This window comes from Proteus vulgaris, from assembly GCF_023100685.1.
In the GTDB taxonomy this organism is placed as follows: domain Bacteria; phylum Pseudomonadota; class Gammaproteobacteria; order Enterobacterales; family Enterobacteriaceae; genus Proteus.
This window is the reverse complement of the sequence record NZ_CP090064.1, coordinates 1,326,443-1,557,128: the sequence shown is the minus strand read 5'-3', so window position 1 is coordinate 1,557,128 and position 230,686 is coordinate 1,326,443. Positions and strand designations below refer to the sequence as shown.

Genomic DNA, 230,686 nt, shown 5'->3' with positions numbered 1-230,686 from the left:
TACGGTCAGAATCTGAACGGTCAGAATCTGGACGGTGAGAATTTGATAGTTTTTCACGCTGTTTTCTTAATTTTGCATTTTCTTCTAATGCAATTTTTTCTAATTTATCGACATTTAAAAAATATAAATTTGAAGCGTTTCGATTGCCATTTCTACGCTGTTTCTTAACCAACCAACCATCATTTTCAAGTTCATTACATGCATTACGAATTGTGCTAATTCCCGCACCAATTTGACGACTGATTGTTTCAACACTGGGATAAGCGATCCCTTCATCGCTCGAATAATCTGCTAGGCGTACCATGATCATTAACTTGGTACCCTTAACACCTGAAACAGCACATGCATCCCATACATAGCCAGTTAATTTATTACTCACATTACACCCCCAGTGATTTAGCTATGGAGCGACATGCGCTTTGATACTGTGCAGGCGTTAAATTCTTCGACAGTAATTTTTGTTTTTGCTTCTCATACTGCTCCCAAACTAACAACGCTATAACACGTCTACCCTCAAAAACATCCCTAATTTCTGATATATGGGCAGGTTTATCATTCAGCATAAACCCGTTACGGTATGTGATTTTTTCAGTTGATCTAATCATTGGTCTTGCCTCTTAAATTAATGCACGCTGGTCGGGCGCGATATCTCATTTAACGCACGTACTACATTATTTATTTGGTGTGACATGTCACGACCCTCTAATAAAATTTCTGTCATAGCATCAGCAAAACGCTGAATGGCCACGGTTGCTAAATAGTTTTTTGTATCTCCACGTACTCGAGCTAACCTTGAAGCTGGTAGTGCCATTTCTATCGCTGGCATTAACTCAGCAATCTTTCTTTGAGATGCACGGGAATCACCTCTTAACCAGCGGAATATCTGTTGCCGATTATTGTTGATTGCTTTCCAATCTGCCTTACCCGTTTGATCCTCAATGGCATATAATCGACCATGTTCTTGATTAACCACTAATCGTAAATAAGCTCGGCTAATCTCAATGGCAACATGTTCTTGCCCTTGTTCTACCGCCCAATCTTCAATTTCAGCTCTGATAATGTTGATATCAAAATTCATTTTTGCGTCTCCTGTCGCTAAAAAATTGATTACGCATAATCAGTTTTTTAATTTGATACCTGTAATACTGAATGCTCCTTTGGTAAGCCATCCCAAGGGTTTGGATAATCAACTGGATTGAGATCATGTGGTGTTACTAACCAATTAGTTTTTGCTGACCACTCGATAGCTTTTCTACCTTTAGGTAGGTAGCTACCAGCTATAACTTGGCTAATAAATCCTTGAGTAACTCCAACTGTTTTCCCAAATTCAGCTTGGCTAATTTTTTGCTTTTTTAAATACAAACCTAATTTCATGTTTTTCTCCTGTTATTTAATAACAGAATATTAGCAATGCTAATTTAATAAATCAATAGCAATGCTATTGGAAAAATATTAGCAATACAAATAAAATATAATGATGAATAGAAAAATTTCAGAATCAGACAAAATTGCAGCTCAGAACTTACGAAATATTTGGGAATCCAAAAGAGAGTCTCTGGGCTTAACTCAAGAAAAAGCTGCAGATATTATGGGGTTTGCAACTCAAGGTGCCGTAAGCCAGTATCTGAACGGTAGAACAGCTTTAAATACAGATACTATTCTAAAGTTTGCATCATTATTGAGGGTTGATCCGGAAGATATTAACCCAGAGCTAAAAATTTTATTAGACTACGTTAGAAAAACAAGAAAAGAAGAAGAAACAAAACAACCAATGCCGTCCACTCAAAATGAACATACAACATTAAAACTAATGGATGTATATGCAAAAGCAGGTCCCGGTGGCTTTATAAATAACGATTTCCCTGACACCATAAAATCTATTGAGTTTTCGCCGGAGAAAGTTTTTGAGTTATTTGGTCGTAAAAGCTTAAAAGGAATTGAAATAATTAACATTAGTGGCGACAGTATGTCCCCTGCTATTAATCCTCGAGATGTCGTTTTTGTTGATACTCACAATGAGTTTTTTGACGGTGATGGAGTTTATATTTTTAGCTTTGAAAACTCGTTATTTATAAAAAGATTACAACGAGTTAAAGGCAGAAAATTAGCCGTGAAATCGGATAATCCTGCTTATGAAACGTTTTATATTGAAGAATCAGAAATGTATGATCTTCGAATTATTGGAAAAGTAATAAAATCACTTCCTATTAGAATGATTGACTTTGCATAAAATAACAATGAGTTGAATATGACCACCGTATTAGCGGTGGTTTTTTTCACCCAAAATATTAGCATTGCTATTGACAGATAAAATAGCAATGCTAATATAACATTAATTCGAAACAACACAGCAAGTGTTTAGGTAAGTGTTCAGATTCAGTTTTGCTGTTATGTCGGAGGAGAACCACAGCTCTCATAGCGACCTGTCATGATTACCACGACATAACGGCAGATTTTTTAGCAGTACCAGGGAATTTAATTAGTTACCGATCAAAGCGACAAGGCAAGACCTGACAGCTCGGAAAGACGGGCATCTATTGATGAGGAAATTATTGTGAATAAGAAAGCAAGCACAGTTTCAATTATTATTGATACCAGCGAACTTGAAGAAAAAATAACAAAAGTTATTTCATTACTTCCGTCTGAACTTGCTGATAAGTTCCTGTCTGAGCTTTTGAACTTGGACGATAACATCGTGTTCAGTGATTACTCTGGCACAGTGCAGGCAGGGATGTCCAATAATCTCGTCTATTTTCTCGACTTTAACGCTAGTTTCTACAGCAAAATCCTGTCCACAGCCCGGACATTTAATACGGATGTTACTACTCATAATTCAGTTCCTTAAATACGTTGCGGTGACTGAATTATACACAGATTCCTTACGTTGCGGAATGCAGGAACCTCAACCGCCTGATGAGGATAAATAATCAGGCAACAAATTTTAGACGTAAAAAAACCCACCGAAGTGGGTTCCTTTACCCCGAATTGCCGACCAAAGCTATCGGGAGTTCTACTAGCGCGACCAAACGCTAGAAGAGGCAAGACCAATGATAAATCACTGATCGCAGTTATTTTAAAGGAGTTGCTATGAAAGCACAACCTGAAAGCCTAACCGTCACACTCTATATTCACGCTCAAAAACAGTTCGATGGTTCTTACCAATATAACGCCTACGCATTTAAAGCCGATCCCAATGCAGGGTTAGGTTTTGTTATTGCAGAACACACTGTTGATGTTCCTTTTAAAGAGCCAACTCAAATTGATCTCATTCACGCTGAAATTGATTTTCTACGTAATGAACAAGAAAAAATACTTGCTGATGCTCAAGTGAAATCAAGCTTGTTAGAAGATCAAATCCAAATGCTTCTCTGCTTGGAAGGCAAACCAATCTCTAAAACTGACGAAGAAATCCCTTATTAGGAGGTAATTTCATGAAATGTTCATTGTGTAAAAAAGAGATAGATGAATATGAGGCGTATGAGTATCGCGGATTCATTTCTTGTGGAGAGCACTTTGACGAAGTTATTGCTCGTGTTGATAGAAAACGCCAAGAGATTATTAGTCAATACGATTCAATGTCTCGTCCATTAAAAGGGTTAGATATTCGACCTGATAATCCTATTGGTAAAGCTAACCAAGAATTATTGAAAGGCTCTATCGAAGTTTGTAGTAAAGAAACTTTGTTAGAAAAAGATTATCGCAAAGGAATTTTATAAGAGGCAAGACCAATGAAAACTTTTATCTGTGTATTTGAGCCTACGACCGAGGCTCGTACAAACAACGGTGCTATACCGTTATCAATAGCGTTAAACACTGCTAATGCAAAACTGGCAACAGCAACTGCAGTAGTGAAATTATCTGAAGCATATCCAGAAGCAATGGATAACTTTAATACTGATGAGCCATTAATTAGCGAACATCTTGACGATTCTGCATGCCCTACTTTAGATACTTTCGATGAAAAATTTGCTGTTGAAAATGAGTATGACGGTACTCAATGGAAACCTATCGAATATAGAGAATTTAAAAAGCTGGCCACAAAACCTCGTATTGCCAGCCTGCTGTTATTTGGGAAGACTCAAATAACAAACAAAGAGTTCTCTTTTACATTGAAATATCTTGCTGGCACAGAAGATCCCAAAATTCGTAATATCGCCACAGGCCTTGCTGAAATAACAAAATTATCTTTGATGGATGCTGAACAAACGATGGAAATAGCACAGGCTATCTATGAGTTTGCTAATGATGATGTCACCGTTGAAGAGGCTAAGTCATTAGGTGAAAGTTGGCTGACAGAAGAACCAAAGCAACAGGAAGAAACGTCTTCTATCAAACGTAACTATGCAACCATAGATACTGAAATCGCATTAGCGTTATTAAATAATTTTGATCCTACTAATGTTCTTCCCTCTCAAGTGAAGAAAGCTAAAGAACTGATAGATGATGACGACAAAGCATGGAAACGCTGGTCAATGGATTTACGCACCACAACGGGCATCTTAGAGATACCTCGTGAGAAAATTTTCTCGTTAATAACTGAAAGTAAAAAACGGTCTGAACTATTAGATAATCCCAATGCACGAAAAGAATTTATTGATCAGCATTTAGGTATTAATAAACCTAATAACACTGAAAAAGAAGAACATATCGCGTCTAATCAAATAAATAATGTCTCTTCTGCATCCAATGAAAATACAGTTGAAAAAGAAACCAAACCTAAGCGTTCACGTAAAAAACAAGAAGAAGTTCCAAAAACAGAGGTTTCTCAAGTGGTCGAGCAAACTGAAGAACCTAACGAACCTGAAACACCATCAGTACAACACGATAATTTTGAACAACGAGCTAGTGTGCTTGATGAAGTTCTTAATTTAGGTGATGCAAATAATCTTAATATTTGGAAGCGTGTACAGCGTACAGACCCTCGCTTTACTAAACCATTAGAAGGCATGGGATTCATCGGAACCAGTATAAACAGCACCTACATGTTTATGCGCGCGACTGAAATATTTGGCCCTGTCGGTGAAGGGTGGGGTTATGAAGTTCTTGAAGAAAAATTTATTGATGGAAAGCCTCTTGTAGAACCTGTTCTCGATGAGCGTAATAAACAAGTTGCAACCCGTTTTTTACGTGATGGTGATGGCTCGTTATTCTGCGAACAGAACCACTCAGTTAAGATCCGCTTTTGGTACATCATCGAATGTGAAACCCGTGGTGAGTTTGAAAGCTATGGTGCTACTCCTTACCGTTATCAAACCCAATATGGCATTAAAGTTGATGGCGAAGTTATTAAAAAATCGCTGACTGATGCAATCAAAAAAGCACTGTCAATGCTTGGCTTTAGCTCTGATGTCTTTATGGGAATGCACGATAACCCTGAATATTTAGCAAGTAACAAGCTTGAATTTGAAATTAAAAATGCGAGTGAAAAAGCTGAAGATATCACTCGTATTCGTAAAGAGTTAGACGAGAAATTTACTAAGCATACGGAAGTTATGCGTAGTGCTGTTACTGAGAATGAATTGCGAGGCATTGCATCCACATTAACGCGCGAAATTTCTGCACATATCAAATTAGCTCAAGAACGTCGTGATAACGATTACGAGAAATATTTATCTGGTCGATTACGTCGATTAAACCAAATCGAAAAAGAGTGTTTAGACCAACTGAAACATAAAGAAGAGGCAATCTAATGACCAAAACTACCGCTATCGCACTGGCGACTAATTACGAAAAATTACAACAACTCGTTGAAACAGGAGAATTCTCTCCTGAAGATATCGCAGATACGTTGGAAGGTATCGAGGGCGAGCTAGGTGATAAATTGGATGCGATTATGCACCACGTTCGCAATATCGAAGGTCAAGCTAAAACACTTGATGAGGAATCTAAACGGTTATCTGATCGTAAAAAATCATTCGAAAACCAAGCTAAAAACCTAAAGAAATATGCTCTCAACTGCTTATTAGCTTCAGGATTAGATAAATTAAAAACAACAAAAAATACATTCACAGCTAGAGCTGGTGTTGTTCGAGTCATTATCGACAATGAGGCTTTATTACCAGATGAATTGATTGATGTTCAAACCATTACAGCACCTGATAAAAAAGGTATCAAAGATGCAATTGAAAATGGTATTGAAATCCCCGGAGCACATCTTGAAGTTGGTGACCGATCATTAATGGTTCGTTAATTCATAATAGCGTCCTTTATCGGGCGCATTATCAGGAGATAAACGTTATGGCCATGAAGTTAGAAGTTGTCATTACTCATGATGAAACAACAAACAAATGCAGTATCGAATGGTCTACGGCATCAACAAAAAATGTCACAGAGCAAGAACAGCAAGCCCTTTCATCGATGCAAAAAGCGTTATTGCTACAACTGGGGCATCCTATAAATACAGCTATCATTCATTAGCGTGACATGTCACGAAGAGGCAAGACCAATGCTAAGACACTCTCAACAAAAAGACCAAGCCGTAAAGATCACATTACCTGATGGTACACATGGCTTTGTTTCAACAGATAGACGTTGCCATGTTTCATACGACTTTCCAGCACACGTCAAAATTGAACTTCAACCCTCTCCCGTTGAGCAACAAAGGAGTGAACAATAATGTTTGGTTTATTCCTTTTGATATGCAGTTCAGTGAATTGTCAGTTCGAGCCCTACGGTTATATTTATCCCAATGAACAAAATTGTTTAATTGATAAGGAATTACTCGCGACCAAAGGGAAAATTGCAGAGTGCTATCCAGTAGAAGGAATTATTCGGGTAAAAAGTTGATTAAGCATAATCAGTTTTTACTTTTCGTTGTTATTAGCATGGTGGTTTATTCAAGACCAATGGGTAACCACCATGAAATTATTAACACCTTGGAAACCAGGGAACCAATTATTAACAAGTTTTGATATTAAATTAGGTCGGTTAGCGTTCAGTGTAAGAAATAGACCATGCACTGACGCTGAAATCAAACACTCCTGTGATACAGCAGACCGACTTATTTTATTAATGATGAGGCAAGACCAAAATGAGCGGAAAACTGATGAAAGCTAGTGCGTGGGCTAAACGAGAATTTGAAATAGGTTCAATTCCAGATAATAGAACCATAAAAAAATGGGTAGAAACTGGCTTATTAAAAGGCAAAATCGTTGATTGTTCTGTTTGGGTACATTCATCAGAACGTTGGGGTATCGAGTCCGTTATTTCTTCATGTGTCGATGAGTTAATAAGGGCTTCGTGATATGGCCAGTAGACCAAGAAGAAAGGAATTTAGGCATTTACCTGACTTTCTATATTACGATTCATCTAAAAAACAATATCGCTTAACGCTAACTAACGGTATTCGCAAATGTATTGGTGCTGATAAAGCAAAAGCTATCGCAATAGCCAGAGAATACAACAATATTATGCGACCAGAAAAATGTGTTTCTGTTAACTCATTAATTATTGACTCGGGAGGGCAATATGGTGAAGCCCTTCCCTTCTCTGAGCATTTAGACAAATTATTTTCTCGGATCATCAATGATGAACAACCATCTAAAAGCACGTTGAATGACTGGACTAATGATCTAGAAAGAGTGAAATCCTTTTTTAAGGATATTCCATCAAATGAAATCTCACTCGAACACGTTAATGGATTTATTAATGAATACCATGCTGAAGCTTCTGGCAATGTACAAAATCGAAAAGTAGGTTTTTTAAAGAAGATTTTCAGTTATGCGGTAGATGAATCTCTTATGTTCGATAACCCAGCAGAACGTAAGAAAATGAAAAGAGTCGATGGTAAAAAACGTAGAAGACTGTCTTATGATGACTTTCTTAAAATTCGAGCATCCGCAGAGCCTTGGTTAAGAACAGCAATGGATCTCGCATTACAGACAACGCAAGCAAGGCTCGAAGTCTCACGAATAAAATACAATATCAAAGCACCTAAAGAAGGAATATGTGGGTGTGTTTGGTATGAGGAGCCTAAAAATGGAATATATGGAATGATCTATATCCATAGGCAGAAAGTACAATACAAAGAAGCGTCTCACGTTGCTATTCCTATCGGAAAGGCATTAAAAGAAATCATTGATAATAGCCGTGACAATGTGGCAAGCCCTTATATTGTGCATAGACTACCTACTCGTATCCCAAATAAGGTAAGTAAAGAAGTTAATCATCCAACACAAGTTGCACCTGATTACCTTAGCCGTGCATTTTCAGCGTTACGTGATCGAGTGGGCGTTGCCAGTCATTTACCTTTAGATGAAAGACCAACCTTTCATGAGATAAGAGCATTGGCGGCCTTTATGTTTAAACAACGTGGTTTTGATCCACAAGCTCGAATGGCTCATAGTGATGCAGAGTCAACCAAGATTTATACAGAAGACCATGTACAATGGGTTGAAGTGCCACATTGTGAAATAGCTTAAGTTGTATTATCTCATATTTTGTCTGACACTGCTGTGATACAAAACCTGTGCTAGGTTAATAGACTTTTTGTATCACAATCAACTATTGTTTATCAAACATAGTCGTCTTAATCCTAAAATAATAGGCAGTTAAAATAAGTAAATAACTATATTAAGATGGTATGGATAAACAATCTAAATTACAGTTTCAAAAATATGGTTACCTTCTTTAGAAATTCATGGGGTCACATTTTTAATTAATTCTTCATAAGCAATCTGAATTTTTTCTTTATTTTCTTCATTATTATCAAGTATCAAATTAGTAATCTGACCATAATTAGATCTTATATCATTTGGTTTAAAAATATACGGCCTTTCTATCACTGTTACTGCATGCCCATATAACTCCAACCAGATACCAGTATATTTTCCTTTTTTCCCTTGTATAAGGTTAATATCTTCATAGCCCCTCATACGCAAGTATTTGTCTAAGACTATACACCAATTTTTATTCGTTTCATCCTCAGAAAGCTCAAATCCATCAGGAATGACACTCCAGTTTAACTTATTCAACGCTATCCTGAATTCTTCAATTTCATTAAGTAAAAATTTAGGTTGTAATTCTAAATCTATACGATATTTGTCAATGTGATCATAGGCTTCTCGTAAACTTTTAATTCCTCTTAGTGGTTCATCTTTATCATCAACTAAACGAGAAAAATAATATTCTTGAGCTAACTGACATTCATCTTTAAGATCTGTATTTATGACTTCTATTATGGTAGAGCAAAGGGCACTAAGGAAAAATATTTCAGCAATTGAATTAGGACAATCTGGATTTCTAGTATAATCACTTAATAGAATAATACTTTCCTTCTTTTTTTCATGTCTAAAATTGTGAGCTGCTAAGGCATTTCTATAAGTTCTTAAACCTTTTATTTCTTCTATTCTGTCTATGGCTGGCTTAACTTTTTTACATATATTAAGTACTTTTTCATTGCTTTTAGCAAAAGATCTGAAAACTCTGAACTCATCTAAAAAAGAACATACATCAATAATTTGTTTTAAAAATAAAGACTGTTTGAGATCTTCATTAAAATAATTTAATTCTTTGCATTTTTTGCCATATTTTTTTGTAATCTCAACAGAGTACTCTATCAAATACTGGTCACGCTCGAATTTTCCTTTAAAAAACTCAAAGGCCATTAAACTGCTGTAAAAATTTTCCATATTATATTGCCGTTTGATTAGATTGAATTTAACTAAATAAACTACGTGTTTTATTTAATAACATCATTACCTTTATTTATAATCATCTCATTTTTATTGCTACTCATTATTTTCCATAAGGTTAATTTAATTACAATGGTTACAAAAAAAATTGTCCCCTTCATCACTCACACCAAACAGTTAGATTTAGCTATATTCTATCTACGAAAACTCTAAGCTCAAGCCTAAGAAGCAAATATATAATTATAGTGGTAAAACTCCCCTTAACTCATTGATTCTTATAATGCACATTTTGTATATTTGGCACTGTATGTAATTACATATAAAACCATCATTTACATTTATAATCAATGTATTAGGTAATTTAAAATCGGTTTCATGGGGTGTCGGGGGTCGTAGGTTCAAATCCTATCATGCCGACCAAAATTCTTTAGAAAAACCAACCACTTAAGGTTGGTTTTTTTATGTCTGAAATTTGCTTGGTGTAAAACTGGTGTAAAACTGGTGTAAAACCCCCATCAGATTTACCCTAGTTAAAGCTCAATTCTCGCCCTGTTTCTATGCTATAATTTCGCTTAAATCATTAACTAAATTTATGTAATAAAGATTTTGCTGGCGAACTAAAAAAATGAAATTAAATGGCCGATATGATTATTTAAGAGAAAAAACCAGAAACGCTTGATGCGTAATATAAAAAGCTTTTATTGGTTAAAGAAGTAATATCTTTTTTATTGTGCTAATCAAACCATAAGCTCCATAAAATAATACAGGCAATAATATGAAAAAATAATCTGCATACTTAGCGTTATCACATTAAGTATATTTTTGAATAGTCGTATATTCTTCTCGTTGGATAAATCAAATACGGCCTCATATAAAATAAACCCGCTTAGTTAGCAAAAACCACTTCACTGTATCGAAGATCTAATAAAACTAAATGCGGTAAATAATAATGCTCACTGTAACCGACTAAGTGATATAATCACTCAGCTATCATTAACGATATCTAATTGATATCCTGTTATTTTTATAATGGATAGAAATATGAATAACAAAAAAGAAAACAAAAAGTTGTTAACATTTATATCTCCATTATTATCTTTGACGATATCACTCTATCTGAGCATATCTACATTTAGCTATAATAATATTATTTGGCTAGTTACTTCTTCTGTTATTTTTTATCGGTATTGTTGTATTTGTATCTTCTTTAGAAATTTCTATAAAAGTTATTTATTTTAAACAACTATCTTTTTTATATACTAATAAATTTGTTATTTTAATCTTTACTTCAATGAGTTTTATAGCAACCACCATAGTGTTGACAATTATATTCCATGAAGAAAATGTACCCTATAATTTTTTTAATAGTGTGGAATTTGTTGCTTTTCTTATTGCTTATTTTTCTTTTCTCTGAATATCTATTTTTGTTTCTTACGTATATTGTATGATTAATAATAACAAAAAATTCTTTTTACTTTCTCTGTTTTTGTTATTGATAATGTTGAATTTTAAAAAAAATGATATTAATTTTTTAATATTTAATTCACTTATTTTCTTTATTATATTCTTGGGGGCAGTAACTATTATTATGATAAGAAAGGCTTTTTCTAATCATGATTAAATCATGATTCTCCAACAAGCTATCATTATATACTCACCGATTTTTACATTCTCAGAAGCTTGCTCAGATAGAAAATGTAAGCACATTTGAAATAACTAACGTTAGATGAAAATCAGAAAAGAGGTATATGATAGAAGATATGACAATAGCTTAACTCATATTGTTAGAAAGTGTTTAAAAGTTGAGTAAGCTATATTAATAAAATTATTAATTTATTGTGTTAAATTATAGCTTTCAGCAATCAAAGATTTTAACTCGCTATCATCAAATTCAGATGAGAGGCTAATAGAAACCCAATGCTCTTTATTCATATGGTAAGCTGGATACACTCCTTTTTTCAATCGTAATGATCCCGTTAAATTTGGCATAACTTTTAAATTTATGATATCGACTATATCGCTACTACCATTATCAAATAATTTGCTTTCTAGAACATCCATTATAGCTGCGAACCACTTCGAATTACTATTATGCCTAAAAACTATATAATTAGGATATTTAATCCATAAATACTCAGGCTCTACATTATAGTTTTCTTTAATATAATTAATTAATTCTTTTCTATTCATTACAGCCTCATCTCATAGATTATCTGAATATAAATATAGCTCCGTATGCCTTAATATCCCATTACTTTTTTTCTTTTTTATCGGTCATCTACCCTATACTCTCTTTTATTTTTACTATTTTTATAGAATTATTATTCAATACCCTCAATTACAATAATAATGCATACCTTACTTTTATACAGGAAATTTGAAAAAACTTCTGATTAATATTGCCATATTTTATATTTTTGTATATAAAAAGGCCACTTAGGTGGCCCAAGAAGTAATCATTTATTTTAACAGATTAAAAATTTCCTTTACTACGTTGTTGCTCAATATAAATATTCTGATTAGTCTTAATACTATTTAATGTGCTATCAGAATATGGATCTTCTTTATGACTTTTACTTTCTTGAGATTCTATTGCTCCCGTTGATGAACAAGCAGAAATAAAAAAAACACTCAAAAACATAAGTAATCTCATATCTACCCCAAATAATATTTTAAATTAATAGCAAATGCTTAGAGTAAAAATGAATAATTTAGTTCATAAAATCAATCATCTTCATTTTTTACACTTGCTCTCAACATGGTTATATAATAAATTATATATCGATAAAAACACAAAAAATGGAAGCAATAATGAAATTGTTTATGTTCTATGTTGGTGGCAATGCGGGTAAGTCAAATATCGAAGTTCACGATATTCAATTTGTTGCAGCAGAAAAGCCTATAGATGCTTGGCCTGCATTAAGAGATGCATGGTTTGGTGACAAAGATAAAGTACATATTGATGGTTATACTGAAATCACTTGGGTTGATGGATTTGATATTAACCTCAGTCTTAGCAATAAGACTAGCAACAATAACAATAAGTTATACTTTGTTAATGTAGGTGGTTATCATCCATCAAGCCTAGCTGAACTACACGAATTTGATTTATTTGTTGCACAATCAGCAAATGAGGCTAAAGAAAAAGCCATCACAACGCTTTTAGTCGATAGCCAGCAACAACATAAAGATAATTTAAAAGATGTTGATGATTGCATTTTATTAAGCAAAATCGGTGATTACTACATTCACCTAATACCAAATAATTCAGGTGAACATTTCAAACCTTTATGGCAAGGTTATCAACCGATTGGTATTGAGAAAAGTTAATAATGATTTTTACTGCGCTACAAATTTTGAGCGTAGTAATTTTCTCGAATTATGCAATCATCAACTCATTTTTAAATATCAATTAACCACATATTAAATAATATTGATATTTTTATTTAAAATGACTTTATATTAATTGCTTATTGCTTTTATTATTTAAAATTCATTAACTTTTTAAAATAAAACCCTTTTTTAGTTTTGGGGAATTTATTTCCATTATATATTTTTCGTTCATAATCTCGGCCCGCATAGCGATTATCACCATAAAATTGACCATATAATGCAGTTTTAGGGCATACATCATCAGAAAAAAATCTATGATTATTATCCATTTCAATTTTCCTTATTTAATTTAAATTAGTTAGATACCTCTTAATATAAAATATCTATAAATCGTTATTAATTTATAATATATATAAATCATCCAACACCATACTACTTCTATAAAAATAGATCCAATTTTACACTTATTTTTATTTAGAAAAAATAAATAAAACAATATAAATAGAATATTTCAAATAAAGGCCACATTAGACAAAATAAAAAAATAGGGTATGATATAAATATCACACACCTTTTTTACTATAATAAATTATTTATTATCTATCTCTTTGTTCGCTATCCCAAATGGGATATGTACAGAAGGAAGCTCAGACGAGGATTTTAAATGTAATTTTTGATCATCAAAGAATATATGTGGTTTTAAAATCTTTAACACATTCGCCTTCTCTACTCCTCCCATAAAAAAGGCTTCATTAACAGAAATTCCCCACGCTCTCATGGTATTAATAACTCGCTTATGAGACGGCGCATTTCGTGCAGTAACAATGGAAATCTTAAGTAATGGAACATAACTAGGATCTTGCTTTACTTTTTCTAATTCTAGTTTTTGAATATCTGAAATACGCAGTAGAAATTTCTTTAACGGCCCTGGGTTATGAGGAGTATCAACCATTTTGGCTTCATGAAGATGAAATTGTGATAATTCTCCCGATGTTTTGTAAATAACCTCGGCCTCATCATCAGCGATAACGCCATCAAAGTCGAAAGCAATTCTTAACTCATCTGCATTATCATCATTAATATGGCCTGCTAATATTTGTCCTGCGGGATAATTAGCTTTAATTGCTTGTATAACATCATCATGATCTGCTGATAAAAATAATTCAATATCAAAGGCTGGAATATAAATATGAGGTGATTTTCCTTGAAGAAACACAGCCCTGGTGATCCCTAGCTCATAATGCTCAATAGAATTCATCACTCTTAATCCTGTATCAGGATCATTTCTAGATAATAAAATGACTTCAACCAAGGGATCATCAATCCTGATATTATTTAGTTTTAAAAGTCGGCTAATAAACGGAAATGCAACACCTTTATTTAATGGAATATCTTGCATTTCTCGCTGATATTTTCGATAAGACTCCTCACCTTCAGTACGAAATATATTATCTGACTCTTCTAAATCAAATAGCGCACTAGAAGATAGCCCTATGACTAATCTTTTTGTTAAATCATATGCCATAGCGTCAATTCCTTATTAGAGCTTTTTATTATTTATACTATCATTTTTTTAATAGCCCTGAGATAAGAAAATCGGCACATAAAGTATGAATATGGCAATGTCACAATCTTACCAAGAATTTATTCTCTCCCTAAACACATAAATGATATTGATTATCATTTGCATTTGAGTATTATCACTATTATGCTAGTGGTTATTACAAGTAAGGAGAAGGCTCATGGTTAAAAAAACAATACATTTACGATCTCGACACGCTAAGGATTTAATCAATAAAATAAAAAAAATGAAAAGCATTGAAAATACGATAAATACCAAGTCAGAAAAAAGTGATCTCATTGTTATAATTGACAAATTACCAACTTTAGTTTCTATCAACTAAATTATTTTGTTGGTTTTTTAGTGTGAATAAATAGTGACCATAATCTTATTGGGGTTGACATATTAAATGATAATGATTATCTTTTAGCTTGTGAATAGTTGAGTATTTTACTTGGTTTTTCACAACGACATTGCTCACATTGCTTCTAGTATTTATTGACCAACTCTCCTAGCGTTGGTCTTTTTTTTACCTATCGTATATTTATTCTTATTGCACAATAAATAAAAAAACTATTACCTAAAAATACTATTTTAGTATTAACTATAAAATAGTTTATAGTGTAACTTCAGTAAGAAAATCATTTTATATTTGGTTTTCTATCCACCATAACGGATTGTTAAACAAACATTTTAGATTTAAACCATATCATCAATAGGGACTTTAATTTATGGGTTTTATTTCATCTCTCTTTGAAAAAGAGAACAAATTGACACCGTTACAGCAATGGGAACAAATAAATAAGAAATATGCAGATAATCCTATTGAGCGTATCCGTGAAAAATTAATACTTGTTGCGATTGTTGATCACGAGCACAAAGAATTTGGCGCTAATAGCCATAACTATCAATTAAACCCACCACTCACTATAGAAAAAGCTGATCAGTTACAAAAAAAAGCTGGATGTAAATTTCCACAGGACTATATCAACTTTATCACTCGAATTGGTCATGGTGGTACAGGTTCTTATGGTGGTGCAGGCCCTTATTATGGGCTCTACGCTTTTGATGACGCGATAGCTAGACATGATATAAAAAACTATGCACTACCCTGCTTACTTAGCCCTAATATGGATATTGAGGAATGGAAAGCATTATGTCATGTACCTGATGATTGTAGTGATGAAGAATTTGATAATATTTACGATAGACTCCACCAAGGTACACTCTATTTAGGAACCTGTGGTTGTGAATACGATCTTTTATTAGTGTTGAATGGTGATTATAAAGGTCATATTTTATATACATCTGATTGGGTAAATTCAGATACTCCCTACACATTTTCTTATGAGACATCATTTACACAATGGTATGAACGTTGGTTAGATGAAGTTATTTTAGGCTATGACACAAGTTGGTTTGGTCATCGTATGGGAGGTAATGAAGAAATTTTAGTTTGTCTTGCCAACGATAATGATGATATTACTAAAAAAGTCAATGCTATCAACTCATTAACAAAACTACCTGAATTATCAAATAGGAGTCTGTATTTTTTAGAGCAGCAACTACGAGCCGAAAATATTGAGTTATATAAAGCATCTTTAAATGTCTTAGCAACTTATTTTAAAAAACACGCTTTACCTCATATTCAACGAGCACTAATTGCTCCATATGATGAAAAAACAGATATTGCTATTTCTATTATTTACTTCAAGTATAAAGACCAGTATGCACAGTTTAAAGAAAGTCTTATTTCTATTCTTAAAGTAACCAATCACGAAGATACATTGCGTTTTATCGGCTACATTTTAACAGAACTAAATACTATTTTTGTTGAGGACTTTCAACCTTTCTTTACTCATCAAAATGTAGAAATCATAAGAAGTGCTATTTATGCAGCCTCTCATGATGCTAATTTAAAACATAAAATTTCAGCATTTTTTGAACTAACTATCTCTGATAACGCAGAAATAAGCTTAAGCGCAATTCAGGCATTATCTAGTTCAAATTATATCAATAGTGAGCTATTGGATTATTTAAAAAAAGCTTGGAAAATGTACCCTGAAGAAAAAAATCCTTATATTCGTAATAATATCTCTTCTTATATCGCAAAGGTATATCCATCAAACAATATGATTGATGTAAAACAATGGTAGTTAATGGATAGACACCCTATTATCTTCTTGTATCTATTCTAATCAGGTAATAATCAATTATTGTCATTGCCTGATTTTTACCCAATATAATTATAAATACGTATTTTTGTTGTTCTAAAAATTAAGAAATTTATCAATACTCTCAGATAAATGTATATAAATTTTATTGTTAAATTAACATGATTATTAGTTATATGCTCCAATCCAATGTTCCCAATAAATTAAAAATCAATTAAAAACAATTGATTACATTATAAAAACATCAAGTAACTATGATTTTTTCAAGAAATACTTTTAATATCACACTTATTTTAATTATTTTTTTTAAAAGTTTGTTACAGATTGATATCTTTTTTTCCCTTACTATTGGTTTCAGTATTTCATCACTGATAGATATTTAATTTTCCCCCGCCTAGTGCGGGGATTTTTTTATCTTAAGAACTCACTTTAATACTGACAAATAAAATCACTATTTCTTTCAAATTTAATGTTCTCTTGTCTTCTTTTTTCATTCATAGCAAAGACAACATTTGATCTTTTCAAAAAAGCAGAAAAACTACTAATGACATTAAAAAGGCCATAATGTTATGGCCTTATTGTCAATATCCTATTTGCTTTTTATTTATAAGCTTCAAAAGTAATAATTTCTGTTTCGTTATTTGGTTCGCATAAGTATTGATAATCTCCAGAAATTGTTATTTTTTCAAAGCCAATAGATTCAAGGAGCCGTCTAAATTCATACACACCAAACCATTTCAATTTAAACACTTCCCATTCACTTTCAATTATTTTCCCATTTCTCCATTTATCATAACGGTGATGAGATACTGTTAATTGATTAATATAATCTATTTCGGCATTTACTATCTGTAAGGTAATTAAATCCCCTTCCGGCGTTTCGAATTGTCGACTAGAACATTGTCCTTTAGTAAAGGTATGCGCCAAACTAATGTCAATTAGCAAACGTCCACCTGGATTTAATGCGTTATAACATTGTTGAAGTGACTGTAGTGCTTTTGTTTCGCTATCTAACAATAAGAAAGTTCCTGTCGGAATAATTATTGCATCAACGCGTGTCTCAACTTGGAATGTCAACAAATTATCTTTAGTCACTTTATCTTGAGAATATCCATTACTTCTTAAATTTTCCATACAGAAATAAAGCATCTCATCTGAAAGATCAAACCCTTCTACATTAAATCCAGCCTTTAATAAAGGGATTAAAATACGCCCAGTTCCCACAGCAGGTTCTAAAATTTTACCATTAACATCCTTAAGACGTTCTTGATAATATTCTACGTCACCAAAACTACATCCTATAGGTTTATCTATTTGGTAAACTTGGGCTGATAACGAATGATAACTCTGCATAAATATTCTATTCTCTTTTTATTATTTATTTTTAATGATAATAAAGTGATAAATTAAAATATCAATACTCAACTAAATAGAAATCATCAAGTAAAGATATAATTTTTACTTTTATAGTAACTTTGTGGAAATATTTTGACAAATTTATTGTCATCTTGAAATAGCTTAAATTATTAATTTTTTGTTTTGACAACAAAATGTATCATAAAAAAATTAAGTAACATAACTTATGTTAAATAAAGTTAACTTATTAATGAAAATAAAGATAATTTTATCAAGTTAATATTATTCAAATGGTTACGTAAGCCATTTCTAATTTTAATTATTATTCTATTATTGAAGCATTCAAAAATTCATTCATAAATATTTATATAGTTGTCATTAACCATCAAATTTTTTTACAGATTGATATATTTTTTTTCTTTAATATTCCTTCCATCATTCAGAACGAAAAACACAGATCTTTCACAAAAGAGATCAATTACTAAATTTGACCAATAAAATAATATTAAGGAATATAAAATGAAAAAGAATCTTATTATCGTAGCTTGTTTAACACTTTTATTATCAGCTCCCACCCTTGCAAATAATAAGGTTATTGGTTCAGGAACAATTACCTTTACAGGCTCTATAGTAGAAGGTAATTGTATGATTGATTCTATCGGAAATATATTTAAAACAAACTGCTGGAATGGTGTTGAAATGGAAGAAATACAGCATAAAATTGAACCAAATGAAATGTTCAATGCTAAATTAAATGAAAATAAAGGATCAATGAATATAAATTGGATTGGTGAAAATTTAGCCATAATGGATATAATATATAATTAAATTTAATTTAATTTTTTATCTAATCCTATATTTTAAATAGATATTAATCTCTGTATATTTTGGATAAATTATTTATTATTAAATAATGAGTATATATTTTTCGAGCATTAGAAGTTATTACTATATTTATATAAATGGTATTTTTCTATTATGGTCATAATATATTAAGCAGGTATAGTTAACTTATATATCTGCTAACTCTATTCTTTTTCTTATCTTCTTTTTCTTACCTTTTTATTTTCCATTCTATCCCTTTTGTTTGCATTTTCATTAATCCATACAAACGTAAGGGTTGACAAGTCAATTGATAATGATTATCTTTTAACTCGTGAATAGTTGAGTGTTTTACTCAACTTTTTACAACGACATTGCTCACATTGCTTCCAGTATTTACTGTGACCAACACATTATGTGTTGGTCTTTTTTTTATTTACTCATTTATACATAGACTAGTGATAGAAACTCTTTTCACCTGCTGGTCGTGTTTTAAATCGTCTATGGGCCCATAAGTATTGTTCTGGTGCCCTCATGATTTCTGTTTCAATCAACTTATTCATTCTATCTGTATCGTTTTGAATATTCTCGCTAGGGTAATTAACCAACTCTTCACCAATAATCAAACTGTATTGTTTACCTTCTTTATTTTCGTTTCTAACCAGCGTTACAGTCAAAGAAGGTGCTCCTGATAATTTGGCTAATATTGCAACGCCTTTTGAAGTTGATGTTTTTTCGACACAAAAGAAAGGTGAAAAAGTGGTTCCTTTCAAACCAAAATCCTGATCAGGAGCAAACCAAATTGCCTTTCCTTTTTTTAACTCCATAACCATAAATTTTAAATTACGTCTATCTATCATCCCTTTATCAGAACGACATCTCGCTTTAGTTTGGATATATTCCATCGCTTTATTGTTATGCGGTCTATACATGGCATTAACTGGAAAGCAAAGCCCCATAATACGCCCCCCCAACTCTAGCGACATTGAATGTATACCGATTAATAAAATCCCTGCATTTTTCTCATTAGCATTTGTGAAATTGGATATTCCCTGCACTTCAAAAAGGTTTTTTAATCGGCGATCACTCCAAAACCAAGCCATTCCTGTTTCAAATAAAGCCACACCAAGTGAAGATAAATTATCCATGACGAGTTTATTTATTTCATGTTGATCTTTATCAGGAAAACATAGCTCTAAATTTCGCTTTATTATAGAAACTCTTCTTTTTACAAAAAAACGAGATAATAACCCTAAACGTTTACCCAAGAAAAGTAACCAAGAATAAGGTAGTTGTACTAATAGAAAAAGAATAAAAACACCAAACCAAGTTAAAAAATATTTTGGGTGTAACAGATGCAATGAAAAAAAATTTTTAGCGTACACTAGTTTGTCCTTTGAGAACTAAAAGCTTTTAAGCCACATTGAATTAGACAGCATTTTTTTTAGATAAGTCATTAAATATTAATTTTATATTTTTCTTTAAATTATTTTTTATGATTTATCTGATATCTTTCTATTCTAATGAAGTTTTTTTCTTTCTTTTCATTGAGAAAGCAATATCTTACTATCTTTATTTCAGCATTATAAGAATTTTATTATTATTTAAACTATTTTCTTTGCTAATAAAGTTAATCATTAAAGCAAATTTTTTATAATTAAAATTATTTATTTTAAATATTTACATAAACTTAATAAGATTGTTTTAAATCTATATTACTATATAAAAATTAAAACAAAATAATGAGGTTTTTAATACAAAAAAACCTCACCGAGGTGAGGTTTTTATTGGCCTTATCAGTATTAATACTGCATTAAGCAATATTTACTGCAATAATGACTCAATATTACAGAGCGATTACGTTCGCTGCTGCTGGACCTTTAGCGCCATTTTCGATAGAAAATGAAACTTCTTGGCCTTCTTTTAGAGATTTGAAGCTTTCGCTTTGGATAGCTGAAAAGTGTACGAATACGTCTTTGCTACCATCTTTAGGAGTGATAAAACCGAAGCCTTTATCATCGTTAAACCATTTTACTGTACCAGTCATTGTATTAGACATAAGATTTCCTTTAATTAATTATTTTGCCATAAGGCATTGTTTGCGGTTTGATTTCGGATTTTACTTATGGTCACTATTTGAAGGAATTCGCAACGAAGAGGTATCATGGATAACGCTAAACGGTGAACTACTTAAAACTGCACTAACATAAATAGGTCTGTACTTCCAAACCAGTGGCGCTATTAAGTCATATAATTCGGTTTATAGCAAATTATTTTCAAATTTATTTTTAAAAAAATGTCAAAACGACAATTTAGAAAATAATTATAATATAAGAATAATTATCCACCCAATCAAAGTCCATATTTATATTTGTATTTTTCAGTAGTTCTGAAGTAAATCGATTAAATATAACTTAAAACAGTAGATACTGTTTTTTTAAAAAACAATATCTACTCCATCAATAATATAGTATTTAGTTTTAGTCAATTAATGCTAATAAAATATCTTCAGTTTTTGTCCACAGAAGTGATCCACCTTCTTCTGGCCATAAATGTCGTTGTGCATTAGGAAAACGTTGAAACAACAATGATCCAAAATCAGGAGAATGAACGGTACTCGTATCTTTCATACCATACCATAATGTTGTTGGCGTTTTTATGTCTTCAGGTGAAAAACCCCATGGCCGCATAGCAATAAGAAGATCTTGAGTATATCCCTCATTACCTTGTTTAAAAGCTTCTGTCATACATTCTTGATAAACTGGAAGAAAATCTATCGATTGATAAACAGCTAAATCAACATCTGCACTGTAATTTAAAATAAAATTCATTAACCAATTAGCTGATATATTTTGCTTAATCCAAGAAGCTAATACATCAGGAGCACTAACCGCCTGCTGTTGCATATTAGCAACTTCTTCTGTGAGTTGATTTCGTGTATCAGGATAATCAAATTGATCTTGTCCCGCGACAACAACTAATTTGTCTACATGACAATAAAAACAAAGTGCCATAGCAAATACAGCCCCTTGAGAAAATCCCATTACATCAAAGTTTTTAATATTAAGATGTTCGAGTAAAAATAAAATATCTTGAGAAAAAGATTTTAGCGTTTTATGAGGATCGAACGTTGAATCACCTAATCCTGGACGAGTTGGAGTAATTAAACGGATATTAAGCTTATTTAGATATTCAACATCCAAACCTAATAGACCACTCATTCCTGCACCAGTACAAAATACTACTGGTTTACCTTGTTCTGGTCCAGACTCATACCACGCTAGAATTCTATTATCAGGTAACACTACATTATATTTTCTTGAGTTTTTAACTTTCATTAGATTTATTCTCTTATTAATTTTTTAATATCACAACATCCACCATATTAAATAGTGGTGTATTATTTTCTAAATTTAACTTTTAAGAACTAATATGAGACTAGCTAAGGATAAGATTTCATATAAACTCACAATAAATTTTCTAGTAGTATTAATGATAAAAAATGAATAATCTTTATGTTTATTTTAAACAGTATAACTAAAATGTACCCATTCGTTAAGTGCTTATTGGTACTGTTATCACTGCTTAAGTACAATATCGCAATGGGTTCACCTCTTCAGGATGATTGTAAACACGTTAATTTAATTCAATAATTTCTCTCTATTATTTATTAAATATAAAAAATAGTTTATTTTTTCTTTTTTAAATTAACAGTAAAAGCACCGATATATTTAATATCACTTAAATTATTATAGTTATATAAATATATTTATGATCTTTTCATTTTTAAAAACCACTAAATTGATAATAAATATATTAAATCTCATTGTATAGTATGGGAGTGTTTTATATTAAACCTGATTATTTAAATAAAAGGGAAGTTATACTTCCCTTTATTTTTAATGCTATAACGAAGCTATTTTACTAATTCACACGTACGCCCTTTATCTTCAGCGACACGTCCATTAATAGCATCATCTTCTGAAATGGTAGCAAGGTTAAATTCATCTTGCCCTTTTCCCCATATTTGGAAATTTTCACCAACATAGCGTGCACCACTCGCAGCAACAGCCTCTTGTAAAACAATAATTTCATCGTTGTAGTACATAACAGCGAGCTGTTCATTCGGAAAAGAAACTCTAATTTTCTGACCTTCGCAATTATAAGTATCCGTTTTAGCGGCTAAAGCGGGGGCTGCCATTAACGATGATACTAAAGCAATAGCCGAAATAGAAAATAACTTATTCATCATATCTCCTAAAATAACCAATGAATTTCACTAATACAATAAAGCTAGGCACTTTCTTTTAAAGACAAAATAGGATACTTCCGTATTTGATGAAAACAAAAATATTTATCTTTATTTTAATAAAACCTTAATTTTAATAAAAACATCAATCATTGATTAATGACTTCAACAATTGTTTTTTTTATTTAAAATCAAATTTAATTCAAATAATTTGCAATACATAACTTTACATTAATACTCGCCTATTTTACTTTATTCAATGCAACTACCACTATACGATATGCTATTATCCTAGCACCTATATATTTATTGTAGTTCAATAAATTAAATCGATCTTATTGAAAAATATCGATAGAGAAAAATAATAGGAATATTCATGCTCCAAGAGAATGTTGTTAAAGATATCATTGTTTGGATCGAGCAGAATCTTGATTCACGTTTATCATTAGATATCGTTGCTGAAAAATCAGGCTATACAAAGTGGCACTTTCAGCGCTTATTTAAAGCATATACAGGAATATCTTTAGGAAAATACATACTCGCCCGACGTTTATCTTGTGGTGCTTATGCCTTACGTATAACACGTTGCAGTCTGCTAGATATTTCACTGAAATATCGGTTTGACTCCCAGCAAACCTTTTGTCGTGCATTTAAAAAACAATTTAATATCACCCCTTCTGAGTATAGAAAAAAACCAGGTTGGGATATTAGTGAGCTTATTTTTCCAGCACTAGAAACTGTTGAGCTAAGTGCCAAATATGAAGTCGTTACCTTCCCTTCTCTAAAATTAGCCGGCATGTCTCACCAGTATAACAAACCCATTTCAACGTGGAATTCAGACAAGAAAAAATTCAGAAAAGAGTTTTGGCGTAAATTTTTGAAAGATGTACATACAATACCGACTGAGTTATATGCAATGCACAGAGCATCTGCAAGCACATTAGATGACACCATGTACATTTATAACACCGCAGTTGATAAAGAAAAGCTATCAACGGCATCTAATGTCTCAGCAATGTCACAATTAGAATTACCCAGCGGTAATTACCTAGAAATTACTTTTCATATGGATGAAATTTTAGATTCATTAACGGGTTATGATGACATTATTTATACGGTATATACTAAAGTATTACCAAAAATGAATTTATTACGTAGACCTGGCCCTGATATTGAACGATATACACTAAAAGAGCCTGTGAGTTACGATAAATTACTTGATCAAAGTGGGCAATATTTGCAAAAAATTAGCTACTATATTCCTGTTATTTAATCGCCTATTATTAAAAAGATCCCAACAACTTGGGATCTTTTGTCTAGATTGTATTTAAAGCAACATTTCTCTATTAGTCTTTTTTAGACTTATTAGCAAAGAAAATATCATCTTGAATATCTTTTGTTTTTATAGTAAATAATTCATTTGTTAAATTTTCGGTCAATAACTCCGCACTCGCCATCACTCGTAAATTAAATTCATTTAACATTTTATCTGCACCCGCTTTATTGGTTTTAACCATAGCAAGATATTTAGCTTCCATTTCTTTTTGCTCTAGTGCTGTTTTTTCTTCCCATTCTTGGTAGGCTTTTTTTACTATTGGTGCAAGTTTTGGATAGTCTGTCATCACTAATGTTTGTAATTTACGATATTTCCAATAAATAGAATCGCTATCTGCTTTATTTGTACCTATTCCATAATGTTGAGGATAAGCTTTTAGTCCACTGTAATATGGAACAAATGCAGTTAAATCCGCCATCCCCAACCCAACATAAGTTATTTCACCTATTTCTTGAGGAAGCTCTGGACGAACTTGCATTACATGTGCTTCATAAGTTCTAAATACACTAATTGGGCGCCATGGCTCTTTACCATTTAATCCATTGGTATAAGGATCATGTTTGGTTCCTTCAAAGTGGTTACGCAACATAGTCTTCGCTTCTTCAATAGACACTTTTTTTTCTGGTGTTAATAAAGGGGCAAAATTGCGCCCATCATCAACTGCTTGCTTTAACGATGGATTAAATTGTTGCTGAATGATCCATACTCTAGGGTCATTGTAGGTACGATCTCGCTCATCATCACGGGTATACGCTTTAGAAAAGTTAAATGCTCCCTCTTTTTCAGGATTATAAAGCCCTTTTTCAATCGCAAATTCCACTAAATTTTTAGAGCCTAATATATCTTCACTGTTGATATCATAAGCTTGTAGTCTGCCTTGATTACCTGTCGCAAAATATTTGTCTTTAGGCAATCTTTGTGCAATCCAATGATGTCCTGTTCCTGTTTCTAAATACCAAAGTTCATTTTTATCAACAACAGCAACTCCAAATCCTTCTCCAGCCCCTTGTGTTTCAATAATACTTCCTAATAATTCGATTGCTTCACGCGCTGTTTTTGCTCTTGAAAGTAGCACATCAGGAATATCATCTTCAGTTATTCCTGTATCTTCAACATAAGGATCAAAAGAAAGTGCTTTGGGTGAAGCAAAAATAGACTCGGTGCCACTAACGCCAACCCCCAGCTCGTTAAACCCTGTTGCGCCATGTAGCTGTGTTTTCCAATTTGGAACAGTAGTATAACGTAATGCATTTTTTGGTAATGGGTACGTAAAGTTATTAGCGCCGTTGTGTTCTTTTGTACTGTAAGTTCCTATTTGATTTGATTTAGCAGGATGAATAACAAAATGTTGCGCTTTTAATGCATCGCTATCTGCGCTACGAGCAATAATTAAAGAGCCATCATTTGTTGCCTCACTTCCAGCTAATAATGTGGTACAGGCCAAAGCAGATGAAACTAATGCAATATTAATTGATAAGGCAATAATACCTTTTTTGAAAAAAGACATAAAACTCCCCATTTGCTTGTTATTTATAATTTGTATATCAATTAAATACCTTAAGAAATAAAAAACCAGATAGATAATTGGACGTAGAATATTAACAATGAAAAAGAGCCCATTACCGTGATTTATATCTCAATGGTCATTATATTTTGAAATAAAAAATTAATTAAATGTATCATATTAATATCAATGGGATTTATCTATGGACATATTTAAATATAAATAAGATAAAGTATTGTTATTAATTTCATTAGAAATGTAATCTAAGCTAATTTTATTTATAATAAGAGTTTATTATATTAAATATAATAATAATACATTAAATGCAATAGTAATCTGTGTTAATAAAAAAACACTAATGCTTCCTTCATAACTATTATTTAATAATTATCCTATTAACGGTATAATCGTATATAAGATAAACAGACTAAAGTAAAAAACACGATGGCAGTTAATATAAAAAGAACCTCTTGGTCAGGAGGGTGGGCTACATTGCGCGACCTTGAAATTATACAAACGGTGATCGACTATGGGAGTGTGACTAATGCTGCAGAGCAACTAGGTATTTCTCAACCCGCAGTAAGCCAAACATTAAATCAGATAGAAAAGCGTTGTGGTAAACAATTATTCACTCGTGAAAATAACAAACTTATACCTAACTCTGATGCACTATTACTCTACGAAGAAATCACCAACATAGCCGCATCTTTCAGTCGACTAAGCCATTTTCATCACCAAGAAAAAAAACGAAGTCTACGCGTTTTAGTTCCCCCAACACTAGCTTATGGATTTATAAATAAAATCACTGCTCTTTTTATTAAAAAACATCAAGTTAATGTTCATTTAGAAATATCTAGAAGTGAACAGTTATTGTCTTTAATTGCAAAAGAACAAGCCGATATTGCCATTACTGACAATATGACAATTAATAGTAATTATAATTTGACACAAATACCAATGAGAGAAACTCAAATTATTTGTGCTATGCCTAAATCGCATAAACTATGTACAAAAAATACGCTCACATTAGATGATTTACATGATCAACCTTTTATTGCATTAGTTAAAAGCAATATTGGCCGTACCGTTATTGACAGAATGCTTCATAAATCAAACTCTAAACCTAATATTATTGCTGAAGTCTCAGATCAAGAAACAGCAATAACATTTGTAAAAAATGAATTAGGAATAAGTTTAATTAATTCATTTCCTATTATTGAAACTGAAGGTGTTATTTATAAGAAAATTACGCCAACAATTAAGAGCAATATTTGTTTCTTTACATCGAAAAAAACAGAACATGAAACTCAACTCTATATTGAGTTTATCCAAGAGAATCAACCAAAAAACTCATTATTTTCAATATCCATTAAATAGTTATTAAGGTCTCATTCTATGCAACATCAGCAAATAGAAGAGACCTTTCTATTATTTACGTATATTAAGAATAGATAAAATACCTTCAGTAAAAAGTGTTAAACCAATGGAGAGCGCCTCTTCATCGATATCAAATTTTTCTTTATGATGCCCGTCTCTTTGATCTGCACCTACTAAAAAGAATATCGCTTTTCCACCTTTCTCTTGTACTCTTCTTACCATCAGTGAGACATCTTCACTCCCCCCCAAAGGTAATGTGACATTTAATAATTCTGGATGTGTATCGATAATCCCTTGCATGAGGTTTATCATTTCAAGATCATTTCTAAAATTTGTTGCCTCACCAGTAATTTCTATTTTCGTTTCCAAGTGATAAGAAGATGCGATACCAGCAGTATATTTTTTGATATTATCAAATAAATATTTTGTTATTTCAGCATCTTGTCCACGTACTTCCAGTTGCATCTTCGCCGAGCTAGGAATAAGGCTACGATCTTCACCTGCAATTAAAGTTCCAACATTTACTCTCGTCATGCCTTTACCATGCCTTGGTGTTGCTAATATTTCATTAGCTAAAAAACAGGCTCCAGTTAATGCATTATTTCCTTTTTCTGGCTCATCGACAGCATTAGCTACTTTTCCTTTTAAAGAAATATCTAATTTAGTTGTACAAAGGAAATCAAAAGGATCGAGTGCAATTTCACCTTTTTTTAAATTACATCCAATATGCATTCCCATAAAGTAATCAGTATCATCCAAGATCCCACTGTCGCTTATTGCTCTAGCGCCTCTCACCCCTTCTTCTGCAGGTTGAAATATTAATTTGTATTTTCCACTTAAAATGTGAATATTTTGTTTTAACCAATGTGCTAAACCAAGCCCTATTGCAGTATGTCCATCATGACCACAAGCATGCATTAATCCAGAACGACACGAAGCAAAACCCTGCTTATTAGGTAGATGATTTTCATCATTTGATTCTTGAACATAAACACAATCAATATCAAAACGAAAAGTGAATGTAGGACCAGGTATTTTTGTATCAATAATAGCCATACATCCTGTAAGACCATTCATTTCGGCTAATAACTCAGTACTGATCCCTTTTTCTTTGGCAATTTTGATTGCTTCTTTTACGAGTTTTTCATCTCGACCTAAAATACTTTCTTGGCAAAGAATATGAGGCCCAGCTTTAACCTCAACCCCCATGTCACGCAATAACGTAATTATCGTGCCCGTTGTCACAAACTCGGTCCAACCAATTTCTGGAAATTGGTGAAAAGTCCTACGCCACTCTATTAATTTATTTATTTGGATCGGCTGCATTGTTTTTCCCTTATAAAAAGTAAACCTCAATTAACAAACAAGAAAAATATATAATCAATAAATTATAAGAATCATAATCTAATAGTTATGTGCGTAGATGTGATCTCATCGCCATTTTGCTCATTTTTAAAGCATGGCTATTTTATGATTTTGTTTAAATAAGAACGTGAAAAATAGCGAGTAAAATCAATTAATAAGGAATAAAAGATAGCCACTAAAGTCATATTTGTGTTTAGTGGCTATTGTATTGATCATGATTCATCTATAAATCGCATTAATTGCTGGCGTAATTGCTTGTTTTCTTGTTTTAACTGCTCATTTTCATCTAATAAGGTTAGAGCGATAGCAATGCCATGCCAATCTAATGCGAGCTCTTTATGAAGTTTTAACGCACGATGTGTCACCACAAGGGCATTATCATCGAAAAACCATTCTTGAGTTTCAATTTCTAATGGCTCAATCACGCCAAGTGCAACAAACTCTTTAAGTTCATCATTTGATATTCCAGTGTGATGGCAAAATTCAGTGACAGTAAATATAGTTGTTGTTAACTGACCCATTATTTATTCTCCCAGTCTTTACGTGGATTATAATCGGTCTGGCTATCTGCAATTTGTTGCCATAATTCGCGTGTTTTTTCATCCGATTTAGGTGGCATTACAATTTTTAAAATTGCATATAAATCACCACTAGCCTTTTTGCTAACCAATCCTTTTCCTTTAATACGTAATTTTTGCCCTGCTTGGCTTCCTGCAGGAATAGTTAATAAGATTTTTTCTTTTATTGTAGGTATAGGAATTTTTGCACCTAATGCCGCTTCCCAAGGTGCAACTGGAACCACTATTTCTAAATCATGGCCTTTAATATCAAACAAAGGATGAGGTGCAATACGAATTGTTAGCCATAAATCACCATTCTCCCCACCATTTTCACCTAGTGTTCCCTGACCCTTTAAGCGAATACGCTGTCCATCAATAACACCTGCAGGAATTTTAATATTTAATGTTTTAGGAATTTCTTTTTCTACGATCCCAAAAACATTATAAACCGGTAAATGGTAACTAATTGTGCGTTTATGTTCTTCTTGTGATTCTTCTAAAAACACAGCTAATTCTAGTTCTAAATCGTGTCCGCGTTGTTTAAAGGACTGAGAATTCTGCTGTTCTTCAAATGGAGAACGTCGGCCAAAAAATGATGCATAAATGTCATCAAAATCTTCTTGGCTAAAGCTTTGTTGATTTTTTGTATTCGAATCTTGTTGTGTAAATTGCTTAAACTTAGGATCGTTACGATGTGCCCAAAGCTCATCATATTCAGCTCTTCGTTGCTCATCTCCTAATATTTCCCATGCTTGAGCAATTTCTTTAAAACGCTCTTCAGCATTCGGCTCTTTACTTACATCAGGGTGATATTTTTTAGCTAAACGGCGATAAGCCGTTTTAATCGTTTTAGTATCATCAGTAGGTTTAACACCCATTATGGCGTAGTAATCCTTTAATTCCATAGTGATATCTCAATTATGTTAAATAATGAATTAAATATTAATCCCCTAGGCTTGATTAATTATAGAACAAAGAAATTATGTTAGTGAGTAAACGTCGAGAATAACACCTGAAAAATGACTAAAAAACGACCTTTAAATAAAAAATAATTTAAATTTTAAAAAATAATTTAACCAAATAAAACAAGATATTAATAAGCTTTGAGCTTTATTGTCACTTTTTTTCATAAAATTGCATTTGAAATACCTTATTAGAAGAGGTAGATTTTATTCAACAGCACAATAGCTTATTACATTATCAGCAATAATTTTTCTTCTTAACTAAGATAAAAATAGAAAAATTAATCTCTTCATTTTAGGGAGGTAAAATGGAACGAATTATTATTCCCACTCACTATATCCATGTACGCTCAACACCACTTTGGACCAAAGACACAGCCCCAAAATCAATTTGGGAAAGGCATTTAGATAAAGGTACTCGCCAAGGGGTTTATCCTAAGCTGTCTGTTATGCAAGGAATGATTATTTATTACGCATATGCAGATGAAATTAGCCCAGAACCAACAGAAACATTAGTGATTAATGCTGGTGAATTTGGTGTATTCCCGCCAGAGACATGGCACAAAATAGAAGCAAAAACTGAAGATACTGTTTTTAATGTCGATTTTTATGTCGATCCTAAAATACTTGCCGAAGGTTAATAATAATATGGAAAATGAAAATAAAGGCTATTTATTAGAATTGATTAATGCCTATGGCCAAGAAAAATCTCAAAAAATATTTCTAAATCCTAAAATTTTATATATCCCAGAAATTGCGACGAAAGAAGTTTCACTTTTAGTTAATGAGCTAAAAAATAAGGTAAATATTGAATCACAAGAACTCACCTTAGTATTAACAAACAAAAATAACGGTGTTTCTGTTGATAAAGATAGTTTTTTAACTGATTTATTAGATGCTGATATGTCCAGTTTAATGGTGAAAGATCTTATCAATATTGTACGTGGTTATGATATGGATGAAGAAACAAATGTTTGTGGCTGGTGAACTCACGTTGTGAAAGGAATATATCACCTTCACTATACCTATTGATAATGAAGGTGATTGATTAATACCTAGAGAGAAAATTGAAGATCATTTTTTAAGAGCCTATCTATCATCCAATATCCCGCTTTTCCTGGTGGCTTGCTTCTTGACCACACCAAATCAATGTCTATCTTCTTGGGGAATTGGTCATAATCTAGACTGACTAACAAATCATGTCCAAATTGCTCAACTAACCATGTGGGTAATATTGCCCATCCCATTTCTTGCTCAGCCATTTCAAGTAATAATAAATAATTAGGTGCTAGCCAGTTTTTCTCACTATTAATAGCAAATTGAGCACTACTGCTTAGTCTTAATTGACGATGCATTGTTAAATGTTGGTAGTTGATTTTATTTTCTTTTACAAGTGGATGCGTTTTATGTGCATATAATCCTAACTTACCACTCACAGGCAAACGAGCGAAAGCAATATCAGCAGGATATTCTACTCGTGATTCCATCATACCAATATGCGCCTGATTATTTTGTAGCATATTAATCACATCATCATTTTCTGCAACAAGAAACTCAAATTCAAGATGTGGGAATTCTTTATCTAGAATTTTCAAGAGTTGCTCTGAATAAGGTGGTTGATACATATCAGAGAATACACAACTTAAACGAGGTTCCATTTCAGGCGATAGTTCTATTCTTAATGCCTGTAGTCGTTCATCAGCCGACAATATATCTTCGACCAAGCTCAACACTTTTTGTCCTGCAAAAGTCAGTGTTGACTCTCGCCCTTTTCGCTCAAATAGTTCAAACCCCATATCATCTTCGAATCCAGCGATGGTACTACTGACCGTAGATTGGCTTTTATTTAATTTTCGTGCTGCTGCAGAAAATGATTTTAATGAAGCGGCTTCAACAAATGTACGCAAAGTTTCTATAGAATAGTTCATTGTGGTATCGGTTTTTTCGATGGCTCCTATTTTGTATATATACAAAATATCACCAATAATTGCACTCGTTTTTTGTTAAATAATTAATTTGAGGTGAGATATGAGCCAATATCAAAAAACATTTACTGAGCGCGTTTTTCACGCTGTTACATTTGAAGCGATTGCTATTGCCATAACGGCACCGCTTAGTGCATGGCTTTTGGAACGCTCAATTTTTCAGATGGGTACGGTTGCTATTGTCTTATCCACATTAGCTATGTTATTGAATCTTTTTTATAACATGATCTTTGATCGTTATTGGCCTTTATCAAAAGGCTCAAGACCAACAAAAATACGGATTATACATGCAATTGGTTTTGAATTTAGCTTTGTGATCATAGGATTACCAATACTGGCACTTTTATTAAATATGTCATTATGGAATGCATTTTTATTAGAAATTGTTTTTTTTGTCTTTTTCCTTTTTTATACTTATGCATTTAATCTTAGCTACGATAAATTACGTGAAAGTTGGTTTAATCGTAAAGAAAAACCTATTATTGCACGTAACTAATAACAACTATCTTAAGCACTTAATAAATTATTATTAAGTGCTTTCTTTGGTATTATTAAATTTAATCATACGTAAAAGTAAAATCGACTTTACCATTTGCTTCACCTTCTTTTACTCTATCATTACTATAACGAATATAACGAGCATAAAAAGGTAAAACATACGCCGTTTCTTTTTTAACATCAAAAGCAACGGCTGTCTTTTCGCCAATATTGATAGGATTTTCTTCTTTATCTAATATTTGAATACCTGCACCATCTGCTGAAGATGCACCTTGAGTTAGCATTAATATATTATCGTGCCCTGAGACTGTCACACCATCAAAACGAATTGAAATATTTAATTTAGGATCACAATCTTTTAGTTCAATGGTAAAAGGAATAGCTTGGCTTGCACTACCAACCGTTGGAAAAGTGTTATGAATAGTTATATATTGCTGATCTCCAGTTAAAGAAAGCACCTTTTGATAATTAGCAACTTGGCAAGTACCTTCTTTTATATGTCCTTGCAGGTTAATCACGACTTCATCTGCGGTTGCATTTCCAATAAATAAGGCATTCATCAATAAGATAATGGTTTTATAATTATTTTTTATATACATCATTCCTATCGCCTTATTATTGATATGAAAAAGTTAACGTAACAGAAGCATTCGCATCACCAGCGACTACAGTATTATTTGTTTTTACATATTTAAATAGTAATGTCAGAGGAACTATTTGATTATTCGATGTTGTTATATCGTTTATTCTAAATTGATTTTTATTTCCTTCACTCTCACTTTTAGGCCCTAATGATTGTAATGTATTATTAAAGAAAACTTGGTACCCAACACCTTTTGCTGTTGTTGCTGAATTTGGTGATTTAAGTGAGATAATATTAGTTTCATTTCCGATATTATTATTATCACTAATGGTGACAAAAGGAGCTACATCCTTTTCACAGATTAAACTAATATTAGCCGTTTTACCGGCCTCTAAGTTTTCACCAATTGATAATCTTGAAAAAGTTTGTCGAGTATAGGAACCCATTTGTAATGTTTGAGTTCCTGTTTGAACACGACAAGAACGTGCTTTAAATTCCATTGTAACGGGATTTAATCTAATTGTTGCTGTTTCAATTAATTGCCCATATCTATAACAATTTACTTTGGCTAATTCTTGGGCTGGTAAGGTAACAATTCCATTCGGAAAACGACCTGGTATTTTCACAAGTGCGAATTTTACAGTTGCCCCCATCCCTGAATCATCGCTCCCTCCTCCAGTATAAGGAAAAACTTGAGTTTCTTTGTTTGAGATTATAGGTAGCCATTTTAATTTATTGTTATTTGAAACGGCCATTATCCACCCAACACCTGAATGTGTAGTTTTAAACACGTCGTAATTTTCGCGCTCATATCTTGTTTGAGTACCACTCACGTCCCTAACAGAATATATTGTTTCCTTATCTAATCTATTATCTGTATCAAGACAAAAATAAGCTTGTGTTCGTTCAGTATCCCACTTTCCTGTAATTAATTTTCCATTTGCTATAGCACTGTCAGATGCAATATTATTTATAGGCCCAACTGATAGCATTAAATCAATGCTTTTTGAAGCTGCATCCACTATATTAGGATAATAATTAATTATAAATAGAGTTAAAAAAAACAATGCATTATTAGATTTCATATTATTCACCATTAATTGTTATAAGCACTGTGCACTCACTTGCTGTATCCCTTTATTTTCAGAGATATCATTTAAATAATATTGTGCGTAGCATTGTTGTTCTTTTTTATTTCCCCATTTTATATAAAGTTGACCTTTTTCAGGCAACCCACTGATATAAAGAACACCATTATCTCCAACAATACTTGTATTATTTATTTGTGTATCTTTGAGATCATTATTAACTAATGTTGCAATCGCACCAAATGGGATTGGCTTTTCCTTAAAAGTAAGTAAAATTAATGCCTTAAACCCTTTTTTAATTTCAAAATCTGCTAATACCACTGCTCCTTTAGTTGGAATAACAGTTTTATTATTTCCAACAATTTCAATATTTTCTTCTAATGTAGAAATATCTAATGTCACGCTATTACGCACATAAGGTGAAACATAAGGAATAATAGCGTACCCTCGGCTATCAGTGGCGACACTATTCACATTTTGAACTTTGACATATTTAGCATTAGGTGCCCTAACTAATGCTAAAGTTTCTCCTAATGGTTGCGACAAAGTGATCCCATATGGATGTAAAACAATTCCCCCTTGAGCACCATAATCTACCCGTTGATAATGAGAACCATAGCTATATCCTGCATTAATATTTCCATAGGCACCATTATAGGAAACTTGCGCATTGCCACTGGCATTTTGATCTTGATTACCATAACTCTGGCTAATAGCATAATTGAGTTTTCTATTTTCTAATGCATCACCACTCATGCCTACTTGTAAATTATATCTACCACCTTGGGCTAAATTCATATTTGACGTTAAATAAGTTGTATTTTTAGGATACCAATTTGATAAAGGTATATTTATGCTAAATGCAATTTGGTGGTCATTATCTGAATCAGGCATACTGCTATAGTTATAATTTAATCCATATGAAATATTTTTAATATTTGTATTATAACCAGCATTTATATTACGCTCGATCCCGGAACGTCCCCAATAATCTTGCTGATAAGTACTAAAATAAATATTGCCATAATGACTTAAAGATTGGTTTAAATTAGCTTGAATACGTGAGCGTTTATTATAATTTATATCACTAATATTATTTGCTTCACTAAACGTATAAAAACCATGTGTAGAATAACGATAACCTGCTAGCGTAACTGTCGTACCACTTTGCAACATACTTTTTGAATATTGAAATCGATAGGATTGACCTGAATCTCTAGTGTTATTTCTATTATTATTGTCATTGTTGTGGACGATATTAGCATGAGTAATATCTGTCGAAATTGCGCCTAACTCCCCCAAATTAAGGCCAATACCTATTGCTGATGCGGTATATTTTTCTGCTAAAATTTGCCCACCATAAACAGTAATGTCTAAAGGTAGCCCATACATTGCCGTTGCTTGCGCAAAATAAGGCTCTCTAGAATTTAGATTAGAATCAAATTTACCACTGCTAAAAGAATACTTTAAACTTCCTTCACGTTGCATAATTGCTAGTGAAGAAAAAGGCACTACAAAATCACGTTTACTTCCATCCGCCTCTTCAATTGTGACATCTAAATTCCCACTATAAGACGTTGGATACAGATCGTTTATTTCAAATGCACCGGCTGCGACATAAGTTTGATAGATAATATAATTATTTTGCCGGATCGTAACCTGAGCATTACTTTTAGCAATACCTCGAACAATAGGTGCAAACCCTTTTTGACTGAGAGGTAACATACTTTCATCTGACTCAAGTAAAACTCCTCGATAAGAAAAACTATCAAATATTTCACCCGAGCTATTAACATCTCCTACAGTAAATAATGATTTAAATGGTTCAATTTGATGGCTCAGATAAGTTTGAATATTATTCCATTTATTATCTTTATTACTATGGTTATAAGTTGAATAGTTTCTCAAACGCCAACCGTTAAAATTTAATCCACTACGTAAATTTAAAAATTGATCATTGGTATGTTCTTTATCCAAATTATCTATCCATGTATTAGAACCTGAATAGCTATAATTTAATAATAAAGCAGGTAATCCTTCATTCCATAATTTTGAACTAACTTCGCCCCTCACTGCCTTATCTATATAAATTTGAGGAATACTGATATCGAGTTTTTGTTGTGAAAAATTAAATTTAATACTAGAGTCAGGGATCACTGCGGCAAGATTAGTGATTTCTGCATTATCAGATAATTTTTTTAGATCCGATTTATCTAGTACTTTAACCCCCCAAGCAACCAATTGTTCCTTTACAAAAACGGGATAAATATTGTTATCATTCTCGTTTAACAAAAAAGATATTAGCTCACTACCTACTTTTTCATTATTAATATAGATATCAACAATATAATCACCAGGAAGTTGCCCTCCCGGTTTAGAGAATTGCGCTAATGTTTGCAAATCTGCAATATTTTGATTGGTACCATAACTTAATGCTGTTGGATCAAAATAATCATCAGAAAATGATTTTTCAATATAAGATAAAGAAATAATAGCCGAAATAAGCAAATAAAATCTGCATTGTCTGTATCTATTATTATTCTTTTTCATCATTTTTCTCATAAAATAACGTGATCTATCTAAAAATTAAAATCATTTAAATTTATTTTTAATTTTTCATTAGTTCAGTTACTCCTCCGTAACTATTTACAGCATTCCAAGTTATTTTTCCATTGGTACCTTGTGGTAAATTCCAATTATAAGTACTTTTTGGTGCTAACATTTCAGGTCTATCGAATTTATAATCACCTACTGATAATGTAGATAATGTCACATAATAAGGTGTAGGATTTTCAATATGTAATTTATTGTTGATTATCGATATTTTTAATTCTTTAAATGCTAAATCAAAATCTTCTCTAGAGAGACCATTAGGAATATAAAATAATTTAATACGACTATTAATTGAGATTAATAGTGTATTTTTAGCATTGGGATCAGATGCTGGTATTGCTTTTACATTAAGCCAAAAAACTGATTGCTTATCTTTTGCCAATTCCACTTTATTTTTCATATACACAATTTTAAGTGTATTTGATTGCTCTGCATCTAAACGAAAAAGTGGAGGCGTCGTAATAAACAAAGGATCTACTGAAGGTGCATCTGATTTCTCATCACCTATCCATGATTGAATAAGATAAGGATTTGAATCTGGATTTTGTACTGTGATTGTCGCTTCATGGCTACCTTCAGTATAAATAACGCGTGTAGATTCAAGCACAACACTCGCTTGGGATAGATTAAAAAAAGCCCCAAAAGTAAATAATATTAAAACTGATTTTATTTTTTTTAGCATAATTAGCCTTTATAAAGCGATGTCATACCCCTTGATAAATCAAAGGGTATGTACTGTTTTTAAAGATAGTTAATATTAAATGTTGCAGTTGATGAAACTTCATCAGCAGTTAATGTGCCGCTTGATTTAATACGTTTAAACGAAGCGTAAACGGTTGTATCCCCTTTAGTTTCAGTTAAAGTCACAGGGATTTGTGTTGATGCGGGAATGATTTGTGAGGTTTGAGCATTATCGGTAAATAATGCAACACCTATATCTGTTTTTGAAATTTCATTGCTGCCAGTCACAATATAAGTATGACCATCAGCATTTGTATTATTAGATGTAAATTCAATATTAACGGCATTATTTTCCGCAGGACAATCAGATAACGATATTTTGATTGGTTTGGTTGTTGTTAAATCATTTGTTGCAGCTAATGCAGTTACGCTATAACTACCTAAATCAACCGCTGCCGTATTATTACCATTTTCAAATTGAACATTACACGTAGTATCAACAAATTTACCAGTGAAATTTATTGTACCATCCGCTGCAAATGTTGATGCAGATAAACCTAATAATGACGTTGTGGCTGCTAATAGAACTAGCTTGCGTTTAAGTTGGAACATATTGACCTCATTGATATAAAGATAATTAGCCTATTTAAACCTTGTATTTACACAAATAAAGAGTATTAATTTAATTAAAACCATATCAAAGAAGAAATAGCGTGTTAAAAAGCTATTCTTTTAATATTGTCATCTTAAATTAAGATTAATAATAAATTAGCCATTTTAATTTCTCAACTAAATCTTAATCAATAGTCAGATAAAGAATAAATACAATATAAAATATAAAAATAAGAAACTAATGTGATGATTAAAATAAAAAGAAAAACAATATCAGAATTATAATCCAAGCAATTTTTAAAATTTCATTAAAAATAGAAATAAATCACAAAATACACAAAAAAAGAATATCAAAAAAAGACTGTTATTAGTACAAAAATGATTTAATTATTATTTATATATTCGTTCTGTGATAAACATCAAAAATAGCATTTCTTTATTTAGCATCAATATAAATTGTAGATCTTATAAAAAATCGTTACCCAATATAAGAGTAAAGAACTTAATCAATGAGCTCTATCTTTTATAAAACAATCAATAATTAAAGTTAGTTATAAATAAAATATTTAAGGTTTTCGGCTATTGACAAAATATGTAGCTACATTTGATAAAATATCATTTAAGATAATAACATTAGGTAAGTAAAAGTGCTCTTAAACAGGATAATAGCAATAACTTAAGCTTACTCACAAATACAGTATGAATTTCTTATTATTCAGATAGTAATAATATATTTAATGACTATCGTCATGCTAACATGCTTCAAATTATCTCAATAATAAATTAGACTTATAAAAGCTTTATAAATAATAAAGGTATTCCTTTTTAGAATAAAATATAATACTCAGCCTAAAGGATTAATGATGGTATTTTTTATCAGTTATATGATACTCGCTATATTTTTGATTGCAGTGCTAGCTCATTGGTCTTTTTCTGCATTATTTCCTAAGGCTCCTTCTACAACACTTTCATGCCTTTTAGTCAGAACACTTATTGGCGTCTTACTTGTTATCGCTGATATTTGTTTGATTTTCATCTTACTAAGCCAATTACTTTGATTTGATTAAGTTTTATATGAAAATACTATCGATATTATTTCTAAACTGAATATTCTCAATTTCAGGTAACGAATAGATGTTAGACAATGGCAATAACACTAATATATCTTTATTGGTATTCTTTTTACGTTTTAGTGGATACCAAAAGCTATCAATGTCCTATCCATTCTCCAGATACCCAATCATTTCAATGATGACAAAATCAAAAATCAGTAAATAATTTTCAATTATTTCATTACGATTTTAGATAATCATCCAACGTAAGCAAACTACGTTATCCACATATTTTCCTTAAAATTTATCTAAACGGACAGATAACTGTCCAATTACGAGCAAAAAATGTGACTACTCAAGCAGAATAAACTTAATTAACCTCTATTATCTTAACAAATGGTAAAACATTTTTTAACAAACGAGGAGTGATATGAAAAAAAAGAGTAGTATTGCATTTATCAGAAAAAAATTAGTGAAAGATAATTCTATCTATGTAAAAGAGCTCAGTGCTCTACTTCATGTATCGGAAAGAACCGTAAGAAGATACATAGATGAATTACAGTTATTAGGTATAGCAACTAAATTTCATGGTGGAGTGAGATTACAAAAAATTGAATTAGAACCAATAATAAATAGAACTATTGATGAAACCAGAGTGCTTCAAATTGATTGCGAAGAACAAGGTAAAGATAAAAAAACTGCAGATAAATGCTCATTATATATTTTAGGATCTTTCAATTTAGATGTTGTCACAGAAGTTGAAAGATTTCCTTTTGTCGGAGAGACAATCAAAGCAATCTCTACAAACTTTTTCCCTGGTGGAAAAGGTGCTAATCAAGCGGTTGCGGCAGCTGAATTAAATGATCATGTGCATTTTTTTGTTAAAGTAGGCGACGATTCATTTGGCACTACCGCAGAGAAATATTTTGGTACTACAAAGATAAATTCATATACCTTAATTAAAGATGCCAATACAAAGACCGGGAATGCATTAGTTATGGTTGAGAATACCACTGGTAACAATAGTATTATTATTGATCTAGGGGCTAATGCAACAATCACTAAAGCTGAAATTCTTTCAGATATTAATAATCTACAATCTGCAAAGATTTTTCTTACTCAATTAGAAAATAATATAGATGCGACCAAGTTTGCGATTGAAATAGCAAAAAAATCGGGATGTTATGTCATTCTTAACCCAGCGCCCTATTCAGATCAAATTGTCTCACATTTGTCATCTATTGATTTATTAATACCAAATGGAACAGAAGCAGAATTAATATCAAACATTAAAATTGATAGCGTTATTTCAGCACAGGAAGCCATAAAAGTAATACACAACTTAGGTGTTAAAGAAATAGTAATGACACTTGGTGACAGTGGTGCTCTTTATTTCAATGGTAGCACTATGAAATATTACAAAGCGATGAGTGCATCTGTAGTTGATACAAGTGGTGCTGGTGATGCATTCACTGGTGCTTTAGCTGCAAAATTAATAGAAGGTAAAAATATGGATGAAGCAATTAAGTTTTCTATTGCTTATGCATCATTGGCCGTTGAAAAAAAGGGTGCATCATCAATGCCATCTAGAACAAGTGTTGATGCCAGATTAAAAAAAGAGCGTATGTAAGGGAAGTGCATAAATAACCCACCCCGTTAATAAATTATATAATCGAGGTCGTTATGAAATATTTAATTTTCATTATTAGCCTTCTCTTAATTTTTATAGTGGCATCTTCAATTAGTTTTAATGCTAATAAAATAAAAAGAAAATTTATTCCTATTCTTATTCTTTTATTAATAGAGGCCACCGTTGCTTTTATACTTCTACACACATCTATTGGGATCACAATTCTTAACACGACAAATATAGGTATAGAATATTTAGTACATCATGCAAATAAAGGAATTGATTTTGTATTTGGAGATATAAGCACAAAAACACCTATTGTGTTCGTTATTGTTGCTCTAATGCCTTTAGTATTTATTTGTTCAATTATTGGGATATTAAAATATTTTGGTATTCTACGTTTGATTATTCTTACTATCGGGTACCTTATTAATAAAATAGCCAAAGTAGGTAAACTTGAATCTTTTTCAGCAGTTAGTGCTGTCATTGTAGGTATGATGGCCGTATATGTTTCGATTAAAGAATACATACCCAATTTAACAAAACCACAAATGTACACAATAGCTGCATGCTCGTTATCTACTGTCGATATCGCAATATTGGGTGCTTACACTCAAATGTTATCACCTCAGTTTGTTTTTATTGGTGTTTGCCTAAACTTTTTTAGTACTTTCGTTATTGTTTCCATTATTAACCCTAACGATCCTATTGAAATATCTAACAATTTTTCTGGCCCTAAAAATGAACATCATAGTTTTTTTGAAGTACTAACAGAGCATATGCTCGATGGTTTTAAATTAATTCTAGCAATAGTTCCAATGCTTCTTGGCTTTATTGCTCTAATTAGCATGTTGAATGATATTTTTTTACACCTCATAGGAATAAGTTTCCAAGGTCTTCTTGGTTATATTTTCTCTCCTATTGCATTTGTGCTTGGCGTCCCTTGGCAGGACAGTATTGAATTCGGGCAAATTATTGCTACAAAAATTTTAACGAATGAATTTGTTGCAATGATTGACTATATCAAATTGGATAATCTGAGCCCAAGAACAGAAGCCATTATCTCTGTATTCCTAATTTCGTTCGCAAATTTTGGTTCAGTCGGAATGATTATTGCTTGTGTCGCCAGTATCAGTAAAGAACATGGAAAAATGATAGCGGCGAATAGTTTTAGACTGATCGTGGGTTCAACGTTGGTGAGTTGCTTATCTGCAACGATGGTCGGTATTTTTATTAACTAATATTTATTTTATGAGTCATCTTTTTAATTCTAGTTGTTATTCAATGTGTTATGTAAGTTATCAAAGGAGAAGTATATGACTAAAATTATTATAGATTGTGATCCGGGTGTAGATGACGCCATTGCTATTTTACTGGCATTGGCATCACCAGAAATAAAAGTGCTAGGGATCACAACAGTATCTGGAAATGTAGAGTTAGATAAAGTTCATGAGAATGCACGTAATATTCTTTCATTTGTATCACGGCCTGATATTCCTTTAGCCAAAGGATGTGAACGACCTTTGATAGCACGTCGGGGAAGCAAAACACAAGTACACGGCAATAACGGCCTTGCTGGAGTGATGTTACCAAAATCTAATTACACTTATCCTGATATACATGCTGTCGATTTTATTATTGATACTGTGATGTCTAATCCTAAAGAAGTCACCCTTTGCCCGACAGCACCACTTACCAATATCGCCATGGCAATGCTAAAAGAACCAAGGCTTAAGGATAATGTGAAAGATATTGTTCTAATGGGAGGGGCTGCATTTTGTAATGGGAATATAACACCAGCAGCCGAATTCAATTTTTATGTCGATCCACACGCGGCACATATTGTTTTTGATACAGCAGAACACATTACTATGTTGGGATTGGATGTCACACATAAAGCTGATATTCGAGCTGGTTTATGCCAGTCGTTAGAGCAAGGTAATGTTATTGCTAGAACAGCAGCAAAAATGTCTCGTGGATATGCTGCATTTGATCCCTTCTTACATGATCCCTGTGTAATAGGTTATCTAATCCGCCCAGATATTTTCACCGGTATAAATGGGCATATTGATATTGAATATGAATCACGCAAACTTTTTGGTTTAAGTTTTGCGACAGTCCATGATCCTCTAAGACCACCTAAAAATAATAGCAATTTAAATGAATGTCGTATGAATACAATGATAATCACCGATGTTCAATCAGAGAAATTAATGTCGCTGATATCTGAACGGATTTTATCTTTGTAAATGGAATCAAGAAAAATACAGAGAAGTATAGCTTCTCTGTATCAATCTTTATTGTTTTTTTAAAAATTAAGGTTATTTTCTCTCAACAACAATTAATATTATATTGGAAATTAAACAAGAAATATCCTAATAGTCACTCCGTGCTATGTTTAAAAATAAATAAATCTATTATGATGACTAATCTCATAGTAATAGATGTTGGTGTTTATATAATTATTTATATATAACAATACATTAGGATTAAAAACATGGCTAATTATAAGAAGTTAATAGCTTTAATCGTTATATTATTTACCTGTATAATAGGGAGCGCACATGCAGAGCAACGCCCTGATGTGGCAGATAATGTCATTGCCTATAAAGGTCAACAAGGAGTGATTGTTTGGACTCTACGTATTGGTGATCGTAATGCTAATGAAGCATTAGTACAGATCGAAGGTATTGACCATGACTGGAATTTAAAAATTCAGAAGATGCAGGTTGAAAAAACAAGTCGAGATACTCGGTATTCAATAAATATTAATGGAAACAAATTTGTTGCTCTAATTATTGAGAATAAATGCTGTGGTAACCTTTATATACCAGGAGAATCTCAGCCTATATCAGTAAATTATTCTGAAGGAATATCCCATGAAGGTAATGCACAAGCATTTCTCACTGATTATCTTCAAGCTAAAAATAATGAAATCAATAAATAAGTCTTTAAATTTATTTTGATATTAAATAGGTGAGTTTTATTGATTACTTTCTCACCTATAAAATAGAACGAAGAAAACAGCCCTGAAATACTAATGACTACCCATAAAAAATAGGTAAGATAATTATTTAATCCAGATAATTTAGAATGGATAATCAGTTAATTTAGCCAAAATAAAAACAACAAAAAATTGAAAATAAGAATAGTTATTATTATAATTATTCTTTATAGAATGCAATTTATTAGGATCTGGATATGACTAAAAAATATTATATTAACAATATGTTTTGGGGCTATTTTATGATGTTCGTGATGATTTATCTTAATTATAACGATCACACTATTGAAAGTCTGTTAATGCTTCTTTTAAGCATACCTAGCGCAATTTTTTTTCCTTTCTCAAAAATGATCACTGAAAAATTCGTATTAAAATATACAACAAAAAAATTCTGGAATACTGGATTGTTTATAAATACTCCTGCTAAGCATGGTGGAATAGCTCTATATCACTTACTTTGTTTTATATTTTCAATTCCATTTAGCGCTATATATCTAGCCTTGCATTTCATAAAAAACAGGACAACCAGTTAAAAACAATATTCCTATTATCCTACGTATTAAAAACTGAATGTACTATTAATGCTTTTCAACCAAATTATCATTAACCAAAGCCCCAATTCTTGAGATGATGAGAATATATCCTAAAATACCAACATACCTAATTAAACTAAAGATAAAACCTATCAGTGCTCCAGCTATATCAGTGTCTAAAGTATCTTCTATTTCTAATTTTTTTTAGTATAGTTATTTACAGTAGCAAACTACCACTTCAGATCGATTACATTCATTTTATAATTCTTATTCATTTTAACTAATGCTTCAAATCCTGACAGATACTGAATAGGGTCACACATGGAGATGTTTTTAATAGGAAGCCTTTCAAACTTATCCCTATTCAATTTTGCATTAATTAAATAGAGATCATCTTCATCACCAGTTTCATGATTAAATATCTGAGAATACCCAGCCACTATGACATTCTCTATTTCTGAGCAAACCATAAACCCGATAGCTGATACTCTTAAAGCGATAGCATGAACATGCCTTGCGTAATCATAATAATATTCTTCTGCGGTTTTTAACCTTTCACCATTTGATACAGGCGTATCTTCAATTTCTGGCAGGTCTACATCTATAAATAAGGTTTTTATTTCCTCATCATAATGAAAAGCAACTATTGTTTCTCTAGGCCAATAAGCTGATAAATATGCATACCTCAGCCTCTCATTAACACCACCAAAGCTAACTGGATGATACTTTGCAATATCACCATGTATATCTATAAGAAATTCAGGCTTCCCAGTGAAACCTCTGTTATAAAAATCTTGATAAACAAATGTTTTACCTTCCTCTATTGTCAGTACATTTGTATACTTTTCATTTAGCCACCACTCATCACCTTGTAGTTGTGTTGAGCTTACTTCTCGCCAATTCAATTCTGTTGGAAAACCAATAACTTTATATTTCTCATTATCTTTAATAATAACGTTCGTTTTTTCTAGCTCAGAGATTATTTTATTTACTCTTTCTTGATTAATTCTGAATTTTCCAAGAAAGTCAGCGGTTGTTACGTACTCTTTGTTTATTGCAAGATCAACAAATTGCCAATACAGAAGATCTAAACCTAATGTTTTTGATTTCATGTCATCACCAAGAAATATTAATATTCCTGATGAGACTATCAAAATAACCAGAAAAACCTCAATTAAGAGGCATGATATGTGATCTTAGGCATTCAATTTTTGTTCTTATTTTAACTAAATATGGTAAAGAATGAAGAAAACAAAAAAATCTGCTAACTTGAAGTGATCCCATAAAGTTGGACACTTTTAGTTAAGCAGCTTGTAATACCTGCTTAGATTCATTACATCTATCTTTTTGGTCATCAGATATTTTTTCATCAAATCACACTAACTCTACCTTGCTCAATGCGGACAATTATTGACGTATTAACAAATCCCTCGCACGAATTCTTATCGTCATAATTAGCGCAAACCACTTCAGCAACATCCGATAACTTTCTATTTTCTTTAGCAATCGATGGCATACTGAGAAAAACAAAATTCTTTTTCATTGTATCTGGCGATATATATAAAATAATTAACAACCAATCATTTCGCCTGATTTAGTGATCGTACATTTATTTCCTTCACTATCTTCAGTATGACAGCCCGAACTATCGCACCAGCTTTTAATGGAATATTTGTTACCCCCACTATCAACAGAAAATACTTCTGTTGATCCATCAGGATTATCTCTATTTCCTGACGTTATTGAATAAGAGTTTCCTTGATTATCATGAGATCGGATCGTCTCATCTCCGTCTGAATTCTTTGTTGAATCAGTACATATTCGGTATGCGCCACTACCAATACATTCACCAGCTAATACATTAGTGTATGCAAACAAAATTGCAGTAAAAATTAGTATTTTTTCACAACATCATCCTCGTTAATTAACTTGTTTTTAATTTAGTTATTTATGATGCAATTGATAGCAGATTTAACACCTATTAATTATTGCTATTACCAAAACTTATACCAAGGTTTTTTTATTTCTATTATATTATTGTCATTAATTTCATTGCTTTTTTTATTTATTAACAATAAGTGATATGCATTGCCTATTTCATCAGTGAGCACACTCTCAAACTCTCTATTCACATCGGGAAGTCCAGTTTTTGCATGTACTAATTCGTGAACCAGAGTTCCACTAAACATAGAAAGTGACTTTAGTGTTTTTCGTGACAGCACAATACATTTTGAATTAGGATCCCAACAGCCTAATGTCTCTCTCATTGTCATATCATCTAACCGCATAGTATCAGAAAGTTGTATATCAACCACGCCGTCAGGTAGATCACCAAATATCCTAACTATTTCATTCTTATATTGATAAATTTCTTTTTCTGCTTTAGAAAGTGCCGTTTCATTTATAAATGAAAATACAAAACTATTGTTATATACTTGTTTGAAATTATTTATATCATTTATGATGTTCCCCTCAATATCTTTAGAGTCTGCAATTCGCATTCTTAAATTATGAGGAATAGTGACTATTCTTACTCCGTTCGCCCTAGCCTCATCAATCAGAGAACTATGCATCATCCCCTCTTCAGAAGTAACAAACATCACACTTTCTGATGAATTCAAAATCGATACAGCATGCTCTTGCACATCAATCCATGATAACTCATCATGCATAGTTCCATATTCATAACCAGCCATATCATCAGCAAGCTTATCGATCACAACTTCGTTCTTAGACGATAATAGGATTCTTTTTACTGTGTCAGTATAAGCACTACGACCAACATTAGTTCTTTCTCTATTAATTGATTTTTTTAATTGGGTATTAAGACGAGTAATATTGTATGAGAACAAAAAGTTTTCTTCTCTGGCAACTAACACACCATTTATATAAATTTTTCCTTCATCACCATTATTCTCAATTACCTGCCCATACCCAGTGGTATCTATAACTTTAGAGCCACTGAAGTTAAGAAAAAGTAATTTAGCTTCCTCTACTTCATTGTCATCAATGTTACTTAACTTTACTTCTGTACCAATAAATTCTGTATCTAGTGGCTCTTCAATAATTGCATGTAGCGTAGTTATATCGCCAAAACCCTGCTTGGTCATTTTTGTAGTTTTTATAATGCCATACTTTGATTTTATTAAGCATTCAATCCCATGTCGCTCAAATGTTGCCAAAGCATCTTTTAGCCCTATGCCGAATCGACCAATAACATTTCGAGCATTTAGTTTTTCTTGATTCTCGTTCTGAGTTAAATGAGTATAAGTGATGCCTCTACCAAAATCCCTGATAATCCAGTTATTCCCATTGTTTGATATTTGAACTTGATCTGTATTCGTTAATATCTGCTCATCTAATGCATTAGCAATGATCTCTCTAACTGCATGTCTAACTTTCCAGTTTTCCAATATTTTCTCTATATTTAAATCAAACGCCTTCGTACTCATACTTATAATATCCCCATAAATTGATGAGAGATATTTAACCATTTAAAAACCAATAAGCGTTACTGTACTTATTTACAGCAATGAAAAACCTAAATATGAAGCTTCATTTTATGGAATAAATTGACTAATCCTGATATAGATTGACAACCTTTCAGGCATAAAACGCTCAATAAACCTCATCAGGCATTTTATAATTTAATGACAAATGTGGTCTCCTTTCATTATAAAACTGGATTGATTCTCTAACTAATTTTCTAGCTTTGGCGAGAATTATCATCGGGTAGATACCGATAGCTAGAACTTTTTTCTTACCACCTATACGTTTATAGTCCCTATCCTTGGGTTTCTTAGTTGCTATTACGTGATATTTACTCACTACTCAACCCCACTTCTTGGCCTTCAAACACAATTTCTTTCTTGTAGCAGAGCTTCACTAACCAGTGGCGCCAATGATAAACAATGGGTACATATAACGGCGCAGTGTCATTTTGCAATGCAGTGTTCCTGTTTTTTATATTCCTTACACAATAAGAAAACCCCCAGTAATTGGTTGTCCAACTATTGGGGGTCACTTCAAAAGCAGGCTTTGTGATATTAAATATATGTTCTAAAGTTAAAATTATCTAGAGCAGTAATCAACCGTCATACTTTTGGGTGAAGCAGTAACATAAAATTTCCCTGTTTTCCCCACTGCTTTGATAGCATTTCTGAGCTTAGTTGAAATAAGATTAATTGCACCTTCCGCGCCTAGCTTTATATCATCAATATCCAACACTACATCAGCAACTTCCACAACCCCCAAATAAGTATTACTTGGTAAGTCTAACCCTGAACGATCTGAAGATGTTTCAAAACCCAGATCAGTTAGTGTTCTTTCCATCACTCTATACTCTGTAGTTTTACAATAATTAAGGTCAAATGTTACTAATACTGAAAATTCCATATAGCCTCCTAGTATATTTGTGAAGAAATATATATCGGAAAAGTAACCTAAAACTTTATTAATATTTATAATTAGATTCTAACTAATAGTTACCTTATCTAAGTTATTAGATTCTAGGTATATTTTTGCTATTGGATTATCAATTGTCCATATTGCTTTTTTGTAATAGATGTTCTGCGAGTTTTAATGAAAAATAATGTGCGTATTTGCTACCAGAAGCATCATATTTGTATTCAAGAGGCTCACTCTCTTTCATGAATGATTCTATTTTTGAAGCAAGCACCTCTTTATCTTCATTCATCGTAAACACTCCGTCCTAATATAATCTTGCAACCCTTTAATCACTTACTCTGACTCTGCAATTCGCTCTCTGAGTAGCCAATAATTTCTGATAGCAGTGTCAGTAGGTCGGGCGGTGGTTGCATCATCCAAGCTGGTGGCGAAATTACAGGCGCTCTTTGGACACTCGGCTTTGATATACACCCGCTTAGGATTACGCTTACTAATATCACGCAAGCGACTTATTTCATTCTTTGCATTATAAAGCTCCTGCTGATGATCACTATCGAGTTTATTTAACTTATCAATGCGCTCTTTATAATTGCTATTAATATTAATTTGCTCAGACAAATCCTTGCTGAGTGATTCATTCTCGTTACTTAACGTTTTTATTTTTGCATTTGATAAACTTAATACCATTAATAGAGCACTTAAAAGTAAGAGAAAAAACCATGGGATATATTTACTCATAGCAATAACCAAGCATCTTCATAAACCCTATCTGCATAAAGCTGATACCCAAGCTCAACGCCTACGATTGCTTTTGCTAAAGAGATAGCAACCTGTTTTGATTGAGTGTCTATCTTGTCATTAATGCCAACACCAATCTCTTTCGATTCGCGAGTGATATAGCCATTGGTATTGTTCTCAATTGGCGGTGCGTACTTATTAACAATTGCTGATACTGAGTTCAAACCATATTTACGTTGATATGTTTGAGTTAGTTTATAAATTGCTCTGATGCCATACTCTGGCGACTCAAAGACACAGAATCGAGGGTTAGGCACTCCCGTTTCAATACCGACCAAACCTTTCCATTTATTACGTGGGTTATAGTCAATGTTGCCGGGGTTATTGTTGCGCTCACCGCGAGCCGGCTCACGATTAGATTTAGTCATTTCTCAGCCCTGCCTTACCCTTAATGAGTTTGCTTAACCCATCTACACCGACATATCCAATGAATACACTAGACAGATATGCCAAGTCATGATTAAGACCTAGTAGCGTTAGGAGATCTTTTACAAACCATGCAAACAACGCGCACATAGCCGCCATCAAATAATGTTTTCTTCCAGCCACCGCCGTTGTACTTACCACGACCAGTTGCTAGTGATGCGCTAATTCCTTGCTCTTTATGAGCAGCGATAACTTGGAATACCTGATCCCAAAATTCAGGGGTTTGTTTCATATGATTCATACTCACCCCCTATTTGGAGGAACTAGTTAATAGAAAGCCGACTCACAGCTTTTGTGTGAATGTGAGGTGTTGTGATTGATTCTGTGGTCGGCATATACGAAAAAAGACCGCCTAAGCGATCTTCTGAATGATTCTTTTCAGCTTATATGTATGATTAACTTGCAAACACTCATTAAAAAATACAAATGGAATTATATGGAACTTTCAACACTACTTCTTTTTATCCCAGCCTGCTTTGCTTTAAATCTCGCGCCGGGACCAAACAACCTACTTTCAATTAATAATGCAGCATACTATGGCTTCACTCATTCATGTGCTGGAGGTCTCGGTAGATTGCTCGCATTTGTGATTATGATTGTTCTGGCTTCGTTTGGACTAGCTGTAGTATTACAAACATCAGAAGTCATTTTCAGCACAATTAAATTTGCTGGAGTTGCTTACCTTCTGTGGCTAGCATACCAATTATGGAAATCCCCAACCTCTGAATTCAGTATCACCGAATCCAAATGGGATACATCCATATTTAAATTAGCAAAACAGGAGTTTTTTGTGGCAGCAGGAAACCCAAAAGCAATCCTAATATTCACAGCCTTTCTTCCTCAGTTTATTAACCCTCAAATTGAGGCTGGCCAACAGTTTTTAGTGCTTGGTTCACTATTTTTGCTTCTTGAATTCATAGCGATCATGTTGTACGCCTTGTTGGGTTTGCACATGAAAAAATTACTCAATAAACCAAAGGCTAAAACTATCTTTAACCGAACTTGTTCTGGCCTTTTGGCAGGCGCTGGAGTAATGCTTTTACTTTCCCCGAAAAACAATTAAACAAGACGCCTTAATAACTAATATGTGACCTGTAATGATTATTTACAGGTTGCAGATAACAAAAAACCCCGCCGAAGCGAGGTCTTGATAAAATTCAGTGTGGTAAGTAATAAATCGCCCACTATTTAAAATAGATAAGGCAGTTACGGACAAATTGCAAATTACAATTTAAATATAAATAAATACAATACCAATAACGCTTTATATACTTAATACAAATTACTATTGATTATAGGTGATTCTAAGGCTGCTAAGTTTTTTTTCTAAAGCGATGAAAATATCACAAGATAAGTACTGGATACCCAATGCATCAGTAACGCAATAGTTATAATAATTAACAAAAGCAGGTATCTAAATTAGGCCATAACGCATCGTATACTTTTAAGTAATAAACTAAGGTTATATTTTATGCTGAAATTAACTACTTTTATTTTTACTATAGTTACATCATTAAATTGCCTAGCAATACCACTAGTTAATGATGATGGAAATATTGGATTAATTGAAAGAGAGCTAAACAACAAAAATCAAAATACAAAAAATGAGATAACTGATCCTTTAGCCCGTAGAATTTATGAACAGAATCTAGCACTGTTAGACCAATTAGAAAAAGATAGATTACAAAATAAGAAGGAAAATTTTAGTAATAGCCCGAATTTATTCCCATCCAATAAATATATTAATGTTACTGGGTATTTAAAAGCACAAGGATTTGGTAATATGTCGGGTCAACAGCAAATTAATTTACTCAAAGAAACACATAAAACCATCAATAAAGTGTACCCAAATAAAGTTACACTATCCAAGATTGCACTCATATCAATGAAAATACCAGGTTCAAAAATTTTCGTTAATAACAATGGAGATATCCAAACTATTGACTAATATTTATCTCAATCAAAATCAAAATGGAGCAGGTTATTGCTCCATTATCGAATTATATTAATCTCTCGTAACACTACCAAATGACTGTTCAGCTAAACTTTCTTCGATAAAGCATTTGCTAATTAACTTCTCATAGAATGGCTTCCAATTTCTACGCCACGTCCTTTCATTAAGCTCTGGTAATAGTTTACTAATTGCTTGATATGCGGCTGAAGAAGGCATTCACTTATATCCTCTGCCCGCACAGCGAGGGCAATCTTTAAATACAGGTACACCGCCTTATAATTCCGTTTACTCTTCATCTAAAACCTTTCCGCGTCCTTTACAGCGACAACGATAGGTTAGTTTTCCTTTTCCATTGCACGTTTCGCACAACTCACCGACATTTTATTTTTCAGTCCAAGGCTCAATGATGACAGTTCCATCAATACTTGTTTTCCCTTGGTACTTAACGACATCTTTGCGACTGTAAATTAGTCATTTGCCTGCACACGCAGAACATTCACAAACCGAACCTGCTGAACGGACATAATCTTCAAACACCATTTTAGCGAGGATCACTAAACAGTAGCCCAACTTATTACCCGCCGATTTCGCCACCAGCCTTGGTGTCACTTTAAGTGCATATTGTGTTAACTGCTCTACTATGCTGAACTTATCTTTTTCATTCACGTCATTCTTAGCAAAAAAAGCAGACATGCCAAACTTAGCGCACTGTTCTGTCATACCAAGCGCACCTGCAGTATCCATTCATTTCATTCTATTGGGATCTGTACAGTTTGGTGTATCGGTGAGCATCGGTGACTTTGGATAAAACTGTTTTAATGCTGACTCTAATTTCATGCTAATACTCCTCGTGCCGTACACACGTTAAATAAATGCACCGATACCTAATGAACGGTTTAAAAAATGAAATAACAATTCGATTTGATTGCCGTGAGTGACTTCCCATTGCTTCGGGTCTCGATGTAACTCGTCATGATGAATGACGAATATGATTATCGTGATGCCAACAAATGCGGATCACGCCAGCCTCATTAAATGTCGTTACTAACTCATGGTGATGATAATTATCTTCATCTTTATCAATCTGGTAGCATTTGATATTACAGATAACCCACGTATCCATCGGTGATACTTGATCTATGGTGTGGATTACTTTTTTGCTATTAAGAAATTGAATGATGTGCTTATTGTTTAAAATTGGCTGTTCATCACCCGTTAATGCGCCTGAGGGCAACACGTCTAAACTTTTAGGCACATCACTAATAATCACACGATGGTGATTTTTAAATTACTCAAGTAATTCAGCACCAGGTTTAAGCAACACAACACCAAGTTCTGGCTGAATATAAGGCGTTAATAATTTCATGCACTCACCTGTTTATTCAGCATCACCATGCGGATCAATTCATCCGTTTTACTCTCAAAGAAATGCGGTTGGGTTTCGCGAGGATTATTAGGGCTGGTCATATTCTTCCCAAATTGACGTCCTCTAGCAGTAACAGACCAAAACTCTTTCATTTTGTTGGCTGTTTTCGTACTTGGACGTGATAAACGCTCAACAATGCCTAGTTCGGCTAATCATTTATAGGCTTGCTGTGCTGAAATAGGTAAGTTGTGTTTGTTGATCAGCGTTGATAATGCAACTGTTGGACGACTGGAACCATCCATAGAACCACTTGGCGCATCAATCGTATACTGGGTCGTAATAACTGATATTTAGGGAGGCGAGAAAGCTGTTTACCTCGGCATGGCTTGTAAGTAGGAGATCAGCACCTACCGCCAATCACCAAAGATCACTTAGGAGGCAAATATGGCAACTATTACTTTCTTACCAGCTAAAGATAATTTAAATATACGTAGATATAAGCGCAACGGAGAATACTACAAGCAACGTAATGAGTTAAAAGCTAAATAGAAAAATCGCTAAGTGGAAGAAATATGGGATTCGATATTTGGCGTTGATAAACCAGAACGCCCAGTTCTATCTCTCAAGCCAACAAAGCATTATCCAAGTGGAGATAACTGTTGCTTACCTAATGTAGCTGTATTTTCAGGAGTTAAAACAAAACAGCCGAGCCGTGAGTTCGGGGCTACGGCGAGGTAGATATGATAACAACCAATCGATTTGCACAAGAATGCAAAGAATCTCAGCGTAAATATATGGGTTACGCTAAGTCAGATCTAAAAAATCCAATAGTTCGTAAAAGTTGGGTACAGCTTGCATTAATGATGCGCCGACAAGCTCGTGAATGGGCAGCTATGAGTTAACTAATTACAAACCATTCTGTGGGCTGTGGTGAGTTGATTAATAGATAGGAGATACAAAATACTAACTGCGAGATAATAGTTTGTTTGAACGTAAATAATCATGACATGAAATCAACTCCTCTGCCGCTTTACTTTTACGCTGATTATCAAGTATTAGCATTAAATCCATTATTACATTTTTATCTGTTTCGAATTGAAGCTTAAACTCTTCATTCATAATATAAATTTTTGATTCACTATGATTGTATTCTTGATTGTAATCATGAATGGCCTGTCGCCTATACACTGATACAGACAAGACTTGCCCATGATCATCATTATCGACTATTGAAGCCGTGCTAATAGATTTGCATCTAACTTCTTTTGACGCATTACTAGATTCAAATTTCAAACAAACATTATCAGGATTGTACTGATTTGCGGCCATAACAGGTGTAGAGAATAAGAGTGCAGCAACGATAAGTAATTTCATAATCATAAATCCATTTAATTTTTAACTAAATGGATTATATCAGTATTTTTGTTAATAACGGAGGGAGTATGACAGATAAAAACTACGATGCACATTACAAGAGTGATAGATCTATTACCTCAGCATCATTACGCGACAAGTTCACAATGGCTACTATGCAAGGAATTTAGCTAATCCGGCTCAGCTTGATAACGTCAATGACAAATCAGCTGAATGGATATCGCGGGATGCGTATCGTGTTGCAGATGCAATGTTAAAGGCTAGGGGGTGATATGGAATTTGAAGGTAGTAAAACACCATGGCACATTGGTTCACATCCATTTGAATACCGAAACAGACATACTATTCGGAGTGACGATAATCCGATGGCAGGCCACAATAAGCCAATTCAAGCAGTAACTATCGGCAAGATGACTATTTCACAGTTTGGAGATGGTCAGCTTTAGATAGAAGAGTCAAATGATGAACATGGCGGTTCATTTAGGGAATCTGATATCGCCAAATTACTCGAAGAGTACCACGCCAAGAACTTCTAGTTTTACCCACAGCACCAACACCAGAGAAACCAAATAACAATCGCTATCTCAATAGTGAGAATTTCGCATGAACATAGACACTATATTCAGTGCCCTACTTCTATTCGTAGTCATTTCATTAGGTCTAATTATCGTAAGATAAATTATGAAAATTAACCAAGATATTTTCCGTCTGGTGCAAGCTCAGGCGCAGGCAGCTATTCATAATTATTTGTTCTGGTAACTTCCATGTCTTGCTTTCAAAGTCGATAAATGACCATTCTGATTTTCGCAACTCTCCCGGTCTTAAACCGGTAAGCATTAAGATGTTTAAAGCAGTTCTTACTATCTGACTTCCTTGAAATTTATCTACTGAAGATAAAAACTCTGGCAATTCATCGGCTAATAGGTACGGGTAATTCTCTCGTTGATGTGGAATAAACGCGCTGGCTAAATCTGGTGCAGGGTTATATTCAGCTCGTCCAGTGATGATGGCGTATTTCCAAACCTCACCACAGCGCTGACGAACTTTTTTTAATTTCTCTGTAACGCCACGCTTTTCCATTATCGAAAGCACTTCAAGCAATTCGAGAGGTTTAATCTCTGTTATTGGGCGATCTCCGATATGTGGGAAAACATCATTTTCAAATGCCTCCATCATGTCATCACGATAACCCTCAGACCATCGGTCTTTCCTTCCATTAAACCACTCTAAAGTTATCTTTTTAAATGTGTTCTCTGATTGGCCACTAGCCTTATCCTTTTCTTCTTTTCTTGCCTCAGCTGGATCAGTTCCATTTGCAACTAGTTTTCTAGCACTATCCCTTTTTTCTCTAGCTTCATTTAATGTAATAACAGGGTATATGCCAAGCGATATCATCTTTGATTTACCATTGAACTGATATCTGAATCTCCACCCTTTTGATCCATTAGGTTCAACAATTAAAGACAGTCCGTTGCCATCACCCAGTGAATAGACTTTTTCGCGTGGTTTGGCTTTTTTAATCGCCATGTCCGTTAGCTTCATAAATCACCAGTTTTGTATAGGGTAATTCTATACAAAAAACTATACAACAAATGGTAGAGCTTTCAAGAGACTTCAGGAGACAATGATTTTGTTGGAATGCGGAGGAGAGAATAAAACAAAGAGATTAACACGTTGATTTAAATACAAATAAATATAAAGATAAATTTTCATACCCCCATAAATACCCCTTTCGGATTTTTAGAGGTTATTTTTTGATAAGGACATGAGGATAAAAAAAAGAAAGGTGATACTTTTATACCACCTCTGATTTTTTAATTCCACACCCTGCTATACTCTCCAAAAACTAACCGGATCTGTTATGAACCTCGCAAACCTAACTCAAGAAGAAAAAGACAAAATTAATGTCGATTTAGCTGCTTCAGGTGTCGCATATAAAGAACGCCTCAATATGCCAATTGTTGCCTCAGAAGTTGAACGACAACAACCAGCACATTTGCGCGAGTGCTTTAATGAACGACTAGCGTTTTATCGTGAGAGAAGTAAGAAGTTACCGGATGGAAAATCGGTGCAGTATTTGAAAGAAAATTAATCTAAAACATAAACCCCTTTAGCACTACCGTAAGTGCTGTCATTGAGTTTTAGTTTCTTGCCATCAGTAGATACTATAAACTCCCAAAAAGCCGCGGCATGCACAGCCACTGCAATTTTTAAGTTGGGTATTGGTGGGACGAGAAATCCTGTATATGTGTCTCCACTACCATCCCTCTGCACATAAACATACTTACCTAAAATGCTCTCGCTTAAAGTTATCTCAATGACCGCTGACGCACCGTTAAAATCCCCTACTTTTCGCCATTGTTTATATATTCCACTTTTTTCATAACGCGCATCACTCTCGGACTTGGTATATGAACTCCCTGCTTGTGCATAATTTCCTTTTAGTTGGTAATTGTTTAAATCTGATTTTAACGCGTAACTACCTGCTGGTTGATAATCCCCTTTCGGCTGTTTGCCACCCAACTCTTTAGTCACCAAATCCAAGCTGGGCACTTTATTAACATCATTTGCTAATTGCTGAGAAATGCTGGCTTTATCAACCTTTTTATTAAGCTCAACATTCATCTCTGATGTTGTTGGGTATGTGCCTTTCGGTTGGAATCTTTCATTTGATTCATTTTTGCTATATGAATAGCTATTAAGTGAAATTACCCCTGATTCGTCTGGCAAGGTGAGGTCTATTGTTTTACCGTCACTCTCCATTCGAATGTACTTTGCACCGCTATCATAAGTAACAAAATACAGGCTATTTAATTTATTGTTTGATTCAGATCCAGCAAGTGTTGTTCCAAACAAGGAACCGCTAAAAGACTGACGAGATGTTGACGACTTATTGGCATAATCCCCTTTCGGCTGTTTGCCACCCAACTCTTTAGTCACCAAATCCAAGCTGGGCACTTTATTAACATCATTTGCTAATTGCTGAGAAATGCTGGCTTTATCAACCTTTTTATTAAGCTCAACATTCATCTCTGATGTTGTTGGGTATGTGCCTTTCGGTTGGAACGCATCAGTAGACGCCTTCTGGCTCATTACGCTTGTTTTTGATGTGCCTGTGGATTGTACGATTGCAGATGATTCTAGTTTTTTTGATAGTTGATCAAGTAAATCATCAGTCATTACCAGTTTCCAAGATGTTTTTATTTGTTCTTGGTTTGCTGTGTTGAAGTTGACCTTATTATTATCAATTATGCTTTGGTAGTATTTTTTCTCATCTTCTGATTGAAGAATTGCCCCTTTTGGGTAGCCATTAATAGCTGTTGCATAATCAGCAGAGAATTTAAATACACCACCCTTTGAGATATGAACGATGGTTTCACACATCTGATTCAGGATGCCGTTAAAGTCTTGCCCTTTAGGTGGCAAGCCACCTGCACTAACTGGTAGCATGGTTATCTGACCAAACCCCTGATCCCATGTCGCTTGGTTGCTTTCCATGCTTGTTTCGTATTTTTCAGGGATGACATTTTTCTGCCCGTTCTGTGCGAAAGGCTTAGATATTAATTTTGGATTTTTCATTTCTTACCTATTTAGTGAAAGGCGCTTGATTGAATGGTTGGAATCCACTGCCGTAGAATCCAAAATATTCATTTGTAGGGAGTTCATTTACACCAACATCAACACCTGATGGGCGTGGCAAAATGTTGTGATGAAATATTAAGTTCTTTTCTAATTCTGATAGCCGGTACTCAAATACATATCTTGCCTGCATGTGACCAGTGATCAGGTAATATGCTTTTCCTCTCGGAAACGAGGCTTTAAGAAAAGCGTTAATATTTGGTGCTGTTGCATAAAGGATGTTTGAATAGGCTTTTATGATGATAACTTCACGATAAGTGTCATCAGACATTTCATAAGTCACATCACCAGGATTACCTCCAAAAAAAGGCGCTTGCCCAAAAGGGCTAAATTTTTCCGTTCCCTCAAACCCGAAGTAATTATCGTCAGGATCTGGAATTGAAAGCCCTCTACCAATGCCAACTATTCTCCCCCATATATCCAGACCAAACCCAACAGCAGAATGTAAGTTGACCGCCATATTGTAGAATTCTTCTACATGGCTACGTGGGTCGATGGCTTGATTGGCTGATTTTAGTATTGCGAGGATATTAGGAGAGTTGGCATATTGGCTGAGTAATGTTTCTCTAATATCAATCATTACTCTATCCTTATGTCATCTACCGATAACACTGGAAACTCATCTATCCCAAAATCAATGTAACTCGCCAAAGCAGAGCCTTTTCTACTAACCTGAATATTGATTAATCGTGAGGTTGTTGCTTGCGCCACGCCACATACATAATCACTCGCAATTAATCGCTTGCCTATCTGTCCTTTCCCTCTACCAGTCGTGAACTCTTCAGTAATAGCTTTGATGATGGCTTGTTTTGCTTGGTGAGTTAATTGGGTTTTATCTTCAACGGTAATTGTGAATGTAACAGCGATATCCGTTGGTCGAATAAATTTAACTGTGTACTTAGGTGGCATGTAAGGAAAGTTTTCTTTATCTTCATAAGTAACTGTTGTGTTACCTACGAACGAGCACCCAGTACCAGCTTTCGTTAATATTTGCTGTGCAATTTCTTCGTTATCTCCACCAACAACTGAAACAGCGATTGAGTTTCTGATTAAAGAGTATTTTGTTTTACCCACCTGAATAGTTGCATCTGATGGGTTATCAACAACATAGCAATCAATAACGCCTTTTAGATTAGCTACTGCACCATAAGTTGCTGAATTGGTATTCTTGGCGTTCTTTGCGACAGATTCAGATCTGCGATATTCGAACTCTTGTCTACTTTCAGCATTTCTACCCGGTATTCCTGCAGTTCTGTTTGATACCGAATCCAGTCCACTGATGCTTTTAGTTAGTTGATTAATAACACCTACTGGTGCATCGATAGCGCCTGAGGTTAAACAGTTAGCCTTAACTACTGCAACGCCAGATTCATTAATTACTGACTCTTCAGATGTTGACCAGAATAACCCTCTATCATCACTAACTTGGTAGTTTGCAGGTATCACAACACCACTCAATCCGTTAAAAGTTAATTCAGCTACAGAAGGTGTCGCTTGTTTTCGTTGCATAAAGTAGATGTAACCTAGCGCGTCCTGCATTTGACCTGATGCATAGCGTGGGTCAAAGCTGTTTAATAGGTTAATCATAAAGTTTCGTTCATCAGTAATAACGGCTGATAACGTGGTGACTAACTGGCCCTGTGGTGTATCCATCGATGTATTGATGTTCTCACCAAAACACCCCTTCATTAACTGCCATAAACCATCTATTACTTCCTGAGTAGTTGGTGCGACGATACCTTGAGGAAGTATTTGTACTGGTGGGATCATAATGAAATACTCCCTTTGTTTCCTTTATTGTCAGTGAATAAAATCCTGCCTCTAACCACTCTGTCATTTGCCGTTGATAATTCAGCGGTAGCCGTAACGACATTAGGAACGGAAAGCGCAGCCTCTTCTAAATTCTGCCGGTATAGAGAAAGCGAGTAGCGATTCTTACCTAAGATATCCTCCAAATAAGGAATCCCCTCATTTTGTGAGTAATAGAGGTCTTTCATAAACACTCGGCACTTATTAGCAACTGATTGAGCCGTCTCATACTGTTCAGAGGCAATAGCGAGGTTTCCCGATACATCAAGGGTCAGATCCCATGTGTCGGGTAGTAGAAATAATGTTTTCATTTTATACCTGCTGGTTTGGTTGGTTCGTATCAGAACCTTGACCGTTTTCTCTGTGAGTGTGACCGTTGTAAGTGGTTCGCATTGATGCCATTGTTTGAGTGTTGCCCTGACCAGTATTGTCAGTAATATGGCTTGCTGATTGTAATGTTGAGGTGGTTTCTACTGGAGCATCTAAAACAACCTTAGTTCCTTTCATTTTAATAACGCCAGTCGATACAACATCTATTCCACTTTCTAGGAAATGGATAAATTGGGCAGGCGCTCCATTAAGTATCCCCCCGATATACAAGCTATCAGCCCAGTCATATCGACGCTTGCTATCTGGCGCCGCCTCACCCTTCGTGCGCTTAAATTTTGAGATATCACGAGAACAAACAAGGCAAATACCCAAGTCGCCTACTTTAGGGTCGATAATTACCGCATTAGCACCGCCCTGATAACGAAAGTAAGGAACGTTATGGATAACTGCGTTTTTGTAAGTATTCCCCGCTCCGTCAACTTGAAGCACCAGAGGCATGATATCTAACAATCCAACCGCGTCAGTTCCGCTTGGTTTAATCGCCACAACCTTACAGACAGTGGTAGTTGCTACGCGCCCAATCAATGAGTTAATAATCATCTCTTGAGTGCCAATACCGCCAGCCATATCTTTAGGGCCATAGAGTGAAGCCGTCTCATTTTTTGATTGCGACATTTCTATCTCCTAATGTTTGTGTTGAGACCTCCATGTGCCACCTTGCCGATTCTTGCTCAGTCTCAAGGATTGACCTGATCCCATAAATCAGCCAGTCTCCATTGCAAAAATTAACTTCACTATCTTTAATTCTGGCGATGCCACCAAAGCGAATTAGCGGATCAAAGAAACACTTAAAATTGACACCAGTCATTGTCGGAGTGGGGTAGCCAATTAATCCTGTTTCAGGAGAGATAACAGGGATTTTAATTTTCCTTGGTTGTCCTTTTGGTGTTATGGCCACAAGATTATTTTCAAGATAAAGGTCAAGGTGAGCATCGTCAGCGAGTTTTCTGACTTTCTTCATGTCCGTATCACAAAGATAAACATCATTGAGCTTTGCATTCACATCGTTACTTTCTAACGTGTAACCAATCCTTTCGCATATCTGCCCCATAATGTTGACTACGTCCTGGTAGCCTTTGTAGCTTTCAGCATCAACAGGAGCCATACTTTCAAGCACTGCTGTTTGTGATTCAATAATCAGAGCAACATTAGGCACGTCACCAAAATCAGGGTAGGCAAATGTAATACCACCTTTAAACACAGGCACTAGCTCGCTATCCTGATCCCCTGCCTCTATTGCTATTGTGTCTCTTAGTCCGTTTAATGAGTTGAACTTAATGCGTAGTAATTTATCCGCTGTCTCAATCGGTAAGCCGTAAATCTTCACTCTGGCACTAGGTGCAGGAGAGCCATTTCCATAGTTAATTTCAGCGCTCGCCCTCAATCCAATAGCAGACAGGCTATTTTTATTCTCAGTAGAAAATGATTGATTCTCACCGGACAGCGTTAATGTTATGCGCAAAACTTTTCTATTGAATGCCATCGTTCCACACCAACTTATAACGTGAGCCTAACTCTGAATACACTGGATCTGTATTCCCCTCGATATCGACGAATATCAACCACTGACAAATGTAAGTAAGGTTTCGACAAATGCGATTACACACCAGATATTCACCATCTCGTTTTACTGTGGCAAATAAGTTTTCAAGTCTGGTTTCTAACGTGAGTTCGTAAAGTGTGTTATTGATAGTGAATGAGGTTGATTGGTTTGGTGTGGGTGATAGTTTTATTTCAAAATTCATTTAACCTCCAGAAACTTGACCTTGTATGAACTTCATCGCTTCATCATACGACTTGATAGCAGAATCCCACCCATTTTTTAGTAGTTCAACCCCTTGGTATAAATAACTATCTCCACTATTCCAATCAAAGTTAAACCCCTGAGATTCCACCTTTTGAGTCTGATCGCCGGTATCTTTCACCTTTGAATCATCTGGCTTGGTAACTTCTTCCTCTGCATAGCTAACTGTGACCTCTCGAATTTCTTCAAGATGTACGTTTACTTTAATAAGTGTCGCCCCGTCTTTAGCCTCTCGCGCTAGGTCATACCCGACGATATTTGCAAACTTGTAGACAAATTCAGGCGTGATAACGATAAATCGCAATGTGCTTTTAGATAGAATTTCAAGTTGAGCCAAGAAAGCACCACGCTCTAAAGCGCCACCGCTACCTTTGCTCATTTGTACGGTAGCTTTCCACGGATCACTTATTTTGTTGTAACTGGCAAATGTGCCTCTTTCGATAGGCGCATTTACAACACGGCTTTTGTTTTCATACTGGAGTGATATCACGTTATCAGCGAGTAATAACGGAACACCGTATTCATTGAATATTCCCCAGTAGTTACCGAACAAGGAGTTAATTAACGCAGCACCGCCTAGACTAATTCCTGCATCTAATCCAGCATTAGGTAATCCCTTCCAGTTTGGTATATCTGGCATTCCGAACATGGCAACCTCTAATTTTAGGTAATAAAAAAGGCCGCTTATGCGACCTTATTGAGAAGTTTTATTTCTAGTTAAAATCATCTAATCGTGAGATGTTTGCATACGTCTCATCTTTCATTGCCTTGCAAACCTCAGTGAAGTCACCATCTTTTATTGTAAATTCTTTGCTTGGTCTGCCATTAACTCTCACAAAAAGTTCTTCTGCAAATTTATCTGATGCCATATCCACAGAACATGATGATGTCTCACCACCTCTAGGATCATCGTTTACAACGGTTAAGAAATTCATGGTCACTTGATGCTTTGAAATATCATTTAGGTGCTCAAAGTGCTGACCAACACCATGCTGATAATTAACGCTTACATAATCGGTACCGTAGCCATCAATATTTGTCCATGTGTCGTTTTCAAGTTCGAGAGATGAAATAAAATCTATTCGTAACTTTTCTGCACTTTCCTTTATAAAGTCAATTCGCTTCTCCTTCTCTTTTTGTAAACCTACAGCTCGCTCACGCAATTCTTTGTATGTAATGGTCATAAGACGTCCTCTGTTGCAGTTTAAAGATTTCATCTTATCACCTCCTAGTGGTTTATACATGCAACGTGAAAAGCCTCAATTAAGAGGCGTGGTATGTGATCTCAAGCAAGTCGTCCTTGGCTTGTGTGTTTAAGCTACTTCTTTGAATTCCTTGTCATGTGTAAATAAACCATCCCAGTTCTTTTTCATTGGTAATTCACCAGCAAGATAGAGATCATAAAGACGTTTAGCGCCTTTCTTTAATAAAACTGGTTGATACTTAATGAAAGGTTCGTGACCGTGTGGATTAATTTCACTCTGGTTTTCTGTCATGTACTTATCACGAGCGTATGAAGCAACACGCCAGCGAATATTTTTACCTGACTTACTTTCGTTATATAGCCAGTTGCGTTCAGCTAACCACATTTGAACTTGTTGAGTGTTTACGCCGTTAAGCATTTTACAAAATTGAGTCGGTGTCATGCCTTCTTTGAATAGGTTAGACATACACTCAACTTTATTTGTTAGTTCTTTATTTGAAGATTCAAGCGCTAATACTTTTTCAGTGTAATTTAATAAAGCAGAACGTAAGAATTCAGGGTCATTAAGTGCAACAATTGGTGTAGCCTTTCCTGATTCTAAGTCATACCAGCGTTTAATTACTGCGGCTCGGCGCTTTATATCATAACCAGTCACTAAAATTTCAGAGTGGTATCGGTCTAATAAAAACTCATAGACGTAGCCTCTATCGTCAAATATTGGGATAACTCCTTGAATATTATGATGATCCAAAAACTGCATCATCTTTTTCTTGTTGGTATCCCATTTATATGATTTAACATCTTCATCATTATTTACTGCATATAGTGCAGGAACCATTGCTCGAATGTCACGGTGAATGTGAGAAACTTCCTTACCTGTTAATTCCGCAATCTCACGACTTGACATAGTGACATTTGTTTCATGTGATGCTAAAGTTAATTCGTTCATTGAAACATTTCCTTCTGGGTTTTGTTTGGGATTAGCCAATAGCTCGTAACTATTGGCTTTTCTGTTTTTAGTGCCTATCAATGTAATAACTCCTCTTTAGTTCTGCTCTCCAAGTGTTTTAGTGCCCATCCTTGGGCGTTATGTTTACTTGGTTAATACAATATGTTTACCAGTGATACTTTTATGAAGTAGCATTAAAAATGAATAGCCATCTTTAAAACGATCATACAAACTACCAGCAATAGGTGAATCAACACTGCGTAACGCTGGGTATAAATCAACTTTCCAAGCTGTATAGATAGCCTCATATTGATTTAAAAGTGCCTTGATGTTATGTGCATCTAAATTACTGTTAACGCGAGTGTTGATTTTCTCTTTTTGGTCATCTTTAGGAATGTATTCACCTTCAAGTACAAATTTGTGAATATACTCAACCGCATCGGGTATCTGATCTGCGGTTAATTCTTCAATGCTACTAACATTGAATTTCTGGTGAACAAGAGAATAGGCTTCTGGATACATAATGCCTTTCTTGCTGACTAATAAATTAACAGCGTTCTTTAATGGGTTTCGTTCCTGAACAGTTGATTTGTGTTTTTTCTTAACTTCACCAGTAGTCCAGTATTCGTAAAGTACATCGTCACACTCTTCTTGATACTTGATTACTTTATCGCGGATCTCTGGTTTGACTTTGTTAGGCATTATTGAAAATAGCCAGCCAGTTAATTTGTGCATTGCTAAACAAACAGTCTCTTGAGCACCACCAATTGAAGGTATCACCATTTTGATCATACCTTTAGCAAAACGTTGATTTAGCTTTCTTAATTGTGGCTCCCAAGATAGCCCCATTCCTTCGACAATTGGTTTCATCGGCACGTATGGTCTACCATCATGATTGACGATACACAAATTGTTACCGTGGAAAGGTACGTTAATTGTTGATATAGTATTCATAGTTCGTTTTCCTTTGATTTACGAGCCAACTCTAAGCCCAGCTTGTTCGCGCAAGTTGGGTTTTCTTTTTCTAGCAAACCAATCCATCCTCTTCTAAGGTTCTACGGATTCGGCTAACTATCTCTTTACTGAAAGTTCTGTCATTTTTTTTAGCTAAAAATTCAAGTAACTCTCTTATCTCTTCTGGGAATCTAACCGTTGAAGGCTTTGACTTTTTCATTATCCATCCTTGTATTCTTTTGTATTTGGTACGCATACATATTAATTGGGTACGTCTTGATAGTCAATAGATACCTACCTACTCTATAAAAAAATATAGGAGTAGGTATGACAGAGAGAAAATATAGGCATCCTCAAGTTAATCTAAGGATACCTTTGGAGCTAAAAGAGAGACTAGCAGAAATCGCTGAAGCCAATGGCAGATCATCAAACCAAGAGATGACAGCGGCACTTGAGGCTTGGGCTGAACGAAACAAGCATATTCATGTTCTCACTATTTCTGACTTGGCAGAGAAGGTTGATTCGCTTGAATATGAAATTAGTCGCATAAAGAAAAAAATAAACTTAGATAATTAATGGGTTAAAGAATGGAAGATGAAATATATAAAGAGCTATCTATCCAGCCATTTGTTGTGGATCTAGCAAAGAAATATAAGGGTGTTTACCCTTTTGATATAAGTACGATTAAAGTCGAACACTATGACGAATTTGGTCAATGTGTTGTGTATCTTGGATTTGAAGATCAATTCGCAATTAAAGACGCCCAAGGATCTTGGCGACTAGCCACGGCAGAAGAGTGCGTGCAGCTTAAGCAAGGTAACCTAAAAGGGTCAATGAATCTGATGTAGAAGTATTTAATCAGGGTGTTTTTCTTTAATCGCCGCAAGGAGTTCATCCCTTGCTATTTTTGTCATAACATTAACTTTGAATCCCAATATCATAGCTAAGCCAGCTGCAACTAGCTTCACGCCCGTGATAAGGGAAAACCTTGTAAAGGGGGTTGTTTTGAGTCGGAAATCAATCACGGTTAAGGTTCCTTATGAAGATAGGGACTTTAGCATTCTTCTTAAAGAATACAACGTTCCATATAAAACGTCTGGTCAAACTGGATTAGCGTTTGACTGTGACGGGTCGCTACTCTTTCTTGATTTAGTCAAGGAGTCAGCACCACACTTCGCTGCAGTCGCGGCAGTTCTTACAGCATACCTTGCTAGAAATAAGAAAAAGAAGGTTTACATAAGAGCTGGCAGTAAAGAAATTGAAATAACTGGTTACTCGCCTGAGCAGATAAGAGAAGTTGTTACCTCCATATCTTCAATTGATATAGAGTAAGTTCACTTCAATGCTCTTTCCACTATATCCAATGCCATTCTTGAATGTGGTGAGTCACTTTCATCATATGGCATTGTGTTTGTTAATATTGGCTCTGCGCCTTGCATCTGTGTGTAATATTTAACCCAACCATTGCTAAACTCGGTTATCAGGAATTTACCGCTAAAAACTTCATCAACAAAAACAAGTTTAAATCTTTCATTGCCCGACAATAGACCACCTTTGCTTTCTTTATTCAGGTAAATATCAAGTTGATTCATTGTGTTACTCCTTAAAATAAAAGGGCACGGATGCCCTTGTTTAGTCTTTGTAACTAAGGATGATAGAACATTCTTTATCTCTCAATCCCCACAGATCACCAGCGCCTATCCCGCAATTGTCTTGAAGGGTTCTTATCGCTAGTCGTCCATACTCGTAACTATTTATTTTGCTTTAATGAACCCACTTATCACCTTGCTTGCATGTGGGTATTTATCATTAAGTTCTTTCTCGTGCTTATTAATAAATACGAATAGAGACACCAGTCTCTTTTCTTTTTCTTCATCATTCAACCCCAGTGATTTTGCTGTAATCTTATTCTGAAAGATATTAGAGATGAAACTTTCACATTCGACTCTACTTTTACAATTATTCCCTATAATATCAAAGTATTGAGTATATAAGATATAAGATACCCCATCAATTAAGTTCTCTAGAGAATCTCTTATCTCACCTTTACCCATGTGCTTTATAACAAAATCCCTTGTTGATACACAGTCATTTAACACTGGGCTCCCCATTACGAAACCGCCACCTTTACACACCATATCTATGCGATCACCTGAAGATAAGGACAAGATGTATTTATCATTTTTATCTATATTTAATATAGCGCTTCCAGAAAACACTTCTGGAGATAAAGTCCTTATAATTCCTCGTCCTGTAAAATCTTCTGAAATACTCTCTGCAACAGCAACAATCCTTATTTCTTTATTCTTATATTTCTTATTGGCAAGTATTTCATTATTTTTGTATTCACTATAAATATAACTATCACTTAGTGGATTGAGGAAATACTCTGACAATACAAATGAATTTTTTCCATTATGCAGAGCATTCATTTCACTTTCTACAAGCCTATTTTTCAATGAGGCAGAAAACGTGTTGTACACCTCTTTATCTTGAGGTTCAGGCAAAGCAAAACAGTTGAAAGATATTAAAGCTATAACAGCAACAGTGAAGAAACCTTTAATCATTACCAACCTCACAAGTATGAATTTAAAGTTATTGTGCCACCAACTAATAGCAAACAACAGAAAATTAGACCATGGTTGGCATAATCTGGGACAAGGATTCCCTTGCGGCTACTCTTCCATCCTCAACTGTTCCTTTAATGGTATCCGCCGTGCTTGTGACATTAATTCCTCCATTCACAGTTACCTCGGTTTTATTATTTACCGTTTTCGGTTGACTATTTATCTTATGAGTTTGAGATAGAAAGCTCTGAGCTTCAAACCCTGTATTTGATACTATTGGCTTACTAATAGCTTTGTTGAGAGAGTTAATGTTATTTGCAAGATTAACAGATGGATCACCAGTTCCATTGATAGCAGACATCACAAGTGATTTATTGTAAGGAAGCGGCTTCCCAATTTCCTCCTTACTCATGGCATTCATTAGTGCATACATCATTTCTGGATCATTAAGGTTTATCACTTCTGTTGGTGATACCGATAATCTTTCAGATACGCGCTTAATATAGCCGTCAGTGTCGTTCTTATCTTTCCCCTTTTTAGGTGCCCACGCTCCAATAATATCTTGCACTGTTTGTAACTTTCTGTTCCCTACCGCCCTTGATTTTCCATCAAAATACAACATCAATTGCCTTACTGTTCCTCTTAGTCCTTCGTAGGGTGTTTTATATTTTGCAAACCGCGCATCTGGGTCATCCTCTAGAGTAGCGCCCCTTTGTCCAACAAAGTTCATATTAAGAGGGTTGTTATTTCTTTCCCCTCTTGAAATCCCTTTTCTGTTATCTATGTTGTTAATATTTTTTGTATTACTAGATGACGTATTTGAGGTACTGTTGTTGTTGATAATCTGTCCTACTCTAGCCCCCAACCCGTCATTTAATCCATCTATCTCAGCCTGCCTTTTTTTTGCATCATCTTCACTGGTGAATAATTCAAAATCCCAGAATCCATCACCTGTTGATACCCAATAAAGCCCGTGAGAATCAAGATATTTCTTCTTCTCCTCGCCAACGATAGAGGTCATTATTTCATCAACGGGTTCATATAATAACGCCCCAATTATTGCCTTAGAGCCTAACCCTCTTCCTAACTTACCAGCACCCTTAATTATCTTTCCGAATGCTTTTAATATTTTTCCGACCCACTTAGTTCCTATATACAAAGCTAATCCAGCGAATGCCGCTTTCAGTAAATCGACCTCACCTTTTGCGTCAGTAAACCATTTCCCTATAGTGGTGTTTTTAAACCATGCTTTAAACTCATCAAGCTTTTTCAGTATATAAGTAATTTTCTCATCCAATTTACCCCAATCAAATAAGGACTTATCACCCCGTTTCCATGCTTTATAGTCGTTATATAACAAGACTAGAGCAGCAACTAACGCCAAAACTAACCCCGTGCCAGTTAACAGCGGTGCAAACATGGCAGCCATTGCAATCGCGCCCTTTATTAGCGCAGGGATCAGAAATACGGTGAGCACAACCGCCATTCCCTTAAACAGGTCTTTGGCTACTTCTCTATTTTTATTGAGGTAATCAAGCCAACCTGAGACTTTCTCAGAGAAGCGGAGGAAGTAAGGCATTAAGTAGTTCGCAATGAGAGTTTTTAAACCTTCCCACTGCTTGCTGACTAATGCGTTTTGTTGGTTAAGTTGACGACTGAGCTTTAACTCTTCTTCGCTTGAGATAACGATATGCTTTTGAGTTTCTAGCATCTGTTGCATAGCCTGACGACCTTCAAGCAACAGATTTATTGTACCGTCATCGAACCCCATATTTTTGGCAATGTTATACGCCTGAGGGCGTGACATTTTCGACAGGCTGTCAGATACATCGAGCAGGATATCGTTAAGGTCTCTAATTTGACCGCCAGAGTTAACCACATCGACATTGAGCGCATTAAACCAAGGTAGGATAGAAGCATCACCTGTGGTGACTAAGTTCCACAGGGATTGACTCAAGCCTGATAAACTCGCCGCCATTCCATCAGCGCTACCGCCTGTCATCTCTGCCATGTTCTGCCACCGTTTTATATCGGTTGCATTCATGCCTAAGTTTTTGCTTAGGAAATAGAGCTGATCATTGGTTTTGCTGGTTTCATCAATCAGTTTTTGTAAACCAGTTGAAACAAATATGGTGGTGAATAAGCCAGATAAAGCCTTTACAACTCCGTTTATTGTTTTCTCTAAATCCTTGTTTTTCTTTTTGGCTTTATCTGTTTCGTCGTTGGATTTCTTTGTTTCCTGCGTGTAGATGTTGATATTAATACTCGCATCTTTTGACGCATCACCAACACCATTAACCGCATCAGATAATTGTTCGTTATCTTCAATTGCTTGTTTTACTGCACGTCCGAACTCAGTGTTGTCTAATTTAAGTGAGACAATCAGCGATTCCACAACTGTAGCCATAGTGTTACCTCAAATTTCAGGCAATAAAAAAGCCACATTTGTGGCACTTACTCAGACTCACTGAGTTCTTTCATTAATTGCTTGTTGTACTCGCTGACCTGATGTATCTCTATCAAATTCATGCAGTCCTCAAGACTGTATACCGTCGATAATTCATGTAGTGTGGCGTGACCAGATGTAATTACCTGAGACACCACACTAGATACATTAGCGGTTTCAGCGAGTACGCCATCCTTTAGCGGTAGACCAGCTTTTAGCTTTTCAAGTCTGACCCACCGCCTTGAGTTAAAAAATCAATATGGATGGCTAACACTTCTCTGCGGAGTGTGAACATCGTACTCAAATCTTTAATATCTGAGTCGATAATCAACGCTCGCGCATTACCGCTACTAGGAAGCACTTGGACGCATTCTAACAACTCATCAAGTAACGGAATACCAACATCAGGCTTAATGCCAGATAACGCCTTAATTGCCACCTGAGCCATTCCAAGCATACCCATGTTAGGGTTAATGCCTTCGATATCGATACCACCATTAGCAATAGCAAATAAAGCACGCATTGCCCAGTTATCAGCTTTGGTGATCGGCATTTCAGTAATGACGAATGTTTTACCTTCATCACGACCTTTTTCGATGGTGATAGTTTTTGTTTTTAGTGACATTAGATTTCCTCTGCGCCTTCTGTAACCATGTTGAAATTGTAAGTGGTGCCATCAAGCATTTTCTTACCACTTGGGCCACCTTTCATGGTGGTTAAACCGCCTTTACCTGTGTAACGCTTAGCGATTGACGGCATTTCAATAATGATTTCAATCGGGCGCACTTCCATATTGCTATTGAAGTCTTTGCGGATAGTTTCCATCACTTCAATAGATGCGCTGTTAGCTTCCAGATACAGTGTCCATGGCGTTTCATGAGGCGTGTAACCAATGGACTGCTTACCATCTACACCCATGCGAGTCTCACCAATATTTGCGTCACCGAACTCCCATGCGTTGTCAGCTTGGAAACCCTGAATGCGCACCCAGTCATCATAAATACCCTTACAGCGGATCATCATGACTGAGTTTGCCGAGGTAATTGTTCTTTCGTTATGGCCCATACCCATAATTCATTACTCCTATTGAACGTTAATTGACGGTAAATTAACTTGCTGGACACTACCGCCATCTGCGTACCAGAGTTTTAATGGCATGGATTTACGCAACCCTCGTGTTTGAGCTGGAGTTTCACCAACACGAATGCACCAACCGGCAGTTTTCAGTTGAGACACCGCATCAAAACCAGCTTCGTAGTTAATCTGCTTCTTCTGTTGTTCTGATAATTCAACGCCCGGTTGAATGCCACCAAAGTTGAGCATCTGATTGGCAGGATCGGTTACTGCTGCGCGGTGCATGGCTCTACCAGCATCATTGTATGGAACGCTCTTATTGCTCACTAACATAGTCATGAGTGCTAGTTGTAACTGGCTGTTGAAGTACACCTGATTAACGTAGCTATCCATGAATTTGAACTTGCCAGAAATTGAACCAGGATAAACAAAGATGAATCGATCATTGGCTGTTCCGTATGCACCGTAGAAGTTAAACCCTAACTTCATTAACTCATCTGCTTTTGATTTCTCATCAACTGATGGCGCTAATCCTTCTTGGTAACGGAATGACAGGTTTGTACGGCCGTTTAATTCATCAAAGTTAAGACAGGCAGGATAACCACACACGAAAGCACCGTGAGTGTAATCACCGTACATCAACATTGTGCCGCCAACTTCTGCGCCAATAATCGCATCAGAGATGGTTTTTAAATCATCATCATTTGAGTGGTACAGCACGTGAATGTAGCGATCATTCTGCAATGAAACCCAGCGAGAAATTGTGAGCTTTTCACTTACTGAGAAGTCACCCAAAGTCATTACCGAAACAAAGTTACGTGTTTCTTTGGTAATGCGAGGCATTAATTCTTCAATAGAATCAGCATCGATACCGTCATTTTTCTGTGCGCCAGATGATTCAGTAAGGCCCATAAATTCAGCCAAATCGCCAACAGCAAATGAGATGTTTCCTTTCGCTCCCTTTGTAGCACCAGAGATAACGAAAGTTTGCGATAGCGCGTCATAAGCGCACTGGCCTTTTGCGCCCAATGAAGCAGTCGCCGCTTGAGCTAAAGCAGAGTAACTTGTCACTTCACCATCAACGGTTACAGAAACTTTTGCACCATCAATGGTTAAAGTTAAATCGCTTGGCAGTGGGCTGAAATCACTTTCAGTGCGAACAGGAACTTTAGAACCAATGAGTTTTGCTGACTCCGCTTCGCCATTCATATAGGCAATGTAGAGTGATTCAGGTCGAGAGGTTGAGTTAACAAATCCTGCGAAATAGATTTGAGTGGCTCGGTATTCATCAGAGTCAATGCCGAACACTTCGCCGACTTCATCTTCAGATCCGAATGAACGAACGCCTAGCATTGATTCTGCTTTTTTCTTTGTAATAAACAGCGCGTTAAGTGCCAGAGGATTACCACCAGTGCCAACGACACCGGGCAATATCTGGACGATATCGCTTGCTGGAATAGAATTCATATTTTTACCTTTTAAACTTGAGTGGTAGTGATAGAGACGCTATTGACACCATCGGTGTGATAAGAGACTTCAGGGTTATATTGCATGGTAACGCCTAGCATCATGCGGTTTTCGTATTGATTTGCTTCATTCACCAATACGTTTTTCTTTGGACTTCCGCTGTCTAAAGGTTTGCACTTTTTGAGCCGGTCGGTTGTATATGATGACTTCCAGAGATTTGCTACAACTCTTGAACGGTTATTGGCTTCTTCGCCGTAAAAATCAAACTGAAAGGTAGCTTCCACTGATCGCTGTGCTGTTACCTCTTCCGTTGGCGCTTCCCAATAATCTGCCGTGTAATCCAAATCTCTTTCGTACAGCATGTGCATGACAATGCCGTCTTTGGGTACAGGCACATTATTTTCATAACCTCGAACGACAGGGCAGCTAAATAAATCAGTTAAGTAAGTCCATAGCTCAAGAAAGAGATCATCTTCAGTAATGCTTATTGTCGCCATAAAAGCACCTTAACCCATGATGGGTATGATTCTATGACTTTAGTGACCAGCCATTCAGATGGTTCGGATTCACCGTATGCAACGAAACTAATCTTGTCAGCCCCTTTATCTTTTGCTCTGCGAATGGCTTCGATTTGCCCTCTCGCATAACAGTAGATGAATTCACCTTGCTGATTGATAACGCCTAAATGCTCAAGGTCTTGAGTGCTCAAGCTTTGCATTTGGACGCTTATTTCATACGAGGTGAGTTTAGGAACTTGCTTACCTCCGGGGATAATTTCAAATCCCTCGTTGGCGATTAGGGTCGCAGGTAGGTTTTTATTAACGACTTGAATAGCTGAGTTGGCAATGGCTCTAACTTTGATCATCAATCACCTCGTAGTTAACATCACCAATCATTACCCGCGTATCGACCAGTGGTTTATTTGATGAGTTAGGCATAACCTTTCTAATTCTTCTTATTTTTAAAGTAGTTGGAGATAGTGGAGGATCAACCAGCTCAGAAATTGATGTTTGAATATCACCTTTCATTCTTGCGCCAATTACCTCAAGAACATCTCTTGAACTGACGCCAGAAGCCAATCCTCTCGATATCCCTCTAACCCACTCCTCCTTGTTACTATTAATGGCATTTCTAAAGAATGGTCTGGGCGGCTGATTATTTTCAGGAACCCCATACTCGTTCTTATAAGCAACCTCGGCTACACTCGTACCATCAGGATAGGTAGTACCATCAATAAACCCTGCCTTAACCTCCGTTGCATCCAGTCTCGCAGCTAAATCCATTAGGTATTTTTCTAGCCCATTAGCCATAAATGCTCCCCGGATAGTAGTTAGCCATTCGATAAACTTTTGTGGCCTGCCAGTAATCCATTCCGTAAGGGCTAAGCGTGTACCATGCATTTCTAAACTCAATCGCACCAAGTTCAGAAGATACAGACACGCTTCCCTCACTTGCAGACGACACTCGCCCAACCATTCCTGAGCCACCTTTGCCGTCTTTATCGCCGTATCTCATATATGCCAAATGAGCCATAAGCAAGTAGAGCAATCGCTCTCGCTTATCAGCCTGATAGACCAATGAGAATTCAGTGTTATCGAGGTAATCGGTGGCTTGGTCGAAAAGGAAAGGTAATAAATCGTCTGATATGTTGGAAAACTCTGGGAACATGGCGCGGAACGTAGATTTATTAAGTTCCACGATTGCCATAATTAATCCTCGGTTAGTGGTTCCACCCCAGCAGATTCAGCACTGGCTTGCTCTAATCCCGTTTTCTGTTTGGCGCGCTCTTTTGAGGCATCTTCGGCAGATTCATAATCCGTCACAGCAAACACAATGCCATTAAGGAATATTTTCTGGTCTTTAAATGACTTCTCAAAAGATTCCCAAGCATCAGCAGGAACATCCCGAGTGATGCCAAACCCATTCAGAAGAGCGGATGAGTTGGCACCCAATAGCGTGATATCTTTGCCCTCATGCTTAAAGGTGATCCCGTTAGGTAATTTACAACCAATAACATAACTTGAAACTTTAGCCACTTTACACCCCTAGCATTTGAGCAAATAAGAACGGCTGAGTGATTACCGCACCGTAAGTTGCGCCAGAATATTTTTGCTTCCAGCTTGAGGACATTGTGATAACTGGGTGAGCGCGAAGCTTTTCGCTAAATGCACAATAACCAGCACTTTGACCTTGAGCGGTTTCAACAAACATCTGGATCAGCTCACCAGCATCAGTGTCGTATTGTGGCGCGACTTCAATGCGTAGATTAGTGAACGTATCTTTAACCATTTTTTCAACAGAGTTGCCAAAGATTTCATTTGATTTTTTAAACCAAACGGAAGCTTTAGGGCTCATTGCAAGAACTAATGGAGATGCCATATCAACACCATCACCCACGGCACCATTAGTGCGAGCAATCAGGTCTGCATAAAGTGATAGGATATCGTTATAGATATCGATAATTTGCTTATCTTTCCACTGCGTTTTTCCATCAACTGTAGCAGGGGTGATTGGTGCTGGTAATGCAGGGTCATTCAGAATGCCGTAGTTAAGCAAACCTTCAACACCATAGAAGTAGAACTTATTCTGCTCCTGATTCATAGTCCAAGCTGCAGCGCGTTGTTTTTCTGCAACATAAGGCAACATAGCTAAACCATATCGCTCTTGCTCTAACTCACCGTAAGTTACCATTGTTTGATAACGGAACACTTGACGATTTTCCCATGCGTTTGTAACTTGGTTTGCACCTTGTTCGCTGTAATCATCATACGCGACCACGTCACCAGACTGCTCAACGCGCTGGATCATCATGGTATCTTGTGCCCATGAGCCTTTCTTTCTCTCACTTAAAATGTCAGTTGCTTTTTGCTTAGCAAAGATAGTGCGGACAATTTCAGGATCAATAAATGTTGAAACGATGGCAGGAATACCGCCGTTCGCTGGCATGGATGGCTGAACTTCCGCATCCATAGCGAATTTAGTCACAGAAGGCGGTAGGTAAAAACCGCGAGATTCTGCTTCCTTCTTAAATGCTGAGAAATCAGCCTGTGTTAATTGTGGCATTATGCTTTGCTCCATGTAGAAATTACGAATAAATCACCAACAGCAGCAGCGCTTGCTACATACCATTCGGTTTCGATTGCACCATCAACAGTTGCGCCAGCATCACCCGTTTTGATTGTGCCGTCTGCTAATACCGCAAATACTTTCTGACCAACAATCGCTTGCGTTGCGGATTTAGCCCAAAAATCACCACCAACAATTGGAGATGCTTCACGGCCTTTCGGGATTAACAAGCTATTGCTTTGTAGGTAATCAATGGCGGCATTAGCATTGTTGTAGACAAAACCAACTGGCTTGCCAGCACCTTTGTTGTTTAATTTTTTAGGGTCTTTCGCGTCACGCCAAGCGAAACGACACATATTAAGGCCGTCATCACCTGCCTTGAACGCACCAGCACCGCCCGCCGCTGCAATAATTGGGCTATTAGATGCTGGTTGGCCTTCCTGACCTACACCTGAGTAAAGGCGAACACTTGATTGAAATGCCATAGTTATTTATCTCCATCAAAGAACTTGCGAACATTATCGCGAGAGGATGCCGCAATAGGTGCGGAGTCTTGAGCCATCGTAGGCACTTTTGAGTAGGCATTGAAAACAGAACGCAGTCCTGATGCAGGGATTGATGCGTAATCTTCACAGCCCATTTGCTTTAGTGCTGTTCGATAAACATCTTCTGCACTATCGCAAGCTAATTCGCCAACAACAGGGCGAACATCACGCTCGGCTTGACGTAACTCCATAAATTTACGCTCTACGGCGCTAATGGCGGCATCCATAGCCATTTTGTTGTCTTTGGCTTTTTTGTCGTCATCGTTGTCATTAGCGGTTTTATTGGACTTATCATCTTTGCTATTGTCGTTATCCTCCGCCTTGCGGTCTTTTTCGCGATCTTTGTTTTCTCGCGCTTCACGCTCCTTGAGTTCTTTTTCTTCGCGCTTTAAGCGCTCTGCTTCGGACTCATTATCTTTTTCAGCTTGTGTAGCTTCATCTTTAATGACATTTCCGACTTCTTTTTTAACTTCATCTGGATCTGCATCGCTAGCTAATTTAGGTAGCAAATACGCCCAAAGTTTTTCTAATTTTGACATCAGTTTGATTCCTATTGGTTTCGAGTCATAAACAAATACGTCGGGGCCTGCCCGACCACTTGGCACTATGGCCACATGGTTACAAACGATGTCACGCATTACGCCATCGTATGTTTCTCCCTCATACTCTCCCGCTGTCAAATCAAGTCGATAACGATAAGATGAGGAAATTTCTTTTTGCTTCTCCGTCTCCACTCCGAGAATTGAGTCCAGATCCCAAATAACCATTGAGTTTTTAAGATAAGTACCATCGAACTCTGCACGCTCTCCAGTAGAGCCGACAATTGCGTCTTTTGGTGGGTCAATCACGGTTACGCCGATGTGTTTATTGAGTACAGGCTTATTATTGAATGTACTGACGGCTTTCTTGAGCTCTTCTGGATCACGTAGTAGTCGATAGGCTTTATTTGGTTCTAAACCTAACTCTTCGGAGTTGGGTATTTCCTTGCCATAGTAGATGCAGACATTGGATTTACTGATCGGTGTTAATGCAACGTGCATCATCCCATCTTCGTCGTAAGTCCTGACGCTTGCTTTATCAAAGGCAAATTTCACATCTTTCATGGTTTACCTTTATTCAGACATAAAAAAAGACCACCGAGGTGATCTGTTATTAGAACGGCAGCACGGGTCGCCACACGCAACCGCAATTAGGCAATTGACCGGGCATAATATATTCGCCATCAATCAAGCAGCCTTCAGATAGCTTAAATCGCTTTCTTTCCCGACCTGCTTTAACGTGACTATGACGGGGTTTATTGCCACCGCCACTATGTACCCACTCAGCCTCAACGATACCAGCAGCTTGTTGCCTTGCTGCCGATAACGCACTTGTTGCCTTGCGTGTTTGGTCACGAGCGATAAACTCAGCTCTTCGCCGCGTGATACCGTGACGCTTACCAAAGTTACGCTCTATTTCATCAGCAAGTATTTTTCTATCACCGCCATGAGCAACGGCGCGATACACCATGCCTTCTACTTCAGTAAAATATTTCTCAGGGATAGAGCGGATAAGAGAAACATTCTCAGCAATGATCGCCTCACGCCTCTCCAACATGGCGTCAGTCCATTGCATATTAATAGTCATAGATTCACGCCGAGCAGCAGCCAATAAACCTCTATCGACTGCGCTTTGCGTTTTATCCATTAACTCATCTGATATTGGAAGTGCCTTATTAATGAATCGGTCAACCCATTTCCTTGCTAGAGAATCAAGCAACCTTTTGATAAAAGTAACAGGATTAGCATCCATAGCTAAATTAGAATCTTGAGCGAGAGGATTACTGCGAATAGCGTTAACTATTTCGCGCCTAACCTCATCGTTCATTTCTCTAATTTCGGCTAGCAACTGCCTTTGGTACCACTTGATATTGCCAGCATTATAGTTAATAGGCTTCAGTCTCGTTGTCTTCTGGCTCATAATCACCATCCAAGTTTTCGAAACCAGCACCCTCTATACCCTTGAGAGCATCCCTAGCTTCCTCTGAGTTAACCAACATGCTGTCAGCAGCAACCGCCACAGCATCAACGCGAATCTTCGTGATTTCAGAGCGTTCTTTTTCGCTAATTTCATCGAGCGGCCTGAACTCAAAGTAAATATCCTCTTTTATTTCTCCAAACTCTGAAAGTTGGATAATCTTGAAGATGTTCTCTAAAGGTCGTCTTAGATTTCCGTCCTGATACCCTGACACTGTTTCATGCCACGTTGATAACTCTGACTCACCAGAAGCATTTAAACCTGCTGGAGCGTTCCCTAGGAGTTTTAAATTGGTAATACGCGAAGGAATGCAGAGTTGATCCTGATAGTTTGATAGCAGATTGGATAATTCACTTAGCGAAGTTTGCATGTGAATTAAATCCTCTCCTGTATCTATTACCCAAACACCGAAGTTATCCTGATATTGCGTAAACATCTTGATGCGCTTATCGAACTCGCCCGGCGTTTGTAACCGCGCATCCATATCAGTTTTAAGCGCCCTCATTCTCAATGTGCGTAGTATCTTAATTACGTTTTTCTTAGCATCACGCCAGTCAACAACGTAATCCTCCATTAACTGAGTGAGAGATAACCCGCCAAAGTTGTAGGACGGCTTGAGAATATCTGGCACTGGGCGACTAACAATATCCATAAACCTTGATTCATGAACTGTTTTTCCCATAACAAACCACGCGCTTGGTTTATAGAAATCATCAGCTAACGGCCACTGCGTGTTGTACATGGCAGGATAAATCCAAGTTGGGTCAACAACTCTAAGGCCTTTTAGTGATCCTTTTGGTATCTTCCTTGGGTCTAAGAATAAAGGCTTTTCCAACTCATTATCTGTCTTTGCGCCAGCATCAATGTAAACATGAGCAACACCATACTGAGAGTCTTGCTTAACCGCATCGTGAATTAATCGCTTTACATCATATTTAACGAGTGCGTTTTCCATCAGTTCAATATCAGGATCACCCTCTTTACGACTTTTAACTTCAATCCAGTTACGGGTCATCTCATCAGCGAATACACTGTGCATGTTTGAGTATTCTACTTGCTGAGACATTGCCGCTAACTGTGGATATCCACGAAACCCTGAATACTCATCACCAATCGACATCGTATTAAGCATGTCGTATGGCGTGGCATCCATTGCAAATACAGCTTCCTTTTTAGATTCAGGAACTACACCCGGCAATGGCTCATATCGCTCGAAGTGAGCATATTTCTTCTCTTCACCTGATGTGGAAGCTTTTTCTAAATCAATATCTTTAATCCTGAACGGTTGTTTTCCGACAGGCTGTTGTGTTTTTTTACTCTTGCTCATCGGAGTATCTCGTCTGGAATACGGAATGGTTGTTTAGCGTTAGAGAACGCCATAATGAACGCATCGGCTTTGTTGGGGCTTGGTATGCCGCGTTTCTTCATATCCTTTTTACTCTCAACCTTTACGCGCCCGTTACTGTCATAATCGACTTGAGGGCGTGATAACTCGGCTTTGAGATATTCGATATCTTTCATCTCACTGGATATGCTGATTAACTGGTCATCAGTGAATTTATCGCCATGCTCGATAGCTCGCCAAGTGTTGTAGAAGCGATCAGCAACTAATTGCCATTGCTGCGCTTTCAAATTGGAGAACATATCTTTATTTGTTTTGCCTGGCTTATAGTTGCTTTCTGGCTTCTCGACGGAAGCTCCTGCGTTAAACCCGACAGTAACAATGCGATTATCTTTGCGGTTAAATTGAGCCTTAACGCCAGCGCCAACGCCGATTGAGTCATAGATAACTGTATCTACGTTATTCTTAACCGCATCAGCATAGACCTTGTCAGCGCTAAATATGACGTCTTGACCTCGCCACTCTTCGACAGATAAAGCAACTGAACCATGACGAAGTACTATTGCGTTAGCATCTTCACCATCATCAGCAACGTCGAACCCGACAATTCGCTTACCTCTTGGCTCAAATCCTAATTTGATATGCGCATCGACAGCCGCCTCAATCCATGCAGGCTTGATAATTGCTAGTGCGGAATCGGCTACTGGCTCACCAAGCCAGATGTGGCGGTATAACTCAGGATCACGTTCTTTACACTCTTCCATTTGCTTAGGAAGTGGTGTGTCGTAAAAGTGGGGATTAACATCGTAGTTTGCCTTGAGGACTATTGCGCCCTCTGGCGGCTTAACAACAAATCGCTGGTAAGTGTCATCAAGAATGTTCTTCGGGTTGAAGCTTACCCATATCTCAGCGTTTTTATCACCACGAATGGAGGGTAGTAATACCTCCCATGAATCTTTGACTACCGCCTCAGCTTCTTCTATCCAGCAAATACCTACACCTTGAATTGATTTAATCTTAGTGACGTTATTTTTGATACCAGCAAATACGAATGAAGCGCCAGTGCCAAGGTGAATAATTGTGTTCTTTTGTATCTCGAACTCGTTCGTGTAGCCTAACCTATCGATGGTTTCACAAAGCAACTTATGTACTGAGTCACTAATCGAACCCTGAAACTCACGAGTACACAAAATAACTGTTTTGATTCTGCGCGCGACTTCAATAGCTAGTTCCGCAAAGAAGTATGATTTACCACTACCTCGACCACCATAAGCCACCTTATAAGGGGCACTTACTGCAAATGGTTTAAAGTAAGGGTTAGCCATCGAATATATCCTTGATAGAACGATTCTCGACTTTCACGTCAGCGGTTAGATCGATAACAACTTTATCCAAGCCGGTTAATCTAGCTTTTCCCATTGTTGCCGCCACTGCTGCTGATGCTTGCGGTGTTTCTGCGGATAGTGCTTTTTGCCGAGCCTCTTCCAGTTCTTTAAGTAAATCAGAAACGGTAATGTCGTGCTTTGTCCGGTGCTCTTGTTGAAGTTGCGCAACCCTCACCGTAACCTCACCGTTATTCAACAATTCATACGCTTTTGAGTTTATTGAGGTTGCCTTCATTTTATCTGTGGCATACGCCATTCGATAAGCTTCAGACGCATTACCTGTTTCGACGTATGCCTGACAGAATTTTTCTTGCTTAACTGTCAGTGCCATATCCATTCCTTAAATAAAAAAGGCCACTAGGGCTTATTCATGTGATGCAACTTTTAGTGCATCGGTAATTTATTGATTTATAAGCAAAGCGCAATTTTACGCTGCTAATCTATGCATCTCATCAAGTAATGGTTGCTTATGGTTTTTATTGAACAACTTAGTTAATTCATCCTTTCGTTGCTCAAAATCCCACCCCATCGAGATAAACACTGTGTTAGCTCTTTGTAGTTCGGTTATTGCATGGATTTGCTGATGTGAAAGATAATCACGAATTGGGTCGGTTTTGCCAATGTCATTGTCTTTTCTGAATTTTGCAGACGATACACCAAGCACTATGCGATTAATTAAGTCAGCTTCATTACTGAAATGATAATGAGCCGGTTCTTTACCTTCTTGGATCTTGCTTTCTTTCACAGCATCGGTCATTGGCTTATATTCCATTCGAGCAATGTTGCGCTCTATTTGAACTTTAGCCTCTTTCGCTGCTTTTTCACGGAACTGAATAAAACTATCAACTAGTCTAACTTGCCCATCCCTTGCTTTCTCCCCACCAATAAATGGCATCGCGATCAGAAACCCGCGCTCAGTTAGTTCATAACAAGGGAGTTCTTTTTTCTGTTTAGTAACATAAGAGGAGGCTCTGAAATCGGAGGCTCCTAAATGTTGAGATGCAATTAACGATTCAATACTATTCATCACTCGGAAGTGATCTCTTCCAAACTCATTAGCGATGACGTCAGTTGTTACTACTGGTTGATTACCTGATTTCTTGATTAAGTGTTTCATAGTTAGTTCCTTTTAGAGATGAACCTTGCGCCCAGGAGTAACCAGCCCAAAGAGGGTTAACCAGACCACTGCTGATTATCCTCAAGGCTCATCCTGAAAGGTTCTTTGGTTTATGTGTGTCGGGCGTGACACTAAATTTGTACGCTATATATCTATTAGCGAAGAATGGAGTAAATCATTATGACTATTCGCAACCATCATCACGTATCACTACGTTACTTTGGTCACTTACGGCTTACCCGTCAGCAAGATATGGACCACCTCACTTATTTGCGAAGAAGCCATTAAAAAACCCCGCTATTGCGAGGCTCGTTATTAATCTTTGATAAATTCATCTGTAGAAATTGAGTTATGAACCTCAACGAGTTCTGCGGTGGAGCTATCTACCACAACCTTAACGTGAGGATGATAGTTTTCTGCAAGATACTTCATTATTGGTTTAACTACTGCGTCAAATTCAGATTCATTTTTTTGATTCATTTCATCACCTGTCGTTGTTGTTCAATTTCCCGTATTGCTTTCTTGTCTGAGTTACATTGCTCAATAACCGATAACAGGGAGATATTTAACATTAAGGATTCTCCCCATGTCATTTGTTCGGGTATGTATGGCAATAGACAATCAGCGGTTAGGTGTGCCGGTATCGCTATATGTTCCACTGGCACGTATTCTTTCTGAATAGTCGTGCATCCTGATAAGAGCGTCATTAGGAATAGCAGTATTGGCGCAATCATTATTGATAAGAACAGTTTTGATAACCGTTTTAACTTTTTCAGAATCCACGGCTGACCTATTCCGCTTTTCGCTATTAGTCGATGAGACATTATTGATAATCCTGAATGTGCGGTTGGCGTTTTCTGTAATGGCTTGCTGACGAGATAGCTGATTGGTTGCTGCGCTGTAATCTTTACTTAATTTGTCGTAATCATCTGTTACCCACCATAGCCAGAATGCGGATATTGCCAGTAGTCCAGCCAATACCTTAGTTAGCGTGTTCATGCTGGATATGTCTTATGGGTTAATTGGAAATGAGGGCCATCTTTAAATGTTTTCCAGTTACCGCCCCATTCGATATCGACGCCGAACTCTTTCGCCGCTTGCATCATGGCATCAGCGACTTTTTTAAAGTATGACCAATCGTTCCATGGGATCTGGTTATTTACCAGAGGAGCACAATCAACAGCGTGGCCAGTTAAGTGGCGACTATTCATTGTTTGACTTTTACCACTTGCAACTAATTGTCGTTGACGGGCTTCGTTACGCTTACCTTCAATCACCATAAAATCAATATCGGTAATTTCTAATGCTCGATGTACTACCTTAACCAAATCAGGATGAACGCCACGGAGGTTTTCTTCGCTACGTCTGCTTAATCTAAACTTACTCACTTTTCACCCCCGCCCTGCCTTTAATAATTTTACTTAACGCATCAACACCGACATACCCAATAAACACGCTAGCTAGATATGCCAACTCGTGATTAATACCAAGAAGAGTTAATAGGTCTTTTACAAACCAAGCGAAGAATGCACACATCAAGCCGTCAATAAGAGTCTTGCCCCATCCACCGCCATTGTATCGACCTCGAAGAACTGCCATTGAGCCAGCTAGAATTGCACTAATTCCCTGTTCTTTATTCATAACGATGAGGTTAAGCATTTGAGCCCATAAATCGGGGTTTTCTTTCATATGATTCATACTCACCCCCTATTTGGAGGAATTAGTTAATAGAACGCCGACTCACAGCTCTTGTGTGAATGTGAGGTGTTGTGATTGATTCTGTGGTCGGCATATACGAAAAAAGACCGCCTAAGCGATCTTCTGAATGTGAACTATCCGGTAATTCCGGATGGTTGGATTACCACAATGCAAATAAGCACTCTGGATAAATATCAATAACTTAAACTATGTTACCCTCATCAATGAAGGTAACACCCTCGAATTCGGGGGAATTAAAGTTTGAGATACCCATTGCCGAAAAATAGAGAATCATTAAACTTCCGACTCCTTTCTTTGCGCTCTTCTTCTGACAATTTATCGCGCTCGGCGTAGGGTTTAGCTTTAGCCAAGTCAGCCCTAGTTGGATATTTAGAACCCTTCGAATTCGTCATACATACAAACTCCAGATAACAAAAAACCCCGCCGAAGCGAGGTCTTGAATTCTTTTAACGTTAACGAAATGGCAATAACTCATCGTTAGAATCACGATAGCCCATCTCCGCCAAAAGATCAACTTATTTCTACTCACAAGCTAATTTATATATTCATTTTCTCTTTTTGTTACATTTTGTAGAACTTTTTCTGCATTAGCCTCTTCCTTAAAGCACTCCTGAATCAACATCTCGTAGAATGGTTTAAAGTTTCTACGCCAGGTTGTTTCTGGCAGTTCAAACAATTGTGAGCATATCTCTCGCCTAACATCTTCTGCCGGCAATCTTGAATAGCCACGACCTGAACACTTAGGGCAAGTTTTAAAAACTGGAATTCCTTGTTTTTTTGTTTCCACCTTATCCAAAGTTTCACCCCTGCCATTACATCGGCACGAGTGACTCACCTCCCCTTTCCCATTGCAGGTTTTGCAAATCACCTTAGTTTTTTCTCTAATCTCCCTGTATTTTGAATAGTCAGATGGAGTTATTTTCACTCCCATCTTCTTGTTGAATTTAATAATTTCTTTAGCTGCAAAGTGGGTGTGCTGTTTAGTGGTGAATACCTCTACCTCAATAAATCCACCGTCACAATCAGGGCATGCCTTTTTACTGGCTGCGCTTCTTGCATAATCCTGAAATGCATAATTTGCGAGTATTTGCAGAAGTGTTCCTCTATCATTCTCACTAAGCTTTCCAATAGCACTATATTTGTGAGCCTGAGTTATTGCATATTGATGAATACTCTCCACTGCTTCAGTTGGTTGATTGATCCCTTGTTTCGCCAAAAACAACTCAATCCCCATTCTCGCTTTAGAGGTCGCCAAACCAAGCGAGGCCATTACATCAGTGATTGTTAGATTATCAGTCGCTGTTGCAGATGGAGAGTCACTAAACATAATGCTTTTTGGTGAAAAATATTTTGGTAAATCTGCAAGTCTCATCTCGCCTCCGGTAATACTGTGTGATGACCATCGCCACTTACTGAGTAGACAATAGATTTCTTCCTACGCTTTGCATCGCTAGTAACCAATACTGATAAGATGCCCATAGGTAGCTGAACCACGCTAAAACTTTGCCTTTTTAGTGACTCTCTGGATAACCGTCTTGCCACAGTAATAGCAACTAGTAGGCTTTTGTATTTATCGCTCCTCATCTTTCAGCTCCTTCAACTTTGCTCGATAGTGATCACGTATCCGCTCATAATCCTCGCGCTTCCACTTTGGCAACTCATGAGAACTCATTAGGCGATCGAAACGCTCTTGACCAATTTTTTCTATTAGTCGAGGCGTGTAATTTTCGATATTTCCCGATAGATGGTTATTACATGGGGCGCATTGTTTATGGACGTTATCTTCATCAAAACGCAACTCTGGCATTGCTCTTGTCGTTCTATAATGTCCTGCGTGATACTGACCTTCGTGAAAACGACCACAACTGATACACGGGAGGTCTTTATCTCTTTCACGGATGTATGCGTTGAATGCGGTCTGTGCTTGTTTGATGAAATATGAGAGGGGTTTTACTGCTAACTTGCGGACTTTGAGTTTATCTTTTGCTTTAACTTCCTTTTCTCTTTGCTCCTTTTTAAGTTTTGCTATCGCTTTTTCTCTGTCTTTATTTCTTCGTTGTTTGGATAATTCAAATCCATGTTCTGGGCAACACCATTCAATATTGTCATATTTAGGGTGAAACCATTCTCGGCATATTTTACAGCGCCGTCGCCTTAGCTTCTGCATCTCCCTCTCCTTTCACTATTTCCATCACCTCAAGATGTGGATATTCATTTACGCACTCATCACACACGTAAATTTCCTCATCTGTTAGCTGTCTATTGCATGACATGCAGTTCATTACGGACTCCTTTGAGTAACGAGTCTATTTTCATCAACATCGGATTACCCATGCCTGCCGTGTTTGCCTTTTTCACAAACTTCATGGGCCGAGTTTTAAACTCTCTCGCCTTCTGTCTAACTATTTTTACCTCTTCTCTATCGCCAGCATATGATTTGATTAACTGTATCGCGTTATCACAAACGACAAACTTCCACGCACTTTTATCAGACTTTCTTATTGCTCCTATCTTTTTGAGATGCATGATTGTTTCTCGACATTGGTTGATCGTTAAACCTGTCATTAAGAGAGCTGTTTTGGTGTCAAATAACTCTAAATGCCTTACGGATTTGATAATTGTGATTGCGTTTTCTATTGGAAAGTTATCTCTAGCCATAATTATTCATCCTGTTCCCTTTTCAATTTCATATACTCGCTATCTTCTGGAGTAGTTAGTATCAAACCGAACTGCGAAGCCCATGCCTCAACTCTCTGTAAGAAGTGATGCATTTCCCCTTTATCTAATTTTGAAGTGCGCTTAAGTGTCTCTCGTTGCGTTTTTTCGCCTGTTAACACATCGGTGTATTCAGTTGCCTCAAACCCCAAGTAAGTGGCCTTTAAACTTTCCTTCACCCACGATTCAGTACAGAACTCACGACCTGACTTAATCAAGTAGTCGCTAATTTCTTTGTACCAAACATGGCTTAATGAGTTTTGAGAAAGGCTTCTTTTGGGCTTGTATGGCTTGATTGTGACACTGAGTTTTTGGTGGGATTTAAGTAGTTCGATTACGTTGTTATCAAATAGCTTTTTCGTTGATTCGTGTAGACAGAAGTTCTCCATAATTACCTCGTGCATTCCAACACTTGACCGCTAATTCCATATTTTCAGCAATAGGGCCTCTTGCGCCACAGTGCTTACATTGAACAAAGGAGTTGCAGAATACCTGCATGACCTCTAGTTTTTCTGATCTGCAGTGGTGGCAAGGTTTTAGTTCACCCACTACTAACCTCCTGCTGATACTGCTCAAACCAGAAAACTACGGGCCTATCGACTAATTCAATCAACCCAAACCGCTCCGCTGTTCTGAAATTAACTGAATACAATCTAGCTCTATCTGCTTGCTGTTTAATCTCGTGTCTAAAATCCTCAATCGAATATGTTTTCTTGAATAAATTACACGGCGCACACGCTGGAACGACGTTTTCCGATTTATCATTATCAACAATAAAATCAGGCCCGCGTAGAACTGGCTCTATATGATCCGCATGCCACCCTTTTTCTGGTAACTCACAACCGCAATACTCGCACCGCCCACCAAATAGCATCCGTAACTTTTCACGCTGTTTCTTTGTCACTGTTAGCTCTCCTGTTCCATGCTGCTATGGTCTACCTATTAGCCAGTTAACCAACTTGCCTACTCTGCTTGATGGCCTAACGCCAGTGCTACCAGTGATTAACCATTGAGGAACAATGCAAATCATGAAAATTGGAATTACCCAGATATGGTTAATTCGCTGAATTAGTGTAGTTTCTCGATACTGTTTCTTTTCATAGATATCGTATTTATCTAGAATTTCACTGGCGATACTTTCCATATAATCACTGTCTGCATAATGCCCTGTGAATTTCAACAATTGGCACTTCAAGACGAAGTAATTAACTTTTCCTTTTTTGTTCTCTATCATCATTCACCCTCTGGCAATGCCAGCCACCTAACACACTTAAAACCACGTATTGGATTGTCGTAGTGATCATAAAAACCAAGATCACCACCAAAACAGTCACCAGATAAATATCTGGCAACAATTTTTTTTCCTGACTTATTTTCGATAACCAATTCTGTATGTGATACTGGCGGTTTTTCTGCTTCAAAATTAACCCAATTAGTTCCCTGCATTAGATGCTCCCCACGATCTGTTTGATTCTTGAAATTTAAACCTTTCATCACTCAACACCTCGATTAATTGCTAGCCATAAACTCACACTTGCTAACTCGCATATATGCTTTGCCCCTTGGAAAGCATTTATCCAATTTTCTTCTCAGTGGGGTAACTTTAATTTTAAGCGGGGTTTCTGAAATATTTATGAGTGGGTTATTTATCCACTGCTGGTTATCAATTAATTTATCGTAATTTTTGTAGCAGTAGTCTAAATCTGGATACGGATAATCTTTGTGAAACAATGTTCCTCTCATCTAAAAATCCTCTTGCGTGTTAAGCAACTTGCTTTCTTGTTCGGTAACTATCCCATGTAAAAGCCAACGTACAACCACCGCCGTCATTCATCCTGTCAATAACTCGCTCGCCAATGAATGTACCTAATTCCTCTCTGGTTTGGTTGCTAATTAGGATTGTTGGCTTCATCTTCTCGTAACGAGTGTTGATGATTTCAAACAGGATTAGCTTTTCTGCCTCAGAGCCGAACTGCACACCAACTTCATCAATGATTAACAAATCTGGTTTTGTGTAAATCCGAATAACTTCAAATTCTGTTTCGGTAGAATTCTTACTCCAAGTGGATTTAAACTTTCTTGCAATTCGTAATGCTGTCGTGAATAGCGCAGAATTTTGATAATCCTCAACAACACTTTTCGCTATTGCTAATGCCAGGTGATTTTTACCGGTACCGGGCTTTCCGCACATCACTAAACCACCGCCATTTTTTAGGCGATCTTCCCATTTTTTAACGTAGGCTTTGCAGACATTGAGATTGTATTGAGCATCCTTGTTCACAGCCTCGTAGTTATCCAGTGTGCAAGATTTAAAGCGCTCTGGAACATGCAGATCATCAAGCAGTTTCTCAGTGAGTTTCTTCTTGAAACGAATATCCGAATCACGCTGTTCGATCTTCAAGGCTTCTAGTTCTTCCATGAGGCAAAGTGGGCAAGGTGTTGGTCGCGATGGAATTGATATCGCGGTTTTACTTGAACGAGTTCTGGCTTGATATGCGCCATGCTTAGCGCAGGTTAATTCAACAATCGTTACTTCGGTGTTTGGTATTTCTGCTGGCGGTTTACTTAGATTTTCAAGCTGCCTTTCAATTTGCTCGATTTTGTCTGATAGGCTCATGATTTAATTCATCCATGTTGGCGCATCCGTTTTACCGTAGTCCTTGGATGCAAAATTCTCGTTTACAGCTCGCTTAGGCGGCGTGGCTTTCCATGAATTACCTGAGTTCTTGTTTTGGTAATTTAACTTCTGGCTTGCAGTGATAAACCAGTTTTTAGGCTTAGCGGCTCTGAACTCGATATCTAGTCGTTTTAGCTCATGCACCAAGTCGATGTTTGAATACAGCGATTGCCATTCAGCAAAGTCTTTGTGGTTTAGGCGGATCACCTCTCCCTCGAATGCATACTTGCTAGACATTTGGTGAATACTTGCAGATTGATTTTCTGACTCGCTAGGACAAGCCGTGTTTTCGGCTTGGGTGTTATTAGGAATCAGGTTAAGGGAATCAGGAATCAGGTTAAGGGAATCAGCAGGATTTGTTGTATGCTCTTCTGATTCTTGCACTGTGCTTGTATGGTGCTTTTCTGGTGCTCCTTTGTTTTCAGTAGGTTGCATTACTTGTTCTGGTATTTCACTAGCCGCTTCTTTTACGTGAGGGTTCTGATGTTTCTTCCAGTTATTAATCTGAATAAACTCATTTCCATCTACTGCATATCTGGTAATAAAGTTTTTACTGTGTAGTTGTGCGAGTAATTTTTCACAATCAACGTCATCGTATGGCAAAACCATTGCTTTAATTTTACGTGGCTTATCTTCTAAGCGACCTTCTCTATCTGCAATAGTCCATAAACCAACGAATAGGATTCGTGCAAATGGATCACATTCAGCAAGGTCGTCATTGGTAAAAAAGCCTGGTTTAATATTTCTTGCTCTGGCCATTAGAAAGGTACCTCCGGTTTATTTGCTAATTTATGACTATTATTTGCTTCCTCTTCATTTTTTAGATACTCATCGTATTGCTTCCCCATGGTGCTTTTTACTAGGTATGCAGTATCTTCTGTAAAATATAGAGAGTGCTGATCGGTAAATTTATTGTGTAATAGTTGAGCTGCTAATCTTATTAACCTTTCAGCAGCAGAAAGCTTGCAACCAAAAATATTCAATCCTAATGATTCGAATAGATCACCAAGCCTTAATTCATCCAAGTTATGTGTACAAATAATGTCGAATGAATCCGCTATATCAGCGATATCGTCTCCCACTCTGGCCAGGCAAACTTCGGAGCATGTATCTACAATGTCTTCAAGAGCACATTTAAAAAACTCTCTAGAATCATTAATTCTGTATTCAGATAGATACTCATGAATCTCAGACTCATCATTACTAGGACATTCAGAGTAAAAAGATGCTTCAACTTTAAATTTGTCTGGAACACCAGTTGCGGAGGATAGCTCTTTAGCTCTGTTTTCTGGCGAGATAGTTGTCATGCCAACTTTATAGATGCCTGGCATGTATTCATTGCTTAAGACATAAACCCATCCCTCAGTTCTAAAATTACTAGGTAGAGCTTCTGGAACAGGATTATCACGATTAAGCTTCATTTCACCTAAGTGACCAACGCTCATACCTGGCAACCTCCATGTCTTTGTTTCTTTGTTAATTTCATATATAATTACTCCATTAATTAGCTGTATCAGACAAGAGAAACCTAAATTCCCCTTGTCGTAATTACTGGTTATTGATACAGTGTATTTGTTAGTAGAACAGACCCAATTGTTCTTCTCTAAAGGCCTCAGTTGTTCCCGCAATTGAGGCTTTTTCATATGCATGGACCTGAAGTTTTAATCTCGATAGTTCAGCCATATTTTCTAAATAGAGTTTGTAGTCTGCATCAGTGATAACTTTCTCTCCTTCCCTGACAAAACCAACTACGCGACGTGTAGCAAGCATTTCGCATACACCATCAATAGATTGGATTCTTCTTGAGATAGTCGAGTCTGAGCGTGATGTGGCTTGTGCAATTTCTCGCTGATCCCCATCTCGCAATATTTGAAGTGCGTTACTAACTAAATGACGTGTTCTAAATTCAATAGCTCGTTTGTCGCGAACTGTTTTGCATGTGTTTCCGTATTCCATTTGTTAAATTCCTTCTTAGATTACTTCCCATATTGGGAAGTAATGATCCGTGGCTCATTCCATATGAGCGGATTGTTTGCTCTGAGAATTTACTCTGAGCGGGTTAATGATGTTAAAGAGCGGGTGAAACTAAGCAGCAAGTAATTTTTTTTGGCTAATGGCTAGTAAGTCTTCAGCTTTTATTTTCCCTTTGGATAGGGTTTGGATTGTTTTTGCATAATTGGTTTTTCCAAAGAACTCTGTTTTTGGTAGAAAACCGTTATCAATCCATTTATAAACAGCTCGCTCACTTACTCCGCATGCCTTTGCTACTTCTGCAACGCCAATCTGTTTAATTGGTTCCCTTAAATCGTGCATAGAAGTCTCCTTAATGAACTTTCAGTACATATATTAGTTGAACTGACAGTTCCTTTCAAGATGTTTATTATTGAACGTATGGTACAAATTAATAACGTGCGTGAATCATTTGCCAAGAGGCTTGCGCAGGCTTCAAGAGATGCTGGTTTTGATGACCATGGCAAAGCGACAGAAATAGCTAACAAACTTGGCGTAACCACTAAGGCCGTCAGTAAGTGGTTTAATGCCGAATCACTACCAAGACAGGAAGTGATGAATAAGCTAGCTAAATTACTTTCAGTAGATATAGTCTGGTTGCAACACGGTCAGGAAAGTGTAAATAATGCAAATGTTAGTAATCCAAGACCTTATAGACCAGCCCCCAAATACCCTGTAATTAGTTTTGTTCAGGCTGGTAATTGGACAGAAGCATGTGAGCCATATACGCTTAGTGAGATCGATGAATGGTACGAGTCTGAAGTAGCTGTTCAAGGATCTGCTTTCTGGCTTAAAGTTGAAGGTGATTCAATGACGGCACCAACAGGAGTCAGTATTCCTGAAGGTTCATTAGTCCTTGTTGATACAGGAAGAGAGCCTATAAATGGAAGTTTAGTAATAGCCAAACTTACTGATACAAATGAAGCAACATTCAAAAAACTTGTCTTGGATGGAGCTAAATATCTTAAAGCGTTAAACCCAGCTTACCCCGCAATTACTATAAATGGTAACTGTAAAATTATTGGTGTTGTAGTTCAAATGATGATGCGATTTGTCTAACTTTTAATCATTAAAAAGAGGATGCTTTGAGAAAAATTTTTCTAATTATTATCATTGCTTTGTCAGGCTGTGTAACAGGTGAAAAAATATCATCAATACATTCTGGGATGAGTAAAGACAATGTTATATCAATAATGGGTAACCCTGATGGGAATGCGTCAAGCAATGATTATGAAATATTAATTTATGCTAACAGGCTTATGTCTGGTTGGTCTTATGATAAAGCCGACTATAAGTTTATATTTAAAAATAATTCTCTTATTGAATATGGGCCAGAAAAAATAAGACAAGATAATGGAGCTTCGGCTATTAGAGCGATATCAGCACAACAAAGCCTGTTACTATGGCAACAACAGCAAAACATTTATAAGAAACCAGTAACAACAACGAACTGTACAAAATTAGGCTCTACCGTTAACTGCACATCATACTAACCTCACGCCCTTTATTTGATCCCTCTATATGAGGGATTTTTTTCATCCCGCCTAAATAAATTAGTGATTAAGATCTAATTTTAAATATTTACAAAAAAATAAATACCTTTTAAAAACAACAAAATATACTAAAAGTTCACTATGATAATAAAATATTGTACTTTTGGTTCTTGATTTATGTGAACTATTGGTTCAATATATAACTCATCGAAGGCAAGGAGCCATAGATAAACAGGATGTTCGCTCTTTTACAATTAGGAAAGCTCAGAATAAATTTTCAGAGCAACCACTGAGTGGTTTTTGGGATTGGTGAATGCTAAGGCTGATTAGCAGCTGAATGCTAGCAGGCGTGGGCAACCAGTAAAGTAGCTGGGACTGTTCACAAGTAGGAGATCAGCACCTACCGCCAATCACCAAAGATCACTTAGGAGGCAAATATGGCAACAATAACTTTTAAAGAGAACTCAAAAATTCGCAGACGCAGAAAGCAAGGTGAGTTTTTGGCTCGAAAGATAGCTATGAGAAGTCGCTCAGTGGAAGAAATATGGGATTCAATATTTGGCGTTGAGAAACCAGAACGCCCTGTTCTCTCTCTCAAACCAACAAAGCATTATCCAAGTGGAGATAACTGTTGCTTACCTAATGTAGCAGTATTTTCAGGAGTTAAAACAAAACAGCCGAGCAGTGAGTTCGGGGTTACGGCGAGGTGATGAATATGTGTGATTTACCACAAGCATTTAATCAAGTTTATAGAACAGCAAGGAAAGATCATAAGTGCTGTGAATGCCATAGAAAGATACTAAAGGGCGAGAAATACCTATATTCATCTGGAATATGGGATGGCGAACCTGACTCATACAAACAGTGCTCCATATGTGGAGAGGTTGCTAATGCCGCAACTGTAATATCCGAACCTGATGAAGCGCCTGCATTTACAGGACTTAAAGACTGGTTTAACAATCAAATGAGTTCAACTTTCAAAGGTGGTGAATTCATTAGCAAGATGTCTCATGACCTAGGTGTTGAGCTTGAAAAAATAGCATATGTTCTGGCGCGCAGTTAACTAATTACAGTCCATTCTGTGGGCTGTGGTGAGTTGATTAATAGATAGGAGATAGAGATGGAAAGTAAGCCGATAGAAATTGAAATTATAAAAACAGATGCTGGTCAGTGTTTCATAACCGACTGCACAGCAACCAAGGGCTATGACTTTGATTATCATAAAACAATTTTAGATAAGCTTCTGTTTGATGGTATGAGTCCAGTTAAAACATTCCATACCCACTGGTACTCGATTGGAAAATTCCCATCAAAAGTAGAGAAGGTAATTTCAGGTGAGAGAGAAAATAAGAGGTATGAATTAAAGAACCCTGAACTGGCAAGCGATAAATTACCAAATGAAATAGCGATTGGTGACTGTGATAATTATGATGGCGATATTATCGACTCACTTTACTCACTAAAGTATGACGTTAAACCTGATTACTCTGTTGAAGTTAACGTTAAATTCAACATCATTTGCGAAGTGGAAAACTTTAAAAAATCACCTGAGTTTAATTACCCTGCAATTAAAAGAGTTGGGTTTTCAGATGAGAAGTATTCAGTAACAAATCAAAACATAAAACACTCCCTAATAGATTGCATAGTCACTCCCGAACCTGTTCGGTCAAATAGTCCATGCAAAATATCATCAAAGGAAATGTATGATTTGGTTCGCCAACATATCATCAATAACATTGATACAAAAATAGCAAGAATCACAAGTGATTATGATTTCTGCTTTGAAGTTAAAAAGATTATTCCTTTGCTTAAACCTCACACTTATTCTTATAGGGATGTATTCGCAAGAACAAAAAAGCAAAGAGAGAAGCTGTACTTTAAAACAGCTACATCTAAAGAAGTTTCAATTTATGAAATGACACACGAACAAGAAAATTACAAAAACTACACAGCAATTAAGTCATTCTCTGCAAGCAACGAGTGGGAATTAAAAGAAATGATTGATAACTATTTGTCTGAAGTTATGCAAATTATCCATTCTCCATTGAGAATTTGCGAATGCTGCGATGGAACTGGATATCTACAAAACGAAAGCAACTAGCATCGTATTTAGTTAATAACGGAGGGAGTATGATATGCCAATGTTCAAAGTAACTTGCAAATGGAATGGCGAACCTTGGGAAAAGGATATTGAAGTAGAAGATGAAGGTGATTGTGCCGAACACATGTATTTATTTGGAGTTTTAATCAGCAGAGCAAACATCACGGAATTAGATATCAAAGAAATACATCAACAGTAACCCACCGCACCAACACCAGATAACCACCCTATCGCTCACCTAGCGAGGTAACAATGAAATCAGAATATTACATCACTATGCGTGATTGCATGGCGGTGCGTATCACTACTCCTTTTTTACAGCTTGCTCGTCAGGCGGCAAGGATAGCCGTCTCAACTAATAACAAGGATGTCTGGCGGTTGGCTAGCCAACTACAGAAGATGGCTTACAGGAGGAAAGTATGTCACTGACCATACGTTACACCTATGCAGATATGACAAGTAGAAACCGAAATAATGGCACGGAAATAGCCTTTCAGAATCTTAACGATGTCCGCATTGAAACAGAATCATTCAGGGAACTTACTCAATATTACCAACCAGAGCCATCAGAAGTCGTTGATTACATCATTAATCAGTATGACGCAAAGTCACTCGCAGCAGCTATTCATCTCTCAGGGCGAGGGGAAGTAGTCGCAAAGATACTCAATGAGTTGTATTTCAGGAGGGTTGCATGACAAGGCGTCAACAATGGTTAGAAGAATTACGCAGGAAGCGTAAAGAATCACAGGAACGCGAACACGATGAATTTATGTATCAAACGGAAGTGTTAGGACGACAAGGACTGTCGATACCAACAAAGGACTTTGCAGGAGATTTTCAATGAACGTTTCTAACTCATACCCTACCGATAAATACCCTCGCCTAACATCACCGTCATTAGCAAAAAACAGAGAGGAAGCTCTGGCTCAAGCTATTGCAATGATTGAGGGGCATTTGCCGAATACGAGCGTGAAGGAGAGAGAAAAGCGACTAGCAATGGAGCTACTACATATGAACTTGGACGCATCAAAAAATCACCCTCCTATTCCTCCACATATTCAAGCGTTACGTGATGCAGAAAGGAATTCTGCACCGAGTAATAAATTTGAAGTCGATTACTACGGAACCGATCGCCGACCGGGTCAGCATTTGGGAGATTAATATGACTGCTGTATATAAAGCGATTAGTAATGTAGCCAAGGAAATGGCTGAAACAGGAATAAAGAAAGGAAGCAAAAACCAACAGCAAGGGTTTATGTTCAGAGGAATTGATGCGGTATATAACGCTCTTGCTCCGGCTTTGGTTAAGCATGGATTGCTTATTCTTCCACGGATCATTGAACGCACAGTCACGGAAAGACAAACGCAAAGAGGTGGTCAGTTATTCTACGTTGTGGTTAAGGCTGAGTTTGATTTTGTCGCCACGGAAGACGGCAGTAAACACACGGTAGTGACTTATGGTGAAGCTATGGATAGCGGCGATAAAGCGACAAACAAAGCCATGTCAATTGCATATAAATACGCGGCATTTCAGGCGTTCTGTATTCCAACAGAAGAAACCGCAATTGATGCAGATGCGGAAGTTCATAACGTAGCGCCACGGACGGCAGAGCAGATATTAGCTGATTACACGAACTTCCTTAGTGCAGCAACGAACCAATCACAAATCATGGATGAGTATAAAAAAGCATGGAATGCATTGGCTGGAACTGAATCACAAAAGGAATGTGAACACGTAACAGGCATTCGGATTAAAGAACTTAAGGAAGCTGCATAATGGCAAGTAAAGGCGTGAATAAATGTATTCTCATTGGTCATTTGGGGCAGGATCCAGAAATTCGTTATATGCCGAGTGGTGGCGCAGTAGCAAATCTCACACTAGCCACATCGGAATCGTGGCGTGATAAACAAACCGGTGAGATGAAAGAAAAAACCGAGTGGCATCGTGTATGCATCTTCGGCAAATTAGCAGAAATTGCAGGTGAATATCTAAGAAAAGGAAGTCAGGTATACATAGAAGGTTCTCTGCAAACCAGAAAATGGCAAGACCAAAGCGGGCAAGACCGATACACAACAGAAGTAGTGGTCAATATTGGTGGAACAATGCAGATGCTAGGCGGTAACAGTGGTAATCAGGCAGGAAGCCAGAAGCCACAGCAGAATCAAGGATGGGGACAGCCACAGCAACCGCAAGCACCAAAACAAGCACCGAGTAATCAAGCACCACAGAATCAGCCACCGATTGATTTTGAAGATGATATTCCTTTTGCGCCGATTGGGCTCATGTATCCACGTCACGCTATTAATGTGATTTAGGAGGCTTTATGTCAATTACTCCAGAATTTGTAGAATATGATGAAAATGGTTATTGGACTCATTCAAAACTGCCATATTCCGAAGATAGTAATGAAATTATGCAGTGGGTAACGGATAACCAATTAGAGCAACGCTGTATTTATATGAGTGAAGATGTCGGAGAGAATACACCTGTTTTCCAGAACTATTTTACTCACGGTAACCCTAATGTATCAGCTTGGATGCCAACAGAACCTCCTGGTGAAGGTTGGTTTGTTGGAGCCATATACGAAAGTGAAGATGGACCCATCTGTCTTTGGTTACGCTCTTCAAGATATCAATTAAAAGAACAGTTTTTTAAAGCCCATCGAGAAGCTGAAAAAACAGCTTATGAATATTTCTGTGCTTGCGATATCGGCGAAGAGAGAATTCAAGCACACGAAATCTACCAACGTATCAGAACAGCTACGCGCATAGGTGGATGATATGAATACGCTCGTGATGATTTTAACTAATGAAGATGGCGAAGAAGAAGAACCACTGTGGCACGCAATAGACCCATTTAATGATGATTTCAAGGTTTTATGTTCTGGTCAATTTTTTGGTGAACATGCTAGTGAATGCACATACAAAACAAAGGATATTATCAGAGGTGGCATTAGCTGTCCTAAATGCTTAGAGATAATTAAGTTCTATAAGAGCATTAAACTCTAACTTAAATTGAGTAGAACAAACAGGATCAAACAGGAGGTAGATATGAAAAAGCAAACAGTAGATTTACTAAATTCTAATAACGAAACTATTTTGATGATGCGAGGCAGTCAAACCAAAGAGCAAGTTATCGACGCTGCAATTAAAGAAAACATTATTTGTGAAAGCGATAAATTGGAATGGGTTAATTGCGATCGCGTTGATGTTTGTTATTACAAAGCAGTTCCTCGTGATGGTTATTCAGCATATTACTATCCATCAAATAAAGATGTTAAAGGTGCATTTTTAGCGACAGCTTTAATTATCTTTTGATTTAACTCGCAGGGATGCAATGAAGAGGAATGAATAATGGATAGTTTTACACACCATAATCAAATTATGAAATTTACATTGCCAGAACCAGATCCTAGGAATGTTTGCAACTTTTGCGGTGGAAGCGGTAGTAAGGACAATTTAATCCAAGGTAAAGCAGCAAATATTTGCTTCGACTGCTCAGATTTAGCGAAGGAAATTGCAGATGAAAAGCGTAAGGAAATTAAAGAAAAGGAAATTAATCAAATTTCTAACACCCTATCCACTACTCGTGACGGTAATTTTGATGTAGATATGGCTCAAGCTCTAGTTTACGCAAATCGTTTATACAAAGCTGGGTATAGAAAGGTGGAGTGATGGATAAATCAAGGAGACAGTTTGAAGAAGAATTTAGAAAGTATTCTACATTAGATAAAGATGACATATTTAAAATAGATTCAGAATCTGACGATTATTATTACCTAGCAACTCGGCAAGCATGGCATTGGTGGCAAGCATCACGCGAGAGTTTGGAGGTTGAATTGCCACAACGTAAAGGCATTTGTCATAACGAATACGATAGTGGTTATTTTGATGGAATTGATAAATGTGAAGACATATTAATCAGCAACGGAGTGAAAATAAAAAATGAATGATGAGATATTGGAGTTAGCGATTGATTTAAAAAATAAAGCTAAGGTATTAAGCATTGGGCATGAACGATCATATGTTAATTTAGATACGCTAATAAAAATTTGCGAATATATCGAACACATTAACAATCTACAACCAGTCGCTTGGATGTACCCTGTATTTCATGATGAGAAAATGCAATTCACTACTGATGCTGTTACATCTGAAAATATAGATATTCATTTTCAATCTCATGGCTCACCATTTAAAGTAACCCCGCTATATAAATTAGATTAAACAACCATGCAAATAATCGGATATGTATTACTCATGCTAATACAGGGTTCTGCACATTCATAGGAAATCAAAATGATATATTTAAGTCTGTTCAACGGAATATCCGCTGGGCGATTGGCGCTGTCTCGAGCTGGAATTAAATTTGATAAATATTACATCGCTGAAATAGATAAATTCGCTAACAAAGTATCTGAGTTTCATTATCCAGATAACATTCAATTAGGTGATGTTAATAATTGGCGTGAGTGGGATATTGACTGGTCAAGTGTAGGATTAGTTACTGCGGGATTTCCATGCCAGAGTTGGTCACTTGCGGGAAAGCAACTAGGTGATAAGGATGAGCGTGGTAAATTATTTTGGACGACGTTAGAAATAATGAGTCATGTATTAGAAAATAATCCAGATGCTAAATTCATGCTCGAAAATGTAAAAATGAAAAAGGAATTTGAGGAATATATAACATTACATACGGAGCGTGCATTAGGTTATGTAAATAAAACGCTTATTAATAGCTCGTTATTATCAGCACAAAATAGACAGCGTTACTACTGGACTAATTTTGAAGTTAGCCAGCCAGAAGATAAAGGTATTTTGCTGAAAGATATTATTGATGATGAAAGTATTACTGATAGAGAAAAATCATATTGCATCATGAGCAATTACGCATGTGGTGCAAGTGAAGATGAATACTTTAATAAACGTCGCCGGCAAATAGTATTTAGACCATGCGAGCCAAGAGAGAGTATCAGGCAATCCAGAGACGGGTTAATTCATGTTGCTAACGCCTCTGATGTCAAAGGCAATGAGCAGATAAAGCGTATTTATTCTGATGCTGGAAAAGCCCCGACACTGTCAACATGTCAAGGCGGGCACAGAGAGCCGAAAGTAGCAATCTATCAGCGTCCTCGAGGGAAAAACAATGGAGGTATTCACACTGAAAAATCTCCAACACTCACATCTAATTCGTGGGAACATAATAACACTCTGCAATATCGAAAATTAACTCCTACAGAATGCGCCAGACTACAAACATTTCCCGATGGTTGGTGTGAAAATATAGTCTCAAATTCACAGTCATATAAATGCTACGGCAATGCTTGGACTGTTGATGTTATTGCTCACATATTTAAATGTGCATATAGAGAAAATAAACATGAAGTTATTCGTCCTGTTGTTAATTATGAACAATCATGCAGTGCCAATATCTGAGGATTTATACACGCAATCGGAATGCAATAAACGTGCTGAATATTTAATGTCAGTGAGGGATGTTGAAGTTATTTGTGGTGAGGCATGGAATGAAAGATAAATATAATGTGAACTTACAAGGCTACGAAGAAGAAGGTTTTGAAATTGAGCCGACAATAAAAGATAAATTTAACTTAAAATCTCCATCGTGGGATATATCAATAACAAAGCAGGACTTAGTTAATATTAAACTCATGATAGAGGAGATATTAGAAAATGAATAAATACACCGAACTATCTGACTTCGAGATTAATAAAGCGGTTTTTATTAAATTATATGGCGAGGAATCACTAAAAGACAAAGATATGTTTAATTCATTTTATCGAACTGACTATTGCCATAATCCAGAAGACGCCATGCCGATTATTATTGAAAATAAAATAGCAATGAATCCTAAAGATGACATCTGGCAATGCGGCTCAGGATGGAATGTAGCTGAAAATAAAAACCCACTACGCGCATGTATGGAAGCTTTCTTAATGATCAAGGATGCGTAGAATGAAGGCTGACTACGGAGGTAGCCATACACCAAAGGAATTGCGTGATAGATGGCAAACTCCCCTACCTTTATTTACAGCATTGGACGCTGAATTCGGTTTCTATTTAGATGTTGCCGCCGATAAAAATAATGCTCTCTGTTCTCATTACCTCACCGAAAAAGACGACTCGTTAAATTGCGATTGGGAAAGTTACGGGGCTATTTGGGTGAATCCACCCTATTCAGATATTCAGCCTTGGATTAATAAAGCCGCCGAACAATGTAAAAAACAATTACAGCCTATCGTGATGTTAATTCCTGCTGATACTTCTGTCGGTTGGTTTAATTCTGCATTAGAAACAGTTGATGAAGTGAGACTAATTACAGGAGGAAGAATATCTTTTATCAATGCAGGAACAAACAAACCAGTTAACGGTAATAATAAAGGCTCAATGCTTTTAATATGGCGACCATATATCAAACCACGAAAGATAATTAATACTGTCGATAGAGACGAATTAATTAATATCGGCAATAAAATATTAAGTGAATGGAAAATAGCATAGGTGAATTATGAGATTAATAATTCGCGATGAAGTCACGCCCATAGAAAGGATTGCTATTAATGAGGCACTGGAAGCCCATAAAAAGAAATACAATAGAACAGGAATAATCGTTAGTCACAAAATAAAGATAGGAAAGAATATCTATCCTGTGGAAATAGAAAACTGTCGTAAACCATATATGGTCACTTTGCGTAATAAAAGGCAAAGGCTATGAATGCACAAGCAATGGAAAACGCGCGACGACAAATAGCAAAGGAATGCTTAATCGAACTCAGAAGCCATGGAATACCCAACGACAAACTAACAACTCAGATCCTCGATAAATACACACCGAAGTTTAAGCCTCTAAATCACACAAAGTACAACACCAAAGATGTTATGTGCCAATACATCAGAAATCTGCAAAAGGAAGAGAAAGATGGAATATAAATTATTACGTTTAGATGAAGTTTTAGATAGAACGGGATATAGCAAGTCATGGACTTACAAATTAATAGATAAAGGAGAGTTTCCAAAGCAGGTAAAAATAGGATCACGTTCGGTTCGTTTTATTGAAAGCGAAGTGGATGAATGGATAGAGCAACGAATTAATAATGCTCGTTGCCCTGAAAGCACCCTCAATTGAATTTTATTTCTTTTTACTTCTCAGTTCATCTATGTAATCAGCATACCACTGCATCATCTCTCTTCTCCCCTCCAAATACAGCGCATGGTTATAAGTACCACGGATAGAGTTTTTATCAACATGAGCAAGTTGTAACTCTATCCACGCTGTATTAAATCCTTTCTCATGCAATATTGTGCTCATGGTGTGTCTAAAGCCGTGACCAGTAGCCCTTCCTCTATAACCCATTCTTCCAATCATTGTATTTATTGCCATTTCGGACAGATGTTTTTTATGGTTAGTTCGGCTAGGAAAAATATACTGGTAATCGCCACTTATTGGCTGTATTTGACGCAGTAAAGAAATCACCCGATCTGACATTGGTACAACATGAACCCTCCCCATCTTCATTATTTTTTCTGGTAGTTTCCATGTTCTACTTTCAAAGTCGATAAATGACCATTCTGATTTTCGTAACTCTCCAGGTCTTAAACCAGTAAGCATTAAAATGTTTAAAGCGGTTCTTACTATCTGACTTCCTTGGTACTTATCTACTGAAGATAAAAACTCAGGCAACTCATCAGCTAATAAGTACGGGTAATTTTCTCGCTGATGCGGAATAAATGCGCTAGCTAAGTCAGGAGCAGGATTGTATTCAGCTCGTCCAGTGATAATTGCGTATTTCCAAACCTCGCCACAGCGTTGTCTCACCTTCTTTAATTTCTCGGTAACACCACGTTTCTCCATTATTGAAAGCACTTCAAGTAATTCGAGAGGTTTAATCTCTGCTATTGGGCGATCTCCAATATATGGGAAAACATCATTTTCAAATGCTTCCATCATGTCATCGCGGTAACCTTCAGACCATCGGTCTTTTCTTCCCTCATACCACTCTAGAGCAATGCTTTTAAACGTATTGCTTCCCTCGAATTTTGAATCCCTTTTCTTATCCTTCTTTATCTTGTTGGGATCAACACCATCAGATAACTGCCGTTTTGCGTCATCCCTTTTCTTTCTTGCTTCCGCGAGAGTTATGGTTGGGTAGACACCGATAGCTAGGACCTTTTCTTTGCCATCTATACGGTATTTTAATCTCCAATATTTACTTCCTGATTTTGTAACTAATAGATATAAACCTCCTCCATCGAATAGTTTGTAGTCCTTTTCTTTTGGCTTACTGATATCAACTTGCTTAACTGTTAATTTCATATTGGGGGTATTAAATATTAAGGGGGTATAATGTTCCCCCATTTGTACCCCAAAAAAATGGAGCTTTCAAGAGACGTTAAGAGACTTCGGGAGACAATGATTTAGTGCGAAGATTTGATTTTACTGGAATTAGGAGACTTCAGGAGACGCTAGGAGATGATGAGATGGCGGAGGAGGAGAGATTCGAACTCTCGGATGGTTTCCCATCGGCGGTTTTCAAGACCGCTGCCTTCAGCCGCTCGGCCACCCCTCCGCAATGGGGAGCAATATAAACATCTAGGCTTATATTGTAAAGGTCTTATTGTACTGTTTGATGTAAAATTAAACGCATTACAAGTCAATGGCTTAATTAATCAACGATTTATGGGTTCTGCTTGGGTATTTTCCTTATTTTTGCTAAATTAACGCTATTATTTTTGATTGGTCATAAAGCACATGTTTGTATTTAACGGAAAAGAAATCGAGACAGATAGTCACGGTTATCTAAAAAATAGCAATGAGTGGAGTGAAGATATAGTTCCAACATTAGCTGAAATAGAAGAAATTGAACTAACAGAGCAACATTGGGAAATTATCCGCTTTGTTCGCCAATTTTATTTAGAATTTAATACCTCCCCTGCTATTCGTATGCTGGTAAAAGCTCTTGCGCAAAAATATGGCGAAGAAAAAGGCAATAGTCGTTACCTTTATCGTCTATTTCCTAAAGGCCCAGCGAAGCAGGCCACAAAACTGGCTGGTTTGCCTAAACCCGTTAAATGTATTTAAAATATTAGCTTCTAATAATAAATAACTAAAAACCACACTACTCACAATGGCGGATTGAGAAATCTGTCATTGATTCATATTCACAAGATGTAGCAGACCAAAATGTAATTTTGGCGCCTCTAAGGCCACCAGCTTCTAACCAATTTTCAAATTCTTTAAGCACACCTTCCTTTGCAAACGCTCTTACGCCCACACTGCCGTCATCACGATTCCAAACATAACCTGTTATTGGTTGTTTCTTCATCCATTGATAAGTAAAAAAACGAAACCCAACGCCCTGCACATGCCCTTGAATAATATATTCTCTACCCATTTTCATATGCTCTCCTGATAATGTTGTTAAAATAAAAATTCTACTCAGGTTATTGTCTTTTCTTTATACAATAGATAATCTGATTTTGTGAGGTTCTTTATTCATAATGAAAGCAAAGGATTATATTTTTTTCAAATCCTTGAAATTTCACTTTGTGCCCTCATATATATAACCAATAAGCAAGGCTATATGGAGGTGATACTATGATGACCGCCAGCAAATTTGGGATAGGACAGCAAGTTAGACATAAATTACTCGGCTACTTAGGCGTTGTTGTCGATGTGGATGCTGAATATTCCCTTGATCAGCCTAATGAGGATGATATTGCATCTAATGTGACCTTGCGAGCAGCACCTTGGTACCATGTTGTGATGGAAGATGATGAAGGACAACCCGTTCATACTTATCTTGCTGAAGCGCAGATAACTTATGAAGTTTCAGATGAACACTTAGATAATGACTCATTGGATGAGCTATCGCAGTCAATTCGTAGCCAATTACAGGCTCCACGATTACGAAATTAACCGAATAATCTAAATAAGCCGTGATCTGAATAAATATGATAATCGCCGAATTTGTTTTCGGCGATTTTATTTTAATTTTTTACCAAGGAAGGCCATGCGCTTCGATTTCTTTTTTAGGACAACGATCCATAACCACTCGTAACCCTGCTTTTTCTGCTAACTCTTTGGCATCTTCATTAATCACATCAATTTGTAACCATAAGACTTTGGCATTAATTTCAATCGCTTCTTTTGCGATCTCTAATGCAGCAGATGATTGACGGAAAACATCAACCATATCAATCGAGACAGGAATATCTTTTAATGAGGTATAACATTGTTGACCTAACAATGTTTGTCCAGACATACCTGGGTTTACAGGAATAACATCATAACCTTGTTCTAATAAGAATTTCATGACTTTATAGCTTGGGCGATCTTCTTTGCTACTCGCACCAACAAGTGCAATTGTTTTGACACTTCTTAAAATGTCATAAATGTCTGAGTCCACCATTTATATACTCCGTTCATCATGAAGATTGAAAATATTATGATACATCATAGTATCTTGATCCGTTCATAGCTTGTAAGATAAAAAAAAGGTATTTTGACAGCTGGAACAATAACTATATTTATTTTTAAAGGTATCAAATGGAACAAATTGACCGCACGCTCTTAAAAGAAAAAAATATCGCGCTTGTTGCCCATGATCACTGCAAAAGCTCATTACTTGAATGGGTTCAAAATAATCGTGAACAACTGTCTCTACATAAGTTATTTGCTACAGGAACCACAGGAAATTTAATTAACCACCACACCGGCCTAAGTGTTACTCAAATGCTAAGTGGTCCAATGGGCGGTGACCAACAAATAGGTGCAATGATCGCTGAAAAGAAAATCGATATTATGATTTTCTTTTGGGATCCATTGAACGCCGTTCCCCACGACCCGGATGTTAAAGCCCTTCTACGCTTAGCAACGGTATGGAATATTCCGGTTGCCACCAATCGTGCAACCGCAAACTTTTTAATTTCATCGCCTCTGTTTTCACAAGAATCTACAATTAAAATTCCTGATTACGAAGGTTATTTAAAAGAAAGATTAAAATAATTCTAAGGTTTTCGCTGTATAGGAACACCTTGAGATTTTAGCTCCGAAACAAAACAAGATGGCTGTTGTTTATTAAATAATAGCCATACTTGTTTTTTTGCTCTTGTTAATGCCACATACATTAAACGGCGTTCTTCCGCATTAGGATAATCTTCAATTTTTGGTAATAACGCTAATTCAATAATTGATTCCCTTGCAGGTGCTGGGAAAGCATCTTTACCTTCTTGCAAACCTAAAATAATAACGTAATCAGCTTGTTGCCCCTTCGATGCATGAAAAGTCATAAATTCTAAATTTAATTTAGGCCACCGTGTCTTAGCTTTTTTTAATAGTTCAGGTTTTAAATAATGATAACGGGCGAGTAAAAGGATCGTTTCATCGTCACCAACATAACCACTCATTTTATTTAATAGATTTTCAAGTTGATCATCTGATAGTAAAACAACCGCTTTTTTATTGCCTTTAACTAGACTATTTAAAGGCTTAGATAATTGCATCGGATTTTGTTGAATAAACGTATTAGCAACATCACCAATTGTGTCATTAAAACGGTAGGTCGTATCTAATGCACATTCGGCGCCTTCTCCAAATGAATGATGAAAAGAGGTCGTTAATAATAATTCAGCACCACTAAAACGGTAAATAGCCTGCCAATCATCACCCACAGCAAATAAAGACGTTTGTTTATTTTGCTGCTTTAATGCTGTTAATAGTGATGCTCTAAGTGGCGAAATATCTTGAAATTCATCAACAAGTATATGTTTCCATGGGCTAATAAAACGTCCTTTTTCAATAAGATTGATAGCTTGATGTAATAAACCGGAAAAATCTATCGCGTCTTCTTCTTTTAATGCCATCTTCCATGCTTTTAATAAAGGCGATAATAATTTTAAATATTTTTTGAATGCATCTGTATATTCAGGTTGTACACTTTCAATTAGTGATTTTTGACTACCGCCTTGCATTCTTAATAAGCCAATCCAACGCTCTAACCTTACAGCAACTTGATTTTCTAATTTTCTATCATACCAAAATTCACCTTCTGGAATATCCCAATCAAGCTCTTGAGATAACCATTCACGCCATCCCTTTGCTTGCGCTTTTTTCTGCTGACATTGATTTCGCCATTCGCCTAATAATAACGCTCTTCTTTTTTCACTATTTATTTCAAGTTCACTAATTTTAGGTTGTTTTTTTGTCGCTTGTTGAATAATAGATAATGCTAATGCATGAAATGTTTTCGCCATAATATCGGCATTTAAACGCGCTGAAATACGCTCATTCATTTCTTGCGCCGCTTTACGCCCAAATGCCAATAACAAAATTTGCTCTGCTTGTGCTAAATTTCGACGTAATAACCATCCTACTCTTGCGACTAGTACAGATGTTTTACCACTTCCGGCCCCGGCTAAGACTAAAATATTCTCTTCACCATTAATAACCGCACGACATTGTGATCCATTGAGTGGAGATGATTCAATTGTATTAAAAAACTCCGCATGCTCATTTAGCATTTGTGTTATCCACGCAGAATTTTCTTTATTAATAAGTAATTCACCTTGTTTTAACCACTCTAAACATTGCTGATAAAGTACTTGGCAATTATCAAATTGGGTAAGGCGTTCAAGTGGAAGTGGAATAGCCGATAAGCTTTCTTTTATAGATTGTTGAATTTCACTAAGCTTAGATTGTTTTATCCATTTATTGGATTGCATAATTTCAGTAATATTATGGAGTTGCTTCTCAAGAACTTGAGCACTGATTTCACTCATTTCTTGACTCCACATTTGCCATGTTTGGAATAGATATCGATAGAACTGCTGAGTTTCCTCCCAGTCTGTTCCATGTAATCGAACCACTTTATCTTCCGGCAATAAAAATTCTAATTCACCCCACACAATCCCTTTTTTACAGTAAATATTAATCAATTCATTAAAAGGAATTAAATACTGATGTTTTTCACCACTGACTTCAATACCTGCATTTAACAATTTGACTCTATTATAAGGATGCTGTGCTAAACGTTGTCCCATCGGAGTGGATTTCAGTTCCATACGTAATTCCTGCAATAAATAACAAATAGTCTGTTGTTAAGCTCTTTTTAATCGGTGATAAACCCTATATTCTAAGAGGTAATTATCTTCATCTTGTTTATTTAAGGGCTTTTTGTGTTCACTTTGCTAAATGGCGCCCGCCGATTTATCTATAATAGCCACTTTCTCTATTATATTCGCATAATAATCGCACTTACAGGAACGACTTTGTTTCCTTGGGTGTTAGGTCAAGAGCCTAAATACACCATTCCGCTGACTTTAGGTGTGGTCGCAGCCGCATTAACGGACTTAGATGACAGACTTGTCGGGCGTTTAAAAAACCTGGTCATTACCTTATGCTGTTTTCTTCTTGCATCAGCATCAATAGGATTGCTTTATCCCTACCCTATTTTATTCTTTTGTGGTCTAGCAATTTCAACTTGGGGATTTATTTTATTAGGCGCGCTAGGACAACGCTACGCTACCATTGCTTTTGGTGCTTTATTAATTGCCATCTACACTATGCTCGGTATGCCTATTTTCCCTATTTGGTATGAACAACCTATTTTGCTGTTGCTAGGCGCTATTTGGTACAACTCGTTAACCTTAGTTGGTCACTTATTGTTTCCTATTCGCCCTGTGCAAGATAATTTAACTCGTTGCTACCAGCAACTCGCAACATACCTCGAGGCAAAAGCAACTTTATTTGATCCTGATATTGAAGATGACTATCAACACTCACTTTATAGTTTAGCTATGGCAAATAGTCAGCTTATTGACACAATGAATCAAACTAAAGTCACGTTATTAAGCCGACTAAAAGGTGATAGAGGTCAGCGCAGTAGTCGCTTTACGCTTCATTACTATTTTGTAGCTCAAGATATTCATGAAAGAGCCAGTTCATCTCATGTCCAGTATCAATTATTGAGTAATGAATTGCGCCACAGTGATGTGCTTTTTCGTTTTCAACGTTTACTTTCTATGCAGGCTCGGGCTTGTGAACAAGTTGCACAATCAATTCTTTGGCATAAAAAATATCAGCATAATCCCGCCCTCGAGCGTTCCATTAATTATTTAGAAAATGCCCTCAATCATTTAAAAAATACAACCACAGAACCTCAATTAATGACTCCTTTGAATAATTTATTGCAAAACCTTCAAGGGATTGATGCGCTTTTACGCAGTATTAGCACAGAGCAGTACCAAATATCCCATGACCAAAAAGAAGAAACTCAACTTTCCGATGATGGTTTAACCGGATGGCGAGATATCGCATTAAGAATAAAAGAACATCTTACTCCTAAATCAGCACTTTTTAGACATGCAGTTAGAATGTCACTCGTGCTTTGTATTGGTTATGCAATTATTCAATTTTTCCAATTAGACAGAGGCTATTGGATACTATTAACCAGCTTGTTTGTGTGCCAGCCTAACTACAATGCAACACGTAGACGCTTAACATTACGTGTAAGTGGCACCATTATTGGTATTTTAATCGGTTTCCCTATTTTATATTTTGTACCCTCTATTGAAGGACAACTGGTATTAATCGTTATCACCGGCACGCTCTTTTTTGCATTTAGAACGATACAATATGCACATGCCACGCTATTTATTACATTATTAGTTCTGCTAAGTTTTAATTTACTTGGTGAAGGCTACGATGTCGCTCTTCCTCGAATTATTGATACCTTAATTGGTTGTGCTATTGCATGGTTTGCGGTCAGTTTTATCTGGCCTGATTGGAAGTTCCGCCAATTACCTTTTGTTATTCAAAAAACAATGACAAATAACTGCTATTACCTTGATGCTATTCTTATTCAATATTACCAAGGAAAAGATAATAGCTTAGATTATCGAATTGCTCGCCGTAATGCTCATAGTAGCGATGGTGAACTCGCTTCACTTATCTCGAATATGTCATCAGAGCCAAAAAGTTATCAAGCCTCCCAAGAGGTCGCTTTCCAGTTACTCTGTTTGAATCACACCTTACTTAGCTATATTTCAGCACTTGGTGTTCATCGTTCTAAAATCGAAGATGAAACAATACTTACGTTGCTGAATGATACTGTTTGTTATATCGACGCTGCTTTGCGTCACAAAACAGCGCAGGATAAAGCATTTAAACAACCTCATATCGAGTTAATTGAACGGATCAATTCATTACCTAATGCTGATGATGGGCGAATTCAATTAGTTGTTACTCAGATTCGATTATTACTAGATTTACTCCCTCAAATCATTAACTGCATTCAAATAATTGAGCAAGGAGAAACAAATAAAGCACTTGAATCACAGCGTTAGTGTTAATGCCTAATCGACGTTATTTTCTCTAATTTCATATGAGGACTAGAGAAAATAACTGTCGTTAGGTTTATTTTATTGAAAAGACAATTCATTATACCAATCTAATAGTTCTGCTTTTAGTTGGTTGGGTAACACGGAACGATGACATCCCATTATTGCCCCCGCTAATGAAAGTAAAATCTCACTATTTTTTAAATTATGGCTGCGCATTAATTTCAAATAACAGGCTTTGGCACCAATAAGTCGTAACTCTTCAACTTTATTAACCCCAATTTGGCTTAGCCTTTTCTCTAATATGACACCTAAATTAGGTAAATCTTTTATTCGGCATGGCCTTTTCCGTTGGCCTAAATACTCTTGCATGCTGTAGTGATATGACAAATCAATATATTGATCTAATTTTTGCTGATTTTCCCATAAAGAATCCATGATTTTATAATAACGTAACGTTATTGGTTTTCCTTTTTTCAGATAAATATAGGCTTCCATTTTTGTTGCCTTATAAAGCGTCTCTAAAAAATCGCTTCCTTTTAAATAAAGTTGATTATCAGACGTGATAGCAAACATAACGTCATCAATCATTAAGCTAACACCACCAAATTGAGACTTTGTTGTTAACTCTCCATATTTCGCAATGCGCGATAGCAAATGAGCCTTCCGTTGCTCAGGTAAAAATGACATTAAAACTCCAACATAAACATTGATGTGAATTTTTTATCTTTGAATTCAAAAACATGCATATGAAACTTACCATAGAAACAATAAAGAATTTACTTTTTATTGCCAATAGTTAACAGCTTGAAAATAGAGATTTACATAAAATTTGAGAGGAACTTTCAAAAAATTGAGCTTGATTTAAGCGAAATTTAGAGATACTGTATATTCATACAGTACATATAGGCAGAGGTAAACATGAAAATCTCAACATCATCTCCGACAAGACAAAACACCATTCTCCAAGAGATCTCGAATGAGGTATTACCTCTATCTATCCCTTCAGCAATGGTTACTACGGAAAGTAATAATAAACAAGGCATGGTAAGTGAACTTCTCTACCAAAATCCGCTCGTTATTAATCACATCCTTTTGCCATTACTAAAACAGTATAGCCATGAATCACGTTGGTTATTGTGGTTAAGCCCACAACAAAAACTCAATCGTTCTTGGTTGAAAAACGTAGGATTACCTCTTGATAAAATAATCCAATTAAATCATGCAAATAGAATAAATACGGTTGATTTGATGGAAAAAGCATTAATGAGTGGAAATTACAGTGTCGTTCTAGCTTGGTTACCAGAAATATCGCCAGAAGAGATGAAAAGATTAGAATCTGCTGCAAGCAAAGGTAAAAGCTTGGGGTTTATCATGCGTCAACAAATTAATACAAATATCCATTTAGAAAGTACTAATGCATCTAAACGACATTTGAATTCCGTAAAAATTCATTCAATTCACTACCATTAGTGAAATTTAAGAGTTTTCCTAATACTCAGAACACCTCGATATCATTTAAGATAAGTCAAAAGTATTTATAACCTAAATCATATAGTTACAATAAATTTAACAAAAATACAGAATCTTACCCATTGTGGAATTAGGCAGATCTTTTTAAAATTTTAAGTCGAATTTTAAAGGATTACTTGTAACTTTTTAAGTTCATTGTAGACTTTATGTCGTTAAGGTTATGCTTTAAATCCCATTTTTTGGGATCATCATTTGATGAAAGCATTGGATTCCTAACAATAATTTAACCAAGGGCAAATAATAAGGCTTAAAGCCAAATGCCTAACTTGGATGATAACGAGGCGTAAAAATGAAAAAGACAGCTATCGCATTAGCAGTGGCAGTGGCAGCTTTCGCAACTGCAGCGCAAGCAGCTCCAAAAGACAATACCTGGTATACTGGTGGTAAATTAGGTTGGTCTCAATACCAAGGTACTAGCAACCATTTTGAAGGTACTTCTATCGGTAATGGTAACACTCACCGTGACCAATTAGGTGCAGGTGCATTTGCTGGTTATCAGTACAACCAATACTTAGGTTTTGAACTGGGTTATGATTGGTTAGGTCGTATGACTTATAAAGGTTCATATGACAATGGTGCGTTCCGTGCTCAAGGTGTCCAATTAACCACTAAATTAAGTTATCCAGTAATGGAAGACTTAGACGTTTATACCCGTTTAGGTGGTATGGTATGGCGTGCAGATTCTTCTGCAACTAAAAACGCTACTTCTTTATCTCCAAAACAAGATCGTTTCTCTAATAACGATACTGGCGTTTCTCCAGTATTCGCATTAGGTACTGAATACGCGATCACTCCAAACATCGCTACTCGTGTTGAATATCAGTGGATCAACAACATTGGTGATAAAGGTACTCTGAATGCGCGTCCAGACAACGGCATGCTGAGTGTTGGTGTTGCTTACCGTTTCAACCAAGAAACTCCAGCTCCAGTTGTAGCTCCAGCTCCAGTTGTAGCTCCAGCTCCAGTTGTTGAGAACAAAACCTTTACTCTGCGTTCAGACGTTCTGTTCAACTTCAACAAATCTACTCTGAAAGCTGAAGGTCAAGAAGCTCTGAATGGTCTGTACAATGAACTGGCTAACATCGACCCAACTCAAGGTCGTGTAGTCGTTATTGGTTACACTGACCGTATCGGTTCTCAAAACTACAACCTGCCTCTGTCAGAAAAACGTGCTCAATCTGTAGTTGATTACCTGGTATCTAAAGGTATCCCTGCAAACAGCATCTCTGCAGAAGGTCGTGGTAAAGAAAATCCAGTTACTGGCAACACATGTGACAACGTTAAAGCTCGTTCAGCTCTGATCGATTGCTTAGCGCCAGACCGTCGTGTTGAAATCGAAATCCAAGGTACAACTGAAGTTGTTGTTCAACCTGGTAAATAATTCAGATAGTAGAATAATCTACTGTTAATGAATTCAAAACCCTGCCACTGGCAGGGTTTTCTTTATGGGAAGAAAAAATATACAAATTAAGAATATAGAGGCAAAGATTGAATAAATAAAAAGGGGTATGAAGTGTCACAATAAAAAAGGGTATTGTTAATACAGATAAAAAATAATATCGATTACTTTTCTTTATCTCGTTCTAATAACTCAATTAATCCATCTTTTAAACTATGTACTTTTAAAGCGTATTGCTCTTTTCGTTCAGCATCTTCAATTAATTGTACTATTGTTTCTGATAATGTTATTCCTCGGCGTTGTGATAAAGCCGATAAGCGCTGCCAAACTTTAAATGTTAAATCTATCGATTTTTTTCGTGTATGTTGATGCTCTGCATTAAAATACCGCTTTCTACGAGCACGAATAGTTTGTTTCATTTTATTGGATAGATCAGGATTCATATGCAAATCTATCCACTCTAAAACTTTTAATGGCTGTGATTCTATCAGTAATAATTGCTCGACAACCTCATCAGCCGCACTTTTTTCAATATAACGGGTAATTAACTCACCTTCACGATGTTTTTTGACGAGATATGCCCACTTCCAGCCACATTCTAGATTCTCTAATTGTTGATATTTCATACAAATCCCCGTGACAACGTAACTATATACTAGCATATCAACAATTTTACAAAAATACTGCCACTGAACCGAAATTTTTTGCCTATTTTATAAGCAAGGATGTTTTGGATAATCTTTTTTTATCAATTAATAACAAGCCTTGATAAGGGATAGTTTTCTGAGCACGTTATGATAGAATCGAGCGTCGCTATAATAAAACCTAATGGCTGATTTGTTAGCTCATTATTATAAGGTCGTAGCGATACATATTCCCTGCCTATGCAGTTGATGACAGTTAAAGAACCGTCTTATTGCAGGATAGATACCCACTTATAGTGGTATCTAATAAATCTCTTTTCACTAACCAATAATAAAAACGGTAACCTTGAAAAACAACGAATTAGAATGGCAGGCGTTACGTCCTGATTACGCCTCCTACCAGACTTTCTTTCAAACAGCATCTCAATTACCTGCATCTCTACTTCGTGAGGTTCAGCCTCGCCTGTACGAAAGCCTACAATGGCTAAATAATGCAGATTCAGGCCAATTTATGCTGTTAAAAGCCGATGATTCTACCGCTTACTTTGATATGTTGACAGACACATTAACGCAATCAGAGATCAAAACCTATCCGGTTATTGGTGCCTATCAAGCAGAATCAAATAAAATCTATTGGCAAGAAAATGTACAAGGTGCATTTTCATCATCAGAATCCATTACTTGTTGCCAGTGGATAGAACCCGAACAACTCTTTGGCTCTTTCTATTGTCATAAAGATAATGTCACTGTCAGCCCAGGTTTATTACATAAAGTTAATGGTGGAATTCTCGTTCTCTCCATTAAATCTTTATTAGCTCAACCATTAATGTGGTTTCGTCTGAAAAAAATGGTTGAAGAGCAACGCTTTGAATGGCTTGTTTGGAATGATAATCAATCATTGCCTTTGCCCATTGAAAGTATGCCTCTCAATCTGCGAGTGATTTTAGTTGGCGATAGACTAAGTCTTGAAGAGCTAGAATTTATGGAGCCAGAATTAAGTAACGTAGCTTTATATGGCGAATATGAATACGATATGTATTTAGAAGACGAAACAACACTTTCGCAATGGTGTGGTTTTGTAAATGCATTGTGCCAAAAATACCGTCTCCCTTCTTTATCAGCAGATGCTTGGGAAGTGTTATTAACACAAGCAGCAAGGCAACATGAAGATCAGTTGATCTTGAGCTTAGATTTAGAATGGATCTTACGTCAACTCCGTTACGCAATGCGCTTTAATCATGATGCTTATCTAAATGCAGACGCACTAAAAAAAGCAGAAGAAAATCGCTTATGGCGACATAGTTATCTATTAGAGCGTAGTCGTGATGAAATTTTGCAAGATCAGGTAATGATACAAACAGAAGGTGAAGCCGTTGGCCAAATCAATGGGCTTTCTGTCTTAGATTATCCTGGTTATCCTGATTTAATTGGTGAACCTACTCGTATAACTTGTGTTGCCCATATTGGTGATGGTGAGTTTACTGATGTTGAACGTAAAGCTGAGCTTGGCGGTAATCTTCATGCTAAAGGAATGATGATCATGCAAGCTTACTTAAACTCAGAATTACGTTTAGACCAACCACAACCATTTAGTACCTCTATTGTTTTTGAGCAGTCTTATGGTGAGGTGGATGGTGATAGCGCTTCTCTGGCTGAACTGTGTGCATTAATTAGTACACTTGCACTGCAACCAATAGATCAACAAATTGCGGTAACGGGCGCAGTTGATCAATTTGGTCAGGTTCAGCCTATTGGTGGCGTAAACCAAAAAATCGAAGGTTTCTTTGATATTTGCCAGCAAAGAGGATTAACAGGATCACAAGGTGTAATTATTCCTCTCGCGAATATTCGTCATCTAGTACTAAATGAAAATGTTCAACAAGCCGTCAAAGAAGAGAAATTTCATATTTGGCCTGTAACACATATCGCTGAAGCCATAACATTACTGACTCGTCAGCCATATTATGAAGAGCAATGCGAGCCAGAACAATCTGATGCACACTTGTTAGCTGTGATTCATGACCGTATAACACTTGCAAATAATCAAGATAGACCTAAGTTACCTTGGTTCTTACGCCTATTCAGATAATTCTATTTCAAGTGATCGGAGTTGTTCAGCGTACAAGTGTAAGCTATTCTGTTATCTTACATTTGATAAAGGCTATATAGACAATGGTTGATAAACGCGAATCTTATTCTAAAGAAGACCTCATTGCTTCAGGCCGTGGTGAATTATTTGGCCAAGATGGCCCACCACTGCCGTCTGGTAATATGCTAATGATGGATCGCATCATTAAAATGACTGAAGATGGCGGCACCCATAATAAAGGCTTTATCGAAGCAGAATTCGATATCAAGCCCGACTTATGGTTCTTTGATTGCCATTTCGTCAATGATCCTGTGATGCCGGGTTGCTTAGGCCTTGATGCCATGTGGCAACTTGTTGGCTTTTATCTTGGCTGGCTTGGCGGCGAAGGAAAAGGCCGTGCTCTTGGTGTAGGTGAAGTTAAATTCACTGGACAAATATTACCAACTGCAAAAAAAGTTACCTATAAAATTGATTTCAAACGTGTTATCAATCGTAAACTGATTATGGGTATTGCCGACGGTGAAGTGTATGTTGATGGTAAGCTGATTTATGAAGCAAAAGATTTAAAAGTTGGCTTATTTAAAGATACAACTGCATTCTAAGATCGATAATTCCAAAAGTTTATTATAAAAATACCGTGTAATATACAATACACGGTATTTTTTTATCTGTACTAATAATGTATTTATTCTATTTATAAAAAACAGATCATATTCAATTTAATTTTTATCAATACATTGCGTCGATTGCTTATTTTGTAAATACTGAAAATAGTCTTTAATTCTAGAAGAGAAAAATAGGCTATATGTAAGATAAACAAGCAATCCTGCTAAAAATAAGCTCCCTAATATTTCACCTGAACTTTCTGCTTGATGACTACCATTTGTATTATCAAATGCGTTTTGGATACCTATTGCTATTACAATAGTCATAGGAAGCATTGATATACACCAGAATATTTTCAGCATTATTGGTGCTATTTCTTTCTTCATAAAAATAACAAAAAGAGTAATAACATATAAACTAACGAGAGAAGAAGTTTGTATCATACTCCACACGATAGAAAGAGAAGCTACAAAATCAAAATCAACACTACTTCTTATAAATGCACCTATTAAAATGGAAATATTAGGTAATGAAGATATTAATTGCTGTAGTGTGAAGAAAATAAAAGCAATTAATATTATCCATAATGATATTGGTTTTTTCATTAAAACCTTCCTTGTAATTAAAAGTCGCTATAATAAATTAATCAATGTATAGTGTCACCAAATTAGTAAATAATTCTTATATGTGAAGATAAATTTAAGTTAAGTGATAGTCCCTATCCCAAATAAATATCACACTTAAAAATTATATCGACTTAGAATAAATAACATTAAGGAATAATCGTATGGAGATGATTATAAGCGCACTCGCAGAGCTTTTTAGTTTTCTTGTTGAGCTTACCTTTTTTCTTTGCAAAGTAATTGGCTATCGACTCACGATTTTATTGATTATATTTATTTGTATGTATGCAAATCAATTTGATATAAAATGGCTTTTAGGTTTTATTACAACCTCATTGTGTTTATATAGCCCCAATATATATAAGTTATTTAAAAAATCAAAAAACAAATTAAATTAATCTTTATAAAAAATTATTTTAAGGAAAATAAGTGATTACTAAAGGAAAAGTATCTAAAAAACACGCTGACTTTATGTTTTATTGTGGCATATTTTTGATATTAACATCTCTTATAACTTGGTTTACTTCGGAAAGAATTGATTGGCTATATAATTCTGTCAATTCAATACTTGCTATTTTTTTTACTATTTATGGGTTTCGTTTACGTAAGAAAATATGTACAACCGAATAAAAAAATAATGCCAGTATGATGTAAAAAGGCTCGCAGAATATGCAAGCCTTTTTGTATTCAATTTATAACTACTGTTTGTTATTTATACTCAAATTGTCCTGTATTCAATGTGAGCACAGAAATATATATAAATAACCCTTAATTTTTTTCGTCGGCAAAATTTAGTGATTATATTTAATATCACCATTGTTTATTTTACTACGACGGGTTATTTATTTTACCAGACTTGGGCGATCTTCCATGGCTTGTCGCCAACCTCCCAGCCAATGTGAACGCGCATCAATCGCGAAATAAGGACAAAGCTCTTTTGAACGGCCTTGCATACCAGCTTGATAACCTTTCGATAATGCTCTTGCTAAACGATCTCGTTTCTGTCTTTTCATGTCTAGACAACCCTCACGTTCTAAGTTTAAGCGGAAAGATAATGATTGTTTTTTCAACAACCACTATAAATTGATACGCTTTATTGAGCATTTAAGCAAGTAAAGAAGTTAATACAAATGTCATATTTGTGAAGCCGAGCTAAATTTAACTTTAGTAACACTTGTTATCATTAACTTTATTTAATTAATATTTGTAGGGTTATTTTAGGATTTAAAATAGTCAGAATAAGTATTTAGTTAAAATATTGATTTAATGTAACTTTTAATTATGTGAGATAATAATATTATTTTTTGTCTTAGATAATCAACAAATTAAATAAACAAAAATAATCTTTATTTTTAAAGTAATGTCAATATAAGCCATTATTAACCAATATAATTTTTTGCTCTTTTTTTACTTATTTGTAGAAAAGCTTATTAAAATTACCTTATTGTTATTAAGGAATTAGCCATTTTGGAAGGTAAAATAAGCTATTAATACCTCTTACATACTTCTATTAATTCAAACTCTTCAAATACCAACTCCATATCTTCTGAAAAACGACCTTCACGAGTAAAGAAGGTTTTATGCCCATCTTGCCAATATGCCAAACTTAAATCCCCTTCCCCCTCTTTTTTGGCCTGTTCTTCTGTGACTTCATTAAAACGGATTAACTGCAAAGAACGCGTGCGAATAACACAAACAGGCTCATTTTGACTATTTAAAATAATGCTATATCCACCAATAGCAGGAATAGCACTGTCACTAAAAAAACCGCTTAATGAGCTACACGTTGCCGTTTTTTTTCCTTCTACCACCAGCACTACAAGTTCATCAGCTAACTGAGCATTATCAGCAAATGACCAGCTGATTGCAGAGGGATATTTCTTTTTAAGCATTTCTAACATATAGCTTCCTTTTTTATTTTTTTGATAAACAAAACCCAATATTCAACTTAAATAGGATTTAAGAGAATATTGGGTTTGAATAGATGTAGGCTAAGTCAGTTAGTATTGAGCTTGAATTGTTGTCGCAATATCAGAAACAATTTGCTCCCAGCCTTGTCCTAATGTACGGACTAAAGCAGGATAACCATCTTCGGTTTGTGTTAACACAAGAGAGAATGGCTGACTAATCACTTTGCTATTTTCAGTATAAATCCAATCACCAGAAATGATCACTTGCCCATCATAACGACCTTGAAAGTAATTAACTGTAACTGTTAATTTTGCTAAGTTATCTTCAATCGGTTGGTTAGCAACAACGGTTCCTGTCAATGCTTTTGTTAAACCTGAAATTAGGTTCTGTTGTAATTGCTGATCAAGCGGATTTATCCATAAATGCTGATTTGCTACGGTATAGTTAATATCTGTTGTTTGATAAACAATACCAGCATTAACCAGCATATTGGACAAACGGATCGGCTGAACCCAGATTTGAGGCTTTTTCGCTGACTGTGTTGTCGTGACTTGTGCTGATACCCCTGTTTGGTAAATATCAGGTAACTGATAATAGGTTTTCTCAGGTTGGCTTGAACATGCCGTTAGCATCAAAACAAATATCCCAATGATGTATCTCATTATTTTTCAGCCCTCTTTGGTTCTGGATCTTTACCATCCTTCGCCTCAAAAATTAATGCATTACTTTTATTGTTCAATGTTTTCAATAAAGGCTGCATTTCTCTTAATACCTGATCAAGCTGCTGCATATTATCGATCATTTTTCCGTATGCCGGAGAGCCCGGTTGGAATCCTTGCATACTACGATTGATCTCTTTCAATGACTGCTGAATATCATTAGGAAGATTTCTAAATTCATCACTGCCAATCATGGCATTTAATGCTTTCAGTGTTTCTTTTGCCTCAGTTACTGCTTTTTGGCTTTCAGATAAAGTCGCTGTCATCTCTTTAAGCATCGGTTCAACAGGAAGATTGTTGATCTTATCAAGTGATGTCATCACTTTTTGCTGAATTTGCGCTAAGCCTGAGCTAACAGTAGGTATTTGTTGGAAGCCAGCAACCTCTTGAGGTCCTTCCCATTTTGTTTCGTCTGAATAGAAATCAAGATCAATATACAGAGCGCCCGTTAAAAGATTTCCTGATTTTAATGAAGCTCTTAGGCCATTATTAGAAGCTGAAGAGATCTCTTTAACGAAATCAAAACTTTCACCAACATCATTGGCAAAACGTTCTGGTTCAACATGGATAAGCACTGGAATACGAAAATCTTTATCAAGCGATTGTTGCATTCCTTTTGTGTAATAAGGTACTTGCACAACAGTCCCCATTCGAATTCCTCGGAATTCAACCGGTGCTCCAGCTTGTAACCCTCTTACTGAATCAGAGAAAAACATGATGTAACTGCGATAATCGGTATATAACGAGTTTTGAATACTCTTTTCATTATCGTAGAGTTTAAATTCTGTTTTAGGTACAATTTGTTCACCAGGCAACCAACCTGCTGGTACATCAAAACTCACGCCACCACTAAAGAGTGTAGAAAGTGACGCCATTTCAACACGCACGCCAGATGAAGACATATCAAAAGCAATTCCTGAATCTTTCCAGAAACGAACATTGGATGTCACCATTTTGTCGTAAGGCGCTTTAATGAAAAGCTGATAATGCATATCTCGGCTATCAATGTTAAATTCGCTGGTTTCTACAGAGCCAACTTGATAGCCTCTGAATAAAACAGGATCTCCCGCATTTAACTGCCCTGCTCTTTCGCTCACCAAGTTGATGCGAATACCTTTTGCATCAGGTGAAGCAAGAGGAGGTGCATCAAGAAGATTAAACTCACTTTTCTCTTTACCAGTTAAACCTGGTTGTAATTCAATATAGGCACCTGAAAGCAAGGTACCTAAACCTGTCACCCCTTCTTTACCTATTTGTGGCCTTACAACCCAAAAAGCTGTATCTGACCGTAATAGCTCATTCATACCTGTATCTAGGCGCGCATTAATAATAACGCGACTAAAATTGCTATCGAGAGTGACACTTTCAACTAAGCCAATATCAACACTACGACTTTTGATTTTTGTTTTACCCGCTTCAATGCCCTCAGCATTATAAGTAATTAAGGTAACTTCTGGACCTTGATGGCTGAAATGATAATAAAGTATCCATGCACCAATCAATAAGGTGACAAGCGGTATGATCCAAACTGGAGACCAGCTTTTTAGTTTGTTAATTTTTGCTTCTGTTAAAGCAGTTTCATTCTTTTCAGTCACCCTTAGGCTCCTTAATCATCGGTTTATCATCATCAGCTGTACATTTATCCCACGTCAACCGAGGATCAAACATCATTGCAGAGAACATCGTTAATACAACAACCACTGCAAATAGCACTACACCAAAATCTGGGTAGATGCTCATCAGACGTCCCATTCTGACTAATGAAGCTAAAACAGCGATAACAAAGACGTCAATCATTGACCAACGCCCCACATATTCAACAACTTCATAGAGAAAATGCATTCTAGCAGGATCTCTTTTACCTTTGGATTTGTGTGCATCCCAACAAAGCCAAGCTATTGCTATCATTTTCAAACTTGGCACCATAATACTGGCAATAAATATCACCATCGCAACAGGATAAGAGCCATCTTCCCATAACAAAATCACCCCAGCCATAATAGTAGAGTAAATATTATTACCTAGCGATTCAGTCACCATAATGGGCAATAAATTTGCAGGAATATAAAGAATAAGTGATGTAATCAACAGTGAGACTGTCCATTGCAAGCTTTTCGGTCTTCTTGCATGTCCTTTAACTTCACAACGACTACATTCATATTGCGTTGCGGGTAAAATCGCGGTGCATGAACGACATAATCTTACCCCTTGTTTTAATCCTGATTTACCTGATTCAATACTAGGATAATCAGGGCGTGGCTCTAACTTTTCCCATAGTGTATGTCTATCAAGGCACTGAAAAGCGCGGATTTGAAATAAACAATACAAAACATAAGGTAAAAAACTTAACCCTAAACCAATATCACCATAAGCCATTAATTTTACAAAACTGACTAAAATTCCCGCGAGAAAAATCTCAGCCATACACCATGATTTGAGTTGAAATAAAATACGAGATAACCAGATTTGTAATTTTCTAGGTAGTTTAATTGGGGTACACAGTAATAGAATAGCCACCATACAAAAAGCAGGCACAATTTGAACAAAGAGTAAGAAAAAAGCCCCCAATTCAATGTAGTTTTCACTAAACATCACTCTTGGGATCTGCATCAATGTTACGTTATTAGCAATACCAGCAACTTCCATACTGACAAACGTAAACTGACTTGCCATCAGTAACATAAATAATGCACTGATTGCCAATGCGACAGGTTGATAAAAAGGCTGGCGCCAACGTGCCGTTAGCACTGTGTGACAACGAGGGCATGTTGCTTTGGTTCCTTGCATTAATTCAGGAACACTGACCACCAGATCGCACTGAGGACATAATATTTGCTCATGCTTATGTTCATGACGATGTTGTTGACCAGAACACACAGTGACACCTCTTATTTTTTAATAATCAATAAAAGAATATTTAATCCAGAAAGTGAAACGGGGCAAATGCCCCGTTTTCGGCTGGCGATTTATTCACCGCTTTGCATCAGTTCTAATTCTTGCCATCTATCAAAAGCGGTCTCAAGCTCTTGTTCTTTATCCGCAAGTGTTTTCAGAACTTTTTCAGTTTCCTCATGGGGACGAGTAAAAAAGTCTGGAGCACTCACTTCTTCTTGTAATGCGCTTAACTGTGTTTCTAAAGTTTCTAGCTTAGCGGGTAGTTGTTCAAGTTCACGCGCTAAATGATAACTTAACTTGTTGCCATTACGAGTGTTCTTTTTAGCGCTATCTTTAGTTTTAGCTTCTTTTTCAGCTTTTTCTGGCGCATTACGTGATTTATTTTGTTCACTTCTCAGTGAAACTGTTTGTGCTCTTTGTTGCTGAGCATCGTAATATCCGCCAACGTAGCTGTTAATAACACCATCGCCTTCAAAGATCCAACACTCAGTAACACTATTATCAACAAATTCACGGTCATGGCTAACTAGTAAAACAGTGCCTTGGTACGCATCAACTAGCTCTTCTAATAACTCCAATGTTTCAACATCGAGATCATTGGTTGGCTCATCGAGAATAAGCAAGTTACTTGGTTTTAAGAATAAACGTGCCAGCAATAGACGGTTTCTCTCACCGCCTGAAAGTGCGCGAACAGGTGTCATCGCACGTTTAGGTGGGAATAAAAAGTCTTGTAAATAACCAAGCACATGGCGAGGACGACCATTTACCATCACCTCTTGCTTACCTTCAGCAAGGTTATCCATCACAGTTTTATCAGGATCAAGTGCCGCACGGTGCTGATCAAAGTAAGCAACTTCAAGCTTAGTACCACAATGAACTCGCCCACTGTCCGCTTTTAAATCGCCTAGCATAAGTTTTAATAATGTGGTTTTACCGCAACCATTTGGCCCCACCAGCGCGATTTTATCGCCACGTTGTACTTTGGCAGAGAAATCACGAACTAACTTGCGAGTTCCAATGCTATAATTAACATCTTCTAACTCGAATACGATTTTACCAGAACGAGTTGCTTCTTCGACCTGCATACGTGCACTGCCTAACACCTCACGGCGTTCATTACGTTCAACACGTAATGCTTTTAAAGCACGTACACGGCCTTCATTACGAGTGCGTCGTGCTTTAATCCCTTGACGTATCCAAGTTTCTTCTTGTGCTAATTTGCGATCAAATTCTGCATTTTGTTGCTCTTCAACACGCAATGCTTCTTCTTTACTTTCAAGATATTTATCGTAATTTCCTGGCCATGAAGAAAGTTTTCCACGATCAAGATCGATAATACGGGTTGCCATATTACGGATAAATGAACGGTCATGGGAAATAAATACGATACTTCCTTGGAAATCTTTTAAGAACTTTTCAAGCCAAAGGATCGTTTCAATATCAAGGTGGTTTGTTGGTTCATCTAAAAATAACACTCTTGGTGCGCTAACTAATGCACGCCCTAATGCAGCTTTTCTTAACCACCCTCCCGATAAAGAAGAAAGTTCAGCCTCACCATCTAAACCCAGTTTCTCTAGCACTTCTGCAATTCGGCTATCAAGTAACCATAAGTTACGGCTATCAAGTACTTCTTGCAACTCTGCCATTTTATTGAGATTTTTATCAGAAGGATCTGTCTCAATCAATTTAGAAATATGATGATAATCTGTTAGATATTTAGCATCTTCTTCAACACCTTCAGCAACAAAATCAAAGATAGTGCCTTCAATATCTCTTGGGGGATCTTGCTGTAAGCGAGCGGTTACAAGATCTTGCTCATAAACAACTTGACCATCATCTAAAGGTTGTTCTTTAGATAACACTCTTAATAGAGTTGATTTTCCTGCACCATTGCGCCCGACTAAACAAACGCGTTCATTTTCTTCAATAAATAAATCGGTGCTATCTAATAGAGGAGCATCACTGAAAGATAAATAAGCCCCTGTCAAACTAATTAACGGCATTGTAAATTATTCCTCACCAGCATGAGTTAACAGCCAGCAATTGTGGATTTGGCGGTTACGCGCAAAGTCTTGTGATAATGTTTTCTGTGTTATCTCTTTTGCGGATAATCCTATTTTTGCTAACTCTTCATGTTCCATTTTGAACCCACGTTTGTTATTTGAGAACATGATCGTGCCACCTTTTCTCAACAAACGTTTTAGATGTTTCATCAATTCAATATGATCGCGCTGAACATCAAAGGTATTTTCCATACGCTTTGAGTTAGAAAACGTAGGTGGATCGATAAAAATCACATCAAATTGTTCATTGCTTTGCATTAACCATTGTAAACAATCAGCCTGCATTAAACGATGTTGTCTACCTGATAGGCCATTTGCTTGGAAGTTTTTCTCAGCCCATTCAAGGTAGGTACGTGACATATCAACTGTCGTCGTACTTTTTGCACCACCAATCCCAGCGTGTACAGATGCAGTACCGGTATAAGCAAAGAGGTTTAAGAAATCTTTTCCTTTACTCATTTCACCCAGCATTTTTCGTGCAATACGGTGATCTAAAAACAGTCCTGTATCGAGGTAATCCGTAAGATTTACCCAGAATTTTGCACCAAACTCATTAACTAAAAAGAAATCACCCTTCTCTGCCATTTTTTCATACTGTAATTTACCTTTTTGGCGTTGACGGGTTTTTAAAATCAGTTGATCAGAACGTAATGCTAATACTTCCATCGTAGCGCTAATAACATCAAACAAACGTTGGCGTGCTTTATGTTCATTAACTGTTTTAGGTGGTGCATATTCTTGAATAATCACTTTTTCGCCATAACGGTCTACAGCAACATTATATTCAGGTAAATCAGCATCGTATAAGCGATAGCATTCAATTTGCTGTTGTTTTGCCCATTTCGCGAGTTTTTTCTCATTTTTACGCAAACGGTTTGCAAAATCTTCAGCAAGCCCAGTATTAATCGTTGATGGAGTATCAGAAAGTAAATAGTTTTTCTGTACACAATCAAGAGGGCCATTTTTTGCTTTGAACTCACGTTCTGCACGTAATTGAATACAACTCAATAATTCAGGTGACGCACTAAATAGCGATAATCGCCAACCCGGGAAGTGTGCCTTTATAGCTCTTCCTAATTGACTATGCAGTGCAATTAGTGCTGGCTCACTTTCTAAACGTTCACCATAAGGCGGGTTACTAATAATTGTTCCTTTTACTTCCGCTGACACAGGACTAGTTAGTTTTGCCGCATCACCATGAGCAAAGGTAATTAAATCAGCAACATCAGCTCTACGCGCATTAGCTCTAGCCATATCCAACACGCGTTTATCAACATCAAAACCATAAAAACGGGAGGCTGTATTCTTTTTGCCTTCACGAAAACGCGCAAAAGCCTCATGAGTAACTTCTTTCCACAATGTTTCATCATGGCCTAACCAATGACGAAAACCCCAATGCACTCGGTTTAATGCTGGAGCACAGTCTGTCGCCATCATGGCAGCTTCGATTAGTAATGTTCCTGAGCCACACATTGGGTCAATTAATGGTGTATCGGTTTTCCAACCAGAACGCATAATAATCGCAGCCGCTAAATTTTCTTTTAAAGGTGCTTGCCCAGTTAAATCACGATAACCACGTTGATGTAAGCCATCACCACTTAAGTCTAAAGAGAGTGATGCTTTTTCTTTATGAAGATGAATAGTTAAGCGAATATCAGGAGATTGCTTAGCCACATCAGGACGTTGCCCTATTTTGCGTTGAAATGAGTCAACGATGGCATCTTTTGCTTTTAATGCACCATATTGACTATTACGAATAATGTCATTAGTACCATTAAAATGGATAGCAAAGGTCTGATTAACAGTAAAAATTTCACTCCAATCAATTGCCTGCACACCAAGATATAAGTCTAGATCGCTATAAACATTGAATTCATTTAACGGCAACATAATACGTGACGCTAAACGACTCCAAAGTAAAGACTGATACATGGTTTTATCATCAGCACGAAAATAAACACCGCCTTGTGTTATCTGGCAAGCCTGAGCACCAAGGTGTTCAAGTTCAGATTTTAATAGTTCTTCCAGACCTCGGCCTGTGCTGGCAAACAGAGAGCGCATAGTATTGTTACCACCTAAAATAAAATTGTTGGGCATTATAGCTAATTGTATTACGTTGTCATAAAGTTACTGGCTATAAAAAATAATAATGTCTTTTGGGAGCACCGATGATCAACGTTTCACGCCTTTATATACACCCAGTTAAATCAATGAAGGGAATTCGACTTTCTCATGCATTTGCTCGTGAGAGCGGATTCACGTTTGATCGTGATTTTATGATAACTACCCCAGAAGGGACGTTTATCACGGCACGAAAATTTCCCGTTTTGCTGTGTTTTATTCCCACTGTCATGGCAAATGGTATTTATATTCAAGCACCTGATGGTGAGGGTATTGCTATCACCTATCAAGATTTTGAGACCACATTGCAACCGACAGAAGTTTGGGGCAACCATTTTACCGCGTATGTGGCTCCAGATGAAATAAATCAGTGGTTCAGTCGTTATTTAAAAATGGATGTTCAACTTCGTTGGACTGGCGAAAAATCGACACGTCGAGTGAAAAAAAATCCAGAAACCGCTGTTTCTTTCGCTGATGGTTACCCTTACTTATTAATTAATGAAGCCTCATTTCAATACTTACAACAACGCTGCCCCGCTTCAATTAATATTGAGCAATTTCGAGGTAATATCCTCATAACAGGTGCAAAGCCTTTTGAAGAAGATACTTGGCAGACTATTCGTGTTGGCTCTGTTGTGATGGATCTGATGAAACCTTGTAGCCGTTGCATCATGACCACAATTAGTATTGATAAAGGCGTTAAACATCCTAACACAGAACCACTTGCAACACTGCAAACATTCCGTAGTGATGAAACAGGTGATGTCGATTTTGGTCAAAATGTCATCATTCGCCAAACTGGTATTATTCGTGTAGGAGATACTGTTGAAGTATTAGCTTATAAAGAAGTAAAACAGTATCTTGTAACAGCAGCTGTTGAAACACCATCAGCGCCCGTCATTGAAAACACACAGGAACAGACTGTCAGCATTGAATTTAACGGCGAGGTTTTTGAAGGTAATAACCAAGAAGTCCTGTTAGAACAGCTTGAAAACAATGGTTATACCATTCCTTATAGTTGCCGAGCTGGCCTTTGTGGCTCTTGCGTTATCCAATTGGATGAAGGCGATGTTAATGCATTAAAAGCCGGCGCAATTAAACGTTCAGGTAAAATTTTAGCCTGTAGCTGTATTCCTAACGGTAATGTGAAACTTTCACTTAATAAAAAATAACACTTATCTTTATCACAAATTAAAAGAAGGTAATTTGTCCTTATCTTCTTTTTTATTTTAAATAAAATAGTTTATTTAATAAGAATTATCTTATTAAGACCTAAGTAATGAATATTGATAAACTCATTTTATTTGTTTCTAGAAATATATTGTAAGAAAAAATAATAGAGATTTGATTTTAGGAAGCGTTGTTTAAGGTGAATTTGTTTTTGGAATGTTAAATTAATGAGTAATAATAAAAAGAGTAAGTCCTTTTTACTCTTTTTGTTAAATAACTTTTTCGTACAAAAATGATCCTGACTCCGACTCTTTATGGTAATTGCTTAACCTGTCATTCATAATTTTTATTGGGTCACAAAAATTAAGTGTTCTATCGAATAACGTTAATTGCGGTTGCGCTAATAAACATAAACAAGCTTGAGTACCCACTTCTGCCACTAAAAAAAGGGCTGTTTCATTACCTTCTTTTAATGAAGCCTCTACCACTTGAGATAAATAAGGGTTGATTTGATTATTGTTAACTTCAAAATACCAACTCTTAGGCATCAGTGGCTTTAAAAAGCGATGGGCTATTAATGCATTTAAAGCTAATTCAGCTCTTGATTCTGATGGCATATCAATTTGGCGGATCTGCTCATCGTATCCATAATAAAGAGCTGCATCATCGACGGTAAAAGATGCTGATTGCCGAGCACTCTCACTCAACATTTTGCTTGGAAAGCGAGAACGAAAAACCATGCCATTGGCTAAATCAAGCATTAATCTTTGTTGCTCAACATCAAAATACCAACGCCAGCGATCATCGGGTTTTATTATCACTAATTAATCCCCCTTCGATTCATTACCTGTTTTATACTCTGACAAATAATCAAAATTAAATGACATAAATAAAATATTTAATATCACCTAACAAAAACAGGATTCATTTTACTATTAATTAAGCACAATCAGTGCAATTTAATAAAAAATAACCAACTAGGGGCAATATAAACGAGTTAAGGGCAGAAGAAAAGCCCTTAACTCATTATAAAATGTATTTAGATATGATTAATTATAGATTTGATAAGTGCAGGACCTTGATAAATGAATCCTGAATAGACTTGAATGAGAGAAGCACCAGCATCCATTTTCTCTCTTGCTGCAGTTAATGAATCAATTCCACCTACACCAATAATAGGTAATACGCCTTTTAATTCTTCATTTAATTGGCGAATTATTTGTGTGCTTTTTGATTGTACCGGACGACCACTTAATCCCCCAGCTTCATTACAGTGATCTAATCCACTGACTAATGACTTATCTAATGTGGTATTTGTCGCAATAACACCATCAATATGATGACGCACTAAGCTATCTGCAACTTGAATTAATTCTTCATGTGTTAAATCAGGTGCAATTTTGACAGCAACAGGAACATATTTTTGATATTTTCCTTGCAACTCTAATTGTTTATTTTTAATTGCTGATAACAAATCGTCTAATGCTTCACCATATTGCAGTGTACGCAAGCCCGGAGTATTTGGTGATGAAATATTGATCGCGATATAACCAGCATGTGCATAAACTTTTTCCATACAAATCAGATAATCGTCTTTACCTTGCTCTACAGGAGTATCTTTATTTTTACCAATATTAATACCTAGCATACCGCCATAACGAGATTGTTTTACATTTTCAATAAGGTTATCAACACCGAGATTATTAAATCCCATACGGTTAATTAACCCTTCAGCTTCCACTAAACGAAATAAACGCGGTTTATCATTTCCAACTTGAGGACGTGGCGTCACAGTGCCGACTTCAATAAAACCAAATCCCATAGCACCAAGTGCATCTATACAATCACCGTTCTTATCAAGACCAGCAGCAAGACCAAGTGGATTTTTAAATGAGAGTCCCATACAGGAAACAGGTTTTGAAGGAAGTGATTGCTGAATAAGAAATTGAAATGGGGAATGAGATAAACGTTTTAACTGACGGAAGGTAAAATCATGGGCACGTTCAGGATCTAGCCGAAACAATGCCTTCCTTACTAAGGAATAATACATACGATCTCCATTGAGAATATCGGGTATTAGGAATGATATGTCTACGACAATTTAAGCGTCGTGCATCATATAGATAAAAGCACGAAAAGTAAACGCTTCAATTTCACAATTTGCCATAAAAAATCCCCAGACTATGCTGGGGATCTGATTATCATGCTAATTTTTCGTTACATGTTCACTCATAAAGTGATATTGAGCGCGAGATTAATCAGCTAACGCTTTGGTAATTTTCTCATAGAGATCACCTGATAAATTCTCAAGTGCTTTCAGTTTTAATAACTCTGCACGCATTTTTTCTTGGCATGTTGCGTCATAACGTTTTAAACGAATAAACGGTTCAATAAGGCGTGAAGCAACTTGTGGATTACGACTATTTAAGTCAGTCAGAATTTCTGTCAATAATAAGTAACCAGAACCATCTTCAGCATGAAAAGCCACTGGATTATTATTCACAAATGCACCGATTAACGCACGAGTACGGTTAGGATTTGCTAGTGTAAAGGAGCGATGAGATAACAGACTACGTACTGTCTGTAACACATCTTTTGCTGGGCTCATGGCTTGTAAGCTAAACCATTTGTCCATCACTAAACCATCTTGATGCCATTTATCATCGAACTCTTGTAATAACGCATCTTTGCAAGGTAACTGCGCCATTACAGCAGCATTAAGTGCGGCAAGAGCATCAGTCATGTTATCGCTGTTGTGATATTGCGCATCGACAAGTTGATTACCTGTTTGCTCATTTTCAACCGCTAAATAACCTAAGCAAACATTACGTAAATCACGCTTTGCAATATCATCATGATTAACACGATAAGCACCAATATGCATAGAATGGTAAACAGCAGAGAATTCATCTGCCATTTCAGTTGCCAGTGTTTTACGAATAAAGCCAAGTGCTTCATGAATAGCTATTGGATCAATAATACTAAATGATTCACCTGCTTCGACATCTGTTGGTAATGTCAGAATAAGTGCAGCTAATGCAGGATCGATATCTTTATCAAGCAATACTGCGCGGAAAGCATCAATCACCATTTCAGGAAGAATGCAGTTTTCACCTTTTTGAACTCGAGTAACATTTTCTTTTATATAGCGGCCCAACAATGATTGTGCTGCATCCCAACGTGAAAATGCATTACGAGCATATTTCATTAAAAAGGACAATTGCTCATCCGTAAATGGATAATCAAGTTTTACAGGCGCAGAGAACTCACGTAATAAAGATGGGATTGGCTGTTCTGGAACGTCATCAAATACAAATTGTTGTTCTTCACGGACGATATTCAATACATTAGAAATCGCCTGACCTTGTGAACGCAGAGGGATCACATTGCCTTTATGATCATACAATTCAATATCTAATGGAATGTGTAGCACTTGTTTTTCAGCTTGATCAGCTGTTGGTGGTGTCATTTGACTAACAGTTAAGGTGTATTGCTTTTTATTCACATTATAGCTGTCACGCACTGTCAGTTGTGGTGTACCTGATTGGCTATACCAACGACGGAATAAAGTGAGATCCACATTAGAAGCATCTTCCATCGCTTGAATAAAATCGTCACAGGTAGCAGCACTACCGTCGTGACGATGAATATACATTTGAATGCCCGCTTGGAATTGCGCTTCACCTAATAAAGTGTGGATCATTCTGATCACTTCTGAGCCTTTTTCATATACTGTTAAAGTATAGAAGTTGTTCATTTCGATCACACTATCAGGACGAATTGGATGTGCCATTGGGCTTGCATCTTCTGCAAACTGTGCGGTACGCATCACTCGTACATTATTGATACGATTAACAGAGCGAGAGCCTAAATCTGAACTGAATTCTTGATCACGGAAAACCGTTAAACCTTCTTTTAGGCTTAACTGGAACCAATCACGACAAGTAATTCGGTTGCCTGTCCAGTTATGGAAATATTCATGACCAATAACAGACTCAATGCCTAAATAATCTTTGTCGGTTGCCGTTTCACTTTTTGCTAGCACATATTTAGAGTTAAAGACATTCAGTCCTTTATTCTCCATCGCACCCATATTAAAGAAATCAACAGCGACTATCATATAGATATCGAGATCGTATTCTAAATTAAAGCGAGATTGATCCCATGCCATCGCATTTTTCAATGATGTCATTGCCCAATCTGCACGATCTAAATTGCCTTTATCAACAAAAAGCTCTAAAGCAACTTCACGACCACTTTTGGTGATAAAAGTATCTCGTAATACATCAAAATCACCCGCAACAACTGCAAATAAGTAACTTGGTTTTGGATGTGGATCTTCCCATGTTACCCAATGACGTCCATCTTCAAGTTCACCTTGTGCGATACGGTTACCATTAGATAATAAATAAGGATACTGTTTTTTATCTGCAGTAATTGTTGTGGTGTAACGAGCTAACACATCAGGTCTATCTAGATAATAAGTAATATGACGGAAACCTTCAGCTTCGCATTGTGTACACAATGCGTCACCTGACACATACAGCCCTTCTAATGCTGTATTGGCTGATGGATTAATTTCGTTGACAATTTTTAATGTAAATTGCTCTGGTAATTGTTCAATGATGAGTTTGCCGTTTTCTTCTTTATAGTGTGTCCAAGCAACATCATTAACTGAAATTGATTTTAATGTTAAATCTTCACCATCTAATACTAATGCTGTCGCATTTGAGTTTAGACGTTTACATTGGCTGATCGCTGTAACCTGAGTGTTTTCTTTATCTAAGATAAAATCAAGATGTAAATCGGTGATTGTGTAGTCAGGGGCTCGATAATCTTTGCGAAATTTCGCGATTCTTTGTTGTGTCATAGAAAAAAACCTTTTAGTTAACACGACTATTTAACGGTTATATTGCCAAAGCTTACTCGTCAAAAATCTGTTTAGCCAGTCGAATATTCAATTGAAAACATTAAAAGTCAACAGAATGTTAATAGTTTATTAATACATGTAATCAATTTATTTGGTAAATGATGCTAATATACTCCCAAATTATGTTTAACGTGGTAAACTCATCTAAGTTTTACAGCTTGTTTTTATGTTGCAGAGAAATATTGTCGAATAGTGACGCTTTGTCGCCATATTCGGGTATACTCTCCAACCTTAACGATTTAGCAGACATAAAAACGCTCCGTGAGGATGCTTGACGCGCTATGATTTTAGACGCTACACCGATTATTACATCACTGTTGGATACCGATGCATACAAGCTCCACATGCAACAAGCGGTTTACCATCATTATAGTGATATTCCTGTCGTTGCTGAGTTCCGCTGTCGGAGTGATGAACGTCTAGGTGAATATGCAACAACCTTACGCCATCAAGTTAACATGATGGCAGACTTGTCATTAACGAATGAAGAATTTGACTATCTTCAGAGTCTCCCTTTTTTCAAAAATGACTATCTGCAATGGTTTAAGCATTTCCGCTTTAAGCCAGAACAAGTCCATATTTCAACCACACCTGAAAACCAACTTACCATAAAAATTACAGGCCCTTGGCGTGAAGTTATTTTATGGGAAGTACCTTTGTTGGCTTTAGTGAGTGAAATTGTACATCGTGCTCGTTCACCTCAAATCACACCAGATGACGCAGTTAATCAATTACGTAAATTAATTGATATCTTCTACCGTGATGCGGCTGAACAGCAGATTGACTTAGCCGATTTTAAATTGATGGATTTTGGTACTCGTCGCCGTTTTTCTTATGATGTACAGTGCGCCATTGTGGATGAGCTGAAAAATCATTTCCCTTATCTTATTGGTACAAGTAACTATCATTTAGCAGAACGCATGCAATTAGCCCCTGTGGGTACACAAGCTCATGAGTGGTTTCAGGCGCATCAGCAGATTAGTCCAGAGCTGGCCAATAGCCAGCGCGCAGCTTTACAATCTTGGTTAGATGAATACCCCGATCAATTAGGTATTGCATTAACTGACTGTATTACGATGGATGCTTTTTTGCGTGATTTTGATAAGGCCTTTGCAGAGAGTTATCAAGGTTTACGTCACGACTCTGGTGATCCTATTGAATGGGGTGAAAAAGCGATTGCGCATTATGAGAAACTGGGCATCGACCCAATGAGTAAAGTATTAGTCTTTTCTGATAGCCTCGATTTTCAAAAGGCATTAGTACTTTATAAACATTTCCATAAACGCATTCGTTTAATCTTTGGTATTGGTACTCGGCTCACTTGTAACATTCCAGAGATAACGCCACTTAATATTGTCATTAAGCTGGTGGAGTGTAATGGTAAGCCCGTTGCTAAATTATCAGATAGCCCAGGCAAAACCATTTGCGAAGACGATGATTTTGTTGACAAGCTACGCAAAGCCTTTGATGTTCCACTTGTCAAACAAGCCTGTTAATTAGCTAAAAACCTTCATTAATAAAAGAAAGGGTAATAATTACCCTTTCTTTTGTCATAACCCCTACTTTTATCAATATTTCTCCTATTTTTGTCAATTTATTTTATACAAAAGCTTTTCTCTTCTTTATTGACTCTTTAAACTAAAATTTCCTACTTGTTTCCTGCGCTATTGCAAGTAACATAGAAAAACTGTCCGACAGGGGCAGAGTGAATTAACCAAACAATTATTTTAATTAAACGAAGAGAGATTTATTTATGATCGTTGCGCCTGTAGTCGACGTACTGCAAGGCCGTATCGCGGTTGGCGAAGACGTCACCGTTCGCGGTTGGGTACGTACAAGAAGAGATTCAAAAGCTGGTATCTCATTTCTTACCGTCTATGACGGTTCCTGCTTTAATCCAGTACAGGCCATCATTAATAATAATTTACCGAATTATCAAGATGAAGTGCTGCACTTAACCACAGGTTGTTCTGTGGAAGTCACCGGTAAAATTGTTGAATCTCCGGGCCAGGGACAGAACTTTGAAATTCATGCCACCAATATTATTGTGGTAGGAATGGTCGATGATCCGGAAACTTATCCGATGGCCGCCAAACGTCATAGTATTGAGTACCTACGTGAAGTTGCTCACCTTCGTCCTCGTACTAACTTAATTGGTGCAGTTGCTCGTGTTCGTCACACATTAGCACAAGCACTACATCGTTTCTTCGATGAACAAGGCTTCTTCTGGGTTTCTACGCCACTGATCACTGCGGCTGATACTGAAGGTGCAGGTGAAATGTTCCGTGTCTCTACACTTGATATGAACAATCTGCCACGCACAGATAAAGGCGAAGTCGATTTCAGTGAAGACTTTTTTGGCCGTGAAGCGTTTTTAACCGTATCAGGTCAATTAAATGGTGAGACTTATGCCTCTGCATTAAGCAAAGTGTATACTTTTGGTCCAACATTCCGTGCTGAAAACTCAAATACCAGTCGTCACCTTGCTGAATTCTGGATGGTTGAGCCTGAAGTGGCATTTGCTGATCTTAACGATATCGCAGCCCTTGCTGAAAAAATGTTGAAATACACCTTTGCAGCCGTATTAGCAGAGCGTAAAGATGATATGGAGTTCTTTGCACAACGTGTCGATAAAGACGCTATCTCACGCTTAGAGAACTTTATCACCTCTGATTTTGCTCAAATCGATTATACCGATGCAGTTACTGTGCTTGAAAACTGTGGTGAGAAATTTGAAAACCCAGTTTATTGGGGTGTTGACCTCTCTTCTGAGCATGAGCGTTACCTTGCAGAGAAACACTTTAAAGCACCTGTTGTTGTAAAAAACTACCCTAAAGATATCAAAGCATTCTATATGCGTATGAATGAAGACGGTAAAACAGTTGCAGCAATGGACGTGTTAGCGCCGGGAATTGGTGAAATCATCGGTGGTTCTCAACGTGAAGAACGTTTAGATATGTTTGATAAACGTTTAGAAGAAATGGGAATGAACAAAGAAGACTACTGGTGGTATCGCGACCTGCGTCGTTATGGCACCGTACCTCATTCAGGATTTGGTTTAGGTTTTGAACGTTTAGTTGCTTATGTGACCGGTGTCGCAAACGTTCGTGAAGTTATTCCATTCCCACGTACACCAAGAAATGCAGATTTTTAATTTAGTGATTAATTAGTATTCAACTGAAAATTTGCATTGCTGTTTTATTGTACTAGTTTTACTTAAGTGAAGAAGCCAACCGCAAGGTTGGCTTTTTTTATGCATGGCTGTTATTTAATTCAAAAGTTCCCCAAAATACATACTTTGAAATACATAGTTACAATTTGTTACACTTTTTTCGTTTTTGTAGCAAATTGGGGGTAGATAAAATTTTTTACCAATGGAACACTGTCACCCGACACAGACGACACTTAACTCTCATAAATAGTTCCATAAAAATTAAGAAACTATTTCTGGCAGTGGCAAAGGTGTCTGAATAACACCAATGAGGGTAATAATAATGATGAAGCGCAATCTTCTTGCAGTGGTAATCCCAGCTTTAATGTTTGCTGGTGCAGCAAACGCAGCTGAAATGTATAACAAAGACGGCAACAAAGTAGACATCTACGGTAAAGTTGACGTTCGTCATTACTTCGCTAATAAAGATTCAGGTGAAGACGGTGATGCATCTCGTGCACGTATCGGCTTCAAAGGCGAAACTCAAATCAATAAAGATTTAGTTGGTTTCGGTCGTTTTGAATACGAAGTTAAAACTAACACAACTGAAAGCGAAAACTCTTCAAAAACTCGTTTCGCTTACGCTGGTTTTAAATTTGCTGACTTCGGTTCACTAGACTACGGTCGTAACTACGGTGTAATTTACGACACCAACGCATGGACAGACGTTCTGCCTTTATGGGGCGGTGACTCAATGGCACAAACTGATGTGTTCATGACTGGCCGTACTACTGGCGTTCTGACTTACCGTAACAACAACATGTTTGGTTATGTTGATGGCCTGAGCTTTGCTCTGCAATACCAAGGCAAAAACAACGAAAATACCAACAATGCTCGTGGTAAATACGACCCTAAAAACCCAGACCTACATGATGCTGATGTAAAAGCTAATGGTGATGGTTTTGGTTTCTCTACAGCTTATGACTTAGGCTGGGGCGTAACACTGGGTGGTGGTTATTCTAACTCTGCTCGTACAGCTCCACAACAACACGCTAGCTTAGCTGGTGGTGAGCGTGCTGAAGCATGGAACTTCGGTGGTAAGTTCGAAGCAAACAATGTTTACTTAGCAGCAATGTACGGTGAAACCCGTAACATGACTTACTTTGGTAAGGCTAAAGATGCTTTAATTGCTAACAAAACTCAAAATATCGAGTTAACTGCACAGTATGACTTTAAAGATTTAGGTATCAAACCTTCTTTAGCATATGTCCAATCTAAAGGTAAAGATTTAGGTCGTGATATTGGTGCTACTGGATATGATAACAATCAAGATTTAGTTAAATATATCTCTGTAGGTTCTTTCTACAAATTTAACAAAAACATGACTGCTGTGATTGATTATAAAATCAACCTGTTAGACAAAAATGATTTCACTAAAGATGCTAACGTTGCAACTGACAACGTAGTTGGTTTAGGTCTGACTTATCAGTTCTAATTACCGCTTAGGTAATTAAACAGTCAAGTTAATTGATTTGAAAAGCAACACTTCGGTGTTGCTTTTTTATTTGTCCCCCTACTTCCAATCTTAATCTCTTGTTATTTAGCTCGCTTTTTTCTTCTTATTCTTAATATTTTCTTTCTTTTTATTTTTGCATTGGCAGTGGATCTGTTTATTTATTCACTGAAAAATATTACCACTTCTTTATTTTTAACAATCTAAAAAAGTTTATCATACTAAACAATTATGTCTTTTTAGTGATTATTTTTACATGTTAATGTAATCACAGGATATTCACTTATTTACATCTTGATTTGCTATTTATTCTCACTTAGTTCACAACTTCTTGTTAATTTCTCTACAAACAGTTGGCAAAAAGGCCTCATAGCGTTACTCTTGATACTCATATTTTGGCTTCGTTTTGAGCTTAGGGAACAATTACACTATGTTTGAGAAAATCATTGCTGCACCAGCCGATCCTATTCTGGGTTTAGCTGATAGTTTCCGTTCTGATCCTCGTGAAAACAAAATTAACTTAGGGATTGGTGTTTATAAGGATGAAACAGGTAAAACCCCTGTTTTAACCACTGTTAAGAAAGCAGAAAAATACCTGTTAGAAAACGAAACCACTAAAAATTACCTTCCTATTAGCGGTATCCCTGAATTTGGCAATGTGACCCAAGCACTTTTGTTTGGTGAACAACACCCTATTATCACTGAAAAACGCGCACGTACAGCTCAAGCACCGGGTGGTACAGGTGCTTTACGTATTGCTGCGGATTTTATTGCTCAACAAACCACAGCAAAACGCGTTTGGATTAGTAACCCTACTTGGCCTAACCATAACAACATTTTCCAAACTGCAGGTCTTGAGATCTGCAATTATGATTATTACGATGCAAAAAATCGTGGGTTAGATTTTGAAGGCATGTTAGCAAGCCTTGCTAAAGCTCAAGCGGGTGATGTTGTTCTGTTCCACGGTTGCTGCCATAACCCAAGCGGTATTGATCCAACTGAAGAACAATGGCGTCAATTAGCTGAACTATCAGCAGAAAAAGGCTGGTTACCTGTTTTTGACTTTGCATACCAAGGTTTTGCTCGCGGTCTTCAAGAAGATGCTCAAGGCTTACGTCTCTTTGCAGAAAAAAATCCTGAGCTTATTGTTGCTAGTTCATATTCTAAAAACTTCGGTCTTTACAATGAACGTGTCGGTGCATGCACCATTGTCACCAAAGACAGCGACACTGCTGAAAAAGCCTTTAGCCAAGCAAAAGCAATTATTCGTGCCAACTATTCAAACCCACCAGCACACGGTGCTTCAGTAGTAACAACTATTCTTTCTAATCCAGAGTTAAAAGAAGAATGGATTGAAGAGCTAACAACCATGCGCGAACGTATTCAGCGTATGCGTCAACTGTTAGTGACGACACTGCAAGAAAAAGGTGCTAAGCAAGACTTTAGCTTTATTATTGACCAAAATGGTATGTTTTCATTTAGTGGTTTAAATAAAGAACAAGTTGAGCGTTTACGCGCTGAATACGGTATTTATATCGTAGGCTCAGGTCGTATTAACGTAGCTGGTTTAACTCTTGAGAATATGGTTCCACTATGTGAAGCCATTGTTGCAGTACTCTAATTACCTTATAAAGTGTAATTAAGATAAATACCACGTTATTAATAACGTGGTATTTTTATTTAGATCAATAAAAATATAAATCTCATTTTTTACTGATAAAAAAGCTCTTTATAATAAAGAGCTTTCATATTTATTCGCTTATAGCCACTATTACCAGATCACCAGATTGGCATTTCATCTTGTAAAAACGGATTGTATTGGCGCTCATGACCTAAATTAGACATAGGGCCATGTCCCGGAATAAACAAATAATCATCACCTAAAGGTAAGACTTTATTTTTGATTGATGCAATAAGATCGGCATGGTTTCCACGCGGGAAATCGGTACGACCAATACTTTCTTTAAATAAAACATCACCCATTGAAATAAGTTTATTCTGGTGATTAACAAAAATAATATGTCCTGGTGTATGACCAGGGCAATGTAAAACAGATAACGAAATTGTTTTACCGATTGTCACGGTATCACCCTCATTTAACCAACTATCTGGTGTAAATGATTTTCCACAAGGAAAATTAAACATACGACACTGTTGTTCTAATTCTTCAAGTAGAAAACTATCATCTTTATGTGGCCCATAAACAGGAACATTAAAATGCTCAACAATTTGAGAGGTGCCTGCAATATGATCAAAGTGTCCGTGTGTTAATAATACTTTGGTTAATGTTAATTGGCGGGCTTCGATTTCTGCAATAAGCGTTTCGACATCTCCACCAGGATCAACAATTGCCGCTTCCTTCGTTTCATCACACCAAATAAGGGTGCAATTTTGCATATAGTTTGTCACAGGTACAATGTGATACATCATGAATCACTCCACTCTCTATTAACTAATTCTCAATAGATTACCATGAGCGAACAGGTCCTGTATCAATATGCACAAAATTACTTCTCGGATAATATCCAACACCACCCGCTTTCATTCTTAGCGCCACTTGACGAACTTTTGAAAGTTCTGTGCCTACTAAGCGAAAATCCATTGCTTGTCCGCGAGTATGGTAGCTTTTCTTAGCGACACCACTGCTGCTTTGGCGCAAATTATTATTGGTCACTAAAGAGCGATAACCTGAAATAAGTTCAACGGGTTTATTGTTATTCAGCATTACTTGCAGTAAATAGATTTGGTCAAACAGGGCGGGATCAATTGTTTTAATTTTATTTTGTCGGTAATCTCTAAACAAATGGTTTAGTTTAGCAAGCTCATGTTTATTATAACGTTTTCCATCAAAAAACTCGGCTTTAATAGTTTCACCAGTATTTAAATTATTAAAGCGAAGAATTTTTGGGCGAGGTGTAGCTAATGAAGCAAAAGCATGAGAAGGCAATAAACCTAACCCCACTGCGGCCATACCGAGCCCCAGCCACTTACGGCGGTGTGAATCAATAATATCCATAGTATATGCACTCAAAAAATTATTTTAGGAGGAAGAACCTTTATTATGACAATATTTTTCCCGAATTGTTTCTTATGGTTTGTATAGTATTGTAAATAACAATTCATTTTAATTTATCAGCATTTCAAATCTTATTAATTTAGTTATTTATACTAAAGACTCTTTTTATCATTCTATTTTTAATAGAAATTTTAAAAATATTTTGTATATTTATTACTCTTTCATTTTTCTTATTAAAAAATACAATATATAAAAATATCTCATTGATTTATATATAAATAAAGGGCGACCAATTTAGCCGCCCTTTATTCAATTTATACTTTTTTATATTACAAGTATTTCTTAATATTCTCTAAATAAGGTTGGGCATTTGAAATGCTTTTGTCATAACCATAAATATCTGCACGATATTGAGGTGCATTTTCCTGCGCTACCCATGCGGTTTGATAATATAAATAAACTGGGATACGTTCAGGAATTGGGGCATATTGTGTTGAACCACGTTTTAATGCCGCATCAATTCTATCTTGTTTCCATCCTGCATCACCCAATAAAATTGAAGCAAGCTCAGAGGCTTTATTTACACGAATACAACCTGAACTGATTGCTCTCATGTTTTTTGAGAATAATGAATGATTTGGAGTGTCATGCAGATATATCGCATCTGAATTTGGCATATTAAATTTATAACGCCCTAATGAGTTTGTTGGCCCCGGAGCCTGCCAAATTCGGTAAGGGAAATTATTTGCACTCATATTTTGCCAATCAATATCATACGGATTAATTGGGTAAGCATCATTTCCCCATCCAGAGTAAATGGTATATCCCTTACGGCTAAAGTAGCTAGGATCAGCTTTACCTCTAGGCACAATATCTTTACGTGTCATGCTTGTTGGCACATTCCAAGGTGGATTAACCACTACATTGTTCAGCGCGCTGCTCATAATCGGCGTTTTTCTATCTGGTCTGCCAACAATCACTTTTGAATCAAGAATAAGCTCATTATTGGCATAAAAATAGAGTGAAAAATCAGGAATATTCACCCAAATTCCAGTATCACCTATGGCCGGTGTTAACCGAAGACGTTGAATATTTAATGCCATAATACTGGCACGTTGTGCGGGGGTTATATTCAACCACACTCGCGTTTGTCGCCCTATAACACCATCTGGCTCTAACCCATGAGCCGTTTGAAATAATTTAACAGTCGCAACTAAAGGCGCATCATAAACAGTTGTTGCAATTTCTTGTTCATTTTCTGCTAATTCAGGGATCAGTTTTAAATGGCGCAAAATTTGTCTAAGTGCTAAGACTTCTTCAGAGGATTGATTTGGCTTTAATGATCCTGTTCCTTTCATTTCAGGCCAAACAACCGCACTATGTAATTGCTTGCGCACTTCTTCTTTCATTAAACTGTAATAAGGATGAGAAGGTGCATAAGAAATAACGAAACTGCCTAAAGTGTTATTTTGAATATTTTGTTGTAGATCAACCACGAATTTATCCGATGGTGATGGCAAAGTTTGTGCAGCATTACGATACAGTAAAGATGCACCTGATTTATTCACTTGCTCAACAAAACTGATATAACCAAGAAATGCGTCTGATAAAATAATATCACGCCCTTCTTTTGTTAACTCTGGTGTTTCTAATTGTACTAACCATTGCCCAAATTGAGGCTGAATACCTGAAATAGCCACTTCTGCAATTTGTTCTTGTAATTGCTGTGCGATTTTTTCATCTTGCCAAATAAGTACGAGGTTATTCGCTTGGTAGACTTTTACCAGTTGAGTTAAATATGATGGTTTATATCCTATTGGGAGCCACGACTGTAACTTTGCTTTTGCCTCTAACTCAGTCACTTGTGGGATATTCATTGCCACGTTGGCGGGTGCTAGCATCGTTTCATTAATGACAGGCACTAATGTCTCAGTTTCTGTTTCGGGTGTAGATAACACAACTGATTCAGTTTCAGTTGCCACAGCGTAATGCCCTGAAAGCAGTGTGCCTATAACAACTGAATATGCGATTGCTCTTTTAATTGGTTGGTGCGCCATAAATCCTCTACCCTCATCCCTTATTATTATTTTGGTATCCTAGAATATTAGATGAGCTTGGAAAAGAGTTTTATAGGAATAAACTAATATTTTTAAAGTTTTATAAACCCTTGATGGGAATTTGATTTTATTTAATCATAAAAAGACTACTTTGCTGTTTTTATATTCACAATATTATTTTATATGGAAAAATAACCAAAGGGTAAAAAACAGACAAATAAAAGTAAGCGTTTTATAGAAATTAAGAATTAAAATTTGCTAAATAAATTTATTTAAATGAAAGGTATTTTTTAGATAGAAAAAAGGCGTAGTTTCCTACGCCTTACAAATAAAGGTAAACAAAGGGTAAAAATTAATATTCTGAATTGATAACGACTTCTTCACCAAACTGACCTGCTTTTGGCAGTGGTTGGTAAGAAGAGTTAGCTGCACGCAGAATACGAATACCACGGATATTCAGTTCATCTGCTGCTGCGATATCGGCATCAGCATCACCGTAGTAAATTTTCAGTTTATGATCACGCATCCAGCTTACTTTATTATTTGCGCCTGGTTGGTCACCCGCGAAAATAACAGGTTGCATTTTATCAGCTGGGATATTTAAACCTTCTTGAACATATTTGGTCACAGTCTCAGTTTTAGTTTGAGTACGACCAGTAATGAAATAAACAGTATCACCACGTTTTAAGTGCATTTGAACAAGATCGATACCGACTTGTTTAGGCATACTGAATTTATCCCACTCGTTATTCATTTTTTCCCAGAACTCTGGGTTTTTCAGATAACTGAAATCATTTGGAGAATATTCTAGTTTACCGCGGTAAAAACCTGGGCTTGAGAATAAAACAGTATCATCAATATCAAAACCAACAGCCATTGGTGCTTGACCAACTAAACTTTTCTCGATTTCTGCAACAGAAACCCAATTAATTGGTTGTTGTTGTGCTAATTGAGCAACAGTAACACCTGGGTTTACAACTTCTGGCATATGAACTTTTGCCATTGCCGCGCCATTTAAACTTAACGCTAAAGCAATTGCACTAAAAGCTAACGTGACTTTACGCATTTTCTTTCCTTTAATTTTTATATTAATCACATACGGCAATAATCATAGACATCACGCTTACATTTAAATGAGATATAGCGCACGTTGTATCATTTAAATTTTCATTTTTTTGTTAATTTACTTTCATTTTTTGATCTATCTAACACTTTGAAAAAAGAAGGCACTATGAGTATATGCCCGTAGCGCCTTCTATTTGCCTATTTGTAGCTGATTACCCAAATAAAATTATTCTGTTATTTCAGCAACATTTGATGATGCAATTTTATCTTTTTCTGCGTGTTGACCAAAACCTTTTAAACCGACAACGTGAACATGTTCAGTACCATTGAACACTTTACGAACGAGTTTATAAGTTGTACCTTTTTCTGGACTGATATTTTCTGGTGCTGCAATGATTAATTGCATATCTAAACGATCACAAAGTTCGAATAGCGTTGCAATAGATTTCGCATCCAAACGTGCAGCTTCATCGAGGAAAAGCAAACGACAAGGGGAAATATCTTTTCCTCTTAAGCGTCGAGATTCTTCTTCCCAACTTTGTACAACCATCACCAAAATTGACATACCAGTACCAATCGCTTCACCGGTTGATAACGCGCCACTTTCCGCTTTTAACCACCCTTCTGGTCCACGATTAACCTCGACATCCATTTCTAAATAATTACGATAATCTAACAGCTCCTCTCCCACTGTTTGTGGCATACGTTGCCCAATATCTACTTGTGGATTTAAGCGTTGATAGAGCTTCGCCATCGCTTCAGAGAAAGTAAGGTTTTGGTTTTTAAATAAGTCTTGGTATTGATTATCTTCTTCTGATAACACATCAAGAAGCACTTGATGGCTTTCACGAATATTGACGTTAAGTCGAACTCCTCGCACTTGGCCAAATGAAACCGCTTGTAAACCTTGGTTTAGCATACGGATACGATTTTGCTCACGCTGAATAGTTTTACGAATAATATTCGCGACACTTCGTGAGCTAATCGCTAATTTCTGTTCACGGCTTGTCAGTTCTTCCGTTAAGCGAGCAAGCTCAATTTCCATCTGTTCAATTGCATCAACGGGATCATCGGTTTTAATAATATCTTGGCGAATTCGCTCTCTTAAATGCTGATATACCGCAATAAAGAACTGAACTTTACGATCAGGATATTTAGCATCTTCAGAACGACGTAATGCATCACGTAAATATTCATTATCAGCAACAGCTTGACGTAATGCACCTAGCGCCTTATCCGACATTGAACGTAATTCATCAGCAGAAAGGTAAGCGAAATCTCGGCGATGTAAACGACGTTCCATACCATTTTCTTTCACCAATCGCATCACTGCACACCAACCCGCTTTTGCACTCACAACATGCTCTCGGATTTGAGTGTAATCACGCTCAAGTTTACGAATTTTTTTGGTCAGATTATCGCGTTCGGCTTCACTCAGTGCGATATCGCGTTCAAGTTGGCTAATACGAGTACGGTTAGCACTAACTGCAGAATAACGTTGATCCCGTAGTTCTTTTGCTCTTACTTCTGCTCCAACATCAATATGTATCCCCGTATCACGCATCTCCTGCTCAAGCTCTCTAAGCAATTCAGATTTAGTATCAAAAGAACTCTTTAATGATGCGAGCACTTGATTAAATTGAGCACATTGTGCTTGTTGTTGGCGATAAAGCTCCCTTGCTGTAGCGCGTTCAGTTTCTGCCATCTCTAAACGGTGGCGTAGTTTCTCATTAAGATCACTATTTTCGCTCACAATCTCAACAGCATCGCTATAACTAAAATGCGCACGACGTTGTACTACTTCCACCAGCAAGAAAGCTTGTTGTTGATAACGTTGTTGCTCTGCTTTTGCTTGTTCGTAGTCTTGCGTTAATTGCTCGTGCTCTTGTGGATCACTTTGCAAAATTGACGCAATAGGCTCTAGGGTTGCGAGTGCTTTTTCATGACGCTGTAAGTGGCGCATAGACTCTTCAGCGGCATACAGCTCTTCACGTAGCTCTTCAACACGGTCAATCAATGTTTCATCCATCAAGATATTCACTTGAGGGATCAGTTTATTAAGCAAATTCAGTGATTCTTTGGCACGAGCATAATGTTGGCGTTGCTGCTGAGTGCTTTCTTCATACTGTGCTAATGCTCTTTCTAGCTCATTACGTCTTTGATTAAGCTGGCGGATATCCTCTTCAGGATCAGCTTCAAAAGCAACTGAAATATGTTGCCCAACAAATTGGCTAAAGGCATGGTGTGCACGTTGAATTTTTTGCACATCAAAAGCTTGCGTTGCATAAAGTTCAGAAAGTTCATCACGTTGACGAGATAATATTTCTAATTGATTTTCACGCGCGGCACGACCAAAAAGTGGGATCTCAGGGTAGCGAGAATAACGCCATTGTCTATCTGAGCTCTTGATAAGAACCGCTTTATCCATCTCTTGTGCATTAAACACACTGTCATCGAAAGATTGAGGATCGCCTTCGATAAAATAGAGATCTTCTGGGCAATCGTCTAATATTTCTAATTGCGCCTGAACTTGGGATAAGTCCTGTACAACAATAGCATGGCGTGCTGGGCCATATAACGCTGAGAAATAAGGTGCATCATCTAATGTAATATCATCATAAATCTCTGATAATAAAACCCCATTAAAACGCTCTGCTAACGTAATTAACCGTCCATCTTCAGCACCACTTGGCTGACTTAAACGTTCAATTTGCGCTTCAATTTGTTGTTTGCGTGTTGCTGTTTCATCACGTAATACGGTGGCTTCGCGCTCTTTTTCAAGTAACTGTTGCATATATTCTGTTACTTGATGACCCGTTTCAAAAGATTGACGAGTTTGCTCACACAGTTGCGTTAATGCATCTTGTGCCGCAAGCCATGCTGGGGCTTGTTTTTTTAGCTTTTCAATTTGTTGTTTGAGTTGATCCAGCTCTTGGCGCATTTGCATACGATGTTCGCCAGACTCATTAACATAATCGCTAAGCTCTTCAATTTTAGCTTCTAGCTCATCTTGTAAAATTAACAGATCATCTGGCTCCATCAATTTGCCATGATGTTTGTTAAACTCTTCAAGTTGGCGCTGAGCATTGTTTCGCTGATGTAAACGTTGCTCTAATTCTGCTAATTGCATACGAATAGGATGAACCCTATCCGCTTGGTGTCGATGAGAAGACCATTCACGTAATGCCGTTTTTGCAGCATCCCATGCATTTTGACGTTCAACTTCACCTACAATTGAACTCACTAGTTTATAGGCTTGATCAAATTGTGTTTTCGCAGCTTCAGAAACATTGAGTTTCTGCTCCATAGAAAGCAATGAATGAGTAATGGTTTGAATTTTCGCTTGGATCCGTTCAGCCCACTGATCAGCATTACTTTCATCTAAATCAGCAATATCACATTGTGCTTTAGCACGCTCTAAAGCCTGTACAGCTTGGCGATATTGGATAGCGCGTGTTTGTTGTACATCTAATGCTTGCTGATAGTCTGCTAACTGATTTTTCAGTTCATCGACTTCTTCTTCTGCCGATTCTACACGTGCTTCAAGTTCTTCTTTCTTAGACGCGGCTTCTTCAACCACTTCACTTTGTTCTTCTAAGCGAAAAGTTATCTCTTCCACATCGGCAACATAACGGTCAATTTTTTCTTGTTGACGAACCGCATTTTGCACTAGGTTTAATCGGTCACTTGCTGCTTGATAATCCGCTTCAAGATCAGAAGAAAGTGCTTGTTGCTCTTCCAGCTCTTTACCCATTTCAACAAAACGATATGCCTCGTTATTAATGGATTTTCTCTGGCTCCATAATTCACGGCGAACTTCTAAAGCTTCATCAAGATGAACTCGTCGTTCATTGGCATGGCGCATATAGTCAGCTGCAACATAAGATGTCGCTTCTGTAATTAAGTGCTTAAATAAGTCACGATCAGATTGAGTGACACGAATAGCTTCAAGCGTCATTCGGTTTTCACGTAGTGCGCCTTCCATATCTTGGAAAGCTTTTCTGACTCCGCTATTTTCAGGTAGTAAATAATCACGTAGAGAGCGTGTAATCGCACTTGAAATACCACCATACAATGAAGCTTCAATTAAGCGATAAAATTTAGCGCGATCACTCGCTGAACGTAAACGTTTAGGAATAACCCCCAAATCGAACATCACTGCATGGAAGTCAGTAATTGAATTAAATTGTCTGAAAACAACCCCATCAATGGCTTCAACTTTTTCTTTTAATTCATTGAGTGGTAAAACCCTTGCTTGGCGATCTGCAACAGCTTGAGTCAGAATTTCTGTCGGGTTTTCTGCCATCGGCAGCCCTTGGATCATAAAGGGTTTGATATCAACTTTTTTATCGCGACCAGCAATCTGCTGTAAACGCACCCCTACCACAGCACGTAAATGACGTGAGTTGATCACATCTAATACAGCGTAACAGACGCCAGGACGTAACTTCCCATATAAACCTTTATCACGAGAACCACTTGTTGATCCAGCTTCGGTGGTATTACGAAAGTGCAGTAAAGTCAGATCAGGGATCATTGCTGTGATAAATGCGGCCATAGTGGTTGATTTACCAGCACCATTCCCGCCTGATAATGTCGTCACCAATTCATCTAAGTCAAAAGTGCGAGCAAAGAACCCATTCCAGTTGATCAGTGTTAATGAGCGAAATTTTCCACGTTCAATCATTTATTTTCTTCCTCCGCATCATCTTCACCTGATTGTAATTGCTCATCTTCATTTTCTTCATCATCATTTGGTGTCTCTGATCCTGTATCAAGCGCCATCGCTTCACCATCACGGATCATTCGCATTTGAGCTTCCAGTGGTGAATCACCACTGCGCACATCAGCACCAAAGCGGAACACTGATTCTGTTATTGAAAAACGCTGTAAGTCATTTAATAAGAATGAGATCATACCTAAACGACGTAAACGATTCAGAGAGGTTCTCATTTTTTCTTGCAGTTTTTGTAAATCAAGATCAGAACCGGTGGAACGCTGATTCACTAAACGTAATAATTTATTTTCATCTGCTAGCGTTCTTAATTCATCGAATAGCTCTTGAACAGTAAATATACCCTGATTCGCTAATCGCTCTGGGCTAAGATAGAGATAACAAAGAATTTTCCCCACCAGCATATCCATTTCAGACAGTACAGAACGAGGAATAAGCGTAGTTGAGCGAGGACGTAGATAGAAGAAACCTTCTGGAGCTCGGATTAATTCAACATTATAACGCGCATAAAAATCTGACAATTCATCTTGAAAGTCCATCAAGAAGGCATGATTATCCAGAGAATCTATACCAATATGTCGACCTGCACGTAACTGGCTATCCAGTTCAGGAAAAAGTGAGTTCGCTAATGCCTGCGCCAACTTTGCTGGCATAAATTGTTCAGTATGTATCGATGACATGCGCTTGTACCTTAGCTCCATATTCGTTAATTTCTGACCATTTTGCAGGTAATCCTGCGAGCTCAGCTTTTGCTACACCTAATCGTACCGCCTGATCAATCACAATACGGGCAACATCAAAATGTTTCTGCTGCGGGTAACGATCAAGGTATTCAACTAATACTGAACTGAGATCTAATGCTCTTTGCTCTAATTTGTAAGAAGCAAGCTCTTGCTCTACCCATTGCGCTATTTGTTCATTCACTTCACTGAACATTTGATATTCGAGTTCTTCAGGTAATTCACCTGTAACTTCTTCATCTCGTAAAGTCAGTTCTTCATCACGCATATCATACAACCTATCTGCATTAGCGTAAGTTAATGCCCATGGGCTGTCGAAATAGTTTTGTACTGATTGACGTAATCGACGAGAGAATATACGGTTTTTATCCATATCTATCGCAGTACGAATAAATTTATGGACGTGTCTATCATAGCCAATCCATAAATCAATAGATTGCTGACCCCAACTAATAATACGGTCTAGCTTACTTTGTAGCTCAAATACTAACGTATCTATTTGATCAACATGACCTGTATTCATGTTTGCTTCTTGAATACGCAATAGATTGGCTTGAAGTTTATCACCCGCGGCTTCAAGCGTATCTTGTAGCTCTCTTAATGTGCCAGAGGTTTCAGATAACAGTTGTTCACAGCTTGATATAGCAGCTTGCCAGTCTTGATTTAATAATGCCGCAATATCTTCTTTTACTGTATTTTGCTGTTCATCCATAATTCGCTGTGACAAATCAATGCTATCGAAAATTTCTGCAACTGAATATTTCAGTGGCGCAAAAACATTACGATGCCAATGATATTCATCGCCACCATCTTCAGCAGAACTTGCAGCAGAATCGAGTTCTCCCGCTACAATAGATAACTGCATAGATAAACGTAACGATGAAAACTCACGTTGACGAATATAATAATCACTAATTCCAATACCTAACGGCGTTAACCGATATATTGCATTACCTTCTACCAATTCACTGGTAAAACGGTTAAAAAGCCGCTGCTTAACCATATCATTAATGGCATTATTGGCACGAACTTGAATTGATTCTGCGGGTTGTTCAAAACCTTTACAGACCTCTCTAAAGGCGTCAATTAACTCCCCTTCACTAATTTCACCATCAAGGCGTTCACTGTTTAATACAGCGACTGCCATCAAAAAAGCTAATCTTTCAGGTGGCAGTGAGATTGAGAAATCATTTTTTCTCGCCCAAGACACTAACTCAGGAACGGTCTGGGTAAAATCACTCATAGTACATCCTTAATTTACACGCTTTTGTGCCATGACATGAATGTAACGCCCCAGACTGATATAGGGCTCTTGCCGACAATAACGTTGCTCTAATGCGAGCAACGATGGAAAATCTTTATTTTGCAACTGGCGACTTTGTAAATAATCATGAAAAACACGAACTCCCGTTTTTCCTAATATTGTCATTGAAAATTCTGTCAGCCATTGATAAACATCTTCAGGTTGCAATGGATTTTGAGGCGATAATGATTTTTTTCTTCTTCGAGGAATTTCAGGATTTGCCAGATGAAAATTCCCCAATATCGCATTTCTCATGACAATACCATTCGCATTGTAAAACATCAGCGATAAGATACCATTAGGTAACAACATATCGGTAAGAACATTTACGGCGTCTTTCTGATCCGTGATCCATTCCAATACTGCATGAAATAGAATTAAGTCAACCCCTTCATCTATATGCTCTTTAATCTCTTGAGCTGCACAACAAATAAACGTCATGTTCTCGACAACACCCTCTTCAATCGCAGCCTCTTGTGCACGATTTAGCATCTCTTGTGATAAATCACATAAGATAATTTGGTGTCCTAATTTAGCAAGCTGACGAGAGAAATAACCTTCACCTCCACCTGCATCTAAAATACGCAAACTCCGGCTAGGTAAGAGGGTCAATAATTGTTGTAAATCTTCCCAAATCACCGCTTGACGTATTTTACCCTTTGTTGTGCCATAGATATTGCGGGAGAATTTATCTGCAATATCGTCAAAATTACGATCTGACATTAAAACGCCTCATGATAACAACTTACTACTTGCGCTCTTTGCGTTCTGATAAATTCAAAAATATGAGACACTGTACATAAATAAAGACGGCAATTTTACCAGTGTTCTATGATACTGACTGTTTTCTCTAAAGAAATAAGTCATGAATCAGATTATTCGCAAAGCGCAGTATAAATATAACGCTTATTAATGAAAAAATTAACGTTCAAACGTTTATCGTTTTATAAATAATTAAACGGTTCTTTATTTCTATTGATGAAAACTTAGTGAAACGTTGTTGTGTTAGCTATTTTGACACAACGTCTTGGAATTCCCCTAGTTTTCACTAAGCTTTCGCTATCAATTGCATGTATTTCACTCAATCTAGGATGATTTATGCTGTTTTTGCTCAAAAAATATGTTGCAGGCTTTCTGATGCCCTTGCCTTTGCTCTTATTAATCGCCTTTTTTGCATTAGCACTACTTTGGTTTACTCGTTGGCAAAAAACTGGAAAAAGCCTACTCACTGTTGTTCTTATTTTATTGACGATTTTAGGCATACAGCCTGTTGCTGATACACTATTAATGCCAAGTGAAAAAGAGTATCAAGCTCGTTATGAATTACGAGAAAATTCACAACAAGATGTGAACTATATTGTTGTTTTGGGTGGTGGATTTACTTATAACCCCGATTGGGCACCCAGTTCTAATCTTCTTAACAATAGTCTATTTCGTGTTGCTGAAGGTGTAAGACTCTATTATCGTAATCCTAATGCGATGCTAATTTTTACAGGTGGTGCAGGTGTTAATCAGATAAGTAGTGCTGAGGTAGCGGCTCAGGTAGCACAATCTTTGGGTGTACCTCCTGAAAGGACTATCGCATTATCAACACCGAAAGATACTGAAGAAGAAGCCTATGAAGTTGATAAATTAATTGGTAAAAAACCCTTTTTACTTGTGACGTCCGCTAACCATTTAGCACGCGCTGAACGTTTCTTTTTAGCCAGAGGCATGAAACCTATCGTTGCACCAGCTAATCAATTGGCTATCACTTCACCATTACATCCTTGGGAAAAATATTTCCCTTCAGCGACATATTTTCAGCATAGTGAACGTGCATGGTATGAGTTTTTAGGCTCAATGTGGCAATCAGTTAAACCTGCTGGGCAACCCGCTACTATTTCTGAAAATGAAAGTCATCAATCAGATAAAGAAGAAAACCAGTAATTAGAAATATTTTTGCTTACTGATACAAAAACGGCACTTAATTTAAGTGCCGTTGAAATTGATTTGTGTCCGTTAAAAGATCAGAACTCTTGGTTAAGTGCTCGATATGCAGCTCTGGCTGCAATAAGATCATCTTGAGTGTCAACACCCACACCAGGAACTTCTAATGCTTTTGCAACATGGATTTTTTCGCCATACCACAATACCCGCAGTTGCTCTAACATTTCAATAGATTCTAATGGGCTTGGCTCCCAAGTAATATATCGACGTATAAAGCCAGCGCGATAAGCATAAATCCCAATATGGCGGAGATAATGCTCACCAATTTCATCGTGTGATAAGTTAAAACGGTCTCTTTCCCAAGGAATGGTTGCACGAGAAAAATAAAGTGCGAAACCTTTTGCATCCATAACCACTTTCACTGCATTAGGATTAAACGCTTCTTTTGAATCAACAATAGGCACTGCCAATGTTGCCATTCCTGCACCACAACTTGCTAAATTTTCAGCAACTTGAGTAATAATTGCGGGAGGAATAAGAGGTTCATCACCTTGTACGTTAACGATTATCTCGTCATCTGCAAATTGGTATTTTTCAATGACTTCAGCTAAACGTTCTGTACCCGAATGGTGATCTTCTCGGGTCATACAGGCTTCCCCACCCGCTTTTTCCACAGCGGCAACAACATCTAAGTTATCGGTTGCGACAATGACACGGTTTGCACCAGAACGCATAGCCTGTTCCATAACACGAACAATCATAGGTTTACCGTGAATATCCGCGAGGGGTTTACCCGGTAAGCGGGTCGATGCATATCGACCAGGGATTATGACCGTGAACATGAAGTTACTTTTCCTCTTCTAGTGATAATTCTCTTGCTTCATTCTCCAGAAGAACGGGGATATTGTCACGAACAGGATAAGCTAAATGATCAATTTTGCAGATAAGCTCTGAATTTTCTTTATCAAAGATAAGTTTGCCGTGGCAAACTGGACAAGCAATAATTTCAAGTAAGCGGTGATCCATTTTTTCCCTCTCAAGGGTTAATCATTTTATATAGCAAAAGGATATCATAAGGAAGGATCAGCGTTAATACTCAAAGCCTCTCGTTTAGTGATAATTCGAAAATTATTTTGGTTATTAATAAATTTATTATTTTCTTTTTTACTATAAGCAACAAAAAAGCCACATTAATGTGGCTTTTTATCGTTGAGTCTGCAACATCATTAATAAAGAATTACATTCCACTTTTATTGATAATAATTTAACCTTTTTATTATCTTTATTGCATTCTAATTAACGTTATAACTCTTTTATATTACTTATTCGGTTTGGTAGTAAGCTATTTGACCTTACCTGCCCCAAAATAGGTATAAACGATAATTTAATCTCAGTGTTAAACTATCGTTTCTACTACGTCATCAACAAGGTAAAACCTTATTTAAAATCCGATAACATCAGCAGCTTCTAGGCCGGCGGCTGTTCTGATAACAGAAAATTCAACGTCTTGACCTTCTGTTAATGCTTTGTTTTTTGTATTGGCAATCGCTTTTTTATTGACATAAACTTCTTGTTCAATATCTCTTGCAACAATAAGACCATAACCTTTGTTATTGTCGAACCATTTAACGCGACCCATTCTTAATTGTAATGTCATGATAGATAAACTCCTTTTGTTCTTCGTATAGTTTTTATTTTTCTATACTAATGCATCCTACTTTTTATTATGTCTTCTTATATAAAACCCCAATTAAATTCTGAACACATTAATTTAAGTAGTGCATTTTATTATTTAATATAAATGTTCAAAACCGTGATAGCTAAACTTGATGAATATTCTAAGGCTCAATCAATATTTACAGTATCAACATGACAAAAAGATGACATGAGGAAGATATTTTATTGCGCACCTATAAATAAAATAACCGTATATAAGGAGGATTAATAATCACCATTCAAAATAGTTTCTACAATCCATTAGGTGCAAAGCCTATTGCATTCACAGCATAAAAGTATTACGTCTATATTAAAGATCCACAAAATCTCCACACAAGGCTTTTGAGTAGATAGGGTATTGGCGAGTTAAATTGAACTACGACAAAAGCGATATGCGACTGTGGGTAGGTAATCTTTTATGTAACGCTATCCTGATTTCCACTATAAATATCATTGTTTCAGATCAGATACAAGTTTTTTTCGAGCCGTAAATTAAATTGCTGACTTGTTTTAGCACAGATTGGCTATTTAACTCAGCGCTGACTGGCAAATACCACCAATTTTCTTGAGCAAAATGCTGACATTTAACAGCATCTTTTTCTGTCATAATAAGAGTTTCATTGAAAGGTGTTAAATCTTGTAATTCTTTGGCGCTGTAATCACTGTGATCACTAAATGCTTGAGTTGAAATTAATTCAATTCCTTTTTCGCGCAAAGAATTAAAAAAACGAGGAGGATGACCAATGCCAGCTATTGCTACCGCTTTAGCTATCTGTTGAACTGGCTTTTTCTCACCCGTCTTAAGGTTCACTGCAATATCACCCGCTAAAACCATTGCTATCTCATTATCTTGGCTTAAACCACCATTAACAATAATTGCATCGACTGAATGTAAGCGACTCGCACGTTCCCGCATAGGGCCAGCAGGAAGCCACCAGCCATTACCAAATCGACGCTGCCCATCGATAACAACAATTTCATAATCACGCTGTAGTGCATAATGCTGTAAACCATCATCAGTGATAATCACATCAAGTTCATGTTGTGCTAATAAGGCTTTTACTGCATCTCGTCGAACAGGTGCAACCGCAACAGGTGCACCTGTTCGATGATAAATTAACACAGGCTCATCACCTGCCATTGCAGGTGTGGTCTCTGATGTTAGTAGTAATGGATAATGATCTGATTTCCCGCCATAACCACGGGAAACAATGCCTGGTTTAAATCCTTGCAGTATTAATTGCTCAACAAGCCATATAACAACGGGGGTTTTACCATTGCCACCTGCTGTTAAGTTACCAACAACCACAACAGGAACAGAGGCTTTCCATGATGACAACCATCCTTTTTGATATGCAAAGCGCCTTAATAGAGTAATCGCGCCGTACAACCATGAAAATGGAAGTAAGAGGAGATAAAACCAAGATTTACCAGACCAAATCCGTTCAATCATTTACCAAATTGCATCCTGTGAAGTTGAGCATAAACACCTTTTTGATCGATTAAATCAATGTGTGAGCCACGTTCAACAATTTCACCATCTTCAATAACTAAAATTTCATCCGCTTTTTCAATGGTTGATAATCGGTGAGCAATCACTAAAGAGGTTCTATTTTTTTGCAGTTCATCAAGAGCTGATTGAATAGCACGTTCAGATTCTGTATCAAGTGCCGATGTAGCTTCATCAAGGATAAGAATTGGTGAATCACGTAGTAAAGCCCTCGCTATCGCGATACGTTGACGTTGTCCACCTGAAAGCAGAACACCATTTTCGCCAATTTCGGTATCTAGGCCTTTATCCATTTTATTAATAAAGTCCATTGCATGCGCCATCTTGGCCGCTTTTTCGATATCTTCACGACTGTATTGGTCTTCACAAGCATAAACAATATTGTTTGCTACTGTTTCATTAAATAAGTGAACATTTTGAGAAACAAGAGCAACTTGATTACGTAAAGATTTCAACGTGTATTCACGAATATCATGACCATTAATCAATATTTGCCCTTCATTGATGTCATAGAAACGCGTGATCAGATTCGCTATTGTTGACTTACCTGAACCAGAACGTCCCACTAATGCAACAGTTTTTCCTGCTGGAATAGTAAATGACATATTTTTCAAGGCAGGAGTATCTTTTGTCACATACTGGAAAGTCACATTACGGAATTCAATATCACCCGTTGGTTTTTTCAGTTCTAGTTTACCTGTGTCTTTCTCTTGTTCCATATCGAGAATAGCAAATAATGTCTGGCAAGCTGCCATACCTCTTTGGAACTGAGCATTCACATTCGTCAATGATTTCAATGGGCGCATTAATGCAACCATTGATGAGAAAACAACGGTGATTGTACCTGCAGTTAATGTATTCATAATGTCAGGGAAGCTAGCAGCGTACAGAACAAATGCTAACGCAAAGGAAGCAATTAATTGAATAATAGGATCTGAAATTGACGATGCAACAACCATACGCATACCTTGGCGACGAATATGGTTACTCACATGATTAAAGCGCTTATTCTCTACTTCTTGACCATTAAAAATAAGTACTTCTTTATGTCCTTTCAGCATCTGTTCAGCGCTAGTTGTTACTTGTCCCATGCTATTTTGAATACGTTTACTAATCGTTCTAAAACGTGTTGATACCAAACGAATAACAATAGCAACAATAGGGGCAATAACAATGAGGATCATGGATAATTGCCAACTATAGTAAAACATCAAGCCAAAGAGCCCGATAATGTAGGCACCTTCACGAACAACTGTAATTAATGCACCTGATGATGAAGACGCAACTTGCTCTGAATCATATGTAATACGAGAAAGCAAAGTTCCTGTTGATTGCTGGTCAAAAAAGCTCACCGGCATTCCCATAATGTGGGAAAACAGTCGGCGACGCATATTCATTACAACTTTCCCAGATACCCAAGAAAGACAGTAACTTGAAATAAAGTTAGATATACCACGCAGAACTATCAGTCCAATAACAGCAATCGGCATCCATTTTAATACGTCATTACTTGCTTTACCAAAACCTTCATCAAGCAGTGGTTTTAATAAAGAAATCATAAATGCATCCACACCCGCATTGATGATTAATGCAATTGCTGCAGCGATCAAACCCGCTTTGAAAATCCGAATCATCGGCCATAAGCGTCGGAATGTTTGCCACGTTGATAGGTCTATATCATTCATATATATTACCAAACTTTTAATAATTAGCCGGTCATTCTACTCGGGAAACGTCAAAACACCAAACCACTGATGATACCAGCGAGGTAAAATATCTCGTCTATAGGTAAATACATCAATATTATCTTGATTAAACTCGATCGAAATCTGCCCACTAATAGAGGTTGTTAGCCAATTAATAGCTTCTTTTTTATAACGAAGATGTACTTTATCAGAAGGTAAACGCCAAAGGCTATAACGAGCAGCAGAAACGAGTGCAAATTTAGGCGACACTGTTTGAATAAACGCCAATGTGGACGATGTTTGGCTACCATGATGAGGAACCTGTAAAATATCAGCGCTTAATTGGCGATTTTTCGACCTTATTAATTGTATTTCCGCCTCTTTTTCAATGTCACCTGTCAACAGTATATTATGTTTACCATCACTTACATTGATCACACATGATTGATTATTTTTAGGTGAGAGAACTTTATTTGGTGGCCATAATGCATCAAACTTAACCCCTTTCCATTGCCATGATTCCCCCTGTAAGCAGGGTAAATGTGAAGAATTATCAAAGCTACTACGAAGTGTTAAATTGGGATAAGCCATCATTAAATCATCAATACCTCCCGTATGATCTAAATGGTCATGGCTGATGATTAATGCCACAGGATTAAGCCGATGATATTTTAAATAAGGAATAATGACACTTTTTGCAATTGAACCACCACTTTTCCAGCGTATTCCTGTGTCATAAATAATCGCTTCTCTATCTTTTTCAAGAATAATAGCTAAGCCATGGCCAACATCTAACATAGACATACGCCATTGATAACGTGAGAAAGTTGTGAGTTCACAATATAAAAGAATACCAATAGCAATAAGCAAAATAAAATGATGACGCCACCATGACATTTTTATAATTGCAATAATACCAACACCTAAAAACCCCAATAAAAAAGGAATAGCACCACTATATTGCCAATAAGGTAAAAATAAAGGAGCACACCAAAAAGCAAGATTAATAGAGAGATCAACCCAGTGCCAAATTATTGGTTGTAAAAATGAAAAAAAGGATGTCAATAATCCAAACATTATTAATGGTACTGTAATAAATGAAACAATAGGAACTGCCCATAAATTAACAATAAAACTAAAAAAATTAGCACCACCAAACAAATAGAATTGAAACGGTAATAAAATAATTAGCAATCCAAATTGTAAGTGAATTAGCCTTAAAATAAACCATCGTTTTTGATGATTATATTTAGCTTTTAATGGATACATCCAATACCAAAAAATAATGGCAAATACAGCAGAAAACGAAAGCCAAAAACTGGCTGAAAGTATCGATAGTGGTTCAACAATCAATATAAGGGCAGCGCTCCAAAGAGCCCATTGCCAAGGCAGAAATAATCGGCTTTGCCAATGTAAGATCACCCAAACACTTAATCCGATAACAGCTCTTGTTGCAGGTATTCCCCAGCCCGATAAAGTCGCATAGAATACACCACATCCCCAAGCTATCAACAATGGAAATTGTGTATTTATCCATTTAATGGGAAATAAAAACTGAAGACCCCTTGCTATAACCCACCCTACAAGTGCAGCTAAACCGATATGCAATCCCGATATAACAATAAGATGTGCAACTCCCGTTTTCATATAAAGATCTTTTCTTTCATGCTCTATATCACGTTTATCACCTAGAACTAACGCAATAATCTCACCTTTATTTTTTGCTGTTTGCCAATAGGTTAAAAGAGAATGAATAAATTGAGTGCGTAGCGAAATATCAGCATGAACGAATGTAGCTAACATCACTTTTCCTGTTAAGGTTTCTTTTTTAGAGACTGCATATTTTTGGCTATCAAATCCACCTTCATTTAAATAGCTGTGTACAGCTTTAAATTGAATTTTAAATTTCCAAAATTGCCCTATTTCGATATTTTTAGGTGGATTTCTCCAATATACGTTGGCGTAAATAGAAGATGAAAAAAATGTCTCTTTTGGAATGGGAATTTTGATAATAATATTACCATCTGATAATTGACGATATTCAACAATATTTGTTTCAAATGACACAATATTATCAACAAGTTGAGTTGTTTTTACCATCAATGAGTATGCGATAAGATTAGAATAAACCCAGAAGAATAAAAACAATGCTAAGAAACGAATTAATGAAAAAGGAATAAGTAATAAAGATATTGCAATAATAATTACAATATAATAAGTCGTTAAACTAAAAAGTGTATGTTGAAATAATAGAGGTAGACAACCTAATAATATTGCTAGAGCGATACTATCCAAACTCAGTGTTGTAAAATAGAATCGTTGATAATATTTTGAATAAAAAAAGTATTGTTTTATTGATAATATTTTTAACCTCAAAATACTTATTATTCCTCTCAATAAAATCATTTTTGCATCCCTTCATAAGTATCTTTAAATATCATGAAGTTATATTTTTATTAAAGGTAGCTCTTTAGAACATTTTTTCGTACTTCTTTATAAAAAGAAATTTTTTTATTGTCGTATACATTATATTTTGAGAACAAACTCGAAAAAAACAAAACAAATCAGCAATTATGATAATTAAATCAAGAAATAACGTTCAAAGTACAATAAAGTAATACAAAGAAAAGTAAGAAAGAAAATAAAAAAGGAAAATAAAAAAGGAAAATAAATAGATATGGTAAATGAAGTAAAGGAATAACAATCAAAAACTAACCAATGGAAGCAATCAAAAATAATCAACACAAATAAAAGATAATAAAAAACGGCACCGAAGTACCGTTTTTGAGAAAGTTAACTAACATCGTGCCATTTCGACAGGAGTTATTATTCCGTATAAATATTTACACGGTCACGTAACTCTTTACCTGGCTTAAAGTGTGGAACGTATTTACCTTCCAGATCTACTTTATCACCAGTTTTCGGGTTACGACCCGTACGCGGCGCACGGTAGTGTAGAGAAAAACTGCCGAATCCGCGGACTTCGATACGCTCACCATCAGCTAAAGTATCAGCCATATGATCAAGCATTTCTTTTACAGCTTCTTCAACCGTCTTAGCCGAAAGATGAGATTGTAGGCCTGCAAGTCTCTCGATTAACTCAGACTTGGTCATATTACCTCCCTAAACTACCGATAAATAGGCAACGATTAACGTTGCCTCCGTTAATAACTTAAATTATTCGCCTTTAGCTGCTTTGAAAGCTTCAGCCATAGCGTTGTTTGAAAAACCAACTTCTTCTTTGTTGTTTACAGAAGCGATAGCGTCTTTCTCGTCTGCTTCGTCTTTAGCACGAACAGATAAGTTGATAACGCGGTTTTTACGGTCAACGCCAGTGTATTTAGCTTCAACAGCTTCGCCAACATTCAGAACCAGAGTTGCATCTTCAACGCGGTCACGTGAAGCTTCAGAAGCACGCAGGTAACCTTCAACACCGTCAGCTAATTCTACAGTTGCGCCTTTAGCGTCAACAGCAGTTACTTTACCAGAAACAATAGCACCTTTTTTGTGAGCAGACAGGTAATTATTGAATGGATCTTCTGATAATTGTTTAACGCCCAGTGAGATACGTTCACGTTCAGCATCAACTTGCAGAACTACAGCAGCGATTTCGTCGCCTTTTTTGTATTCACGAACTGCTTCTTCACCTGCAACATTCCAAGAAATGTCAGATAAGTGAACCAGACCGTCGATACCGCCGTCTAAACCGATGAAGATACCGAAGTCAGTGATAGACTTGATTTTACCTTCAACACGGTCGTTCTTGTTGTGAGTTTCTGCGAACTGCTGCCATGGGTTAGATTTGCACTGTTTCAGACCCAGTGAAATACGGCGACGTTCTTCATCGATGTCAAGAACCATAACTTCAACAACATCACCAACGTTAACAACTTTAGATGGGTGAATGTTTTTGTTAGTCCAATCCATTTCAGAAACGTGTACCAGACCTTCAACGCCTTCTTCGATTTCTACGAAGCAACCGTAATCAGTCAGATTAGTTACACGACCAGTCAGTCTAGTACCTTCTGGATAACGTTTAGCGATAGCTACCCATGGATCTTCGCCCAGTTGTTTCAGACCTAATGATACGCGAGTACGTTCACGGTCGAATTTCAGGACTTTAACAGTGATTTCGTCGCCAACATTGACAATTTCGCTTGGGTGTTTAACACGTTTCCAAGCCATGTCAGTGATGTGCAGTAAGCCGTCAACACCGCCCAGATCAACGAATGCACCGTAGTCAGTAAGGTTCTTAACGATACCTTTAACTTCCATGCCTTCTTGCAGGTTTTCTAATAACTGATCGCGTTCTGCGCTGTTTTCAGATTCGATAACCGCACGACGAGACACAACAACGTTGTTACGTTTTTGGTCTAATTTGATGACTTTGAACTCAAGCTCTTTGTTTTCCAGATGAGTTGTATCGCGAACTGGGCGAACGTCTACCAGTGAACCTGGTAAGAACGCACGAATGCCGTTCAGTTCAACAGTGAAACCACCTTTAACTTTACCGTTGATGATACCAACAACAGTTTCGTTTTCTTCGTAAGCTTTTTCCAGCATCAGCCACGCTTCGTGACGTTTAGCTTTCTCACGAGACAGAACGGTTTCACCGAAGCCATCTTCAACCGCGTCCAGAGCAACATCAATTTCGTCGCCCACTTGGATTTCTAATTCGCCTTGAGCGTTTTTAAATTGTTCTACAGGGATAGCAGATTCTGATTTCAGACCTGCATCAACCAGAACAACGTCTTTATCGATAGCAACTACAACGCCGCGAACGATAGCGCCAGGACGAGTTTCGATTGTTTTTAGGGATTCTTCAAAGAGTTGAGCAAAAGATTCTGTCATGTTAATGATCTTCAAGTAAATTTAATTAACGTCCATTTAGCATCCGGCCGAATGGGGTTGTTTCACATACCTCGTTACATCCTTTGTGACAAGGTCATCGGGCATTGTTGTGTTTTCATTAACACGTCAACCCGATTTTGATAATTACCTAGTATAAACGAAATAAAAATTAATTACGCTGATAATTGCAGATTTTTTTTAGCATAAGTTAACGATTTTTCAATAACTTCGTCGATAGACAAACTTGTAGAATCGAGAATTAATGCATCTTTCGCTGCAACAAGTGGCGCAACAGCGCGATTCCGGTCACGGTGATCGCGTTCTTTTATCTCGGATAAAAGGCGCTCAAAGTTAACATTAAAGCCCTTTTCCTGCAACTGTAACATGCGACGACGTGCTCGTTCCTCTGCGCTGGCTTCAAGAAAAATTTTCACTTGAGCATCAGGGAAAACTATCGTTCCCATATCTCGCCCATCGGCAATAAGACCAGGTTCAGTACGAAATGCTCGCTGGCGACGCAATAATGCTTCTCTTACACGGGGAAAAGTTGCTGCTTGTGAGGCCGTATTCCCAACTGTTTCAGTACGAATTTCATTCGATACATCTTCACCTTCGAGGATAACACTTAAACCATTCTCATTAGGAACAAAACGTACATCTAAATTTGCCGCTAAAGGTACTAATGCATCTTCAGAAGTAATATCAACATGGTGGTGTAAAGCAGCTAATGCCAACACACGATAAATAGCACCAGAGTCAAGTAAGTGCCAGCCAAACGCTTTCGCTAATGCTTGGCATAATGTTCCTTTACCTGCTCCGCTAGGCCCATCAACAGTTATAACAGGGACGATAACCGCCATGAGTTTCTCCTTTTCATGGGCACTGTGTTTCTGTGTTTGATGCTTTTATTACATTGATATAATAGACATTGAATTCAAACAGAGAAAAACAGTATTAATGTATGCGCGTCATTATACGCATACAATGTATAGGAAGAAACAAGCAGATAAAGGCCAAAGAGATTTATTCAATATTATTTTTTATAGATAGGTTATTTTTTAGAAAACTTTGTCTGAACATAATAAAAAATCGGCAATATTGTGCTGTTAGAAGTCCAACACTGCCGATTTAACTGATTTAAATTTGACTTGTTTTTATTAAATACAATGGGTATTAACCATGACGCTGAGAAAGCGTTTCTAACTTATCAAAATAATCTGGGAATGTTTTGGCTGTACAACCTGGATCAAGAATAGTAATAGGTGTATCAGACAATGCCACCAGCGAGAAACACATAGCAATACGATGATCGTTATAAGTTTTGATATTTGCAGTCGTTAACTGCTGTGGTGGAGTGACTTTTAAGTAATCATGCCCTTCTTCTACAATCGCACCTACTTTTTGCAATTCTGCAGCCATTGCTGCCAATCGGTCAGTTTCTTTTACACGCCAGTTATAGATATTACGAATAACAGTATCACCTTTTGCAAACAGCGCTGTAGTAGCAATGGTCATTGCTGCATCAGGAATAGTATTCATATCCATATCGATGCCCTTTAACGAGCCACGTTCACATTCAATATAATCATCACCCCAACGTATTTTTGCTCCCATTTTTTCAAGTACAGAAGCAAAATGAATATCGCCTTGCAAACTATTTTTGCCAATACCTGTCACTCGGACTGTTCCACCTTTAATTGCAGCAGCAGCTAAGAAATAAGATGCTGATGACGCATCTCCTTCTACAAGGTATTTTTCAGGTGATTGATATTGTTGACCGCCTTTCACAACAAATTGTTGATAATTTTGATTTTCAATCTTGCCACCAAAGGTATTAATCAACGCTAAGGTAATATCGATATACGGTTTTGATACTAACTCACCCTTAATTGTAATAGTTGTATCTTGCTCAGCTAATGGCGCTGTCATTAATAAGGCGGTCAAAAATTGGCTTGAAACACTACCATCAACTGCTACATTTCCACCCTTAAAACCGCCACGTAAACGAATAGGTGGATAATCTGTTTGTTCGAGATAATCGATACTCGCACCACCTTGGCGCAAAGCGTCAACTAAGTGCCCAATTGGGCGCTCTTTCATTCGTGGTTCACCCGTTAATACAATGTCATGTGAACCTAAACTTAATGCAGCTGCCAATGGACGCATTGCTGTACCAGCATTACCTAAGAAAAGTTCTAATGGTGAATTAGTTTTAAATTCACCACCTAGACCCTCTATATCACAGACTGTATTGTTATTTGATAATTGATACTGCACGCCTAATGCTTTTAATGCATTTAGCATATGACGAATATCATCACTATCTAATAGGTTAGTTAAACGTGTTTTACCTTTAGCTAAAGCGGCTAATAATAACGCACGATTAGAGACACTTTTTGAACCTGGTAAATTAATAGTGCCTTCAATATGAGCAATAGGCTGTAATGTCAACGATTCCATAAACAGGTAAGAACTCCGATAAACAAATAAAATAAGATGGGATGCTGTTTAATCAAAAAATAATAAAACGATTTAGGTACTTATTGTTTTTATTTATTTTTTAGTACTGGGATAATTTGATTGTCATTATCAACATCTTTGGATAAAAGGAAACCTACTTTCACATAGGCTTCCTAGACATATAATGTATGTATTATGCGTGGCGACGCTCAAAATCAGCCATAAAATCAACTAATGCTTGAACACCAGCTAATGGCATTGCGTTATAAATTGATGCACGCATACCACCAGATACACGGTGCCCTTTTAATGCGACTAACCCTTGAGCTTCGGCCTCTTTTAAGAAGACTGAATCTAATTCAGGGGAAGACATTTGGAAAGGTACATTCATTAGTGAGCGATTTTCTGTAGCAACTCGATTGATATAAAAATCGCTATTATCAATTGCACTATAAAGAAGCGCTGCTTTTTCATAGTTACGTTTTGCCATCTCTTGCAAACCACCTTGCTCTTTCAGCCATTTAAAGACCATACCTGATAAATACCAAGCAAAGGTAGGTGGTGTATTAAACATGGAGTCATTTTCAGCAAGCACTGTGTAATCAAACACAGAAGGTGTTTCTTTGTGCGCTTTACCTAATAGATCTTCACGAATAATGACAATAGTTAAACCCGCAGGGCCAATATTTTTTTGTGCACCCGCATAGATAACACCAAAACGGCTAACATCTATCGGTTGAGATAAAATAGAAGACGAATAGTCAGCAATAACAATTTTGTTGTCATCAAAATTGGGTTCTTCATGAATGGCAATACCATCAATGGTTTCATTTGGGCAATAATGTACATAAGCGGCATCATTACTTAATTGCCATTCTTTCATTGGCTTAACACCAATTTTGCCATCAACTTCTGTTTTAATTTTAATGATATTTGGCGAACAATATTTTTCAGCTTCTTCGGCTGCACTTTTCGCCCAATAACCACCATCAATATAGTCAGCGGTTGTCTTCTCACCTAACAAGTTGAGAGGTAAAGCTGCAAAGTGACCTCTAGCACCACCGTGGCAAAAAAGAATTTTGTAGTTTTCTGGCACATTGAGAAGGTCACGAAGATCTTGCTCTGCCTGATGAGCAACTTCAAGAAACTCTTTACTGCGGTGGCTGATTTCCATGACCGAGCGCCCCAGTTCATGCCAGTTGCATAATTCTAATTCTGCACGACGAAGGACTTCTGCCGGTAACATAGCCGGACCTGCACTAAAGTTATATAACTGACTCATTCAAATTCACCCTATCTGAATATGTTTTTACAAAATGACCTTTATCGGTTGTATCATTCTCGTTAAATTGGCGCAATGATTATTGTGAGCTAACGCATAATACGCAGTGCGTAAAAATAACGGTTAGGAGTGTTTTATGTCGGGGAGTGTAAATAAAAAAGAAGAAGCAAGCTGGGGAATGCTTCTTCATGGAAAAAATAGTCTAAAATCGCTCGCTTTAGCAGGAGGCGTTGCATTACATGCAATTAATGTTTATATCACGATAACAACACTGCCTTCTATTGTCCGAGATATAGGTGGGCTCAATTTATATGCATGGAACACCACTGTTTTTATTCTGGCTTCAATTCTTTCTTCTGCATTAACTTCACGATTGCTGAGTGCATTTGCACCTCGCAATAGTTATCTTTTTGCCACCATTTGCTTTTTATCTGGCTCTGTTATTTGTGCAACAGCACCCTCAATGCAGATATTGCTTTTAGGGCGATTTATTCAAGGGGCTGGCGGAGGAATGTTGCTGGCACTTGCTTACTCGTTAGTTCGAGTCATGTTTCCTCAACCACTTTGGTCCAGAGCCATGGCGTTAATGTCTAGTATGTGGGGAATATCGACACTATTAGGACCCGCACTGGGTGGAATATTTGCTGAATATGATGTTTGGCGTGGCGCATTTTGGTCTATTTTATTTGTAGGTATTCCTTACGCTATTTTATTATTAACTATTCTTCCTACCGAAAATAATGCTGATAATATTGTCGCCAAAGCGCCGTTACCTTTTCAACAGCTTATTTTATTAATGCTCGCTGTATTATCTATTTCTATTGGCAGTCTTTATAACGTTATTTTATATAACACCTTATCCTTTATATTTGCAGTGATCTTTATTTTACTGCTAGTCAATATTGATAAAAGATCAAATGATGGCTTATTTCCTAAAGGAACATTTTCTTTTTCTGCACCATTAGCACCAATATATCTCACCATGGCTTTATTAGGGATCAGTGTGCAAACAGAAGTCTTTGTGCCCTATTTCTTGCAAATTATCCATAATATTACCCCTCTACTTTCGGGTTATTTAGCAGCATTGGTTGGTGCAGGTTGGTCTTTCTCTGCCATTGTGTCTTCATCAAGTAAACAATCTACTGCTCAAAAATTAATGCGTTTTGGTCCAATGATTAACTTTTCAGCCATTGTTATCCTTGGTTTATTTATCTCTAATGTTCTAACCATACCTTATGGGCAAATTATCATTATTTGTATAGCCCTCTTTTTTACAGGTGCTGGAATAGGTATGGCATGGCCTCATTATTTAACTCGTGTATTGCATGTCTCTCAAGGGCAAGAAGCTCAAAAAGCAGCAACTTCTATTACCACTATCCAATTGTTTTCAACAGCTGTTGGAGCCTCTATTTCAGGGACAGTGGTTAATATGGCAGGATTAACAGATCCGGGTGGCATGATAGGCGCTCAAAATGCTGCACATTGGCTCTTTATTGTTTTTGCAATGACGCCATTAATTGCTTTTTTTACAGCAAGAGTTGTTGTCTCTCGAGCTAAAACAAATTAGCCATTTCACTTTTTAAAAATAACAAAGCCTCATTAATGAGGCCTTGTTATTATTCAAATTCTCTTAAATTAATACTTTTCGAAATTCTCTTGGATTTTCGCAGACTCTTGCGTTTGTGTTAAAGATAATTGTAATAATACTCTCGCTTTTTGTGGGTTTAAGCGCTCTGATGCCACAAAACCGTATTTTGCATCATCAACTTCACCATTTTGTGTAGTAAAGCCTACTGGTACACGGCTTGCACGCACAACAACCACACCTTTTTTAGCGCCATCGGCTAAGGTATCAAAAATATCAGTATATAAGTTACCGTTACCAACACCCGCGCTGACAATACCTTTATAGCCATTATCAATAAAGGCTTTTGCTGGTAAATTAGAGGCGTTTGAGTAGTTATAAACAATACCCACTTTTGGTAATTCAGTTAGTTTACTGACATCAAATGCGGGTTTATCAGCACGAGGTAATGCCGCAGTGTAATAATGTACCTTGCCGTTATGTACGTAACCTTGAGCACCGGCATTAACTGGCTGGAATGCTTGTACTTCAGTCGTATTCATTTTCACGACATCTTTACCACTGATAACCGCATTGTTCATAGTGACTAACACACCACGATTTTCAGAAGCTTTATCACTGGCAATCACAACTGCGTTAAAAAGATTTAAAGGACCTTCAGCGCCTAATGCAGTTGCAGGGCGCATTGCACCAACCATAACAACTGGTTTTTTACAGGCTGTTGTTAAATCCAGAAAGTAAGCCGTCTCTTCCATGGTGTCAGTACCATGAGTGATAACAAATCCGTCCGTTTTATCACAATCTGCATTAATTTTATTAGCCAGCTTAAGCCATACTTGGTCATTCATATCTTGAGAACCAATGTTGACGACTTGCTCGCCTTTTAAATTAGCGACTTTTTTAGCCTCAGGTACGGCATTAATTAGCGTATCAATACCTAATTTACCCGCTGTATAGCTTGATGTTGTTGCTGAATCACCACCACCTGCAATGGTACCACCAGTAGCTAAAATGGTGACGTTAGGTAAGGCGAAAACAGAACCACTGACTACAGCTAATAGACTGGCAAGCAATGTTTTTTTCATCATCGAACTGATCCCTTATGAGTTTATAAATAAATCCAATTATGATGATTTTAAATTATTAATTCCGTGATAAATCGAACGTATTTATTAAAAAAACTCATATGTTAAATAACTTATTAGTTATGAATATGGTTAGTCAGTTCTAAATGAGAGAAATTATTAGTGATTAACAGGGGATTTCAGTATCATGTGCCCCCTAACTATCATCCGCAAAATATTAATGAAACCTGCCATGTCACAAACATTCATTCCTGGCAAAGATGCCGCACTGGAAGATTCTATCGCTAGCTTTCAGAAAAAATTAACCGATTTAGGCTTTAACATTGAAGAAGCTTCATGGTTAAACCCAGTTCCTAATGTCTGGTCTGTTCATATTCGCGATAAAGATTGCCCTTTATGTTTTACTAACGGTAAAGGTGCCAGCAAAAAAGCAGCATTAGCTTCCGCATTAGGCGAATACTTTGAACGTCTTTCAACTAATTATTTCTTCTCTGATTTCTGGCTAGGTGCTGATATTGCAGAAGGTGAATTTGTTCACTATCCAAGTGAAAAATGGTTCCCTCTCACTGAGGATGATTCTGTTCCTACAGGTTTATTAGATGCGCGTTTACGTGAATTTTATGATCCTGAAGGTGAGTTATGTGGTAGTGAATTAGTTGATTTACAATCAAGTAATCATGATCGTGGAATTTGCGCACTACCATTTATTCGTCAATCAGATGAAAAACCTGTTTATATTCCTGTAAATATTATTGCTAACTTGTATGCCTCTAATGGCATGTCTGCGGGTAATACAAAGAATGAAGCTCGTGTCCAAGGACTTTCAGAAGTTTTTGAACGCTATGTGAAAAACCGCATTATCACCGAAAGAATTAGCTTACCTGAAATTCCTAAAGAGGTTTTAGCTCGCTACCCTGCTGTTATTGAAGCGATTAATACCTTAGAGCAAGAAGGTTTCCCAATCTTTAGCTTTGATGCTTCTTTAGGGGGACAATTCCCTGTTATTTGTGTCGTGTTATTTAACCCACAAAATGGAACTTGTTTCGCTTCTTTTGGAGCTCATCCTGATTTTGGTGTAGCTTTAGAGCGTACCGTCACGGAGTTATTACAAGGCCGTAGTCTTAAAGATCTTGATGTTTTCAACCCACCAAGCTTTGATGATGAAGAAGTGGGTGATCACACCAATCTTGAAACACATTTTATTGATTCAAGTGGTTTAATTAGTTGGGATCTATTTAAGAAAGATGCCGATTATACTTTTGCTGATTGGAATTTCAGTGGCACCACTGAAGAAGAGTTCCATACCTTAATGGCGCTGTGCCAGCAGTGTGATGCTGAAGTCTATATTATGGATTACTCACACTTAGGCGTTTATGCGTGTCGTATTTTAGTACCTGGTTTATCCGATATTTACCCTGCAGAAGATCTACAGTTAGCCAATAACATTATGGGTGTACATTGGCGTGATACTATTCTTTCGTTACCAACAAGCGAAGGCACAAAAGAAGAATATTTATCACTTATCGGTCAATTTGATGAAGATGGTCTAGACGACTTTACTCGTATCAGAGAAATGATTGGTATTGCACCAGGTAAAGATAATGGCTGGAGCCATTTGCGAGTGGGTGAATTAAAATCCATGCTTGCACTTGCTGGTGGTGATCTTGATCAAGCGCTTGTCTGGGTTGAATGGACTCAAGATTTCAACGCTTCTTTATTTACGCCAGAACGCCAAAATTATTATCGCTGCTTACACAATCTCTTATTATTACAACAAGAGACTGAACGTGAACCTGTGCAATACATGTATGCATTCTCTCGTATGTATGGAGAAGAAACATTACAAGCAGCCTTAAACGCAATACAAGGTAAACAAGCATTTTATGGTTTACAACCTATCGATGCTGACTTAACAAATTTACCTATTCATCAGTCGTTACTTACTGCTTATGAAAAATTGCAAAAAGCAAAACGTCAATCGAACAAATAAGCCTATTTTATTTAGGATGATTTATTAAATAATCACTAAATTTAACTGAATAATAAGCGCGTATTTAAATTGAAACACTCTATTGAAAAGTAGAGTGTTTTATTTTGCTAAAAATAAATTTTTGACAATTTTGTCAACTTGACAAATATGCCATCCGACAAAATTGTCAAAATATGGCAAAATTGACGATTTAAGATATTTAATACGACACTATAAATATATATTGAAGTTTTGCACTAAGAATATAGCTTAAATACAGTTTAAATTGCTATTTGTTTAACCAGATCTCAAAAATTTAAAAACCTTATTTTTATAATGGTTATATGTCTGGAGTAATCAATCATGATTAACCACAAATAAAGTAATGTTTATATTTATGGAAAAAGTAAATAAGGCGTTAAATTTGATTTTTAATTCTTAACATACGGGGTCTAAATAATACTTTATCTTTACTTTTTACTTTATTTATCCAGCTAGTCTAAAATTTTTTGATAATTTTTAAAAAATTTTTTTATTTTATTAATCAAATGGTTATAGCTAAAATAGCGGGTTTTTACGCACTGAAATCGGGTTTCTAATAAGCGACCATGATCCATATCAATTTTAGAAGTAAGCCCCTTTGCTACTATTATTGCGTGCTATAATTATTCCAACATATAAGAGAGTGTTAGTATGAAAGCTGACAGCCCTTTTAATTTATTATCACCTGCTGATATGGCAAAAGTTGCCGATGATGCATGTTGTTATAAAGCAAATAAACATATTCCAACGACTTACTTATCTGCATTTACTGCGGGAATGTTTATATCAATTGCTTTTGTTTTTTATATTACTGCTACTACAGGCACCGCATCTGTTCCATTTGGGCTGGCTAAATTAGTTGGCGGGATCTGCTTCTCTCTGGGGTTAATGCTCGTCGTCGTTTGTGGCGCGGACTTATTCACCTCAACTGTTCTGACTATTATTCCTAAAGCGACTGGACGTATATCTTGGGGCAAAATGTTTGCTAACTGGATAAATGTCTATCTTGGTAACTTCATTGGCGCACTCTTTTTTGTTGCCTTAATGTGGTTTGCTGGCCAACATATGGCTGCAAATGGGCTTTGGGGGCTAAACGTTTTACAAACTGCACAACATAAAGTTGAACACACTTTTATCGAAGCAGTTTGTTTAGGCATTCTAGCTAACTTAATGGTTTGTCTTGCAGTATGGATGAGCTATGCAGGTCGTACACTCATTGATAAGCTTTTTGCACTGATTTTACCTATAGGTATGTTCGTTGCTAGCGGTTTTGAGCACAGTATCGCTAACATGTTTCTTATTCCTTTAGGTATTGTTATTAAGAATTTTGCACCCGCAGAATTCTGGACTAAAGTAGGTGCATCATCCGAACAATTTTCAAATTTAACGGTATCAAATTTTCTCTCTGATAATTTATTGCCTGTCACTATCGGTAACATTATTGGCGGGGCAGTCCTAGTCGGTCTGGTATACTGGTTAATGCATCTGCGCGGTGACAAACATTAATCCGTGCAGGTATGACTGATTTCTTAAGTTCCATTGTAAAAAGGTAGAAGTATCATGTCTGATTTAAATGAAAAATTTGCTGAAGCATGGAAAGGTTTTTCTGAAGGTGAATGGCAGAACGGTGTTAACGTTCGTGATTTTATCCAAAAAAACTATACTCCATATGAAGGCGACGAATCTTTCCTAGCAGGTTCCACTAAAGCAACTGATACACTTTGGGAACAAGTTATGGAAGGCATCAAAATCGAAAACCGCACACATGCGCCGGTTGATTTTGATACTTCTGTTGCTTCAACTATCACATCACACGATGCGGGTTACATCACTAAAGATTTAGAACAAGTCGTAGGTTTACAGACTGATGCACCTCTGAAACGTGCGATCATCCCATTCGGTGGTATCCGTATGGTTGAAAGTTCTTGCCACGCTTACAACCGTGAGCTGGACCCAGAACTGAAAAAAATCTTTACTGATTATCGTAAAACTCACAACCAAGGCGTTTTCGATGTTTATACTCCAGACATCATGAAATGCCGTAAATCTGGTATCTTAACAGGTTTACCAGATGCTTATGGTCGTGGCCGTATCATCGGTGACTACCGTCGTGTTGCACTGTACGGTATCGACTTCCTGCGTAAAGATAAATTCGCTCAATTCACTTCTTTACAAGAAAGAATGGAAAAAGGCGAAGATCTGGAAATGACTATCCAACTGCGTGAAGAAATCGCAGAGCAGCATGCTGCTTTAGGTCAAATCCAAGAAATGGCTGCAAAATACGGCTACGATATTTCTCGCCCAGCTCAAAACGCAAAAGAAGCAGTACAATGGACTTACTTCGGTTACTTAGCCGCTGTTAAATCTCAAAACGGTGCTGCAATGTCATTTGGTCGTGTATCTACATTCTTAGATATCTACATCCAACGTGATATTGATGCAGGTTTACTGACTGAAGAACAAGCTCAGGAATTAATTGACCACTTAGTCATGAAATTACGTATGGTTCGTTTCTTACGTACTCCTGAATATGATGAGCTGTTCTCTGGTGACCCAATCTGGGCAACAGAATCTTTAGCTGGTATGGGTTTAGATGGCCGTACTATGGTAACTAAGAATACTTTCCGTTTCTTAAATACCCTGTACACAATGGGTCCATCACCAGAACCAAACATGACCATCCTGTGGTCAGAACAACTGCCTATCAACTTTAAAAAATACGCAGCGAAAGTCTCAATCGATACTTCTTCAATCCAGTACGAAAATGATGACTTAATGCGTCCTGACTTCGACAGCGATGACTATGCAATCGCATGTTGTGTTAGCCCAATGGTTGTTGGTAAACAAATGCAGTTCTTCGGTGCTCGTGCAAACTTAGCGAAAACCTTACTGTATACCATCAATGGTGGTGTTGACGAAAAACTGAAAATCCAAGTAGGTCCAAAACATGCTCCAATCAAGGACGAAGTATTAAACTTCGATACCGTGATGAACCAAATGGATCACTTTATGGATTGGTTAGCAACTCAGTACGTCACTGCGCTGAACGTTATCCACTACATGCACGATAAATACAGCTATGAAGCAGCTCTGATGGCACTTCATGATCGTGATGTATATCGTACAATGGCATGTGGTATCGCAGGTCTGTCTGTTGCAGCTGACTCACTGTCTGCAATCAAATATGCAAAAGTTTCTCCAATCCGTGATGAAAACGGCTTAGCGATTGACTTCAAAATTGATGGCGAATACCCACAATTTGGTAACAACGATTCTCGTGTAGATGACATCGCTTGTGACTTAGTTGAACGTTTCATGAAGAAAATTCAGAAACTGCGTACATACCGTAATGCGGTACCTACACAGTCTATCCTGACTATCACTTCAAACGTTGTTTACGGTAAGAAAACAGGTAACACTCCAGACGGTCGTCGTGCAGGCGCGCCATTCGGACCAGGTGCTAACCCAATGCACGGTCGTGACCAAAAAGGTGCTGTTGCTTCACTGACTTCAGTTGCTAAACTGCCATTTGCTTATGCAAAAGACGGTATTTCTTACACCTTCTCAATCGTGCCTAATGCATTAGGTAAAGATGATGATGTTCGTAAAGCGAACCTTGCAGGTCTGATGGATGGTTATTTCCACCACGAAGCCGGCATTGAAGGTGGTCAGCATCTGAACGTTAACGTGATGAACCGTGAAATGCTGTTAGAAGCAATGGAAGATCCTGAGAAATATCCTCAGTTAACTATCCGTGTTTCTGGTTATGCAGTTCGCTTTAACTCACTGACTAAAGAGCAACAGCAAGACGTTATCACCCGTACATTTACACAAACAATGTAATAAAGATAACTATATGCATTTATTTACTGAGAAAGTAGATAAAATCGCTTAGAATAAAGGCCCCTACTTTGGGGCCTTTTTATCTAGACAGTTTTGGAGTAACCCTGTTATGTCCGTACTTGGTCGTATCCACTCATTTGAATCCTGCGGTACTGTTGACGGTCCCGGAATACGTTTCATTGTTTTCTTTCAAGGATGCTTAATGAGATGCCTCTATTGTCACAATCGTGACACATGGGATACTCATGGTGGGCAAATCGTCACAGTTGATGAATTAATGAAAGAGGCGGTTACCTATCGTCATTTTATGAATGCTTCTGGTGGCGGTGTTACTGCTTCTGGTGGCGAAGCGATTTTGCAAGCAGAGTTTGTGCGCGATTGGTTCCGCGCATGTCAAAAAGAAAATATCCATACTTGCTTAGATACTAACGGCTTTGTTCGTCGTTATGATCCCGTTATTGATGAATTAATGGATGCTACTGACTTGGTGATGCTCGACCTAAAACAAGTCAATGATGAAATTCACCAAAAATTAGTGGGCGTATCAAACCAACGCACACTTGAATTTGCCCGTTATTTAGCCAAGCGAGGCCAAAAAACATGGGTTCGTTATGTGGTTGTTCCGGGTTGGTCTGACGATGATGATTCTGCTCATCGTTTAGGCGAATTTATTAAAGATATGAAAAACATCGAAAAAGTAGAGCTACTACCTTACCACGAACTCGGCAAACATAAATGGGTAGCTTTAGGCGAAGAATACAAACTAGATGGTATTCATCCACCGTCAAAAGAGACGATGGAAAATGTTAAATCCATTCTTGAGTCTTACGGCCATAAAGTAATGTATTAAATTCTTCTACTTAGAATTAATTTAAGAAGCAGCGTTTTTAAGCGCTGCTTTTTTGTTTAATGTTTACTATTAGCCATAATGTTTTTCTCGATGGCAATTTGGGCAGAGAGCTTCAGCATTCTCAACCATATCACCCCCTCCTTGTGATAAAAATATTTTATGATGTACTTCAAGATAAGGTTCTGATTTATACTCTGGGTTATCTTTATTCTGCTTCTCTTTTCGATTAAATGGCGCAGGTTTTTTACAACATTCACAAAACCCTTTTGCTCTATCTAAAACCTCTGCAACAACATCTGGATTACGTGGATAAACCAATACTTCTCTCGAAATATATTCAAGCCTAGCCGGCGCTTTTTTTAATCTTTCCTGACGAGCTTTTTTTGAAGATCCTCTTGATTGCTTAACCGCATCTTCAAATTCTTCATTGAGTTTTTCTAAAGTCCGATCTTTACTTTGAATCTCTGTATTTAAGTTATTATTTAAAACGTCAAGTAAAACCCTAGATACTTTCTCTGAAAGAGGTTTTCTTAATGATTGTCCTTGCTTACAAAAATGACGTTTAAAATTATTCCAATTATAAGGAGTATCTAGCTTAGGTAAGCTTTTACTTAAAACATCCTCATCTAACTCAATAAATTTATTTAAATATTCATCATCAGGTGCTTTAAATTTTAACCTATTAGGTGATTTGGTGTTTTTTTCATCTACATAGTGACCAACAACCTCAAATAATCCGCATAATTTATAATTTTCATTAGTTTTTATTTTTTGAATAATAAAAACTTTATCTCCTTTTTCAATATTATAAAGGTCACCTACTCGAGCACCTGATAATCCATAACCACTTTTATAATCAAAATTCTTCTTATTTTTATCACCATGTAATGCATAATAATATTTCATTTTTATTCCTATTTATTATCGTGCATTCATTTTACTTAAGACACATACCCTCTTATCAAAGAAAAGGCTGCAAATAAGCTATCTAATACTCCTATTGCTATAACAGAATAATATTGCTTTTTTACTATAAGATTATCCTTAACCTATATTAGCTTTAATACAGTTGATTAATAACAAAACAAAAAGATATTATAGAGGGCTTATATTTATAAACAAAGATATCGGGATTAAGGTACAGGAAATGGAACAAGACAACAATTCATCGCAAACAGAGCCGCAAGAGATCTTTACGCCTATTCCTCAAGCACGAGGTGCTTCAGGCGGAGTGCGTTGGTTAGGACTCGGATGGGATTTAATAAAAGAACGTTTTTGGATGTGGATCGGCGTTATTATTATCTACTTTATCGTTAGTCTTATTATATCAACCATTCTTGGATTCATTCCGCTATTGGGTCCAATCATTTCACCTTTTGTTACTACTGTATTAGCCGCAGGTGTCGTGGCAATTGCTCATCAGCAGTATGAGACTCAACGTATTGATGTTGATACTTTATTCTTTGGCTTTTATAACAAACGTTACCTTAGCTTGATGGGCGCATATGGTATTAGTTTCCTAATTTTACTTGTAGGTTTTATTCTTGCATTTATCGTCAGCAGTGCCGCTATGATGGATATTTTTTATGCTATCAATAGCGATTATCCTGAAGAAATCATTGCTGAAATGATGATGGATAACTCGTCTGGATTTATATTATTTTTTGTTATTATCGCTATTTTTGGTGCATTAAGCACTGCAGCCTATTGGTTTGTTCCTGCGCTTGTATTAGTCAATGGCTATAAAGCATTCCCTGCAGTTAAAGCGAGCCTAGCAGCAGTAAAAATAAACTTATCTGGTGGGTTCTTCTTCTTTATTTTACTGTTCTTTATTATTGCTATTAGTGTTATTCCATTTGGTTTAGGTTTACTGATTACTATTCCTCTTTCCTATACAGCAATGTATGGCTCTTATCGTGATATTTTTTATCATCATAATATAGGAAATCAAGGAAATAACGGTGGCATCAATGGAAATGGTGCAATTTCTCTAAATAAAACCGCTGAATCCAATATTGGAAAATTAGTAAGCTAATATTAGCGTTAACAACCTAAATAAAACAGCAGTAGACTGAAGCAATCTCATCTACTGCTTTTTATTAGCTAAAATAAATCTTATTAGCCTGCAAACGGATTTTTATTATCGTAAGACTTATTGTAAAGTGCGTCAGAGATCAAATAGTTATAAATTTCATCAACAATTTCAATGCCTTCTTTTTCGCTTCTTTGTTCTTCTATTTGGCTATTTTCACCAGGATAGAGAACTTTATCTACATTAGGGGCCGGCTTAATCGCATTTAATTCCCCCATAACTTGTGAGATATGCTCTCTAAATAATGTCGCATCAGTAAAGAATGCAGGATTAATTACAATATGTAATTGGCCTAACTCTCGTCCTTGCGTTAAATCATGATACATCGAGCTGACATGTTTACCAAAAGGAAGCCCAAGCAAAATACCTGATAACACATCGACCATCATCATCAAACCATAACCTTTAGGGCCAGCAATGGGCAATAAGCCTTTTACCGCAAAAGGATCTGTCGTAGGTTTTCCGCTTTCATCTACCGCCCAAGTATCAGGAATATCGACATGACGTGAACGCGCATCAAGCACCTTGCCCCATGCCTGTACTGTTGTCGCCATATCGAATGTAATATGTTTATCACCTACGCCTGGAGCAGAAAACGCGATAGGGTTTGTGCCGTAATACACTTCTGAGCCACCAAAAGGAACAACCATAGGATCAGATTGGCAAAGTGAGATACCTATCATTCCTGCTTGTGATGCCTGCTCGACAAAATAAGAAAGTGCGCCACTGTGACCAATTCGTCTTACACCAACGACTGCGACGCCCTTCTCCTGTGCCATTTTAATTGCGCGTTCCATTGCATCTTTCGCGGCAACATGGCCTGCGCCATTATCGCCATCAAATACAGCGCTACAAGGTCCAGTTTCAGTATAAGTAAAATTAGGTGTGGTATTGGTACCACCTTTGCTAATGCGCTCTGCATAATACTCTACACGCACAGCACCATGAGAATGAATGCCTTTACCATCAGCATGGACTAAGACATCAGCCACCGTATCTGCATGGGCTTCATTTAGCCCAGCATGATGTAATTTATTTTTAATTAATTGATGTAACTGCGGTTTAGAAACTATCATAGAATATGCTCTTTTGTAGGGTTCTATTTAAATAGAAACGTCATAAAATAATTAAGGTAAATTCGAGCGATAGGTCTAATTTAACAGCATAAATAGGATCTGCCGTGATCGGTTTAACCAATGAAGGATTGCGTTATATTTTTGTTAAATAGTCATTTCTTTATTAAAAACCTTTTTATAATAGCTCTTGTTATAAACAAAAAAGTGGAACAATTTCTTGCTCCACTGACTATTTGATCACAAACTCTTTGCCACAGATAATATTATGGAACCGGAACAGCTTCGCCCTTAAACGTTTCTAAAATAAATTGTTTGGTTTCTGGAGATCGTAATTGCGTCATTAATTTAGCAATACGTGGATCATTTTTATCTTCTTCTCTAATCACAACCACATTGGCAAACTTACTGTTTGCGGCAGGCTCGGTATAAATGACTTCTTTGGTTAAATCTAGCCCCGCATTAATAGCAAAGTGTCCATCAATAGAAGCAACATCCGCTTCACCATTTTTATAAATTTGTGGTAATAATGGACCATCATAAGTAAATAGGAATTTTATATTACGAGGATTTTCTACAATATCATCAATTGTAGAATCATCAGGATCGATGCCTTCACGTAATTTAATTATCCCTTCGTCTTGGAACAGTTTTAATATATGTCCATGCTGTGCCAGATTATTACTACTTATCATTTTTGCACCATTAGGCAAATCCTGTAAGCTTTTATATTTTTGTGAGAAAAAACGATAAGGGTGCATATGTACTGCACCTGCTGAAACTAATTTCCAATCAGGGTGATCCGCTAAGGTTTTATTTAAATAAGGCACATGTTGAAAGAAATTCGCATCTAATTCTTTTTCTGCCAATGCTTGATTAGGAATAATATAGTCATTAAAGACTCGAATATCTAACTCTAATCCTTCTTTTGCCAATTGGGGTTTTATAAACTCAAGGATTTCAGCATGAGGTGTACTTGATGCACCTATAATTAATTTATTTTCTGACTTTTCATCAGTTGGCTTACAAGCAGAGAGCGCGAGGCTAATAAGTAGCAGTGATCCCAGCTTTTTAAATACTGTTAATTTCATTGTTATAACCTTATTTTTAAATTTAATTTTTAATTGAAGTATTTTTTAATTAGCGCTTATCTATATTTCGTACAACACTATCTCCCAATAACTGAATACATAATACAATCAATAAAATCACTAATGTTGCAATCCAAACCACATCAAGATGGCTGCGCTGAAACCCTTCTAAATAAGCTAAATTTCCTAATCCACCGGCACCAATCGCCCCCGCAACAGCCGTTCCTCCAACTAAAGAAATTAATGTCACGGTTAATCCAGAAACCAGCGCAGGGGATGATTCAGGCAATAACACTTTAAATATTAATGTAGGTAAATTAGCTCCCATTGAAAGGCTTGCTTCTATTACACCTTTATCAACTTCACGTAGTGCTAATTCAACCAATCTTGCGTAAAATGCGGCAGCTGAAATCACTAATGCAGGTAGTGCTGCGTTAACACCTAATATGGTTCCCACAATTAATTTAGTAAAAGGAAACAATAATATAATTAAAATAATAAAAGGAACTGCCCTAAAAATGTTTACAATAAATGAAAGTGCTCTATAAATAGAAATCTGCTCTTTATAACCTTCTTTTGCTGTTAAAAATAATGTGACACCAATTAAAATCCCTAATAAGCAAGATAATAAACCCGAAACTAATGTCATATATAAAGTATTTAATGTTTCTTCCCCTAAGACATTGAGCTTTAAATGAGGAAAGTAACTATTAATTAAAATTTGTATTTCATCCATATCACACAACCGCTATATTAAAATCATTGCTCTCAAGGTATTGTATAATTTCATTAGATTTATTATTTAATTGTAAGTAAATAAACCCATTTTCTTGTGAGAAATTTCCTTTTATCAAATTAATAGGTTCATTAAATTTAGAAATCAAATCATAAAGAAAATAATCATATTTTTTACCTTCTTGTAATAATAATCTTATTACTGTGCTTTGTTGTTTTATATTATCAATATCATCATTATTATCTATTACCTGTGTTGATTGAGATAAAAATTGTTGCGTCACTTTATGTTTGGGCTGGTTAAATATTTTTAGCACTTCACCCTGTTCTATTATTCTTCCTTGTTCAATAACTGCAACTTTGTTGCATATTGCTTTTACAACCTGCATTTCATGTGTGATCAACACTATCGTAATATTCATCTTTTTATTAATTTCAGCAAGCAATGCTAAAATTGTTTGTGTTGTTTTTGGATCTAATGCAGATGTTGCTTCATCACATAATAAAACATCAGGATTGTTTGCTAGCGCTCTAGCAATACCCACACGTTGCTTTTGTCCACCACTTAATGTTGATGGATATTCATCTGCTTTATCAGCAAGCCCAACCAACGTCATAAGTTCACTCGCTCGCTGAGAACGTTGTTTTTTATCTAAGCCCGAAATTTCGAGTGGAAATTCAATATTTTCTCTAACTGTGCGTGACCATAATAAATTAAAGTGTTGAAAAATCATGCCAATCGAGTGACGAATTTTACGGATCTCACGCTCACTACTGGTAGTAATATTATATTTACCTACAATCACCTCACCTTTGCTAACAGGCTCTAAGCGATTTAATAGTCGGATCAAACTACTTTTCCCAGCACCGCTATAACCAATGATGCCAAAGATATCTCCCTGCTCAATATTCAAATTAATATCATCAACAGCAACAGTTTGCTTTTTCCCTCGCTGATAAATTTTGCTGACATTTTTTAGTGTTATCATTTTAATCAACTCACTCATTAAATGGAAATCTAGATGGCTAAACATCTAGAAATCCAAATTAATGTTAATGAGAGGAATTGTCAAGCAGGGAATGAAAATGAAATAAACAAAAATGGCATACCTTAGAATTAAATTATTTCTATTGGTTTTATTATTGAATTTTTACTTTGTAATTGCCTTATAGTCTAGATTTAACTATCACCATAAAATAAATTAATAGTGATAAATATCTATTACAGATAATAAAAAACCCCCTGCCTAAGCAGAGGGTTAAATTATTAATACTCAATTAATTAGAGAATAATTAACCGATATATTCTAAACCGTTCATATAAGGACGTAACACTTCTGGAATTTCAATACGGCCATCAGCCATTTGATAGTTTTCCATGATTGCGACTAAAGTACGACCTACTGCTAAACCAGAACCGTTTAATGTATGAACCAGTTGAGTCTTCTTGTCACCTTTAGAGCGGAAACGTGCTTGCATACGACGTGCTTGGAAATCCCACATATTTGAGCATGAAGATATTTCACGGTATGTGTTTTGAGCAGGAACCCAAACTTCTAAGTCGTAAGTTTTGCGTGAACCAAAACCGATATCACCTGTGCAAAGCACAACTTTACGATATGGCAGATTCAGTAATTGCAACACTTTTTCAGCATGGCCTGTTAGCTCTTCTAATGCTTCCATTGATTTTTCAGGATGAGCAATTTGAACCAGCTCAACTTTATCAAATTGGTGCATACGAATAAGACCACGAGTATCACGACCATAAGAGCCTGCTTCTGAACGGAAACATGGTGTATGAGCCGTCATTTTCAATGGTAAATCGTCTTCTTCGAGAATAACGTCTCTTACCATGTTAGTAACAGGGACTTCTGCTGTTGGAATCAGTGCATATTGGCTTTCTGCTTCTTCTTCTAACGGTTTAGTGTGGAATAAGTCTTCACTAAATTTAGGTAACTGACCTGTACCGTACAGAGTTGCGTGATTAACCAAGTAAGGAACATACATTTCTTGGTAGCCGTGCTCTTCGGTATGCAGATTCAGCATAAATTGTGTGATAGCACGATGTAAACGTGCAATTTGACCTTTCATCACAACAAAACGTGAACCCGTAATTTTCACCGCAGAAGCGAAATCTAAACCATCAGTCAGCTCACCTAAAGTCACATGATCTTTTAATTCAAAATCATAGCTCTTTGGTGTGCCCCAACGAGAAACCTCTACGTTTTCGCTATCATCTTTACCATTTGGCACAGCATCATCTGGCATATTCGGGATAGTTAAAACGTAATCACGGATTTCCGCTTGAAGAACTTCAAGTTCTGCTTTTGCAGCTTCAAGTTTTTCACCTAACAGGTTAACTTCCTGACGAAGTGGCTCAATATCTTCACCACGCGCTTTTGCCGCACCGATGGACTTCGATCGAGAATTACGTTCTGCTTGCAGGGATTCGGTTTCAACCTGTAACACCTTACGGCGTTCTTCTTGTTGACGGATTTTTTCCACATCGAGGGTGAACCCCCTGCGAGCCAGTTTTTCGGCGACCGCGTCTAGCTCATTACGCAGTAGATTTGGATCGAGCATGCTTATCCTGTGCTTATTGATAGATTAATAAAAACCTTCTCTCCTATCTTATAAAAAAGATATCTGAGACAAGGCATAGTTAAGAAATTAATGATAATTTAATAACCTTACCGCATCTTTACATTTTGCGATAGCGTTTTGTAGCACTATTTTGATCTTGTTGAGAAAGCCAGTCTAATTTCTCTGCAACCTTGATCTCTAACCCTCTTTTTACTGGGTAGTAGTACTGCGTATTGGCCATTTCTTTAGGAAAATAAACCTCTCCTGCCGCATACGCATTAGGCTCATCATGCGCATAACGATACTCAGCACCAAGCCCCATTTCTTTCATCAGTTTTGTTGGCGCATTACGCAAATGTTCAGGCACATCATAATCCGGTTTACTTTTGGCATCTGCAATAGCTGCTTTAAATGCGGTATAAACCGCATTACTTTTGGGAGCACAAGACAAATACACAATGGCTTGCGCAATCGCGCGCTCACCTTCAGCAGGCCCTACACGCGTAAAACAATCCCATGCAGCAATAGCGACTTGCATCGCACGAGGATCGGCATTACCTACATCTTCTGATGCGATTGCCAATAAACGGCGAGCAACATAAAGTGGATCACCACCTGCTGTTATGATCCTTGCGTACCAATAAAGTGCTGCATCGGGTGCAGATCCTCTTACTGATTTATGCAATGCAGAGATAAGATCGTAAAAGCGATCGCCTTTATTATCGAAACGCGCACTACGCTCACCACTGATTTCAGTGAGTAACGCAGGCGTCAACATGCGTTTTCCTTGGCTATCTACTTCGGCAATATCAGCCATCATTTCAAGCAAATTTAATGAACGACGTGCATCACCATTAACCAATTGTGCAATCATTTTACGAGTATCATTAGGTAAAATGATATTGCGCTCACCTAAGCCACGTTCAGGATCATCCAGTGCTTGTTGTAGCACTAGCTCAATATCTGCTTCGGTTAATGAACGTAATAGATAAACCCTTGCTCTGGATAGCAACGCGGAATTTAATTCAAAAGAGGGATTTTCAGTCGTTGCGCCGATAAAAGTGATCGTACCATCTTCAATATGAGGTAAAAAAGCATCTTGCTGACTTTTATTAAAACGATGAACTTCATCAACAAATAGTATTGTTCTACGCCCAGCATTACGATTTTGGCGCGCAATTTCAATAGACTCTCTGATTTCTTTAATACCCGATGTTACCGCAGATAAACGTTCTATATCAGCTTGTGCATAGCGACCAATAATCTCAGCAAGGGTTGTTTTCCCTGTTCCTGGTGGCCCCCATAAAATCATGGAATGCAATTGCCCCGCCTTAATAGCACGAGGTAATGGCTTACCTTCGGCAAGTAAGTGCGTTTGCCCGATATATTGCTCCAATGTTTCAGGCCGCATTCTTGCAGCCAGAGGTTGGAACTCATTGCGTGAAAAATCGAGTGATAAATTACTCAAAATATCCTCACTGACGTTGGTCATCCACAGTCACACCCGCAGGAGGTGTAAAGCGAAATGCGGATGCATCGATTGGCGCAGCTGTTTGAGCAGTTAATTGATAATTACTCACCTGGCCATCTTGTTCTGTGGCAGCAAATTGCTGGATTTGCCCATTAGGTAACACGGTGATCGTAAAATGTTTTAAGTTATTTTCTACTTTTGGCGTTAGCTCAAAACGGTCACCCGTTTGTTTAACTTCATAATTTTGCCATTCTTTACTGTCGTTACGCGCGATCAACATAAACGGAGTATTGGTTGTAGCACTTTCAAGCCAGCTCGCAGTAACTTGCTCCACAAAGGGATTATAAAACCATAATGTTTTACCATCAGAAATCAGAGTGCTCTCATCAGGTGCGGTCATTTGCCAATTAAACAAATCAGGGCGTTGTACTTTTAAATTTCCTTCCCCTTTTTGAATAAGGGCACCTTCATTGCTAGTGACAGTTTGGCTGAAGTTAGCTTGAAAACTATTTACTTTATTTAATCGTTGTTGCAGATCTTGACGCGCATCAGCCCAAGCGGCTTGGCTACTTATTAATGTCATCGCACACACTGCAAATAATACTTTTTTCATTCTACAAGCCTCGGCATGAGATTACGCCGACATAATGTCGGCGTATAAATTTTAATGATATTGTGCAGGTTATCATGCTATCTCATTAGCTGATAACTGAGTTTTCAAGATATTACATATCAGAAGGTGGTGGTGAAAGTACATCACGGGTATTGTTGTGATTTGGCGTACTGACAATACCTTGCATCTCCATTTGCTCTACAATTCTTGCGGCACGGTTGTAGCCAATTCTAAATTGACGTTGTACACCAGAAATAGAAACACGTTGTTTTTCAACAACAAATGCTACCGCTTGGTCAAATAAAGGATCTAGCTCTTCACTATCGTCATAACCACCACCATTACCACTTTCGCCTTCTTCACCACACTTAGTAATAGCTTCAATATATTGTGGACGACCTCGTGCTTTCCAGTCAGTTGCCACAGCATGTACTTCATCATCGCTAACAAAAGCACCATGAACACGCTCAGGCACAAAACCATTCGGTGCATAAAGCATATCACCCATGCCTAATAATGATTCAGCACCACCTTGGTCTAAAATAGTTCGAGAGTCGATTTTGCTTGAAACGGTAAAGGCAATACGGCTAGGAATATTAGCTTTAATTAAACCAGTAATAATATCAACTGAAGGTCTTTGTGTTGCAAGTACAAGGTGAATACCTGCAGCACGCGCTTTTTGTGCTAAGCGAGCAATCAGCTCTTCCACTTTTTTACCGGCTGTCATCATCAAATCAGCAAATTCATCAACGACAACAACAATATAAGGTTCTTTTCCTAACGTCGGCATTTCCGTTGCCATACTGTCAGTTGATTTCCAGAATGGATCAGGAATAGGACGTGCCATTGCTTCAGCTTCTTTAATTTTTTCGTTATAACCAGCAAGGTTACGCACACCTAATGCTGACATTAGTTTATAACGACGTTCCATTTCAGCCACGCTCCAACGCAGCGCACTTGCGGCATCTTTCATATCTGTAACAACTTCTGTTAGAAGATGTGGAATACCTTCATAAACTGAAAGCTCAAGCATTTTAGGGTCAATCATAATAAAGCGAACATCTTCTGGTTTTGCTTTATAGAGAATGCTGATGATCATCGCATTCACACCGACAGATTTACCTGAACCCGTTGTACCAGCAACAAGTAAGTGAGGCATCTTAGCAAGATTGGCAACAACTGGCTGACCACCGATATCTTTACCTAAAACAACTGTCAGTGGAGAACGGCTATCACGGAATGTATCGCTATCTAACAATTCTCGCATATATACGGTTTGACGTTTTTTGTTAGGTAATTCCAGTCCTACATAAGGTTTCCCCGGAATAACTTCAACAATACGTACCGCAATGGCAGACAATGAACGCGCTAAGTCGCGTGATAAATTTGAAATACGCGCAGCTTTAACACCTGGCGCAAGTTCAAGTTCAAATCGCGTGATAACAGGCCCCGGTGAAATACCAACCACCTTGGCTTTAACACGATAATCATTAAGGCGTGCTTCAATAAGCTTTCCAACACGCTCAAGCTCAAACATATCAACAGGCTCATCTTCTACTGGCGGTGTTGTTAACAGATCCAGAGAAGGCATTGGCGTGGTTGGTTTTTGCAGCGGTCTGTCATTACGCATCAAGAATGGGTGAATTAATGATTCTTGCTGCTGTTGCTGTTGCTGTTGCTGTTGCTGTTGCTGTTGCTGTTGCTGTTGCTGTTGCTGTTGCTGTTGCTGTTGCTGTTGCTGTTGCTGTTGCTGTTGCTGTCCAAAATGCTGAGCCATATTGGGCTGTGGTTCAATACGTGATTGCGATGCAGTTTGAGGTGCCACAGGTGGCGTAACAGGTTCAGAAACAATCGGCGTAAATACTGGCTCTATTGGCTCTTCATCCAATAAATCATCAATAGGTGAGAAAGCTTCTAATGCGGTGAGTTCTCTTTCTAATTCAATTTTTGGGGTGTACTCTTCCTCTTCATCATCACGAGGTGAGATTTGTAAAAACGCATTACTGGTTGGATACTCTACTTTTTTCTCCATTGTTTGCGTTGGTTTTGCTGATTGTGAGGCAAACGAATGTTGAATATGAGGTTGATAACCCGTAGTTGCTTGTAATGAAGATGCTGATGTTGATATTTGAGGTAAAACTTCATCTTCGTCATCATCTAACGAAACCTCATCACCATAACGATCCTGCAATTGTTGCTTAAATTGTGCAGCTAACTGTTGCTGTTCATAAAGCTCATTCTCATCAAGAACATTGCTATTATCTTCTGCTGAAGAGAATGTATTTGCAGTAACAGTAGGTTCGTCTCGATAATTATCTTGTTGATGATTAAAGGAAGAAAGTGGCGTCTCAATATTCGGCTCATAATGAGAGGCAGATTGCTCAATAACCTCATCAGCTTCGTCGCCATAACGTTCACGTTGCTGTTCAAGAAATTGTTGTCGTAATTGCTGTTCAAAATTCGCTTGCTCTTGGATATCAGCTAATTCATCTTCAGGCTCTGATTGAACAGCTTCTTCACGGCGGCGTAGCTCTGCTTCACGTTGCGAAGGAATATGAATACCATAGAGCTCTCGACGAGTAGGCAAACGTACTGGATTTGGTCGTGGCAATTCAGGCCCTAAACCTTGTTTAACTTGTGCTCCGTGGCTTACTAGGGCACTTGTTGCGGCTCCGGCAGTCACCGTTGCGGCTTGTGTTAAGGTATCATCACTATCTGGTGCCATTGAAAATGTAGGTTCAGCTCGTCCAACAGGCATAAAACTATCTACAGGTTGTGCAATAGGATTATTTTCAACTAATGGCTTCACAGAAGATATGTTCTCTTCTGGAATTGAATAAACAGAATGTTGCGAAGCACTAACTTCTGGCTGAATATCTTTTTTAAGGAAGGCTTCAGGAATATCAAAACGGTAATGTTCCGGTATTTCTTCTGTTATTTCGGACGTATTTTCTACTACAGACTCCGCTATAACAGGTGCAACTGGCGTTAATGATTGAACATGATCGTCGGTATCATTTGTTGCACTGAATGAAGGTAAATCATCTTCTTGTTGCGTTTTAGGCGGTTTCGATGAATCAATATCTTGCTGACGAGCAAGTTCAAGCGCTGAAGGTGCAGAAAATAAGATGTCATCACTCTCTTCTGTTGTTAGTTCTGATGCTTGTTTTTCTGTTTGATTTGAATGCTCAGTAACATCATCAACAAAATCTTGAGTGTTATCATCTTCTTCGTCTTCGTATTCAGCATCGTGTTGGCCTCGATTAGTAATAAAACCCACCGTACCAAGGATAACTGCACCAATTTTTTCGGTGATCGTTAGCCACGACCATCCTGTAAATAATGTAAAACCAACTGCCCAAACAGATAACAGTGCAAGCGTTGCGCCTAATACATTAAACCAAGGTAATAATGCCTTACTAAATAAACTACCAATAACACCGCCTGAACTAAAATTATAGATATCATCAAAATTAAGATCAGCTAATGCACAAGAGGTAAAAACCAGAGCCAAGGCGCCAATCGTGCGAAGTGCAAGGGAGAAAAAATCAGTATATTCGCGATTTTTTTGGTAGCGCAGTGAATTCCAACAACCAAAAACAACCACAATAGGAATAGCATAGGCGAGTAAACCAAATGCTGAAAATAGGATATCAGCTAGCCATGCTCCGATACTGCCACCTAGGTTTTGAATAGGTTCATTCCATGTGGTTTGTGACCAGCTAGGATCAGAGGGATGAAAGCTAAATAAAGAAACCATCAAAAAGACAGCACCAATCCCGATTAAAATGAGAATAGCTTCCCAAACACGACGACGGTTACTTATCTTTGTTAAACGAATATTTTTGTCTTCTGTATATTCCTGGCTCAAAGAGGGCTCTCCAGGTTTAACTTAGGGTTAAATTAAAACGGAACAACGCTGAGATATCTCAGCGTTGAAACTGTATGCATAAACAGGAGTGTACCTAATTTTTTCCTGCTTTGCACCAACCTATTAAGTTGGCTTAGCGAGTTTTGATTACAAGGCGGTTACTTTGTTTAACTTCTTCCATAACCACGTAAGTACGTGTGTCATTAACACCCGGAAGACGTAACAGAGTTTCACCCAGCAATTTACGGTAAGCAGACATATCAGGTACACGAGTTTTCAACAGATAGTCAAAGTCACCAGAAACTAAATGACATTCTTGGATTTCTTCAAGTTTTTGAACAGCCATATTAAATTGTTCAAAAACATCTGGCGCGCCACGGTTTAGTGTGATTTCCACAAATACCAATAATGATGCATCAAGGTAATGAGGGTTTAACAGCGCAGTATACCCAGAAATAAATCCTTGGCGCTCTAAACGACGTACACGCTCTAAACAAGGCGTTGGTGATAAACCAACACGTTTAGATAACTCAACGTTTGAAATACGACCATCTTTTTGGAGCTCATTTAGAATATTCCGGTCTATTCTATCAAGATCTTTACCCGGACGTTTTTTATTATCAATCATCTCTATACTCTCTTTCTCTTTTTCTCTTACTTTATTTTCCTATACCCATACCTGTACACCTTCAGCATCAATGTCGAAACTTCGGTATCAAACGGTCAGAGCAAACTACCAATCTATTTTCTTTTAATGCCAGATAAAACATCTATTTTATCTAAATACTCATTAGCAAATATTGCAAAGTAACTATCTTACACCCTGTCTGTCGAAAAATTGTACCTATAACATCCGAAGATAATTATCTTTAACAATCATGTTTTCGCAAATGTACAGCGGATTGTCAAAGCAAATGAGTAAAAATCAGAACAAGGCGCTATGTTATTCTCTATATACGCAAGATAGTCATCAATTGTAAAGCAAAATGTTTCATGTTGATTCGATGATGTTAGCCCAATATAACTCTATAATTATTAAACTATATTAGTATTAACTATTGCTAAAATAGCTAAAATATTATGTCTATTTCTCGTCATTGGCTTTTTTTAACGTCTTATTTCTCCTACAATCCCCCAATTCGCATCACGCCTAATCAGAGATGAGGTACACATGAGCACCATCAAACATAGCAAACTTATTATTTTAGGTTCAGGCCCTGCGGGTTATACCGCTGCCGTTTATGCTGCAAGAGCAAACTTAGAACCAGTACTGATTACGGGTGTTGAAAAAGGCGGTCAGCTGACAACAACAACAGAAGTCGAAAACTGGCCCGGTGACCCTGAAGGGTTAACAGGCCCAGGCTTAATGGATCGCATGTTTCAGCACGCTGAAAAATTTAATACAGAGATTATCTCTGACCATATTAATAAAGTCGATCTGAAAAACCGCCCTTTCCGCCTATTTGGTGATGAACAAGAATACACCTGCGACGCATTAATTATCGCTACAGGTGCTTCTGCACGTTATATCGGCTTACCTTCAGAAGAATCTTTTAAAGGCCGTGGTGTCTCTGCTTGTGCAACCTGTGACGGTTTCTTCTATCGTAACCAAAAAGTCGCTGTCGTTGGTGGCGGTAACACTGCAGTAGAAGAAGCACTGTATTTAGCCAATATTGCATCCGAAGTTCATCTGATCCACCGCCGTGATTCATTCCGTTCTGAAAAAATCTTAATTAATCGTTTAATGGACAAAGTAAACAGTGGCAATATTATTTTGCATACTGATCGTACTTTAGACGAAGTTCTTGGCGACGATATGGGTGTAACCAAAGTTCGTTTAAAAGATACTAAGAGCGATAAAACCGAAGAATTAGATGTTATGGGTGTGTTTATTGCCATTGGACATAGCCCTAATACGGCTATTTTTGATGGACAATTAGAATTAGATAACGGTTACATCAAAGTACAATCAGGCACACAGGGTAATGCAACTCAAACCTCAATTGAGGGTGTTTTTGCAGCAGGTGACGTAATGGATCACATTTATCGTCAAGCAATTACCTCTGCAGGAACAGGCTGTATGGCCGCTTTAGATGCAGAACGTTACTTAGACGCACAAAAATCTAACTAAAATCATCACTTCCTTTCAAGGCGCTATTTCAGTAGCGCCTTTTACCATGTAACATACTAGCCTGGTTGCCAAAGCGTATAACTACTTACCCTTGGCCTTTCTGATACTTTGTATCTCACCTGCAGATTTGAATCTTTTCTTATGGATAAAACTAAACAAAATGAATTGGTTCGATGGCTGAAACAGCAAAGTGCTCCAGCCCGTCGATGGCTACGGCTATCAATGATCCTAGGTGTTGTAAGCGGTTTATTAATTATTGCTCAAGCATGGTTATTAGCTGTTTTACTTCAAGCATTTATCATGGATAGTATTAACCGTGATACGCATATACCTACTTTTCTCACTCTTATTGGTATTTTTATCTTACGTGCAGTAGTAATGGCTATACGAGAGCGTGTTGGTTATCGCTGTGGTATGGCAGTTAGGCAACAAATTCGTAAAATTGTCCTTGATAGACTTGAAGAATTAGGCCCTGTTTGGGTTAAAGGCAAACCAGCAGGAAGCTGGGCAACAATTATTCTAGAACAAATTGAAGATATGCAAGATTATTATGCACGTTATCTTCCACAGATGTATCTTTCTGCTATTGTGCCTATTCTTATCCTTATCACCCTATTCCCTGTTAACTGGGTTGCGGGGTTAATTTTATTCTTTACTGCCCCACTGATCCCGCTATTTATGGCATTAGTTGGCTTAGGTGCAGCAGATGCTAACCGTAGAAACTTTCTCGCTTTAGGTCGTTTAAGTGGTAATTTTCTCGATAGATTAAGAGGATTAGACACATTACGGCTATTTAACCGTGGTAATGCCGAAGTAAAACAAATTACTGAAGCAACAGAAGACTTCCGTAAACGCACGATGGAAGTGCTAAGAATGGCGTTCCTGTCTTCTGGCGTATTGGAATTTTTTACCGCTGTTTCTATTGCTGTTGTTGCTGTTTATTTCGGGTTTTCTTACTTAGGTGAACTTAATTTTGGTAGTTATGGTTTGGGTGTTACCCTCTTTTCAGGTTTCTTAGCGCTGATCCTTGCTCCTGAATTTTTTCAACCTTTACGAGATTTAGGTACTTATTATCATGCAAAAGCGCAAGCCGTGGGCGCAGCAGAGTCTCTGGTTGAGTTTTTAGAGGCTGATGGCGAAAAACCACAATTAGCAGGTAATGAGCGTATCAATGCAAACGAAAGTATTGAAATAACGGCACATGAACTAGAGGTTTTATCACATCAAGGCGTAAAATTAGCAGGCCCATTAAGTTTTACAATTAATCCTCAGCAACGTATTGCGATTGTAGGCCAAAGTGGCGCAGGAAAAAGCTCATTATTAAATGCCCTTTTAGGTTTTTTACCTTATCGTGGTTCATTAAAAGTTAATGGTATTGAATTAACTCAGCTTTCACCTGAAGCATGGCGTCAATGTTTAAGTTGGGTGGGACAAAATCCAAATTTACCTGAACAAACTTTACTTGATAATGTACGTTTAAGCGCTCCAAATGCCAGTTCAGAACAAATTAATCTGGCTATTGAAAAAGCCTATGTCAGCGATTTTATTAACGATTTACCTGATGGGTTAGATACAGTCATTGGCGATAGTGCTGCTCGTCTTTCTGTTGGTCAAGCACAACGAATTGCCGTAGCCCGCGCTCTATTATCCCCTTGCCAATTATTATTACTAGATGAACCAGCAGCAAGCCTTGATTCCCATAGCGAACAACGTGTGATGCATGCACTCAATAATGCATCATTAAATCAAACTACGTTGCTTGTCACTCATTTATTGGAAGAAACATTAGGTTACGATCAGATTTGGGTAATGGAAAAAGGTCAAATTATTGAAACGGGCACTTATGCGTTATTAAGCCAGCAACAAGGGGCTTTTGCTCGTCTTCTTGCTCATCGTAAAGAGGAACTTTAATTATGAAAGTATTGCTTCCTTTTCTCGCACTCTATCGTCGCCACTGGTTTATGTTATTGCTAGGTATTATTCTTGCTATCTTAACTTTATTGGCGAGCATTGGCCTTTTAACACTATCAGGTTGGTTTTTAGCAGGTACTTCTCTAGCTGGTTTTGCGGGGATTTATAGCTTTAACTATATGCTACCTGCTGCAGGAGTTCGTGGTGCAGCGATATTTCGTACTGCGGGCCGTTATTTTGAAAGACTCGTTAGTCATGATGCAACATTTCGCGTGTTATCACACTTACGGGTATTCACCTTTGAAAAAATATTGCCTCTTTCTCCTGGTGGAATTGCACGTTTTCGTCAAGGTGAGTTACTTAACCGCTTAGTAGCTGATGTTGAAACATTAGATCACCTTTATATTCGTGTTATCTCACCTATTATTGCCGCTTTTGTCGTCATTATGATGATTGTGTTTGGCCTTGGGTTAATTGATGCTCGCTTAGCTAATACATTAGGTGGCATTATGCTCACCTTGCTGATTGTTTTACCTTTTGTGTTCTATTATGCAGGTAAACCTATCGGCCGAGATCTGACTGATTTACGTGGACAATATCGCACTGTACTCACTAGCATGTTACAAGGGCAAGCAGAACTAACTGTTTTTGGTGCGCTACCTCGTTTTAGAGCAAATTTAGCGCAACTTGAAACCAAGTGGTTACACCGACAAGCACAACAAGCAAACTTAACAGGGTTATCGCAATCATTGATGATCCTCGCCTCAGGGCTGACTGCAACCTTAATTCTATGGTTGGCGGCGGATGGGATAGACCATAGCTTTATGCCTGAAGCCCTAATTGCTTTATTCACATTCTGTGCATTGGCAGCATTTGAGTCTTTAGCCCCTGTTACTGTTGCATTCCAACATTTAGGACAAGTGATGACATCTGCAACACGTATTTCTCATTTAATTGAGCAAAAACCAGATGTCACTTTCCCTGAAAAAGGAGAAGAAAGAAAAAAGAGTGCTTCACTTACCCTACATAATGTGTGCTTTACTTATCCAGCTCAACCGATGCAAGTTATTAATCATGTAGATTTAACGATTGAAGCAGGACAACACATTGCATTGTTAGGAAAAACAGGTTGTGGTAAATCAACACTATTGCAATTAATCAACCGCGCTTTTGATCCAACTCACGGCACAATCTGCTTAAATAATTCATCTATTGCCGATTATGATGAAACGACTTTGCGTTCAATGATGTCTGTTGTTCCTCAGCGTGTTCATGTCTTTAGTCATACCCTAAGAGAAAACTTAATTATGGCAAAAGAAGAGGCAACAGATGAAGAGCTAGTCTATGCACTTCAACAAGTTGGCCTTGGGCACATTTTGGAAAATGATGAAGGATTAAACGCATGGATGGGCGATGGTGGTAGACAGCTCTCAGGGGGCGAACAGCGACGTTTAGGACTGGCAAGAGCCCTACTCCACAATGCACCTCTTATATTGCTTGATGAGCCAACAGAGGGCCTTGACGCCGATACAGAACAGCAGATCCTAGCTCTCTTACATCAGCATTGTCAGGGCAAAACTGTATTAATGATCACTCACCGACTTCACGGTTTAGATAAAATGGATAAAATTTGCGTTATGGATGGCGGAAAAATCGTTGAAACAGGCACTCATGCTTCGTTGTTAAAACAACAAGGGCATTATGCTAAATTTCACCAAAGACAGGCACTATTAACTCCGACTCACGAGGCATAATATGCCGTTGTTTCAATTAAACGATAGTGATTTGGATTTTCCAGAGCCTCATTTAGCATTAAAAGAGCCTAATGGATTATTAGCAATAGGGGGAGAAATCTCCCCTTCTCGATTACGTGTTGCATATCAATCAGGTATCTTCCCTTGGTACTTCCCCTACGAAGAACCATTATGGTGGTCACCTGATCCAAGAGCTGTATTACCTGCTGGTGATTTACATATTGGGCGTAGTTTGCGTAAATTTATTCGTCATCATCCGTATAAAATAACCTTAAATCACGCCTTTGCTGCAGTGATAGAGGCCTGTTCTATTCGTGATGAAGGCACATGGATAGGCCCTGATATTAAAGAGGGTTATGACGCGCTGTATCATCAAGGTGAAGCACATTCTGTTGAAGTATGGGAAGGCGATGAACTCGTAGGTGGATTATACGGGGTCAATATCGGTGCGGTTTTTTGTGGTGAATCGATGTTTAGTCGCAGAGATAACGCTTCTAAATGTGCCTTTATTGCTTTTTATAACCATTTTCTTCGTTATGGGGGTCAACTATTTGATTGTCAGGTGCTAAACTCTCATACTGCCTCGTTAGGTGCCAGTGAGATCTCGCGTGACCATTATTTAAATGCATTATCGCGCTGGAAAAAAGTGATTATTGATAAAAAGTGTTGGTATCAGCAATCGTTGGAATTATAATCACTGCTTGTTTTTGTAAAGCCCTTCTTATTTAAGACAGAATTAAGAATGCCATTCTGTTATTTATGCAAAAAGGTTTATACAAAAATTTTATCTTACACACCCATTATGTGGTTAGGGTGTGTTGCTATTTTATTGTTATAAATACCACAAAATAAAGAATTACGACTTCTGTTATTACTTTTGCTCTAGCTTAGTAAAACGCAAGTCACGGTAAGGATGTTAAGTGCAATAGCAAGGTGAACACCATTGCTATCCGATAACATTCCTTTACATAGGACAATATTTTCGGCATTATCTTGCCGTTTGAAAAATATGGTTATTAAAACTTAGAGGATTAGATGGCCAAAGAAGACAACATTGAAATGCAAGGCACTGTACTGGATACTCTGCCAAACACGATGTTCCGCGTAGAATTAGAAAACGGACACGTCGTTACCGCTCATATCTCAGGAAAAATGCGTAAAAACTATATTCGTATCCTGACAGGCGACAAGGTTACCGTTGAGCTGACCCCATATGACCTGAGCAAAGGCCGTATCATCTTCCGTAGCCGTTGATCCCAATCTGTTCTCTCCCGTTATTGTTATATAACGGGTGAAAAAAAAACACCACAGGCAAGGCATTTATTGATGCTCACCTGTGGTGTATGCTTTTATGGCTTAGTAAGTTAACCGCTATCCTTAGATAACGGTATCTTCGTTCTTAGCCAGCTTTTCTTGACTGACAAACTCGTAGCTTAACTTACCTGCTAGTTTATCTAATATGACAGAAACTGAACCACCATTAACAAGAGATCCAAATAAAATTTCGTTAGCTAATGGTTTTTTCAGATTTTCTTGGATCACACGCGCCATCGGTCTTGCGCCCATCGCTTTATCATAGCCTTTATCACACAACCATTGGCGTGCTTCTTGACTAACTTCTAGCGATACCCCTTTATCATCTAGCTGTACTTGTAGCTCAACAATAAATTTATCCACTACCATAGAGATAATTTCAGGTGATAACGCATTAAACCAAATAATGTTATCTAAACGGTTACGGAATTCAGGTGAGAACGCTTTTTTAATTTCCGCCATAGCATCGGTGCTATTATCTTGCTCTGTAAATCCAATCGACTTACGCTGCGTTTCACGCACACCCGCATTAGTCGTCATTACTAAAATAACATTACGGAAATCGGCTTTGCGGCCATTGTTATCTGTTAATGTGCCGTTATCCATGACTTGTAGCAGAATATTGAACACATCTGGATGTGCTTTTTCAATTTCATCAAGCAATACAACAGAATACGGATTTTTGATTACTGCATCGGTTAATAATCCGCCTTGATCAAAACCAACATAACCAGGAGGCGCACCAATTAAACGGCTAACAGTATGTCGTTCCATATATTCAGACATATCAAAGCGCAGTAATTTAACATTCAACGCTTTCGCTAATTGTACAGTAACTTCTGTTTTACCTACCCCAGTTGGGCCAGCAAATAAGAATGAGCCTACTGGTTTGTTATCTTGGCCTAAGCCTGCTCGACTCATTTTAATGGCTTCAGATAATGCATGAATTGCAGGATCTTGACCAAATACCAACATTTTTAATTGGTTATCGAGATTTTTCAGTATCGATTTATCACTACTAGATACCGTTTTTTCAGGGATACGTGCAATTTTAGCAACTACTGATTCAATATCAGAAACATTGATCGTTTTTTTGCGTTTACTTGGTGCAATTAAACGTGTTTTTGCACCCGCTTCATCAATAACATCAATGGCTTTATCTGGTAGATGTCTATCTGTAATGTATTTAACGGACAAATCCACCGCGGCCTGAATCGCTTTATTGGTATAACGTACATCGTGGTGCGCTTCATATTTCTGACGCAACCCTTTGATGATTAAAACGGTTTCATCAGCTGAAGGTTCTGTTATATCAATTTTTTGGAAACGACGCGCAAGCGCTCTGTCTTTTTCAAAAATATTACTAAATTCTTGATAAGTCGTAGAACCTATAACTCGAATTCGCCCACCTGATAACAGAGGTTTGATTAAGTTTGCCGCATCTACCTGCCCACCTGATGCAGCACCTGCACCAATAATGGTGTGGATCTCATCAATAAATAAGATGCTTTTCTCATCTTTTTCAAGGGTTTTAAGTAACGCTTTAAAACGTTTTTCGAAATCACCACGATATTTCGTTCCCGCTAATAGCGAACCAATATCTAGTGAGTAAATAGTGTAGCCTTTCATAACGTCAGGAACATCATCTTGCTCAATACGCCATGCAAGCCCTTCTGCAATTGCCGTTTTACCGACGCCTGATTCACCTACTAATAATGGGTTATTTTTGCGACGACGACATAATACTTGAATGGTTCGTTCTAATTCAGCTTGACGCCCAATCAAAGGATCTATTTTACCTTGGCGTGCTAACTGATTAAGGTTAGTTGTAAAATTATCCATATGATCGTCACCTTGAGGCATCTCTTGCTGAGATTGTGCGTTCATATCATTCATGTCAGAAAGATCTTCGTTTTGTTGATCTTCTTTTGAAATACCATGAGAAATAAAATTCACAACATCAAGGCGACTAACGTCATGTTTACGTAATAAGTAAGCTGCGTGAGATTCTTGTTCACTAAAAATAGCCACCAGCACATTAGCGCCAGAGACTTCATTTTTGCCTGATGATTGAACATGAAAAACAGCACGCTGTAATACACGCTGAAAACTCAGCGTTGGTTGTGTTTCTCTGTCTACATTTTCAGGCAAAATAGGGGTTGTTTTACGAATAAAGACTTCAAGTTCTTCGCGTAAGACTGCCAGATCGACTTTACAAGCTTCCAATGCTTCGCGTGCCGATTTATTACTTAATAGCGCCAACAACAGGTGCTCTACAGTCATAAATTCGTGTCTGTTATCACGGGCTTTCGCGAATGCAACATTAAGACTCAGCTCTAATTCGTGATTAAGCATAAGCACCTCCTCCTTAAAAGACTAACCGGATCATGCTTGTTCAAGAGTACATAAAAGTGGGTATTCGTTTTCTCTTGCATACAGATTAACTTGTGCCACTTTCGTTTCAGCAATATCCGCACTATAAACCCCACAAACTCCTTTCCCTTTATGATGAACGTCCAGCATAATTTGTGTTGCTTTTTCCTCACTGAGAAAAAAATACATCGTAAGCACTTCTACAACAAAATCCATGGGGGTGTAATCATCATTATTCAAGATCACCTTATACATTGCTGGTGGCTCATTTACCTGATGAACATCATCCCTTAACGTGGTTTCTGTTAAAAAATCAAACTGACCCATTGTTTTGCATTACTCATAGTTTTGTTAAACGTCACTTTCAATTATGACATTTAGTTTACCATCTCACAGGAAAGTCTGCCTATCAACGCTTTTTTATTCCCTCTTTTTACATCCAAAAAATAACAAAGCGTTAGCTACATCAAAATTTCACCTTATCGAAACACTTTCTGTCCCTTTCACCTCTTGACGACTGAAACAATAAAATAGAGTATGTTTTATGAACAGCTCAGTAAATATACTGAAAGTGATGTTAAACAAATAAATACAAGTATATGAGAGAAGCTAAGTATGGAGACAGGTACAGTAAAGTGGTTCAATAACGCTAAGGGCTTTGGTTTTATTACCCCAGAAAAAGGTGGCGAGGATATTTTTGCCCACTATTCAACAATTAGAATGGAAGGCTACCGCACACTTAAAGCGGGGCAGAAAGTTAATTATAGCACGATAAAAGGGCCTAAAGGTGACCATGCTGACCTTATCATTCCTATCATTGAATAGAAGATACGCACAGTATAGATAAACCTGATAATACCTTTTACCCAATGAAGTCGGGTATTTTCAGTCAGAAAGATACCTTATTCATTCAAATAAAAGCCCTTAATATACTTAAGGGCCTTTATCTTATTGTTTGAATTATTCTCTGGCTAATGCATCAATGGGATTCATTTTTGCAGCACTCCTTGCCGGTAAAAATCCGAAAATAACCCCAATAGCAGTTGAACAAATGAAAGCACTGATTAATGCAATAGGTTGGAATACAAAATGCCAATCCGGTAACATTACGCTTGCAATCATTGCAATACTAAACGAAAGAGCAATTCCTAACACACCCCCTACTAAACAAACCAGAACAGATTCAATGAGAAATTGTTGCATCACGTCACTCGCCCTCGCACCAACCGCCATTCTAATACCAATTTCTCGCGTTCTTTCAGTCACAGAAACCAGCATAATATTCATAACACCAATGCCACCAACCACTAATGAAATAACTGCGACAAGTGTAAGAAATAATTGCATTGTTTGCGTGGTGCTCTCAGCCGCTTTAATAAAACTATCAAGGTTATAAGTGAAAATATCTTTTTTACCATGTCTGATCGTAAGCAAACGGATCATTTGTTGCTCAGCTACACTGGCATCATAACCGTCTATTGCTCTTACCGTAATGCTGTCAAGATATGAGCGATTTAAAATACGACTATTTAACGTACTATAAGGCACCCAAACACGTAATGACTGCCCATTACCAAAAGCTGATTTTTTATCTGCAATAACTCCGACAATCGTAGAAGGAATATTGCGAATAATAATTTGCTCACCAATCACATCTTTCTTAGTTGGGAAAAATCGATGACGAGTATTTTCGTCAATTACAACAACCTGAGCTTGTCGTTGGATCATATCTTGGGTAAATGAGTGACCTTGCGAAAACTTCATGGCATATACAATAAAATAATCTTCACTCACACCCGCAACCGAGGCTGGAGAATCTTGGTTTCCACGGCGTAATCGCGTGCTAAATTGCACTTGTGGTGTGACCGCTTGCACATAAGATTGCTGTTTTAAAGCAAAAACATCTTGTAGCGTTAATGATTGTCTGTCTTCAGGGGAATCACTACCGAAATCTTTCCCTGGATAAATATCGATGGTATTCGAACCAATGGCTTTTATATCAGAAAGCACCATACTTTTTGCAGCATCACCAATGACAATAATCGTCACGACAGAAGCAATTCCTATAATAATGCCGAGCATTGTCAATAATGTACGTACTTTATTGACAACCATGGCACGCCAAGCCATTTCTAGCGCTTGAGTAAAGCGCCCTACAATTTGTCCCAAATAAGAGGAAGTTAAAACAGGTGTCGTTTCTTTTTTAACTTTATGTGTCGTTGTTTGATGACGGTTATCACTAATAATCTTACCGTCTTTTATTTCGATAATTCGCTCGGCTTGTTCTGCAATTAAAGGGTCATGCGTTACGATAATAACTGTATGCCCTTGTTCATTTAATTGCTTCAAAATAGCCATTACTTCTTTACCTGAATGACTGTCTAATGCACCAGTTGGCTCATCAGCAAGAATAACCTCACCACCATTCATCAACGCTCGCGCAATACTTACACGTTGTTGCTGACCACCAGAAAGTTGATTAGGTCGATAATCAACACGCTCGCCTAATCCTAAACGAGTTAATAATTCACGTGCCCTTTCTTTACGTTGAGTGGCATTTTTATCTGCATAGATGGCTGGAATTTCAACATTCTGCTCTGCACTTAAGTGTGCCATTAAATGATAACGTTGAAAAATAAACCCAAAGTGTTCGCGACGTAATGCAGCAAGTTGATCACCTTCCATTTGTGCAACACTTTGACCTGCAACTTTATATTCACCGCTACTTGGCTTATCCAAACATCCTAAGATATTCATTAAGGTCGATTTACCAGAGCCGGACGCTCCCATAATCGCGACCATTTCACCCGCATTAATCGTTAATGAGACTTTATTGAGAACAACGGTTTCTTCTTCACCATTGCTATATACGCGACTAACCTCATTGAGTTCTAATAATGCCGGCATTATGCATCTCCTGAAGTTTCACCCAGAATAACCTCATCGTTCTCTTTTAATCCGCTGAGGACTTCAGCATAAACATCAGTACGCATACCTATTTTTACTGTGCGTTTTTCTGGCTGACCATCAACTAAAACATCAACATAATATTCATTAATACCCGCATCTTCACCTAAGACAGAAAGCGGTACGAGGAGTACATCTTTCTTATTTTCGATAAGAATTTTAACTTGCGCGGTCATTTGTAAACGTAGTAAATGTTGTTCATTAGGCACTTCGAAACGGGCATAGTAAAAAATAGCATCATTAATTTTTTCAGGCGTTGGCAGAATATCTTTTAACTTGCCACTAAAAGCTTTATCTGGCGCGCCTAGCACTGTAAAAGAAGCATTAAGATCAGGTTTTAAATAAATCACATCTGCTTCAGATACTTCCGCCTTTACTAGCATCGTATCTAAATCTGCTAAAGTTAAAATCGTTGGTGCTTCTTGTGCCGCAATGACGGTTTGACCTTCTAGAGTTTTAATAAACGTCACAATGCCATCCATAGGCGCAGTGATACGTGTATATTGAAGGTTAGTTTTTGCTGTATCTAAGGTCGCTTGATTCTTTTTAATCTGCGCTTCATAGGTGATAATACGTGCTTTTTTAACATCAACATCAGTTTTAGTACGATCAAGCTCATCTTGTGCAATGGCATGTGTACCAATCAGCTTTAACTGACGTTGATATGTAAGTTGCGCTAAACGTAATTCGGCCTGAGCCTGTTGAAGATTTGCTCTAAGCTCATTGTTGGTTTCTTGAGATTCAGTGACTTCGTTTTGCGCTTTTTTAGGATCAATAATCGCTAACAAATCTCCCTTTTTAACCGCATCGCCTTCTTTCACAAACAAAGTTTGTAATTGGCCACTGACTTGCGCACCTACATCAACTTTACGCACAGCATCAAGTTTACCCGTTGCTGTCACTTCTTTTGACAGCTCACCTCGCGTAATGATTTGTGTTTGATATGACGGTACATTTTCTTTCGGCCAAAAAAAATAGGCAACAATAGCAACCGCAATTAAAATAAGGGTGAGCACTTTCCCGCGCTTTTTTAAAGATAAAAAAGCCATACAATATCCTTCCTAAACATAACAATTTAATAAACCATAAGAAACTTTAGCGATGATATTCATCTTCATCGCTAAATAGAATTTACATTGATCCCGTGCGTTTATCTTTCTTGCTATAACGGCCTAATTTGCTTTGCCTCTAGCAAGCCATGCAACACGAGAAAACATACTTTTCAGTATGGAGGGGATGGAGTCTACTCCTCGTTGAGCAGCATTGTTAGCTACCGTTAGTGCGAGATCTGGTTTTGATGAGCGTTGGATAGCTTTAATAATCACACGTCGAGTTGGCCATTTTTCATTATCAGGTACACCTGCAACATCATGATACACATTGCGAAAGCCTTCTTTGTATAAAAAATGTTCCATATCTAAGGCGGGGAGTTTTGTTAATCTATCACGCTCCGCATCATTGCTTTTTGATGCAAAATCTTTAACGGTTGCGGCATATTTCTTACCCGCTTCATCACCATCCACTAAGGTATGCCATTCTATTCCCATATACGTTGCATACTTTAATAATGGCTTAAGTCCACATTGTGCAAATTCAATAACTTTTATTCCTTCGGCTTCAAAGAAATAATTACATTGTCTTGCCAACTCGTTCATTAACCAAATTTCTGTTTCACCTTCAACTAATAACCAGCAACGAGCAAAAAGTGCAGACGGCCTGTTATAACGAATATGAAATGAAATACGTCGTTCTTCATCTGAATGTAATTGCTGATTACCAACACGATAAGCAGCTACTTTGTCAGTATCACGTACTAAACGACACACACTTTCTAATGGTGCTAATGAAAGTAACTCACCTGAATTAGTCGTTGTTATACGTTGTAGTGAAAAAAGATTAAGTAATCCCCAAGCCACCGAAAGCATAATAGGATGTAAACGTGTTTCAGGGTTTTCTACAATAACGATAGGCCTTGCATAAGGATCTAATGCAACGCTACCTCGAGACTGTAATATAGAGGAGAACATTCCTAGGATAATTAATCGAATGCTTCGTTGATTCGGTTTTGCCAACACCTTATTAATATTTTCTAATGCGTGCCAGCCACGTACATGAGGCTCATTGACTTTACGATGACGAGCATGTGATTTAAACAACAATGAACCATGATCAGCAAAATAGTGCCCTAGTAGCTGTTGCATGGCATCTAGCCCTTCACGTAAATCCTCATCTGACAACTCGTCTGGATTTTTAACTAATGCCTTGGTTAACTCACTCATTTTATTATTAAACGCTTCTCGATGAGGGTTATTATGAGGATCGATAACGTCAGAGGTAAGATCACGAACAAAACGCGCATCTTGCAAGCGAAGAACAGGATAAAGCCTAACAATCTCTGCAATAATTTCTTGAGTTTGTCCATTAGGTAAGCGAATTTGCTTTCCTTCTTTATCCAGAAAATAGCGGAATGTTTTTACATTTTTTTGTTCATCTAATTCAGCACTGATGCGGTAATAGATATGTTTTAGTTCATCACCATTTGCAACCCATACAGGCGCTATTTTGTGAAAACGATAAGAACGATGTCGTCCAGGGCGTGATTCAGTAAATGTCAGAATAATTTGTAGCGTTTTTTTACTATTTTCTTCCGGCTCATTCGGCAGACGATGGAAATCATCAGGTGTAAATGCATATTGATAGGTTTCAATACCCAAGCTGAGTGTTAACGCATCAAGTAATGAGCTTTTACCCCACGCATTTTCACCCACTAAGACTGTATTCATATCAAGAGGTAATGAAAGACGATTAAGTCCACGGAATCCAACTATTTCCACTCTTTCTAAATACATAAATTCCCTCGTTAGTTACGACTAAGCTATGTTTTTTATTCTTCCTATCTTAATTTTATGCTTAATCTGCCAATAATTTCACTTAATGAATGTTTTCATTAAATCACAGTTAAAGAGTGTCGTAATAAAATTTACTCAACTATTCGATATATACCCAAATCGTTCGCTTTTCAAACAATTAAAGCCACTTATCGGTAAACATGTTAGGCTCATGGCTTCAATAAAAATTTTAGATTTATCTTAGCTTCTGTATCCACAACAACATAAGTAAATGTTATAATGCAGACAACGTTATTAGTTTATTTTATAATTTGAGTGCACTCAGTAAGGAATAGAAATGTTATCAGGGTTATTGATTATCCTACTTCCGCTTTTTGTAGGGTATTTGATTAAATTAAACAATCGCCCATTACTTCATCTGGCAAATCGCCTACTTAGTGCGATGGTTTACGTTATCCTATTTCTAATGGGCGTCAGTTTAGCCATGTTAGATAATATTGGTGAAAATTTAGTCTCTATTCTTGCTTATGCCAGCGTTTTCTTTTTATGTACCTTTGGGGCAAATTTACTATTTTTATGGCTATTGGATAAAAAAGATCCTTGGCATGTCCCTGCACATAAGCAATCTAAGCCACCATCACGCATAAAAATGGTACTTGAATCGCTGCAATTATGCGGTGTGGTTGTTGTCGGTTTTTTTGTAGGCTTAACGGGTTGGTCAATTTTTCATTATGCATCTCATGCCAGCCAAGGTGCGCTTATCTTCTTGCTATGGCTAGTAGGATTACAATTGCGTAATAGCGGAATGAGCCCAAAGCAAATTTTAATTAATCGCAGAGGAACAACCGTTGCTGTCGTCATGGGGGTGAGTGCGCTTGCAGGTGGTGCTTTAGCTGCTTATTTACTAGGATTACCGATGAAAATGGGATTAGCCATTGCATCTGGATATGGTTGGTACTCTTTATCTGGGATTGTACTTACCGATGCATTTGGCCCTGTTATTGGTAGTACTGCGTTTTTCAATGACTTAATGCGTGAATTAGCGGCAATTATGCTTATTCCTATCATTATTAATCGTTATAGAAACACGGCATTAGGGATTTGTGGTTCAACTTCCATGGACTTTACGTTACCTGTTTTACAAAGAAGTGGTGGTGTTGCCATTGTGCCTGCAGCCATTGTGCACGGATTCGTGTTAAGTTTAATCACTCCAATATTAATGGCTTTCTTTACTTCATAGAAAAATCAGTAACAATAGAACAATAACGTTCTCTTTTTACAGTGGATTAACAATGAATCAACAGCGTGTATTAGTACTTGGTGCAAGTGGCCATATTGGTCAAAATCTTATTCCAGCTCTGATAAAACAAGGTCATCAAGTCACTGCGGGAGCGCGCAGAGTTGACTGGATGATGTCTCAAGGTTGGGAAAATACACGCTGTATTTTTGTGGATTTACACAATCCAGAAACCTTAAACAAAATCATGCATGATACTGATATTGTGTACTATCTTGTTCACAGCATGGGCGATGCACATAATTTAGTTGAGCAAGAGCGTAAAGCGGCAATTAATGTTGTGGAAGCATTAGAAGGCACAGAAGTTAAACAAATTATTTTTTTAAGTGCCTTACAACATGAAGATCAGCAATATTCACCTCATCTCATTGCCCGAAAACTCACGGGTGAGGTATTAAGAACAAGCGCGATCCCTGTAACTGAAATTCGTACCTCAATGATTGTCGGCCCTGGCTCTGCCGCCTTTGAAATTATGCGTGATATGGTTTATAACCTCCCTATTCTTACGCCTCCGCGCTGGGTTCGTTCAAAATCGTCTCCTATTGCCTTAAAAAACTTAATTCACTATTTAACAGAAATTATCCATCATCCCACACATCAACATCGTATTTTTGATGCTGGTGGCCCCGAATATATTAGCTATCAGACCCTTTTTGAGCGCTTTATTAAAATCTCAGGTAAAAAACGAGTGCTGATCCCGCTACCTATGCCGGGCAGTCTTATTTCTGCGGGCTTTATCAGTATGATAACGTCTGTGCCAACCTCTATTGCCAAAGAGCTGATCCAAGGGCTTAAATATGATCTTCCTGCCAACGATGAGCCATTACGTAAACTTATTCCTCAATCCCTAATTAAATTTGATGATGCAGTAAAAGAAACACTCGCTGATGAAGAAGCGGCTTTAGATAACCAAGATTGGGGTTACTCTCCTGCTGTTCGTAATCGCTGGAAACCGGGTTATGGTTATTACCCTAAAAATGCAGGTTGTACAGTATCTACACCGGCAAGCGCGGCATCCCTTTGGCATACTGTGCAACAAATCGGTGGAAAACAAGGCTATTTTTATGGTAATGCGCTATGGAAAACCCGCGCAATTATGGATGATATGGTCGGAAATAAAGTGACTTACGGACGCCCTTCTAGAGAAACATTAGAACTTGGCGATATGATTGATGGTTGGCGAGTGATCAAACTAGAGCCAGAAAAACAACTAACCTTATTATTTGGAATGAAAGCTCCCGGTTTAGGTCGCCTTTCTTTTACTATCCATGATAGTGGTAATCTTCGTTCAATCGATGTTCGTGCTTGGTGGCACCCTGCCGGTTTTAGTGGATTACTTTATTGGTTTGCGATGATGCCTGCGCATTTATTTATTTTCAAAGGCATGGCTAAAACCATAAGTAATAACGCTTATGAACTGGATAAAAATTCACCTAAGAGTGAAAAAAAATAGCTGAATTACCCATTTTTACGTAAAAAAACCACTTTATTATGCAGTTTTAGTTGCATAATTATTCTTACCGTTTTATTATTTGAACCAGTTAATGACTATTCAGAAAAAACGCATGAGTATTCAATTAAAAAACATAAATTGTTTCTACGGTTCGCACCAAGCACTCTATGATATTAATCTGGAATGCTCTGCTGGTGAAACAATGGTTCTATTAGGACCAAGTGGTGCAGGTAAGAGCTCACTAATGAGAGTTCTTAATTTATTAGAATTGCCACGTTCAGGCGAATTAGAAATTGCAGGTCTACATTTTGACTTTAACCAACAGCCTAACGCAAAGGCAATTCGTTCATTACGCCAAAATGTGGGCATGGTATTTCAACAATATAATTTATGGCCGCACCTGACGGTTCTTGATAATTTAATTGAAGCACCTTGTCGTGTATTAGGTTTATCAAAACCGCAGGCTAAAGAAAAAGCAATGAAGTTACTTGAACGTTTACGTTTAAGTGATTATGCAGGACGCTTCCCACTACATTTATCGGGTGGACAGCAACAACGTGTTGCCATTGCAAGAGCATTAATGATGGAGCCTCAAGTTCTCTTATTTGATGAACCGACAGCGGCATTAGATCCTGAAATTACAGCTCAAGTTGTTGATATTATTAAAGAGCTTTCTGAAACGGGTATTACACAAGTGATTGTGACCCATGAAGTTGAAATTGCACGCAAAGCCGCGAGCAAAGTTGTATATATGGAAAACGGCCGTATTATAGAGCAAGGTGATAACTATCGTTTCACTGCTCCACAAACGGAAGCTTTTGCTAATTACTTGTCACACTAAATCGGGATCAGACAATGAAAAAAATATTATTTGCAGCACTTCTGACCAGTATTACACTTTCTGCAACTGCGGCTGAGAAAGAGACAATCCGTTTTGCCACTGAAGCAACATATCCGCCATTTGAAATGATTGATGCGAATAACCAAATTGTAGGATTTGATGTTGATCTCGCCAATGCAATGTGTGCAAAAATTAATGCGGATTGTACCTTTACCAATCAGTCTTTTGATAGCTTAATTCCTAGTCTGAAATTCCGTCGTTTTGAAGCATTAATGGCAGGTATTGATATTACCCCTGAGCGTCAAAAACAAGTTGATTTTACGGATTCTTACTATGATAACTCCGCTGTATTTATTACAGTAACAGGTAAAATCTCTGATGTTGCTAGCTTAAAAGGTAAACAAATTGGTGTACAGAATGGGACTACCCATCAGAAATTCATCAATGAGCAACACAAAGAAATGAAAACTGTTCCTTATGACAGTTACCAAAATGCAGTATTAGATCTTAAAAATGGTCGTATTGAAGCTATCTTTGGTGACACTGCAGTTGTAAATGAATGGCTGAAAAAAAATCCTGAATTAGGTATTGTAGGCGATAAAGTTGCAGATCCTAACTATTTTGGTACAGGCCTTGCGATCGCAGTAAGAAAAGGCAATGCTGATTTACAAGATAAATTAAACAAAGCATTAGCTGAAGTAAAAGCTGATGGCACTTATGATGTCATTTATAAAAAATGGTTTGAATAACAATAATAGCTTAATAAATGAATGAAATAACAACTCTAGCAGGTGCGGCCGTTACTACGGTCTCACTTGCTATTTCTGCTCTTATCATTGGATTAGTTCTCGCCATGTTGTTTACAGCATGGGAATCCGCGAGATGGAAAGCCTTTGCTTTCTTGGGAACATGCTGGGTAACACTAATCAGAGGACTACCAGAAATGCTGGTGGTTCTTTTTGTCTATTATGGCACCTTACAAGGTGTCATGATCTTAATGGATGGCATTGAATTAGGTTCTTTCACCTTACAAATAGATTTTGGTGATACTGAATCTCTACCTTTCTATTGTGGTGTTATCGCCCTTTCACTTCTTTATGCTTCTTATGCTTCACAAACATTACGTGGCGCCTTAAAAGCGGTACCAACAGGACAATGGGAAGCCGGCCAAGCGTTAGGTATGGGTCGTATTACTATTTTCTTCCGCTTTATTATGCCTCAAATGTGGCGTCATGCTTTACCTGGTTTAGGTAATCAGTGGTTAGTTTTATTAAAAGATACGGCTTTAGTCTCATTAATCAGTGTTAATGATTTAATGTTACAGACACAAAGTATAGCTAATAGAACTCAAGAGCCTTTTACTTGGTATAGCATTGTTGCACTGATTTATTTAGCCATTACGCTAGTCAGTCAATATATCCTGAAATGGTTAGAAATGAGAACAACTCGATTTGAACGGAGTGCCTCATAATGTGGGATTATATTGTTGATATTTTACCGGGATTACCAACCAGCTTGTCATTAACATTAGTGGCTTTATTGGTAGCATTTACACTTTCAGTTTTAATGACCTTTATTTTGGCATTAAAAACCCCTGTTATTACTCAAATTGTAAAAGCGTATATCACCTTATTTACCGGTACACCGTTATTAGTGCAGTTTTTCTTAATCTATTATGGCCCTGGACAATTTCCTGTGTTGCAAAAATTCCCTCTGATTTGGGAGTTATTATCAACACCGTGGTTTTGTGCCATGGTCACATTAGCATTAAATAGTGCCGCTTATTCAACCTTACTTTTTTATGGTGCAGTAAGAGCTATTCCTTCAGGACAATGGCAATCTTGCCAAGCATTAGGTATGTCGCCAGTGCAAACAGCAAGAGTAATATTGCCTTATGCATTTAAGCGTGCGCTTTCATCCTATTCAAACGAAGTTGTATTGATATTTAAAAGTACCTCACTCGCCAGTACGATCACATTGCTTGAATTAACAGGTTATAGCCGACAAGTATTTGGTCAAAGTTATGATGTGATGGTCTTTGTTGCCGCAGGTATTATTTATTTAGGCATCAACGGAATACTGACACTTCTAATGAGATTGATTGAGAAAAAAGCCTTAGAGTTTGAACATCGTAATTAAAACGTCTAAACCAAACTGTCGATAAAAAAATACCCCAGATTTTTTTCACTCTGGGGTATTTTTTATGTTGGAATAAACAACAAATACATGTCCTATTTTTGTGTAGCCTGTTTTTCTATTAACGCTTCTTTATGGCTTACTCGATACGCATTCCATGCCAACAAACTCCCAATTAACATGACAACAGCTAACGCTAATTTAGGTTGTACAGGTGATGCCAGTGCAGTTAAACCAAAAGCAGCACCGCCTGCCATTTGAATAAAACCAACTAAAGCAGAGGCAATGCCTGCCGTTTGCGAATATGGCTCAAGTGCATAACTTGTCGCAGGCCCCATAATAAAGGCTAATCCAGCACAAGCACTTGCTACAGGGAGCATATAAATCAGCCAATGGTTTTGTATTCCAGCAGGAATAAACATTAAGCTTAATAACAAACTCACGCAGCCTAATCCCATTAATCCGCCTCCTAAGATCAAACAAATAGGTCTGCCAACACGGTGGATCACACGGTTTGCATAAAAACTGACAAACATTATCCAAAAACCATTTACACCAAAAACAATGGAAAAAATCAGCGGTGATAGTTTCGCATCATTCATCAACACAATAGGGGCAAATGAAACATAAGTTAACGCCATTCCCATTGTGCCTGCATTCACTAAGGCAAAAGTTAAAAAACGTTTACTACATAAAATCTCAAGGTATGTTTTACCTAATTTCTGTTTTGATTGAGCTGTATTTTCAGGTTTAGTTTCAGGCAAGAAGCGAGTGATCAAAACTAGCACAAATACCGAATAGAAAATTAAAAATCCGAAAGGCGCGCGCCATCCCCAATACTCAGCTAATAATCCACCTAATAAAGGTGCAAGTGCAGGAATAATATTTAAGGTACCATTTAAAAAGCCAAAAACACGGGCGGCTTCATTACCATTAAAACAGTCACGAACGCAGGTAAAAGCCACAACGGAGGTACAGCACACTGCTGAAGCTTGTAATAATCGCGAAATAATAAAAAGCGTTGAGTCTGTCGAAATCGTTGCAATGACAGAACCCACAATATAGATAAAGATCCCAGCGATAGCGATAGGTTTACGACCAAACTTATCCACCAAAGGCCCTGATATAAGTTGCCCTATCCCCAACACTAAAATAAATAAAGCGATAGTCGATTGAATAAGGGATTCACTGCTTCCTAAATCTTGAGCAATTGCAGGTATAGTCGGTAAATAGAGATCAATCCCTAATGGCCCTAATAGTACCATCACTAATAACAACGCTTTTAAATTCTGCATAAAATAAAATGCCTATCTAATCAAAAAAGAAAACGCCCGATGTTATCCATCGAGCGTTAAATACTTATTTATACTAACACCCATTACCTATTTTGTAATGAATATCTTAACTATCTTGTAATACCAATAATGTAAGCACTTCATAATGAGCAGTATGAGGAAACATATCAAACAACTGCACTCTATCAATACGATAATGAGAAAGTTGCTGAATATCTTTAGCCATGGTTTGAGCATTGCAGCTAGAGTACAGAATAAAGCGAGGTTTCATTTTATTTAGATAACCGCACAATGCCTCACCAATACCTCGCCTTGGCGGATTAACAAGCACTAATTCAGGCACTGACTCTTTAGCTAATGCATAACCGGTTGAATCTAAGGCTTGAAACTCAACATGCTCTAGCCCTAATTCATGAGCAGAGAGGCGTGCACATTCTATTGCTTCAGGGCTAATTTCAATTCCTGTCAATTGGGTCAATTTATCTGCGCAATGTAATCCAAAGCCTCCTGATCCACAAAACATATCCCACAAATGTGAGATATTTAATTCTCTTACCCAACGACCTGCCGTAGCATAAAGTGATGAAGCAACCTCTGGATTAGTTTGGAAAAAACCTCTAGGACGAATATGTAATGGAATTTGATTAAAAGATTCATCCAAAAATGCTTTTTCAGTCAGAATAATTTCTTTTTCACCTTCAAGAATAGCCATATGAACAGGTTGAATATTCACAGAGATAACGGCTAATTGAGGCAGTTGTTCTTGTAACCACGGAAGTGCTTTGTGAAGTTGTTCTAATTTTTTTTCTGAGCGCAAAACAAAACGCAACATTATCGTGCCATTGCTTCTGCTTTCAGTTAATAAAATAAACTTAAGTTCACCACGGCGACGCTCAATGTCGTAAGGTACTAATCCTGCTCTCGCTATAAATGTTTTTAAAATTGGGAATGTCGGTGCAAAAGAGTCAGGATAAAGAGGGCATTCGCATAAATCGACAGCCACACCCTCTCGTGTTTTTAGACCTAATACAGGTTTTTCAACACTGCCACTGACTACCATTTTTGCTTTATTACGAAATTGCGCTTGCTGGCTTTCAACAGGCGCTAATTTATTAAAAGCATAATCTTCAGGTAGCAATGATAATAAGCTGTGCTGTTTTTTCTTGATTTGTTCAGAATAAGCAAGAGAAAGCCATTCACAAGAATGACAATCACCCGCACTAAAGCGTGCGCATTGCATAAGATTTTGTGACCGTTATGGAGATTAATATTAATGTACAGTATAGGAGGAGTCAGTTGATGAACTACTTATTTCAACTTCTTCTTCATCTTCTTCTTCATTTTCGTTTTCTTGTTTTTCACCATACAAGAAACCATTATTAAAAATTTCACTGACAACTTCAGCCGATTGTTCTTCTGCTTTTTGTAAGAACAGATCAAATTGATTCAGTGAGATCCCCGCAGCAACAGGGAATGATTGGCAGAATACTAACTTAGGTAAGTTTTCATCACTAATTTCTAAAAATGTTTTAATAAACAAAGAACTTGCATTTATTTGGCTTAGATTTGCCATTAAAGGCACTATTGCTGAGGGTTTTAATTCAGCGATAGCGGTAAATACAAGCACATCTTCGAGAATATCAATTTTAGCATCAAATATGCCGCTGATATATTGAAGATGTGGTAAATGTAACGCCTGACAAGAGTCACATTCATAATAAGCAATCTGTAGTTCATCAAGCCAAGATTTTAGCTGATCCAGATCGGGGGTAACAACAGCGTTCATTCAAATAACCTTTACGCGCTAAAGAAAAGAGTGCCTTTTGGCATTAAGGCTATTTTGCCACTTTTTCTATCTTGAAGGCACTAATAAATAGAAAAACTAAGAAAATTAAGCCAATTTACAAATTGGGTTTTCTTAGTTTTTCATGCTTTGTTGAGAAAAAACAGTACGCTATTCTTTGTTATTCTCTTTTTTCTTTTTATTATTTGCGGGATTGTTATCAATACCTAAAAACGTTAAGCGATAAATCGCCCGCCATACAATATGAATAGAAGGTGGGATCATACAGATAACGCCCAGAACAACCAGAGTTAATTGCCCCGTGTAGGTACCTAACCACTGCGGAGAAGTGATATATTGATTGATATATAAGTATGCAACCACTAATAAAATAATCCCCACGATCTCTATGATTATGATGGGTTTTGGCATATCAGACAGTGATTTCATATCCCGTTTAGAAGGCTTTTCCATATTTTCTCCGCTAAATGCTGTATCGCAGTCCTATCTCATTATTCGGCAAATTGGTATAATTTATCACACTAAAAGGCAATAACTGTTTTTGTTTAGCCTAATAAAAGGGCATAGTATCAACCAATAAAGACTATTATGCCTGAATTTTATTTCCTCAATAAGGAGTGTCGTATGTTTGTTGTTATTTTTGGTCGTCCGGGTTGCCCATATTGTGTACGTGCTAAACAACTGGCTGAAACTCTGTCTGAAAAACGTGACGATTTTGATTTCCGCTATGTAGATATTCAAGCTGAAGGAATTACAAAAGCTGATTTATCTAAAACCGTCGGTAAAGAAGTTGAAACTGTGCCACAAATTTTCATTGATGAGAAACACATTGGTGGTTGCACAGATTTTGAAGCTTATGCTAAAGAAAATTTAGGCATATACAACTAATTAAAAAAGCGCTAAAACAGCTTAACTTTCAATATGTTTTAGCGCTTTTCCCTTTTTATTTTACTCATTATCTCTTTATATTCCCCTCTTTCCAAAAAATAATCCTACTTTTTTTCATTAGTCAGCGAACTTTCTATCTAACCTGGAGTCTGAATTAGTGCCACTGCTTTTCTTTGATGTCCCCAAATATTGAGGAGCCCGATAGTTTCAACCCCTTTGGTGAAATAACTGTCGGGTTTTTTATTGCCTGCAATCTAATAACACTCGCCTTGCAATGTCACAATAATACGACGACGGCCACCACGATCACGATGTTCCCCAAGATAAATCCCCTGCCAAGTTCCTAAATTAAGTTCACCTTGACTAATAGGGATCGTGACGCTTTGCCCAAGTAAACTACTTTTTATATGGGCTGGCATATCATCACTACCTTCATAAGTGTGAAGATAGTAATCTTCATCCTCTTTAACACTTTGATTAAAGAAACTTTCAAAGTCACTTCGTACTGTCGGGTCGGCATTTTCATTAATCGTTAATGAAGCTGATGTATGTTGAATAAAAAAATGAGCTATTCCAATTTTATATTGTCTTAGTTCGGATAATTCTTGAATCAATGCCTGTGTAATTAAGTGGAACCCTCTCGGCCTTGCGTTGAGTATGATGTTTTTTTGGAGCCACATTTTTATACCTCGTTGAAAATAAGAAAAAAGAACAATGCGAGAGCGATACCATAAGCGAAATACTCTTTTTAAGAGTGCTTTAGCTCAGTTAAATCTAAAACTGACAATTCTTTAAAAAAAGCACAATTAAATAAGAAAAAAACACTTTACCCTTATTACTCCCTCATTTACCCTTAAAAACTTGCGTATTATGTATCATAAACATCGCTTATCAGCACGACATGTATGGAGCCTACTTTGCTGGAACAATTTAATTTAGCCGTATTTTCAATGATGAATGCAACACCTGCGGCATCTCCTTTCAAAATCGGTATGGCGATAATTATTGCTAAGTACCTTGTCTATCTTTTTCCTTTATCTTTAGTGTCCTATTGGTTGTGGGGTAATGAAAAACATCTTAGCCAGCAAAGAACATTAGCCTGCAAAGCCGCAGTATCTTTAGCTATTGCATTGTCTATCTCTTGGTTAATTGGTGCAATTGCTCCGCATGAGCGTCCTTTCGCTGCTAATATTGGTCATAACTTCCTTGATCATGATGCAACACCTTCATTCCCTAGCAACCACGGTACGTTTGTTTTTACCATTGCATTAGCTTATCTGTTTTGGCATAACAGTAAACGTATTGGTTATATCATGCTAGGTTTAGGACTAGCGATTGCTTGGGCTCGTATTTACCTTGGTGTGCATTGGCCAATCGATATGATAGGTGCCTTTATTGTGGCTTTGCTTTCTTGTGGCTTAAGTCAGATGTTCTGGTCTAAGGGCGGAGATATACTCCAAAAATGGGTACAACAGCTTTATCAGCTCTGTTTTGCTTATCCCATTCGTAAAGGTTGGACAAAAGCCTAACCTTTTTTACATTGAAAAAGACCATATTTATTGTGGTCTTTTTTATATTTAACTTAAGTCAATCTCCACGTTGATATATTAATATATAAATAAAAATATCCTCTATTATTATATTATTTGTCCAAAAATAAATATGTTGTTATTTTAATCAAAATGAAGTTTTTATATTCGTTATATAGTAATGTATCAGACTCATTTATTAACAAATTTATTGTCGTAATAATAAACAATATTCTACTTATGATTGAATTGTTGTTATATTTATTTCATAGAATAAAGAAAAATCATTAATAAATAATCGTATTCCCTTATTTTTATATTCTTTTGTCTACTTTTATACATAAATAAAAGAAAATAATTAATTAATATATATCAACAACATGCAAGGTTAATATAATGTTTTAATTGTGAATAAAAATAACCAGATTGATTTAAATCATTTATTTTAGAAGAAATAAAAAAGCCTAAATTTAATCATTAACATATGAATATTTAGATATTTGGCTTTATTTTCAATTCCGATTAAAAATGGAAAAGTATTTCAAAATGTTTTAAAACCCCCTCTAAAAACACAAAATATAAAAAATGTTACATTTTTAGGTTTTTCAGTTATATTTAGCATTTGAGATGGTGATCACGGTAGTTTATCCTGAAAAACACTATATTCTGCACCTCTTAAGTCTGGATATAAAATTATTGAATATTTTTTCAAATTTTAGAAGAGTCTAATTCTTTTGAAATTTAAAGATTTTAGTATGTGGTAATTGAAGATATTGAGATAACACCAGGTACTCAATGCACTCATTTATTCATAATTAAATTTATGTCGTGATTGTTTCTGATAAGAAATAAAATCACGCTCTTATTTTTATTCATTATTTTTTTTACCGCGTTATTTCGGAGAGTATTATGGATACAACCAAAGCTGGTTCTATCGCATCGGGTAACACCCAAGGTGATTACAAAACATGGCGTAAATCAGATACTGTATGGATGTTAGGTTTATATGGTACGGCTATCGGTGCTGGCGTTCTATTTTTACCTATCAACGCAGGGATCGGTGGTTTAATTCCTTTGTTGATCATGTTAGTGCTTGCATTTCCAATGACCTTCTTTGCACACCGTGGTATGTGCCGCTTTGTGTTATCAGGTAAAAACCCAGGTGAAGATATCACTGAAGTTGTTGAAGAACACTTTGGTAAAACAGCAGGTAAACTGATTACTCTGCTCTATTTCTTTGCTATTTATCCTATTTTATTGGTTTATAGTGTTGCTATCACCAATACAGTAGAAAGCTTTATTGTGAACCAAATGCACATGTCTGCACCACCTCGTGCAATTTTATCACTGATACTGATCATCGGTATCATGTCGATCATTCGCTTTGGTGAACAAGCTATCGTTAAAGCAATGAGCGTGTTAGTGTTCCCATTTGTTGCCGTCTTGATGGTTTTAGCGTTGTATCTTATTCCTGAGTGGAATGGCGCAGTACTTGATACTCTTTCTTTTGATCACGCAACAACATCAGGTATGGGTCAAGGCCTATTAGTCACACTGTGGTTAGCCATCCCTGTAATGGTGTTCTCTTTCAACCACTCTCCAATCATCTCTGCGTTTGCTGTTGCAAAACGTGAAGAATACGGCGAAAACGCTGAGAAAAAATGTTCACGCATTTTAGCTTATGCGCACATCATGATGGTTATCACTGTAATGTTCTTCGTGTTTAGCTGTGTATTTAGCTTAACACCAGAAAACTTAGCAGAAGCAAAAGCACAGAACATCAGTATCCTGTCTTACCTTGCTAACCATTTTGAAGCACCAGTTATCGCTTATATCGCTCCATTTATTGCTTTCGTTGCGATTACTAAATCTTTCTTAGGTCACTACTTAGGTGCTCGTGAAGGTTTCAACGGTTTAATCATCAAATCACTGCGTGAAAAAGGTAAAACAATCGAAAAAGATCGTTTAAACAAAATCACTGCACTGTTTATGCTGGTTACAACGTGGATCGTGGCAACGTTAAACCCAAGCATTTTAGGTATGATTGAAACATTAGGTGGTCCAATTATCGCAATGTTACTGTTCCTGATGCCTATGTATGCAATCCGTAAAGTACCAGCAATGAAGAAATACGAAGGCCATATCAGCAACGTATTCGTTGTAATCATGGGTCTTATCGCAATCTCAGCAGTTTTCTATAGCTTAATTAACTCTTTCGTGGGCTAATAAGGCATCTAATGGCTACTTTCGTAAAAGGAAGTAGCCATTACAGATTTAGACTTCAAAACTGACACTTATCACTCTAATAATCACACAGTTGCGCCTTTAAATTAATTAGGGAGGCGAATATTATGGTTAGCGTCTTTGATATTTTTAAAATCGGTATCGGTCCTTCAAGTTCACACACTGTAGGCCCAATGAAAGCAGGTAAAGAATTCGTTGATATCCTTGCTGAAAAAAATCTACTTTCTTCTGTTTCCCGCGTTATCGTTGATGTTTATGGCTCTTTATCTTTAACGGGTAAAGGTCACGCAACTGATATTGCTATTATTATGGGATTAGCAGGAAATTTACCCGATACTGTCGATATAGATTCTATTACCCCATTTATAAAACAAGTAGAAGCAACAGGCCGCTTAATGCTAGCAAATGGCATTAAAGAAGTGGATTTCCCTGTTGATGGTGGTATGAATTTTCATAAAAGCAATTTACCCCTCCATGAGAATGGTATGACCATCACCGCTTATAATGGTGAACAGGTTCTATTGAAAAAAACCTATTATTCTATTGGCGGTGGTTTTATTGTTGATGAAGAGCATTTTGGTCAACCTGAAGAAAATACGGTTCAAGTCCCTTATCCTTATCAATATGCGGCTGATTTACGTCGTCATTGTAAAGAAACAGGTCTCTCTTTATCTGCATTAGTGATGCAAAACGAATTAGCATTGCGTAGCAAAGAAGAAATTTCGGCTCATTTAGCTGCTGTTTGGGAAGTAATGAAGTCTGGTATTGAGCGAGGTGTAAATACCGAAGGCTTATTACCAGGGCCATTACGTGTACCGCGCCGTGCTTCTGCATTACGTCGTATGTTAGTAACAGAAGATAAAACCACAACCGATCCTATGACTGTTGTTGACTGGATCAATATGTTCGCCCTTGCCGTCAATGAAGAAAATGCGGCTGGTGGACGTGTTGTAACAGCACCGACAAACGGAGCATGTGGCATTATCCCTGCGGTACTTTCTTACTACGATAAATTCATTCGTCCTGTAAATGAAAATTCTTATACTCGCTTTTTCTTAGTCGCAGGTGTTATTGGTTCTCTTTACAAAATGAATGCATCTATCTCCGGTGCTGAAGTGGGTTGCCAAGGCGAAGTGGGTGTTGCTTGTTCAATGGCGGCTGGTGCATTAACTGAGCTTTTAGGCGGTAGCCCAGAGCAAGTTTGTATTGCTGCGGAAATTGCAATGGAGCATAACTTAGGGCTTACCTGTGACCCAGTTGCAGGACAAGTACAAGTTCCTTGTATTGAACGTAATGCTATCGCAGCCGTACAAGCAGTAAATTCATCTCGTATGGCGTTACGTCGTGTCAGCGACCCTCGTATTTGTTTAGATAAAGTCATTGAAACAATGTACGAAACCGGTAAAGACATTAATGCTAAATATCGTGAAACTTCTCAAGGTGGATTAGCGATTAAAATTTCTTGTGACTAAACCTGAGAGTCCAAAATACAGATATTTATAATGGGTAAGGCGCTGATATCAGCGCCTTTTTTATTATCTAAAATCAAGAATGATGCTCTTCCCTTTGAATATCTTTTTTGGATGAGATTAAATTATCATCCTTAGTTAAAATACGGGTAGAAGAAAACTCAATATTGAAAACAGAAATATCACTCAATATAAGTAGCAAAATGTCAAAGATAGGAGTCTGTTACAAAAATTATTTAAAGGGTGTGACGATAAACACGTTATCGAATAGAAAATAATTACAACTTAATCAATCTATTGGCCTTATTTAGATCCTTGGCTACAGTTGATGAGTAAAGATCACTAGAGACATCAAAAGCGGGATAAAAAAGAGAACTAAAATGAAATCAGATATTCAAATCTCCCAAGAAGCACACCTCTTACCAATTCAAGACATTGCTAAAAATTTAAATATTGATCAAGACGATATCGAGTTTTATGGCAAATACAAAGCTAAATTTAGCCACAGCATTTGGCCTAAAGTTGCTACAAAAAAAACAGGAAAACTGGTTTTAGTCACCGCAATTAATCCTACCCCAGCAGGTGAAGGTAAAACAACCGTCACCGTTGGATTAGGGCAAGCCCTTAACCATATTGGAAAAAGTGCCATTATCGCATTACGCGAACCCTCATTAGGCCCTTGCTTTGGCATTAAAGGGGGAGCCGCTGGGGGTGGTTATTCTCAAGTTGTGCCAATGGAAGATCTTAATCTTCATTTTACTGGCGATTTTCATGCGATTACATCAGCAAACAACTTACTGGCCGCCATGCTTGATAACTCCATTTATCAAGGTAATCCTTTAAATATCGATCCTAAGAAAATCGTGTTTAAACGTTGTATGGATATGAACGATCGCGCTTTACGAAATATTGTTGTGGGATTGGGTGGCGAAAAAGACGGTATCACAAGAGAAGATAACTTTGTTATTACTGTTGCTTCTGAAATTATGTCAATCCTATGTTTAGCTGAGGATATTCAAGACTTAAAACAAAGACTTTCTCAGATCATTGTTGCTTATTCTTACAATGGCGCCCCTATCACTGCAAACGATTTACAAGCTGTTGGCGCAATGGCCAGTTTGTTAAAAGATGCTATTAACCCTAATCTAGTGCAGACACTCGAAAATACGCCAGCAATTATTCATGGTGGCCCATTCGCTAATATTGCCCATGGTTGTAATAGTGTGAGAGCAACAAAATTGGCTCTTCAACTTGCTGATATCACTATTACAGAAGCGGGTTTTGGTGCTGATTTAGGTGCTGAAAAATTCTTTGATATAAAATGCAGAATAAGTGGATTACACCCAGATTGTGCAGTGATTGTTGTGACTACAAAAGCACTAAAATATAACGGTGGCTTAGGGAAAGGAGAATGGAATAATGAGGATTTAGTTGCGCTTGAAAAAGGTATTGTCAATCTAGAAAAACATATTGAAAACCTTAAAAAATATGGCTTACCTGTGATTGTTTCACTTAATGCCTATGTTACCGATAGTATTGCAGAACATCAGTTTATCGAGCAATTTTGTCTAGATAGGGATTGTCGATTTGCAATTACAAAAGTGTGGGAAAAAGGGGGCGCAGGCGGTATTGAATTAGCGAATCAAGTCATTGATACACTTGAAAATGAACATAGTCAATTCCAATTAATTTATCCTGATAATGCCTCACTTAGTGAAAAAATTAATACTGTCGCAAAAGAGATCTATGGAGCAAATGGTGTGACCTATAGCCAACATGCTCGCAAAATGTTGGAAAAAATAGAAAATATGGGTTTCGGTCATTTCCCCGTATGTATGGCAAAAACACAATATTCTCTCTCGGATAATCCCGCTTTATTAGGTCGCCCTACTGATTTTTCGATAAATGTGCGCGAAGTGTATGTTTCTGCTGGTGCTGGCTTTGTTGTCGCACTGACAGGCTCTATCACCACTATGCCTGGACTACCGAAAACGCCAGCAGCCATTGCCGTAGATGTTGATAATCAAGGGAAAATTGATGGACTTATTTAAATCTCTAAAGTGTGCAATCTCTTTATCTCATTAAATACAAAAAATCCGTAATCATTATTTTAATTACGGATTTTTTTTAAAAACAACAACTAATCTTTCTTTATGGGTGAAATCTCAGTAACGCATTGATAAAACTATTATTGATAAATTAACCAAAAATAGCGTTAAACCAGCCAGATACTGTTTTAACCACAAAATCCCAAATACGACTAAAGAAACCACCTTCTTCAACCGCTTCTTTTACCACTAAAGGACGTTGTTCAATGATTTCATTGTTTAATAAGAAGTTAACTGTACCCACAACCTGATTTTGCGTTAGTGGCGCTTCTAATACTGGATTAGTTAAAGTAAACGAGGCTTTTAAATTTTTCAGTTCACCTTTAGGAATAGTGATTGAAGCATCATTAGCGACACCTAAAGCCACTTCACCTTTATCGCCATACCATACTTTTTGCGTTGTTAGTGGTGTGTTTTCTTTAACCGGTGTTACCGTTTCGAAAAAACGAAAACCCCAGCCTAATAATTTTTCACTTTCAGCAAAACGGATTTTATCTGATGGAGTTCCTAAAACAACCGCAATTAAGCGCATATCACCTTCAGTTGCCGAAGATACAAGATTATATCCAGCACCACTCGTGTGACCTGTTTTCACACCATCAACATTCATATTCTTATTCCACAATAAACGATTGCGGTTTGGCTGACGAATATTGTTGAATGTAAATTCTTTTTCTTTATGTATTTCGTATTCTGAAGGAACATCACGGATCATAGCAGCTGTTAACAGTGCCATATCTTGTGCTGTTGTATATTGCCCGTCAGAATCTAATCCATGGACTGTTTTAAAGTGCGTATTTTTTAAACCCAGATTGTTAGCATAGGAGTTCATTAAATCCACAAAGGTTTCCTGACTGCCCGCAACATGTTCAGCTAATGCGATACTCGCATCATTACCTGATTGAATGACCATACCACGATTTAAATCAATGACTTTGACCTGATCACCCGGTTTCAAGAACATCAATGATGAACCTTTTAATACCGGATTACCTGTTGCCCACGCATTGCGCCCTACAATCACCATATCGTCTGGCGACATTCGCCCTTCTTTGATGGCTTGTCCAACCACATAGCTACTCATGATTTTGGTCAGACTTGCGGGATCTAAACGCTCATCAGGTTTCTCCGATGCCAAAATTTTTCCGCTATTGTAATCCATTAATACATAAGATTTTGCCTCTATTTGAGGAGGTACAGGATTATTTACCGCAAATGAAGGACTAGAAATAATTAGCAGTAAACCCATTCCCGCGGTAACCTTACCCAGAACAGATGGAATATTTTTTTTCATTACCGATCACCCTTTTATATCAATTTGTTAAAGCTTTCCTACTATATGGCTTTCTGGAATAAGACGCCAACATTGATATATAGAGATTTATCTTATATTCATGTTTAGCGCCCTATAGAGGGAAATTTTATTACTTATCGTGGTTTAGGAGACCTTTATGTTAAAAGTCTGGGGTAGAAAAAACTCATCTAACGTTAAAAAAGTTCTTTGGTGCTTAAAGGAGTTAAATGTTCCTTATGAGCAAATTGATGTTGGAGGCCCATTTGGCGGACTCAATGAAGCAAATTATTTAGCAATGAATCCCAACGCTTCTATCCCAACATTACAAGATGATGACTTTGTGTTATGGGAGTCTAATACCATTATTCGTTATTTATGCTCAAAATATGAGAATAACGCACTCTATCCAATTGATCCTAAACAACGAGCAAATGTAGAAAAATGGATGGATTGGTCAAATGGCAGCCTATTTTCACCCATTCAACAAATGATGATAATGATTGTTCGCACACCTAAAGAGCAACAGAACCCCGAGCTTGTTGAAGCATTAAAAGAAAAGCTTAACAAACTGATAAAAATTGCAGATAACCAACTGGCAAAAACAACTTATTTTGCTGGAGATGAGATCTCTCTTGCTGATATCGCTATCGCACCACTGGTTTATCCATGGCTCGAGATTTGTAAAGACCGACCTCACTTCCCACATATTGAACGATGGTTTACACAATTAAGTGAAAGATCTCTTTTCCGTGATATCGTGTTACTGCCTGTAAGTTAATTCATTGGCATTTTGTCGGGATCTGGATAATGGTAATGGAATCCAAGATCTCGACAGATCTCCTGACCGTCAATCTCCCGTATTAACGGCTTCTCTTCATCTGCAAATTCTGGGGGAATAAGATCAAGCAGAGAGGATACTCTTGAGTAAAAATCTTTCTTTTTAGGATGAATTGGGGCACATAAATTATATAAATGACCACCTTCATTTTGTGCAAGCAGTTGTTCAACCGCAAAAATTACATCATCTAAATGGACTAAATTGACACACTGATGCGCGCCTTTTACCTGTTTTTTACCTGATAAAAAACGTCCAGCATGACGACCGGGGCCAACTAACCCAGCCAATCGAAGAATATCAACTGTGGTTAACGGTAAACGATGTAACCAATTTTCAACTTCAGCTAACATTTTTGCCGATTGTGTTTCTGGTCGAATATCCATTTCTTCTGTGATATTACCTGTTTGATTGCCATATACAGAAGTAGAACTAATATAAATCACTCTTGTAACATGGCGAGACATTGCACTATCCACTAACGTTTGAATAGCTTCAACATAATCATAACCGCCACCAGCGGCACTTGGTGGCAACGTGATGATCAGTACGTCAGTTTCCATTAAGTAATCAAAATCATCTCTATCACATTCAATTGCGGGTGTTAAATTCACTAAACAGCAATCAACGCCACTCATTCTTGCTGCTTCTACGCCATCTTCGGTGGTTTTAGTCCCTTTAACTTGATAACCTGCATCACGCAACGCAGCGGCAAGTGGTAAACCTAACCAACCTAATCCAACGATGGTTATTCGTTTCATTTTGCTCCCCTACTTAAATGGCTTAGTTAAAGTATGCTATAAAATTTTCATTTCGCCATTACATATAAATACTACTTATATTTCGTTAATTTTTAGCATACCCCCATATACTCGCTCACTTACCACATTAAGTAAATAAGAGAAATATTAAAATAGCATTAAAAACAAAAGGTTACAAAATAATTAAATTATTATTAAAAAATAGGTTGCTTTTCACTTTGCAAATCATGTAGGTTGAAAGGCAGACAAATTCTGAATGTTGGTTACTAAATACAAATTAATAGTAACGGGCATATCAAATAACAAATAGTGTAATTAGCTAGGAAAATAATTATGTATAGCATTCAACTAAACCACCATCATCACCATCATCCTGACTAGTCTTTCAGGCGATGAGTGCTGGAAGACGTTTAAGAAACGCTTCCGGTGGTCTGAATGCAGACAAACAATAAAAACCCCGGAAGGCAACTTCCGGGGTTTTTTTATAGCTAATTTTTAAACAAAAAATTGAGACAAGGACAGGGTAATATTATGTTAGACAAAACAAGATTAAGAATTGCAATGCAAAAATCAGGTCGTTTAAGTGATGAGTCTCGTGCCCTTTTAGCGCGTTGTGGCATCAAAATTAACTTAAACCAACAACGTCTGATCGCTTATGCGGAAAATATGCCAATCGATATTTTACGTGTAAGAGATGACGATATTCCAGGTCTAGTGATGGACGGCGTGGTTGATTTAGGGATTATTGGTGAAAACGTATTAGAAGAAGAATTATTAAAACGCCGTGCACAAGGCGAAAACCCAAGCTATCTCACGCTACGACGCCTCGATTTTGGTGGTTGCCGTTTATCTCTTGCGACTCCTGTTGATTTCGACTATCAAGGTGTTGAATGCCTAGATAATACACGTATTGCCACCTCTTACCCCAATCTACTAAAACGTTATTTAGACCAAAAAGGCATCAAATTTAAATCATGTCTATTAAATGGCTCTGTTGAAGTCGCTCCTCGTGCAGGTCTTGCTGACTCTATCTGTGACTTAGTTTCTACTGGTGCAACATTAGAAGCTAACGGTCTGAAAGAAGTTGAAGTTATTTACCGTTCAAAAGCGTGTTTGATCCAACGCGACGGAGAAATGGAAACCGACAAACAAGCCCTTATCGACCGTTTACTGACGCGTATTCAAGGTGTCATCCAAGCTCGAGAATCAAAATACATTATGTTACACGCACCAAGTGATTGCCTCGAAGATGTCATTGCGTTACTTCCTGGTGCTGAAAGACCTACTATTCTGCCTCTTGCGGGTGACCAGAATCGCGTTGCAATGCACATGGTCAGCAGTGAAACCCTATTCTGGGAAACCATGGAAAAACTAAAAGCATTAGGTGCGAGTTCAATTCTTGTTTTACCAATTGAAAAAATGATGGAATAAGGTGAAATGATGAAAACGGGTTTTAATACATTAACTTACTGGAATGAATGCACGCAAGAACAGCAACAAGTGCTATTAACTCGCCCTGCTATTTCAGCATCCGGTTCAATTACAGAACAAGTTGCTAGCATCATTTCACAGGTACGCAATGATGGGGATAAAGCGCTTAAAGCACTTAGCCAAAAATTCGATAAGGCAGCGCCGGAAAGTGTATTGGTGCCAAAAACGCAAATTGATGAAGCCACAACAAGACTAAATAACGAAATAAAACAAGCAATAGCACAGGCGATGAATAATATTCGTCGTTTTCATGAAGCTCAAATTCCTAACACTATCAACGTGGAAACTCAACCTGGTGTATTTTGTCAACAAGTAAGCAGACCCATTGATGCTGTAGGACTTTATATTCCTGGTGGTTCGGCTCCATTACTTTCAACCGTAATGATGTTAGGTATCCCAGCGCGTATTGCAGGTTGTCGCAAAGTTATTCTTTGCTCACCCCCTCCTATTGCTGATGAAATTTTATATATTGCTCAACAAATTGGTATTGATGAAATATTCCAAGTGGGTGGCGCGCAGGCGATTGCCGCAATGGCGTTTGGTACAGAATCTATCCCTAAAGTAGATAAAATTTTTGGCCCCGGTAATGCTTATGTTACGGAAGCCAAACGTCAAGTCAGCCAATCGCTACAAGGTGCAGCTATTGATATGCCAGCAGGCCCTTCAGAAGTTTTGGTGATTGCTGATGCAGATGCAAATCCTGCATTCATTGCTGCTGACTTACTGTCGCAAGCAGAGCATGGCCCTGATTCACAAGTCGTATTATTAACCCCAGATGAAACATTAGCCAAAGCCGTTATTGCTGAAGCGGAAACACAACTTACTCAATTAAGCCGAGCTGAAATTGCCAAACAAGCTTTAGCTGAAAGTCGAGTCATTATTACTCGCGATCTCGATCAATGTATTGAAATCAGCAATAGCTATGGCCCTGAACACTTGATTATTCAAACTAATGATGCTGATGCACGTGTTGATAGCATTACCAGTGCCGGTTCTGTTTTTCTTGGTGCTTGGTCTCCTGAATCTGCGGGAGATTATGCTTCAGGCACTAATCATGTTCTACCGACTTATGGTTATACCTCAACCTACTCAAGTTTAGGTCTAGCTGACTTTATGAAACGCATGACTGTACAAAAACTCACAGCACAAGGTTTATCTGATTTAGCACAAACTATTGAAATACTAGCGCAAGCTGAACAATTAACCGCTCACAAAAATGCGGTCACACTTCGTGTTAATGCTTTGGCTCAGGGGAAAAATAACGATGAAAAATGAATTTGATATCACCTCACTTGCCCGAAAAAATGTACGTGAGTTAACTCCTTATCAATCTGCTAGACGTTTAGGCGGAAATGGTTCGGTTTGGTTAAATGCAAATGAATACCCTGTTGCACCTGAATTTACTTTTAATGAAAAAAATTTAAACCGTTACCCTGAGTGTCAGCCTGTTAATGTCATTAATCGTTATGCTGCATATGCAGGTGTTAATCCAAATCAAGTCTTAGTCAGTCGTGGGGCAGATGAAGCCATTGAACTACTTATTCGTGCGTTTTGCGAACCTAGTAAAGATGCTGTGCTTTATTGTCCTCCCACTTATGGCATGTATAGCGTAAGTGCAGAAACATTTGGTATAGAACAACGTGTTGTCCCTACACTTGCTGATTGGAGCCCTGACGTCAAAGCCATTGCATCAAAGCTTGATAATGTAAAACTGGTCTATATTTGTAGCCCCAATAACCCAACAGGAAACATTGTTAACCCTTCACTTATTCGTGATGTATTAGAACTCGCTAAAGGCAAAGCTATAGTTGCAGTTGATGAAGCTTATATAGAATTTTGTCCACAAGCATCAATTGTTTCATGGCTTGAAGATTATCCGAATTTAGTCATTTTGCGCACCTTATCGAAAGCATTTGCATTAGCAGGGTTGCGCTGTGGATTTACGCTTGCCAATCCACCAGTCATTGAATTATTACTAAAAGTGATCGCCCCATATCCATTGTCAACACCTGTTGCCGATATTGCAGCACAAGCATTAACTGAGGTAGGTATTGATGTGATGAAGAATCGTGTTGCTGAAATATCACGTAACAGAGCGGTCTTATCTGAAGCGTTAAAAAAATTACCGAATGTCGAGCAGGTTTATAACAGTGAAACCAACTATATTTTAGTGAAATTCACTGATGCTAATCAGGTTTTCCGTACTTTATGGGAGCAAGGGATTATTTTACGCGATCAACAACGTCAATATGGGCTTAATGGTTGCTTGCGTATTTCTATCGGTACTACCGAAGAATGTGATAGCGTGATCAACGCTATAAAAAACATTCAAACTGCAAACGTATAAAAGATAAAACGATAACAACAAAAATCGCAACTGAGGGAGCTTACCATGAGCCAAAAAATTCTTTTTATTGACCGTGATGGCACTTTAATCACCGAGCCACCTACAGATTATCAAGTTGATAGACTCGATAAACTCGCCTTTGAAAATGGTGTAATCCCCGCACTGACCGCGCTACAAAAAGCAGGTTACAAGCTTATTATGATCACTAATCAAGATGGATTAGGTACAGAAAGTTTTCCTCAAGCGGATTTCGATCCTCCACATAATTTGATGATGCAAATTTTGTCATCACAGGGAATAACTTTTGATGATGTTTTAATTTGTCCTCATAAACCTGAAGATAACTGCCCTTGTCGCAAACCTGAAACAGGGCTTGTGACACAATACTTAGTTGATGGCGCACTCGATAAAGATAACAGCTACGTTATTGGCGATAGACAAACAGATATTCAGTTAGCTGAAAATATGGGTATCAAAGGCTTACTTTATAATTCCAATGAGCTTAATTGGGCGGTCATCACAGAACAACTCACCAAAAAAGATCGCTACGCTCACGTTGAACGTAAGACAAAAGAGACGCAAATTGCTATTGATATTTGGCTTGATCGTGAAGGTGACAGCCAAATCAGCACTGGTGTTGGCTTCTTTGATCATATGCTTGATCAAATTGCCACTCACGGCGGTTTTCGTATGAACATCAATGTACAAGGCGACTTAGTGATTGACGATCACCACACTGTTGAAGACACGGGTCTTGCTTTAGGTGAAGCCCTGCGTGAAGCATTGGGTGATAAACGCGGCATTGCTCGTTTTGGTTTTACATTACCGATGGATGAATGCCTTGCAAGCTGTGCATTAGATATTTCAGGTCGCCCACACCTTGAATACAAAGCAGAATTTAAATATCAACGTGTCGGTGATCTAAGTACTGAGATGATAGAACACTTTTTCCGTTCACTCTCTTACACCATGGGTTGCACATTACACCTAAAATCGAAAGGCAAAAACGATCACCACAAAGCAGAAAGCTTATTCAAAGTCTTTGGTCGTACATTACGCCAAGCCATTCGTGTTGAAGGTAATACTTTACCAAGCTCAAAAGGTGTTCTGTGATGAAAGTGGTTATTCTCGATACAGGTTGTGCCAATTTAGCCTCCGTCGCTTATGCCGTTAAGCGACTCGGTTATGATCCCATTATTTCCTATGAAAAAAACGTTGTGCTATCTGCGGATAAACTCTTTTTACCTGGAGTGGGAACGGCTCGCGCAGCAATGGAACAACTGGAAGCACGCGAATTAATTCCTTTAATTAAAGCATTAACACAGCCTGTTTTAGGGATTTGTTTAGGCATGCAAATATTGGCTTCTCTGAGCGAAGAAGGCAAAGGTGTCCCTTTATTAGGGTTAGTTGATGGCACAATTGATAAGTTAGATACAGCTGGTTTACCATTACCTCATATGGGTTGGAATCAAGTATTAGCAAAGCCTGCCCATCCCCTTTTTCGTTCTCTTGATAACGATGCTTGGTTCTATTTTGTTCACAGCTATGGTTTAGCGTTAAATGAATCAACCATTGCCGAAACTGAATACGGCTCTCGTTTTAGTAGCGCAATTCAAAAAGATAATTTTTATGGTGTGCAATTTCACCCAGAGCGCTCAGGAAAAGCTGGGGCCCAACTTATCAAGAATTTTTTGGAGATGTAACGCGTTATGATCATTCCAGCATTAGATTTAATTGACGGAAAAGTCGTTCGCCTTCATCAAGGTGATTATGCAAAACAACGCGATTACGATGATAATCCGCTGACACGCTATCAACAATATGAAAAAGACGGTGCAAAACTCCTTCATTTAGTGGATCTAACAGGTGCAAAAGATCCTTCTGCCCGCCAAATTTCACTGTTAAAAGAGCTTGTTGCTTGTGTGAATATACCAGTACAAGTGGGTGGTGGCATTCGCACTGAAGATGATGTGAAATCATTACTCGATGCAGGGGCAAGCAGAGTTGTTATTGGCTCTACTGCAATCAGTCAGCCCGAAATGGTGAAAACTTGGTTTGAACGTTATGGTGCAGATGCCATTGTGTTAGCCCTTGATGTTCGTATTGATAAACAAGGCAAAAAATGGGTAGCAGTGAGTGGCTGGCAAGAAAATTCCCCTTATACCCTCGAAGAGATCATCGAACTTTATCAAAGTGTCGGATTAAAACATGTGTTGTGTACCGATATTTCTCGTGACGGCACATTGGCAGGCTCTAACGTTGAATTGTATACAGAAATTAGCCAACGTTTTCCTGAC

General features: G+C 37.1%; 244 protein-coding genes, 1 tRNA gene, 4 pseudogenes and 1 other annotated feature (2 of these 250 cut by a window edge). Of the genes and pseudogenes, 99 read left to right on the top strand and 150 right to left on the bottom strand.

Going from position 1 to position 230,686, the window contains the following annotated elements; all coding sequences use genetic code 11:
- The 4 genes in view from LW139_RS07440 to LW139_RS07425 are tightly spaced (at most 47 nt apart) and all read right to left on the bottom strand, a layout consistent with a single transcriptional unit that may run on beyond the window.
- Positions 1-379, bottom strand: the 5' end (the start) of a protein-coding gene (locus tag LW139_RS07440) for a helix-turn-helix domain-containing protein (RefSeq protein ID WP_247850944.1). It extends 473 nt beyond the left edge of the window; only the first 379 of its 852 coding nucleotides appear in the window; it begins with the start codon at positions 377-379; its stop codon lies off the left edge, out of view.
- A 1-nt stretch (position 380) separates the two neighbouring features.
- Positions 381-605, bottom strand: coding sequence for a hypothetical protein (locus tag LW139_RS07435; protein WP_247850943.1), 225 nt, complete (start codon positions 603-605; stop codon positions 381-383).
- A 17-nt stretch (positions 606-622) separates the two neighbouring features.
- Positions 623-1,078, bottom strand: coding sequence for a toxin YdaT family protein (locus LW139_RS07430; protein WP_049257326.1), 456 nt, complete (start codon positions 1,076-1,078; stop codon positions 623-625).
- Positions 1,079-1,125: 47 nt separating this feature from the next.
- Positions 1,126-1,374, bottom strand: a complete 249-nt coding sequence (locus LW139_RS07425; RefSeq protein WP_036937922.1) for a helix-turn-helix domain-containing protein — start codon at positions 1,372-1,374, stop codon at positions 1,126-1,128.
- Between the two features lie 103 nt (positions 1,375-1,477).
- Here LW139_RS07425 and LW139_RS07420 point away from each other — a divergent pair, with 103 nt between their 5' ends.
- The 10 genes from LW139_RS07420 (at position 1,478) to LW139_RS07375 (ending at position 8,420) form a co-directional block, all read left to right on the top strand.
- Positions 1,478-2,230, top strand: coding sequence for a LexA family transcriptional regulator (locus tag LW139_RS07420; protein ID WP_196563791.1), 753 nt, complete (start codon positions 1,478-1,480; stop codon positions 2,228-2,230).
- A gap of 324 nt (positions 2,231-2,554) precedes the next feature.
- Positions 2,555-2,845, top strand: coding sequence for a hypothetical protein (locus LW139_RS07415; RefSeq protein WP_196563790.1), 291 nt, complete (start codon positions 2,555-2,557; stop codon positions 2,843-2,845).
- A gap of 242 nt (positions 2,846-3,087) precedes the next feature.
- The gene (locus tag LW139_RS07410) at positions 3,088-3,420 is read left to right on the top strand and encodes a hypothetical protein (RefSeq protein ID WP_161706907.1); all 333 of its coding nucleotides are present in this window, start codon (positions 3,088-3,090) and stop codon (positions 3,418-3,420) included.
- A gap of 11 nt (positions 3,421-3,431) precedes the next feature.
- On the top strand, positions 3,432-3,716 hold the full coding sequence (locus LW139_RS07405; RefSeq protein WP_049213719.1) for a hypothetical protein: 285 nt from the start codon (positions 3,432-3,434) through the stop codon (positions 3,714-3,716).
- 12 nt (positions 3,717-3,728) lie between these two features.
- The gene (locus tag LW139_RS07400) at positions 3,729-5,690 is read left to right on the top strand and encodes a hypothetical protein (RefSeq protein WP_247850942.1); all 1,962 of its coding nucleotides are present in this window, start codon (positions 3,729-3,731) and stop codon (positions 5,688-5,690) included.
- On the top strand, positions 5,690-6,190 hold the full coding sequence (locus LW139_RS07395) for a siphovirus Gp157 family protein (protein ID WP_099659434.1): 501 nt from the start codon (positions 5,690-5,692) through the stop codon (positions 6,188-6,190). Before LW139_RS07400 ends, LW139_RS07395 begins: the two co-directional genes overlap by 1 nt.
- Before the next feature lie 47 nt (positions 6,191-6,237).
- Positions 6,238-6,417, top strand: coding sequence for a hypothetical protein (locus LW139_RS07390; RefSeq protein WP_049199463.1), 180 nt, complete (start codon positions 6,238-6,240; stop codon positions 6,415-6,417).
- A 28-nt stretch (positions 6,418-6,445) separates the two neighbouring features.
- The gene (locus tag LW139_RS07385; RefSeq protein ID WP_196563787.1) at positions 6,446-6,616 is read left to right on the top strand and encodes a hypothetical protein; all 171 of its coding nucleotides are present in this window, start codon (positions 6,446-6,448) and stop codon (positions 6,614-6,616) included.
- A gap of 414 nt (positions 6,617-7,030) precedes the next feature.
- Positions 7,031-7,243: a hypothetical protein gene (locus LW139_RS07380; protein ID WP_098943559.1), complete on the top strand. Its 213-nt coding sequence runs from the start codon at positions 7,031-7,033 to the stop codon at positions 7,241-7,243.
- 1 nt (position 7,244) lies between these two features.
- On the top strand, positions 7,245-8,420 hold the full coding sequence (locus LW139_RS07375; protein ID WP_247850941.1) for a tyrosine-type recombinase/integrase: 1,176 nt from the start codon (positions 7,245-7,247) through the stop codon (positions 8,418-8,420).
- Positions 8,421-8,636: 216 nt separating this feature from the next.
- Here LW139_RS07375 and LW139_RS07370 read toward each other — a convergent pair whose 3' ends face one another.
- From LW139_RS07370 to LW139_RS07360, 3 genes are all read right to left on the bottom strand, one after another.
- On the bottom strand, positions 8,637-9,629 hold the full coding sequence (locus LW139_RS07370; protein ID WP_247850940.1) for a hypothetical protein: 993 nt from the start codon (positions 9,627-9,629) through the stop codon (positions 8,637-8,639).
- A 1,836-nt stretch (positions 9,630-11,465) separates the two neighbouring features.
- A complete protein-coding gene (locus LW139_RS07365; protein WP_109408873.1) occupies positions 11,466-11,822 on the bottom strand; it encodes an MmcQ/YjbR family DNA-binding protein in 357 nt (118 codons plus the stop codon).
- Between the two features lie 283 nt (positions 11,823-12,105).
- Positions 12,106-12,285 carry a hypothetical protein gene (locus LW139_RS07360; protein ID WP_247850939.1) on the bottom strand — a complete coding sequence of 60 codons (180 nt, stop codon included), beginning with the start codon at positions 12,283-12,285 and terminating at the stop codon, positions 12,106-12,108.
- A gap of 158 nt (positions 12,286-12,443) precedes the next feature.
- Here LW139_RS07360 and LW139_RS07355 point away from each other — a divergent pair, with 158 nt between their 5' ends.
- Positions 12,444-12,962 (top strand): DUF1543 domain-containing protein, encoded by a 519-nt coding sequence (locus LW139_RS07355; RefSeq protein ID WP_247850938.1) that lies wholly within the window; start codon positions 12,444-12,446, stop codon positions 12,960-12,962.
- A 152-nt stretch (positions 12,963-13,114) separates the two neighbouring features.
- Here LW139_RS07355 and LW139_RS07350 read toward each other — a convergent pair whose 3' ends face one another.
- On the bottom strand, positions 13,115-13,294 hold the full coding sequence (locus LW139_RS07350; RefSeq protein WP_109408870.1) for a hypothetical protein: 180 nt from the start codon (positions 13,292-13,294) through the stop codon (positions 13,115-13,117).
- A gap of 260 nt (positions 13,295-13,554) precedes the next feature.
- Complete coding sequence (locus LW139_RS07345) at positions 13,555-14,490, bottom strand: 5'-nucleotidase (RefSeq protein ID WP_109408869.1); 936 nt, start codon at positions 14,488-14,490, stop codon at positions 13,555-13,557.
- 767 nt (positions 14,491-15,257) lie between these two features.
- Between LW139_RS07345 and LW139_RS07340 the strand changes: the two genes are divergently transcribed.
- The gene (locus LW139_RS07340; protein ID WP_247850937.1) at positions 15,258-16,682 is read left to right on the top strand and encodes an SMI1/KNR4 family protein; all 1,425 of its coding nucleotides are present in this window, start codon (positions 15,258-15,260) and stop codon (positions 16,680-16,682) included.
- A gap of 618 nt (positions 16,683-17,300) precedes the next feature.
- Here the strand turns inward: LW139_RS07340 and LW139_RS07335 are convergent.
- Complete coding sequence (locus LW139_RS07335) at positions 17,301-18,053, bottom strand: class I SAM-dependent methyltransferase (protein ID WP_247850936.1); 753 nt, start codon at positions 18,051-18,053, stop codon at positions 17,301-17,303.
- A 522-nt stretch (positions 18,054-18,575) separates the two neighbouring features.
- On the opposite strand from LW139_RS07335, the gene LW139_RS07330 reads away from it, so the two are divergent.
- The gene (locus tag LW139_RS07330; protein ID WP_247850935.1) at positions 18,576-18,884 is read left to right on the top strand and encodes a hypothetical protein; all 309 of its coding nucleotides are present in this window, start codon (positions 18,576-18,578) and stop codon (positions 18,882-18,884) included.
- Positions 18,885-19,333: 449 nt separating this feature from the next.
- Here LW139_RS07330 and lpxL read toward each other — a convergent pair whose 3' ends face one another.
- The 4 genes from lpxL to LW139_RS07310 all read right to left on the bottom strand — a co-directional run bounded on the left by lpxL (position 19,334) and on the right by LW139_RS07310 (position 23,127).
- Positions 19,334-20,263 carry an LpxL/LpxP family Kdo(2)-lipid IV(A) lauroyl/palmitoleoyl acyltransferase gene (gene lpxL, locus LW139_RS07325; RefSeq protein ID WP_247850934.1) on the bottom strand — a complete coding sequence of 310 codons (930 nt, stop codon included), beginning with the start codon at positions 20,261-20,263 and terminating at the stop codon, positions 19,334-19,336.
- Between the two features lie 461 nt (positions 20,264-20,724).
- Positions 20,725-20,937, bottom strand: a complete 213-nt coding sequence (gene cspE, locus LW139_RS07320; protein WP_036937961.1) for a transcription antiterminator/RNA stability regulator CspE — start codon at positions 20,935-20,937, stop codon at positions 20,725-20,727.
- 421 nt (positions 20,938-21,358) lie between these two features.
- Positions 21,359-22,216 (bottom strand): alpha/beta fold hydrolase, encoded by an 858-nt coding sequence (locus LW139_RS07315; RefSeq protein WP_247850933.1) that lies wholly within the window; start codon positions 22,214-22,216, stop codon positions 21,359-21,361.
- 578 nt (positions 22,217-22,794) lie between these two features.
- The gene (locus tag LW139_RS07310; RefSeq protein ID WP_166540135.1) at positions 22,795-23,127 is read right to left on the bottom strand and encodes an MliC family protein; all 333 of its coding nucleotides are present in this window, start codon (positions 23,125-23,127) and stop codon (positions 22,795-22,797) included.
- 376 nt (positions 23,128-23,503) lie between these two features.
- Between LW139_RS07310 and LW139_RS07305 the strand changes: the two genes are divergently transcribed.
- On the top strand, positions 23,504-24,400 hold the full coding sequence (locus LW139_RS07305; RefSeq protein WP_227336679.1) for an AraC family transcriptional regulator: 897 nt from the start codon (positions 23,504-23,506) through the stop codon (positions 24,398-24,400).
- 73 nt (positions 24,401-24,473) lie between these two features.
- Here LW139_RS07305 and LW139_RS07300 read toward each other — a convergent pair whose 3' ends face one another.
- Positions 24,474-25,970: a C69 family dipeptidase gene (locus LW139_RS07300; protein ID WP_166540133.1), complete on the bottom strand. Its 1,497-nt coding sequence runs from the start codon at positions 25,968-25,970 to the stop codon at positions 24,474-24,476.
- A gap of 441 nt (positions 25,971-26,411) precedes the next feature.
- Here LW139_RS07300 and LW139_RS07295 point away from each other — a divergent pair, with 441 nt between their 5' ends.
- Positions 26,412-27,344 carry a LysR family transcriptional regulator gene (locus LW139_RS07295; protein ID WP_247850932.1) on the top strand — a complete coding sequence of 311 codons (933 nt, stop codon included), beginning with the start codon at positions 26,412-26,414 and terminating at the stop codon, positions 27,342-27,344.
- A gap of 51 nt (positions 27,345-27,395) precedes the next feature.
- On the opposite strand, the gene LW139_RS07290 is transcribed toward LW139_RS07295, so the two are convergent.
- The 3 genes from LW139_RS07290 to cbpA all read right to left on the bottom strand — a co-directional run bounded on the left by LW139_RS07290 (position 27,396) and on the right by cbpA (position 30,174).
- Positions 27,396-28,670, bottom strand: a complete 1,275-nt coding sequence (locus LW139_RS07290; protein WP_247850931.1) for an amidohydrolase — start codon at positions 28,668-28,670, stop codon at positions 27,396-27,398.
- A 251-nt stretch (positions 28,671-28,921) separates the two neighbouring features.
- A complete protein-coding gene (gene cbpM / locus LW139_RS07285) occupies positions 28,922-29,230 on the bottom strand; it encodes a chaperone modulator CbpM (RefSeq protein ID WP_109408858.1) in 309 nt (102 codons plus the stop codon).
- Positions 29,230-30,174, bottom strand: a complete 945-nt coding sequence (gene cbpA, locus LW139_RS07280) for a curved DNA-binding protein (RefSeq protein ID WP_109408857.1) — start codon at positions 30,172-30,174, stop codon at positions 29,230-29,232. The genes cbpM and cbpA overlap by 1 nt, the downstream gene beginning before the upstream one ends.
- 365 nt (positions 30,175-30,539) lie before the next feature.
- Between cbpA and LW139_RS07275 the strand changes: the two genes are divergently transcribed.
- Both LW139_RS07275 and LW139_RS07270 read left to right on the top strand, forming a co-directional pair.
- Positions 30,540-30,872: a DUF1971 domain-containing protein gene (locus LW139_RS07275; RefSeq protein ID WP_109408856.1), complete on the top strand. Its 333-nt coding sequence runs from the start codon at positions 30,540-30,542 to the stop codon at positions 30,870-30,872.
- A 7-nt stretch (positions 30,873-30,879) separates the two neighbouring features.
- Entirely contained in the window at positions 30,880-31,218 is a 339-nt protein-coding gene (locus tag LW139_RS07270) for a DUF1869 domain-containing protein (protein WP_166540129.1), read from the top strand.
- A 68-nt stretch (positions 31,219-31,286) separates the two neighbouring features.
- On the opposite strand, the gene LW139_RS07265 is transcribed toward LW139_RS07270, so the two are convergent.
- Positions 31,287-32,159 (bottom strand): LysR family transcriptional regulator, encoded by an 873-nt coding sequence (locus LW139_RS07265; protein WP_247851207.1) that lies wholly within the window; start codon positions 32,157-32,159, stop codon positions 31,287-31,289.
- Positions 32,160-32,259: 100 nt separating this feature from the next.
- On the opposite strand from LW139_RS07265, the gene LW139_RS07260 reads away from it, so the two are divergent.
- Positions 32,260-32,712 (top strand): multidrug/biocide efflux PACE transporter, encoded by a 453-nt coding sequence (locus LW139_RS07260; RefSeq protein WP_166540128.1) that lies wholly within the window; start codon positions 32,260-32,262, stop codon positions 32,710-32,712.
- Between the two features lie 61 nt (positions 32,713-32,773).
- Here the strand turns inward: LW139_RS07260 and LW139_RS07255 are convergent, their stop codons facing one another.
- Genes LW139_RS07255 through LW139_RS07235 form a run of 5 tightly spaced genes read right to left on the bottom strand, consistent with a single transcriptional unit; the run spans position 32,774 to position 38,291 of the window.
- Complete coding sequence (locus tag LW139_RS07255; RefSeq protein WP_109408852.1) at positions 32,774-33,316, bottom strand: fimbrial protein; 543 nt, start codon at positions 33,314-33,316, stop codon at positions 32,774-32,776.
- A 13-nt stretch (positions 33,317-33,329) separates the two neighbouring features.
- Entirely contained in the window at positions 33,330-34,382 is a 1,053-nt protein-coding gene (locus LW139_RS07250; protein ID WP_162557001.1) for a fimbrial protein, read from the bottom strand.
- Between the two features lie 18 nt (positions 34,383-34,400).
- The gene (locus LW139_RS07245) at positions 34,401-36,935 is read right to left on the bottom strand and encodes a fimbria/pilus outer membrane usher protein (RefSeq protein ID WP_227336676.1); all 2,535 of its coding nucleotides are present in this window, start codon (positions 36,933-36,935) and stop codon (positions 34,401-34,403) included.
- A 58-nt stretch (positions 36,936-36,993) separates the two neighbouring features.
- The gene (locus tag LW139_RS07240; protein ID WP_166540124.1) at positions 36,994-37,680 is read right to left on the bottom strand and encodes a fimbrial biogenesis chaperone; all 687 of its coding nucleotides are present in this window, start codon (positions 37,678-37,680) and stop codon (positions 36,994-36,996) included.
- Positions 37,681-37,739: 59 nt separating this feature from the next.
- On the bottom strand, positions 37,740-38,291 hold the full coding sequence (locus tag LW139_RS07235; protein WP_109408848.1) for a fimbrial protein: 552 nt from the start codon (positions 38,289-38,291) through the stop codon (positions 37,740-37,742).
- 1,482 nt (positions 38,292-39,773) lie between these two features.
- Here LW139_RS07235 and LW139_RS07230 point away from each other — a divergent pair.
- The 5 genes from LW139_RS07230 (at position 39,774) to LW139_RS20710 (ending at position 44,510) form a co-directional block, all read left to right on the top strand.
- Complete coding sequence (locus LW139_RS07230; protein ID WP_247850930.1) at positions 39,774-40,973, top strand: ribokinase; 1,200 nt, start codon at positions 39,774-39,776, stop codon at positions 40,971-40,973.
- 53 nt (positions 40,974-41,026) lie between these two features.
- Positions 41,027-42,214, top strand: a complete 1,188-nt coding sequence (locus LW139_RS07225; RefSeq protein ID WP_166540121.1) for a NupC/NupG family nucleoside CNT transporter — start codon at positions 41,027-41,029, stop codon at positions 42,212-42,214.
- Between the two features lie 75 nt (positions 42,215-42,289).
- Positions 42,290-43,222, top strand: a complete 933-nt coding sequence (locus LW139_RS07220) for a nucleoside hydrolase (protein ID WP_166540120.1) — start codon at positions 42,290-42,292, stop codon at positions 43,220-43,222.
- A 248-nt stretch (positions 43,223-43,470) separates the two neighbouring features.
- Positions 43,471-43,920 carry a hypothetical protein gene (locus LW139_RS07215; protein ID WP_227336675.1) on the top strand — a complete coding sequence of 150 codons (450 nt, stop codon included), beginning with the start codon at positions 43,471-43,473 and terminating at the stop codon, positions 43,918-43,920.
- A 254-nt stretch (positions 43,921-44,174) separates the two neighbouring features.
- Positions 44,175-44,510: a colicin E1 family microcin immunity protein gene (locus LW139_RS20710; RefSeq protein WP_166540118.1), complete on the top strand. Its 336-nt coding sequence runs from the start codon at positions 44,175-44,177 to the stop codon at positions 44,508-44,510.
- A gap of 230 nt (positions 44,511-44,740) precedes the next feature.
- On the opposite strand, the gene LW139_RS07210 is transcribed toward LW139_RS20710, so the two are convergent.
- From LW139_RS07210 to LW139_RS07175, 11 genes and pseudogenes are all read right to left on the bottom strand, one after another.
- Entirely contained in the window at positions 44,741-45,622 is an 882-nt protein-coding gene (locus tag LW139_RS07210) for a hypothetical protein (protein ID WP_247850929.1), read from the bottom strand.
- A gap of 457 nt (positions 45,623-46,079) precedes the next feature.
- Positions 46,080-46,388, bottom strand: a complete 309-nt coding sequence (locus LW139_RS07205; RefSeq protein ID WP_247850928.1) for a hypothetical protein — start codon at positions 46,386-46,388, stop codon at positions 46,080-46,082.
- Between the two features lie 116 nt (positions 46,389-46,504).
- Positions 46,505-47,962, bottom strand: a complete 1,458-nt coding sequence (locus tag LW139_RS07200) for an ATP-binding protein (protein WP_247850927.1) — start codon at positions 47,960-47,962, stop codon at positions 46,505-46,507.
- 166 nt (positions 47,963-48,128) lie between these two features.
- On the bottom strand, positions 48,129-48,338 hold the full coding sequence (locus LW139_RS20705; protein WP_432652207.1) for an integrase core domain-containing protein: 210 nt from the start codon (positions 48,336-48,338) through the stop codon (positions 48,129-48,131).
- Positions 48,331-48,456: a hypothetical protein gene (locus tag LW139_RS20565; RefSeq protein WP_279629001.1), complete on the bottom strand. Its 126-nt coding sequence runs from the start codon at positions 48,454-48,456 to the stop codon at positions 48,331-48,333. Before LW139_RS20565 ends, LW139_RS20705 begins: the two co-directional genes overlap by 8 nt.
- Positions 48,457-48,581: 125 nt before the next feature.
- Complete coding sequence (locus LW139_RS07195) at positions 48,582-48,905, bottom strand: hypothetical protein (protein WP_247850926.1); 324 nt, start codon at positions 48,903-48,905, stop codon at positions 48,582-48,584.
- A 139-nt stretch (positions 48,906-49,044) separates the two neighbouring features.
- Positions 49,045-49,206: a hypothetical protein gene (locus LW139_RS07190; protein ID WP_247850925.1), complete on the bottom strand. Its 162-nt coding sequence runs from the start codon at positions 49,204-49,206 to the stop codon at positions 49,045-49,047.
- 40 nt (positions 49,207-49,246) lie between these two features.
- Positions 49,247-49,330 (bottom strand): hypothetical protein, encoded by an 84-nt coding sequence (locus LW139_RS20700; protein ID WP_432206650.1) that lies wholly within the window; start codon positions 49,328-49,330, stop codon positions 49,247-49,249.
- Positions 49,317-49,604, bottom strand: a pseudogene (locus LW139_RS07185) (lysis system i-spanin subunit Rz); the annotation flags it as partial. The pseudogene LW139_RS07185 and the gene LW139_RS20700, both read right to left, overlap by 14 nt.
- 47 nt (positions 49,605-49,651) lie before the next feature.
- On the bottom strand, positions 49,652-50,083 hold the full coding sequence (locus LW139_RS07180; RefSeq protein ID WP_247850924.1) for a structural protein: 432 nt from the start codon (positions 50,081-50,083) through the stop codon (positions 49,652-49,654).
- Positions 50,076-50,382, bottom strand: a pseudogene (locus tag LW139_RS07175) (phage holin, lambda family). Before LW139_RS07175 ends, LW139_RS07180 begins: the two are co-directional and overlap by 8 nt.
- 195 nt (positions 50,383-50,577) lie before the next feature.
- On the opposite strand from LW139_RS07175, the gene LW139_RS07170 reads away from it, so the two are divergent.
- Both LW139_RS07170 and LW139_RS07165 read left to right on the top strand, forming a co-directional pair.
- A complete protein-coding gene (locus LW139_RS07170) occupies positions 50,578-51,204 on the top strand; it encodes a LysE family translocator (protein WP_109408906.1) in 627 nt (208 codons plus the stop codon).
- Positions 51,205-51,612: 408 nt separating this feature from the next.
- Positions 51,613-52,089 (top strand): hypothetical protein, encoded by a 477-nt coding sequence (locus LW139_RS07165; RefSeq protein ID WP_247850923.1) that lies wholly within the window; start codon positions 51,613-51,615, stop codon positions 52,087-52,089.
- A 57-nt stretch (positions 52,090-52,146) separates the two neighbouring features.
- Here LW139_RS07165 and LW139_RS20640 read toward each other — a convergent pair whose 3' ends face one another.
- The 4 genes from LW139_RS20640 to LW139_RS20630 form a co-directional block, all read right to left on the bottom strand.
- Positions 52,147-52,311: an antitermination protein gene (locus tag LW139_RS20640; protein WP_348983674.1), complete on the bottom strand. Its 165-nt coding sequence runs from the start codon at positions 52,309-52,311 to the stop codon at positions 52,147-52,149.
- A gap of 255 nt (positions 52,312-52,566) precedes the next feature.
- The gene (locus LW139_RS20635) at positions 52,567-52,839 is read right to left on the bottom strand and encodes an antitermination protein (protein ID WP_348983673.1); all 273 of its coding nucleotides are present in this window, start codon (positions 52,837-52,839) and stop codon (positions 52,567-52,569) included.
- A 226-nt stretch (positions 52,840-53,065) separates the two neighbouring features.
- Positions 53,066-53,350, bottom strand: a complete 285-nt coding sequence (locus LW139_RS07155; protein WP_247850922.1) for a hypothetical protein — start codon at positions 53,348-53,350, stop codon at positions 53,066-53,068.
- A 107-nt stretch (positions 53,351-53,457) separates the two neighbouring features.
- Positions 53,458-53,613, bottom strand: coding sequence for a hypothetical protein (locus LW139_RS20630; protein WP_348983672.1), 156 nt, complete (start codon positions 53,611-53,613; stop codon positions 53,458-53,460).
- A 292-nt stretch (positions 53,614-53,905) separates the two neighbouring features.
- Here LW139_RS20630 and LW139_RS20695 point away from each other — a divergent pair.
- Positions 53,906-54,199, top strand: a pseudogene (locus tag LW139_RS20695) (hypothetical protein).
- Between the two features lie 2 nt (positions 54,200-54,201).
- On the top strand, positions 54,202-54,363 hold the full coding sequence (locus LW139_RS07145) for a hypothetical protein (protein ID WP_247850921.1): 162 nt from the start codon (positions 54,202-54,204) through the stop codon (positions 54,361-54,363).
- 61 nt (positions 54,364-54,424) lie between these two features.
- Here LW139_RS07145 and LW139_RS07140 read toward each other — a convergent pair whose 3' ends face one another.
- Positions 54,425-54,835, bottom strand: coding sequence for a hypothetical protein (locus LW139_RS07140; protein ID WP_247850920.1), 411 nt, complete (start codon positions 54,833-54,835; stop codon positions 54,425-54,427).
- Between the two features lie 272 nt (positions 54,836-55,107).
- Here LW139_RS07140 and LW139_RS07135 point away from each other — a divergent pair, with 272 nt between their 5' ends.
- Positions 55,108-55,281, top strand: a complete 174-nt coding sequence (locus LW139_RS07135) for a hypothetical protein (protein ID WP_247850919.1) — start codon at positions 55,108-55,110, stop codon at positions 55,279-55,281.
- A 301-nt stretch (positions 55,282-55,582) separates the two neighbouring features.
- On the opposite strand, the pseudogene LW139_RS07130 reads toward LW139_RS07135, so the two are convergent.
- Positions 55,583-56,377 (bottom strand): annotated as a pseudogene (locus LW139_RS07130) (tyrosine-type recombinase/integrase); the annotation flags it as partial.
- A 319-nt stretch (positions 56,378-56,696) separates the two neighbouring features.
- Between LW139_RS07130 and LW139_RS07125 the strand changes: the two are divergent.
- Positions 56,697-56,927, top strand: coding sequence for a DNA polymerase III subunit theta (locus LW139_RS07125; RefSeq protein ID WP_247850917.1), 231 nt, complete (start codon positions 56,697-56,699; stop codon positions 56,925-56,927).
- Here LW139_RS07125 and LW139_RS07120 read toward each other — a convergent pair.
- The 12 genes from LW139_RS07120 to LW139_RS07065 all read right to left on the bottom strand — a co-directional run bounded on the left by LW139_RS07120 (position 56,924) and on the right by LW139_RS07065 (position 65,804).
- The gene (locus LW139_RS07120; protein WP_247850916.1) at positions 56,924-58,414 is read right to left on the bottom strand and encodes a hypothetical protein; all 1,491 of its coding nucleotides are present in this window, start codon (positions 58,412-58,414) and stop codon (positions 56,924-56,926) included. The two genes, LW139_RS07125 and LW139_RS07120, sit on opposite strands and share 4 nt — an antisense overlap.
- A 7-nt stretch (positions 58,415-58,421) precedes the next feature.
- Entirely contained in the window at positions 58,422-59,054 is a 633-nt protein-coding gene (locus LW139_RS07115) for a DUF2612 domain-containing protein (protein WP_247850914.1), read from the bottom strand.
- Positions 59,054-60,244: a baseplate J/gp47 family protein gene (locus LW139_RS07110; protein WP_247850913.1), complete on the bottom strand. Its 1,191-nt coding sequence runs from the start codon at positions 60,242-60,244 to the stop codon at positions 59,054-59,056. The genes LW139_RS07115 and LW139_RS07110 overlap by 1 nt, the downstream gene beginning before the upstream one ends.
- Positions 60,241-60,594, bottom strand: a complete 354-nt coding sequence (locus LW139_RS07105) for a hypothetical protein (protein WP_049206563.1) — start codon at positions 60,592-60,594, stop codon at positions 60,241-60,243. Before LW139_RS07105 ends, LW139_RS07110 begins: the two co-directional genes overlap by 4 nt.
- Before the next feature lies 1 nt (position 60,595).
- Positions 60,596-61,288, bottom strand: coding sequence for a Gp138 family membrane-puncturing spike protein (locus LW139_RS07100; protein ID WP_247850912.1), 693 nt, complete (start codon positions 61,286-61,288; stop codon positions 60,596-60,598).
- Positions 61,269-62,156, bottom strand: coding sequence for a baseplate hub protein (locus tag LW139_RS07095; RefSeq protein WP_247850910.1), 888 nt, complete (start codon positions 62,154-62,156; stop codon positions 61,269-61,271). The genes LW139_RS07100 and LW139_RS07095 overlap by 20 nt, the downstream gene beginning before the upstream one ends.
- Positions 62,143-62,418 carry a hypothetical protein gene (locus LW139_RS07090; protein WP_156733210.1) on the bottom strand — a complete coding sequence of 92 codons (276 nt, stop codon included), beginning with the start codon at positions 62,416-62,418 and terminating at the stop codon, positions 62,143-62,145. Before LW139_RS07090 ends, LW139_RS07095 begins: the two co-directional genes overlap by 14 nt.
- Positions 62,419-63,117: a phage baseplate protein gene (locus tag LW139_RS07085; RefSeq protein WP_247850908.1), complete on the bottom strand. Its 699-nt coding sequence runs from the start codon at positions 63,115-63,117 to the stop codon at positions 62,419-62,421.
- Between the two features lie 73 nt (positions 63,118-63,190).
- Complete coding sequence (locus LW139_RS07080) at positions 63,191-63,694, bottom strand: hypothetical protein (protein ID WP_247850906.1); 504 nt, start codon at positions 63,692-63,694, stop codon at positions 63,191-63,193.
- A gap of 96 nt (positions 63,695-63,790) precedes the next feature.
- The gene (locus tag LW139_RS07075) at positions 63,791-64,630 is read right to left on the bottom strand and encodes a phage antirepressor KilAC domain-containing protein (RefSeq protein WP_201289782.1); all 840 of its coding nucleotides are present in this window, start codon (positions 64,628-64,630) and stop codon (positions 63,791-63,793) included.
- A gap of 144 nt (positions 64,631-64,774) precedes the next feature.
- A complete protein-coding gene (locus LW139_RS07070; RefSeq protein ID WP_247850904.1) occupies positions 64,775-65,584 on the bottom strand; it encodes a phage antirepressor N-terminal domain-containing protein in 810 nt (269 codons plus the stop codon).
- 70 nt (positions 65,585-65,654) lie between these two features.
- Positions 65,655-65,804, bottom strand: coding sequence for an Arc family DNA-binding protein (locus LW139_RS07065; RefSeq protein WP_247850901.1), 150 nt, complete (start codon positions 65,802-65,804; stop codon positions 65,655-65,657).
- A gap of 107 nt (positions 65,805-65,911) precedes the next feature.
- On the opposite strand from LW139_RS07065, the gene LW139_RS07060 reads away from it, so the two are divergent.
- The 3 genes from LW139_RS07060 to LW139_RS07050 all read left to right on the top strand — a co-directional run bounded on the left by LW139_RS07060 (position 65,912) and on the right by LW139_RS07050 (position 66,916).
- A complete protein-coding gene (locus tag LW139_RS07060; protein ID WP_247850900.1) occupies positions 65,912-66,160 on the top strand; it encodes an Arc family DNA-binding protein in 249 nt (82 codons plus the stop codon).
- An 11-nt stretch (positions 66,161-66,171) separates the two neighbouring features.
- Complete coding sequence (locus LW139_RS07055) at positions 66,172-66,432, top strand: hypothetical protein (protein ID WP_247850898.1); 261 nt, start codon at positions 66,172-66,174, stop codon at positions 66,430-66,432.
- A gap of 157 nt (positions 66,433-66,589) precedes the next feature.
- The gene (locus LW139_RS07050; protein ID WP_247850896.1) at positions 66,590-66,916 is read left to right on the top strand and encodes a hypothetical protein; all 327 of its coding nucleotides are present in this window, start codon (positions 66,590-66,592) and stop codon (positions 66,914-66,916) included.
- 2 nt (positions 66,917-66,918) lie between these two features.
- Here the strand turns inward: LW139_RS07050 and LW139_RS07045 are convergent, their stop codons facing one another.
- The 37 genes from LW139_RS07045 to LW139_RS06875 all read right to left on the bottom strand — a co-directional run bounded on the left by LW139_RS07045 (position 66,919) and on the right by LW139_RS06875 (position 92,033).
- Complete coding sequence (locus LW139_RS07045; RefSeq protein WP_247850895.1) at positions 66,919-67,176, bottom strand: hypothetical protein; 258 nt, start codon at positions 67,174-67,176, stop codon at positions 66,919-66,921.
- Positions 67,177-67,338: 162 nt separating this feature from the next.
- On the bottom strand, positions 67,339-68,151 hold the full coding sequence (locus LW139_RS07040) for an OB-fold putative lipoprotein (RefSeq protein WP_247850894.1): 813 nt from the start codon (positions 68,149-68,151) through the stop codon (positions 67,339-67,341).
- A gap of 64 nt (positions 68,152-68,215) precedes the next feature.
- Entirely contained in the window at positions 68,216-70,558 is a 2,343-nt protein-coding gene (locus LW139_RS07035) for a hypothetical protein (protein WP_247850892.1), read from the bottom strand.
- A gap of 253 nt (positions 70,559-70,811) precedes the next feature.
- A complete protein-coding gene (locus LW139_RS07030; RefSeq protein WP_161769608.1) occupies positions 70,812-71,222 on the bottom strand; it encodes a hypothetical protein in 411 nt (136 codons plus the stop codon).
- On the bottom strand, positions 71,222-71,617 hold the full coding sequence (locus LW139_RS07025; protein ID WP_247850890.1) for a phage tail fiber protein: 396 nt from the start codon (positions 71,615-71,617) through the stop codon (positions 71,222-71,224). The genes LW139_RS07030 and LW139_RS07025 overlap by 1 nt, the downstream gene beginning before the upstream one ends.
- Positions 71,618-71,680: 63 nt before the next feature.
- On the bottom strand, positions 71,681-73,138 hold the full coding sequence (locus LW139_RS07020) for a DUF3383 domain-containing protein (protein ID WP_247850889.1): 1,458 nt from the start codon (positions 73,136-73,138) through the stop codon (positions 71,681-71,683).
- Between the two features lie 11 nt (positions 73,139-73,149).
- Positions 73,150-73,635: a phage neck terminator protein gene (locus LW139_RS07015; protein ID WP_247850887.1), complete on the bottom strand. Its 486-nt coding sequence runs from the start codon at positions 73,633-73,635 to the stop codon at positions 73,150-73,152.
- The gene (locus tag LW139_RS07010; protein ID WP_247850885.1) at positions 73,623-74,003 is read right to left on the bottom strand and encodes a hypothetical protein; all 381 of its coding nucleotides are present in this window, start codon (positions 74,001-74,003) and stop codon (positions 73,623-73,625) included. The genes LW139_RS07015 and LW139_RS07010 overlap by 13 nt, the downstream gene beginning before the upstream one ends.
- Positions 73,990-74,448, bottom strand: coding sequence for a hypothetical protein (locus LW139_RS07005; protein ID WP_247850883.1), 459 nt, complete (start codon positions 74,446-74,448; stop codon positions 73,990-73,992). The genes LW139_RS07010 and LW139_RS07005 overlap by 14 nt, the downstream gene beginning before the upstream one ends.
- Positions 74,441-74,845 (bottom strand): DUF4054 domain-containing protein, encoded by a 405-nt coding sequence (locus LW139_RS07000; RefSeq protein WP_247850882.1) that lies wholly within the window; start codon positions 74,843-74,845, stop codon positions 74,441-74,443. Before LW139_RS07000 ends, LW139_RS07005 begins: the two co-directional genes overlap by 8 nt.
- 2 nt (positions 74,846-74,847) lie before the next feature.
- Positions 74,848-75,174: a hypothetical protein gene (locus LW139_RS06995; RefSeq protein WP_247850880.1), complete on the bottom strand. Its 327-nt coding sequence runs from the start codon at positions 75,172-75,174 to the stop codon at positions 74,848-74,850.
- A 1-nt stretch (position 75,175) separates the two neighbouring features.
- Positions 75,176-76,201, bottom strand: coding sequence for a hypothetical protein (locus LW139_RS06990; protein ID WP_129037609.1), 1,026 nt, complete (start codon positions 76,199-76,201; stop codon positions 75,176-75,178).
- Positions 76,201-76,689 carry a structural cement protein Gp24 gene (locus LW139_RS06985; protein ID WP_247850879.1) on the bottom strand — a complete coding sequence of 163 codons (489 nt, stop codon included), beginning with the start codon at positions 76,687-76,689 and terminating at the stop codon, positions 76,201-76,203. Before LW139_RS06985 ends, LW139_RS06990 begins: the two co-directional genes overlap by 1 nt.
- Before the next feature lie 2 nt (positions 76,690-76,691).
- A complete protein-coding gene (locus LW139_RS06980; RefSeq protein ID WP_247850878.1) occupies positions 76,692-77,852 on the bottom strand; it encodes a DUF2213 domain-containing protein in 1,161 nt (386 codons plus the stop codon).
- Between the two features lie 49 nt (positions 77,853-77,901).
- Positions 77,902-78,615, bottom strand: a complete 714-nt coding sequence (locus LW139_RS06975) for a phage head morphogenesis protein (RefSeq protein ID WP_247850876.1) — start codon at positions 78,613-78,615, stop codon at positions 77,902-77,904.
- 58 nt (positions 78,616-78,673) lie between these two features.
- Positions 78,674-80,092 carry a phage portal protein gene (locus LW139_RS06970; RefSeq protein ID WP_247850875.1) on the bottom strand — a complete coding sequence of 473 codons (1,419 nt, stop codon included), beginning with the start codon at positions 80,090-80,092 and terminating at the stop codon, positions 78,674-78,676.
- The gene (locus LW139_RS06965) at positions 80,089-81,432 is read right to left on the bottom strand and encodes a PBSX family phage terminase large subunit (RefSeq protein ID WP_247850873.1); all 1,344 of its coding nucleotides are present in this window, start codon (positions 81,430-81,432) and stop codon (positions 80,089-80,091) included. Before LW139_RS06965 ends, LW139_RS06970 begins: the two co-directional genes overlap by 4 nt.
- Positions 81,425-81,823, bottom strand: coding sequence for a terminase small subunit (locus LW139_RS06960; protein WP_196571439.1), 399 nt, complete (start codon positions 81,821-81,823; stop codon positions 81,425-81,427). Before LW139_RS06960 ends, LW139_RS06965 begins: the two co-directional genes overlap by 8 nt.
- A 96-nt stretch (positions 81,824-81,919) precedes the next feature.
- Positions 81,920-82,609, bottom strand: a complete 690-nt coding sequence (locus LW139_RS06955) for a Rha family transcriptional regulator (RefSeq protein ID WP_247850871.1) — start codon at positions 82,607-82,609, stop codon at positions 81,920-81,922.
- Positions 82,610-82,924: 315 nt separating this feature from the next.
- A complete protein-coding gene (locus tag LW139_RS06950; RefSeq protein WP_196572648.1) occupies positions 82,925-83,089 on the bottom strand; it encodes a hypothetical protein in 165 nt (54 codons plus the stop codon).
- Positions 83,086-83,316, bottom strand: a complete 231-nt coding sequence (gene lysC, locus LW139_RS20690; protein ID WP_432652206.1) for an Rz1-like lysis system protein LysC — start codon at positions 83,314-83,316, stop codon at positions 83,086-83,088. Before lysC ends, LW139_RS06950 begins: the two co-directional genes overlap by 4 nt.
- Positions 83,231-83,608, bottom strand: a complete 378-nt coding sequence (locus tag LW139_RS06945; RefSeq protein ID WP_247850869.1) for a DUF2570 domain-containing protein — start codon at positions 83,606-83,608, stop codon at positions 83,231-83,233. Before LW139_RS06945 ends, lysC begins: the two co-directional genes overlap by 86 nt.
- Entirely contained in the window at positions 83,605-83,997 is a 393-nt protein-coding gene (locus LW139_RS06940; protein WP_215941846.1) for a M15 family metallopeptidase, read from the bottom strand. The genes LW139_RS06945 and LW139_RS06940 overlap by 4 nt, the downstream gene beginning before the upstream one ends.
- Complete coding sequence (locus tag LW139_RS06935; protein WP_109409565.1) at positions 83,990-84,307, bottom strand: phage holin, lambda family; 318 nt, start codon at positions 84,305-84,307, stop codon at positions 83,990-83,992. Before LW139_RS06935 ends, LW139_RS06940 begins: the two co-directional genes overlap by 8 nt.
- A 553-nt stretch (positions 84,308-84,860) precedes the next feature.
- On the bottom strand, positions 84,861-85,700 hold the full coding sequence (locus LW139_RS06930) for an antitermination protein (protein WP_247850867.1): 840 nt from the start codon (positions 85,698-85,700) through the stop codon (positions 84,861-84,863).
- Between the two features lie 198 nt (positions 85,701-85,898).
- Positions 85,899-86,495: a recombination protein NinG gene (locus tag LW139_RS06925; protein WP_247850866.1), complete on the bottom strand. Its 597-nt coding sequence runs from the start codon at positions 86,493-86,495 to the stop codon at positions 85,899-85,901.
- A gap of 92 nt (positions 86,496-86,587) precedes the next feature.
- A complete protein-coding gene (locus tag LW139_RS06920) occupies positions 86,588-86,986 on the bottom strand; it encodes a hypothetical protein (protein WP_247850864.1) in 399 nt (132 codons plus the stop codon).
- A 2-nt stretch (positions 86,987-86,988) separates the two neighbouring features.
- Positions 86,989-87,432, bottom strand: coding sequence for a recombination protein NinB (locus LW139_RS06915; RefSeq protein ID WP_247850863.1), 444 nt, complete (start codon positions 87,430-87,432; stop codon positions 86,989-86,991).
- Complete coding sequence (locus tag LW139_RS20685) at positions 87,389-87,541, bottom strand: hypothetical protein (RefSeq protein WP_432652205.1); 153 nt, start codon at positions 87,539-87,541, stop codon at positions 87,389-87,391. The genes LW139_RS06915 and LW139_RS20685 overlap by 44 nt, the downstream gene beginning before the upstream one ends.
- Positions 87,542-87,584: 43 nt before the next feature.
- Positions 87,585-87,917 (bottom strand): HNH endonuclease, encoded by a 333-nt coding sequence (locus tag LW139_RS06910; protein ID WP_247851205.1) that lies wholly within the window; start codon positions 87,915-87,917, stop codon positions 87,585-87,587.
- Positions 87,918-87,971: 54 nt separating this feature from the next.
- Positions 87,972-88,277, bottom strand: coding sequence for a hypothetical protein (locus LW139_RS06905; protein ID WP_247850862.1), 306 nt, complete (start codon positions 88,275-88,277; stop codon positions 87,972-87,974).
- Positions 88,277-88,489 (bottom strand): hypothetical protein, encoded by a 213-nt coding sequence (locus tag LW139_RS06900; RefSeq protein ID WP_247850861.1) that lies wholly within the window; start codon positions 88,487-88,489, stop codon positions 88,277-88,279. Before LW139_RS06900 ends, LW139_RS06905 begins: the two co-directional genes overlap by 1 nt.
- Positions 88,490-88,805: 316 nt before the next feature.
- Positions 88,806-89,660: an ATP-binding protein gene (locus tag LW139_RS06895; RefSeq protein WP_247850859.1), complete on the bottom strand. Its 855-nt coding sequence runs from the start codon at positions 89,658-89,660 to the stop codon at positions 88,806-88,808.
- Positions 89,661-89,663: 3 nt separating this feature from the next.
- Positions 89,664-90,479: a hypothetical protein gene (locus LW139_RS06890; protein WP_247850857.1), complete on the bottom strand. Its 816-nt coding sequence runs from the start codon at positions 90,477-90,479 to the stop codon at positions 89,664-89,666.
- Positions 90,479-91,165 (bottom strand): GIY-YIG nuclease family protein, encoded by a 687-nt coding sequence (locus LW139_RS06885; protein WP_247850855.1) that lies wholly within the window; start codon positions 91,163-91,165, stop codon positions 90,479-90,481. Before LW139_RS06885 ends, LW139_RS06890 begins: the two co-directional genes overlap by 1 nt.
- Positions 91,166-91,295: 130 nt before the next feature.
- Positions 91,296-91,676: a hypothetical protein gene (locus LW139_RS06880; RefSeq protein WP_247850854.1), complete on the bottom strand. Its 381-nt coding sequence runs from the start codon at positions 91,674-91,676 to the stop codon at positions 91,296-91,298.
- A 129-nt stretch (positions 91,677-91,805) separates the two neighbouring features.
- Positions 91,806-92,033, bottom strand: a complete 228-nt coding sequence (locus LW139_RS06875) for a helix-turn-helix domain-containing protein (protein ID WP_109391285.1) — start codon at positions 92,031-92,033, stop codon at positions 91,806-91,808.
- Between the two features lie 60 nt (positions 92,034-92,093).
- Between LW139_RS06875 and LW139_RS06870 the strand changes: the two genes are divergently transcribed.
- From LW139_RS06870 to LW139_RS06760, 23 genes are all read left to right on the top strand, one after another.
- Complete coding sequence (locus tag LW139_RS06870) at positions 92,094-92,789, top strand: LexA family protein (protein WP_247850852.1); 696 nt, start codon at positions 92,094-92,096, stop codon at positions 92,787-92,789.
- A gap of 26 nt (positions 92,790-92,815) precedes the next feature.
- A complete protein-coding gene (locus LW139_RS06865; protein ID WP_247850851.1) occupies positions 92,816-93,223 on the top strand; it encodes a hypothetical protein in 408 nt (135 codons plus the stop codon).
- 437 nt (positions 93,224-93,660) lie between these two features.
- Complete coding sequence (locus tag LW139_RS06860) at positions 93,661-93,933, top strand: hypothetical protein (RefSeq protein WP_247850849.1); 273 nt, start codon at positions 93,661-93,663, stop codon at positions 93,931-93,933.
- Between the two features lie 5 nt (positions 93,934-93,938).
- The gene (locus tag LW139_RS06855) at positions 93,939-94,286 is read left to right on the top strand and encodes a hypothetical protein (RefSeq protein ID WP_215941767.1); all 348 of its coding nucleotides are present in this window, start codon (positions 93,939-93,941) and stop codon (positions 94,284-94,286) included.
- Between the two features lie 57 nt (positions 94,287-94,343).
- On the top strand, positions 94,344-95,324 hold the full coding sequence (locus tag LW139_RS06850; protein ID WP_247850848.1) for a hypothetical protein: 981 nt from the start codon (positions 94,344-94,346) through the stop codon (positions 95,322-95,324).
- A 34-nt stretch (positions 95,325-95,358) separates the two neighbouring features.
- The gene (locus LW139_RS06845; protein ID WP_247850845.1) at positions 95,359-95,523 is read left to right on the top strand and encodes a hypothetical protein; all 165 of its coding nucleotides are present in this window, start codon (positions 95,359-95,361) and stop codon (positions 95,521-95,523) included.
- Positions 95,524-95,743: 220 nt separating this feature from the next.
- Positions 95,744-96,019 (top strand): hypothetical protein, encoded by a 276-nt coding sequence (locus tag LW139_RS06840; RefSeq protein WP_063693270.1) that lies wholly within the window; start codon positions 95,744-95,746, stop codon positions 96,017-96,019.
- Positions 96,016-96,168 carry a hypothetical protein gene (locus LW139_RS06835; RefSeq protein ID WP_247850844.1) on the top strand — a complete coding sequence of 51 codons (153 nt, stop codon included), beginning with the start codon at positions 96,016-96,018 and terminating at the stop codon, positions 96,166-96,168. Before LW139_RS06840 ends, LW139_RS06835 begins: the two co-directional genes overlap by 4 nt.
- A complete protein-coding gene (locus LW139_RS06830; RefSeq protein WP_247850843.1) occupies positions 96,165-96,485 on the top strand; it encodes a hypothetical protein in 321 nt (106 codons plus the stop codon). The genes LW139_RS06835 and LW139_RS06830 overlap by 4 nt, the downstream gene beginning before the upstream one ends.
- A gap of 1 nt (position 96,486) precedes the next feature.
- Positions 96,487-97,101 carry an ERF family protein gene (locus LW139_RS06825; protein WP_247850841.1) on the top strand — a complete coding sequence of 205 codons (615 nt, stop codon included), beginning with the start codon at positions 96,487-96,489 and terminating at the stop codon, positions 97,099-97,101.
- A complete protein-coding gene (locus LW139_RS06820) occupies positions 97,101-97,640 on the top strand; it encodes a single-stranded DNA-binding protein (RefSeq protein ID WP_247850839.1) in 540 nt (179 codons plus the stop codon). The genes LW139_RS06825 and LW139_RS06820 overlap by 1 nt, the downstream gene beginning before the upstream one ends.
- Before the next feature lie 8 nt (positions 97,641-97,648).
- Positions 97,649-98,104 (top strand): hypothetical protein, encoded by a 456-nt coding sequence (locus LW139_RS06815; RefSeq protein ID WP_247850838.1) that lies wholly within the window; start codon positions 97,649-97,651, stop codon positions 98,102-98,104.
- Between the two features lies 1 nt (position 98,105).
- Positions 98,106-98,333: a hypothetical protein gene (locus LW139_RS06810; RefSeq protein WP_247850837.1), complete on the top strand. Its 228-nt coding sequence runs from the start codon at positions 98,106-98,108 to the stop codon at positions 98,331-98,333.
- A 42-nt stretch (positions 98,334-98,375) separates the two neighbouring features.
- Positions 98,376-98,642: a hypothetical protein gene (locus LW139_RS06805; protein WP_247850836.1), complete on the top strand. Its 267-nt coding sequence runs from the start codon at positions 98,376-98,378 to the stop codon at positions 98,640-98,642.
- A 36-nt stretch (positions 98,643-98,678) separates the two neighbouring features.
- Complete coding sequence (locus LW139_RS06800) at positions 98,679-98,999, top strand: ClpX C4-type zinc finger protein (protein WP_247850834.1); 321 nt, start codon at positions 98,679-98,681, stop codon at positions 98,997-98,999.
- A complete protein-coding gene (locus LW139_RS06795; RefSeq protein WP_247850832.1) occupies positions 98,999-99,277 on the top strand; it encodes a hypothetical protein in 279 nt (92 codons plus the stop codon). Before LW139_RS06800 ends, LW139_RS06795 begins: the two co-directional genes overlap by 1 nt.
- A complete protein-coding gene (locus LW139_RS06790) occupies positions 99,270-99,551 on the top strand; it encodes a hypothetical protein (protein WP_247850831.1) in 282 nt (93 codons plus the stop codon). The genes LW139_RS06795 and LW139_RS06790 overlap by 8 nt, the downstream gene beginning before the upstream one ends.
- A 72-nt stretch (positions 99,552-99,623) precedes the next feature.
- Positions 99,624-100,760 carry a DNA (cytosine-5-)-methyltransferase gene (dcm, locus tag LW139_RS06785; protein WP_247850829.1) on the top strand — a complete coding sequence of 379 codons (1,137 nt, stop codon included), beginning with the start codon at positions 99,624-99,626 and terminating at the stop codon, positions 100,758-100,760.
- A gap of 89 nt (positions 100,761-100,849) precedes the next feature.
- Positions 100,850-101,023: a hypothetical protein gene (locus LW139_RS06780; RefSeq protein WP_247850826.1), complete on the top strand. Its 174-nt coding sequence runs from the start codon at positions 100,850-100,852 to the stop codon at positions 101,021-101,023.
- Positions 101,016-101,297: a phage protein NinX family protein gene (locus tag LW139_RS06775; protein ID WP_247850824.1), complete on the top strand. Its 282-nt coding sequence runs from the start codon at positions 101,016-101,018 to the stop codon at positions 101,295-101,297. The genes LW139_RS06780 and LW139_RS06775 overlap by 8 nt, the downstream gene beginning before the upstream one ends.
- A gap of 1 nt (position 101,298) precedes the next feature.
- Complete coding sequence (locus tag LW139_RS06770) at positions 101,299-101,844, top strand: phage N-6-adenine-methyltransferase (protein ID WP_247850823.1); 546 nt, start codon at positions 101,299-101,301, stop codon at positions 101,842-101,844.
- A 7-nt stretch (positions 101,845-101,851) separates the two neighbouring features.
- A complete protein-coding gene (locus LW139_RS06765; protein WP_247850821.1) occupies positions 101,852-102,058 on the top strand; it encodes a DUF4060 family protein in 207 nt (68 codons plus the stop codon).
- A gap of 204 nt (positions 102,059-102,262) precedes the next feature.
- Positions 102,263-102,469: a helix-turn-helix transcriptional regulator gene (locus tag LW139_RS06760; protein WP_247850819.1), complete on the top strand. Its 207-nt coding sequence runs from the start codon at positions 102,263-102,265 to the stop codon at positions 102,467-102,469.
- A gap of 3 nt (positions 102,470-102,472) precedes the next feature.
- On the opposite strand, the gene LW139_RS06755 is transcribed toward LW139_RS06760, so the two are convergent.
- Together LW139_RS06755 and LW139_RS06750 are read right to left on the bottom strand one after the other, a co-directional pair.
- Positions 102,473-103,657 (bottom strand): tyrosine-type recombinase/integrase, encoded by a 1,185-nt coding sequence (locus tag LW139_RS06755; RefSeq protein ID WP_247851204.1) that lies wholly within the window; start codon positions 103,655-103,657, stop codon positions 102,473-102,475.
- Between the two features lie 165 nt (positions 103,658-103,822).
- A tRNA-Ser gene (locus tag LW139_RS06750) sits at positions 103,823-103,910 on the bottom strand.
- 182 nt (positions 103,911-104,092) lie between these two features.
- Between LW139_RS06750 and tusE the strand changes: the two genes are divergently transcribed.
- Positions 104,093-104,422, top strand: a complete 330-nt coding sequence (gene tusE, locus LW139_RS06745; protein ID WP_247850818.1) for a sulfurtransferase TusE — start codon at positions 104,093-104,095, stop codon at positions 104,420-104,422.
- 37 nt (positions 104,423-104,459) lie between these two features.
- Here tusE and LW139_RS06740 read toward each other — a convergent pair whose 3' ends face one another.
- Positions 104,460-104,741 (bottom strand): acylphosphatase, encoded by a 282-nt coding sequence (locus LW139_RS06740; RefSeq protein WP_247850816.1) that lies wholly within the window; start codon positions 104,739-104,741, stop codon positions 104,460-104,462.
- Between the two features lie 197 nt (positions 104,742-104,938).
- Here LW139_RS06740 and hspQ point away from each other — a divergent pair, with 197 nt between their 5' ends.
- Positions 104,939-105,259, top strand: coding sequence for a heat shock protein HspQ (gene hspQ, locus LW139_RS06735; RefSeq protein WP_006537351.1), 321 nt, complete (start codon positions 104,939-104,941; stop codon positions 105,257-105,259).
- Between the two features lie 79 nt (positions 105,260-105,338).
- Here hspQ and LW139_RS06730 read toward each other — a convergent pair whose 3' ends face one another.
- Positions 105,339-105,752: a CoA-binding protein gene (locus LW139_RS06730; protein WP_109408831.1), complete on the bottom strand. Its 414-nt coding sequence runs from the start codon at positions 105,750-105,752 to the stop codon at positions 105,339-105,341.
- Positions 105,753-105,889: 137 nt separating this feature from the next.
- Between LW139_RS06730 and LW139_RS06725 the strand changes: the two genes are divergently transcribed.
- Positions 105,890-106,348 carry a methylglyoxal synthase gene (locus tag LW139_RS06725; protein ID WP_072069639.1) on the top strand — a complete coding sequence of 153 codons (459 nt, stop codon included), beginning with the start codon at positions 105,890-105,892 and terminating at the stop codon, positions 106,346-106,348.
- A gap of 2 nt (positions 106,349-106,350) precedes the next feature.
- On the opposite strand, the gene helD is transcribed toward LW139_RS06725, so the two are convergent.
- Positions 106,351-108,402: a DNA helicase IV gene (helD, locus tag LW139_RS06720; RefSeq protein WP_247850814.1), complete on the bottom strand. Its 2,052-nt coding sequence runs from the start codon at positions 108,400-108,402 to the stop codon at positions 106,351-106,353.
- A 114-nt stretch (positions 108,403-108,516) separates the two neighbouring features.
- Between helD and yccS the strand changes: the two genes are divergently transcribed.
- The gene (yccS, locus tag LW139_RS06715; protein WP_166539569.1) at positions 108,517-110,685 is read left to right on the top strand and encodes a YccS family putative transporter; all 2,169 of its coding nucleotides are present in this window, start codon (positions 108,517-108,519) and stop codon (positions 110,683-110,685) included.
- Positions 110,686-110,760: 75 nt separating this feature from the next.
- On the opposite strand, the gene LW139_RS06710 is transcribed toward yccS, so the two are convergent.
- Positions 110,761-111,369, bottom strand: coding sequence for a TfoX/Sxy family DNA transformation protein (locus tag LW139_RS06710; RefSeq protein WP_109408828.1), 609 nt, complete (start codon positions 111,367-111,369; stop codon positions 110,761-110,763).
- Between the two features lie 231 nt (positions 111,370-111,600).
- On the opposite strand from LW139_RS06710, the gene sulA reads away from it, so the two are divergent.
- Positions 111,601-112,152, top strand: a complete 552-nt coding sequence (sulA, locus tag LW139_RS06705; protein ID WP_166539568.1) for an SOS-induced cell division inhibitor SulA — start codon at positions 111,601-111,603, stop codon at positions 112,150-112,152.
- A gap of 349 nt (positions 112,153-112,501) precedes the next feature.
- A complete protein-coding gene (ompA, locus tag LW139_RS06700) occupies positions 112,502-113,593 on the top strand; it encodes a porin OmpA (protein WP_227336667.1) in 1,092 nt (363 codons plus the stop codon).
- A 182-nt stretch (positions 113,594-113,775) separates the two neighbouring features.
- Here the strand turns inward: ompA and matP are convergent, their stop codons facing one another.
- Positions 113,776-114,237, bottom strand: a complete 462-nt coding sequence (matP, locus tag LW139_RS06695; protein ID WP_072069645.1) for a macrodomain Ter protein MatP — start codon at positions 114,235-114,237, stop codon at positions 113,776-113,778.
- Between the two features lie 364 nt (positions 114,238-114,601).
- On the opposite strand from matP, the gene LW139_RS06690 reads away from it, so the two are divergent.
- Together LW139_RS06690 and fabA are read left to right on the top strand one after the other, a co-directional pair.
- Positions 114,602-116,344, top strand: coding sequence for an AAA family ATPase (locus tag LW139_RS06690; protein ID WP_227336666.1), 1,743 nt, complete (start codon positions 114,602-114,604; stop codon positions 116,342-116,344).
- Between the two features lie 83 nt (positions 116,345-116,427).
- The gene (gene fabA / locus LW139_RS06685) at positions 116,428-116,946 is read left to right on the top strand and encodes a bifunctional 3-hydroxydecanoyl-ACP dehydratase/trans-2-decenoyl-ACP isomerase (protein WP_023581351.1); all 519 of its coding nucleotides are present in this window, start codon (positions 116,428-116,430) and stop codon (positions 116,944-116,946) included.
- Between the two features lie 117 nt (positions 116,947-117,063).
- Here fabA and LW139_RS06680 read toward each other — a convergent pair whose 3' ends face one another.
- The 8 genes from LW139_RS06680 to rlmKL all read right to left on the bottom strand — a co-directional run bounded on the left by LW139_RS06680 (position 117,064) and on the right by rlmKL (position 127,222).
- Positions 117,064-117,555, bottom strand: coding sequence for a hypothetical protein (locus tag LW139_RS06680; RefSeq protein WP_166539565.1), 492 nt, complete (start codon positions 117,553-117,555; stop codon positions 117,064-117,066).
- An 860-nt stretch (positions 117,556-118,415) separates the two neighbouring features.
- Positions 118,416-118,586 carry a ribosome modulation factor gene (rmf, locus tag LW139_RS06675; RefSeq protein WP_023581348.1) on the bottom strand — a complete coding sequence of 57 codons (171 nt, stop codon included), beginning with the start codon at positions 118,584-118,586 and terminating at the stop codon, positions 118,416-118,418.
- Between the two features lie 474 nt (positions 118,587-119,060).
- Positions 119,061-119,474, bottom strand: a complete 414-nt coding sequence (locus tag LW139_RS06670) for an ASCH domain-containing protein (protein ID WP_247850813.1) — start codon at positions 119,472-119,474, stop codon at positions 119,061-119,063.
- Between the two features lie 99 nt (positions 119,475-119,573).
- The gene (gene pqiC / locus LW139_RS06665) at positions 119,574-120,146 is read right to left on the bottom strand and encodes a membrane integrity-associated transporter subunit PqiC (RefSeq protein WP_247850811.1); all 573 of its coding nucleotides are present in this window, start codon (positions 120,144-120,146) and stop codon (positions 119,574-119,576) included.
- Positions 120,146-121,798 (bottom strand): intermembrane transport protein PqiB, encoded by a 1,653-nt coding sequence (gene pqiB / locus LW139_RS06660; protein ID WP_247850809.1) that lies wholly within the window; start codon positions 121,796-121,798, stop codon positions 120,146-120,148. Before pqiB ends, pqiC begins: the two co-directional genes overlap by 1 nt.
- On the bottom strand, positions 121,791-123,080 hold the full coding sequence (gene pqiA / locus LW139_RS06655) for a membrane integrity-associated transporter subunit PqiA (RefSeq protein WP_227336662.1): 1,290 nt from the start codon (positions 123,078-123,080) through the stop codon (positions 121,791-121,793). The genes pqiB and pqiA overlap by 8 nt, the downstream gene beginning before the upstream one ends.
- Before the next feature lie 89 nt (positions 123,081-123,169).
- Positions 123,170-125,101, bottom strand: a complete 1,932-nt coding sequence (locus LW139_RS06650) for an ABC transporter ATP-binding protein (protein ID WP_166539561.1) — start codon at positions 125,099-125,101, stop codon at positions 123,170-123,172.
- Between the two features lie 6 nt (positions 125,102-125,107).
- Positions 125,108-127,222: a bifunctional 23S rRNA (guanine(2069)-N(7))-methyltransferase RlmK/23S rRNA (guanine(2445)-N(2))-methyltransferase RlmL gene (rlmKL, locus tag LW139_RS06645; RefSeq protein ID WP_247850807.1), complete on the bottom strand. Its 2,115-nt coding sequence runs from the start codon at positions 127,220-127,222 to the stop codon at positions 125,108-125,110.
- 107 nt (positions 127,223-127,329) lie between these two features.
- Between rlmKL and LW139_RS06640 the strand changes: the two genes are divergently transcribed.
- Complete coding sequence (locus LW139_RS06640; RefSeq protein WP_247850806.1) at positions 127,330-128,454, top strand: YcbX family protein; 1,125 nt, start codon at positions 127,330-127,332, stop codon at positions 128,452-128,454.
- Positions 128,455-128,721: 267 nt separating this feature from the next.
- Here the strand turns inward: LW139_RS06640 and LW139_RS06635 are convergent, their stop codons facing one another.
- The 3 genes from LW139_RS06635 to pepN all read right to left on the bottom strand — a co-directional run bounded on the left by LW139_RS06635 (position 128,722) and on the right by pepN (position 133,322).
- Positions 128,722-129,273 (bottom strand): cell division protein ZapC, encoded by a 552-nt coding sequence (locus tag LW139_RS06635; RefSeq protein ID WP_247850804.1) that lies wholly within the window; start codon positions 129,271-129,273, stop codon positions 128,722-128,724.
- Positions 129,274-129,491: 218 nt separating this feature from the next.
- Complete coding sequence (pyrD, locus tag LW139_RS06630) at positions 129,492-130,502, bottom strand: quinone-dependent dihydroorotate dehydrogenase (RefSeq protein WP_247850803.1); 1,011 nt, start codon at positions 130,500-130,502, stop codon at positions 129,492-129,494.
- Positions 130,503-130,706: 204 nt separating this feature from the next.
- Positions 130,707-133,322, bottom strand: a complete 2,616-nt coding sequence (pepN, locus tag LW139_RS06625; RefSeq protein WP_247850802.1) for an aminopeptidase N — start codon at positions 133,320-133,322, stop codon at positions 130,707-130,709.
- 341 nt (positions 133,323-133,663) lie between these two features.
- On the opposite strand from pepN, the gene pncB reads away from it, so the two are divergent.
- The 4 genes from pncB (at position 133,664) to LW139_RS06605 (ending at position 139,667) form a co-directional block, all read left to right on the top strand.
- Entirely contained in the window at positions 133,664-134,878 is a 1,215-nt protein-coding gene (gene pncB, locus LW139_RS06620; protein WP_166539552.1) for a nicotinate phosphoribosyltransferase, read from the top strand.
- 257 nt (positions 134,879-135,135) lie between these two features.
- Positions 135,136-136,536: an asparagine--tRNA ligase gene (gene asnS / locus LW139_RS06615; protein WP_166539626.1), complete on the top strand. Its 1,401-nt coding sequence runs from the start codon at positions 135,136-135,138 to the stop codon at positions 136,534-136,536.
- A gap of 340 nt (positions 136,537-136,876) precedes the next feature.
- The gene (locus LW139_RS06610) at positions 136,877-138,028 is read left to right on the top strand and encodes a porin (RefSeq protein ID WP_282186885.1); all 1,152 of its coding nucleotides are present in this window, start codon (positions 136,877-136,879) and stop codon (positions 138,026-138,028) included.
- Positions 138,029-138,476: 448 nt separating this feature from the next.
- The gene (locus tag LW139_RS06605) at positions 138,477-139,667 is read left to right on the top strand and encodes an amino acid aminotransferase (RefSeq protein ID WP_227336655.1); all 1,191 of its coding nucleotides are present in this window, start codon (positions 138,477-138,479) and stop codon (positions 139,665-139,667) included.
- A gap of 158 nt (positions 139,668-139,825) precedes the next feature.
- Here the strand turns inward: LW139_RS06605 and LW139_RS06600 are convergent, their stop codons facing one another.
- The 8 genes from LW139_RS06600 to cmoM all read right to left on the bottom strand — a co-directional run bounded on the left by LW139_RS06600 (position 139,826) and on the right by cmoM (position 151,685).
- Positions 139,826-140,476: an MBL fold metallo-hydrolase gene (locus LW139_RS06600; protein ID WP_072069661.1), complete on the bottom strand. Its 651-nt coding sequence runs from the start codon at positions 140,474-140,476 to the stop codon at positions 139,826-139,828.
- A 37-nt stretch (positions 140,477-140,513) separates the two neighbouring features.
- Entirely contained in the window at positions 140,514-141,062 is a 549-nt protein-coding gene (locus LW139_RS06595) for a YcbK family protein (protein ID WP_072062789.1), read from the bottom strand.
- Positions 141,063-141,391: 329 nt separating this feature from the next.
- Positions 141,392-143,119: a L,D-transpeptidase gene (ldtD, locus tag LW139_RS06590; protein WP_227336654.1), complete on the bottom strand. Its 1,728-nt coding sequence runs from the start codon at positions 143,117-143,119 to the stop codon at positions 141,392-141,394.
- A 352-nt stretch (positions 143,120-143,471) separates the two neighbouring features.
- Complete coding sequence (aphA, locus tag LW139_RS06585) at positions 143,472-144,185, bottom strand: acid phosphatase AphA (RefSeq protein ID WP_166539629.1); 714 nt, start codon at positions 144,183-144,185, stop codon at positions 143,472-143,474.
- A gap of 225 nt (positions 144,186-144,410) precedes the next feature.
- The gene (gene mukB / locus LW139_RS06580) at positions 144,411-148,871 is read right to left on the bottom strand and encodes a chromosome partition protein MukB (RefSeq protein ID WP_247850801.1); all 4,461 of its coding nucleotides are present in this window, start codon (positions 148,869-148,871) and stop codon (positions 144,411-144,413) included.
- Positions 148,868-149,599 carry a chromosome partition protein MukE gene (gene mukE, locus LW139_RS06575; protein ID WP_166539631.1) on the bottom strand — a complete coding sequence of 244 codons (732 nt, stop codon included), beginning with the start codon at positions 149,597-149,599 and terminating at the stop codon, positions 148,868-148,870. The genes mukB and mukE overlap by 4 nt, the downstream gene beginning before the upstream one ends.
- Positions 149,580-150,902 (bottom strand): chromosome partition protein MukF, encoded by a 1,323-nt coding sequence (mukF, locus tag LW139_RS06570; RefSeq protein ID WP_072069667.1) that lies wholly within the window; start codon positions 150,900-150,902, stop codon positions 149,580-149,582. The genes mukE and mukF overlap by 20 nt, the downstream gene beginning before the upstream one ends.
- A gap of 9 nt (positions 150,903-150,911) precedes the next feature.
- Positions 150,912-151,685 (bottom strand): tRNA uridine 5-oxyacetic acid(34) methyltransferase CmoM, encoded by a 774-nt coding sequence (cmoM, locus tag LW139_RS06565; protein ID WP_166539632.1) that lies wholly within the window; start codon positions 151,683-151,685, stop codon positions 150,912-150,914.
- A 375-nt stretch (positions 151,686-152,060) separates the two neighbouring features.
- Between cmoM and elyC the strand changes: the two genes are divergently transcribed.
- Positions 152,061-152,891 carry an envelope biogenesis factor ElyC gene (gene elyC, locus LW139_RS06560; protein ID WP_166539633.1) on the top strand — a complete coding sequence of 277 codons (831 nt, stop codon included), beginning with the start codon at positions 152,061-152,063 and terminating at the stop codon, positions 152,889-152,891.
- Between the two features lie 80 nt (positions 152,892-152,971).
- Here the strand turns inward: elyC and kdsB are convergent, their stop codons facing one another.
- The 11 genes from kdsB to serC all read right to left on the bottom strand — a co-directional run bounded on the left by kdsB (position 152,972) and on the right by serC (position 166,395).
- Positions 152,972-153,733: a 3-deoxy-manno-octulosonate cytidylyltransferase gene (gene kdsB, locus LW139_RS06555; RefSeq protein ID WP_099074994.1), complete on the bottom strand. Its 762-nt coding sequence runs from the start codon at positions 153,731-153,733 to the stop codon at positions 152,972-152,974.
- 4 nt (positions 153,734-153,737) lie between these two features.
- Positions 153,738-153,917 carry a Trm112 family protein gene (locus tag LW139_RS06550; RefSeq protein ID WP_004244593.1) on the bottom strand — a complete coding sequence of 60 codons (180 nt, stop codon included), beginning with the start codon at positions 153,915-153,917 and terminating at the stop codon, positions 153,738-153,740.
- 415 nt (positions 153,918-154,332) lie between these two features.
- The gene (locus LW139_RS06545; RefSeq protein WP_023581324.1) at positions 154,333-154,548 is read right to left on the bottom strand and encodes a cold-shock protein; all 216 of its coding nucleotides are present in this window, start codon (positions 154,546-154,548) and stop codon (positions 154,333-154,335) included.
- Between the two features lie 522 nt (positions 154,549-155,070).
- Positions 155,071-156,060 (bottom strand): tetraacyldisaccharide 4'-kinase, encoded by a 990-nt coding sequence (gene lpxK / locus LW139_RS06540; RefSeq protein ID WP_166539634.1) that lies wholly within the window; start codon positions 156,058-156,060, stop codon positions 155,071-155,073.
- Positions 156,057-157,802, bottom strand: coding sequence for a lipid A ABC transporter ATP-binding protein/permease MsbA (gene msbA / locus LW139_RS06535; protein ID WP_166539635.1), 1,746 nt, complete (start codon positions 157,800-157,802; stop codon positions 156,057-156,059). Before msbA ends, lpxK begins: the two co-directional genes overlap by 4 nt.
- A gap of 36 nt (positions 157,803-157,838) precedes the next feature.
- Positions 157,839-160,178 carry a DNA internalization-related competence protein ComEC/Rec2 gene (locus tag LW139_RS06530; RefSeq protein WP_247850799.1) on the bottom strand — a complete coding sequence of 780 codons (2,340 nt, stop codon included), beginning with the start codon at positions 160,176-160,178 and terminating at the stop codon, positions 157,839-157,841.
- Positions 160,179-160,628: 450 nt separating this feature from the next.
- On the bottom strand, positions 160,629-160,916 hold the full coding sequence (gene ihfB, locus LW139_RS06525; protein ID WP_006537420.1) for an integration host factor subunit beta: 288 nt from the start codon (positions 160,914-160,916) through the stop codon (positions 160,629-160,631).
- Positions 160,917-160,979: 63 nt separating this feature from the next.
- Positions 160,980-162,653 carry a 30S ribosomal protein S1 gene (gene rpsA, locus LW139_RS06520; protein WP_036938108.1) on the bottom strand — a complete coding sequence of 558 codons (1,674 nt, stop codon included), beginning with the start codon at positions 162,651-162,653 and terminating at the stop codon, positions 160,980-160,982.
- A gap of 173 nt (positions 162,654-162,826) precedes the next feature.
- Positions 162,827-163,513 carry a (d)CMP kinase gene (gene cmk, locus LW139_RS06515; RefSeq protein ID WP_109408797.1) on the bottom strand — a complete coding sequence of 229 codons (687 nt, stop codon included), beginning with the start codon at positions 163,511-163,513 and terminating at the stop codon, positions 162,827-162,829.
- 313 nt (positions 163,514-163,826) lie between these two features.
- A complete protein-coding gene (gene aroA / locus LW139_RS06510; RefSeq protein ID WP_109408796.1) occupies positions 163,827-165,113 on the bottom strand; it encodes a 3-phosphoshikimate 1-carboxyvinyltransferase in 1,287 nt (428 codons plus the stop codon).
- Positions 165,114-165,306: 193 nt separating this feature from the next.
- Positions 165,307-166,395: a 3-phosphoserine/phosphohydroxythreonine transaminase gene (gene serC, locus LW139_RS06505; protein WP_166539638.1), complete on the bottom strand. Its 1,089-nt coding sequence runs from the start codon at positions 166,393-166,395 to the stop codon at positions 165,307-165,309.
- A 136-nt stretch (positions 166,396-166,531) separates the two neighbouring features.
- Between serC and LW139_RS06500 the strand changes: the two genes are divergently transcribed.
- Positions 166,532-167,962: an MFS transporter gene (locus LW139_RS06500; RefSeq protein WP_109408794.1), complete on the top strand. Its 1,431-nt coding sequence runs from the start codon at positions 166,532-166,534 to the stop codon at positions 167,960-167,962.
- A gap of 68 nt (positions 167,963-168,030) precedes the next feature.
- Here the strand turns inward: LW139_RS06500 and ansB are convergent, their stop codons facing one another.
- Positions 168,031-169,068 (bottom strand): L-asparaginase 2, encoded by a 1,038-nt coding sequence (ansB, locus tag LW139_RS06495; protein WP_208105124.1) that lies wholly within the window; start codon positions 169,066-169,068, stop codon positions 168,031-168,033.
- A 229-nt stretch (positions 169,069-169,297) separates the two neighbouring features.
- Between ansB and ycaO the strand changes: the two genes are divergently transcribed.
- From ycaO to pflA, 4 genes are all read left to right on the top strand, one after another.
- Positions 169,298-171,055, top strand: coding sequence for a 30S ribosomal protein S12 methylthiotransferase accessory factor YcaO (gene ycaO, locus LW139_RS06490; protein WP_227336648.1), 1,758 nt, complete (start codon positions 169,298-169,300; stop codon positions 171,053-171,055).
- 672 nt (positions 171,056-171,727) lie between these two features.
- Positions 171,728-172,582: a formate transporter FocA gene (focA, locus tag LW139_RS06485; RefSeq protein WP_247850797.1), complete on the top strand. Its 855-nt coding sequence runs from the start codon at positions 171,728-171,730 to the stop codon at positions 172,580-172,582.
- 54 nt (positions 172,583-172,636) lie between these two features.
- A complete protein-coding gene (pflB, locus tag LW139_RS06480) occupies positions 172,637-174,919 on the top strand; it encodes a formate C-acetyltransferase (RefSeq protein ID WP_166539641.1) in 2,283 nt (760 codons plus the stop codon).
- 109 nt (positions 174,920-175,028) lie between these two features.
- Positions 175,029-175,769 (top strand): pyruvate formate lyase 1-activating protein, encoded by a 741-nt coding sequence (gene pflA, locus LW139_RS06475; protein ID WP_036938126.1) that lies wholly within the window; start codon positions 175,029-175,031, stop codon positions 175,767-175,769.
- A 69-nt stretch (positions 175,770-175,838) separates the two neighbouring features.
- On the opposite strand, the gene LW139_RS06470 is transcribed toward pflA, so the two are convergent.
- A complete protein-coding gene (locus LW139_RS06470) occupies positions 175,839-176,675 on the bottom strand; it encodes an HNH endonuclease (protein WP_247850796.1) in 837 nt (278 codons plus the stop codon).
- A gap of 241 nt (positions 176,676-176,916) precedes the next feature.
- On the opposite strand from LW139_RS06470, the gene LW139_RS06465 reads away from it, so the two are divergent.
- Positions 176,917-177,804: a BPSS1780 family membrane protein gene (locus LW139_RS06465; RefSeq protein WP_166539643.1), complete on the top strand. Its 888-nt coding sequence runs from the start codon at positions 176,917-176,919 to the stop codon at positions 177,802-177,804.
- A gap of 83 nt (positions 177,805-177,887) precedes the next feature.
- Here the strand turns inward: LW139_RS06465 and allD are convergent, their stop codons facing one another.
- The 9 genes from allD to lrp form a co-directional block, all read right to left on the bottom strand.
- Entirely contained in the window at positions 177,888-178,937 is a 1,050-nt protein-coding gene (gene allD / locus LW139_RS06460) for an ureidoglycolate dehydrogenase (RefSeq protein ID WP_166539644.1), read from the bottom strand.
- A gap of 263 nt (positions 178,938-179,200) precedes the next feature.
- Positions 179,201-180,025 carry a MetQ/NlpA family ABC transporter substrate-binding protein gene (locus tag LW139_RS06455; RefSeq protein WP_227336646.1) on the bottom strand — a complete coding sequence of 275 codons (825 nt, stop codon included), beginning with the start codon at positions 180,023-180,025 and terminating at the stop codon, positions 179,201-179,203.
- 49 nt (positions 180,026-180,074) lie between these two features.
- Positions 180,075-180,761, bottom strand: coding sequence for a methionine ABC transporter permease (locus tag LW139_RS06450; protein WP_227336645.1), 687 nt, complete (start codon positions 180,759-180,761; stop codon positions 180,075-180,077).
- A 1-nt stretch (position 180,762) separates the two neighbouring features.
- Positions 180,763-181,794 (bottom strand): methionine ABC transporter ATP-binding protein, encoded by a 1,032-nt coding sequence (locus tag LW139_RS06445; RefSeq protein WP_247850795.1) that lies wholly within the window; start codon positions 181,792-181,794, stop codon positions 180,763-180,765.
- A 259-nt stretch (positions 181,795-182,053) separates the two neighbouring features.
- Positions 182,054-183,343: a serine--tRNA ligase gene (gene serS, locus LW139_RS06440; RefSeq protein WP_227336643.1), complete on the bottom strand. Its 1,290-nt coding sequence runs from the start codon at positions 183,341-183,343 to the stop codon at positions 182,054-182,056.
- Between the two features lie 118 nt (positions 183,344-183,461).
- Entirely contained in the window at positions 183,462-184,811 is a 1,350-nt protein-coding gene (locus LW139_RS06435; RefSeq protein ID WP_166539668.1) for a replication-associated recombination protein A, read from the bottom strand.
- 7 nt (positions 184,812-184,818) lie between these two features.
- Positions 184,819-185,427: an outer membrane lipoprotein chaperone LolA gene (gene lolA / locus LW139_RS06430; RefSeq protein ID WP_109408785.1), complete on the bottom strand. Its 609-nt coding sequence runs from the start codon at positions 185,425-185,427 to the stop codon at positions 184,819-184,821.
- Positions 185,428-185,539: 112 nt separating this feature from the next.
- Entirely contained in the window at positions 185,540-189,298 is a 3,759-nt protein-coding gene (locus LW139_RS06425; RefSeq protein WP_247850793.1) for a DNA translocase FtsK 4TM domain-containing protein, read from the bottom strand.
- 133 nt (positions 189,299-189,431) lie between these two features.
- Positions 189,432-189,926: a leucine-responsive transcriptional regulator Lrp gene (gene lrp / locus LW139_RS06420; protein ID WP_004244566.1), complete on the bottom strand. Its 495-nt coding sequence runs from the start codon at positions 189,924-189,926 to the stop codon at positions 189,432-189,434.
- 543 nt (positions 189,927-190,469) lie between these two features.
- Between lrp and trxB the strand changes: the two genes are divergently transcribed.
- The 5 genes from trxB to infA all read left to right on the top strand — a co-directional run bounded on the left by trxB (position 190,470) and on the right by infA (position 196,348).
- Positions 190,470-191,429, top strand: coding sequence for a thioredoxin-disulfide reductase (gene trxB / locus LW139_RS06415; protein WP_036938142.1), 960 nt, complete (start codon positions 190,470-190,472; stop codon positions 191,427-191,429).
- A gap of 141 nt (positions 191,430-191,570) precedes the next feature.
- Positions 191,571-193,340, top strand: a complete 1,770-nt coding sequence (gene cydD / locus LW139_RS06410; protein ID WP_227336639.1) for a heme ABC transporter permease/ATP-binding protein CydD — start codon at positions 191,571-191,573, stop codon at positions 193,338-193,340.
- Between the two features lie 2 nt (positions 193,341-193,342).
- Positions 193,343-195,094, top strand: coding sequence for a heme ABC transporter ATP-binding protein/permease CydC (gene cydC / locus LW139_RS06405; protein WP_247850791.1), 1,752 nt, complete (start codon positions 193,343-193,345; stop codon positions 195,092-195,094).
- Position 195,095: 1 nt separating this feature from the next.
- A complete protein-coding gene (gene aat, locus LW139_RS06400) occupies positions 195,096-195,788 on the top strand; it encodes a leucyl/phenylalanyl-tRNA--protein transferase (RefSeq protein WP_227336637.1) in 693 nt (230 codons plus the stop codon).
- A 341-nt stretch (positions 195,789-196,129) separates the two neighbouring features.
- A complete protein-coding gene (gene infA / locus LW139_RS06395) occupies positions 196,130-196,348 on the top strand; it encodes a translation initiation factor IF-1 (RefSeq protein WP_004244560.1) in 219 nt (72 codons plus the stop codon).
- A gap of 123 nt (positions 196,349-196,471) precedes the next feature.
- Here the strand turns inward: infA and clpA are convergent, their stop codons facing one another.
- Complete coding sequence (gene clpA / locus LW139_RS06390) at positions 196,472-198,763, bottom strand: ATP-dependent Clp protease ATP-binding subunit ClpA (protein WP_166539652.1); 2,292 nt, start codon at positions 198,761-198,763, stop codon at positions 196,472-196,474.
- Between the two features lie 30 nt (positions 198,764-198,793).
- Positions 198,794-199,108: an ATP-dependent Clp protease adapter ClpS gene (gene clpS / locus LW139_RS06385; protein ID WP_036938154.1), complete on the bottom strand. Its 315-nt coding sequence runs from the start codon at positions 199,106-199,108 to the stop codon at positions 198,794-198,796.
- 288 nt (positions 199,109-199,396) lie between these two features.
- On the opposite strand from clpS, the gene cspD reads away from it, so the two are divergent.
- The gene (gene cspD, locus LW139_RS06380; protein ID WP_072062820.1) at positions 199,397-199,606 is read left to right on the top strand and encodes a cold shock domain-containing protein CspD; all 210 of its coding nucleotides are present in this window, start codon (positions 199,397-199,399) and stop codon (positions 199,604-199,606) included.
- Between the two features lie 135 nt (positions 199,607-199,741).
- On the opposite strand, the gene macB is transcribed toward cspD, so the two are convergent.
- The 3 genes from macB to LW139_RS06365 all read right to left on the bottom strand — a co-directional run bounded on the left by macB (position 199,742) and on the right by LW139_RS06365 (position 204,597).
- Positions 199,742-201,688: a macrolide ABC transporter ATP-binding protein/permease MacB gene (gene macB / locus LW139_RS06375; protein ID WP_227336636.1), complete on the bottom strand. Its 1,947-nt coding sequence runs from the start codon at positions 201,686-201,688 to the stop codon at positions 199,742-199,744.
- A complete protein-coding gene (macA, locus tag LW139_RS06370; protein WP_247850790.1) occupies positions 201,688-202,797 on the bottom strand; it encodes a macrolide transporter subunit MacA in 1,110 nt (369 codons plus the stop codon). Before macA ends, macB begins: the two co-directional genes overlap by 1 nt.
- 123 nt (positions 202,798-202,920) lie before the next feature.
- Complete coding sequence (locus tag LW139_RS06365; RefSeq protein ID WP_166539655.1) at positions 202,921-204,597, bottom strand: ATP-dependent nuclease; 1,677 nt, start codon at positions 204,595-204,597, stop codon at positions 202,921-202,923.
- A 337-nt stretch (positions 204,598-204,934) separates the two neighbouring features.
- Between LW139_RS06365 and LW139_RS06360 the strand changes: the two genes are divergently transcribed.
- The 6 genes from LW139_RS06360 (at position 204,935) to artM (ending at position 210,327) form a co-directional block, all read left to right on the top strand.
- On the top strand, positions 204,935-205,837 hold the full coding sequence (locus LW139_RS06360; RefSeq protein WP_247850789.1) for a lysine exporter LysO family protein: 903 nt from the start codon (positions 204,935-204,937) through the stop codon (positions 205,835-205,837).
- A gap of 52 nt (positions 205,838-205,889) precedes the next feature.
- Positions 205,890-207,347, top strand: a complete 1,458-nt coding sequence (locus tag LW139_RS06355; RefSeq protein WP_247850788.1) for a DUF2867 domain-containing protein — start codon at positions 205,890-205,892, stop codon at positions 207,345-207,347.
- A gap of 112 nt (positions 207,348-207,459) precedes the next feature.
- Positions 207,460-208,188, top strand: a complete 729-nt coding sequence (artP, locus tag LW139_RS06350; RefSeq protein WP_166539657.1) for an arginine ABC transporter ATP-binding protein ArtP — start codon at positions 207,460-207,462, stop codon at positions 208,186-208,188.
- A gap of 14 nt (positions 208,189-208,202) precedes the next feature.
- On the top strand, positions 208,203-208,937 hold the full coding sequence (artJ, locus tag LW139_RS06345) for an arginine ABC transporter substrate-binding protein (protein ID WP_023581291.1): 735 nt from the start codon (positions 208,203-208,205) through the stop codon (positions 208,935-208,937).
- A gap of 17 nt (positions 208,938-208,954) precedes the next feature.
- Positions 208,955-209,659: an arginine ABC transporter permease ArtQ gene (gene artQ, locus LW139_RS06340; protein ID WP_072069696.1), complete on the top strand. Its 705-nt coding sequence runs from the start codon at positions 208,955-208,957 to the stop codon at positions 209,657-209,659.
- On the top strand, positions 209,659-210,327 hold the full coding sequence (gene artM / locus LW139_RS06335) for an arginine ABC transporter permease ArtM (RefSeq protein WP_109408775.1): 669 nt from the start codon (positions 209,659-209,661) through the stop codon (positions 210,325-210,327). The genes artQ and artM overlap by 1 nt, the downstream gene beginning before the upstream one ends.
- A gap of 92 nt (positions 210,328-210,419) precedes the next feature.
- Here artM and LW139_RS06330 read toward each other — a convergent pair whose 3' ends face one another.
- From LW139_RS06330 to LW139_RS06315, 4 genes are all read right to left on the bottom strand, one after another.
- On the bottom strand, positions 210,420-211,619 hold the full coding sequence (locus LW139_RS06330) for a multidrug effflux MFS transporter (RefSeq protein WP_166539658.1): 1,200 nt from the start codon (positions 211,617-211,619) through the stop codon (positions 210,420-210,422).
- A gap of 106 nt (positions 211,620-211,725) precedes the next feature.
- Positions 211,726-212,859, bottom strand: coding sequence for a 23S rRNA (uracil(747)-C(5))-methyltransferase RlmC (gene rlmC, locus LW139_RS06325; RefSeq protein WP_166539659.1), 1,134 nt, complete (start codon positions 212,857-212,859; stop codon positions 211,726-211,728).
- A gap of 30 nt (positions 212,860-212,889) precedes the next feature.
- Positions 212,890-213,405, bottom strand: coding sequence for a YbjN domain-containing protein (locus LW139_RS06320; RefSeq protein WP_227336635.1), 516 nt, complete (start codon positions 213,403-213,405; stop codon positions 212,890-212,892).
- Positions 213,406-213,573: 168 nt separating this feature from the next.
- Positions 213,574-213,876 (bottom strand): YbjC family protein, encoded by a 303-nt coding sequence (locus LW139_RS06315; protein WP_109410069.1) that lies wholly within the window; start codon positions 213,874-213,876, stop codon positions 213,574-213,576.
- A 171-nt stretch (positions 213,877-214,047) separates the two neighbouring features.
- Between LW139_RS06315 and LW139_RS06310 the strand changes: the two genes are divergently transcribed.
- On the top strand, positions 214,048-214,311 hold the full coding sequence (locus tag LW139_RS06310; RefSeq protein WP_088493321.1) for a GrxA family glutaredoxin: 264 nt from the start codon (positions 214,048-214,050) through the stop codon (positions 214,309-214,311).
- A 254-nt stretch (positions 214,312-214,565) separates the two neighbouring features.
- Here the strand turns inward: LW139_RS06310 and LW139_RS06305 are convergent, their stop codons facing one another.
- Entirely contained in the window at positions 214,566-214,991 is a 426-nt protein-coding gene (locus LW139_RS06305; protein ID WP_166539660.1) for a secondary thiamine-phosphate synthase enzyme YjbQ, read from the bottom strand.
- A gap of 237 nt (positions 214,992-215,228) precedes the next feature.
- On the opposite strand from LW139_RS06305, the gene ybjG reads away from it, so the two are divergent.
- From ybjG to LW139_RS06285, 4 genes are all read left to right on the top strand, one after another.
- Positions 215,229-215,840, top strand: coding sequence for an undecaprenyl-diphosphate phosphatase (ybjG, locus tag LW139_RS06300; protein WP_247850787.1), 612 nt, complete (start codon positions 215,229-215,231; stop codon positions 215,838-215,840).
- 909 nt (positions 215,841-216,749) lie between these two features.
- On the top strand, positions 216,750-218,066 hold the full coding sequence (locus LW139_RS06295; protein WP_109410072.1) for an HAAAP family serine/threonine permease: 1,317 nt from the start codon (positions 216,750-216,752) through the stop codon (positions 218,064-218,066).
- 125 nt (positions 218,067-218,191) lie between these two features.
- Positions 218,192-219,556 (top strand): L-serine ammonia-lyase, encoded by a 1,365-nt coding sequence (locus tag LW139_RS06290; protein WP_166539663.1) that lies wholly within the window; start codon positions 218,192-218,194, stop codon positions 219,554-219,556.
- Positions 219,557-219,933: 377 nt separating this feature from the next.
- On the top strand, positions 219,934-221,604 hold the full coding sequence (locus LW139_RS06285; RefSeq protein ID WP_247850786.1) for a formate--tetrahydrofolate ligase: 1,671 nt from the start codon (positions 219,934-219,936) through the stop codon (positions 221,602-221,604).
- Positions 221,605-221,752: 148 nt separating this feature from the next.
- Here the strand turns inward: LW139_RS06285 and LW139_RS06280 are convergent, their stop codons facing one another.
- A complete protein-coding gene (locus LW139_RS06280) occupies positions 221,753-222,955 on the bottom strand; it encodes a serine hydrolase (protein ID WP_247850785.1) in 1,203 nt (400 codons plus the stop codon).
- A gap of 157 nt (positions 222,956-223,112) precedes the next feature.
- Here LW139_RS06280 and LW139_RS06275 point away from each other — a divergent pair, with 157 nt between their 5' ends.
- Positions 223,113-223,733: a glutathione S-transferase family protein gene (locus tag LW139_RS06275; protein WP_247850784.1), complete on the top strand. Its 621-nt coding sequence runs from the start codon at positions 223,113-223,115 to the stop codon at positions 223,731-223,733.
- Here the strand turns inward: LW139_RS06275 and LW139_RS06270 are convergent.
- Positions 223,730-224,551 (bottom strand): SDR family oxidoreductase, encoded by an 822-nt coding sequence (locus LW139_RS06270; protein WP_247850783.1) that lies wholly within the window; start codon positions 224,549-224,551, stop codon positions 223,730-223,732. The two genes, LW139_RS06275 and LW139_RS06270, sit on opposite strands and share 4 nt — an antisense overlap.
- Positions 224,552-224,907: 356 nt before the next feature.
- Positions 224,908-225,038, top strand: a sequence feature (His leader region).
- Between the two features lie 44 nt (positions 225,039-225,082).
- On the opposite strand from LW139_RS06270, the gene hisG reads away from it, so the two are divergent.
- The 6 genes in view from hisG to hisA are tightly spaced (at most 45 nt apart) and all read left to right on the top strand, a layout consistent with a single transcriptional unit that may run on beyond the window.
- A complete protein-coding gene (gene hisG, locus LW139_RS06265) occupies positions 225,083-225,982 on the top strand; it encodes an ATP phosphoribosyltransferase (RefSeq protein WP_109410077.1) in 900 nt (299 codons plus the stop codon).
- A gap of 6 nt (positions 225,983-225,988) precedes the next feature.
- Entirely contained in the window at positions 225,989-227,317 is a 1,329-nt protein-coding gene (gene hisD / locus LW139_RS06260) for a histidinol dehydrogenase (RefSeq protein ID WP_247850782.1), read from the top strand.
- Positions 227,307-228,389 carry a histidinol-phosphate transaminase gene (gene hisC, locus LW139_RS06255; RefSeq protein ID WP_247850780.1) on the top strand — a complete coding sequence of 361 codons (1,083 nt, stop codon included), beginning with the start codon at positions 227,307-227,309 and terminating at the stop codon, positions 228,387-228,389. Before hisD ends, hisC begins: the two co-directional genes overlap by 11 nt.
- A 45-nt stretch (positions 228,390-228,434) precedes the next feature.
- Positions 228,435-229,502 carry a bifunctional histidinol-phosphatase/imidazoleglycerol-phosphate dehydratase HisB gene (gene hisB, locus LW139_RS06250; protein ID WP_109410080.1) on the top strand — a complete coding sequence of 356 codons (1,068 nt, stop codon included), beginning with the start codon at positions 228,435-228,437 and terminating at the stop codon, positions 229,500-229,502.
- Entirely contained in the window at positions 229,502-230,092 is a 591-nt protein-coding gene (gene hisH, locus LW139_RS06245; protein WP_109410081.1) for an imidazole glycerol phosphate synthase subunit HisH, read from the top strand. Before hisB ends, hisH begins: the two co-directional genes overlap by 1 nt.
- Before the next feature lie 6 nt (positions 230,093-230,098).
- On the top strand, positions 230,099-230,686 hold the 5' portion of the coding sequence (hisA, locus tag LW139_RS06240) for a 1-(5-phosphoribosyl)-5-[(5-phosphoribosylamino)methylideneamino]imidazole-4-carboxamide isomerase (RefSeq protein WP_109410082.1). The gene runs 150 nt beyond the window's last position; 588 of the gene's 738 nt are visible here — the first part of the coding sequence; the start codon lies at positions 230,099-230,101; its stop codon lies off the right edge, out of view.

What these genes read in the sequence shown, in the direction of transcription:
- LW139_RS07435 (WP_247850943.1), bottom strand. Translation starts at nt 605, where the DNA reads ATGATTAGATCAACTGAAAAAATCACATACCGTAACGGGTTTATGCTG.
- LW139_RS07430 (WP_049257326.1), bottom strand. Translation starts at nt 1,078, where the DNA reads ATGAATTTTGATATCAACATTATCAGAGCTGAAATTGAAGATTGGGCG.
- LW139_RS07425 (WP_036937922.1), bottom strand. Translation starts at nt 1,374, where the DNA reads ATGAAATTAGGTTTGTATTTAAAAAAGCAAAAAATTAGCCAAGCTGAA.
- LW139_RS07420 (WP_196563791.1), top strand. Translation starts at nt 1,478, where the DNA reads ATGAATAGAAAAATTTCAGAATCAGACAAAATTGCAGCTCAGAACTTA.
- LW139_RS07410 (WP_161706907.1), top strand. Translation starts at nt 3,088, where the DNA reads ATGAAAGCACAACCTGAAAGCCTAACCGTCACACTCTATATTCACGCT.
- LW139_RS07405 (WP_049213719.1), top strand. Translation starts at nt 3,432, where the DNA reads ATGAAATGTTCATTGTGTAAAAAAGAGATAGATGAATATGAGGCGTAT.
- LW139_RS07400 (WP_247850942.1), top strand. Translation starts at nt 3,729, where the DNA reads ATGAAAACTTTTATCTGTGTATTTGAGCCTACGACCGAGGCTCGTACA.
- LW139_RS07395 (WP_099659434.1), top strand. Translation starts at nt 5,690, where the DNA reads ATGACCAAAACTACCGCTATCGCACTGGCGACTAATTACGAAAAATTA.
- LW139_RS07390 (WP_049199463.1), top strand. Translation starts at nt 6,238, where the DNA reads ATGGCCATGAAGTTAGAAGTTGTCATTACTCATGATGAAACAACAAAC.
- LW139_RS07385 (WP_196563787.1), top strand. Translation starts at nt 6,446, where the DNA reads ATGCTAAGACACTCTCAACAAAAAGACCAAGCCGTAAAGATCACATTA.
- LW139_RS07380 (WP_098943559.1), top strand. Translation starts at nt 7,031, where the DNA reads ATGAGCGGAAAACTGATGAAAGCTAGTGCGTGGGCTAAACGAGAATTT.
- LW139_RS07375 (WP_247850941.1), top strand. Translation starts at nt 7,245, where the DNA reads ATGGCCAGTAGACCAAGAAGAAAGGAATTTAGGCATTTACCTGACTTT.
- LW139_RS07370 (WP_247850940.1), bottom strand. Translation starts at nt 9,629, where the DNA reads ATGGAAAATTTTTACAGCAGTTTAATGGCCTTTGAGTTTTTTAAAGGA.
- LW139_RS07365 (WP_109408873.1), bottom strand. Translation starts at nt 11,822, where the DNA reads ATGAATAGAAAAGAATTAATTAATTATATTAAAGAAAACTATAATGTA.
- LW139_RS07360 (WP_247850939.1), bottom strand. Translation starts at nt 12,285, where the DNA reads ATGAGATTACTTATGTTTTTGAGTGTTTTTTTTATTTCTGCTTGTTCA.
- LW139_RS07355 (WP_247850938.1), top strand. Translation starts at nt 12,444, where the DNA reads ATGAAATTGTTTATGTTCTATGTTGGTGGCAATGCGGGTAAGTCAAAT.
- LW139_RS07350 (WP_109408870.1), bottom strand. Translation starts at nt 13,294, where the DNA reads ATGGATAATAATCATAGATTTTTTTCTGATGATGTATGCCCTAAAACT.
- LW139_RS07345 (WP_109408869.1), bottom strand. Translation starts at nt 14,490, where the DNA reads ATGGCATATGATTTAACAAAAAGATTAGTCATAGGGCTATCTTCTAGT.
- LW139_RS07340 (WP_247850937.1), top strand. Translation starts at nt 15,258, where the DNA reads ATGGGTTTTATTTCATCTCTCTTTGAAAAAGAGAACAAATTGACACCG.
- LW139_RS07335 (WP_247850936.1), bottom strand. Translation starts at nt 18,053, where the DNA reads ATGCAGAGTTATCATTCGTTATCAGCCCAAGTTTACCAAATAGATAAA.
- LW139_RS07330 (WP_247850935.1), top strand. Translation starts at nt 18,576, where the DNA reads ATGAAAAAGAATCTTATTATCGTAGCTTGTTTAACACTTTTATTATCA.
- cspE (WP_036937961.1), bottom strand. Translation starts at nt 20,937, where the DNA reads ATGTCTAATACAATGACTGGTACAGTAAAATGGTTTAACGATGATAAA.
- LW139_RS07315 (WP_247850933.1), bottom strand. Translation starts at nt 22,216, where the DNA reads ATGAAAGTTAAAAACTCAAGAAAATATAATGTAGTGTTACCTGATAAT.
- LW139_RS07310 (WP_166540135.1), bottom strand. Translation starts at nt 23,127, where the DNA reads ATGAATAAGTTATTTTCTATTTCGGCTATTGCTTTAGTATCATCGTTA.
- LW139_RS07305 (WP_227336679.1), top strand. Translation starts at nt 23,504, where the DNA reads ATGCTCCAAGAGAATGTTGTTAAAGATATCATTGTTTGGATCGAGCAG.
- LW139_RS07300 (WP_166540133.1), bottom strand. Translation starts at nt 25,970, where the DNA reads ATGTCTTTTTTCAAAAAAGGTATTATTGCCTTATCAATTAATATTGCA.
- LW139_RS07295 (WP_247850932.1), top strand. Translation starts at nt 26,412, where the DNA reads ATGGCAGTTAATATAAAAAGAACCTCTTGGTCAGGAGGGTGGGCTACA.
- LW139_RS07290 (WP_247850931.1), bottom strand. Translation starts at nt 28,670, where the DNA reads ATGCAGCCGATCCAAATAAATAAATTAATAGAGTGGCGTAGGACTTTT.
- cbpM (WP_109408858.1), bottom strand. Translation starts at nt 29,230, where the DNA reads ATGGGTCAGTTAACAACAACTATATTTACTGTCACTGAATTTTGCCAT.
- cbpA (WP_109408857.1), bottom strand. Translation starts at nt 30,174, where the DNA reads ATGGAATTAAAGGATTACTACGCCATAATGGGTGTTAAACCTACTGAT.
- LW139_RS07275 (WP_109408856.1), top strand. Translation starts at nt 30,540, where the DNA reads ATGGAACGAATTATTATTCCCACTCACTATATCCATGTACGCTCAACA.
- LW139_RS07270 (WP_166540129.1), top strand. Translation starts at nt 30,880, where the DNA reads ATGGAAAATGAAAATAAAGGCTATTTATTAGAATTGATTAATGCCTAT.
- LW139_RS07265 (WP_247851207.1), bottom strand. Translation starts at nt 32,159, where the DNA reads ATGAACTATTCTATAGAAACTTTGCGTACATTTGTTGAAGCCGCTTCA.
- LW139_RS07260 (WP_166540128.1), top strand. Translation starts at nt 32,260, where the DNA reads ATGAGCCAATATCAAAAAACATTTACTGAGCGCGTTTTTCACGCTGTT.
- LW139_RS07255 (WP_109408852.1), bottom strand. Translation starts at nt 33,316, where the DNA reads ATGATGTATATAAAAAATAATTATAAAACCATTATCTTATTGATGAAT.
- LW139_RS07250 (WP_162557001.1), bottom strand. Translation starts at nt 34,382, where the DNA reads ATGAAATCTAATAATGCATTGTTTTTTTTAACTCTATTTATAATTAAT.
- LW139_RS07245 (WP_227336676.1), bottom strand. Translation starts at nt 36,935, where the DNA reads ATGAAAAAGAATAATAATAGATACAGACAATGCAGATTTTATTTGCTT.
- LW139_RS07240 (WP_166540124.1), bottom strand. Translation starts at nt 37,680, where the DNA reads ATGCTAAAAAAAATAAAATCAGTTTTAATATTATTTACTTTTGGGGCT.
- LW139_RS07235 (WP_109408848.1), bottom strand. Translation starts at nt 38,291, where the DNA reads ATGTTCCAACTTAAACGCAAGCTAGTTCTATTAGCAGCCACAACGTCA.
- LW139_RS07230 (WP_247850930.1), top strand. Translation starts at nt 39,774, where the DNA reads ATGAAAAAAAAGAGTAGTATTGCATTTATCAGAAAAAAATTAGTGAAA.
- LW139_RS07225 (WP_166540121.1), top strand. Translation starts at nt 41,027, where the DNA reads ATGAAATATTTAATTTTCATTATTAGCCTTCTCTTAATTTTTATAGTG.
- LW139_RS07220 (WP_166540120.1), top strand. Translation starts at nt 42,290, where the DNA reads ATGACTAAAATTATTATAGATTGTGATCCGGGTGTAGATGACGCCATT.
- LW139_RS07215 (WP_227336675.1), top strand. Translation starts at nt 43,471, where the DNA reads ATGGCTAATTATAAGAAGTTAATAGCTTTAATCGTTATATTATTTACC.
- LW139_RS20710 (WP_166540118.1), top strand. Translation starts at nt 44,175, where the DNA reads ATGACTAAAAAATATTATATTAACAATATGTTTTGGGGCTATTTTATG.
- LW139_RS07210 (WP_247850929.1), bottom strand. Translation starts at nt 45,622, where the DNA reads ATGAAATCAAAAACATTAGGTTTAGATCTTCTGTATTGGCAATTTGTT.
- LW139_RS07200 (WP_247850927.1), bottom strand. Translation starts at nt 47,962, where the DNA reads ATGAGTACGAAGGCGTTTGATTTAAATATAGAGAAAATATTGGAAAAC.
- LW139_RS07195 (WP_247850926.1), bottom strand. Translation starts at nt 48,905, where the DNA reads ATGGAATTTTCAGTATTAGTAACATTTGACCTTAATTATTGTAAAACT.
- LW139_RS07190 (WP_247850925.1), bottom strand. Translation starts at nt 49,206, where the DNA reads ATGAATGAAGATAAAGAGGTGCTTGCTTCAAAAATAGAATCATTCATG.
- LW139_RS20700 (WP_432206650.1), bottom strand. Translation starts at nt 49,330, where the DNA reads ATGCAACCACCGCCCGACCTACTGACACTGCTATCAGAAATTATTGGC.
- LW139_RS07180 (WP_247850924.1), bottom strand. Translation starts at nt 50,083, where the DNA reads ATGACTAAATCTAATCGTGAGCCGGCTCGCGGTGAGCGCAACAATAAC.
- LW139_RS07170 (WP_109408906.1), top strand. Translation starts at nt 50,578, where the DNA reads ATGGAACTTTCAACACTACTTCTTTTTATCCCAGCCTGCTTTGCTTTA.
- LW139_RS07165 (WP_247850923.1), top strand. Translation starts at nt 51,613, where the DNA reads ATGCTGAAATTAACTACTTTTATTTTTACTATAGTTACATCATTAAAT.
- LW139_RS20640 (WP_348983674.1), bottom strand. Translation starts at nt 52,311, where the DNA reads ATGCCTTCTTCAGCCGCATATCAAGCAATTAGTAAACTATTACCAGAG.
- LW139_RS20635 (WP_348983673.1), bottom strand. Translation starts at nt 52,839, where the DNA reads ATGGATACTGCAGGTGCGCTTGGTATGACAGAACAGTGCGCTAAGTTT.
- LW139_RS20630 (WP_348983672.1), bottom strand. Translation starts at nt 53,613, where the DNA reads ATGAAAGAGTTTTGGTCTGTTACTGCTAGAGGACGTCAATTTGGGAAG.
- LW139_RS07145 (WP_247850921.1), top strand. Translation starts at nt 54,202, where the DNA reads ATGATAACAACCAATCGATTTGCACAAGAATGCAAAGAATCTCAGCGT.
- LW139_RS07140 (WP_247850920.1), bottom strand. Translation starts at nt 54,835, where the DNA reads ATGAAATTACTTATCGTTGCTGCACTCTTATTCTCTACACCTGTTATG.
- LW139_RS07135 (WP_247850919.1), top strand. Translation starts at nt 55,108, where the DNA reads ATGGAATTTGAAGGTAGTAAAACACCATGGCACATTGGTTCACATCCA.
- LW139_RS07125 (WP_247850917.1), top strand. Translation starts at nt 56,697, where the DNA reads ATGAACCTCGCAAACCTAACTCAAGAAGAAAAAGACAAAATTAATGTC.
- LW139_RS07120 (WP_247850916.1), bottom strand. Translation starts at nt 58,414, where the DNA reads ATGAAAAATCCAAAATTAATATCTAAGCCTTTCGCACAGAACGGGCAG.
- LW139_RS07115 (WP_247850914.1), bottom strand. Translation starts at nt 59,054, where the DNA reads ATGATTGATATTAGAGAAACATTACTCAGCCAATATGCCAACTCTCCT.
- LW139_RS07110 (WP_247850913.1), bottom strand. Translation starts at nt 60,244, where the DNA reads ATGATCCCACCAGTACAAATACTTCCTCAAGGTATCGTCGCACCAACT.
- LW139_RS07105 (WP_049206563.1), bottom strand. Translation starts at nt 60,594, where the DNA reads ATGAAAACATTATTTCTACTACCCGACACATGGGATCTGACCCTTGAT.
- LW139_RS07100 (WP_247850912.1), bottom strand. Translation starts at nt 61,288, where the DNA reads ATGTCGCAATCAAAAAATGAGACGGCTTCACTCTATGGCCCTAAAGAT.
- LW139_RS07095 (WP_247850910.1), bottom strand. Translation starts at nt 62,156, where the DNA reads ATGGCATTCAATAGAAAAGTTTTGCGCATAACATTAACGCTGTCCGGT.
- LW139_RS07090 (WP_156733210.1), bottom strand. Translation starts at nt 62,418, where the DNA reads ATGAATTTTGAAATAAAACTATCACCCACACCAAACCAATCAACCTCA.
- LW139_RS07085 (WP_247850908.1), bottom strand. Translation starts at nt 63,117, where the DNA reads ATGCCAGATATACCAAACTGGAAGGGATTACCTAATGCTGGATTAGAT.
- LW139_RS07080 (WP_247850906.1), bottom strand. Translation starts at nt 63,694, where the DNA reads ATGAAATCTTTAAACTGCAACAGAGGACGTCTTATGACCATTACATAC.
- LW139_RS07075 (WP_201289782.1), bottom strand. Translation starts at nt 64,630, where the DNA reads ATGAACGAATTAACTTTAGCATCACATGAAACAAATGTCACTATGTCA.
- LW139_RS07070 (WP_247850904.1), bottom strand. Translation starts at nt 65,584, where the DNA reads ATGAATACTATATCAACAATTAACGTACCTTTCCACGGTAACAATTTG.
- LW139_RS07065 (WP_247850901.1), bottom strand. Translation starts at nt 65,804, where the DNA reads ATGAAAAAGTCAAAGCCTTCAACGGTTAGATTCCCAGAAGAGATAAGA.
- LW139_RS07060 (WP_247850900.1), top strand. Translation starts at nt 65,912, where the DNA reads ATGACAGAGAGAAAATATAGGCATCCTCAAGTTAATCTAAGGATACCT.
- LW139_RS07055 (WP_247850898.1), top strand. Translation starts at nt 66,172, where the DNA reads ATGGAAGATGAAATATATAAAGAGCTATCTATCCAGCCATTTGTTGTG.
- LW139_RS07045 (WP_247850895.1), bottom strand. Translation starts at nt 67,176, where the DNA reads ATGAATCAACTTGATATTTACCTGAATAAAGAAAGCAAAGGTGGTCTA.
- LW139_RS07040 (WP_247850894.1), bottom strand. Translation starts at nt 68,151, where the DNA reads ATGATTAAAGGTTTCTTCACTGTTGCTGTTATAGCTTTAATATCTTTC.
- LW139_RS07035 (WP_247850892.1), bottom strand. Translation starts at nt 70,558, where the DNA reads ATGGCTACAGTTGTGGAATCGCTGATTGTCTCACTTAAATTAGACAAC.
- LW139_RS07030 (WP_161769608.1), bottom strand. Translation starts at nt 71,222, where the DNA reads ATGTCACTAAAAACAAAAACTATCACCATCGAAAAAGGTCGTGATGAA.
- LW139_RS07025 (WP_247850890.1), bottom strand. Translation starts at nt 71,617, where the DNA reads ATGATCCGCTGTAAGGGTATTTATGATGACTGGGTGCGCATTCAGGGT.
- LW139_RS07020 (WP_247850889.1), bottom strand. Translation starts at nt 73,138, where the DNA reads ATGAATTCTATTCCAGCAAGCGATATCGTCCAGATATTGCCCGGTGTC.
- LW139_RS07015 (WP_247850887.1), bottom strand. Translation starts at nt 73,635, where the DNA reads ATGGCGACAATAAGCATTACTGAAGATGATCTCTTTCTTGAGCTATGG.
- LW139_RS07010 (WP_247850885.1), bottom strand. Translation starts at nt 74,003, where the DNA reads ATGATCAAAGTTAGAGCCATTGCCAACTCAGCTATTCAAGTCGTTAAT.
- LW139_RS07005 (WP_247850883.1), bottom strand. Translation starts at nt 74,448, where the DNA reads ATGGCTAATGGGCTAGAAAAATACCTAATGGATTTAGCTGCGAGACTG.
- LW139_RS07000 (WP_247850882.1), bottom strand. Translation starts at nt 74,845, where the DNA reads ATGGCAATCGTGGAACTTAATAAATCTACGTTCCGCGCCATGTTCCCA.
- LW139_RS06990 (WP_129037609.1), bottom strand. Translation starts at nt 76,201, where the DNA reads ATGCCACAATTAACACAGGCTGATTTCTCAGCATTTAAGAAGGAAGCA.
- LW139_RS06985 (WP_247850879.1), bottom strand. Translation starts at nt 76,689, where the DNA reads ATGGCATTTCAATCAAGTGTTCGCCTTTACTCAGGTGTAGGTCAGGAA.
- LW139_RS06980 (WP_247850878.1), bottom strand. Translation starts at nt 77,852, where the DNA reads ATGAAAGATGTGAAATTTGCCTTTGATAAAGCAAGCGTCAGGACTTAC.
- LW139_RS06975 (WP_247850876.1), bottom strand. Translation starts at nt 78,615, where the DNA reads ATGAACGATGAGGTTAGGCGCGAAATAGTTAACGCTATTCGCAGTAAT.
- LW139_RS06970 (WP_247850875.1), bottom strand. Translation starts at nt 80,092, where the DNA reads ATGAGCAAGAGTAAAAAAACACAACAGCCTGTCGGAAAACAACCGTTC.
- LW139_RS06965 (WP_247850873.1), bottom strand. Translation starts at nt 81,432, where the DNA reads ATGGCTAACCCTTACTTTAAACCATTTGCAGTAAGTGCCCCTTATAAG.
- LW139_RS06960 (WP_196571439.1), bottom strand. Translation starts at nt 81,823, where the DNA reads ATGGCACTGACAGTTAAGCAAGAAAAATTCTGTCAGGCATACGTCGAA.
- LW139_RS06955 (WP_247850871.1), bottom strand. Translation starts at nt 82,609, where the DNA reads ATGAAACACTTAATCAAGAAATCAGGTAATCAACCAGTAGTAACAACT.
- LW139_RS06950 (WP_196572648.1), bottom strand. Translation starts at nt 83,089, where the DNA reads ATGAATCAAAAAAATGAATCTGAATTTGACGCAGTAGTTAAACCAATA.
- lysC (WP_432652206.1), bottom strand. Translation starts at nt 83,316, where the DNA reads ATGACGCTCTTATCAGGATGCACGACTATTCAGAAAGAATACGTGCCA.
- LW139_RS06945 (WP_247850869.1), bottom strand. Translation starts at nt 83,608, where the DNA reads ATGAACACGCTAACTAAGGTATTGGCTGGACTACTGGCAATATCCGCA.
- LW139_RS06935 (WP_109409565.1), bottom strand. Translation starts at nt 84,307, where the DNA reads ATGAATCATATGAAAGAAAACCCCGATTTATGGGCTCAAATGCTTAAC.
- LW139_RS06930 (WP_247850867.1), bottom strand. Translation starts at nt 85,700, where the DNA reads ATGAGACTTGCAGATTTACCAAAATATTTTTCACCAAAAAGCATTATG.
- LW139_RS06925 (WP_247850866.1), bottom strand. Translation starts at nt 86,495, where the DNA reads ATGCAGAAGCTAAGGCGACGGCGCTGTAAAATATGCCGAGAATGGTTT.
- LW139_RS06920 (WP_247850864.1), bottom strand. Translation starts at nt 86,986, where the DNA reads ATGGCTAGAGATAACTTTCCAATAGAAAACGCAATCACAATTATCAAA.
- LW139_RS06915 (WP_247850863.1), bottom strand. Translation starts at nt 87,432, where the DNA reads ATGGAGAACTTCTGTCTACACGAATCAACGAAAAAGCTATTTGATAAC.
- LW139_RS20685 (WP_432652205.1), bottom strand. Translation starts at nt 87,541, where the DNA reads ATGCAGGTATTCTGCAACTCCTTTGTTCAATGTAAGCACTGTGGCGCA.
- LW139_RS06910 (WP_247851205.1), bottom strand. Translation starts at nt 87,917, where the DNA reads ATGCTATTTGGTGGGCGGTGCGAGTATTGCGGTTGTGAGTTACCAGAA.
- LW139_RS06905 (WP_247850862.1), bottom strand. Translation starts at nt 88,277, where the DNA reads ATGATAGAGAACAAAAAAGGAAAAGTTAATTACTTCGTCTTGAAGTGC.
- LW139_RS06900 (WP_247850861.1), bottom strand. Translation starts at nt 88,489, where the DNA reads ATGCAGGGAACTAATTGGGTTAATTTTGAAGCAGAAAAACCGCCAGTA.
- LW139_RS06895 (WP_247850859.1), bottom strand. Translation starts at nt 89,660, where the DNA reads ATGAGCCTATCAGACAAAATCGAGCAAATTGAAAGGCAGCTTGAAAAT.
- LW139_RS06890 (WP_247850857.1), bottom strand. Translation starts at nt 90,479, where the DNA reads ATGGCCAGAGCAAGAAATATTAAACCAGGCTTTTTTACCAATGACGAC.
- LW139_RS06885 (WP_247850855.1), bottom strand. Translation starts at nt 91,165, where the DNA reads ATGAGCGTTGGTCACTTAGGTGAAATGAAGCTTAATCGTGATAATCCT.
- LW139_RS06880 (WP_247850854.1), bottom strand. Translation starts at nt 91,676, where the DNA reads ATGGAATACGGAAACACATGCAAAACAGTTCGCGACAAACGAGCTATT.
- LW139_RS06875 (WP_109391285.1), bottom strand. Translation starts at nt 92,033, where the DNA reads ATGCACGATTTAAGGGAACCAATTAAACAGATTGGCGTTGCAGAAGTA.
- LW139_RS06870 (WP_247850852.1), top strand. Translation starts at nt 92,094, where the DNA reads ATGTTTATTATTGAACGTATGGTACAAATTAATAACGTGCGTGAATCA.
- LW139_RS06860 (WP_247850849.1), top strand. Translation starts at nt 93,661, where the DNA reads ATGGCAACAATAACTTTTAAAGAGAACTCAAAAATTCGCAGACGCAGA.
- LW139_RS06855 (WP_215941767.1), top strand. Translation starts at nt 93,939, where the DNA reads ATGTGTGATTTACCACAAGCATTTAATCAAGTTTATAGAACAGCAAGG.
- LW139_RS06850 (WP_247850848.1), top strand. Translation starts at nt 94,344, where the DNA reads ATGGAAAGTAAGCCGATAGAAATTGAAATTATAAAAACAGATGCTGGT.
- LW139_RS06845 (WP_247850845.1), top strand. Translation starts at nt 95,359, where the DNA reads ATGCCAATGTTCAAAGTAACTTGCAAATGGAATGGCGAACCTTGGGAA.
- LW139_RS06840 (WP_063693270.1), top strand. Translation starts at nt 95,744, where the DNA reads ATGTCACTGACCATACGTTACACCTATGCAGATATGACAAGTAGAAAC.
- LW139_RS06835 (WP_247850844.1), top strand. Translation starts at nt 96,016, where the DNA reads ATGACAAGGCGTCAACAATGGTTAGAAGAATTACGCAGGAAGCGTAAA.
- LW139_RS06830 (WP_247850843.1), top strand. Translation starts at nt 96,165, where the DNA reads ATGAACGTTTCTAACTCATACCCTACCGATAAATACCCTCGCCTAACA.
- LW139_RS06825 (WP_247850841.1), top strand. Translation starts at nt 96,487, where the DNA reads ATGACTGCTGTATATAAAGCGATTAGTAATGTAGCCAAGGAAATGGCT.
- LW139_RS06820 (WP_247850839.1), top strand. Translation starts at nt 97,101, where the DNA reads ATGGCAAGTAAAGGCGTGAATAAATGTATTCTCATTGGTCATTTGGGG.
- LW139_RS06815 (WP_247850838.1), top strand. Translation starts at nt 97,649, where the DNA reads ATGTCAATTACTCCAGAATTTGTAGAATATGATGAAAATGGTTATTGG.
- LW139_RS06810 (WP_247850837.1), top strand. Translation starts at nt 98,106, where the DNA reads ATGAATACGCTCGTGATGATTTTAACTAATGAAGATGGCGAAGAAGAA.
- LW139_RS06805 (WP_247850836.1), top strand. Translation starts at nt 98,376, where the DNA reads ATGAAAAAGCAAACAGTAGATTTACTAAATTCTAATAACGAAACTATT.
- LW139_RS06800 (WP_247850834.1), top strand. Translation starts at nt 98,679, where the DNA reads ATGGATAGTTTTACACACCATAATCAAATTATGAAATTTACATTGCCA.
- LW139_RS06795 (WP_247850832.1), top strand. Translation starts at nt 98,999, where the DNA reads ATGGATAAATCAAGGAGACAGTTTGAAGAAGAATTTAGAAAGTATTCT.
- LW139_RS06790 (WP_247850831.1), top strand. Translation starts at nt 99,270, where the DNA reads ATGAATGATGAGATATTGGAGTTAGCGATTGATTTAAAAAATAAAGCT.
- dcm (WP_247850829.1), top strand. Translation starts at nt 99,624, where the DNA reads ATGATATATTTAAGTCTGTTCAACGGAATATCCGCTGGGCGATTGGCG.
- LW139_RS06780 (WP_247850826.1), top strand. Translation starts at nt 100,850, where the DNA reads ATGAAAGATAAATATAATGTGAACTTACAAGGCTACGAAGAAGAAGGT.
- LW139_RS06775 (WP_247850824.1), top strand. Translation starts at nt 101,016, where the DNA reads ATGAATAAATACACCGAACTATCTGACTTCGAGATTAATAAAGCGGTT.
- LW139_RS06770 (WP_247850823.1), top strand. Translation starts at nt 101,299, where the DNA reads ATGAAGGCTGACTACGGAGGTAGCCATACACCAAAGGAATTGCGTGAT.
- LW139_RS06765 (WP_247850821.1), top strand. Translation starts at nt 101,852, where the DNA reads ATGAGATTAATAATTCGCGATGAAGTCACGCCCATAGAAAGGATTGCT.
- LW139_RS06760 (WP_247850819.1), top strand. Translation starts at nt 102,263, where the DNA reads ATGGAATATAAATTATTACGTTTAGATGAAGTTTTAGATAGAACGGGA.
- LW139_RS06755 (WP_247851204.1), bottom strand. Translation starts at nt 103,657, where the DNA reads ATGAAATTAACAGTTAAGCAAGTTGATATCAGTAAGCCAAAAGAAAAG.
- tusE (WP_247850818.1), top strand. Translation starts at nt 104,093, where the DNA reads ATGTTTGTATTTAACGGAAAAGAAATCGAGACAGATAGTCACGGTTAT.
- LW139_RS06740 (WP_247850816.1), bottom strand. Translation starts at nt 104,741, where the DNA reads ATGAAAATGGGTAGAGAATATATTATTCAAGGGCATGTGCAGGGCGTT.
- hspQ (WP_006537351.1), top strand. Translation starts at nt 104,939, where the DNA reads ATGATGACCGCCAGCAAATTTGGGATAGGACAGCAAGTTAGACATAAA.
- LW139_RS06730 (WP_109408831.1), bottom strand. Translation starts at nt 105,752, where the DNA reads ATGGTGGACTCAGACATTTATGACATTTTAAGAAGTGTCAAAACAATT.
- LW139_RS06725 (WP_072069639.1), top strand. Translation starts at nt 105,890, where the DNA reads ATGGAACAAATTGACCGCACGCTCTTAAAAGAAAAAAATATCGCGCTT.
- helD (WP_247850814.1), bottom strand. Translation starts at nt 108,402, where the DNA reads ATGGAACTGAAATCCACTCCGATGGGACAACGTTTAGCACAGCATCCT.
- LW139_RS06710 (WP_109408828.1), bottom strand. Translation starts at nt 111,369, where the DNA reads ATGTCATTTTTACCTGAGCAACGGAAGGCTCATTTGCTATCGCGCATT.
- sulA (WP_166539568.1), top strand. Translation starts at nt 111,601, where the DNA reads ATGAAAATCTCAACATCATCTCCGACAAGACAAAACACCATTCTCCAA.
- ompA (WP_227336667.1), top strand. Translation starts at nt 112,502, where the DNA reads ATGAAAAAGACAGCTATCGCATTAGCAGTGGCAGTGGCAGCTTTCGCA.
- matP (WP_072069645.1), bottom strand. Translation starts at nt 114,237, where the DNA reads ATGAAATATCAACAATTAGAGAATCTAGAATGTGGCTGGAAGTGGGCA.
- fabA (WP_023581351.1), top strand. Translation starts at nt 116,428, where the DNA reads ATGGTTGATAAACGCGAATCTTATTCTAAAGAAGACCTCATTGCTTCA.
- LW139_RS06680 (WP_166539565.1), bottom strand. Translation starts at nt 117,555, where the DNA reads ATGAAAAAACCAATATCATTATGGATAATATTAATTGCTTTTATTTTC.
- rmf (WP_023581348.1), bottom strand. Translation starts at nt 118,586, where the DNA reads ATGAAAAGACAGAAACGAGATCGTTTAGCAAGAGCATTATCGAAAGGT.
- LW139_RS06670 (WP_247850813.1), bottom strand. Translation starts at nt 119,474, where the DNA reads ATGTTAGAAATGCTTAAAAAGAAATATCCCTCTGCAATCAGCTGGTCA.
- pqiC (WP_247850811.1), bottom strand. Translation starts at nt 120,146, where the DNA reads ATGAGATACATCATTGGGATATTTGTTTTGATGCTAACGGCATGTTCA.
- LW139_RS06650 (WP_166539561.1), bottom strand. Translation starts at nt 125,101, where the DNA reads ATGCCGTTAATTAGTTTGACAGGGGCTTATTTATCTTTCAGTGATGCT.
- rlmKL (WP_247850807.1), bottom strand. Translation starts at nt 127,222, where the DNA reads ATGCGCTCTCTGTTTGCCAGCACAGGCCGAGGTCTGGAAGAACTATTA.
- LW139_RS06640 (WP_247850806.1), top strand. Translation starts at nt 127,330, where the DNA reads ATGATCAACGTTTCACGCCTTTATATACACCCAGTTAAATCAATGAAG.
- pyrD (WP_247850803.1), bottom strand. Translation starts at nt 130,502, where the DNA reads ATGTATTATTCCTTAGTAAGGAAGGCATTGTTTCGGCTAGATCCTGAA.
- pepN (WP_247850802.1), bottom strand. Translation starts at nt 133,322, where the DNA reads ATGACACAACAAAGAATCGCGAAATTTCGCAAAGATTATCGAGCCCCT.
- pncB (WP_166539552.1), top strand. Translation starts at nt 133,664, where the DNA reads ATGATTTTAGACGCTACACCGATTATTACATCACTGTTGGATACCGAT.
- asnS (WP_166539626.1), top strand. Translation starts at nt 135,136, where the DNA reads ATGATCGTTGCGCCTGTAGTCGACGTACTGCAAGGCCGTATCGCGGTT.
- LW139_RS06610 (WP_282186885.1), top strand. Translation starts at nt 136,877, where the DNA reads ATGATGAAGCGCAATCTTCTTGCAGTGGTAATCCCAGCTTTAATGTTT.
- LW139_RS06605 (WP_227336655.1), top strand. Translation starts at nt 138,477, where the DNA reads ATGTTTGAGAAAATCATTGCTGCACCAGCCGATCCTATTCTGGGTTTA.
- LW139_RS06600 (WP_072069661.1), bottom strand. Translation starts at nt 140,476, where the DNA reads ATGATGTATCACATTGTACCTGTGACAAACTATATGCAAAATTGCACC.
- LW139_RS06595 (WP_072062789.1), bottom strand. Translation starts at nt 141,062, where the DNA reads ATGGATATTATTGATTCACACCGCCGTAAGTGGCTGGGGCTCGGTATG.
- ldtD (WP_227336654.1), bottom strand. Translation starts at nt 143,119, where the DNA reads ATGGCGCACCAACCAATTAAAAGAGCAATCGCATATTCAGTTGTTATA.
- aphA (WP_166539629.1), bottom strand. Translation starts at nt 144,185, where the DNA reads ATGCGTAAAGTCACGTTAGCTTTTAGTGCAATTGCTTTAGCGTTAAGT.
- mukB (WP_247850801.1), bottom strand. Translation starts at nt 148,871, where the DNA reads ATGATTGAACGTGGAAAATTTCGCTCATTAACACTGATCAACTGGAAT.
- mukE (WP_166539631.1), bottom strand. Translation starts at nt 149,599, where the DNA reads ATGTCATCGATACATACTGAACAATTTATGCCAGCAAAGTTGGCGCAG.
- mukF (WP_072069667.1), bottom strand. Translation starts at nt 150,902, where the DNA reads ATGAGTGATTTTACCCAGACCGTTCCTGAGTTAGTGTCTTGGGCGAGA.
- cmoM (WP_166539632.1), bottom strand. Translation starts at nt 151,685, where the DNA reads ATGTCAGATCGTAATTTTGACGATATTGCAGATAAATTCTCCCGCAAT.
- elyC (WP_166539633.1), top strand. Translation starts at nt 152,061, where the DNA reads ATGCTGTTTTTGCTCAAAAAATATGTTGCAGGCTTTCTGATGCCCTTG.
- kdsB (WP_099074994.1), bottom strand. Translation starts at nt 153,733, where the DNA reads ATGTTCACGGTCATAATCCCTGGTCGATATGCATCGACCCGCTTACCG.
- LW139_RS06550 (WP_004244593.1), bottom strand. Translation starts at nt 153,917, where the DNA reads ATGGATCACCGCTTACTTGAAATTATTGCTTGTCCAGTTTGCCACGGC.
- LW139_RS06545 (WP_023581324.1), bottom strand. Translation starts at nt 154,548, where the DNA reads ATGACATTACAATTAAGAATGGGTCGCGTTAAATGGTTCGACAATAAC.
- lpxK (WP_166539634.1), bottom strand. Translation starts at nt 156,060, where the DNA reads ATGATTGAACGGATTTGGTCTGGTAAATCTTGGTTTTATCTCCTCTTA.
- msbA (WP_166539635.1), bottom strand. Translation starts at nt 157,802, where the DNA reads ATGAATGATATAGACCTATCAACGTGGCAAACATTCCGACGCTTATGG.
- ihfB (WP_006537420.1), bottom strand. Translation starts at nt 160,916, where the DNA reads ATGACCAAGTCTGAGTTAATCGAGAGACTTGCAGGCCTACAATCTCAT.
- rpsA (WP_036938108.1), bottom strand. Translation starts at nt 162,653, where the DNA reads ATGACAGAATCTTTTGCTCAACTCTTTGAAGAATCCCTAAAAACAATC.
- cmk (WP_109408797.1), bottom strand. Translation starts at nt 163,513, where the DNA reads ATGGCGGTTATCGTCCCTGTTATAACTGTTGATGGGCCTAGCGGAGCA.
- aroA (WP_109408796.1), bottom strand. Translation starts at nt 165,113, where the DNA reads ATGGAATCGTTGACATTACAGCCTATTGCTCATATTGAAGGCACTATT.
- serC (WP_166539638.1), bottom strand. Translation starts at nt 166,395, where the DNA reads ATGAGTCAGTTATATAACTTTAGTGCAGGTCCGGCTATGTTACCGGCA.
- LW139_RS06500 (WP_109408794.1), top strand. Translation starts at nt 166,532, where the DNA reads ATGTCGGGGAGTGTAAATAAAAAAGAAGAAGCAAGCTGGGGAATGCTT.
- ansB (WP_208105124.1), bottom strand. Translation starts at nt 169,068, where the DNA reads ATGATGAAAAAAACATTGCTTGCCAGTCTATTAGCTGTAGTCAGTGGT.
- ycaO (WP_227336648.1), top strand. Translation starts at nt 169,298, where the DNA reads ATGTCACAAACATTCATTCCTGGCAAAGATGCCGCACTGGAAGATTCT.
- focA (WP_247850797.1), top strand. Translation starts at nt 171,728, where the DNA reads ATGAAAGCTGACAGCCCTTTTAATTTATTATCACCTGCTGATATGGCA.
- pflB (WP_166539641.1), top strand. Translation starts at nt 172,637, where the DNA reads ATGTCTGATTTAAATGAAAAATTTGCTGAAGCATGGAAAGGTTTTTCT.
- pflA (WP_036938126.1), top strand. Translation starts at nt 175,029, where the DNA reads ATGTCCGTACTTGGTCGTATCCACTCATTTGAATCCTGCGGTACTGTT.
- LW139_RS06470 (WP_247850796.1), bottom strand. Translation starts at nt 176,675, where the DNA reads ATGAAATATTATTATGCATTACATGGTGATAAAAATAAGAAGAATTTT.
- LW139_RS06465 (WP_166539643.1), top strand. Translation starts at nt 176,917, where the DNA reads ATGGAACAAGACAACAATTCATCGCAAACAGAGCCGCAAGAGATCTTT.
- allD (WP_166539644.1), bottom strand. Translation starts at nt 178,937, where the DNA reads ATGATAGTTTCTAAACCGCAGTTACATCAATTAATTAAAAATAAATTA.
- LW139_RS06455 (WP_227336646.1), bottom strand. Translation starts at nt 180,025, where the DNA reads ATGAAATTAACAGTATTTAAAAAGCTGGGATCACTGCTACTTATTAGC.
- LW139_RS06450 (WP_227336645.1), bottom strand. Translation starts at nt 180,761, where the DNA reads ATGGATGAAATACAAATTTTAATTAATAGTTACTTTCCTCATTTAAAG.
- LW139_RS06445 (WP_247850795.1), bottom strand. Translation starts at nt 181,794, where the DNA reads ATGTTTAGCCATCTAGATTTCCATTTAATGAGTGAGTTGATTAAAATG.
- serS (WP_227336643.1), bottom strand. Translation starts at nt 183,343, where the DNA reads ATGCTCGATCCAAATCTACTGCGTAATGAGCTAGACGCGGTCGCCGAA.
- lolA (WP_109408785.1), bottom strand. Translation starts at nt 185,427, where the DNA reads ATGAAAAAAGTATTATTTGCAGTGTGTGCGATGACATTAATAAGTAGC.
- lrp (WP_004244566.1), bottom strand. Translation starts at nt 189,926, where the DNA reads ATGATTGATAATAAAAAACGTCCGGGTAAAGATCTTGATAGAATAGAC.
- trxB (WP_036938142.1), top strand. Translation starts at nt 190,470, where the DNA reads ATGAGCACCATCAAACATAGCAAACTTATTATTTTAGGTTCAGGCCCT.
- cydD (WP_227336639.1), top strand. Translation starts at nt 191,571, where the DNA reads ATGGATAAAACTAAACAAAATGAATTGGTTCGATGGCTGAAACAGCAA.
- cydC (WP_247850791.1), top strand. Translation starts at nt 193,343, where the DNA reads ATGAAAGTATTGCTTCCTTTTCTCGCACTCTATCGTCGCCACTGGTTT.
- aat (WP_227336637.1), top strand. Translation starts at nt 195,096, where the DNA reads ATGCCGTTGTTTCAATTAAACGATAGTGATTTGGATTTTCCAGAGCCT.
- infA (WP_004244560.1), top strand. Translation starts at nt 196,130, where the DNA reads ATGGCCAAAGAAGACAACATTGAAATGCAAGGCACTGTACTGGATACT.
- clpA (WP_166539652.1), bottom strand. Translation starts at nt 198,763, where the DNA reads ATGCTTAATCACGAATTAGAGCTGAGTCTTAATGTTGCATTCGCGAAA.
- clpS (WP_036938154.1), bottom strand. Translation starts at nt 199,108, where the DNA reads ATGGGTCAGTTTGATTTTTTAACAGAAACCACGTTAAGGGATGATGTT.
- cspD (WP_072062820.1), top strand. Translation starts at nt 199,397, where the DNA reads ATGGAGACAGGTACAGTAAAGTGGTTCAATAACGCTAAGGGCTTTGGT.
- macB (WP_227336636.1), bottom strand. Translation starts at nt 201,688, where the DNA reads ATGCCGGCATTATTAGAACTCAATGAGGTTAGTCGCGTATATAGCAAT.
- macA (WP_247850790.1), bottom strand. Translation starts at nt 202,797, where the DNA reads ATGGCTTTTTTATCTTTAAAAAAGCGCGGGAAAGTGCTCACCCTTATT.
- LW139_RS06365 (WP_166539655.1), bottom strand. Translation starts at nt 204,597, where the DNA reads ATGTATTTAGAAAGAGTGGAAATAGTTGGATTCCGTGGACTTAATCGT.
- LW139_RS06360 (WP_247850789.1), top strand. Translation starts at nt 204,935, where the DNA reads ATGTTATCAGGGTTATTGATTATCCTACTTCCGCTTTTTGTAGGGTAT.
- LW139_RS06355 (WP_247850788.1), top strand. Translation starts at nt 205,890, where the DNA reads ATGAATCAACAGCGTGTATTAGTACTTGGTGCAAGTGGCCATATTGGT.
- artP (WP_166539657.1), top strand. Translation starts at nt 207,460, where the DNA reads ATGAGTATTCAATTAAAAAACATAAATTGTTTCTACGGTTCGCACCAA.
- artJ (WP_023581291.1), top strand. Translation starts at nt 208,203, where the DNA reads ATGAAAAAAATATTATTTGCAGCACTTCTGACCAGTATTACACTTTCT.
- artQ (WP_072069696.1), top strand. Translation starts at nt 208,955, where the DNA reads ATGAATGAAATAACAACTCTAGCAGGTGCGGCCGTTACTACGGTCTCA.
- artM (WP_109408775.1), top strand. Translation starts at nt 209,659, where the DNA reads ATGTGGGATTATATTGTTGATATTTTACCGGGATTACCAACCAGCTTG.
- LW139_RS06330 (WP_166539658.1), bottom strand. Translation starts at nt 211,619, where the DNA reads ATGCAGAATTTAAAAGCGTTGTTATTAGTGATGGTACTATTAGGGCCA.
- rlmC (WP_166539659.1), bottom strand. Translation starts at nt 212,859, where the DNA reads ATGCAATGCGCACGCTTTAGTGCGGGTGATTGTCATTCTTGTGAATGG.
- LW139_RS06320 (WP_227336635.1), bottom strand. Translation starts at nt 213,405, where the DNA reads ATGAACGCTGTTGTTACCCCCGATCTGGATCAGCTAAAATCTTGGCTT.
- LW139_RS06315 (WP_109410069.1), bottom strand. Translation starts at nt 213,876, where the DNA reads ATGGAAAAGCCTTCTAAACGGGATATGAAATCACTGTCTGATATGCCA.
- LW139_RS06310 (WP_088493321.1), top strand. Translation starts at nt 214,048, where the DNA reads ATGTTTGTTGTTATTTTTGGTCGTCCGGGTTGCCCATATTGTGTACGT.
- LW139_RS06305 (WP_166539660.1), bottom strand. Translation starts at nt 214,991, where the DNA reads ATGTGGCTCCAAAAAAACATCATACTCAACGCAAGGCCGAGAGGGTTC.
- LW139_RS06295 (WP_109410072.1), top strand. Translation starts at nt 216,750, where the DNA reads ATGGATACAACCAAAGCTGGTTCTATCGCATCGGGTAACACCCAAGGT.
- LW139_RS06290 (WP_166539663.1), top strand. Translation starts at nt 218,192, where the DNA reads ATGGTTAGCGTCTTTGATATTTTTAAAATCGGTATCGGTCCTTCAAGT.
- LW139_RS06285 (WP_247850786.1), top strand. Translation starts at nt 219,934, where the DNA reads ATGAAATCAGATATTCAAATCTCCCAAGAAGCACACCTCTTACCAATT.
- LW139_RS06280 (WP_247850785.1), bottom strand. Translation starts at nt 222,955, where the DNA reads ATGAAAAAAAATATTCCATCTGTTCTGGGTAAGGTTACCGCGGGAATG.
- LW139_RS06275 (WP_247850784.1), top strand. Translation starts at nt 223,113, where the DNA reads ATGTTAAAAGTCTGGGGTAGAAAAAACTCATCTAACGTTAAAAAAGTT.
- LW139_RS06270 (WP_247850783.1), bottom strand. Translation starts at nt 224,551, where the DNA reads ATGAAACGAATAACCATCGTTGGATTAGGTTGGTTAGGTTTACCACTT.
- hisG (WP_109410077.1), top strand. Translation starts at nt 225,083, where the DNA reads ATGTTAGACAAAACAAGATTAAGAATTGCAATGCAAAAATCAGGTCGT.
- hisD (WP_247850782.1), top strand. Translation starts at nt 225,989, where the DNA reads ATGATGAAAACGGGTTTTAATACATTAACTTACTGGAATGAATGCACG.
- hisC (WP_247850780.1), top strand. Translation starts at nt 227,307, where the DNA reads ATGAAAAATGAATTTGATATCACCTCACTTGCCCGAAAAAATGTACGT.
- hisB (WP_109410080.1), top strand. Translation starts at nt 228,435, where the DNA reads ATGAGCCAAAAAATTCTTTTTATTGACCGTGATGGCACTTTAATCACC.
- hisH (WP_109410081.1), top strand. Translation starts at nt 229,502, where the DNA reads ATGAAAGTGGTTATTCTCGATACAGGTTGTGCCAATTTAGCCTCCGTC.